General features: G+C 61.4%; 169 protein-coding genes, 3 tRNA genes, 1 pseudogene and 2 riboswitches (1 of these 175 running past the window's edge). Of the genes and pseudogenes, 72 read left to right on the top strand and 101 right to left on the bottom strand.

The window, feature by feature from the left end:
* From CAF92_RS09560 to CAF92_RS09540, 5 genes are all read left to right on the top strand, one after another.
* Positions 1–1,351: oxidoreductase (locus tag CAF92_RS09560; RefSeq protein WP_256573716.1), on the top strand; the 1,351-nt coding region annotated here is incomplete at its 5' end.
* 474 nt (positions 1,352–1,825) lie between these two features.
* A complete protein-coding gene (locus CAF92_RS09555) occupies positions 1,826–2,290 on the top strand; it encodes a DUF6708 domain-containing protein (protein ID WP_085600503.1) in 465 nt (154 codons plus the stop codon).
* 164 nt (positions 2,291–2,454) lie between these two features.
* The gene (locus CAF92_RS27835; protein ID WP_346642064.1) at positions 2,455–3,258 is read left to right on the top strand and encodes a DUF6708 domain-containing protein; all 804 of its coding nucleotides are present in this window, start codon (positions 2,455–2,457) and stop codon (positions 3,256–3,258) included.
* Between the two features lie 155 nt (positions 3,259–3,413).
* Complete coding sequence (locus CAF92_RS27830; protein ID WP_371916239.1) at positions 3,414–4,214, top strand: DUF6708 domain-containing protein; 801 nt, start codon at positions 3,414–3,416, stop codon at positions 4,212–4,214.
* Positions 4,215–4,364: 150 nt separating this feature from the next.
* Positions 4,365–5,189 carry a DUF6708 domain-containing protein gene (locus tag CAF92_RS09540; RefSeq protein WP_256573715.1) on the top strand — a complete coding sequence of 275 codons (825 nt, stop codon included), beginning with the start codon at positions 4,365–4,367 and terminating at the stop codon, positions 5,187–5,189.
* Between the two features lie 79 nt (positions 5,190–5,268).
* On the opposite strand, the gene CAF92_RS09535 is transcribed toward CAF92_RS09540, so the two are convergent.
* From CAF92_RS09535 to CAF92_RS09525, 3 genes are read right to left on the bottom strand one after another with little or no spacing between them, the layout of a single operon-like run.
* On the bottom strand, positions 5,269–5,607 hold the full coding sequence (locus tag CAF92_RS09535) for a hydroxyisourate hydrolase (RefSeq protein ID WP_178081774.1): 339 nt from the start codon (positions 5,605–5,607) through the stop codon (positions 5,269–5,271).
* An 8-nt stretch (positions 5,608–5,615) separates the two neighbouring features.
* The gene (locus tag CAF92_RS09530) at positions 5,616–6,122 is read right to left on the bottom strand and encodes a nucleoside deaminase (protein WP_085600501.1); all 507 of its coding nucleotides are present in this window, start codon (positions 6,120–6,122) and stop codon (positions 5,616–5,618) included.
* Between the two features lie 58 nt (positions 6,123–6,180).
* Positions 6,181–7,518: a nucleobase:cation symporter-2 family protein gene (locus CAF92_RS09525; protein WP_085600499.1), complete on the bottom strand. Its 1,338-nt coding sequence runs from the start codon at positions 7,516–7,518 to the stop codon at positions 6,181–6,183.
* A gap of 182 nt (positions 7,519–7,700) precedes the next feature.
* On the opposite strand from CAF92_RS09525, the gene CAF92_RS09520 reads away from it, so the two are divergent.
* Positions 7,701–8,615 carry a LysR family transcriptional regulator gene (locus tag CAF92_RS09520; RefSeq protein ID WP_085600497.1) on the top strand — a complete coding sequence of 305 codons (915 nt, stop codon included), beginning with the start codon at positions 7,701–7,703 and terminating at the stop codon, positions 8,613–8,615.
* A gap of 55 nt (positions 8,616–8,670) precedes the next feature.
* On the opposite strand, the gene CAF92_RS09515 is transcribed toward CAF92_RS09520, so the two are convergent.
* The 5 genes from CAF92_RS09515 to CAF92_RS09495 form a co-directional block, all read right to left on the bottom strand.
* Complete coding sequence (locus tag CAF92_RS09515; protein WP_046614050.1) at positions 8,671–9,627, bottom strand: D-glycerate dehydrogenase; 957 nt, start codon at positions 9,625–9,627, stop codon at positions 8,671–8,673.
* 9 nt (positions 9,628–9,636) lie between these two features.
* A complete protein-coding gene (locus CAF92_RS09510; protein ID WP_085600495.1) occupies positions 9,637–10,968 on the bottom strand; it encodes an MFS transporter in 1,332 nt (443 codons plus the stop codon).
* Positions 10,969–11,067: 99 nt separating this feature from the next.
* On the bottom strand, positions 11,068–12,642 hold the full coding sequence (locus CAF92_RS09505; RefSeq protein ID WP_085600493.1) for an aldehyde dehydrogenase (NADP(+)): 1,575 nt from the start codon (positions 12,640–12,642) through the stop codon (positions 11,068–11,070).
* Positions 12,643–12,846: 204 nt separating this feature from the next.
* Entirely contained in the window at positions 12,847–13,836 is a 990-nt protein-coding gene (araD1, locus tag CAF92_RS09500) for an AraD1 family protein (protein WP_085600491.1), read from the bottom strand.
* A 28-nt stretch (positions 13,837–13,864) separates the two neighbouring features.
* A complete protein-coding gene (locus CAF92_RS09495; RefSeq protein ID WP_085600489.1) occupies positions 13,865–15,172 on the bottom strand; it encodes an MFS transporter in 1,308 nt (435 codons plus the stop codon).
* A 183-nt stretch (positions 15,173–15,355) separates the two neighbouring features.
* Here CAF92_RS09495 and CAF92_RS09490 point away from each other — a divergent pair, with 183 nt between their 5' ends.
* On the top strand, positions 15,356–17,089 hold the full coding sequence (locus tag CAF92_RS09490; RefSeq protein WP_085600487.1) for an IlvD/Edd family dehydratase: 1,734 nt from the start codon (positions 15,356–15,358) through the stop codon (positions 17,087–17,089).
* Between the two features lie 509 nt (positions 17,090–17,598).
* Positions 17,599–18,321, top strand: a complete 723-nt coding sequence (locus tag CAF92_RS09480) for a FadR/GntR family transcriptional regulator (protein WP_046614056.1) — start codon at positions 17,599–17,601, stop codon at positions 18,319–18,321.
* 39 nt (positions 18,322–18,360) lie between these two features.
* Here the strand turns inward: CAF92_RS09480 and glsB are convergent, their stop codons facing one another.
* Entirely contained in the window at positions 18,361–19,269 is a 909-nt protein-coding gene (glsB, locus tag CAF92_RS09475; RefSeq protein ID WP_046614057.1) for a glutaminase B, read from the bottom strand.
* A gap of 213 nt (positions 19,270–19,482) precedes the next feature.
* On the opposite strand from glsB, the gene CAF92_RS09470 reads away from it, so the two are divergent.
* A complete protein-coding gene (locus CAF92_RS09470; RefSeq protein ID WP_085600485.1) occupies positions 19,483–20,520 on the top strand; it encodes a sensor domain-containing diguanylate cyclase in 1,038 nt (345 codons plus the stop codon).
* A 728-nt stretch (positions 20,521–21,248) separates the two neighbouring features.
* On the opposite strand, the gene CAF92_RS09465 is transcribed toward CAF92_RS09470, so the two are convergent.
* On the bottom strand, positions 21,249–21,917 hold the full coding sequence (locus CAF92_RS09465; protein WP_085600483.1) for an HD domain-containing protein: 669 nt from the start codon (positions 21,915–21,917) through the stop codon (positions 21,249–21,251).
* Between the two features lie 539 nt (positions 21,918–22,456).
* Here CAF92_RS09465 and CAF92_RS09460 point away from each other — a divergent pair.
* Both CAF92_RS09460 and CAF92_RS09455 read left to right on the top strand, forming a co-directional pair.
* On the top strand, positions 22,457–22,699 hold the full coding sequence (locus CAF92_RS09460; protein WP_085600481.1) for a hypothetical protein: 243 nt from the start codon (positions 22,457–22,459) through the stop codon (positions 22,697–22,699).
* 165 nt (positions 22,700–22,864) lie between these two features.
* Complete coding sequence (locus CAF92_RS09455; RefSeq protein WP_085600479.1) at positions 22,865–23,134, top strand: DUF3077 domain-containing protein; 270 nt, start codon at positions 22,865–22,867, stop codon at positions 23,132–23,134.
* A 134-nt stretch (positions 23,135–23,268) separates the two neighbouring features.
* On the opposite strand, the gene CAF92_RS09450 is transcribed toward CAF92_RS09455, so the two are convergent.
* A complete protein-coding gene (locus CAF92_RS09450; RefSeq protein ID WP_085600477.1) occupies positions 23,269–24,411 on the bottom strand; it encodes a DUF3883 domain-containing protein in 1,143 nt (380 codons plus the stop codon).
* Positions 24,412–25,202: 791 nt separating this feature from the next.
* Here CAF92_RS09450 and CAF92_RS09445 point away from each other — a divergent pair.
* The 5 genes from CAF92_RS09445 (at position 25,203) to CAF92_RS09425 (ending at position 36,332) form a co-directional block, all read left to right on the top strand.
* On the top strand, positions 25,203–26,663 hold the full coding sequence (locus CAF92_RS09445) for a DNA cytosine methyltransferase (protein WP_085600475.1): 1,461 nt from the start codon (positions 25,203–25,205) through the stop codon (positions 26,661–26,663).
* Positions 26,664–28,076: 1,413 nt separating this feature from the next.
* Entirely contained in the window at positions 28,077–28,829 is a 753-nt protein-coding gene (locus tag CAF92_RS27630; RefSeq protein WP_256573714.1) for a hypothetical protein, read from the top strand.
* On the top strand, positions 28,826–30,352 hold the full coding sequence (locus CAF92_RS09435) for a hypothetical protein (RefSeq protein ID WP_085600470.1): 1,527 nt from the start codon (positions 28,826–28,828) through the stop codon (positions 30,350–30,352). Before CAF92_RS27630 ends, CAF92_RS09435 begins: the two co-directional genes overlap by 4 nt.
* Positions 30,353–30,362: 10 nt before the next feature.
* Positions 30,363–35,843, top strand: coding sequence for a GTPase domain-containing protein (locus tag CAF92_RS09430; RefSeq protein WP_085600468.1), 5,481 nt, complete (start codon positions 30,363–30,365; stop codon positions 35,841–35,843).
* Positions 35,844–35,888: 45 nt separating this feature from the next.
* Complete coding sequence (locus tag CAF92_RS09425; RefSeq protein ID WP_085600466.1) at positions 35,889–36,332, top strand: very short patch repair endonuclease; 444 nt, start codon at positions 35,889–35,891, stop codon at positions 36,330–36,332.
* 187 nt (positions 36,333–36,519) lie between these two features.
* Here CAF92_RS09425 and CAF92_RS09420 read toward each other — a convergent pair.
* The 9 genes from CAF92_RS09420 to thrS all read right to left on the bottom strand — a co-directional run bounded on the left by CAF92_RS09420 (position 36,520) and on the right by thrS (position 44,007).
* Positions 36,520–36,596, bottom strand: a tRNA-Pro gene (locus tag CAF92_RS09420).
* Positions 36,597–36,710: 114 nt separating this feature from the next.
* Positions 36,711–37,067: a MerR family transcriptional regulator gene (locus CAF92_RS09415; RefSeq protein WP_003250681.1), complete on the bottom strand. Its 357-nt coding sequence runs from the start codon at positions 37,065–37,067 to the stop codon at positions 36,711–36,713.
* Entirely contained in the window at positions 37,048–37,350 is a 303-nt protein-coding gene (ihfA, locus tag CAF92_RS09410) for an integration host factor subunit alpha (RefSeq protein ID WP_003250679.1), read from the bottom strand. Before ihfA ends, CAF92_RS09415 begins: the two co-directional genes overlap by 20 nt.
* A 4-nt stretch (positions 37,351–37,354) precedes the next feature.
* Positions 37,355–39,736, bottom strand: coding sequence for a phenylalanine--tRNA ligase subunit beta (pheT, locus tag CAF92_RS09405; RefSeq protein ID WP_085600464.1), 2,382 nt, complete (start codon positions 39,734–39,736; stop codon positions 37,355–37,357).
* A 31-nt stretch (positions 39,737–39,767) separates the two neighbouring features.
* A complete protein-coding gene (pheS, locus tag CAF92_RS09400; RefSeq protein WP_013972006.1) occupies positions 39,768–40,784 on the bottom strand; it encodes a phenylalanine--tRNA ligase subunit alpha in 1,017 nt (338 codons plus the stop codon).
* A gap of 109 nt (positions 40,785–40,893) precedes the next feature.
* Positions 40,894–41,250, bottom strand: coding sequence for a 50S ribosomal protein L20 (gene rplT / locus CAF92_RS09395; protein ID WP_003250671.1), 357 nt, complete (start codon positions 41,248–41,250; stop codon positions 40,894–40,896).
* 27 nt (positions 41,251–41,277) lie between these two features.
* Positions 41,278–41,472: a 50S ribosomal protein L35 gene (gene rpmI, locus CAF92_RS09390; RefSeq protein ID WP_003250667.1), complete on the bottom strand. Its 195-nt coding sequence runs from the start codon at positions 41,470–41,472 to the stop codon at positions 41,278–41,280.
* Between the two features lie 61 nt (positions 41,473–41,533).
* Entirely contained in the window at positions 41,534–42,085 is a 552-nt protein-coding gene (gene infC / locus CAF92_RS09385; RefSeq protein WP_013972005.1) for a translation initiation factor IF-3, read from the bottom strand.
* Positions 42,085–44,007, bottom strand: coding sequence for a threonine--tRNA ligase (thrS, locus tag CAF92_RS09380; RefSeq protein ID WP_013972004.1), 1,923 nt, complete (start codon positions 44,005–44,007; stop codon positions 42,085–42,087). Before thrS ends, infC begins: the two co-directional genes overlap by 1 nt.
* Before the next feature lie 338 nt (positions 44,008–44,345).
* On the opposite strand from thrS, the gene CAF92_RS09370 reads away from it, so the two are divergent.
* Entirely contained in the window at positions 44,346–44,651 is a 306-nt protein-coding gene (locus CAF92_RS09370) for a hypothetical protein (RefSeq protein ID WP_025338540.1), read from the top strand.
* 162 nt (positions 44,652–44,813) lie between these two features.
* Positions 44,814–45,026, top strand: a complete 213-nt coding sequence (locus tag CAF92_RS09365; RefSeq protein ID WP_003250656.1) for a cold-shock protein — start codon at positions 44,814–44,816, stop codon at positions 45,024–45,026.
* 223 nt (positions 45,027–45,249) lie between these two features.
* Here CAF92_RS09365 and CAF92_RS09360 read toward each other — a convergent pair whose 3' ends face one another.
* Positions 45,250–45,570 (bottom strand): I78 family peptidase inhibitor, encoded by a 321-nt coding sequence (locus CAF92_RS09360; RefSeq protein ID WP_003260961.1) that lies wholly within the window; start codon positions 45,568–45,570, stop codon positions 45,250–45,252.
* A gap of 276 nt (positions 45,571–45,846) precedes the next feature.
* Between CAF92_RS09360 and CAF92_RS09355 the strand changes: the two genes are divergently transcribed.
* The gene (locus tag CAF92_RS09355; RefSeq protein ID WP_003260960.1) at positions 45,847–46,059 is read left to right on the top strand and encodes a hypothetical protein; all 213 of its coding nucleotides are present in this window, start codon (positions 45,847–45,849) and stop codon (positions 46,057–46,059) included.
* On the opposite strand, the gene CAF92_RS09350 is transcribed toward CAF92_RS09355, so the two are convergent.
* From CAF92_RS09350 to CAF92_RS09320, 7 genes are all read right to left on the bottom strand, one after another.
* Positions 46,031–47,032 carry a nucleoside hydrolase gene (locus tag CAF92_RS09350; RefSeq protein WP_085600462.1) on the bottom strand — a complete coding sequence of 334 codons (1,002 nt, stop codon included), beginning with the start codon at positions 47,030–47,032 and terminating at the stop codon, positions 46,031–46,033. The two genes, CAF92_RS09355 and CAF92_RS09350, sit on opposite strands and share 29 nt — an antisense overlap.
* A gap of 154 nt (positions 47,033–47,186) precedes the next feature.
* Positions 47,187–47,585 (bottom strand): D-ribose pyranase, encoded by a 399-nt coding sequence (gene rbsD, locus CAF92_RS09345; protein ID WP_085600460.1) that lies wholly within the window; start codon positions 47,583–47,585, stop codon positions 47,187–47,189.
* Positions 47,582–48,490 (bottom strand): ribokinase, encoded by a 909-nt coding sequence (gene rbsK, locus CAF92_RS09340; RefSeq protein ID WP_046614066.1) that lies wholly within the window; start codon positions 48,488–48,490, stop codon positions 47,582–47,584. Before rbsK ends, rbsD begins: the two co-directional genes overlap by 4 nt.
* Positions 48,491–48,505: 15 nt before the next feature.
* Positions 48,506–49,528 carry a LacI family DNA-binding transcriptional regulator gene (locus CAF92_RS09335; RefSeq protein ID WP_085600458.1) on the bottom strand — a complete coding sequence of 341 codons (1,023 nt, stop codon included), beginning with the start codon at positions 49,526–49,528 and terminating at the stop codon, positions 48,506–48,508.
* A gap of 4 nt (positions 49,529–49,532) precedes the next feature.
* A complete protein-coding gene (locus tag CAF92_RS09330; protein WP_046614068.1) occupies positions 49,533–50,528 on the bottom strand; it encodes an ABC transporter permease in 996 nt (331 codons plus the stop codon).
* Complete coding sequence (locus CAF92_RS09325) at positions 50,525–52,078, bottom strand: sugar ABC transporter ATP-binding protein (RefSeq protein WP_085600456.1); 1,554 nt, start codon at positions 52,076–52,078, stop codon at positions 50,525–50,527. Before CAF92_RS09325 ends, CAF92_RS09330 begins: the two co-directional genes overlap by 4 nt.
* A 21-nt stretch (positions 52,079–52,099) precedes the next feature.
* On the bottom strand, positions 52,100–53,056 hold the full coding sequence (locus CAF92_RS09320; RefSeq protein WP_085600454.1) for a sugar ABC transporter substrate-binding protein: 957 nt from the start codon (positions 53,054–53,056) through the stop codon (positions 52,100–52,102).
* 406 nt (positions 53,057–53,462) lie between these two features.
* Here CAF92_RS09320 and CAF92_RS09315 point away from each other — a divergent pair, with 406 nt between their 5' ends.
* A complete protein-coding gene (locus CAF92_RS09315) occupies positions 53,463–54,551 on the top strand; it encodes an asparaginase (protein ID WP_085600452.1) in 1,089 nt (362 codons plus the stop codon).
* Between the two features lie 124 nt (positions 54,552–54,675).
* On the top strand, positions 54,676–54,918 hold the full coding sequence (locus CAF92_RS09310) for a DUF1654 domain-containing protein (protein ID WP_085600450.1): 243 nt from the start codon (positions 54,676–54,678) through the stop codon (positions 54,916–54,918).
* A 14-nt stretch (positions 54,919–54,932) separates the two neighbouring features.
* On the opposite strand, the gene CAF92_RS09305 is transcribed toward CAF92_RS09310, so the two are convergent.
* The 6 genes from CAF92_RS09305 to CAF92_RS09280 all read right to left on the bottom strand — a co-directional run bounded on the left by CAF92_RS09305 (position 54,933) and on the right by CAF92_RS09280 (position 60,480).
* Positions 54,933–55,358 carry a GTP pyrophosphokinase gene (locus CAF92_RS09305; protein WP_046614072.1) on the bottom strand — a complete coding sequence of 142 codons (426 nt, stop codon included), beginning with the start codon at positions 55,356–55,358 and terminating at the stop codon, positions 54,933–54,935.
* Between the two features lie 252 nt (positions 55,359–55,610).
* A complete protein-coding gene (locus tag CAF92_RS09300) occupies positions 55,611–56,180 on the bottom strand; it encodes an SPOR domain-containing protein (protein WP_025338525.1) in 570 nt (189 codons plus the stop codon).
* A 125-nt stretch (positions 56,181–56,305) separates the two neighbouring features.
* The gene (locus tag CAF92_RS09295) at positions 56,306–57,421 is read right to left on the bottom strand and encodes a glycosyltransferase family 61 protein (RefSeq protein WP_085600448.1); all 1,116 of its coding nucleotides are present in this window, start codon (positions 57,419–57,421) and stop codon (positions 56,306–56,308) included.
* Between the two features lie 33 nt (positions 57,422–57,454).
* Positions 57,455–58,597 (bottom strand): hypothetical protein, encoded by a 1,143-nt coding sequence (locus CAF92_RS09290; RefSeq protein ID WP_085600446.1) that lies wholly within the window; start codon positions 58,595–58,597, stop codon positions 57,455–57,457.
* A 267-nt stretch (positions 58,598–58,864) separates the two neighbouring features.
* Positions 58,865–60,235: an oligosaccharide flippase family protein gene (locus CAF92_RS09285; RefSeq protein WP_085600442.1), complete on the bottom strand. Its 1,371-nt coding sequence runs from the start codon at positions 60,233–60,235 to the stop codon at positions 58,865–58,867.
* Positions 60,236–60,403: 168 nt separating this feature from the next.
* Positions 60,404–60,480: transfer RNA gene (locus CAF92_RS09280), tRNA-Val, on the bottom strand.
* A gap of 945 nt (positions 60,481–61,425) precedes the next feature.
* Here CAF92_RS09280 and CAF92_RS09270 point away from each other — a divergent pair.
* Entirely contained in the window at positions 61,426–61,644 is a 219-nt protein-coding gene (locus tag CAF92_RS09270) for an AlpA family transcriptional regulator (RefSeq protein WP_085600439.1), read from the top strand.
* A 173-nt stretch (positions 61,645–61,817) separates the two neighbouring features.
* On the opposite strand, the gene CAF92_RS09265 is transcribed toward CAF92_RS09270, so the two are convergent.
* The 4 genes from CAF92_RS09265 to CAF92_RS09245 all read right to left on the bottom strand — a co-directional run bounded on the left by CAF92_RS09265 (position 61,818) and on the right by CAF92_RS09245 (position 64,285).
* Positions 61,818–61,985, bottom strand: a complete 168-nt coding sequence (locus tag CAF92_RS09265) for a pyocin activator PrtN family protein (RefSeq protein WP_178081773.1) — start codon at positions 61,983–61,985, stop codon at positions 61,818–61,820.
* On the bottom strand, positions 61,982–62,305 hold the full coding sequence (locus tag CAF92_RS09260) for a hypothetical protein (RefSeq protein ID WP_256573712.1): 324 nt from the start codon (positions 62,303–62,305) through the stop codon (positions 61,982–61,984). The genes CAF92_RS09265 and CAF92_RS09260 overlap by 4 nt, the downstream gene beginning before the upstream one ends.
* A gap of 287 nt (positions 62,306–62,592) precedes the next feature.
* The gene (locus tag CAF92_RS09250; RefSeq protein ID WP_085600435.1) at positions 62,593–63,867 is read right to left on the bottom strand and encodes a Y-family DNA polymerase; all 1,275 of its coding nucleotides are present in this window, start codon (positions 63,865–63,867) and stop codon (positions 62,593–62,595) included.
* On the bottom strand, positions 63,857–64,285 hold the full coding sequence (locus tag CAF92_RS09245) for a LexA family transcriptional regulator (RefSeq protein WP_085600433.1): 429 nt from the start codon (positions 64,283–64,285) through the stop codon (positions 63,857–63,859). Before CAF92_RS09245 ends, CAF92_RS09250 begins: the two co-directional genes overlap by 11 nt.
* 102 nt (positions 64,286–64,387) lie before the next feature.
* On the opposite strand from CAF92_RS09245, the gene CAF92_RS09240 reads away from it, so the two are divergent.
* Positions 64,388–65,107, top strand: coding sequence for an SOS response-associated peptidase family protein (locus tag CAF92_RS09240; RefSeq protein ID WP_085600431.1), 720 nt, complete (start codon positions 64,388–64,390; stop codon positions 65,105–65,107).
* Here the strand turns inward: CAF92_RS09240 and CAF92_RS09235 are convergent.
* A complete protein-coding gene (locus CAF92_RS09235; protein ID WP_085600429.1) occupies positions 65,070–65,276 on the bottom strand; it encodes a hypothetical protein in 207 nt (68 codons plus the stop codon). The two genes, CAF92_RS09240 and CAF92_RS09235, sit on opposite strands and share 38 nt — an antisense overlap.
* 24 nt (positions 65,277–65,300) lie before the next feature.
* Positions 65,301–65,513 carry a hypothetical protein gene (locus tag CAF92_RS09230; RefSeq protein ID WP_143516087.1) on the bottom strand — a complete coding sequence of 71 codons (213 nt, stop codon included), beginning with the start codon at positions 65,511–65,513 and terminating at the stop codon, positions 65,301–65,303.
* A 148-nt stretch (positions 65,514–65,661) separates the two neighbouring features.
* Here CAF92_RS09230 and CAF92_RS09225 point away from each other — a divergent pair, with 148 nt between their 5' ends.
* From CAF92_RS09225 to CAF92_RS09215, 3 genes are all read left to right on the top strand, one after another.
* A complete protein-coding gene (locus CAF92_RS09225) occupies positions 65,662–66,021 on the top strand; it encodes a hypothetical protein (protein WP_085600427.1) in 360 nt (119 codons plus the stop codon).
* 1 nt (position 66,022) lies between these two features.
* On the top strand, positions 66,023–66,475 hold the full coding sequence (locus CAF92_RS09220; RefSeq protein WP_085600425.1) for a hypothetical protein: 453 nt from the start codon (positions 66,023–66,025) through the stop codon (positions 66,473–66,475).
* A 468-nt stretch (positions 66,476–66,943) separates the two neighbouring features.
* The gene (locus CAF92_RS09215; RefSeq protein WP_158090597.1) at positions 66,944–67,240 is read left to right on the top strand and encodes a DUF3892 domain-containing protein; all 297 of its coding nucleotides are present in this window, start codon (positions 66,944–66,946) and stop codon (positions 67,238–67,240) included.
* 135 nt (positions 67,241–67,375) lie between these two features.
* Here CAF92_RS09215 and CAF92_RS09210 read toward each other — a convergent pair whose 3' ends face one another.
* The 11 genes from CAF92_RS09210 to CAF92_RS09155 are packed head-to-tail and all read right to left on the bottom strand — an operon-like array spanning position 67,376 to position 80,211.
* Complete coding sequence (locus CAF92_RS09210) at positions 67,376–67,909, bottom strand: DUF2514 family protein (RefSeq protein WP_085600421.1); 534 nt, start codon at positions 67,907–67,909, stop codon at positions 67,376–67,378.
* Complete coding sequence (locus tag CAF92_RS09205) at positions 67,906–68,352, bottom strand: structural protein P5 (protein WP_085600419.1); 447 nt, start codon at positions 68,350–68,352, stop codon at positions 67,906–67,908. The genes CAF92_RS09210 and CAF92_RS09205 overlap by 4 nt, the downstream gene beginning before the upstream one ends.
* A complete protein-coding gene (locus CAF92_RS09200; RefSeq protein WP_085600417.1) occupies positions 68,349–68,567 on the bottom strand; it encodes a hypothetical protein in 219 nt (72 codons plus the stop codon). Before CAF92_RS09200 ends, CAF92_RS09205 begins: the two co-directional genes overlap by 4 nt.
* Before the next feature lie 60 nt (positions 68,568–68,627).
* The gene (locus CAF92_RS27625) at positions 68,628–69,230 is read right to left on the bottom strand and encodes a tail fiber assembly protein (RefSeq protein ID WP_256573711.1); all 603 of its coding nucleotides are present in this window, start codon (positions 69,228–69,230) and stop codon (positions 68,628–68,630) included.
* Complete coding sequence (locus CAF92_RS09190; protein WP_085600415.1) at positions 69,230–69,751, bottom strand: hypothetical protein; 522 nt, start codon at positions 69,749–69,751, stop codon at positions 69,230–69,232. Before CAF92_RS09190 ends, CAF92_RS27625 begins: the two co-directional genes overlap by 1 nt.
* 9 nt (positions 69,752–69,760) lie before the next feature.
* A complete protein-coding gene (locus CAF92_RS09185) occupies positions 69,761–70,816 on the bottom strand; it encodes a hypothetical protein (protein ID WP_085600413.1) in 1,056 nt (351 codons plus the stop codon).
* On the bottom strand, positions 70,816–75,324 hold the full coding sequence (locus CAF92_RS27620; RefSeq protein WP_256573710.1) for a DUF1983 domain-containing protein: 4,509 nt from the start codon (positions 75,322–75,324) through the stop codon (positions 70,816–70,818). The genes CAF92_RS09185 and CAF92_RS27620 overlap by 1 nt, the downstream gene beginning before the upstream one ends.
* A complete protein-coding gene (locus tag CAF92_RS09170) occupies positions 75,321–75,719 on the bottom strand; it encodes a hypothetical protein (protein ID WP_085600411.1) in 399 nt (132 codons plus the stop codon). Before CAF92_RS09170 ends, CAF92_RS27620 begins: the two co-directional genes overlap by 4 nt.
* 2 nt (positions 75,720–75,721) lie before the next feature.
* The gene (locus CAF92_RS09165; protein ID WP_015271414.1) at positions 75,722–76,327 is read right to left on the bottom strand and encodes a hypothetical protein; all 606 of its coding nucleotides are present in this window, start codon (positions 76,325–76,327) and stop codon (positions 75,722–75,724) included.
* Positions 76,327–76,911, bottom strand: coding sequence for a hypothetical protein (locus CAF92_RS09160; protein ID WP_085600409.1), 585 nt, complete (start codon positions 76,909–76,911; stop codon positions 76,327–76,329). The genes CAF92_RS09165 and CAF92_RS09160 overlap by 1 nt, the downstream gene beginning before the upstream one ends.
* A gap of 45 nt (positions 76,912–76,956) precedes the next feature.
* Entirely contained in the window at positions 76,957–80,211 is a 3,255-nt protein-coding gene (locus CAF92_RS09155; RefSeq protein ID WP_085600407.1) for a phage tail tape measure protein, read from the bottom strand.
* A gap of 52 nt (positions 80,212–80,263) precedes the next feature.
* Between CAF92_RS09155 and CAF92_RS09150 the strand changes: the two genes are divergently transcribed.
* On the top strand, positions 80,264–80,503 hold the full coding sequence (locus tag CAF92_RS09150; RefSeq protein WP_085600405.1) for a hypothetical protein: 240 nt from the start codon (positions 80,264–80,266) through the stop codon (positions 80,501–80,503).
* 77 nt (positions 80,504–80,580) lie between these two features.
* Here CAF92_RS09150 and CAF92_RS09145 read toward each other — a convergent pair whose 3' ends face one another.
* From CAF92_RS09145 to CAF92_RS09075, 16 genes are all read right to left on the bottom strand, one after another.
* Complete coding sequence (locus CAF92_RS09145; RefSeq protein WP_085600513.1) at positions 80,581–80,790, bottom strand: hypothetical protein; 210 nt, start codon at positions 80,788–80,790, stop codon at positions 80,581–80,583.
* 41 nt (positions 80,791–80,831) lie between these two features.
* Positions 80,832–81,161, bottom strand: coding sequence for a hypothetical protein (locus CAF92_RS09140; RefSeq protein WP_085600403.1), 330 nt, complete (start codon positions 81,159–81,161; stop codon positions 80,832–80,834).
* Between the two features lie 39 nt (positions 81,162–81,200).
* Positions 81,201–81,701, bottom strand: coding sequence for a hypothetical protein (locus tag CAF92_RS09135; protein WP_085600401.1), 501 nt, complete (start codon positions 81,699–81,701; stop codon positions 81,201–81,203).
* Between the two features lie 55 nt (positions 81,702–81,756).
* Positions 81,757–82,143 (bottom strand): DUF3168 domain-containing protein, encoded by a 387-nt coding sequence (locus CAF92_RS09130; RefSeq protein ID WP_085600399.1) that lies wholly within the window; start codon positions 82,141–82,143, stop codon positions 81,757–81,759.
* The gene (locus CAF92_RS09125; RefSeq protein WP_085600397.1) at positions 82,136–82,711 is read right to left on the bottom strand and encodes an HK97-gp10 family putative phage morphogenesis protein; all 576 of its coding nucleotides are present in this window, start codon (positions 82,709–82,711) and stop codon (positions 82,136–82,138) included. Before CAF92_RS09125 ends, CAF92_RS09130 begins: the two co-directional genes overlap by 8 nt.
* A gap of 3 nt (positions 82,712–82,714) precedes the next feature.
* Positions 82,715–82,885: a hypothetical protein gene (locus tag CAF92_RS27440; RefSeq protein WP_178081772.1), complete on the bottom strand. Its 171-nt coding sequence runs from the start codon at positions 82,883–82,885 to the stop codon at positions 82,715–82,717.
* An 8-nt stretch (positions 82,886–82,893) separates the two neighbouring features.
* Positions 82,894–83,220 carry a phage head closure protein gene (locus tag CAF92_RS09120; protein ID WP_085600395.1) on the bottom strand — a complete coding sequence of 109 codons (327 nt, stop codon included), beginning with the start codon at positions 83,218–83,220 and terminating at the stop codon, positions 82,894–82,896.
* Positions 83,220–83,519 carry a head-tail connector protein gene (locus CAF92_RS09115; RefSeq protein WP_085600393.1) on the bottom strand — a complete coding sequence of 100 codons (300 nt, stop codon included), beginning with the start codon at positions 83,517–83,519 and terminating at the stop codon, positions 83,220–83,222. The genes CAF92_RS09120 and CAF92_RS09115 overlap by 1 nt, the downstream gene beginning before the upstream one ends.
* The gene (locus tag CAF92_RS09110; RefSeq protein ID WP_085600391.1) at positions 83,520–83,876 is read right to left on the bottom strand and encodes a hypothetical protein; all 357 of its coding nucleotides are present in this window, start codon (positions 83,874–83,876) and stop codon (positions 83,520–83,522) included.
* A 49-nt stretch (positions 83,877–83,925) separates the two neighbouring features.
* Positions 83,926–85,122, bottom strand: a complete 1,197-nt coding sequence (locus tag CAF92_RS09105; RefSeq protein WP_085600389.1) for a phage major capsid protein — start codon at positions 85,120–85,122, stop codon at positions 83,926–83,928.
* Positions 85,119–85,760, bottom strand: coding sequence for an HK97 family phage prohead protease (locus CAF92_RS09100; protein WP_015271426.1), 642 nt, complete (start codon positions 85,758–85,760; stop codon positions 85,119–85,121). Before CAF92_RS09100 ends, CAF92_RS09105 begins: the two co-directional genes overlap by 4 nt.
* Positions 85,747–86,961: a phage portal protein gene (locus CAF92_RS09095; protein WP_085600387.1), complete on the bottom strand. Its 1,215-nt coding sequence runs from the start codon at positions 86,959–86,961 to the stop codon at positions 85,747–85,749. The genes CAF92_RS09100 and CAF92_RS09095 overlap by 14 nt, the downstream gene beginning before the upstream one ends.
* Positions 86,962–86,963: 2 nt before the next feature.
* On the bottom strand, positions 86,964–88,643 hold the full coding sequence (locus CAF92_RS09090; RefSeq protein WP_085600385.1) for a terminase large subunit: 1,680 nt from the start codon (positions 88,641–88,643) through the stop codon (positions 86,964–86,966).
* A 3-nt stretch (positions 88,644–88,646) separates the two neighbouring features.
* Entirely contained in the window at positions 88,647–89,138 is a 492-nt protein-coding gene (locus tag CAF92_RS09085) for a terminase small subunit (RefSeq protein ID WP_085600383.1), read from the bottom strand.
* 158 nt (positions 89,139–89,296) lie between these two features.
* Complete coding sequence (locus CAF92_RS09080) at positions 89,297–89,635, bottom strand: HNH endonuclease (RefSeq protein ID WP_085600381.1); 339 nt, start codon at positions 89,633–89,635, stop codon at positions 89,297–89,299.
* A complete protein-coding gene (locus CAF92_RS09075; RefSeq protein ID WP_085600379.1) occupies positions 89,635–89,958 on the bottom strand; it encodes a phage holin, lambda family in 324 nt (107 codons plus the stop codon). The genes CAF92_RS09080 and CAF92_RS09075 overlap by 1 nt, the downstream gene beginning before the upstream one ends.
* Before the next feature lie 105 nt (positions 89,959–90,063).
* On the opposite strand from CAF92_RS09075, the gene CAF92_RS09070 reads away from it, so the two are divergent.
* Both CAF92_RS09070 and CAF92_RS09065 read left to right on the top strand, forming a co-directional pair.
* Positions 90,064–90,519 (top strand): hypothetical protein, encoded by a 456-nt coding sequence (locus CAF92_RS09070; protein ID WP_085600377.1) that lies wholly within the window; start codon positions 90,064–90,066, stop codon positions 90,517–90,519.
* A gap of 259 nt (positions 90,520–90,778) precedes the next feature.
* Positions 90,779–91,021 carry a hypothetical protein gene (locus CAF92_RS09065; RefSeq protein ID WP_085600375.1) on the top strand — a complete coding sequence of 81 codons (243 nt, stop codon included), beginning with the start codon at positions 90,779–90,781 and terminating at the stop codon, positions 91,019–91,021.
* A 109-nt stretch (positions 91,022–91,130) separates the two neighbouring features.
* Here CAF92_RS09065 and CAF92_RS09060 read toward each other — a convergent pair whose 3' ends face one another.
* The 12 genes from CAF92_RS09060 to CAF92_RS27825 form a co-directional block, all read right to left on the bottom strand.
* Positions 91,131–91,520: an antiterminator Q family protein gene (locus CAF92_RS09060; RefSeq protein ID WP_085600373.1), complete on the bottom strand. Its 390-nt coding sequence runs from the start codon at positions 91,518–91,520 to the stop codon at positions 91,131–91,133.
* A complete protein-coding gene (locus tag CAF92_RS09055; protein ID WP_085600371.1) occupies positions 91,517–91,804 on the bottom strand; it encodes a hypothetical protein in 288 nt (95 codons plus the stop codon). Before CAF92_RS09055 ends, CAF92_RS09060 begins: the two co-directional genes overlap by 4 nt.
* On the bottom strand, positions 91,801–93,186 hold the full coding sequence (locus CAF92_RS09050) for a DnaB-like helicase C-terminal domain-containing protein (protein WP_085600368.1): 1,386 nt from the start codon (positions 93,184–93,186) through the stop codon (positions 91,801–91,803). The genes CAF92_RS09055 and CAF92_RS09050 overlap by 4 nt, the downstream gene beginning before the upstream one ends.
* The gene (locus CAF92_RS09045) at positions 93,183–93,983 is read right to left on the bottom strand and encodes an ATP-binding protein (RefSeq protein ID WP_085600365.1); all 801 of its coding nucleotides are present in this window, start codon (positions 93,981–93,983) and stop codon (positions 93,183–93,185) included. The genes CAF92_RS09050 and CAF92_RS09045 overlap by 4 nt, the downstream gene beginning before the upstream one ends.
* Positions 93,964–94,761, bottom strand: coding sequence for a helix-turn-helix domain-containing protein (locus tag CAF92_RS09040; protein WP_085600362.1), 798 nt, complete (start codon positions 94,759–94,761; stop codon positions 93,964–93,966). The genes CAF92_RS09045 and CAF92_RS09040 overlap by 20 nt, the downstream gene beginning before the upstream one ends.
* Positions 94,762–94,765: 4 nt before the next feature.
* On the bottom strand, positions 94,766–94,996 hold the full coding sequence (locus CAF92_RS09035) for a hypothetical protein (protein ID WP_085600359.1): 231 nt from the start codon (positions 94,994–94,996) through the stop codon (positions 94,766–94,768).
* Positions 94,993–95,598: a hypothetical protein gene (locus CAF92_RS09030; protein ID WP_085600356.1), complete on the bottom strand. Its 606-nt coding sequence runs from the start codon at positions 95,596–95,598 to the stop codon at positions 94,993–94,995. The genes CAF92_RS09035 and CAF92_RS09030 overlap by 4 nt, the downstream gene beginning before the upstream one ends.
* Complete coding sequence (locus CAF92_RS09025; protein ID WP_085600353.1) at positions 95,595–96,365, bottom strand: ORF6N domain-containing protein; 771 nt, start codon at positions 96,363–96,365, stop codon at positions 95,595–95,597. The genes CAF92_RS09030 and CAF92_RS09025 overlap by 4 nt, the downstream gene beginning before the upstream one ends.
* Complete coding sequence (locus CAF92_RS09020) at positions 96,362–96,658, bottom strand: hypothetical protein (protein ID WP_085600350.1); 297 nt, start codon at positions 96,656–96,658, stop codon at positions 96,362–96,364. The genes CAF92_RS09025 and CAF92_RS09020 overlap by 4 nt, the downstream gene beginning before the upstream one ends.
* The gene (locus tag CAF92_RS09015; protein WP_085600347.1) at positions 96,652–96,966 is read right to left on the bottom strand and encodes a hypothetical protein; all 315 of its coding nucleotides are present in this window, start codon (positions 96,964–96,966) and stop codon (positions 96,652–96,654) included. The genes CAF92_RS09020 and CAF92_RS09015 overlap by 7 nt, the downstream gene beginning before the upstream one ends.
* Positions 96,963–97,298, bottom strand: coding sequence for a hypothetical protein (locus CAF92_RS09010; protein ID WP_085600344.1), 336 nt, complete (start codon positions 97,296–97,298; stop codon positions 96,963–96,965). Before CAF92_RS09010 ends, CAF92_RS09015 begins: the two co-directional genes overlap by 4 nt.
* A gap of 423 nt (positions 97,299–97,721) precedes the next feature.
* Positions 97,722–98,018 (bottom strand): Cro/CI family transcriptional regulator, encoded by a 297-nt coding sequence (locus CAF92_RS27825; protein ID WP_085600341.1) that lies wholly within the window; start codon positions 98,016–98,018, stop codon positions 97,722–97,724.
* A 105-nt stretch (positions 98,019–98,123) separates the two neighbouring features.
* Here CAF92_RS27825 and CAF92_RS09000 point away from each other — a divergent pair, with 105 nt between their 5' ends.
* The 6 genes from CAF92_RS09000 (at position 98,124) to CAF92_RS08975 (ending at position 101,636) form a co-directional block, all read left to right on the top strand.
* Positions 98,124–98,894 carry a LexA family transcriptional regulator gene (locus tag CAF92_RS09000; protein ID WP_085600338.1) on the top strand — a complete coding sequence of 257 codons (771 nt, stop codon included), beginning with the start codon at positions 98,124–98,126 and terminating at the stop codon, positions 98,892–98,894.
* 129 nt (positions 98,895–99,023) lie between these two features.
* Entirely contained in the window at positions 99,024–99,419 is a 396-nt protein-coding gene (locus CAF92_RS08995) for a LuxR C-terminal-related transcriptional regulator (protein WP_085600335.1), read from the top strand.
* Between the two features lie 90 nt (positions 99,420–99,509).
* Positions 99,510–99,905 (top strand): carbon storage regulator, encoded by a 396-nt coding sequence (locus tag CAF92_RS27735; RefSeq protein WP_085600331.1) that lies wholly within the window; start codon positions 99,510–99,512, stop codon positions 99,903–99,905.
* Entirely contained in the window at positions 99,902–100,258 is a 357-nt protein-coding gene (locus CAF92_RS08985) for a hypothetical protein (protein WP_256573709.1), read from the top strand. Before CAF92_RS27735 ends, CAF92_RS08985 begins: the two co-directional genes overlap by 4 nt.
* A 9-nt stretch (positions 100,259–100,267) precedes the next feature.
* Positions 100,268–100,498 carry a hypothetical protein gene (locus CAF92_RS08980; protein ID WP_085600327.1) on the top strand — a complete coding sequence of 77 codons (231 nt, stop codon included), beginning with the start codon at positions 100,268–100,270 and terminating at the stop codon, positions 100,496–100,498.
* Between the two features lies 1 nt (position 100,499).
* Positions 100,500–101,636, top strand: a complete 1,137-nt coding sequence (locus CAF92_RS08975; RefSeq protein ID WP_085600324.1) for a tyrosine-type recombinase/integrase — start codon at positions 100,500–100,502, stop codon at positions 101,634–101,636.
* Positions 101,637–101,767: 131 nt separating this feature from the next.
* Here CAF92_RS08975 and CAF92_RS08970 read toward each other — a convergent pair.
* Positions 101,768–101,844 (bottom strand) — tRNA-Val (locus tag CAF92_RS08970).
* Positions 101,845–102,047: 203 nt separating this feature from the next.
* Here CAF92_RS08970 and CAF92_RS08965 point away from each other — a divergent pair.
* On the top strand, positions 102,048–103,331 hold the full coding sequence (locus CAF92_RS08965; protein WP_025338521.1) for an FAD-binding oxidoreductase: 1,284 nt from the start codon (positions 102,048–102,050) through the stop codon (positions 103,329–103,331).
* A 120-nt stretch (positions 103,332–103,451) separates the two neighbouring features.
* On the opposite strand, the gene CAF92_RS08960 is transcribed toward CAF92_RS08965, so the two are convergent.
* Positions 103,452–104,186: a peptidase C39 family protein gene (locus tag CAF92_RS08960; protein ID WP_085600321.1), complete on the bottom strand. Its 735-nt coding sequence runs from the start codon at positions 104,184–104,186 to the stop codon at positions 103,452–103,454.
* 165 nt (positions 104,187–104,351) lie between these two features.
* Between CAF92_RS08960 and CAF92_RS27435 the strand changes: the two genes are divergently transcribed.
* Entirely contained in the window at positions 104,352–104,528 is a 177-nt protein-coding gene (locus CAF92_RS27435) for a hypothetical protein (RefSeq protein ID WP_167506588.1), read from the top strand.
* A gap of 132 nt (positions 104,529–104,660) precedes the next feature.
* Here CAF92_RS27435 and CAF92_RS08955 read toward each other — a convergent pair whose 3' ends face one another.
* Positions 104,661–105,413, bottom strand: coding sequence for a TerC family protein (locus CAF92_RS08955; RefSeq protein ID WP_003260907.1), 753 nt, complete (start codon positions 105,411–105,413; stop codon positions 104,661–104,663).
* 28 nt (positions 105,414–105,441) lie between these two features.
* Positions 105,442–105,681, bottom strand: coding sequence for a hypothetical protein (locus CAF92_RS08950; protein ID WP_025338519.1), 240 nt, complete (start codon positions 105,679–105,681; stop codon positions 105,442–105,444).
* 133 nt (positions 105,682–105,814) lie between these two features.
* On the opposite strand from CAF92_RS08950, the gene nhaR reads away from it, so the two are divergent.
* The 13 genes and pseudogenes from nhaR (at position 105,815) to CAF92_RS08880 (ending at position 121,905) form a co-directional block, all read left to right on the top strand.
* Positions 105,815–106,708, top strand: coding sequence for a transcriptional activator NhaR (nhaR, locus tag CAF92_RS08945; protein ID WP_015269780.1), 894 nt, complete (start codon positions 105,815–105,817; stop codon positions 106,706–106,708).
* A 35-nt stretch (positions 106,709–106,743) separates the two neighbouring features.
* A riboswitch (cobalamin riboswitch) is annotated at positions 106,744–106,952 on the top strand.
* Between the two features lie 108 nt (positions 106,953–107,060).
* Complete coding sequence (locus CAF92_RS08940) at positions 107,061–109,187, top strand: TonB-dependent siderophore receptor (protein ID WP_085600318.1); 2,127 nt, start codon at positions 107,061–107,063, stop codon at positions 109,185–109,187.
* 203 nt (positions 109,188–109,390) lie between these two features.
* A complete protein-coding gene (locus tag CAF92_RS08930) occupies positions 109,391–110,557 on the top strand; it encodes a DUF1624 domain-containing protein (RefSeq protein ID WP_085600315.1) in 1,167 nt (388 codons plus the stop codon).
* Positions 110,558–110,585: 28 nt separating this feature from the next.
* Positions 110,586–110,784, top strand: a riboswitch (cobalamin riboswitch).
* Between the two features lie 110 nt (positions 110,785–110,894).
* A complete protein-coding gene (locus tag CAF92_RS08925; RefSeq protein ID WP_085600312.1) occupies positions 110,895–111,905 on the top strand; it encodes an ABC transporter substrate-binding protein in 1,011 nt (336 codons plus the stop codon).
* Positions 111,905–112,921, top strand: coding sequence for an iron ABC transporter permease (locus tag CAF92_RS08920; RefSeq protein ID WP_085600309.1), 1,017 nt, complete (start codon positions 111,905–111,907; stop codon positions 112,919–112,921). The genes CAF92_RS08925 and CAF92_RS08920 overlap by 1 nt, the downstream gene beginning before the upstream one ends.
* A complete protein-coding gene (locus tag CAF92_RS08915; RefSeq protein WP_085600305.1) occupies positions 112,918–113,706 on the top strand; it encodes an ABC transporter ATP-binding protein in 789 nt (262 codons plus the stop codon). Before CAF92_RS08920 ends, CAF92_RS08915 begins: the two co-directional genes overlap by 4 nt.
* Positions 113,707–113,722: 16 nt before the next feature.
* Positions 113,723–115,063 (top strand): OprD family porin, encoded by a 1,341-nt coding sequence (locus CAF92_RS08910; RefSeq protein WP_046615664.1) that lies wholly within the window; start codon positions 113,723–113,725, stop codon positions 115,061–115,063.
* A 105-nt stretch (positions 115,064–115,168) separates the two neighbouring features.
* Positions 115,169–115,648, top strand: a complete 480-nt coding sequence (locus CAF92_RS08905; RefSeq protein ID WP_085600302.1) for a hypothetical protein — start codon at positions 115,169–115,171, stop codon at positions 115,646–115,648.
* A gap of 77 nt (positions 115,649–115,725) precedes the next feature.
* On the top strand, positions 115,726–117,297 hold the full coding sequence (locus CAF92_RS08900) for a sensor domain-containing diguanylate cyclase (RefSeq protein WP_085600299.1): 1,572 nt from the start codon (positions 115,726–115,728) through the stop codon (positions 117,295–117,297).
* Positions 117,298–117,372: 75 nt separating this feature from the next.
* Positions 117,373–117,483 (top strand): annotated as a pseudogene (locus CAF92_RS26605) (ParA family protein); the annotation flags it as partial.
* Between the two features lie 123 nt (positions 117,484–117,606).
* On the top strand, positions 117,607–118,017 hold the full coding sequence (locus tag CAF92_RS08890) for a DUF2946 family protein (protein WP_085600294.1): 411 nt from the start codon (positions 117,607–117,609) through the stop codon (positions 118,015–118,017).
* A 70-nt stretch (positions 118,018–118,087) separates the two neighbouring features.
* On the top strand, positions 118,088–120,238 hold the full coding sequence (locus tag CAF92_RS08885; RefSeq protein ID WP_085600292.1) for a TonB-dependent siderophore receptor: 2,151 nt from the start codon (positions 118,088–118,090) through the stop codon (positions 120,236–120,238).
* 329 nt (positions 120,239–120,567) lie between these two features.
* Complete coding sequence (locus CAF92_RS08880; protein ID WP_085600290.1) at positions 120,568–121,905, top strand: MFS transporter; 1,338 nt, start codon at positions 120,568–120,570, stop codon at positions 121,903–121,905.
* A gap of 98 nt (positions 121,906–122,003) precedes the next feature.
* On the opposite strand, the gene CAF92_RS08875 is transcribed toward CAF92_RS08880, so the two are convergent.
* Genes CAF92_RS08875 through CAF92_RS08865 form a run of 3 tightly spaced genes read right to left on the bottom strand, consistent with a single transcriptional unit; the run spans position 122,004 to position 127,612 of the window.
* Positions 122,004–125,150, bottom strand: coding sequence for an efflux RND transporter permease subunit (locus CAF92_RS08875; protein WP_085600287.1), 3,147 nt, complete (start codon positions 125,148–125,150; stop codon positions 122,004–122,006).
* Positions 125,151–125,166: 16 nt separating this feature from the next.
* On the bottom strand, positions 125,167–126,366 hold the full coding sequence (locus tag CAF92_RS08870; RefSeq protein ID WP_085600284.1) for an efflux RND transporter periplasmic adaptor subunit: 1,200 nt from the start codon (positions 126,364–126,366) through the stop codon (positions 125,167–125,169).
* Positions 126,359–127,612, bottom strand: a complete 1,254-nt coding sequence (locus CAF92_RS08865; RefSeq protein WP_085600283.1) for a TolC family protein — start codon at positions 127,610–127,612, stop codon at positions 126,359–126,361. The genes CAF92_RS08870 and CAF92_RS08865 overlap by 8 nt, the downstream gene beginning before the upstream one ends.
* A 231-nt stretch (positions 127,613–127,843) precedes the next feature.
* Here CAF92_RS08865 and aroQ point away from each other — a divergent pair, with 231 nt between their 5' ends.
* Both aroQ and CAF92_RS08855 read left to right on the top strand, forming a co-directional pair.
* Positions 127,844–128,293 carry a type II 3-dehydroquinate dehydratase gene (gene aroQ, locus CAF92_RS08860; RefSeq protein WP_046615673.1) on the top strand — a complete coding sequence of 150 codons (450 nt, stop codon included), beginning with the start codon at positions 127,844–127,846 and terminating at the stop codon, positions 128,291–128,293.
* Positions 128,290–129,138, top strand: coding sequence for a shikimate dehydrogenase (locus CAF92_RS08855; RefSeq protein WP_046615674.1), 849 nt, complete (start codon positions 128,290–128,292; stop codon positions 129,136–129,138). Before aroQ ends, CAF92_RS08855 begins: the two co-directional genes overlap by 4 nt.
* A 132-nt stretch (positions 129,139–129,270) precedes the next feature.
* Here the strand turns inward: CAF92_RS08855 and CAF92_RS08850 are convergent, their stop codons facing one another.
* The gene (locus CAF92_RS08850; RefSeq protein ID WP_075044653.1) at positions 129,271–129,807 is read right to left on the bottom strand and encodes a thioredoxin family protein; all 537 of its coding nucleotides are present in this window, start codon (positions 129,805–129,807) and stop codon (positions 129,271–129,273) included.
* Positions 129,797–130,072: a DUF2790 domain-containing protein gene (locus CAF92_RS08845; RefSeq protein ID WP_085600281.1), complete on the bottom strand. Its 276-nt coding sequence runs from the start codon at positions 130,070–130,072 to the stop codon at positions 129,797–129,799. Before CAF92_RS08845 ends, CAF92_RS08850 begins: the two co-directional genes overlap by 11 nt.
* Before the next feature lie 219 nt (positions 130,073–130,291).
* On the opposite strand from CAF92_RS08845, the gene CAF92_RS08840 reads away from it, so the two are divergent.
* From CAF92_RS08840 to CAF92_RS08825, 4 genes are all read left to right on the top strand, one after another.
* Positions 130,292–131,032, top strand: a complete 741-nt coding sequence (locus CAF92_RS08840; protein WP_003250463.1) for a response regulator — start codon at positions 130,292–130,294, stop codon at positions 131,030–131,032.
* Complete coding sequence (locus tag CAF92_RS08835; RefSeq protein WP_046615676.1) at positions 131,029–132,315, top strand: HAMP domain-containing sensor histidine kinase; 1,287 nt, start codon at positions 131,029–131,031, stop codon at positions 132,313–132,315. Before CAF92_RS08840 ends, CAF92_RS08835 begins: the two co-directional genes overlap by 4 nt.
* A gap of 246 nt (positions 132,316–132,561) precedes the next feature.
* Positions 132,562–133,179: a ferric reductase-like transmembrane domain-containing protein gene (locus tag CAF92_RS08830; protein WP_046615677.1), complete on the top strand. Its 618-nt coding sequence runs from the start codon at positions 132,562–132,564 to the stop codon at positions 133,177–133,179.
* 14 nt (positions 133,180–133,193) lie between these two features.
* Positions 133,194–133,682: a DoxX family protein gene (locus CAF92_RS08825; protein WP_046615678.1), complete on the top strand. Its 489-nt coding sequence runs from the start codon at positions 133,194–133,196 to the stop codon at positions 133,680–133,682.
* Between the two features lie 135 nt (positions 133,683–133,817).
* Here CAF92_RS08825 and CAF92_RS08820 read toward each other — a convergent pair whose 3' ends face one another.
* From CAF92_RS08820 to CAF92_RS08790, 7 genes are all read right to left on the bottom strand, one after another.
* Positions 133,818–134,516 (bottom strand): DUF2063 domain-containing protein, encoded by a 699-nt coding sequence (locus CAF92_RS08820; RefSeq protein WP_085600278.1) that lies wholly within the window; start codon positions 134,514–134,516, stop codon positions 133,818–133,820.
* Positions 134,509–135,357: a DUF692 domain-containing protein gene (locus CAF92_RS08815; RefSeq protein ID WP_085600275.1), complete on the bottom strand. Its 849-nt coding sequence runs from the start codon at positions 135,355–135,357 to the stop codon at positions 134,509–134,511. The genes CAF92_RS08820 and CAF92_RS08815 overlap by 8 nt, the downstream gene beginning before the upstream one ends.
* Positions 135,358–135,433: 76 nt before the next feature.
* Positions 135,434–135,925 (bottom strand): hypothetical protein, encoded by a 492-nt coding sequence (locus CAF92_RS08810; RefSeq protein ID WP_046615681.1) that lies wholly within the window; start codon positions 135,923–135,925, stop codon positions 135,434–135,436.
* Between the two features lie 163 nt (positions 135,926–136,088).
* Positions 136,089–136,643: a DUF4174 domain-containing protein gene (locus CAF92_RS08805; RefSeq protein WP_085600272.1), complete on the bottom strand. Its 555-nt coding sequence runs from the start codon at positions 136,641–136,643 to the stop codon at positions 136,089–136,091.
* Positions 136,644–136,842: 199 nt separating this feature from the next.
* On the bottom strand, positions 136,843–141,330 hold the full coding sequence (locus tag CAF92_RS08800) for an NEL-type E3 ubiquitin ligase domain-containing protein (protein ID WP_143516084.1): 4,488 nt from the start codon (positions 141,328–141,330) through the stop codon (positions 136,843–136,845).
* 81 nt (positions 141,331–141,411) lie between these two features.
* The gene (locus CAF92_RS08795) at positions 141,412–143,772 is read right to left on the bottom strand and encodes a DNA polymerase II (RefSeq protein WP_085600266.1); all 2,361 of its coding nucleotides are present in this window, start codon (positions 143,770–143,772) and stop codon (positions 141,412–141,414) included.
* A 154-nt stretch (positions 143,773–143,926) separates the two neighbouring features.
* Positions 143,927–144,847 carry a LysR substrate-binding domain-containing protein gene (locus CAF92_RS08790; protein ID WP_085600263.1) on the bottom strand — a complete coding sequence of 307 codons (921 nt, stop codon included), beginning with the start codon at positions 144,845–144,847 and terminating at the stop codon, positions 143,927–143,929.
* A 159-nt stretch (positions 144,848–145,006) separates the two neighbouring features.
* On the opposite strand from CAF92_RS08790, the gene CAF92_RS08785 reads away from it, so the two are divergent.
* The 8 genes from CAF92_RS08785 (at position 145,007) to CAF92_RS08750 (ending at position 150,617) form a co-directional block, all read left to right on the top strand.
* Entirely contained in the window at positions 145,007–145,795 is a 789-nt protein-coding gene (locus tag CAF92_RS08785) for a YqcI/YcgG family protein (RefSeq protein WP_046615686.1), read from the top strand.
* 2 nt (positions 145,796–145,797) lie between these two features.
* Entirely contained in the window at positions 145,798–146,424 is a 627-nt protein-coding gene (locus CAF92_RS08780) for a LysE family translocator (RefSeq protein WP_046615687.1), read from the top strand.
* 39 nt (positions 146,425–146,463) lie between these two features.
* Entirely contained in the window at positions 146,464–147,540 is a 1,077-nt protein-coding gene (locus CAF92_RS08775; RefSeq protein WP_046615688.1) for a hypothetical protein, read from the top strand.
* 138 nt (positions 147,541–147,678) lie between these two features.
* Positions 147,679–148,374 (top strand): sel1 repeat family protein, encoded by a 696-nt coding sequence (locus CAF92_RS08770; protein ID WP_046615689.1) that lies wholly within the window; start codon positions 147,679–147,681, stop codon positions 148,372–148,374.
* A 109-nt stretch (positions 148,375–148,483) separates the two neighbouring features.
* Positions 148,484–149,176: an AzlC family ABC transporter permease gene (locus CAF92_RS08765; RefSeq protein WP_085600261.1), complete on the top strand. Its 693-nt coding sequence runs from the start codon at positions 148,484–148,486 to the stop codon at positions 149,174–149,176.
* The gene (locus CAF92_RS08760; protein WP_046615691.1) at positions 149,173–149,487 is read left to right on the top strand and encodes an AzlD domain-containing protein; all 315 of its coding nucleotides are present in this window, start codon (positions 149,173–149,175) and stop codon (positions 149,485–149,487) included. The genes CAF92_RS08765 and CAF92_RS08760 overlap by 4 nt, the downstream gene beginning before the upstream one ends.
* Positions 149,484–150,317, top strand: a complete 834-nt coding sequence (locus tag CAF92_RS08755; RefSeq protein WP_046615692.1) for an AraC family transcriptional regulator — start codon at positions 149,484–149,486, stop codon at positions 150,315–150,317. The genes CAF92_RS08760 and CAF92_RS08755 overlap by 4 nt, the downstream gene beginning before the upstream one ends.
* A 72-nt stretch (positions 150,318–150,389) precedes the next feature.
* The gene (locus CAF92_RS08750; protein ID WP_003250422.1) at positions 150,390–150,617 is read left to right on the top strand and encodes a hypothetical protein; all 228 of its coding nucleotides are present in this window, start codon (positions 150,390–150,392) and stop codon (positions 150,615–150,617) included.
* Positions 150,618–150,659: 42 nt separating this feature from the next.
* Here CAF92_RS08750 and CAF92_RS08745 read toward each other — a convergent pair whose 3' ends face one another.
* The 5 genes from CAF92_RS08745 to CAF92_RS08725 all read right to left on the bottom strand — a co-directional run bounded on the left by CAF92_RS08745 (position 150,660) and on the right by CAF92_RS08725 (position 156,286).
* Positions 150,660–151,142 carry a copper chaperone PCu(A)C gene (locus tag CAF92_RS08745; RefSeq protein ID WP_085600259.1) on the bottom strand — a complete coding sequence of 161 codons (483 nt, stop codon included), beginning with the start codon at positions 151,140–151,142 and terminating at the stop codon, positions 150,660–150,662.
* Complete coding sequence (locus CAF92_RS08740) at positions 151,143–151,751, bottom strand: SCO family protein (RefSeq protein WP_024086651.1); 609 nt, start codon at positions 151,749–151,751, stop codon at positions 151,143–151,145.
* Between the two features lie 348 nt (positions 151,752–152,099).
* Entirely contained in the window at positions 152,100–152,684 is a 585-nt protein-coding gene (gene nfuA, locus CAF92_RS08735; RefSeq protein WP_003250416.1) for a Fe-S biogenesis protein NfuA, read from the bottom strand.
* 58 nt (positions 152,685–152,742) lie between these two features.
* Entirely contained in the window at positions 152,743–153,777 is a 1,035-nt protein-coding gene (locus tag CAF92_RS08730; RefSeq protein ID WP_046615694.1) for an acyltransferase, read from the bottom strand.
* A 208-nt stretch (positions 153,778–153,985) separates the two neighbouring features.
* A complete protein-coding gene (locus CAF92_RS08725) occupies positions 153,986–156,286 on the bottom strand; it encodes a fatty acid cis/trans isomerase (RefSeq protein ID WP_085600511.1) in 2,301 nt (766 codons plus the stop codon).
* A 183-nt stretch (positions 156,287–156,469) separates the two neighbouring features.
* Here CAF92_RS08725 and metH point away from each other — a divergent pair, with 183 nt between their 5' ends.
* The gene (metH, locus tag CAF92_RS08715) at positions 156,470–160,177 is read left to right on the top strand and encodes a methionine synthase (RefSeq protein WP_085600257.1); all 3,708 of its coding nucleotides are present in this window, start codon (positions 156,470–156,472) and stop codon (positions 160,175–160,177) included.
* A gap of 160 nt (positions 160,178–160,337) precedes the next feature.
* The gene (locus CAF92_RS08710; protein ID WP_085600255.1) at positions 160,338–160,553 is read left to right on the top strand and encodes a DUF2970 domain-containing protein; all 216 of its coding nucleotides are present in this window, start codon (positions 160,338–160,340) and stop codon (positions 160,551–160,553) included.
* A 329-nt stretch (positions 160,554–160,882) separates the two neighbouring features.
* On the opposite strand, the gene CAF92_RS08705 is transcribed toward CAF92_RS08710, so the two are convergent.
* A complete protein-coding gene (locus CAF92_RS08705) occupies positions 160,883–161,959 on the bottom strand; it encodes an ABC transporter substrate-binding protein (RefSeq protein WP_046615697.1) in 1,077 nt (358 codons plus the stop codon).
* 213 nt (positions 161,960–162,172) lie between these two features.
* Here CAF92_RS08705 and CAF92_RS08700 point away from each other — a divergent pair, with 213 nt between their 5' ends.
* The 6 genes from CAF92_RS08700 to CAF92_RS08675 form a co-directional block, all read left to right on the top strand.
* Complete coding sequence (locus CAF92_RS08700; RefSeq protein WP_085600253.1) at positions 162,173–163,825, top strand: nitrite/sulfite reductase; 1,653 nt, start codon at positions 162,173–162,175, stop codon at positions 163,823–163,825.
* Positions 163,809–164,303: a DUF934 domain-containing protein gene (locus CAF92_RS08695; protein ID WP_046615699.1), complete on the top strand. Its 495-nt coding sequence runs from the start codon at positions 163,809–163,811 to the stop codon at positions 164,301–164,303. Before CAF92_RS08700 ends, CAF92_RS08695 begins: the two co-directional genes overlap by 17 nt.
* A gap of 204 nt (positions 164,304–164,507) precedes the next feature.
* On the top strand, positions 164,508–166,004 hold the full coding sequence (locus CAF92_RS08690; RefSeq protein ID WP_256573706.1) for a hypothetical protein: 1,497 nt from the start codon (positions 164,508–164,510) through the stop codon (positions 166,002–166,004).
* 229 nt (positions 166,005–166,233) lie between these two features.
* Positions 166,234–167,037, top strand: coding sequence for a 2,5-didehydrogluconate reductase DkgB (gene dkgB / locus CAF92_RS08685; protein WP_046615701.1), 804 nt, complete (start codon positions 166,234–166,236; stop codon positions 167,035–167,037).
* A 4-nt stretch (positions 167,038–167,041) separates the two neighbouring features.
* Entirely contained in the window at positions 167,042–167,995 is a 954-nt protein-coding gene (locus CAF92_RS08680) for a TIGR03571 family LLM class oxidoreductase (RefSeq protein ID WP_085600249.1), read from the top strand.
* 14 nt (positions 167,996–168,009) lie between these two features.
* Positions 168,010–168,982, top strand: the 5' portion of a protein-coding gene (locus CAF92_RS08675) for an MFS transporter (RefSeq protein WP_085600247.1). 203 nt of this gene lie beyond the right edge of the window; 973 of the gene's 1,176 nt are visible here — the first part of the coding sequence; the start codon lies at positions 168,010–168,012; its stop codon lies off the right edge, out of view.

Here is a 168,982-nt window from a genome sequence, read left to right as displayed (position 1 = left end):
TGACTTCGAGTTTGGCTCGATGAAGGCCATGCGCAAGGTGCGGCCGATTATCCAGCACGGCTTGATGAGCCTGGCCGTGCTCGATCCACGGCTCACCAACACCATGATCAGTGTGACGGTGTGGGTCGAAGGCAAGGCTGAAGAGGTGCATGGGCGGTTGTTCAAGGAAGCCAGCATGGGCGTGACCCAGGCGAGCAGCGCGGCGCAGCTTGCCCTGGTGGATATCTCGGTGGCAGCGGGGACGCTGGAAACCGATGCGCGCAGGTTGTTGCAGGGGATGAAGATCACGTCGCAGCAGGCGGCCCGATTGGTAAAAACCGGTTTTTCCGGGTTGCGCGGGATTGCTGGCAGCTGGGAGGTTCTGCTGGCGATAGGCGGTTTGTATTTGCAGCAGGACAGTCTGGGCAGGAATCAGGAAAAGGCGGAGACGGAGATTGGGCCGAAGGCGCATGAGGCCAAGTTGGCATTGCAAGGATCGTATTTGGGAGTGTTGGGAGGACATATCGAACTGGTGGGGTTCTTGTTGAGCTCAAGTACTAAACCCATTGGAAAGTCGTGGGCTAAGGGCGTCTCAGAAACTGGAGTGTCGCTGATAAAAATCGGTGCGATGATAGGTGCAATAACCGGGATTTTGGATACGGCACAAGCATTTTCTGCTGCTAAACGTGCACGAGCAGCTGGGGATAACCCAGCAGCGATGAGTTATTTTAGTGCGGGTGTCGTGTACGTCTCTTCAACTGGTATGTTTGTCTATGCAATATTCAAGCCCGTCCTATTAGGGCCTCTAGGTCTGGCTATAGTACTGGCACTCATCGCTTACGCATTTGCCAAGTCAGCTGAAGAAAGCGAATCTAATGCATTAGAGCGCTGGGTGCGACGCTGCTGCTTTGGGACTAACAATGAAAATCCGGTCGTGTCTTGGAAGACACCTGAATATGCAGATATAGCGTTTGCGGAGCTGAATGCTGCCACGCTCGGCGTACATACGGCGATTCATTTCGAATCCAAACGTTTAAGCGACCCGGCCACTTCTAAGATTGGTGGGTTGCTTAGCTTGGGACTAGAGCAAAAACTAAAATTCCAAATCATATTGCCCAAATACCGTGATGAGCATTCGGCCTATCGATTGACGCTTGTGGTACATCGACATGGTGACGGAACCTTCCCCGACTTCAGTGGCGGAGAGGCTGTCGTTCTTGATGAGTACCAACCTGTTCGAGCCGAGGCGCTTACCAAAGCGGCAACATTCCATGACTTTTCTCAGCCGAGGCTGCCCGATTACAAGAGTGACATTTTAGTTAAAAAAAAAGACGGTCGCCTAGCCAAAATGAGCCGCATATGTCTTGGCTAGAAATTACGGGCGCTATGAATCTTATGGCTACGATTGGACCGCATACCATTAGAGCCGCGACACTGCTGATAAGTTATTGGCCGGATAGAAGCCTGCCAGACGCATATATTGAGGTCTGCATTAAGGAAGCTAATGAATGAAGATTAAGCCCAGGATCCTTTCGGAGCGAGCTCTGTGTTGGAGCCATGATCTGCCTGGTGTCAGCTCGGATGAAGTCCCGCGTTTGAGCTTCGAAGATATAGATCCGCCACCAAACTACTGTGATGATGTGTTCCTGGAGCTTCCCCGTTCTACTGTTAGTTTGCGTGGTGTCACAGTGCTGATAGGGGGACCAATCTTGGTTTTTCTGTGGGTGCATTAATCTACATGCACTGGAGGTTTTTTGGTATCTACTGGTCGAATAATTGGGGCACTGACATCCTCGCATCGTTAGCGATTTTGATTGGCATGTGGGCTACTGCGACATATGTAAAAATGGACCTGTTGCTCCCACGGGACGAACCAATCCGCTTCAATCGCCTGCGGCGCAAGATTTATCTCTATCAGTTCAGATTTCACTACATCTACCTGTTCAGCCGCAAACACTGGGGCGTCAAACCTGTCGCCTACAACTGGGACGACGTGACCGCCGAAGTCTACCGAGTCTACGCCCCCGGCCACGGCGGCCTGATCGAAAACGTCATGCTGTCGATACGCAACCCGGAAACCAACGAATTCATCGACCGCGTGTTCTTCACCCACAACCTCTACCAAGGCGAAGCCTACTGGGCTATCGCCCGGCTGTTCATGCAGCAAGGCCCCGAAGCCCTCCCGAAGTTCGTGCACCCACCCCGTGACTGGAACGATGACGATGGCCTGAGCCACATGCATTGCCTGGCGCCCAAGGTTAATTGGCCGGAGGATATTGACCGTGAGTCCCGTACAGCCCCATCTGAATAAGAGGGCCGATGCCCCCAAGCGTAGTAAGTATAGGCTGCCATAGGTTGCGGCAGCCTCACTGTTCCCGCAAAGCACCTGCACAGCCAGGCCCTACGGCAGGCTGCTACACGCTCTGCCTGGATGCCAAGTGTGTACATTGAGATTTATGTCAGGGAGATTAACGAGTGAAGCGTGATGGTAAAGTTCTGTGGGAGCGCGCTTTAGGCTGGAGCCATGACCTTCCCAAGGTGGATGAAGTGCCAAAGTGGCGGGAAGTGTGGGCGAGTGTCAAACCGTCGCCAAACTATTTCGATGATGTTTATCTCGAGTTGCCACGGAGCAGCACCATTCTTCGAGGCGTTATATTCCTGATCGGTGTTGCGGGGCTGCTTTTTCTTTTTGGAATGGCGCTTTACTTGTACTGGGATTTATTATATGACGACTGGCGGCACGACTGGCTGATGAATCTATCATTGGTAATTACCGCCTCAGCAATACTGTGGGCCTTGATTCCTTACATCAAGCTTGATCTGGTTGCCCCTAGGGACGAGCCAATTCGCTTCAATCGACTACGCCAAAAAATATATATTTATGAGTTTCGATATGACCGCATCTTCATCTTCAGCCGCAAACGATGGGGCGTCAAACCGGTCGCCTACAACTGGGTCGATGTGACCGCCGAAGTCTACCGAGTCTACGCCCCTGGCCACGGGGGCCTGATCGAGAACGTCATGCTGTCGATCCGCAACCCGGAAACCAACGAAGTCATCGACCGCGTATTCTTCACTCACGACCTCTACCAAGGCGAAGCCTACTGGGCCATCGCTCGGCTATTCATGCAGCAAGGCCCTGAAGCCCTGCCGAAGTTCGTGCACCCACCCCGTGACTGGAACGACGACGATGGCCTGAGCCACATGCATTGCCTGGCACCCAAGGTTGATTGGCCGGAGAATATTGACCGTGAGTCCCGTACTGCCCCATCTGAATGAGAGGGCCGAGTCCCCCCGGGCCTAGAAGGTATAGGCTGCGGCAGCCTCACTGTTCCCGCAAGGCCCCTGCACAGCCGGGCCCTACGGCAAGCTGCTACACGCTCTGCTTAGATGCCAAGTGAGTACGTTGAGATTTATGTCAGGGAGATTAACGAGTGAAGCGTGATGGTAAAGTTCTGTGGGAGCGCGCTTTAGGCTGGAGTCATGACCTTCCCAAGGTAGATGAAGTGCCAAAGTGGCGGGAAGTGTGGGCAAGTGTCAAACCGTCGCCCAACTACTTCGATGATGTTTATCTCGAGTTACCTCGGAGTAGCATTATCCTCCGAGGTGTCATATTTTTAGTCGGGATTCCGGGGTTGATTTTTATTCTAGGATTGACGCTTTGCCTCTACTGGAGTTTTTTGCATGACGGTTGGCAGCGCGATTGGCTAATAAACATATCAATAATTTTTCCTCCGGCAATACTATGGGCTTTGATTCCCTATGTCAGACTTGATCTGGTTACGCCTAGAGATGAGCCAATTCGCTTCAATCGACTCCGCCAAAAGATATACATTTATGAGTTTCGATATGACCACATATTCATCTTCAGCCGCAAACGATGGGGCGTCAAACCGGTCGCATACAATTGGGACGACGTAACCGCCGAAGTCTACCGAGTCTACGCCCCTGGCCACGGGGGCCTGATCGAGAACGTCATGCTGTCGATCCGCAACCCGGAAACCAACGAAGTCATCGACCGCGTATTCTTCACTCACGACCTCTACCAAGGCGAGGCCTACTGGGCCATCGCCCGGCTATACATGCAGCAAGGCCCCGAAGCCCTGCCGAAGTTCGTGCACCCACCCCGTGACTGGAACGACGACGATGGCCTGAGCCACATGCATTGCCTGGCACCAAAGGTTCATTGGCCGGAGGACATTGACCGTGAATCCCGTACTGCCCCCCCTGAATGAGGGGGCCGATGAACCCCAAGCCTAGAAATATAGGCCGCCCTGGGTTGCGGCAGCCTCACTCTTCCCGCATGGCCACTGCCCAGTCAGGCCCTACGGCAGGTTGTTCCCCGCTCTGCTTGCACTCATCACTGTTTCCACGGAACTGAATGCATGAAAGGAAAGAGAAAGATGCTACCTACCCGAGGGGTGGGCTGGAAGTATGATCTTCCTCCGCATGATATTGCACCCGCGCAGCGCGAGGTGTGTTTGGCATCCAATTTAAAAATAAATCGGGCTGGACGTATATTTATCGAGTTCCCTCGGTCCTCGGTCAGCGTGCGGGGGATTTCTTTTTTCGGCGGCTTGATTATTCTAATTTACACAATGGTGTTTATCGTGCCAGACATCTTCACTTCCCTCCTCGACGACTGGCAATCGGGAATTGAAATTACGACCATAGGCCTCATGATTGTAACTCTTTCAACCTGGGCCTTTTTTCCATTGTTTCGTATGGACCTACGACTTCCTCGCGATGAACCCATACGTTTCAATAGAGCACGCCAAAAAGTCTATTTTTATGAATACAGGTTTGATCGCTTATACCCCTTCGGCAGCAAGGGCTGGGGAGTAAACCCTGTGGCCTATGACTGGGCTGACCTCACTGCCGAGGTCTACAGGGTATACGCCCCGATGGGTTACGGCGGCCTCATTGAAAATGTGATGATATCGGTTCGCAAAACAGGCACCGAGGAAGTCATCGAGCGCCTGTTCCTGTGTGACGACATAGAGCAAGGCAAGCAGTATTGGGCACTGGCACGTTTGTACATGCAAAGTGGCTATGACGCTCTTCCTGACTCTATAAGCGCTTTGCAGGATCAGAAGGTTGGCAATGGTCTGAACCCGATGCGATACCTCGCCCCCAAGGTGCGATGGCCAGCGGAAATCGACCTTGAGTCTCGCAGTGCCCCGACAACGGGAAGTCTTCTAAACCGCTAGCGCGGGATGTTGAAGGCTCGGCAAGCACCTTGGCTGCAAATCAGACAAGGCGTTGGATTGTCATTGGCTTGTACGTTGCTCATGCACCACCCCGAAAGCAACTGACACCCCAGGCGGTGATCTTGAAGGGCAAATGATAGTGGGCCTGTGCATCCCCAATGCCGAAGCGGTAAACCAGCTCGTCGAGGAACGGTATCTCGGGTAACCCCACACCGATCTGGCGGTAGAACTGCGCCACCTGCAAACGCACTTCGTACACGCCGACGGGAAACCGCCCGCTCAGCGCCGCCAGTTCCGGCCACTGCCCACGCGCGTCGATGCAGCCCTCGGCGATCGGTGCCGCGCCGGGCGCCCCGATGCTCAGGCACAAGCCTTCGGCAGCTCGCCCGCTGGCAATGTCGACCACATGCACGGACACCCCGCCGCTCATGCCCAGAACCCCCGGTGGGCCTGCGCCGCCTCATCCTCCAATACCGGCCCGTGCACCTGCACGACACGCTGCCCGCGGGCGAACACCTCGCGGCACGGCAAGGCGAAGGTGGGGTTTTCCGGGTGGGCACCGGTCAGTCCAAGCAGGGCATGTTCCGACAGCGCGTACACCACCCGGCCGATGCCGGTCCAGTAGACCGCGCCGGCACACATGCAGCAAGGCTCGGCACTGGTGTACAACGTGCAGGAGGCCAGTTGCTCAGGCGTCAGCAGCCTGGCTGCACGGGCTGCGGCGACCAGTTCGGCATGCTGGGTCGGGTCGCCCTGCGGGGGCATGGAGTTGTTGCCGGCACTGGCGACGACCCGGCCCTGGGCATCGGCGACAATGGCAGCGAACGGATGCCGGCCTTCCTCGCGGGCTTGCTCGGACAGACGAATCGACTGGCGCAGCAGGTCCAGGTCGAGTGCGGACAGGCCGGTGTCTTGGTGGTTTGAAAAGGTCACGAACGGTCCTCCCTGAGGGATGATGGAACGCGCGCCAACTGGCGCGCGTGAACAAGGTTCAGTTGGCCAGGCCGCTATCGGCGGCGTTCCGGGTGCTGGTATCAGGCGCGCGGTTGAGCAACAGGTTGAGCAGGATGGCGCTGACGGCGGCGAGAAAGATCCCGCTCTCGAGTACCAGTTTCAGCGGGCCGCTGACATGCCCGAACAGCGCCGGCATCGACATCGGCAGCACGCCGATGCTGACCGATACCGCCACCACCAAGCCGTTGCGGGTGCCCTCGAAACGCACCCGGGCAAGCTCCTGGATACCGGCCACGGTGGTCATGCCGAACATTACGATGGCGCAGCCGCCCAGGACCGGCGTCGGCACACTGGCAATCAGCGCCCCCAGCTTGGGGAACAGCCCCATCAGCACCATGATCGCGCCGGCGGCGGCGACCACGTAGCGGCTCTTGACCCCGGACAGCGCAATCAGCCCGGTGTTCTGCGTGAACGCGTTGTAGGGAAAGCTGTTGAACATGCCGCCTAGCATGGTCGACAGGCCATCGGCGCGGAACGCATTGGCAAGGGTACGCTGGTCAGTGGGCCGGCCCGTCAGCTTGCCGATGGCCAGGCAATTGCCGGTGGTCTCAGCCATGATCACCAGCATCGCCAACAGCATGATCAGTACCGGGGTGAACGAGAACTGCGGCACGCCGAACGCCATCGGCGCGCTGAGCTCGAACCATGCCGCAGCCGAGACCTGGCTGAAATCCGTCATGCCGCAGACCGCGGCCACCAGGCTGCCGGCAATCAGCCCCAGCAGCACGCTGAGGTTGCCGATGAACCCACGAAAACGGGCATGGATCACCAGCGTGATCGCTACCGTCGCCACACCGAGCAGCAGGTTGGCCGGCTTGCCGAAGTCCGCAGAGCCAGGCTGCCCTCCGCCAAGCCAGATGGCTGCGGCCGGCATCAGCGAAATGCCGATGACCGTGATCAGGCTGCCGATCACCACTGGCGGAAAGAACCGCAGCAACCGGCTGAACAGCGGTGCAATGGCAATCGTCAGCGCACCGGCGGCGATGACCGCGCCGAACACATGCGCCAGGCCGAACGCCTTGCCGATCATGATCATCGGCGCCAAAGCAATGAACGAACAGCCCTGGATCAGCGGCAGGCGCGCGCCGAAGCGCCACAGGCCGAGGGTCTGGAGCAAAGTGGCAATGCCGGAGGTCAGCAAGTTGGCATTGATCAGCGTGACCACCTGGGCCTGGCTCAGGCCCAGGGCACTGCCCAGAATCAACGGCACCGCGACGGCGCCGGCGTACATCACCAGAACATGCTGCAGACCGAAGGTGAACAGCTCCCGCGGGGGCAGGACCTGGTCCACGGGATGGATCTTGGATTGGCTCATGTCGTGACTCTCCTCAAATGCGGCTCTTTTTATTGTTGAAGGCGCCCGGAGTGACATGCAGCGCAGGAAAGCCTGGGCAGCTGACACCGATGTCGAGGTGAAGAATCCTGTGAAATCACCGATGGAGCAAATGATTAACCATCGTTACTATCGATGGATCGAGCGGTAGAAAGGATCGAACAATGCGCTTTTCCCTTGAGCAACTGCAGGTTTTCGTCGGTGCCGTTCAAGCCGGCTCGTTCTCTGCCGCAGCGCGACGGCTGGGGCGCACCCAGTCGACGGTCAGTGCAGCGATCAGCAACCTGGAAACCGACCTGGGCGTGCAGCTGTTCGACCGCTCCAGCCGCATCCCCAAGCTGACTGCCGCCGGCCACAAGCTGTTGCTGCGGGCCGAGGGCATCCTCGAGCGCTGCTACGCGCTGGAGGGGAGCGCCGACAGCCTGGCCGGCCAGGTAGAAGCCACCCTGACCCTGGCGATCGAAGTACCGTATGGGCCGCTTATCCCACCATTCAAAGGCTTCGACCAGGCGTTTCCCTTTGTCGACCTGCTGATCCGCCACCCGGTGCACGGTGATGTCAGTGAAATGATCCTGGCTGGCGAGGCCGACCTGGGGGTGACCTTCGCCCAGCCCGACTACCCACCGGAGCTGGCCTTCCAGCAACTGGGCAAGCTGATCATGACCCATGTGTGCAAGCCCGGGTTCGCCCTGGCGCGCCAGTGCCCGGTGAGTTTCGCCGACCTCAACGCCCATCGACGGCTGGCTTTCGCCGCCCATGCCGACAAACTGCCCAGCAGCGAATACCTGCGTGCCGGGCAGCTATGGCAGGCGGAGAGTTACCTGGCGCTGGTAGAAATGGTCCGTGCCGGGCTTGGCTGGGCGACCCTGCCGCGCCAGCTGGTGCAGCGCGAGCTGGAAAGCGGCCAACTGGTTGAGTTGCAGCTGGAGGCGTACCCCCACACCGACTGGCTGGTGGGTGTAGACCTGCTGTGGCACCGCAAGCGCCAGCCGGGCCCGGCGGCGCGCTACCTGCGGGAGAGCCTGCAGCGCAGCAAGGTGTTCGAGGTTGACCGGCTGGGGCGCTCGACCACCTTGTAAGCCAGGTCGATACCGGCGCCTGCTGGACGGTGCCTCTTGCTGGCTGCGTGCAGCCCTACAGAACAGGATGGTTCGGTGCCCTGCCCTCGAGTACCGCTGCCAGCTCGGCCGCCGCAGTACGCGCCATCAATGCACGCGCCTCGACGGTGGCCGAGCCGATGTGCGGCAGCGCCACCACCTGGGGCAACGCCAGCAACGGCGAGGCGGCCGGCAGCGGCTCTTGCTCGAACACGTCCAACCCGGCCGCGCCGAGCTGCCCCTCGACCAGCGCTTGCACCAGCGCGGCCTCATCGACCACAGCACCACGGGCGATGTTGACGAACACTGCATCGGCCCGCATGGCTGCGAACTGCTCGCGGCCGAACAAGTGATGCGTGGCCGGACTCAGCGGCACGCAGACGCAGACGAAGTGCGCCTCGCCCAACAATTGTTGCAGCGGTACCCGCCTTGCGGCGAACTGCGCTTCATACTCGGGCTTGTCACTATTGCCGCTGTACAGCACCTGCATGCCAAAACCGAAATGCCCGCGCCTGGCCACCGCCGCACCGATGCGGCCAAGCCCGACGATACCCAAGGTCTTGCCGTGCACATCGCGGCCGAAGCGCGTGGCGTCGATAGCGTGCGTCCACTCGCCATCACGCACCATCTGCGCCAGCTCGCCAGCGCGTCGGGCAGCCATCATCAGCAACATGAACCCGGTATCGGCGGTGGCTTCGGTCACCGCATCCGGGGTGTTGGTCAAGCGGATACCGCGCTTGCGCAAGTACGCCAGGTCATAGTTGTCAAAACCCGCAGAGACGCTGGCAATGGCCTTTAATGCCGGGGCCCGGTCAAGCAGCTCCGCACCCAGCGGCAAGGTACTGCCGATCAGCCCGTCGGCAGTGGCCAGCGCCGCAAGAAAGCGTTCGCGGTCGGCCAGCGGCTGGTCGAAACGCTGAAAGTGGTAACGCCGGCCCAGGTCGGCCAGCACCTCGGCGCTGGAAATGGGGCCGAAGGAAACGACACGTTGCATGGAACCTCCTCAGTCGATGCGCGTTTCAGGTTGAGCCGCGTACAGCCGGCGCGGGACGCCCCAGATGATCAATATCACTGCCAGCAGGCTGACTGCAGTGAGCAACCACAGTGCCGGGGTTGGCGACCCGCTGACGTCGCGTACCCTGCCGACCAGATACGGGCCGACAATGCCGCCGAGCTGGCCGATGGAGTTGATCAGCGCAATACCCGCCGCCGCCGCCAGGCCGGCCAGGTACTTCGGCGGCAGGGTCCAGAAGATCGGCATCCAGGCGATGATCCCGGTCATGACCAGGCTCATGCCCAGCATCAGCAGCCACAGCTGGCCGCTGAAACCGGCGCACAGCGCATAGCCTGCGGTGGTCATGGCGGCACAGCTCGCCATGTGCCAGCGGCGCTCGCCGCGCAGGTCGGAGCTGCGGCCGATCAGCAGGTTGCCCACCACCGCCACCAGGTACGGGATCATGGTCAGCAAGCCGATGTCCATGGCATCGGCCACGCCAGCGTTGCGAATCAACTGTGGCATCCAGAACAGCAGCCCGGTCAGAGCCATCACCAGGCACAGGTAGATCGCCGACAACGCCACCGAGGCCGGCTCGCGCAGGATGGCGCGAACCGAGCTGCCCCCTTCGGGCCTGGGCTCGGCATCGAGACGCTCGCGCAGGTAGCGCTTTTCTTCGGCGTCGAGCCAGCGGGCATCCTCGATGCGGTCACTGACCAGCCACAGCACCAGCAGGCCCAGCAGTACCGACGGCAGCCCCTCGAGCAGGAACAGCCACTGCCAGCCGGCCAGCCCGTTGACCCCGTCGAAGTGGCTGAGGATGAACCCCGCCAACGGGCCACCGACGATGCCGCACAGGCAGATCGAACTCTTGAAATAGGCATTGATGCGCGCACGGCGGTCGCTGGGGTACCACTGGGTGAAGAAGTACAACACCCCAGGCACGAAACCGGCTTCCATCACGCCGATGAGGAAACGCAGCACGTAGAACCAGGTTTCGCTGGTGACGAACATCATCGCCGCCGAGGCCAGGCCCCAGCTGATCATGATGCGGGCGATCCAGATGCGCGCGCCGATGCGGTGCAGCAACACGTTGCTCGGCACCTCGAACAGGAAGTAGCCGACGAAGAACAGGCTCGCGCCCAGGCCGTAGACCGCGTCGCTGAAACCCAGCGCACTCTGCATCTGCAGCTTGGCAAAACTGATGTTGACGCGGTCCAGGTAGGCGAACAGGAAACACACGATGAACAGCGGCACGATGCGCCAGTTGATCTTGCGGAACAGGTGGTTATCCAGCGACTCCCGCGCGATCAGGTCGGCGGGCAAGGAACGACTGGGCATGGCTGCAACCTCTTGTTGTTGTTCTTGGGGTATAGGTCGAATGCCCGCCCTGGCCTTGGCCGGGCGGGGGGCAGCGATTCAACGTCGGAGCTCAAGGCGTCAGGCCAGCGCCTCGCGGCTGTGCTGGCCGTCGACCAGGCGTTGCAGGCCCAGCGGGTTGGCGTTTTTCAGGGCATCGGGCAATAGCGCGTCCGGGTAGTCCTGGTAGCACACCGGGCGCAGGAAGCGGTCGATGGCCAAGGTGCCGACCGAGGTCCCACGAGCATCGGACGTGGCCGGGTATGGCCCGCCATGCACCATGGCATCGCATACTTCAACGCCGGTCGGGTAACCATTGACCAGTAGGCGCCCGGCCTTGCGCTGCAGCACCGGCACCAGCGCGGCGAAGCGCTGGAAGTCCTCCGGCTCGGCAATCAGGGTTGCAGTCAGTTGCCCATGCAGGGCTTGCACGGCGCGGCGCAGTTCGGCTTCGTCGGCTACTGCGACGGCCACCGTGGCAGGCCCGAAGACCTCTTCCTGAAGCAGTGCGTCACCGTTCAGCAGCAAGCTCACATCGGCCTGGAACAGCTGTGCCTGGGCCTGGTCACCCGCCTGCTCGGCACCGGCCAGATGGCGCACGCCCGGGTGCTGGAGCAGGCGTTGCACACCTTGGCTATAACTGCGCAAGGTGCCGGCATTGAGCATGGTCTGCCCGGCCTGGTCGGCCAGATGCGCGCCAAGGGCCGTGAGGAAGGTACTGAACGCTTCGCCGGCAATACCGATGACCAGCCCCGGGTTGGTGCAGAACTGCCCGCAGCCCAGCACCACCGAAGCGGCCAGCTCCCTGGCCACCTGCTCGCCCCTGGCCTGCAAGGCCGCTGGCAAGACCAGCACCGGGTTGATGCTGCTCATTTCGGCGAACACCGGAATCGGCTGCGGGCGCGCCGCAGCCAGCTCGCACAGCGCGCGGCCGCCCTTGAGCGAACCGGTGAAGCCCACGGCCTGGATCGCCGGGTGGCGCACCAGCGCTTCGCCGACACCGGCGCCGTAGATCATGTTGAACACGCCCGCGGGCATGCCGGTGGCCACGACCGCTCGCTCGATGGCCTCGGCCACCCGTTCGGCAGTGGCCATGTGGCCGCTGTGCGCCTTGACCACGACCGGGCAGCCGGCAGCCAGCGCTGCGGCGGTATCCCCCCCTGCGGTGGAGAAGGCCAGCGGGAAGTTGCTGGCACCGAACACCGCTACCGGGCCGACGCCGGTACGGTACTGGCGCAGGTCGGGGCGCGGCAGCGGCTGACGCTGTGGCTGGGCACGGTCGATGCGAGCACCCAGATAGTCGCCACGGCGAAGCACCGTGGCGAACAGGCGCATCTGGTTGCTGGTACGCGCCCGCTCGCCCTGGATGCGCCCGGCCGGCAGTGCGGTTTCGCGGCACACGGTGGCGACAAAGGTGTCGTCCAGCGCATCCAGCTGGTCGGCAATGGCATCGAGGAACTGCGCACGGCGCTGCGGCGCCAAGGCGTTGTATTCGGCGAAGGCCGCTTCGGCAGCCTGCGCGGCGGCGTCCACCTCTTCCGGGGTGGCCTGGGCAAAGGCCTGCGGCAAGGCTTCGCCGGTACGCGCATCGAGGCTTTGCAGGCGCACGCTGCCGGCGGCGCTGCGCTGGCCGCCAATGAAGTTGCTTCCGGTCATGGTTGACTCCTGTAATGAGAAAGAAGGTTCAGATGCTCGTGTCAGGCAGTTAGCGGAAAGGGGGCTGCTGCGCAGCCCATCGCAGGCAAGCCAGCTCCCACAGGGACCGCGCAGTTCTGGCAGCTTGCGCCGTATTTGTGGGAGCGGGCGAGCCCGCGAAGGGCCGCAAAGCGGCCCCGATTCATCAACCGGCTGGCAGCGAGCTCAAAGGCTTTTCACCACCCCGGGGCGAACCTGCCCGGGCGCTGCTGCAATGCCATTGCGCAGCGGCTGGCCGAAGGCGTCGAGGCTGACTTCGAAGGTGTCGCCCGGCCGCGCCTGGATGCCGTCGGCGAACGACAGCGTAGCGGTGCCGAAGTAATGCACGTGGATATCGCCAGGGCGCAGGAACTGGGTGTACTTGAAGTGGTGGAACTCGAGGTTCTCGAAGCTGTGGCACATGTTCTGCTCGCCCGACAGGAACGGCTTGCGCCACAGCTCCTGGCCATTGCGCAAAATACGGCTGGTGCCTTCCAGGTGGGCCGGCAGCGCACCCAGGCGCAGCTCTGGGCCGAAGCTGCAGGCGCGCAGCTTGGAATGGGCCAGGTACAGGTAGTTGCGCCGCTCCATCACATGGTCGGAAAACTCGTTGCCCAATGCGTAGCCAAGGCGGTAGGGCGTGCCGTCGGCACCGATCAGGTACAGCCCGACCAGCTCCGGCTCCTCGCCGGCATCCTCGGCGAACGCCGGCAGCGGCAGGTCGTCGCCAGGGCGCACGACGATGCCACCGTCGCCCTTGTAGAACCACTCCGGCTGGGCGCCCTCCTCGCCTGCCGGCGGCCGACCGCCCTCGAGGCCCCACTGGAACATGCGCATGCTGTCGGTCACCGCGCCTTCGGCCTGCTGCTGATGCATCTTGTCGCGGGTAGCGGCGCTGCCCAGGTGGGTCAGCCCGGTGCCGGTGACCAGGCAGTGCGCCGGGTCCGGGTGGTCCAGTGGTGGCAACACGCGGCCTTCGGCCAGCAGGGCCAGGTAGTCGTGGCGCTCGCCCAGGCCGGCAGCCTGCACTTCAGCGGCCAGGTCACGGCCGGCGGCAATGGCTTGCAGGGCCAGCTGGCGGGTGCTGCCAGCGCCCTGCACCTGCAGGGCGTAATCGCCTTCCACCACGCCCACGCAGCGCTCGCCGGTGGCGGTTTCAAATTGGATCAATCGCATGTTTGTGCTCGCTTCTCGGTTGCGAAAATTAGCGGGAGGCCTCGGCTGCCCGCGTGGAAGCCAGGCGCTGGCGGCGCTCCAGGCAGTTGTAGACAACCCCGGTGAGCAACAGCCCGAACAGCATCACCACGGCCAGGAAATACAGCCCCGACGAAAGCTGCCCGGTGTGCTCCTTGAGCGCGCCGATACCGAACGGGCCCAGGTAGCCGCCGAGGTTGCCGATCGAGTTGATCAAGGCGATGCCGGCTGCGGCGCTGGCCCCGGAGAAGAACCGGCCCGGCAAGGTCCAGAAAATGGCGGTGCAGGAGAACAACGCGAACGCCACCAGGCACAGTGCCGCCAGCTGCATGGCCGGCACGCTCAGCCACGCGCTGAGGAACAGGCCGATTGCCCCCAGGGCGTAAAGCAGGCCGAGGTGGCCATAGCGGTCGTTCAGGCGGTCGGAGCTACGCGGCACGATCAGCAGGCCGATGATGCCGAACAGGTAAGGCACGGCCGAAACGAAACCGGTGACCAGGTCACTGCCGCCGAACTGATGGATCAGCGTGGGTAGCCAAAGGCCAAGGCCATAGATGCTCAGGGTCACCGGCAGGTAGAACAGCGCCAGCAACAGCACCCGGCTGTCCTTCAGGGCATGCAACGGATTGCCATGGCGGGTCTGGCCGAACTCGCGCAGGTCGTTGGCCAGTTGCTCCTGCAGCCAGCTGCGTTGCTCGTCGCTGAGCCAGCGCACCTTGGCCGGGCTATCCGGCAACAGGCGCAGGGTCGGCCAGGCCAGCAACACCGCCGGGGTACCAATGCAGATGAACAGCCATTGCCAGCCATGCAGGCCGTAGATGCCATCGAGCCCCAGCAGCGCGCCCGAGAGCGGCCCGGTGATCAGCATTGCCAGCGGCTGGGAGAGGATGAAGAAGCCGAGGATCTTGCCGCGATGGCGTACCGGGTACCACTGGGTGATGTAGTACAGCACGCCCGGGAAGAAGCCCGCCTCGGCCGCCCCCAGCAGAAAGCGCATCACGTAGAAACCGTTGGGCCCGGTGACGAAGGCCATGCCGACGGTGATCGCGCCCCAGGTGACCAGGATGCGGGCGAACCAGCGGCGGGCGCCAAAGCGGTCGAGCAACAGGTTGCTCGGCACCTCGAACAGGAAGTAACCAATGAAGAAGAGCCCGGCACCAAGGCCGTAGGCAGCGTCACCCAGGCCGATGTCGGCGCCCATGTACAGCTTGGCGAAGCCCACCGCGGAACGGTCGACATAGGCCACCAGGTAAAGCAGTACCAGAAAAGGGATGAGTTTCAGTGTGATCAGGCGGACGAGCCGCTGCTCCTGAATCATGGCGATGTCTCCAATTGTTCTTGTAATGGGTACAGCACCGGCCGGGGACTTTTTGGCAGACCTCTGACCTGGGTGAACGATCTTATAGTATTACTATTTAAATCAACAAGCCTTCACAGAGACCATTTTTCTCAGTACATTCGACACCACAACGACAAATAGTAATACTAATTAGGTACCCCCATGTCTGATCACAAACGCCCTCTGCGCTCCGCCCAATGGTTCGGCACCGCTGACAAGAACGGTTTCATGTACCGCAGCTGGATGAAGAACCAAGGCATTCCGGACCACGAATTCCAGGGCAAGCCGATCATCGGCATCTGCAACACCTGGTCGGAGCTGACCCCGTGCAACGCGCACTTCCGCAAGATTGCCGAACACGTCAAGAAGGGTGTGCTGGAGGCTGGCGGCTTCCCGGTGGAGTTCCCGGTGTTTTCCAGCGGCGAGTCCAACCTGCGCCCCACCGCCATGCTCACCCGCAACCTGGCGAGCATGGACGTGGAGGAAGCGATCCGTGGCAACCCGGTGGACGCCGTGGTGCTGCTGACCGGCTGTGACAAGACCACCCCGGCGCTGCTGATGGGCGCGGCGAGCTGTGACGTGCCAGCGATCGTGGTTACCGGCGGGCCGATGCTGAACGGCAAGCACAAAGGCAAGGACATTGGCGCCGGCACCATCGTCTGGCAGATGCACGAGGCCTACAAGGCTGGCCAGATCGACCTCAACGAGTTCCTCTCGGCCGAGGCCGGCATGTCGCGCTCGGCAGGTACCTGCAACACCATGGGCACCGCCTCGACCATGGCCTGCATGGCCGAAGCGCTGGGCACCTCGCTGCCGCACAACGCCGCAATCCCGGCGGTAGATGCACGCCGCTACGTGCTGGCCCACCTGTCGGGCATGCGCATAGTCGACATGGTGCGCGAAGACCTGCGCCTGTCGAAAATCCTCACCCGCGAAGCCTTCGAGAACGCCATCCGCGTCAACGCCGCCATCGGTGGCTCGACCAACGCGGTGATTCACCTCAAGGCCATTGCCGGGCGCATCGGGGTGGACCTGCAGCTGGAAGACTGGACCCGCATCGGCCGCGGTACGCCAACCTTGGTCGACCTGCAGCCCTCGGGCCGATTCCTGATGGAAGAGTTCTACTATGCCGGCGGCCTGCCTGCGGTCATCCGCCGCCTGGGCGAACACGGCCTGCTGCCCAACCCTGCCGCGCTGACTGCCAACGGCAAGAGCCTGTGGGACAACTGCCAGGCCGCACCGCTGTATGACGAAGAGGTGATCCGCCCGCTCGACAAGCCGCTGGTGGCCGACGGCGGTATCTGCATCCTGCGCGGCAACCTGGCGCCCAAGGGTGCTGTGCTCAAGCCGTCAGCCGCCACCCCGGCGCTGATGCAGCATCGTGGCCGTGCGGTGGTGTTCGAGAACTTCGACGATTACAAGGCACGCATCAACGACCCCGAGCTGGAGGTGGACGCCAGTTCCGTACTGGTGATGAAGCATTGCGGGCCCAAGGGTTACCCGGGCATGGCCGAGGTCGGCAACATGGGCCTGCCGGCCAAGCTGCTGGCCCAGGGCGTGACCGACATGGTGCGCATTTCCGATGCTCGCATGAGCGGCACCGCCTACGGCACCGTAGTGCTGCACGTGGCGCCGGAAGCGGCAGCTGGCGGGCCATTGGCTGCCGTGCGTGAGGGTGACTGGATCGAACTGGATTGCAAGGAGGGTCGCCTGCACCTGGACATTTCCGACCAGGAACTGGCCGGCCGCCTGGCCGACCTGCAAGCCCCGCCGCAGCTGATCAGCGGTGGTTACGCCAGGCTGTACCTGGACCACGTCATGCAGGCCGACGAAGGTTGCGACTTCGACTTCCTGGTCGGTTGCCGAGGGGCGGCGGTGCCCAAGCACTCGCACTAAGGCCTGAAGCCTGTCGGTTAGCGTCATCGGGGCTGCTGCGCAGCCCATCGCCGGCAAGCCGGGCTCCCACAGGGACTGCGAAGCTGTTGGGGTCTGCGCCGTACCTGTGGGAGCCCGGCTTGCCGGCGATGGGCCGCAAAGCGGCCCCCAGACCGCTTAATTGACTGGCATCAGGGCATGCCCGCGAACACCGGCAAAGCCGGTGCCATCGATCGCGCCGGATTCTTCGCGGGTAAACCCGCTCCCACAGGCACTGCGCTGGCTTCGAGTTAACACTACACCTGTGGGAGCGGCTTCAGCCGCGAACACCGGCAAAGCCGGTGCCATGCACCGCGTCGCCTGCTTCGCGGGTAAACCCGCTCCCACAGGCACTACGCTGGCTTCGATTTGACACTACACCTGTGGGAGCGGCTTCAGCCGCGAACACCGGCGCAGCCGGTGCCATGCACCGCGTCGACGCGCTAATGCTATGATGCTGCCCCCCGCCCGAAGGATCCGCCCCGCCGCACATGAACTACCGCCAACCCACCACGCGCAAGAGCATGCACGCCACCCTGGTCCAGGACCTTGGCGTACAGATCGTATCCGGCCAACTCGCACCCGGGCAGAAGCTGCCCTCCGAGGCAAGCCTGTGCGAAGCCTACGCAATCAGCCGGCCGGTGTTCCGCGAGGCGATGCGCGCCCTGACTGCCAAGGGCCTGGTCGAGGCCCGCCCGCGGGTGGGTACCCTGGTCCGGCCGCGCCATGACTGGCACATGCTCGACCCCGACGTACTGCACTGGCTGATGCAGGCCACGCCACAGCAAGAATTCTTCAACATGCTGAGCAGCGTACGCTGGGTCATCGAACCCGCCGCCGCCGCACTGGCCGCCACCAACGCCAGCGCCGACGACGTCGATTCGATCGCCGAGGCCTACCAACGCATGGAAGCCGCACGCAACCACGAAGAACGCCTGCAACCCGACCTGGACTTCCACGCCCGCATCGCCGACGCCACCCACAACGACCTGCTGGCCTACCTGTGCAACATGCTGTCGATGGCGCTGCGCGAATCGGTGCGCTACTCCAACCAGCGCGCGAACTTCGACCAGCTCGCCCTGCCCCGGCACAAGGCGATTCTGACCGCTATCCAGAACGGCGATGCGCTGGGGGCGCGGCATGCTTCACTGGTACAGCTTGAAGATGCCCGCGTGGCGCTGGCCAAGGTGTTGGGGCAGGACCCGACGAGCTGAGGTATCAACCGGGCCTACCTCAGCCACCGAGCCCGCCGATCAGAAGACCGACCAGCCGATACGCGAACTGAGCAGTTCAAGCGCCGCCATCCCCGCCAGCGAGTTACCCGCCGCATTCAACTCCGGCGACCACACACACACCGTGAACTGCCCCGGCACGATCGCTACAATCCCGCCCCCGACACCACTCTTGCCCGGCAACCCCACCCGGTAGGCGAAATTCCCTGCTTCGTCATACAACCCGCTAGTGGCCATGATCGAGTTCACCTGCTGGGTCTGGCGCCGGGTCAGAATCTGCTCACCACTGTGCTTGCAGAACCCATCGTTAGCCAGGAAGCAGAATGCCCGAGCCAGGTCCAGGCAGTTCATCTGCAGCGCGCAGTAACTGAAATAGCTGCGCAGTACCGTCTCCACCTCATTATGGAAGTTGCCGAACGACTGCATCAGGTAAGCCATGGCCGCGTTACGCGCGCGGAACTGATACTCCGAATCGGCAACGCGGGCATCGATCGCGATATGGGGATTGCCCGACAGCCGCCGAACGAAATCGCGCATCGACAACGTGGGTGCCGCAAAGCGCGACTGGTTGATGTCGCAGATCACCAACGCCCCCGCATTGATAAACGGGTTACGCGGCCGACCGCGCTCGAACTCCAGCTGCACCAGCGAGTTGAACGGCTGGCCGGAAGGCTCATGGCCAAGCCGTTCCCAAATGGCTTCACCCGAGTGCCCAATCGCCTGCACCAGGCTGAACACCTTGGAAATACTCTGCACCGAGAACGGCACCAGCGCGTCGCCTGCGCAGTAATAGCTACCATCGTTGCCATAGACCGCGATGCCCAGCTGGTTCGCCGGCACATCGGCCAGTGCAGGTATGTAGTCAGCCACTTTGCCCTTGCCGATCAAGGGACGTACTTCTTCGAGAATCTCGTTCAACAGCGTTTGCATGAAAGGCCCTGTATCAGTCCCCAGACGACGGCGAAGGGGTAGCATTCTTGACGAAGATCGAGCGAAAGAAATCACACTCTCGGCAAGAAATGGCCAGCCGCACCTGCAGCCCAAGGCTCCACGCTATAACCTATGCTGTGCTTGTTTCGACGGTATATAGAACACGCCCCCGCCAGGTACCGAAGCAGCCAACCAAGGAATGGAGGACCAAAGATGCCAGCTTGCCCTTTACCCGCTGACGAAGCGCTTCGCCAGCGCACGCTCGATGAAATGAACCTGGTCGATACACCAGCCGAGCACTACCTCGATACCCTGGTGCGGCTCACCCAGGACCTGGCCCATGTGGACACCGTTCTCATCAGCCTCATCGATCAGGACCGACAGTGGTTCAAGGCCCGCATAGGGCTTGAGGCAAGCGAGACGACGCGAAGTATTTCCTTTTGCGGCTACGCCATTCTCGGCGAGGGTACCCTGATGGTGCCCGACGCCACGTGCGACGGGCGATTCGTCGACAACCCGCTCGTGCTCAACGAGCCCTATATCCGCTTTTACGCCGGCCACCCCTTGCGTGCAGGTAACGGCAAAGCCATCGGTACGCTGTGCATGTTCGACCCGCGCCCACGCGAGCTCAGCGAGGCTCAGCAAGCGAACTTCAGGGACCTGGCCACGCTCGCCGAGGGATACCTGCAGCTGCGCACCTTGGCGCAGGTGAACCGCGATCTGCGGCTTGAAATGGATCGCGAGCAGCGCAAAGCCCTGCTCGACCCTTTGACACAACTGTGGAACCGCGGCGCGTTGTCGGCGTTTGAAGCGCATGAACGACGATTGGCAGAGGTGAACGGCTTACAGCTGGGTGCGGTTTATGCCGACCTGGACCACTTCAAATCCATAAACGACAAGTACGGCCATGGCGGCGGTGACAAAGTGCTATGCGAGTCTGCCCGTCGCCTGCGTGCGGCACTGCGCCCTGATGACTTGGTGGTGCGGCATGGGGGTGAGGAGTTTGTTGCTGTTTTGCAGGTCAAGGACAGCGAAGAGCTGACCCGGATTGCTGAGCGGATTCGCGAACAGGTGGGTGCCAGCCCGATGCAGTTACCCTGTGGCCCGTTGAAGGTGAGCGTGAGCGTAGGGTGCACCCTGTTTGCCAAGGGTGAAAGGCTGGATGACGCACTGGAACGTGCTGACAAGGGGCTCTATACCGCCAAACAGAATGGGCGTGATCGGGTTGTCTATGTAGCCCCGTCATTTTGAGCCGAGCACGGTCCGGGCTGTACGGCATCTCTTCTCGCACGTCAGCCCGGCTGTTCATTCCCCAGAGCCCGCCCCGCTCGGCATGCCCTTGCCGCCAAAGCTGGATCATCTAAAGGCCGCAAACACAGTGCTCAAACCCTGCGCTTCCCCTATGAAAGCAACTGCCTTGCAAAAACTCTAAATGTTACCGCGATCCCTGTGGGAGCGGGCGCGCCCGCGAACACGGGCGCAGCCCGTGCCATCCACCGTAAAACCCGCTCAAAAAACTGCACACAACTCGTCGATCAGCAGAACCTAGCACAAGAAGGCCCAGCCCAGAGGTGCGTTGCCACACGGATGGCTCAACCGGCAAGCACGGACCCAGCCTCTAAGGAATCGGCGCCGCCGCGGTCCAACATACCCACGAAGACTCCAACACAGCGAATGGCATCGCCGACAAGGACTTCACGGACAAACCCGCCCTCAAAAACTGCAAATATCTCCCTGAATTAGCAGTCCCCCATGTGGGAGCGGCTTCAGCCGCGAACACCGGCGCAGCCGGTGCCATGCTCACGCTAAATTCTTCCCCGCCCAAACAGAACACTCAGGCCCATGACACCACAGCTACCCGCCCCAAAGCCCAAGGCCTGGCTAATTCCCCAAAGCAACCCACAACATCGATCCAGTCGTGGGCAGTTCCAATACAACTGGCTCATGCCAAAAAAACCTGCCAATCGTCCCAAGCCCCGTCACTGCAACCCTGCCCCGCTAGCCCCGATCTCATCCATGAATTCCGCAAGAAACACTTCAAGCCGAGCATGACGTTCAGCAGCCAGCCGAGCCCCTTCAGCAGTTTTAAAACCCGACGCAAGCTTGAGCAGCTTGGTATGAAAGTGCTCGACCGCATACGCCTTGTCCTGATACTCCCTCCCCCACGCTGCAGGGTTCTCGAAATCGTACAGCGCCGACCCCATTCGCCCAGACACGTAAAAACACCGGGCGATACCCACTGCACCTATAGCGTCCAGGCGATCACTGTCCTGCAGAATCCTGGCCTCAAGGGTGAGTGGTTCGAAGCCAGCCGAGTAGCTGTGGGTTTTGACTGCATGCGCCACCTGCTCGATGCGCTGCAACGGCCAGTCCATATCCGCCAGGATTGACGCCGCCCTTTGTGCGGACAGCGTTGACGCCTGCCCACGCAAGGGCGAGTTCTTTTCTACCGCAACACAATCATGCAGCACAGTCGCTGCAAGCAGCACTTCCAGGTCGCCGCCTTCTACACGCTGTATCCGTTGCGCGTTGACCCACACGCGATGGATGTGGGACAGGTCGTGGGAGCCATCCGGCTGGTCAGCCGGTAGGTACTTCAGCAGGTCAGCGGCAAAGCGCTGGAAAGGGGCAAAAGCTTCGATAGTCATCTTCGGTGCATTCCATGGGCTGTTACTTGGCGTCCTTTGCAGGGGGCGGGCCCGTGACCAGCCTTGGTCCAGATGCGAGCGGGTCAGTTTCAAGGCTTGAGTAGCGAAAGTCCATGCTGGACCGTTTGTTGGCATCGCGACATAACTGGATACAGGGATTCGTGAGTGGAAAGCTTTTTGAGAGCCACAAACCGTTAACAGAGCAGCCAGCGTTGCATGCTGTGAGGGTGAACGGGCAAAAAAAGTCAGAATTAACCCCTTCCCTGTAGGCAATTTCCCAAAGATACTCCCTGCGCCTGTTTTTCGTTGCACATAACCAACGTGGATTTTAGTCTCGGCTCGTCGCTGCCAATTCAGCGACCGGTTTTGACGGACCGATGACGCTGTCCTCATGTGCACACTTTTATGGTGGCTGTACGTGCGGGCACCCTGTGGTGCGCCGAGTGCCAACGTCTCGGTCCGTCAACCCGCGTACAGCTACCACCCATTGCTTGACGGCATGGCCGTGGTAGTTCCTCCTTCTACGTTGGAGCTTCACCATGCTCAAGATCGTTCCAGATCCTCCCCACAAGACTCTCTGCCTTGAAGACACCCTGATCCAAGCCACGGACTACGCGCTATGCGCGGCGACCGTCGTGCATCAGGCAATGCTGCTGCAGCCCAAATCGCCTGCGTCGATTCTTATGATGGCCTCGATGCACGAGCTGGAGACGCTGCGAGCTTTGCTTGAGTCCGCACTGATCCAAGTGCAAATGCCCACTGAGCCTAGGACTTTGCACTAAGGCTTCATTTATGTGTCGCCTGGGCTGCCCCTATCGCCAGCAAGCAAGGCTCCCACATGGATCTAAGCTGCCCCACAAATCTCGAGGCCTATGCAGTATTTGTGGGAGCTGGCTTGCCGGCGATGAGGCCAGACCAGGCACGAGAGATTTCGGGGAAATTGAACAATGTCCACAGAAGAAACCAAATTCACCGTCGGCAAAACCACCTTCTACCAAGGTGAAAACCAGACCCATCCGCTGTTCCGCATCGAAGCCGGCATCCCCTGCCAGAGCGCCCGCGAACAAGCCTCGGAGCTTATGGGCTACGCACGGGATATGACCCTGGACGGCTTGATGGAAGACAAACCTCAGCTGATCTGGGCATCGCATTACCTCTGCGCATTGGCTAAGGCGCTGATGGATGATGCCGAGCTGGGCATGATGAAGAACCCGTAATGAGGAGGTTCTACCGCAGGACCAATCCGTCAGTTTGAAGGAATGGACCTTCCCACGAAGGGCCGCCAAGCGGCCCTTGCAATCTAAGCGTCAGATCAGACAGGTTCGTCCATTACGCAGCAATTGAGCGCGCACTACCTGAAGTGCTCGCGAAAGCTGGCTCTATAGTCCAACGGTTTTAAATACAGTTGGCTCGACAAATCACCTCGCAAAATGAAAAGTCTCGGCTCGCTGCTAAGTTGGAAAACCCGGTACAGATAAAACTGATCCCCCGCTTCCGCAGAGAACTCCAGTTCATTTTGGCTAACGATAAACGAGGATGCGATGTCCCGATTGGTCGCCTTCACCTCGATATAGCGATGGAGAACATCGCTATCAAACGAGAGAATGTCGTAGCCAGCGCCATCGCCTTGAGTGTCCGAGATCCACTCCAACTTTTGGAACAGCTCAGGATGGCCCATCTCCTTCAGGCGGTGCTGCTCATAGCCAATCACCCAGCCCTCGCCCAATCGCCCAAGTTTGCGATTCGCTTCGTCCCGAGCGGCGTAGTCAAGCTTGCGCGGTAGGCGTTCTCGTAAACGGGTCGGCGCAACCAGCTTTTGCCTTTCCGCCATAATCGGAGATTCGACTAGCGCGGCCGAATAGGATCTCTGTGCCGGGGTCTTCACCTCTTCCAACACATCGACGATCTTGCTCACATCTCCAGAATATCGAAGCAGGTAATCCTGGACAGCTTTGCGTAATAACAATTGGCTGTTGCCACGCGGTTTGTAGCCTTGGATAAAAGGCAAACCCATACCTGCGAGGACAGCACTGATGTTCTGGTGCTTAAGCTCTACGGACGCTTTGCTTCGCCCTTTCAGCTGCTTGCGCAAGATCTCGTTGTGCCCGGACTTGTTGAAGGCTGCGCCATCTGCTTCCAAGCGGAGCATTTCGAAATAGTCAGCCACCGTCGCGTGGACTTCACTTTCCGTCCAATCCTCCCCAATCCGTATAACGTCAAAACCCAAAGCCCGGAGCAGCGGAACGACGGTAATTTCACCGCCAGAGAAATCCTCGGCCCTAAGTACGCCTTGATTAGGAAACTGCTTACCAAAGGCTACACCCACGATCGCTTTGGAGTCACATGGCTCTCCGGTTCGAGGGTTGCGGACCATGTAGTCTCTGGACTTACCGAAGCCATAGCGTTTGAGGAACGCCCCCCGTCCCAGATGAGAAAATTCATCCATTGCAGCCTGTACTGCGGCGGGGCTTTTCAGGAGGGAAAGATGAGGCATCTGGCATGCGTCCTTGCGGTAATTTTCGTCTCCACTCTCAGTTTTTTCCTACACAAAATCAAGCCGCAGAAGATGCCACAGCCTGCTAGCAAAGCCTCATTCGCCTATCCCGGACGCCGGTCCAAGTCATCAAGTCCCTCAGAATATACCTATGACCTTTCTCATTTCGTCTGATAGGAGGTATGGTGCCGAGCATCTGCAATGAGCGCAAAACTGTGGCTCAAACAACACGGTTCGTGCCCCCACCACTTCAACCCAGCTCGTCGACATCACCCGTCTGGCGCATGTCCGTGAACAATTCGCCGGTGACCGCAACTGGGCCCAAATCATGCCCCCAAGAATTTCGTCATGGTTCGATAAAGAAGCTGAACCTAACCCGCTACTGAGATGGTACTTAACAGTTCATTCGGAAGCACGACTCCGCCAGCCACATACCTAGCCATCAAGCGCATCGGGGTTGCGTGATTCTGACATGGCGTGCTCGAAACAACCGGAAACAAAGGAGCTTGAGTACTAGCAACGGGCACTGTACATATATACACTATCAGCACCCCCCAGAACCTCTGCGGGAAAACATGATGTCAAAATGGAGTTAAAAGCTAAAAAAGCATAATAATCAAGCGGTTACATTAAAAACAGGCTGGGTATGCGCGTACCGACCATAGGCAGTAAAGGATTGCGTTCGCGCTTCAGACAATCCATCATTCACCGTTTGAGCCTCAAGTAGGCCTGCTGAGGCAGCACACCAATGATTCCTTTAGCTCAGAACCACACGGGTGCGGAGTAGCTTCATGGAGAAGGCAACCTCTCAAAATAGCTCTGTGGGCTCTAGCAAAGAGCCCTTTCAGGCGCTGCTCCCTCTTAATCTCGATGCCTCCGGGCAGGAGCCCATGAAAATCCAAGACTTCCCCTCACTTCCTTCCTCCACGCAGCCGTTGAGGTTTGCAGATTTGTTTGCAGGCTGTGGCGGCCTATCGCTTGGCCTTTCGCTTTCGGGGATGAGGGGGGTTTTTGCCATCGAACGCGATAAGATGGCTTTCTCGACTCTGTCCGCCAATTTGCTTGAGGGAAGGGCTGTACCGGTCAACCAGTTCACCTGGCCGTCATGGCTTGACAAAAAAGCCTGGGGAATTGATGAGGTCCTTGAGAAGCACCCGGCTGACCTTGCAAAACTGAGAGGAGCAGTCGATGTTCTGGCTGGTGGTCCTCCCTGCCAAGGCTTCAGCTTTGCGGGCAAGCGGAACGAATCTGACCCTCGAAACAAACTGTTCGAGAAATATGTAGAGATGGTACAAGCGGTTAGACCATCGGCCCTTGTTCTGGAAAACGTCCCGGGGATGAAAGTAGCGCACGCTGCAAAGACATGGAAGCAGTTAGGGCTCTCAATTAAACCTATGTCTTACTACGACAAGCTTGTAGATCGCTTGGACAAGGTTGGTTATCAAGTCCTGGGCAAGGTTGTTGATTCTTCTCTATTTGGTGTCCCCCAAAAACGACCACGCTTGATAGTCATTGGTCTAAGAAAAGATTTGGCTCACCATCTTGAAGGAGGAGTATCTCGCGCTTTTGAGCTGCTAGAAGTTGCCCGCCTGCAGCAGCTAAGAGATCTCGATCTCCCCGAAATTGTAAAAGCCGAAGATGCTATCTCTGATATGGAGATAGGCCGCGGGGGCACAAAACCCTGCACAGACCCTGAGTCTCGGAAATATTTTGAAGAGATTGCTTATGCAGGCCCACTAACGGCATTCCAAAAGCTCATGCATAAGGGCTGCGACGGACCGGTCGATAGCCTACGTCTCGCCAGACACAAACCGGAAGTAAAGGCTAGATTTCAGCAGATTCTTAATGATCCTAGATGCACCAAAGGCGTACGGATGAATGCTGAAATACGTGAAATTTACGGGCTGAAAAAACATCGCATCTACCCAATGCAGGCTAGTGCTCCTGCCCCCACAATAACGACATTACCAGACGATGTTCTTCACTACAAAGAACCTCGAATATTGACCGTTAGGGAGTCCGCCCGACTGCAATCATTCCCAGACTGGTATCAGTTCCGTGGAAAATTCACCACTGGCGGTAGCCAGCGAACGAAAGAGTGTCCGCGCTATACTCAAGTGGGCAACGCAGTACCACCTTACTTAGCACGAGCCGTCGGCATGGCTATCAAGGCAATGCTGGACGAAGCCATTGCGCTCGCCACACAACATAATAAGTGCGATAAAAAAGAAAACTTAGTAGCCACTGCTTAACACATAGGAGTTGAGGGAATGGATAGCTCCCAACTGAATGGAGCGCAGTACCCTGCTGCGCTTGTTGACTGGGCGGGCCATCACTCCGGGGGGGTCAAACGACTACTGGATGAGAACAGCGGTCAGCCCAACAAGCAATTACTGTGGACAAACCTTTTGTCCCGCCTCCAGACCTGGGCCCGGGAGCTTCCTACAGAAGCCTCGAGTGCCCCCAGAATTGTTCTGCTAGTGGGCGGCCCTGGTAATGGGAAGACTGAAGCGATCGAGTGTACCATCCGCTGGCTCGATGACAGCCTCGGTTGCGACGGTCGATTGGTCCAAGAATTATCAAAAGCTTTCCACCCTTCAACAGGCTCCGCAGTTCCACGACTGGTAAGGATTGATGCTGGCAGTATCTCCAAACTTGATGGCAAATTTTGTCTCGAGGTCGTCCAAGATGCGTCCGCCACTGGTGGACACGACGGAGACACTGCCCCTGCCCTTCTCATAGACGAGCTTACAAAGTTACTAAATGGGCCTCCTTCGCAAGCTTATCTTTGCTGTGTGAACCGCGGAGTTCTGGATGATGCCCTAATCCATGCTATAGACCAGGGACTGGAAGAGGGGCGCAAACTTCTCGAAGCCATTACTCGGGCAGTCAGTCTAGCGCATAACGCCCCCTCATGCTGGCCGCTTGAAGGTTATCCATCCGTAGCGGTCTGGCCTATGGATGCTGAGTCGCTTTTAGTCAAACCAGACAATGAGCCAGTGGCACCCGCTGAAACACTCTTGCATCAAGCCACAGCTTCGGACTTGTGGCCCGAGAAAGGGAGCTGCCCTGCAGGCGACAAGTGCCCCTTCTGCTCTAGCCAAGCTATTTTAGTACGAGATGAGCACAGGGCAGCCCTGCTCAAAATACTCCGTTGGTATGAGCTAGCCACTGGCAAACGGTGGAGTTTCCGAGACCTATTCTCCCTCACTTCCTACTTATTAGCCGGTCATCACCCAGCTAGCAAAAGCTCAGCGGCAGCCTCAAACCAATCCAGTCCGTGCCAGTGGGCCGCGAATCTTGTAGCTTTTGATCAGGGCACCCTCACGGCGAGAAAGCCTACGAAACAATCGCTTACTGCCCTCTTTGACCTGACGATGTCAAGCTATCAGCACGCACTATTCCACAGCTGGGACAACAGCACTGCCACCTCTCTACGCCGAGATCTTAGGGACCTCGGCGTAGATAAGGAGCTCGGCAACGAGGAAGGTAGAACCCTATCAGGGCTTGTTTATTTCCTTGCGGAACGCAAAGGCCAATTTCTCCCAGCAACAATTGCTCCCTTGCTAGAAGGGCTAGTCGGTACACTAGACCCTGCATTCGCAAGCTCTGACAGTGAAGTTGCAGTGAGCAGCCGAAGTACAGTCATCCTTGGTGATCTGGACATGCGATTCAGCCGCTCGATTGCAGGCGGTATCGAATTTATTCGCAAGTATCAAATACTATCATCAAACGAACTTGAGCTATTGAGGCGCCTTTCCAGAGCGGAGATGATGCTTTCATCACCGATTATTCGGCGCAAAAGGCCTGCAGCAGCTAACCGAGTCCAGAATACTCTTCGCGACTTTTCCTGCCGATTAGTCCGACGCAGCATCTGCACGAGATCAGCCATAGTCGCGGACGCCCCAATCTTAGAGGCATTCCAGCAAGTTATTGAGGATAGCGATAAACAGCAACACCTTTTTGAAGTGGTCAGGCAAGTCAAAGAGCTGCTGAACAATGGAAAGGAGTTCGAGGTGTCGCTAACAACAACCTTCGGCCAGCCACTTCCTCCAAGACAACGTCAAGCAACGCTGGTAGTTCAGCAGAGCTCTGTCAGAATGCCGCCCCAGAACATCAACGGACGCCCCCACCCTCCTATTTGTTATCTACAGGTCGGACAAGGACAGTCAGCCCAGCCTGTTCCCCTTACTTATGACTTGTTTAAGGCAGTGAAGGAGCTGGAGCGAGGTCTCTCTCCTGCTTCACTACCACGTACAGTCGTTGCCCTACTAGACACGACAAAAGCCCGTCTCTCTGGACCAATTGTCCGAGATAAAGGACTGCTTGAGGATGCCCGCATCCGTGTCGGCGCTGATGGGACGATAGTAGCGCGCTCTTGGAACGGATTCGTTGAAGGCAAGGAGGACGGCGTATGAGCCTAGCAGACTTCAAGCAGGCCCCGTGGCGCCTGTCACATCCTAGTTACCAAAAATCTTGCCTGGCTATTAGCCCAGCCCCAGAATATGCAAGTTCTGAAGTCTTGATTGCATCACTCTACCGAACCATAGGATTCGCATCAGCCAGCGAGGGCAGCGTCCCTCAGGCGGGGCGTGACCTAGACAAGCATATTCAAAAGCTTCGCGAGAAGCGCCAACCCTCACCAACAGGGGCTGTGGTCGGCGTAGAAGCCTGGAACACGGTTCTCCATGGAATCCTTGAAAGCCCCAAGCTTCCCAATCAATCGTCCAAGCGCTTCCTTCAAGTCACGCCTGTCGTACCTGGTGCAGCACTCTTCTCAGGTTCCGCTCGATTGAGTAGTAACTCTTGGCCTGCGGGGAGCCTGATACGTCGTATGGTCTGCTTAGGCTCCAAGGATGGGAGATCTGCACAGCAACTTTGGCAAAAGCTATTTAACGCATTAAGCGTTACCGACGAAGATGATATCTTTGCGCGTTGGCTCGATCAGGAAATATTGGCCTGGACTCCCGCTGCGAGTACATGGGAACTTTCGCCCATTCCTGAAGATGAACTGACAACACTGGAGATCTCGGACTTCCAAGAAATTTCCTTTCTCCCAGCCAAGCGATTTACTAAGGATTTAGAAGCCATTATACAAGCCAAGGGCTCCATAACCCGCCGACAGTGGACTAGCTTGCTCGAAGCAGTAATCCGCTTGGCAGCCGCATCTCACGTGATATGGCTATGTGATGTCCACTCCAGAACATGGAACTGCCTTTGGACCGCGCTGACAGATGGAGTCACGCCTTCCAGTGAACAGGAAGCAAGACGGGCCCTTTTTCCTCAAACGCCTCAATACATGGGTTATGGCGGCAAGGCACTTCAAGGCATCAAGGACAAGGTTTCAAGTTACCTAAATGCCCGACTAGGGATAAATGCACTGCTGTGGTCGCTAGATCAGGTTGGCGCCCCCTATTCTGGTCACCTTTCCTCAAGTGCCGACATTATTGCACTTTGCCGGCATGCCCACACACACAAAGCAGCACTCACTGCCCTAGGGACGCTGCAGACGATTGCCGACTTGCGCGAACAAGAAGCTCGAGCGCTGCTGTGCAAAAAGGGCATAGGTTCTAACTTGCTGGAGTTTGCGCGACATGTCCTTGGTCAACGCCAAGCTGCCGCCCCCCTACTGAAAGGGTACGATCAGGGATACATCCTGAAGAAGAAAGGCAACAGCCCAGCCAGCCCATGGGTCGTATCCCTAGGTCCGGTTGCCGTGCTGGCTTTGGTTCACTGTTCGCTAGCCGGCATGGGAGGGCCCCGCTCGGTCCACCGCCTCGGACAACACCTAGAGGCCTACGGCTTGATCGTGGATAAGCATGACATAGCTAGGAATGACTTAGGTCATCAGTTGAGAATGCTTGGTCTAGTGCTCGACAGTCCCGATGCCGAAAGCGGCATGCTACTGCTTCCTCCCTTCCCCGTAAAGCAAGCCAGCTAGGATGCGTAATATGAATAAACTTGCACACTGGCTTGCCGCCACTGTTCTCGATAAGGTTCAGGGTGCCACTCAAGGATATATTGGCAGCAATATTGAGTACCGACTGATCTTCCGCGGCCCCCCACTGGAGATCCTCGAACAAGCCTACGACGAGCTGGTACGCACCGGAGGGATACAGATACCTATTCGACCAAACGGAGAGGTGACCCTACCTGTACTGCTACAGTATCCGGTTGGCCAGTTACAAGCACCGAAACCCCGGATTGGTGCATCAGGCAAATGCGACAACGATCATTTGCTAGATGTTCGCAATGACCCTAGCAACCCGAGCTTTGTTGCACTAGTCCCCCCAGGACTGCACAACAACCTGTCAATCGAGTCCACAACCGATGAGTTCGGATTGCGAGCGGCTACGAGCACGGGCCACTCCTCCTTCGAGCAGTGGTGGGAGGATGCTTTCGTTCAGCAAACCGTTAACTCGGCATTGGCTGCTGCCGGAATAGCCGATAACCAGCTGGACGACGCTAGAGGCTTAGTTCGTGTTGCAGCGTCCTCGGTAGACGAAGTAGACCCAGAAAAAAGTGGTCATCAGGCCGTCTGGCGTCTGCTTTCCCGTATTTTCTCGATAGCAAACACGATACATGGACTGCCATCAGGAACAGCACTTTCGTTAGCATGCGGTTTCCCTCCACTGAAAGATGGCGGAATCTGTGTAAAGACACAAATTTCCGTTGTAGGGAAAATAGCTGACGAACTGGCAGACGGATTCAAGACTGGTATCGAACGTCTGGCACAAGGCGCTCAAAACAATATTGCTCAAGCGTTGCGCGAACTACTTTCCCATCTTCAGTCAAATTGCGACGTACCTACTGCATTCGAGCGTGCGACAGCTGCCTTTTACCTAACATCCGCTGACATTGAACTATCCGCACCTCCCTCTTGGTGGACAGCGCTTACTACGGAGCAATGGGCGGAGTTACTTGCGGACGAGTCAAACGAAGCTGTCGGAGAGATAACAATCCGATGCACTAATAGCCTGATACCAATGGCAAAAGGATTACCGGCAGTTGTACGAAACGAAGTCGAGCTAGCCATCTCCGCAAATGAAAACAATCTTCCAAAGGACTTTCTGGTAACAGGAGGCTCCCATGGCAAGATACCAATGAAATTGCCAGCAAATCCTGTCGGGGCTACAAGTCATATTGACCTGCACCCCTCTTCGCACGGAACCCCTTTGAGTTACAGGGTAGCCGCGGACGGCTGCAAACCTGCGAGCATTCGAGTTATCTCACTTGGAAGTTGGAAACCTGGAATACTTGTTACGTGCAGGCTCGCAACAAAGCTTTCTCCACCAAAGAAACCACGCAAAACCTCTTCAGCTATAGACTGGGAGTCGTCCCTGACACTTCCAGGCTCCGGTCGATATGAGCTCCGACTTCATTTAACGAATGGCGCCTCCATCTTGAAGACAGATGGCTTGCTGGACGATGCTACCGAATTCGAGGAGCAACGGGAAACGCTCGAGGCAAGGCTAGTTGGGGTAGATGAGTACCTAGTAGAGATCGAGGCCGATGGTAAGTATCAATTAGATGTAACATTTACTCATGGTAGCCAACAAGCTATCAGGACCTGCCGAGTCTACTTGACTTGCGAAGAAGCAAAAGAGGAAGGCTGCAGGAGTGAATTTGAACGCCTAATAAAGCTCAATCGTCGGCATCTCGAGAAGTTCGACACGAAGGCAGTTGTCCATCTTGACCGTAACGCACGCTCCTCCAGCCTCCAGTCATGGATGCTGGAGGAACAGAATGTAGCCAACTCATTCAGGCCGATTGTAATCGCAGACGATTATGCGTCACGGTGGGCACCTCCGGATTGGGACGCACCCCACGGCCCGATCCTCTCGAGCGGACGCTTCCTCCATGATCCTCGCCCCGACGCCGCGAGTTTCTGCCCCCCTAAAGGCTTCATAGAAGCCCGACAGGGAATCGCCAGGCATGTACGGGGTAGTGATGATCAGTCTGGACTTCTTGAGTCCGCAGCTCTTGGCGCATGGCTATCTAGCGACCCAGAGTTCCGCTCGCTTGTCGAGGATTATCTGGATTCGTTCATGTCATGGCTAGACTCCGATCCAAGTGTAGCCTGCTGGATAGACACTATTGCTGTCTGCTCCTTGGAACAGGGCGGTCTAACCCTGGCAAGGGTTCCTGACGCCATTATATTGTCTCCACTACACCCTTTACGCTTAGCATGGCATTGCTTCGCGCAGAAAGTGCTTCATGATGAAATCGAAAGCAACTCTGCGTGCCCCGCTGCAAGTATTCTTGATCCGGATTGCGTCCCCGACTTGCTAACTATCTCGCTGCAGTCTCCAAGCGGCATAGACAAAGTTGATTTTATTTCAGTCGAATGCAGCTCAGACTACTGGTCAGTTCTTTGGAACGGCTCACGACTCGGGCAAATACCCGATCGGGCTCGCCAGGCACCATTCGACAGTAGCTTCGGGCTGGCAGTTGGAGGCATATCTAGCGGATTTAGCCCAGCTCAGGTCTCGCGCGCGCTCGACGATGTCACCGACCTCTTGGCGGCAAAGCCAATTATTAGTTTGGTAGTATCCAGCACAGGTGGCACTACAGATGCCTGCAATGAAGGCCTGGCCAACTGGTGCACCAAGCGTTTTGGCAACGGAGAACAAGAGATCTCACGGCAAAGTGTCGGAGCAAAGATACTAGAAGTGTTCGATACTAGGCAGGCTGGCCTCCCTGATCAGGCGACCATCGCTAACCTTTCCGAAGACACTGAGAATCATGTTCGATGGTATGAAAAGCAACCGAAAGGTGCAAAGCCTGACCTTGGCATCATTGCTCAACTAGATGCATCCCAACCCGAGTCCAAGGAAGTCGGCATGCTCTCGCCAATGGGAACCGGCGGACTCATCAGGCATCGCGTCAGGCGCCAACTCCAAGCATCGTTCCTGAGTGAATCTCGACAAGGCCTGCAAATGCCCCCCTCCGGCGAACCCTTTGCAGATAAGGTCTCCGCGTGCATGCTGATGATTGAAAGGCTTAGAGATGGCAAGATTGGCATGCAGTTTTCCCCGAATGTCCATGCAGTATCCAGCATGCTGGAAGATCACAGTGCGGGGTTCGTCGCAGTCTCATCATCGGCCATCGATCCCGCCTGCTTCCTGGGCGGCTGGATTCAGGGAACATATCTATGGGATTACGACCTACCCTCATACTCGCACCGCGCGGGTGATACCAGTGGTTATTATCTACTGTCACAAGTAAAGGATGCCGATCGCGACGCGCTACAGCGCGTGTTGAAACCATTACCTGGCTGCGAGAATCTCGAGGATAGCCAAGTTGAACAAATCCTCCTAGAAGTTGCGAGAAGAGGTATACCCACTGTACGCGGCCTATCCGGAGACGATACAGGGGCTACTGGCGACCTTGGACTTTTCCTCGCGGTCCGCCTTCTACAAGATCAGTTTCGCGTATCCGGCAACAAGGACAGCCTTCTTCCTGTACTTGCAGGGTCGCCGGATGAATCCACCATAGCAATAATTATCCCCGTAGACCCTTTCCGCGGCTACCTTTCCGACCTCGCCCGCTCTCTTGGCAAGGAGCGCAAGGAAACATCTCTATCGCGTCCCGACCTACTGGTCATCGGCGTTCGCGCATGCAACGACAAAGTGCAGCTGCATCTCACACCCATAGAAGTTAAATGCAGGCAAGGAGTGGTCTTTGGCAATGGAGAATCGTCTGAGGCCTTATCCCAGGCTAAGGCTTTGTCGTCGTTGCTTTGTGCTATTGATGAGCGCGCAGATAGTTCCTTAGCGTGGCGTCTCGCGTTTCAGCACCTGCTGCTGTCGATGGTTGGATTTGGCCTGCGTGTCTACAGCCAGCATCAGGCTGTAGATGGCCATGCTAGTCGGTGGGCTACCTTCCACGAGCGAATCGCAGCAGCCATACTCGACCCTAAGCCATCGATCAGCATTGATGAGCGAGGCAGACTCATAGTGGTTGATGCTTCAAACCAGAGCAGTCCGCATGATCGTGATGGTGACAATTTCCCAGAAACCATCGTCATTTCTAGTCGCGATGCGGGTCGCATTATTGCCGGGACTGACGTTCAGAATTTCTATGACGGTGTACGCGCCAAGGTCGATGACTGGGGCCTGCTGCCTCACCAAGACGGAACAACTATCCCTCCACTCGAACATGCAAAAGTTGGCACTTCGGATACAGTTGAAACAAGCGAGCCAGCAGCGGCTTCAGGGGATGTGCCCGAGTCATTTATAAGTCTGACAGAGCAACCAGATGCAATGGAGCTGGTTTCAGGCTATAGCCCCCCATCTGAAGACCCCGGCAATGGAGTCCTACTATCTGTGGGTAAGACCGTGGATGGCTTCGAGCCCCGGCCACTCTGCCTAAATATATCCGACACTCGGCTCAACCAATTAAACATCGGTGTAGTTGGTGACCTAGGGACAGGCAAAACCCAATTCCTCAAATCGCTGATCCACCAGATATCCAGCGCTCGCGAGTCTAATCGTGGGATCACCCCAAGATTTCTGATTTTCGACTATAAACGTGACTACAGCAGCCAAGATTTTGTCGAAGCTACTGGCGCCAGGGTAGTGAAACCCCATCGCCTACCCTTGAATCTATTCGATACGTCGGGAATTGGGGAGTCATCCGCCCCATGGCTGGACAGGTTCCGATTCTTCGCAGATGTACTAGACAAGGTGTACTCGGGCATAGGGCCCGTGCAGCGAGACAAGCTCAAAGGGGCAGTACGTAACGCTTACGAGGCGGCCGATGCGCAAGGTCGTCAACCAACAATCTACGATATCCACGCAGAGTATCGCGAATTACTCGCAGGTAAATCAGACTCCCCGATGGCCATCATTGACGATCTGGTAGACATGGAAGTCTTCGCGCGCAATGGAGAAAAGAAGTCATTTGACGAGTTCTTCCAGGGCGTCGTAGTAATCTCTCTGGATTCCATGGGGCAAGACGACAGAAGCAAGAACTTGCTAGTCGCTATCATGCTGAACATGTTTTATGAGAACATGCTCCGCACTCCAAAACGCCCTTTCGTTGGCACTTCCCCGCAGCTACGAGCGATAGACTCTTACCTTTTAGTAGACGAAGCAGATAACATCATGCGTTACGAGTTCGATGTTCTTCGGAAGCTGCTATTGCAGGGCCGAGAATTCGGAACTGGCGTTATCCTAGCATCGCAGTACCTGAGGCATTTCAAGGTCGGGGCAACAGACTATCGGGAGCCACTACTGTCGTGGTTCATCCACAAGGTACCGAACGCTACGCCTGCCGAGCTCGGGGTTTTAGGGTTTACCTCTGATCTGGCAGAATTGTCTGAGCGGGTGAAGACCCTCCCAAATCACCACTGCCTTTACAAGTCATTCGACGTAGCTGGCGAAGTTATTCGTGGATTACCTTTCTTCGAACTCATCAATCAGGATTAACAGAGGTATGGCCCGACCTAATTAGGTCGGGCCAGGAGGCTGCTGATGATTGACACCCTTACTCCTTCAGAGCGCTCAGAAAGAATGTCTCGAATCCGAGACAAGAACACAAAGCCCGAACTAGCTCTACGTAAATCTCTTCACAAGTTGGGTCTTCGGTATCGTTTGCACAGTTCCGATCTCCCCGGCAAGCCTGATCTCGTTTTTCCCAGATACAGGACAGTGGTATTTGTGCACGGGTGCTTTTGGCATAGGCATGCGGGCTGCTCAATTGCCACCACCCCTAAGAGCAATACATCATTCTGGCTAGATAAATTTAAGAAGAATGTGGCGCGTGACGCACAAGTAATAGCAGAGCTACAAGCCATGGGATGGACAGTGCTTATTGTCTGGGAATGTGAACTGAAACCTGCAAACAGACTGAAAAAAACTACGGACAACCTAGATAAAATTATTCGCATGACGGGCAATCAAAGCGAAGATAACTAACTGCCCGCTCACAATCAAAGCGCTATCCAGCGCTCAGACTCAACCATCTTGAGAAGCTAAGGCTTCTTCGCCGTCTGACGATGAATGGCTACCTCTCACACTCCTTCGCCGTTTTCCTGTGACAGCTTACTAACTTAAGTGCACAAAAAAGCCCAGTCGTCACCGACTGGGCTTTTTCGTTTCAAAATGGTCGGGACGGAGTGATTCGAACACTCGACCCCTTGCACCCCATGCAAGTGCGCTACCGGGCTGCGCTACGCCCCGACTGGGCTTTGAAGCATGTTCTCAATGCTACCGAGAACGTTGAAGAATGTACCCTAACCTCCTGATAAATGAAAGCTTTTTCTCAAAAAATTTTCCACTCACCAAAAACCCAAGTCACTTCTTCAACACCACCAACACATCCTCCAACTCGACAATCATCTGCCGAATCAGCTGCTTGTACTGGCTCGACTCATCCTTGGCCTCATCACTGGAAAGCCTCAACCGAGCCCCGCCAATGGTGAACCCCTGGTCATAAAGCAGCGCACGAATCTGGCGAATCATCAGCACATCCTGCCGCTGATAATACCGCCGGTTCCCCCGCCGCTTCACGGGATTGAGCTGATCGAACTCCTGCTCCCAATACCGCAGCACGTGCGGTTTTACCGCACAAAGCTCACTCACCTCACCTATGGTGAAGTACCTTTTGCCCGGTATGGGGGGCAGTTCGTCGTTATGGCTTGGTTCCAGCATAGGCCTCAACCCGGGCCTTCAACTTCTGCCCTGGACGAAAGGTGACGACGCGCCGTGCGGTGATCGGGATTTCTTCCCCTGTCTTGGGGTTGCGGCCCGGCCGCTGGCGTTTGTCGCGAAGGTCGAAGTTGCCGAAACCGGACAGCTTGACCTGCTCGTTCTCTTCAAGTGCGTGCCGAATTTCTTCAAAAAACAGCTCGACCAGCTCCTTGGCCTCACGCTTGTTAAGCCCCAGCTCCTCGTACAGCCTTTCGGCCATCTCAGCTTTCGTCAGAGCACCCATGCCGTTATTTCCTTAACGTGGTGTTCAACCTTTGTTCGAGCGAGGTGAGGATGTTTTGCAGTGCGGCGTTCACCTCATCGTCGTTAAGAGTGCGCGATGGATGCTGCCAGGTCAAGCCGACGGCAAGGCTTTTTCTATCAGGATCAATACCTTTACCTTGGTAGACGTCAAACAGCCTGAGGTCTGTGAGCCATTCGCCTGCATTGTCACGAATTACTTCAAGTACTGCGCTAGAAGCTACATCACGTCCTGCGATCAAAGCCAGGTCGCGGCGGGTTTCCGGGAACTTGGAAAGCTCGCTGAATTTCGGCAGGCGGCCTTCGACCACGTCGCCCAGCACCAGCTCGAACAGGAACACCGGGCGGTCCAGGTCCAGGGCCTTGGCCAGCTCTGGGTGGATGGCGCCGAGGTAACCGACGAGCTTGCCGTCACGCTCGATGGCGGCGGTCTGGCCTGGGTGCAGGGCTGGGTGCTTGCCGGCGCTGAAGGTGAAGTCGCTCAGGGCGCCGGAGTAGCCCAGCAGGGCTTCCACGTCGGCCTTCACGTCGAAGAAGTCGACGCCGTCGCGGCCGTTGGCCCAGCCTTCTGGCAGGCGGCTGCCGGTGACAACGCCGGCGATCATCGGCTGCTGCTTAAGGTCGCCGAGCTGGCCGACGAAGCGCAGGCCGCTTTCGAACAGGCGCACGCGGTCTTGCTGGCGGTTCAGGTTGTGCTGCAGTGCCTTGACCAGGCCCGGCCACAGGGACGCGCGCATGGCGGCCATGTCGCTGGAGATGGGGTTGGCCAGCAGCAGCGGCTCTACGCCCGGGCTGAACAGTTCGAACAGTTTCGGGTCGATGAAGCTGTAGGTGATGGCTTCCTGGTAGCCGCGGGCAACCAGCAGGCGGCGCAGGGTCGGCAGGTCACCGCGGGTTTCCGGCTTGCCCTGGGGGGCCAGGCGGGCTTGCGGGTAGCGAACCGGCAGGTTGTTGTAGCCGTACAGACGGGCCAGCTCTTCGATCAGGTCCACTTCCAGGCTGATGTCGAAGCGGTGGCTTGGAACGTTGACTGTCCACTGCCCTTCCCCGCTCTTGGTAGTGGTCAGTTCCAGGGCGTTGAGCAGTTGCTCGACCTGGGCTGGGTCCATTTCCATGCCGAGCATCTGGGTGATGCGTTCGGCGCGCAGGGTAACCGGGGCCACTTGCGGCAGGTGCTGTTCGCTGACGGCTTCGACAACCGGGCCGGCTTCGCCGCCGACGATGTCCAGCAGCAGCTGGGTGGCGCGCTCGATGGCTTCGCGGGCCAGCTGCGAGTCCACGCCGCGCTCGTAGCGGTGCGAGGCGTCGGTGTGCAGGCCGTAGGAACGGGCTTTACCGGCGACGGAGATCGGCTCGAAGAAGGCGCTTTCGAGGAACAGGTCGCGGGTTTTTTCGGTGTTCACACCGCTGTGCTCGCCACCCATGACGCCGGCGATGGCCAGGGCGCGGGTGTGGTCGGCGATCACCAGGGTGTCGGCGCGCAGGGCCACTTCCTGGCCGTCGAGCAGGACGAGCTTCTCGCCCTCTTCGGCCATGCGTACGCGGATGCCGCCGTTGATTTCTGCCAGGTCGAAGGCGTGCATCGGCTGGCCGAGTTCGAGCATCACGTAGTTGGTGATGTCGACGGCAGCGTCGATGCTGCGCACGTCGCTGCGGCGCAGGCGTTCGACCATCCACAGTGGGGTCGGCTTGCTCAGGTCGACGTTGCGGATGACGCGGCCCAGGTAGCGTGGGCAGGCAGCCGGGGCGCTGACTTCGACCGGGCGCACTTCGTCGTGGGCAGCCGGTACGGCTGGCACTACCGGGCGGGTGACCGGGGCGTCGTACAGGGCGCTGACGTCGCGGGCGAGACCTGCGATGGACAGGCAGTCGCCGCGGTTGGGGGTGAGGCCGATTTCGATGCTGGCGTCGTCCAGGCTCAGGTACTGGCGAATGTCTTCGCCCACCGGGGCGTCAGCCGCCAGTTCCAGCAGGCCGTCGTTCTCTTCGCTGATCTGCAGTTCGGCAGCCGAGCACAGCATGCCGAAGGACTCGACACCGCGCAGCTTGGCCTTCTTGATCTTGAAGTCGCCTGGCAGTTCGGCGCCGATCATGGCGAACGGGATCTTGATGCCTGGGCGGGCGTTAGGGGCGCCGCACACGACCTGGAAGGTTTCCTGGCCGTTGCTTACTTGGCACACGCGCAGCTTGTCGGCGTCCGGGTGTTGTTCGGTGGCGAGGATTTCGCCCACGACGATGCCGCTGAACTGGCCGGCAGCGGGGGTGACGCTGTCGACTTCGAGGCCGGCCATGGACAGGCGGGCGACCAGTTCGTCACGGGAGACTTGCGGGTTTACCCAACCGCGCAGCCACTGTTCACTGAATTTCATGCTGTTCTCCTAGAATGTGCGTCGATTGGGCCTAGCGGAATTGGGCAAGGAACCGCAGGTCGTTATCGAAGAACAGACGCAAATCGTTGACGCCGTAGCGCAGCATGGCCAGGCGCTCGGCGCCCATGCCGAAGGCGAAGCCCTGGAACTCTTCAGGGTCGATGCCAGACATACGCAGCACGTTCGGGTGCACCATGCCGCAGCCCATCACTTCCAGCCAGCCGGTCTGCTTGCACACGCGGCAGCCTTTGCCGGAACACATCACGCACTGGATGTCGACTTCGGCGGACGGCTCGGTGAAGGGGAAGAACGATGGGCGGAAACGTACCGCCAGTTCTTTTTCGAAGAACACGCGCAGGAACTCTTCGATGGTGCCCTTGAGGTCGGCGAAGTTGATATCGCGATCGATCAGCAGGCCTTCGACCTGGTGGAACATCGGCGAGTGGGTGATATCCGAGTCGCAGCGGTATACGCGGCCCGGGCAGACAATGCGGATTGGCGGCTGGGTGGACTCCATGGTCCGCACCTGCACCGGCGAGGTGTGGGTGCGCAGCAGCATGTTGGCATTGAAGTAGAAGGTGTCGTGCATCGCCCGGGCCGGGTGGTGGCCTGGGATGTTGAGCGCTTCGAAGTTGTGGTAGTCGTCTTCCACCTCTGGGCCTTCGGCAATGCCGTAGCCGATGTGGGTGAAGAACTGCTCGATGCGCTCGAGTGTACGGGTGATCGGGTGCAGGCCACCGGTGGCCTGGCCGCGGCCTGGCAGGGTGACGTCAATGCATTCGGCAGCCAGGCGAGCGCTGAGCTCGGCTTCTTCGAAGGCGGCCTTGCGGGCATTGAGCACAACGGTGACGCGCTCTTTGGCGTCGTTGATCAGCGCGCCGACTTTCGGCCGCTCTTCGGCTGGCAGGTTGCCCAGGGTCTTCATCACCTGGGTCAGCTCGCCTTTCTTGCCGAGATAGTTCACCCGGATCTGTTCCAGGGTATTGATGTCTTCAGCGCGCTCCACGGCCTCAAGGGCTTGGGAGACCAACGCATCCAGGTTTTCCATGTACAGACTCCAGATACGAAAATAGGGGAAGAGCTTTGAAGGCTCTTCCCCTATCGATGACGTTCAATGCCCGACGGCGCTAGCGCCGCCGGGTGATTGTCGCGGGTACTTAAGCCAGAACGGCTTTAGCTTTCTCGACAATCGCAGCAAACGCCGCTTTTTCGTTCACTGCCAGATCGGCCAGAACCTTACGGTCGATTTCGATCGAAGCCTTTTTCAGGCCAGCAATCAGACGGCTGTAGGACAGACCGTTGGTGCGGGCACCGGCGTTGATACGAGCGATCCACAGTGCGCGGAACTGACGCTTCTTCTGACGACGGTCACGGTAGGCATATTGACCTGCCTTGATGACAGCCTGCTTGGCAACGCGGAATACGCGCGAGCGTGCACCGTAGTAGCCTTTAGCCAGTTTCAGAATTTTCTTGTGACGCTTACGAGCGATGACGCCACGCTTAACACGAGCCATGAGTAACTTCCTCTATCTAAACCAGAATTAACGTACGCGCAGCATGCGCTCGACTTTTGCCACGTCAGACGGGTGCAGCAGGCTGGCACCGCGCAGTTGACGCTTACGCTTGGTCGACATTTTGGTCAGGATGTGGCTCTTGAAAGCGTGCTTGTGCTTGAAGCCGGAAGCGGTCTTCAGGAAGCGCTTCGCAGCACCGCTCTTGGTTTTCATTTTTGGCATGTTGGAACTCCGCATTCGATAAAATTACACAATAATCATCAGGCCTGCCGTGCCCGGGAGATTACTTCTTCTTTTTGGGGGCGATGACCATCATAAGCTGGCGTCCTTCCATCTTCGGATGCTGCTCAACGGAGCCGTATTCGGCGAGGTCGGCTTCGACCCGCTTCAACAGCTCCATGCCCAGCTCCTGGTGGGCCATCTCACGGCCGCGGAATCTCAGAGAGATCTTGGCCTTGTCCCCATCGGTAAGGAAACGTACCAGGTTGCGTAGTTTTACCTGGTAATCCCCTTCTTCCGTCCCTGGACGAAACTTGATTTCTTTGATCTGGATCTGCTTCTGGTTTTTCTTGGCTTCGTTGGCCTGCTTCTTCTTCTCGAAGAGGTGCTTGCCGTAGTCCATCACCTTGCAGACGGGCGGTTGCGCGTCGGCGGAGATCTCCACCAGATCCAGCTTCGCTTCATCAGCGATACGAAGCGCTTCATCAATCGAGACGATGCCAATCTGCTCGCCGTCAGCGCCAATTAACCGAACCTCGCGTGCCGAGATATTCTCGTTGATCGGGGCTTTCGGTGCAGTTCGTTTATCGTTTCTCATTTCACGCTTAATAGTCATTACTCCGATTCTAGGCGACCGCGCTGGGCAACAGCGCTGTTGAGCAGCTGCGTGAATTCAGCCACCGGCATGGAGCCGAGGTCTTTGCCTTCACGGGTGCGTACTGCGACGGTCTGCGTTTCGACTTCGCGATCCCCTATAACCAAAAGGTACGGGACCTTGAGCAAAGTATGCTCGCGGATTTTAAAGCCGATCTTCTCATTTCTCAAGTCCGACTTGGCACGGAAACCGCTACCGTTCAGGGTATTTTCCACCTCGAGGGCGAAATCGGCCTGCTTGTCGGTGATGTTCATGATCACGGCCTGGGTGGGTGCCAGCCAGGCCGGGAACACGCCAGCGTAGTGCTCGATCAGCATGCCGATGAAGCGCTCGAACGAACCGAGGATGGCACGGTGCAGCATGACCGGGCGAACTCGGCTGTTATCTTCGGCGATGTAGCTGGCATCCAGGCGTTCTGGCAGGTTCGGGTCGTACTGCAGGGTACCGCACTGCCAGTTACGGCCGAGGCAGTCGCGCAGGGTGAACTCGATCTTCGGGCCGTAGAAGGCGCCCTCGCCCGGCTGGTATTCCCACTCCAGGCCCGATTCGTTCAAGGCGTCGGCCAGTGCGCCTTCGGCACGGTCCCACAGCTCTTCGGAACCCACGCGCTTGGCCGGGCGGGTCGACAGCTTCATGGCGATGTCGGTGAAGCCGAAGTCCTTGTACACGTCCAGGGTCAGCTTGATGAAGTCGGCGGCTTCTTTCTTCACCTGTTCTTCGGTGCAGAAGATGTGCGCGTCGTCCTGCACGAAGCCACGCACGCGCATGATGCCATGCAGGGCGCCGGACGGCTCGTTACGGTGGCAGGCACCGAACTCGGCCAGGCGCAGCGGCAGGTCGCGGTAGCTCTTCAGGCCCTGGTTGAACACCTGCACGTGGCACGGGCAGTTCATCGGTTTTACCGCGTAGTCACGGCTTTCCGACGAGGTGGTGAACATGTTCTCGGCGTAGTTGGACCAGTGGCCGGAACGCTCCCAGAGAATGCGGTCGACAACCTGCGGGGTCTTGATTTCCTGGTAGCCGTTGACGCGCTGAACCTGGCGCATGTACTGCTCGAGCACCTGGTACACGGTCCAGCCGTTGGCGTGCCAGAACACCATGCCCGGGGCTTCTTCCTGCAGGTGGAACAGGTCGAGCTGCTTGCCGATCTTGCGGTGGTCGCGTTTTTCGGCTTCTTCGATGCGCTGGATGTATGCCGCCAGCTGCTTCTTGTCGGCCCAGGCGGTGCCGTACACGCGTTGCAGCTGCTCGTTCTTGGCATCACCGCGCCAGTAGGCGCCGGACAGCTTGGTCAGCTTGAATGCCTTGAGGAAGCGGGTGTTCGGCACGTGCGGGCCGCGGCACATGTCGACATATTCTTCGTGGTAGTACAGGCCCATGGCCTGCTCGTCCGGCATGTCTTCGACCAGGCGCAGCTTGTAGTCTTCGCCACGGGCCTTGAACACGTCGATGACTTCGGCGCGCGGGGTCACCTTCTTGATGACGTCGTAGTCCTTGTCGATCAGCTCCATCATGCGCTTTTCGATGGCAGCCATGTCTTCAGGGGTGAAGGGGCGCTCGTAGGCGATGTCGTAGTAGAAGCCTTCGTCGATGACCGGGCCGATCACCATCTTGGCGGTCGGGTACAGCTGTTTCACCGCGTGGCCGACCAGATGGGCGCACGAGTGGCGAATGATCTCCAGTCCCTCTTCATCTTTAGGGGTGATGATCTGCAGGGTGGCGTCGTTGCTGATCAGGTCGCAGGCATCGACCAGTTTGCCGTCGACCTTGCCGGCCACGGTGGCCTTGGCCAGGCCGGCGCCGATCGAAGCGGCGACTTCGGCTACGGATACGGCGTGATCGAACGAACGTTGACTGCCATCGGGAAGAGTAATAACGGGCATGGCGCCTCCTCTCCTAGTGGTGACCCCTACCAAAGGTCACGTGGGTTGGGATGAGCCAGTACAAGATCCGACCTGCCTTCCCGCAACGGAAAGCCTGCCTCACAGTGGCAGAAGCCTTTCGGCTTGCCAGGGACGAACCAGAGTGACTGGAAAGAAAAAAGATAGCTGCAGGCTGCACGTTGTCAGCTGCAAGCCGAGCATGCTAGCACGCGGGTTGCATGCCAGGCAGAAATATTTGGAAATTACAGACTTCGGCTGAACTTACGCGGAAAAATTCCTATCAGACCTTGGGAAGCAACCTACTCTTGATGAGACCTTAACCCAAGGAGTAACCGGTTATGCGAGTTCCGTCTCTTCTGGCCCTGGCGGCCGCTGGGGCCCTGCTGCTGCCCATGGCTGCGAACGCCGGCAACTTCCCGGCCGGGAAGGAAGCCGCCTACATGAGCCAGTGCACGCAAGTGGCTCAAGGCCAAGGCGTTGACGCTGCGACTGCGAAAAAACACTGCGACTGTGGCGCGCAAACCATCAAAAAGAATTTCACCGACGCGGAGATTGCCGACCTCGACAGCAACGATGGCGTGGACGCCAAGCTGATGCAGAAGGCCCAGACGGTCGTGAAACAGGCCTGCGCACCGAAGAGCTGAAACCTTAAAGCCAGAGCAGGCCAGCCATTCTTTGCGCTGGATCAATATCCTGCGAAGGTAAAAGGCGCTAGATGCGCAGAATTAGACTATGATGTGTTCCGTGCTCCGTAGCCTCGGCCGCATTGCACCACTGAAAAAACTAAATGTTCTGGAGATTCACCCATGTCCAATCGCCAACAAGGCACCGTCAAATGGTTCAATGATGAGAAAGGCTACGGCTTCATCACCCCAGCAGGCGGCGGCGACGACCTGTTCGTTCACTTCAAGGCCATCGAATCTGACGGCTTCAAGAGCCTGAAAGAAGGCCAGACTGTTTCCTTCGTCGCCGAGCGCGGCCAGAAGGGCATGCAGGCTGCACAGGTTCGTCCGGAGTAATTCGGATAGCTGTAAAAAAACCCGCCCTTGTGGCGGGTTTTTTTATGGGTGCTGCATGGGCTGAAGGGGTTGGCCCATGCGGGCGCGGCTTTTTTTGTGGGAGCGGCCTTGTGTCGCGAAAGGGGCGCGTAGCGGCCCCAGGGTTTCAGCTCTGCAGCCTATAATGCCGGGGCCGCTTTGCGGCCCTTTCGCGACACAAGGCCGCCCCCACAAGGACCGCGTGTCAGCCGCAGTTGACGCGAACCACCTTGCCCTGCTCGTCCACATTCAGGTTCAAGCGCTCGGAGCGGTACTCCAGGGTAACCACGTCGTGCGGCTTGAGAATGCGGGCCATCTGCGAGCCACTGGCCTTGCGCGCCTGCTCCAGCAGCTCGGCGCTGGCTGGCTTGCCAATGGCGAAATCGGCGCCGCTGGCTTCGCAGCGGCCATCGTTGCCTGCCGGCGTGGCTGGCGCAGCGCCACCAGCAGAATTGCCACCAGTGCTGCAACCAGCCAGGACAGCAGCCACCGCCAGGGTTGCCAGGTAAGCACGGGTACGGAACATGAAGCCTCCTAAATCGGTCCGGGAACTGTCTGATCCGACAGTTCCGCTCATCTTTTGTTGCAAAACCGGTCAAGTCTGCCTGAACTCACCAGCAGAGGCGAAAACGCAATCGTGACCGGATTTTGCACAACCTGCTGCGTTTGCCATATGCTTAAGCCGCAAGGTCACTGACGCAAAGTCATGATTTAGTGCAAGAAGTGGAGCGCACCCCGCCTCCATCGAACACCAGGGTCAGGTGTTCGCCCCTTCGTCCCGGGCCCCAAGCGAGAGCCTTTCATGAGCAGCCACAGCATCGAAGCCGATATCAAGGTCAAATGGGCCGAAGGCCAGAGCGCGTACAGCCCTGGCACGCCGGAGGAGTTGCTGCTGATTGCCATCGACCTGCTGGTGCGCGATCGCGGCGCCGAGGCGGCACGCAGCTTCTTCGACCAGGTGTTCGAGCGCTACGCGCCGCACACGGCTATTCCAATCGCGCCAAACGGGCGCTGAGCAGGTCGAACAGGCCCTGGGCATCGCCCTCCTCCACCCACATCACATTGGCAGGCTGCTTGAGCACGCCGTACCAGTCGGCAAGGGTCTGGCCGAAGCTGGGGCCTTCGCGGCTGTCGATGCTCACATGGATGCGCCGGCCGCTGAACAGCTCGGGCTTGAGCAGGTAGGCGATGACGCTGGCGTCGTGCACCGGGCCGCCGGGCATGCCGTACAGGTCCATGTCGTGGGTGATGTAGGCGTTGAGTATATCCACCACCCGTCTGCTGGCCTGGTTGTTCACCGCCGCCAGTTGCTTGAGGCGGGCGTCGCTGGTCAGCAGCTTGTGGGTGACGTCCAGCGGCAGGTAGGTCAGTTGCACACCGCTGGCCAGCACCACTTCGGCGGCATGCGGGTCGGCATAGAGGTTGAATTCCGCCGCCGGGGTGATGTTGCCGCCGTTGAAATGGGCACCACCCATGACCACCACTTGCTTGATGCCTTTGACGATGTCCGGGCGCTGGATCAGCGCCAGGGCCAGGTTGGTTTGTGGGCCGAGCATGGCGACGGTGATGCTGTGGGGCTTGGCGGTGCCAAGGGTGTCGACCAGGTATTGCACGGCATTGCCCTGGGCCAGCGGCGCTTTCGGCTCGTGCACCTGGATGCCGGTGAGCCCTTCTTCGCCGTGCACGTCGGCGGCATAGATCGGCTTGCGCACCAGCGGGCGAGCGGCGCCGGCGTACACGGGGATGTCTTCGCGGCCGGCCCATTCGCGGGCCAGGCGGGCGTTGCGCGAGGTTTTTTCCAGGCGCACGTTGCCGGCCACGGTGGTGATGGCGCGGATGTTGAGCTCGTCGGGCGAGGCCATGGCCAGGAAAAGCGCGACCACGTCGTCGGCGCCGGGATCGGTGTCGATGATCAGGTCGATGGGGGCGGCCTGGAGGGTGGTGGCTGCGGCCATGAGGGCGATTCCTTGTAGCAGGGGTTTGAGCATGGGTGGCACTCCTGTTGCCTGGGTGGGTTTCTGGGGCCGCTTTGCGGCCCAATCGCCGGCAAGCCAGCTCCCACAGGTACTGCATCGGCCTCAAGCATTGTGCAGTACCTGTGGGAGCTGGCTTGCCGGCGATTCGGGGGCGCAGCCCCCGCCTTCAGAAAGTCACGCCGGAAATCAGCGCGATGTTGCTGTAGGGCTGGCACTCGCCAGTACGCACTACCGCACGGGCATTGCGTGACAATTCCTTGAAATCTTCATGGCTCAGCCATTCGCGCTTGCCCAGCTTGCCCTTCAGCCGCTCGATCTCGACCAGCGCCGGCGGCACCACTTTCTGCATCTCTTCGGCCAGCACATGGCGCTCCACCTGCAACTCGCTCAGCACAACCCGCAACACGCTGGCGAAATCCGGCAGGCCGGGCGTGACAGCCAGATCGATCAGTTCGACGCCCGGCGGCACCGGCAGCCCGGCATCGCCGATCACCAGGATGTCACCATGCCCCATGCCGGCGATGGTCCGCGACAGGGCGACGTTCAGCAGCGGGGTTTTCTTCATGGCGCAAGCTCCGCCAGGTAGGGAATCGACGGCTGGGCGCCGGCGCGGGTAACCGACAGGGCCGCGGCGCGCTGGCCGAAGGCGATGGCTTCGCCCTCCTCCAGGCCGCGCACCAGGCCAGCGGCAAAGCCGCCGATGAAGGTATCGCCGGCTGCGGTGGTATCCAGCGGCTGCACCACCGGCGCGGGGAAGTGCTGGTGGCCCTGAGGGGTGACCAGCAAGGCCCCTTGCGCGCCAAGGGTAATGATCACTTTGCCCGCGCCCAGTTGCAGCAAGCGCTCGCCGGCGCGCCGGGCACCGTCCAGATCAGCCACCGCCACCCCGGTCAGGGCTTCGGCCTCGCTTTCGTTGGGCGTCAGGTAGTCGATGTGGGCGAACCAGTCCTCCGGCAAGGGGCCGGTCGCCGGCGCCGGGTTCAGGATCACCCGCTTGCCCAGTTCACGCCCCCTGGCCAGGGTCCAGGCCACGGTGTCGGCCGGCACTTCCAGCTGGCAGATGATCACCTCGGCCGCCTGCAGCAGCGCATCGAACCGCTGCACCGACTGTGGCGTCAGCAGGCCGTTGCCACCGGGGATGATGACGATGCAGTTCTGGCTGGCGGCATCCACGGTGATCAGCGCCACACCGCTGGACACGCCCTGACAAGTGATGACGCCCTGGCAGTCGATGCCTTCCACATACAACGCCCGGTGCAGTTGCCGACCATAATCATCGTCGCCGACATTGCCGATCATCGCCACGCTGCCGCCCAGGCGTGCCACGGCCACCGCCTGGTTGGCCCCCTTGCCGCCCGGCACGGTGAAAAAACTTTCGCCGGGGAGTGTTTCGCCGGCCCGGGGCAGGCGCTGGGCGCGGGCCACCAGGTCCATGTTGAGGCTACCGACTACCACGACCTTGGCACTCATCACATTTCCTTAGCGTTAGCGGTAATCGTTGAACAGGTCCGGGCGCGGCCCGGTGGACTCGCGCAGCACGATGCGCGGGGCGACGATGCGCTGCTCTGCCGCGCCCTGCCGGGGTGTGCCGATACGCGCCAGCAACAGCGACGCGGCACTTTCGCCCAACTCGCGGATCGACTGGCCCACGGTGGTCAACGGCGGGTACACATAGCGGCTGAGTTCGATGTCGTCGAAGCCAATCACCGACAGCTCGCCGGGCACGTTGATTTTGCGCTCGGCCGCGGCACGCAGCACGCCGAAGCCGATCATGTCGTTGCCGGCGAAAATCGCCGTGGGCCGCCTGCCCTCCAGCAACCGGGTTGCCACCGCATGGCCCCCGGGGCTGGTGAAATCGCAATGCAGCACGCGGTCGCCAAGCACCGGTGCGCCGGCCTCGGACATGGCGCGACGGAAGCCGCTCAGGCGCAGCTGGGTGACCCCGGTCTCGGCGGGGCCGCCGATATAGGCAATGTCGCGATGGCCTAACCCCAGCAAGTGGCGACTGGCCAGGTAGGCACCCTGCTCGTGGTCGATGCGTACCAGGTCGGCATCCACGCCATCCAGTTCGCGGTCGACGACCACCATTGGCGTGCGCACGCCAGCCAGGCTTTGCACCAGGTCGCTGTCCTGGCCCACCGAAGCCACTACCAGGCCGTCGATGCGTTTTTCCAGCAGCACGCGCAGGTAGCTGCGCTGCTTCTGCGGGTTGTCGTCGGAGTTGCACAGGATCACGCAGTAGCCGTTGCGCTCGCAGGCGTCTTCGATGCCCCGTGCCAGTTCGGCAAAGTACGGGTTGACGCTGCTGGGCACCAGCAAGCCGATGGTGGCCGTGCTGCGCGCCTTCAGCGAGCGGGCCACGGCGCTGGGCACGTAGTCGAGCTCGGCGATGGCGGCTTCGACTTTCAGCCGTACGTGCTCGCTGACAGGCCGGGTCTTGTTCAGCACATGGGACACGGTGGTGTAGGAAATACCCGCCAGTGCCGCGACGTCTTTGATGGTTGCCATGTTCTCAGTTCCGCCGGGCTGCACGCCGGCTACGGTAAGTGTCGAGCACCACGGCGATGACGATCACCGCCCCGGTGATGATGCGCTTGGTCGGTTCGCTGGCACCGATCTGCGCCAGCCCTGCGGCCAGCACCGAAATGATCAGCACGCCAAAGAAGGTGCTGATGACCGAGCCACGCCCGCCCATCAGGCTGGTGCCGCCAATGACCACGGCGGCGATCACCTGCAGTTCCAGGCCGGAGCCGGCATTGGGGTCGGCGGCTTCCAGGCGCGAGATCTGGAACAGCGCGGCCAGGCCGGCAAGCAGGCCCATCAGGGCGAACACCAGCACCTTGTATGGGCGCGGGTCGATGCCGGCCAGGCGCACGGCTTCTTCGTTGGTGCCGATGCCGATCAGGTAGCGGCCGAATACCGTGCGGGTCAGCACCAACTGGGCCAGCACGATCACCAGCAAGGCGATGATGAACGCCGGCGAGATGCCGAATGCGATGGGGTTGGAGAACCAGGCATAGGCATCGCCGATATAGGCGGTGCGCGAGTCGGTGAACTGGTAGGCCAGGCCGCGGGCCATTTCCAGCACGCCAAGCGAGACGATGAATGACGGAATGCGCCAAGCCACGGTAACCCCGCCGGTAATGCTGCCGGCCAGCGCGGCCACGGCCATGCCCAGCAGGGCCGAGGGCAGCACGCCCCAACCCCAGCCGAGGATCGCCACACTGACCGTCGAGGCCGCCAGCGCCAGCACCGAGCCCACCGACAGGTCAATGCCGCCGATGATCAGCACGAAGGTCATGCCCACCGCCAGCACCATCAGGTCGGGAATCTGGTTGGCCAAGGTACTGAAGGTGTTGTACGACCAGAAGTGGCTGCTGAGGAACGAGAACAGCACGATCATCGCCAGCAAGGCGCCGGCCAGGCCCAGGTAGGTACCCAGGCCAAGATAGGTGCCACTGCGGCGCACCGGTGCGGCGCCTTGGCTGTCGAGCGGGGTGGTTTTCATGCATCCATCCTGGGAGCTGCGTCATGCAGCAGTGCGTCACGTTTCTGATAACCGGCAAAGGCTGCGGCCAGTAGCTGGTCCTGGCTCCAATGGTCACGCTCGAAGGTGTCGATCAGGCGACCGGCCGACAGTACGGCGATGCGGTCGCAGATCAGCATCAGCTCGCGTAGGTCGCTGGACACCACCACCAGGGCCTTGCCCTGGCGCGCCAGCTCGGCCAGCAGGCCATAGATATCGAACTTGGCGCCGACGTCGATGCCACGGGTGGGCTCGTCGAACAGCAACACCTGGCAGTCGCGCTCCAGCCAGCGGCCGATCACCACCTTCTGCTGGTTGCCGCCAGACAGCTCGCCCACCACCTGCTGCGGGCCGGCACTGCGAATGCGCATGGCCTGGATCTGGCGCTTGGCCAATGCCGCTTCGGCTTCGCCATCGAGCACCCCGGCCCGTGATACCGCGCCGAGGTTGCCCAGGGCGATATTGGCGCTGATCGACTGCGTCAGCAGCAGGCCCTCGCCTTTGCGGTCTTCGGTGATCAGCGCGATACCGGCCTGCACGGCAGCCTTGGGCGAGTCGATGGTGACCACCTGCGGAGGCTGGCCGAGGGCGATGCTGCCGCTGTCGGCACGGTCGGCGCCGTAGATCAGGCGCAACAGCTCGGTACGGCCGGCACCGATCAGGCCGGAGATGCCGAAGATCTCCCCTGCCCTGACCTCGAACGAAACTTCACGTACCTTGTCGGCGCGGCTGAGCTTGTCGACCTTGAGCAGCGGCGCGCCGATCTGCCGGCGGCCCAGGTCGATATGCTCGCCCAGCTCGCGGCCGACCATCAGGTTGACCAGTTCGGCGCTGCTGTAGCGCTGGATCGGCTCGTCGCACACCAGCTTGCCGTCGCGCAGCACGACGATGCGCTGGGCCACACGCTGCAGTTCTTCCAGGCGATGGGAGATGTAGACGATGGCCACGCCACGTTGGCGCAGGCGCTCGATCTGGGTGAACAGCAGCTCCACTTCGCGCGCGGTGAGCATGGCGGTGGGCTCGTCGAAGATCAGCACATGGCAGTCGCCAATCAGGTTGCGGGCGATTTCGACCATCTGCTGATGGCCGATGCCCAGCTCGCCGACCGGGGTGTCCGGGTCGATGGCGTCGAGGCCGACCTGGGCCATGGCGGCCTTGGCCAGTTGGCGCAGGCGCTTTTGGCTTATCCAGCCAAAGCGGCCAGGCAGGTTGTCGAGGAACAGGTTCTCCGCCACGGTCAGCGTGGGCAGCAGGTTCAGCTCCTGCATGACCATGCGCACGCCGAGGCGTTCGGCCTCGCTGCGGCTGCCAGGCGCGTAGACCTGGCCGCGGTAGCGCATGTGCCCGGTGGTGGGGGTTTCCAGGCCACTGATGAGCTTGGACAGGGTACTCTTGCCGGCGCCGTTCTCACCGGTCAGCGCCAGCACTTCGCCGGCCCGCAGGTTCAGGCTGACCTCGCCGAGCACGGGCTGGGCGTAGGTCTTGCCCAGGCCGCTGGCAGCGAGCACCACTTCGTTGGCCGATGCAGGCATGGCCGTTTCTCCTGCCAGCTATCAGGGCTTGGTGATGAGTTGGACCGGGGTCTGGATGACGTTGTCGGCATCCACGTCGGGTTTCTCGCCCTTGACCATTTTCAGCGCCGCCTGGATGCCAAACACCGCCTGCTGGCTGGCCGCCTGGTCGAGGGTGGCCAGCACACGGCCATCTGCGAGCATCGGCTTGATGGCGTTGATGTTGTCGTAGCCCACCACTTGCACCTGGCCGGCTTTGCCGGCGGCACGCACGGCCGACACGGCGCCCAGGGCCATGCTGTCGTTGCCGGCCAGCAGGGCTTTCAGGTCGGGGTATTCGTTGAGCATGGAAGCGGCGACGGCGTTGCCTTTGTCGATTTCCCAATTGCCGCTCTGCACCGAGACGATGTTGATCTGCGCGGCGTCCATGGCGTCCTTGAAGCCGGCAGTGCGCTGCTGGGCGTTGGTGGTGGTCGGCACGCCTTCGATGATGCCGACCTGGTCGCCGGCCTTGAGCTTCTGCTTGGCCAGGAAGTCGCCGACCAGGCGCGCGCCCTTGCGGTTGTCGGGGCCCACGAAGGGTACGCTGATGCCTTTGCTCTGGAGCAGCGCCGGGTCCAGGCGGTTGTCGATGTTGATCACCACCACGCCCTGGTCCATGGCCTTCTTCACCGCCGATACCAGCGCCTTGGAGTCGGCCGGGGCGATGACCAGGGCCTTGACGCCCGCGTTGACCATCTGCTCGACGATGCGGATCTGCTCGCCAGTGTCGGTCTCGTTCTTGATGCCGTTGGCGATCAGCTCGAATTCATCGGCGTGGGTTTTCTGGTAGTCCTTGGCGCCGTCTTCCATGGTGCGGAAGAACTCGTTGGCCAGCGACTTCATGACCAGGGCGACCTTGGGCTTGTCCTCGGCGTGGGCGGCAGAAAACGGCAGGGCCAGGGAAAGCGAGGAAATGACAGCGAGGGCCAGCAGACGACCGGGGAACGGCAGTTTCATGAACGATGACTCCGAATCTTGTGTTTTTTGTCGGATCGCAAACGTTTGCGTTGCCTAACTATGGAAACAGGACCGGGGTTTGTCAAATCCGTTTGGCTGTCGGAGGTCAAGTCGAGCTTGGCGCAGTTTATCCGGATTTTTTCCGAAAAGCCGAACGTCTTTTCCTACGTTTGTTCGGAATCTCGAATGACATACCCCCTCATGTGGGAGCGGCCTTGTGTCGCGAAAGGGCCGCAAGGCGGCCCCGGCAATGTGTGCTGTTGCGCCAGAATCCGGGGCCGCTGCGCGCCCCTTTCGCGACACAAGGCCGCTCCCACAAGGCCCGTGCGCGCAACTGGTACGAAACCTGCCTTGCACCCTGCGCGACAAAACAACCATCTCATTAGGAAGAGAGAGAACAATAACGATGAATGCCGCACTGAAAACCTTCGCCCCCAGCGCACTCGCCCTGCTGCTGGCCCTGCCAGCCTTCGTCTCGGCCAAAGAAGCCGAAACCCAGCAGAAGCTGGCCAACGTGGTCATTCTCGCCACCGGCGGCACCATCGCCGGTGCTGGCGCCAGCGCCGCCAACAGCGCCACTTACCAAGCCGCCAAGGTGGGCGTCGACAAGCTGATCGCGGGCGTACCGGAACTGGCCGAGCTGGCCAATGTACGCGGTGAGCAGGTCATGCAGATCGCCTCCGAGAGCATCTCCAACGACGACCTGCTCAAGTTGGGCAAACGCGTTGCCGAACTTGCCGAAAGCAAGGACGTGGATGGCATCGTCATCACCCACGGCACCGACACCCTGGAAGAAACCGCCTACTTCCTCAACCTGGTGGAAAAGACCGACAAGCCGATCGTGGTCGTCGGTTCGATGCGACCGGGCACCGCCATGTCCGCCGACGGCATGCTCAACCTGTACAACGCCGTGGCCGTGGCCAGCGACAAGCAGTCGCGCGGCAAGGGCGTGCTGGTGACCATGAATGACGAGATCCAGTCCGGCCGCGATGTGAGCAAGTCGGTCAACATCAAGACCGAAGCCTTCAAGAGCGCCTGGGGCCCGATGGGCATGGTGGTGGAAGGCAAGTCCTACTGGTTCCGCCTGCCGGCCAAGCGCCACACGGTCAACTCCGAGTTCGACATCAAGCAGATCAGCAGCCTGCCGCAGGTGGACATTGCCTATGGCTATGGCAACGTCACCGACACCGCCTACAAGGCGCTGGCGCAGAATGGAGCCAAGGCACTGATCCATGCCGGGACCGGCAACGGTTCGGTGTCGTCGCGAGTAGTACCGGCACTGCAGGAACTGCGCAAGAATGGCGTGCAGATCATTCGCTCGTCGCACGTCAACCAAGGCGGTTTCGTGCTGCGCAACGCCGAGCAGCCGGATGACAAGAACGACTGGGTCGTGGCCCACGACCTGAACCCGCAAAAGGCGCGGATCCTGGCGATGGTGGCGATGACCAAGACCCAGGACAGCAAGGAACTGCAGCGGATCTTCTGGGAGTACTGATCGCCAGCCGCCCCTGAAATGCAAACAGCCCCGCTGCCTAGGCGGGGCGTTTTCTGTCTAACTGTTGCGAAATTGCTTACAGTGAAATACTGTATGTGCATACAGCAAAAACAAGGAAACACTTGTGTCCAGCACCGTCTCCGCCACCCCAAGCAGCTATGAACAACTGGGTATGCGCATTCAGAAAATCATCAACAGCCCCACTGCCCAGCGCAGCCGTGCGGCATTGATCTTCCGTCTGGAGCAGGAAACCCCGGAAGATTGGGAAACCCTGCTCGAGGAAATTGCCGAAAACGATAACGTCACCCTCGCCCACCGCGACGATGGCGGCGTGCAAATTTTCTGGACCGTACCGAAGGAAGACTGACCGCGCGTTCAACCTCAAGCCAATGCCTGCAGGTAGGCGCTGGCTTCGCGGTAACGCGCCAACCGCGCCAGGTCGGTGGGGCCCGGGCACGGGATACGCGAAAGGTCGCTGTTGTCGGCCAGGTCGGCCAGCTTGACGGTGCGCGCCAGCGGGTCACCGCCCAGGCGCACCACGAAGTCGTGGTAGGCCTCGCCCTCACGGCGGCTGAGCGCCAACAAGGCGGCAAGGATTTTCAGCGCAAAGCCCTCGCGCGCCAGGTCGGCCAGGGTTAGCGGGGTGTCTTCGATCACATCGTGAAGCACCGCGACAATCTGTTGTTCGGTTGTGGAAACCCGCATCATCACGCGTAGCGGGTGGAGGATATAAGCAGCCCCACCCTTGTCGTATTGCCCTTCATGCGCCCTGGCGGCCACGGCAATGGCCCGCTCCAGTGTAGACATGAGGCCCTCCCCGTTCGGCTTCTTCCTGCCAAGCATAGCCAAAACTGTGCGGACAATGTCTAGCGCGCGTGTGACTGCTCGAAATCCGGAGGCTGGCGCGCGCCCTGTAGGAGCAGCCTTGTGCTGCGAAAGGGCCGTACCGACAGCGCATATCTGTTGCCCGTACCGGCCTCTTCGCAGCACAAGGCTGCTCCTACAGGCCCCCTGCCAGATCGATGGATCAGGTGTTCCTCGAGTGCGCCCACAGGCTTTTTAACGCGCAGCGCCGTGCTGGATCACCACTGAATCGGTACCCAGCTTGGCCATCACCTCGGCCTTGCGTGCTTCGGCTTCTTCACGGCTGGGGAACGGCCCCATCAGCACTACCGGCTTGCCGTCGCGGTACTCCACCGATGACGGGATGCCCTTTTCGATCAGGCGTGCAGTCATGTCGCTGAGCGCGCCCATGTTGGCGCCCTGGATCACTTCCACATCCCAGCCTTGCGGGGCCGGCTGGCCTGCCAGGGCTTCGGCGCGGCGCTGCAGCTCGGCGCCGCCGCACATCTCGCGGATGCGCAGGTTGTTGCCGCTGTCGTCGACGATGATTTCATACTGGCCATCGCGCTTGATCGCCACGTAGCTGCGGTAGGCCTCGTACTGCCCGGCATCATCCTTGCCACGGACCTGGCCGCAGATGGTGCCCTGGGTGTCGATCCGCACGTTGCCGAACTTGGCAGTCTTGGGGTTGTGCAGGTGTTCGGCCACCTGTTTGTGCACGCCTTCGACCTCGTTCTCACAGCCCGCCAGGGCGAGCACTGCCATTACCACAGCCAGTTTGCGCACGCGTGTACCTCCAGATTCGAAGGCGCGGATTCTAGCACGCCCATCCCGGGCAAGGACCGCGACCATACGTTACACCGTGCAACCAGGGCCATGCACCTCAGGCAGTCATGGCATGCCATGCCTCGTCATGACGGCAGCAGATCCAAGGTCCGTTCGAGCTCATCGAGGTCGATGCGGAAGCCGCTGCCATCGGGTATTCCGACTACAAAGCCGAAATGCTGCTGATCGCGGTCAGTCAGGTACTTGTAGAAGCAGACAAAGCGATCAGGTGGCTGCAGCGTCAGCACCGAAGCGCCGGGCGCCAGCACATTCATACCGTGGATGAGCTGGCTGCCTTCGACGCCCACCACTACCCTGGCCCCGGCACAGGTTTCCACGATGGTTGCCAGGTCGCACCCCAAAGGCGCAAGAATGCGAAAGCCGCGATGTTTTTGCAGATGTTCGGCAATCTGTAGTTCGTTGCGCAGCAGGCGCAGATCTCCGTCACAACCCCGCAAGATGAAGACTCCCGGGTGGGGCTTGTAATTTACCCGCGACAACAACTTCCGGCCCATGGCGCGGTATCGCTCGGACTGGTTTGTGTTGTGGCTGAAGTCATCGAACAGCACCAACTCTCGAAAAAAGGCCGTGTGTAGCCCAAGTGGGTGCATGCCAAGCCATTCTTCGTATTGCGCACCCTGGGAAAACCGGGGGAACCTGCCCGAGGGCGCGGTGGTAACCGGCACGCCTTCGTTACGGGCCAAAGCATAGGTGACGCAATCCTCGGCCAGCCATGTTCCAAACCAGCGGTTGCCGTAACGTGAACAATAAGCGGCCCCACGCTCGATCTCCTGCTCCACGACGATTCGCGGCAACCCGCTGGGCCGGTCAGACAGCCAGAAGCTTGCATTGTTCTTGTACAGTGCGCCATCGATCAGAATGACGTCCTTGATCAGATAGCCCCTGGTAGGGGCCTGTGCGACGCTGCCCAGCCCCTCCATGGTTCGCCGCGGATGCTCGAAAGGAAAGAAACGTTTCTCTTCCCAGCCGGTCACTCGCTCCAGCTGGTTCGGCAGAAAGAAAGCGGGAGGCGCCGGAGTGACCTCGGCAGGGGCGATATCCCAGGTCTTGGCCGCAAGGCTCTTCAGGTTCTCTGACGGCTTTCGTACCAGCCACTTTCTCGCAAGGTACTTGTATGCGGCCAGGCTCCAGCCTTTACGGTCAGATCCCTTCGTGTGTACATCCGAAATGTCGTTCATCATCAAGCGCTCTCATTGAAAGGCTATCTTTCATGCTCAGTTGCACACTACTTTTTCCAGAATGGGAGGGGACTGAAAGTGAGCATATCGATCGCGCAAGTTCTCCAGCAGCAGTTCGCCAGGCGCTTTCGCACAGTAAATGTATATCTTGAACAAACCACCGAAGACCATTTCGCGATAGCGGTCGACAATTTCCTCGTCACTTGGCCCATCCGGCAAACCCAGATGCAGTGTGAGCCTGCTGTCCTCGACGGCAAATAACGGGAACTCCCAGAGAAACTTGGCGATACCGGTCTTCGGTAGACGGACGAACATGAAGGCCTGGTTGCCCAAGGTATCCACATCACCACCGCGCCGGCGCTTCCATTTCAAAAGCCCATCGTCCGGACGTGCCAGACATTGGCCGATATCGTAATAATCGAAACCCTGCTCGATTGCCCACTCCAGGGCCATGAAGGTAGTGATCGAGTTGACCTCGCGCAGACGTTTCGGGTCGTTGAAGACGGCCTCCGGGTAGCCAAAGCGAAGCGTGCTCCAATAGCGCTTGCCGGCCCGGGTAATTACACAACCGAAATGACAGGCTACAACCTCGTCGCCTTTCATCACGAGGTCGAGCCGGCCAACGGTCTTGGCGATGCGCAACACGTCCTGGGAATCGAACTGTTGGGCATGCAGGCCATGCCGCGCCTGGGCATAAGGCTGCAACATTTCCCGGTCGGCCTTGCCGATCTCCTCGTCCGTCAGCACCTGCTGCATGCGGTACAGCGGCCGACACTTGCGGATGTTGCGGCGCAGTTCACCGTCGTAGCGGGCGATGATCTCCTCCAGCGGACGCCCCAGTGGGATGATGGCACTCAGATAATGGGGCACGTACAGGGCACCTGCACTGGGCATCTCGCTGATCAGCACCCTATGGGGCGCGACGCCACGCTGTTGCGTGCTATCGCCGGGTTTGGTGTCGACCTCGGGTTTACCGCCGATGAGCAGCTTGGCCATCTCCTTGCGGCTCTTTCGACCGACATATAAAACTTCGTAGTCGTTACTTGTCTGCAGCCGAAAACTGGTAATTTCCCAGCGCCACAAACACGCACGCCCCATTATATCCTGGGCCCAAGTCAAGAACTTTCTTATTTCGAAGCGCATCGACGGCGTTATGAGCTTTCGTATGTGCTCTCTCATTTCATGTCCTTGGAGCTTATCCAGTTAACAGGTAATAAGCACTGCCAAATAAACACCCAACAACCTTTGGCACTTAAACGCCCCAGGCTGCCAGATACCAAAAGATTAAAGATCTGCGGAAAAGGTCTGTCAAGACACGCTTACTCATTGATTATTCAATGATTAGCCAATGGAGACTGCATGTTTTATGGCGCCATTTTTTCTACTTGCGGATATGGCGAAAGATAACAACGGCATACCTGACCGTGCGGCGCCTTCACGGCCCAATCAGGTAAACAGGCTGGTTATCATTTCACCGAAAAAGACGCCGATCAGCAGGGCAGGCAGCACTGCAACCTCGCGCTTCAGGTCCAGCAGACCCAGCTTGCGGTTGACAGGAAAAATCAGGAAAAGCGTGAAGAAGGTATGCAGAGCCACACCCCAGACGGCATAGCTCACGCCACCGATGGCCATGAGGACCGGCAGCAGGATAAACAGCGAAACGACCCGGATGATGTTGTCCATTGCCACGTATTTGGTCAGCCCCAGGGCCAACCAGAGCTGGTGTGCCAGCGTGAAGCGCAAGGTGAAAAGAGAGAGCGAGAGAATGGCCATGGTATTGCCAGCGCCGGCATAACGGTCGTCGTACAGCCAACTGATCATCAGCGGGCTGGCAGTCAGCAAAAAACCGCAAGCGAACAGCGAGGTCAGGTCGAACAGCACCCTGGAGCGGTAGTAAAGGCTGCGCACCCGCTCTTTGTCACCACTTCTCGTTGCCTCACTGAAGGCCGGCAAGGCGACCGCCCCCGCCAAGCGCAACAGGACAGACTGAATGGCCCCGAGGATGGCGACAGCGATGGAATAGACCCCCAGCTCCGCGACCGACATGCTTCCGCCGAACCAGATCCGGTCACCCTGCATCGCCAGAACCCCTACGGAGGACGACAACAGGATCCAGCGTCCGTAATCGAACACCTCGCGCAGCGCCGCCGGGTCCCATCGCAGGCGGTTGCGCGGCCCTTGGAAGAGCAGGTGACTGAGCAGGGTGAAAACCAGTGTGCCCAGCAGGCCTGCCGCCACCAATGACCAGATGGAGCGGGTGAGATAGCCTGCCACGAGCATCACTATCAAACCGACAAACTGCGCAATCAGCTCGGCGATCACCACCTTCTTCTGCTGGAAGACCCGGATGGCCACATCGACCTTGGGCGACTGGAAGCCATAGATGATCGCGGTGAACCCAGACAAAGCCAGCACCATCGGTAGCTCTGGAGCGGCGTAGGTGGAATGGGCCGGCCACAGTTCGATGTACTGCGTGAACCTTGCCCCCAGGGCCAATAGCAAGGTCAGAAGGAACAGCACAAACCCACGGATGATTTGCACAGTCCACACGGTATCGAGAAACAGCGGCTCGTCGCCGCGCGAGCTCTGAATGACGTTCGGCCGCAGCCCAACATCGGAAAGCAGTTGCAGCAACACTGAAACAGTGGTCGCAATGGCCATCACGCCGAACATTTCCGGCACTAGCAAGCGGGTGATCACCAGGTTGCCGCCCAGTCGCATGACCTGGGAAGCAACGACAGCAAGAAGGTTCAATCCACTGGCCCACATGGCCCGTTTGCGCAGGCTCAACGGACGCGACGCATCAATCGAAGGCATAGCCGCATCTCTGAACCCATCGCTAGAGACTCACTATAGTCGCAATTTGCTATGCGGCTATCCGAACAGGCTGCAGCGCGTGAAATCACCCTCCGCTGGACACAACAAAAACAAAAGGGCGACCCCTTGAGGTCGCCCTTTTGATGCCCGGAAACCGGGACTTTTGTTTGGTAGGCACAATTGGACTCGAACCAACGACCCCCACCATGTCAAGGTGGTGCTCTAACCAACTGAGCTATGTGCCTGTCGTGTGGTGCGCATATTAGTGATCGATTGCGTACCTGTAAAGCGTTTTTTTGAGAAAAATCAAAAACTTTCGAGTTTTGTACACATGGAGCCGCGCAGCATGAGCACGGCACCGGTCGGATGGGCTGCGCACCGCCGCCTGGCTGCATAAAATCACAATGAAAAAAGGGGTGACCCTTTCGGATCACCCCTTCTTCGATTTGGTAGGCACAATTGGACTCGAACCAACGACCCCCACCATGTCAAGGTGGATGCTACATGCGAAGTAAATCATTGATTTACATAGAAATATCTGGATTGCTGATGCGCTAAAAAATAGCCAATAAAGCCTATAACAATCAACAAGTTAGCGTAGGGTTTTGCAAATCGACCCGGCGTAAAAAATATGCTCCATGTCGTCCGCGCCACAAAACCGAGACTCGCCATTTAGTGGCGCAGGTTCCATGGAGCCATCGTGAAGGTGCTGGACGCCGACCTTTGGCCAATCGATACGCCGAAACCGCTGCAGGCGCTCCGCCAACAGCCCTTGCAGCTTCAGGCCTTCGTTCGCAGTAAGACGGCCGCCGCCTCAACACTCTCGTCGGACATCCCGTGCGAACAATTGCCGCCAACTGGCTCTCGCGCCACACTGGGCGTGATTCCTACAGCAGTGGACATGCCCGTGAGGTGCCGGTTATGGATCCTGAAATCATCCATATCCCTGAACTGGCCAAGCTATTCGGTCGTTCCGAATGCGCCATAAGGAGTGCCATCCAGGTCCAGGCAGCATGGCTACCTCCATCTTTCAAACAGGGGAATCGGATCTGCTGGAGGCTTGAGGCCGTCCGGGAGTTTCTCAAGGAGTGGGAACAAACTGGCGGAAAGCAATCGAAGCCTGGGCGCAAGCGGAAAACACCGCCCACGCTTACTAGGGTGAGGTAGCAGCCCCGGGTTAGGAGGTCAGTATGATTTCAGCTGCGAGTGATCGCTTCATTCGAATTAAGGATGTGATATCCGTGACGGGGCTCGCAAGGAACACCATTTACCGACGAATGCGTGAGGGCACGTTTCCACGGCAGATCCGACTGGGTCCCAATTCGGTTGCCTGGCTCCAGTCGGCTATCTCGGAATGGATGTCATCCGTCGTGGAGAGCGGTTCGTCGGCAGACAAGAGCAGCCTGTAAAACCAGAGATATGATGGTGCTGGTCGCTGCGAGAATCATCACGACCGTGGCCCTGCTTCGCTGCACGAATGTAAAAGGCCTCGCAGCGACACTCATTACATCCCTTTTAGGGCTTCTGCCCGGCGGGCATCAATGTACTCGGCAAGGGCAGTCACGTGCACGCCACGAGCTGACTACTGACTGCGCTCCATGGCAATAAGCGGCAAGCGAATTTCGCCGCGAGCAATCTTGATCTTCATTTTTGTCGGGATGACGTGCGGAAAATAGTCAGCGCACACACGCCCCAGTGGTATGACGGCAAGGCCATCGTACTGAGCCATATGGATGGATGCAGTTTTCATACCTTCTTCCTTTTTTTGGGTGCGACAAGCTCCAGAGTCTCTTTAAAAGTGAGCCCTTGATAAGTTGACAATTTATCCGCCTGGCGTGCAGACGATTCCGCTACGAACCTTGGCTTGTTCCCAATCGAATGCTTGTCCACGTAGGCATCAACCCAATCGTCGAGCTCGTAGCGATCAAAGCCGACGCCTTGAACTCCGATACGGAACTCTCTGACGTAAGGTCGTACCGTCTTGTTGAATTCGTCCTTACACATGCCTAGGTAACTAGGAGCTGCTCGGTATCTCAGGATACGCGGGAGGATCTGATTTTCCTTGGTCATCGCCATTCCTGCCTGTGTAGGGGCTCAAGCCCCAATTTGATCGGAGTCGAGCGATTCTAGGAAGAGCAACTAGTCAGATCGTCCACCTGATGTGTGCTCATGCTCGTAATGCGCCCACAATCTCGCCGACTCGGCGAACTCCAGCATGTCAGCCAACTGGTCTGCGTCAACGTCACACCGCTGGTGGGCAGATACCGCCAATTCCGCAAGCACCGTGGCCCGGCCATCAGGATCTGCTATCAGAGCGTGCTGATCATTGAGTTCGGCCAGCCAGGCCGTCGGCAGGCTCAACATTTGACCGTCCACAGTTGATCGATCCGCGTTGTATAGGATTGGCTCATCATCTCTCTCCTCATCCCCCAGTCCGGCGTCGCCGGCACGCTGGCAGCCCGCATTGTCCCCCTCCCCCAGCGCTCATTGATGTCATCCATCACCTGCATCAGCCGGTCACATGCCACCGATTGCTTGAGCGCGAACAAATCCTCTGAAAACTCACCTGGTTGCCGCAGGTCCATCAGCAACACCTCGGCCTTGCTGTAGCGAAATCCGGGCCTGAAAATCCGCCCGACCGCATCGGTGGCCAGTCGAGTCATCAGCAGCGTGTCGCAGGTTGGGTATGGAAGCTCCACCAACGCACCCTGGGCGTGATGCGCCTCCTCCGGATTGAACATCCCGGTACGAATGCTGATTCGCATACGCTTGCAAAGTGACCCTTGAGCCCGCAGCTTCTCGACAGCCCGACCAACGTAAGTGGCCACGGCCTGCTTGATCGGCGCCAGCTCAGTCAGCCGCTTTCCGAACATCCGACTGCAGCAGATCTCTTGCTTCGGTGGTTCGGCCTCTTCCAGCTCAAGACACGGCGTGCCAGCGAGCTCTCGGGCCGTCTTTTCAACCACAACGCTGAACTTCTGGCGGAGTGTCCAGGCGTCAGCTTTGGCCAGGTCCATGGCTGTACGGATGCCCATCGCCTCAAGGTGAGCGGTCATACGCCGGCCGATGCCCCATACCTCCTTCACCTCGGTATTGCGCAACACCCAATCGCGCTTGAACGGATCGGTGATGTCGACCACGCCACCTGTCTGCGCCTGCAAGCGCTTAGCAGTATGGTTGGCCAGCTTCGCGAGCGTCTTCGTGCCAGCAATGCCGACCCCCACCGGAATCCCCGTGCACTGGAAGATCCTCGAGCGCAGCTTTCGCCCGAACTGGGTCAGGTTTTCCTGAATGCCGGAGAGGTCAGCGAAACACTCGTCGATGCTGTAGACCTCAGTTGCCGGCACCATGGACTCAATCAGCGTCATAACCCGCTCGCTCATGTCGCCGTAGAGCGCATAGTTACTGCTGAAGGCCATGATGCCGTGTCGGCGTAGCTTGTCCTTTGCCTGGAAGAAAGGCTCGCCCATTTTCACGAAAGGCTTGGCGTCGTACGACCTGGCGATCACGCACCCGTCGTTGTTGCTCAACACGACGATCGGGGTCTTGGCCAGGTCGGGCCGAAACACACGCTCGCAGCTCGCGTAGAACGAATTGCAGTCGATCAGTGCAAACACCTGGTCACTGCGCATGGTCACGAACGCTGTAACGCACAACGCCCCATATCACGAGCTCGTCCCCTTCCATGATGTACCGCGGCGGATATGCCGGGTTCTCGGACTTCAGGACGACCACGCCATCGCGCCGGTGCAGGCGCTTGCAAACTGGCTCGCTGTTCACCGCGGCAATGACCACATCGCCGTGTTCGGCCTCTCGACCACGATCGACGATGACGATGTCACCGGAGTAGATCCCCGCCCCTTGCATGCTGTCGCCTTCAACTTTCACTAGATACACATGGGGCGCGCGGAGGTCGAATAACTCATCAAGGGAAATATGGCCTTCCAGGTGGTCCGCAGCAGGCGACGGGAACCCGGCCGGCACGCGAAACGAATACAGCGGAAGCGGTTCGGTACCGCCGGTTGGCGTACCCAGGAAAGTAATGGTCATGGTGGAAGGCCCGAAAAAACTGTATGCATATACAGTAAATCCGGCATCGGCTGCTCGGTCAATCCTGGGCGATGAAAATTCTGACGGGCGAGAGGGGGAAATATGTGCGGACGATACTCGATCTACGAGTCGATGGATCACTACCTGCGCCAGCTATCGTTGGACCTGGTAGTAATCAACGGCTACGACCATGAACCGATCAGTCGCTTCAATGTAGCGCCTTCGACCCGGGTCGAGGTAATCCGCAGAGTAGACGAGGGGCTGAGTGTGGATAGGGTCAAGTGGGGATGGTCGCCTTTCTGGGCGAAGGGGAAACGCCCGGACCCGATCAATGCTCGGGCCGAGACGGTGGTGATGGGAAAATTCTTCAAGGCTCTGTGGCCGAACGGGAGAGCTTTGGCGCCGGCAAATGGCTGGTTTGAATGGGTTCCAGATCCTGCAGACCCGAAGCGAAAGCAGCCCTACTACATCAGGAGCGCCGATGGCGGACCGCTATTTTTTGCCGCGCTCGCGGAAGTACACCAGGGCCCGGAGCCAAATGAGCGGGATGGATTTGTCGTCATCACAGCCGCTGCTGATCAAGGCCTGGTCGACATCCACGACAGAAAGCCCCTTGTGCTCTCGCCTCAAACCGCGAGGGAATGGCTGGATCCAGCCACATCAGGCGAACGCTTAGAAGCAATTGTCGAGGTTGGATGCCGGCCGGCAAAGGACTTCCGATGGTTTCCAGTTGGCAAGGCGGTGGGGAATGTTAGGAACCAGGGCCATGAGCTGATTGAACCGGTCAGTGAACAGAACCGCCAGGGCGACCTAGAGCTCTGAGCTGGTAGTCGGTTACCGCCTGGAACTGCGATTCGGCAATCAGCCGGAGACGCTCAACCTCTTCCAGCGGCTCACCCGAAGCCTGGGCTTCGTGATAACGCTTCATGGCGTCCACGGCGTCGGTGTACATAGGATGGTCAGGGTAAAGGATCGGCGGCTTACACTTCATCGGGGTTCCATCCTGAGGAGGCCATCACTGAATGGTAGCCGGTGCCCGCCCTGCTTGGATTAACTGGTAATCGATAACCGCTTGGTATAGCGAATCCGCCAATAGGCGTAAGCGCTCGACCTCTTCAGGCGGCGCACCACGGTCCTGGGCCTGGTGGTACTCCCGCATGGCGTCAATGGCCTGCTGGATCAGCGGTTCGCCGGCCTCGACTATCCCGATAAAATTGGTCTTGTCCACTTAAATACCTCTCCATTAATGGTCAGCGGACCTTTTCGACTTTTCCTCACGCGTCTACGGGCTTCTGCCTTCCTGCCTGATCAATACCGATCATGACCCAAGCCAAGATCCAACCAAAAATAGGTTGCGCAACAGGTATTAAATACCTATGCTAAGAAAAACAGCGGGTGATGAACCTATGCTAGGGCAAGCCAACAACGTAGCACTGATCGGTAACCACCACAGAAATCTGACGGCTCGGATCAACAATCTTAGCGTTAGCTTGAACAAGGTTGCCTATTCGAAAGACGTGAATGACCTTGCTAGTGCACGAATTCTGTCAATGCCAGAAATCTGGGATTGTCTCCAGGAAGGAAAGGTCAGCCCGAGTGGTGTGACGGTTTGTGGCGACGAAATTCGCGGAGTTATGTCGCACCATTCGCATGAAGGGCTTGTCCGAATTGAATTCTCCCTCGCCCACGATGATAAGTGGATTGAGGTCTTGTCTGCACAAATTGAGGTGAAATGAAATGGGCCTGTTCCATTATGTTGCTTGCGGTCTCCCTAACGTATGGCTTGAAAATGGCTATACCGAGGGCGTCTCCAGTGACGGTGCAGCGATCTTTCAGGTCGAGGACGTGAAGGGTCTGCATCAGGCTATCGCTCTCTCCTTGGTGGAGAAAGACACCCTTCTCACTGGCGATGAATTCAGATTCCTGCGAAACGAGATCAAGCTAACTCGTAAAAATCTCGCCGGAATCATCAGTTTCTCAGAAGAGACCATCAAAAAATGGGAATCTGGTGAGAACCCGATTCAAAAAATCGCCGACGTTACTCTTCGAAATCTGTATCTAGAGAGTCAGAACCAAGTGGGTAAGGTTGGACAATTGCTTAATAAAATCAATGCCCTGGAGAAGAAAAATACTGAGTTGTATTTTAAGGAAGGCTCCACTGGGTGGAAGCCCGAAGAAAAATGCGCATGATGTAGAAAAAATCTGGCTAGCCACGGACTAGGTGGCTAGCCAGACGGTGACAGGTTTACCTGTCTGGAAAGTACTCCACTCGCTTTCCACAGACGCGGTTAAGCTAGCAAGCGCCTCCCTCAGCAAGAGCGAATGCTAGCCTCGATCGTCGCAGCTGTCCACTGGTAAGTAGTGGCAATCCGAGAGTAGGAGATAGGCTATGTCCTATACCGACGAACGGGGCACCTTCATCCTTCGCTGGAGTCGTCGCCTGAAAAACGGCCACATTCAGCGTGCGGTAGGGAAGCCCTTTAAGATTTACATTTCGAAGTAGATCACGACTACGACCGCTAACCTCAGGCGGTTCCAGGAAGCGGCACCCCTTGAGAGCCTTGCTGCTCCTGAGCACCGCCTGAGTCCATATGAAGGTGTCAACTGGCGGAAAAATCCAACGCCTTGACGCATTACGCTCGAAGGGAAGGTATGAACATGGCAGATTTCTGCATTACGAAGGTCAAGTACAGCGCTGATAAATCTCACATCCAAGAGTTGATCGTGCGCGAAGAAATTCCATCAAAGAGCAAGATCGGTGAGGAGCGTAGGGTAGATCGTGCATTTGTCGCGGATCTGATTCGCCTGGGCAAAGCTCGATTCCAAACCCGTATTTGGAACGGAAAGTACTGGACTACTGGTGCAGACGTGCACCTCATTGAAAATGAATTTTTGACCACTGATCGCAATAGTAGGAAGCGGGACAATCTCGAAAATCTGCCAACCTTCGCGTAGTTAGAGCGTATGCCGCTGGACAAGGAGTCAGCGGCATACCACCACGGCGGCCGCCACCAGTCCTCATGACTAATCCGCTGTCGGCCTTCTGCCAGCAGCGCCCGCACCTTCACATCAGTGCTCCATTCGTATGCTTTAGCGGGCATTGATGCGGTCAACCACCGCCTCACAGGCCAGGCCGGCTATTCGGCTTCGCTCAAGCGCTGTCGCGAGGTCTCCCGCCATTCGGTCAGCTTCTTCAAGCAGCCCCCCGAGCACCACGACGGCAGAGGTTCCTGCCTTGCGCTGCTGGGCAGCGATGGTGTCGCAGGTGGCTCGATGGCCGTCCCGCAGTCTGGCGATCTCGCCGCGCAGCCCGTCAGCAGCAGACTCAGCATCAGCGGCGCGGCCTTGGGCCAGTTCCAGTTTCTTGCGTGCACTTTCACCCTCCTCGTCCGCCGCGGCTTGACGACGCTGTTCTTCGGTTCTGGCTTGCGCGGCTGCGCGCCGATCGCGCTCGGTCACCTCCAGGCGGTAGTCGGCCAAGACCTTCTCGGACCGCGCAGTTTCCGCGCGCGCATCAGCCGCAGCCCCGTCAGCAACCACTACTCGGTACTGCTGGCTGCCGGCGACCAGTACCAAGGCGAGCAGCCACCAGCACCAGGCAGGTACCGCACCGAGCCGAATCACGTCAGCGCCCTCCGTACACCCTCGTCAATCACCTGATCCGGGTACGGGTTGCCGCCGTTCTCGTGCACGATAATGCCGAGCACCATGCCGCGCAGCGTGGCCGGATCCTTGATGTTGATCGGGTCGGTGGGTCGCACACCGATGCGCTTGGCCACTGCTGCAGCGTAAGCCTGGGTGTCGTTCTCGCTGCTCGGCGCCCAGCGGCTGATGGTTTCCAGCACGGTATCTATTCCCTTCTCGCCCACCCCAGGCAGGCCGTCTTTGCCGCGGTAGTTGATAACCAGCTTGCCGAGGGCGCGGATGCCGTTCTCGGCCTGGTCGAACCTGGCGAAGCGCGGCTTGGCCACGCCCTCCTCTATGCCCAGCTGGCCCTGCCAGGCGTTCCGTGGGTTGAAATCGATGTTGCCGGGGTTGTTGTTGCGTACACCGCGGGGAGTAGTCATTCAGTGACCTCCTGTACTGGTTGACCTGCAGCTTCCTCCACGGACACGGTCACCTGCGCCCAGTAGCGCTTGAGCACCTGGGCAGTACGGACGATCGCAGCTGGCTGCTCCTCCAGCAGTTTGCGGGCCGCGGCATCCGCTTCCTGTTCCGTGGCGTATTCGTTCTGGTGAATGGGGTCGAAGTTGTTACTGCTGTTGATGACGATGAACGGCATGGGTTTTCTCCGGCCAAAAAAATACCGCCGGGCGGCGGTTCAGTTGGGTGTTGCTGCGGGTCAGGCGGGTGGTGCAGGCCAGTCGATGGTGGTAGGGTAGCCGGGCTGCTCGGGCAGCCGGCTGAGCGTCAGGCGGTAGCGCTTCCAGGCTTTCAGGGCATCGACTTCGGCCGGGGTCGCGTCGTCCAACTCAACAGCATCTTGCAGCGGCGCAATGACCGCATCGGCAGCCGCCCGACGCTGGGCAATCTCGGCGGCAGCGGTCGCCCGCAGCTGCTCATTAGCCGCCTGGGCCTTATGCTCGGCAGTCGCCAGCTGGCCCCAATCGATCGCGGCAAACCCCTGTGCCGGCGCCGGCTGCTCAGCGACAGGAATCGGCAGCGCGATCATCCCGTCAGCCGGCGCCACAATGTCACGCGGAAAGCACGCCTCCTGGCTGGCATCGATCGGAATGGGCAGCAGCAGCACTAGCACTAACTGGCCCTCCACGCGCTCGACAGGCGCAACCACCCAAGGGCAACCGGTGGCTTTGGCCGGCAATGTGGCGCCATCCGGCAGCGCGGAAAAGTCCAGGGTCAGACCGTTGATGGTCAGGCTGTCGCCATGCTTGTAGACGGTCAGCGACTGCCCCATGAAGAACACGGGCGACAATTTAATTTTCATCAGTACCACCTTCCGGTTGCGGTCCAGCCGATATAACAAGTTTGCCCAGGCGTCCAGGCGCCCTCGATCAGCATCCCTGCATTGCTGGTGGCGCAGCCACTGAGCCGGTTGATCTGGAGGTTGTTGTTGGAATTTGGATACGCCAAGGTGACCTGCGTCGAGATTTTCGGATTCGCGGTACTGACAAACCCGGTGAATGCTGCTGGGAACGTGATGGTGACGCCGGTAGGCGTGAGCGACGCTCCATTGTGGGCCATGCTGTACATGCCCCAGCAAATCTGCGTTCCGTCTGCGAAGCGGATGAACTCACCGTTGGAATTGCTGCCCCGCTGCATCACAGCACCCGTCGGCACTCCTGAGGCTTGCCCCACCGAACCGACGATGTTGGCTCTGTTGAACGCAGTTGCGATGAAGGTGTAGAGCTCATCGAAGTTTGCGATCGCCTTCAACCACGCGCTTCGGCGGTCGTCTCCACCGGCACCGTTTGGCGCCGTGCCGAGGTTGATTACTTGTTTTGCCATGTCGCTTCCTTAAATAGGCTTCATTGGGCGAGAGGCGAATAGCGTTCGACCATTCACGCTCAGCGGGTTAACGCCATCGAAGTTCTCGCAATACATTTGGAGCACATCACGCCTACCAGGAAGGAACCCGCCGTAATTAGCCCGAATAGGTTGAGTGGTTTGAACAACATTGGTGCAGGAGAACAGCGCATTGGCCAGGACATAGTCGCTGTAACTTCCCGTCCAACCCATCTGGGCCGACGAGGCGTAGTAGCTTGTCCCGGTAATGGGTGCGCCAGCGTTGACGAACGAATTGTTCGCAGGCTGACCGTTCAGCAATGCAAGATTGGCTGTCGTTACGAACGTGCGATTACCAGAGGCATCACGAACAGAGGCGCCGTATATATCGACTGCGGTGTTTGGCGTCATGTAGCTCGCACAGAACCACTTGATCATCATCGGATAAAGCGCAGTGTCGCCATGCGCCCCCTGGTGGTTGTATGCCTTGATGCGGAAGCCAGTCCAATTGCCCGGCGTCCCCGTCACAAAGAAGTTGCCAACCATCATGTAATTTTCGGCATTCAGGAAGATCAGCGGCCGCTCATAGGTGGTAATCGGCTGCGGAAAGGTCACGTTCCCATATTGGATCTGGTTCGCACTTCCCGGCCCCTGAAAGCCGATGTTCAAGCCTCCGCTGTAGCGAACCGTTAACACCTGGTTGACTGAGTCAATCTGGGTGCGGATGTTGTTATTGGAAGCCCGGATACCATAACTGCCCGGGGCGGCGAACGGCTCACCGCCCTGCGACAAGATCATTACCTGCCAAGTCAGAGTACCGGGCTGCCGTAGCTGCAGCTGACCCGGACTAGCCCATGCCGGCGGGGTGTAAGTGAGATCTGACCCGTTATACAGCGCATCAACTACCACGAAAGACGCGGCCTGGATTTCGGGTATCGAGATGTACTGGTCGAACCCTCCATTGCCGGCGACCTGCATCATTTTCAGCGACCGCACCGAAGTGACAGTCGTATCCAAGGTAATGGCTCCGACCGCATCCCGCGTCCGAAGCCCGTACAGATCAGCCATCAGGTAAGCCTCCCCACTGCCGTACGCTCGGTGCCATTGGCGTCATACACATAAAGGCCTCCGTTGTTGAGCAATGTCGAGCCGTTGGCATCCTGGCCTCGCAGCGTGAATGTGCCCGCTGCGAAGTTGATCTCCAGCAGCGGTAGGCCCTGGGCGTTCAGCGCAGCAGATCGAATGGTCATACCGGCCACAATTTGCTGGATGAACGCGGTATTGATCACCGCCTGGTTGATGAACACCTGTCCGCCTTCGACCACGAACGGCAGGATCGTCTGGCCATTCAGGTTGTCGATGATCGCCAGGCGCTGGGCCATCAGCAGGATCTCGCCCTCCTCCCCATTGCTGCCGATTGCGATGCCCGAGACGACCTTACGGCCGCCCTGGTTTGTCTCGACCTTCAGCGTGGTTTGAGCCGACACCCTGCCATTGATGTCAGCCATGACCTCGCTGACCTGTTGGACCGACGCATTGGTCTGTCCCATCTGCGCTTGGACCGTTTCGACCTGCCGTCCCATGGCGATGCCGTCCTCGATCCGGGCCGATTGCTCGGTCCAGACGCCCACCAGGCTGCCCGTAGAGCCGGCCATGCCGGAGCTGTCGCCCTCCATTTCTGGGTTCACCTGGACATACAGCCCATCCAGGCGCGAAGCCTGCGCGGTGATCGCCGTTCCTTGCTGGGTAACCGTAGCTTCAACGTTCGATACAGCCTGAGCCGTTGCAACCTCAGCCGAGGAAACGCGCCTTGCCACGATGTTGCACCACAGCGATCGACCAGTGCCGTCCGCCGGCTCCGTACGGGTTAAAAACCGTGCCGATACGGCGCCTGCCGGCGCAGTGATGCGCCCCGAGTAGGACTTGAATCCTGTCGCCGCAGCTGCCACCGAGAAGGCGTTGACGTAACCAAGGCTGGTACCGGCCTTGTCGTAGAACTGCATTTGAAACCGGGCTGTTTGGCCGGCCGTCATGTAGTTCGCCCAGAGATCGGCCGACAGATCGAACTGTTCGCCGGCAGCAGTCACTATGTTTGCCGCTATCCCACAGAAGCTGTTCGTGTAGAACGATACGCCCTTGCCGGCCGAGGGGTGCGCCGAGATGTTGGTTATCCGGGCGTCACCGCTCCAAGGGTCAACCAGGCCATCCTCGAAACTGCCACGCAGGATCAGGTTGTCAGGTTGCTGGCCGATGGACGCCTTGATCTGAGTGATCGAGGTGCCTTGGGCGGTCAGCGTGTTGCCTTGGTTGGTGACGGTGGTTTGCAACGCCTGCAGGACAGAGGCGTCAGCTTTGGAAGCAACTTGAGCGAGCGCGCTAGCGGCAGCAGCCGCGGCATCGGTGGCCACCTTGTCGGTAACCGCAACCCAGGCGGATCCGGTCCAGCGCTTCGGCGTGTTCGCCGCCCCCGTGGTATCGATCCACAGGTTCTGCGCCAGGCGCTTGTCCGTTGCCGGCTCGGTGCTACAGTAGATCACCTCCCCTTTGCCGCCGGCCTTGTCGGATGCCGCCTGGGCAGCCTGCTGCGCAGCCGTCACATTACCGTTTGTGGTCTGCAAGCTGCTGCTCAGGCCCAGGATGGCCGAGGCATTCGCCTCATCACCACTGATCCGGGCGGTACGCTCATCCACGACCGAGGCCACGGACGCCGAGGGTGCGATCTGGCCCAGGGCGATCCAGTCGATCTCGAACACATCACCCGCCACCGAGCTGAGCCACAGGTAAAACCTGGTGATCGTGCTGTCCGACCAGTCGGAGCCGCCGGCAGTCAGCTGCGACATATTCCACTCCAGCACCATGCTCTGGCCGACCGCCAGGCCCGGGTCCGGTATTACTTTGCGGTACGACGTGCTCGAGGCGTGGTTTGCTGTCGCGTAAGTGATCTGCCCGTTCCAGCCGGTACCAGCTCGACGAGTGATCCTGCAGCGAACGCGGTCATGATCGCGCCCGTTGATCGACACAACCGGGCTGTTGAGGTAGGCGCTGATGTCAGTGTTGGTGACGATCAAACGCCCGTTCTCCACAGCCAGGCTGCAGCGGGTGCCTGACCAGCCTTCTACGGTCGAAGCGAAGCTGTAGTTCAGGGCAGTATCGAACCCGCCAGACTCGGCCCGGATCGTTGCAACCTGAGCAGCCAGGGCCGCGTCCGCGTTGGTTCGCGCCGTGGTCTCATTGCTGATTGCCGACGAGTTGGCCGCGCTGCTGGCCACCACAGTGTCGATCCGCTGCCCCAGAGCCGTGTCCGCATTGGTGCGGGCGGTAATCTCCGACTGGATGGCAGCAGCGTTCCCCCCCGCCGAGGCAGTGACAGTATCAATGCGCTGACCCAGGGCGGCATCGGCCGATTGGCGAGTCTGCGCCTCGCTGGTGATGGCAGTGCCGCGCGCCTGGGCCTCGGCCAGCAGGCCTTGAGCACGCGCCGCCGCCTCTGCGTCGATCGCCTGGGTGCGTGCCGTTGCTTCCGCTGCCAATCGCTGTGCCACAGAGCCGTCCAGCGTTGGCGGGCCCGAGATCAGTTCGATCTCTTGCCTCAGCGCGGGCGCCAACTGACCACCCTCGATCTTGTCCTTCAGCGCATCGAGAATGTTCTCGACATCAGTCGATGTAGAGGCCACCACTTTCAGGAAGGCGCTCACCCCGTAGGCATTCTTCGAGCGAACGAAATAGGCATAGTTGGTGGCAAACGCCAGACCGGTGTGGGTCAGGGACAGGCCTTGGCCCAGGTATTCACCCTCGGTTGCCTGTGGGTTGGTCGAGAAGAAGTACTCGTAGGTGCCGCCATTCAGGCCATGCAGCGCGTTGCCCGGGATCAGCGTGATGGTGTCGATGGTCGCCTGCACTACGCACGATTCCGGGATCGGCGGACCGTCGATGCTCACGGTGATACTGGCCTCGCCAGAGCGGGTCAGCGGACCGAGAGCGGCCACACTCATGGTGTAACTACCAGACGGCAGGCCCGACAGTGGCAGCTTGAGCGCCGTAGCCGGTACCTGCTGGGCCTGCACTGCGGCCGCGCCTTGGCGAATCGTGATGGCGTAGCCCGTGACCACGCCGTAGGGCGCCGCCCAGGACAGCGTACCCTGTACCGACTCGGCATTGTCCTCGGTCGACCAGGCGAGTCCGGTGGGACTACCCAGACCGCCAGCCGGCAGTTTGATGAAGCCGATCGGATTGTACGGCTGGCCCACAGCGTCGTCGAAAATTGCCGGTTCGTTCTGGGCAACCGAGACGTTGCAGCCACTGTCGGCGCTCATCGACCAGTCGGTGACGATGAACTCGCCCACGATATTCAGGGACGGAAGGTTGACCTTCACCGAGCGGCCAGGGCGGCAGTTGTAGCCCATGAAGTTCATGGGGATCGACAAGGTTCCGCCTGCACGCCGGCGGCGCAGTTCGATGTTGGCCAGGCGCTGGGCCTGGTATGGGTTGCTGACGTAGGAGAACGACAGTGTTTCTGCTGCCTCACCGCCGTCGGCCACCACCCACTCGCTCACCGATACCTCGGGATAGTCCGTCTCGGCCCAGGCCTGCGCCGGGTCCACGAAAGTACCGCGCACGGTATTGATCGCCGAGTCGTTGGTCGGCTCGGTGCTGCCGGTGACGGTGCCGATCACCATGTCCTCAGTGATCTCGAAGTCGTACGGGCCGTAGTAGGCCCCGACCTGCAGCATCCAGCGACCGCCGACACGGATCAGCTTGCCACCGCATGCCGCCTCCAGCTTCTGCATCACCTGGGTGCGCGACTCGTCGGCGCCGATGACACAGCCGGAGCGGTATCGCGCCGAGGTGCTGCCGTCTGCGTTGGCCAGCATCTCATCGCACACGCTGGCACTGTTGGCGAAACTCGCGAACACGATCTCATCATCCGGCACGCCGCACCGGTTGCGCAGGAACCAGAGGATGTGAAGTGCGGTGTTTTCGCTGTAACCGGCGGTCCCGGTCCGAGGATCGTAGATATCCCGGCGCCCGCGAAGTACGAAGCGCACATCCGGAATGCCGGAGGGATACTTCTCGGCGCTGTACTTGAACGACAGCCGGACGAAAGACAGGCCTCGGCCAATCTGGGTGTCGCGCCAGTCCGGGCTGTTGGCTTTGAGGAAGGCATTCACCTGAGTCGGGTTGGTGACCAGTTCATAGGAGGCGTGCTCGCCGTAAGCCTGAACGACCTCCTCCCCCAGGAAGATGTCTTCCAAGCCATCGATCTCCCCCTCCGACAGCACGTAGACCATGTGCAACCATTCGCCGTCAGTCTGGTCACCGGGCTGCTCCTGCCCCCAAGCTAGAACGCCACCAGTGCTCACCCGGCCCAGCACGTACCGAGCAGCCGCCTTGGACGAACGCAGGGTCTGGCTGGAAGGCTCACTGGTGCGCAGTGAGCCGGTATCGAGCTTGTCCTGCTGCGATGCAACGTAGAACGCCATCGCTGCGCCCGCCAGCGCGCCCCAAGGCCCGCCCTGGATGAAGCCGATGGCCGCGCCGATAGCGACCTGGGCAACCTTCTTGACTGCTGAACTCATTCAACTCTCCACACCGTCAACGGTTCACACTCGATACGCCCGACCCCATCGGGGGACACCGACCAGAACTCATCCGCCCAGAACACCGCCACGCCTCGCCCGTTGGGACCGTCGTACAGGGCGATGTCGCCCCGCTGCAGCAGGCCTGGCTGGATGCGGACAAAGCAGGCATCCCAGGCGGCCTCCAGCGAGCCGTGCAGTTTCTTCAGCAGGCGCTTGGCTCCGGCCTCAGATGAATAGCGGCCCCGGTAGGCTTCGGCAGGATCGACACCGCACACCGCCTGGGCGCAGTCGGCTGCAAACAGGCAGCAGTCAAATTCGCCCCATGAAAAAGGCCGCTCGGTGGCGGCCTTGATCGTGTTGGCAAGCTGTGTCGTCCAATCGCGCTTTCGCATGGCTATGTCTCGTAGGTGAACTTCGGTGCGTCCTTGGAGGCACCCCAGTAGATGGGCCAGTCGGCGATTTGGGCGATGGCGAAGAAGAAGCGGTCGTCCTGCCGGCGAGCCCGGTGATTCTCGTCGGTCCAGCGCTCGGTACCGGTCCGGTTCCACTCGGCCATGCGATCGATGAGCGGGACCGTGATGCTGTTGCCCTCCTCGCCGTTGCCCGCGTAGGAGAACTTGGCGGCGTCCATGCGCCCACTGAACAGGATATCGGCGGCATAGCTACCGTCCTGGTCGAACACCACGAACATCAGCTTGCCGTTGCGCCCCCGGCACCCCTTCAGCGAGGTTTCAGTGATGATCTGGGCGTCCAGGCCGTTGAGCGTCAGGTCCACCGACATGGGCGAACCCGAGTTGCTGCTCTCCTGCGACTGGCCAACCTCCCCGAAGCTGCCGACGCCCTGATAGGTGATGCCACCGATCACCAGATCGCCGGTACCGGTATGCGCGAAGACCATCCCATCGGGGAAATCCAGCTGGCAGGCGTAAACGGCCATGAAGTTGCCCTTGGCGATGATGTCGACGACTGTCTGGCTGAACGGAAAAACACCGGTGGCCATCAGAATGCCTCCCGAAATTGCAGAGTCGAGTTCGAAACCACCGGCTGGGTGGTCCATTCGTTGGTGTCATCCATGCGGCGCATCTCGCAGTAGGGATTCTTGTACTCCACCGCACTGCCGACCGGGATCAGCTTGCGGATGCGCTTGTTCACCGCAATCACGGCTTTGCCAGCGGCGTCGGTGGAGGCGTGCTCCACCACCTCGAACATCTCCCCGCTGATGGTGATGAGATCGCCGCGGCTGAATACCGGCTGGCTGGGCAGCATGCCTTGCAGCTGCATGACGCTGGCCTGGGCATTGGCGACTGCCACCGTCGGCGTGCCGATGTTGTCCACCCGCACTCGGGTGAGGTACGGGATGTTTACCGTGCCGAACATCCCGTGCAGGCGGCCCAGCAGCGAGGTCAGTTCGCGTTCGTCCTCCTCATACAGAACGCCGAAATTCATGGTGCATTTCCAGTAGGAGCCAGGCTGAGCCACGATCTGCTGCGAATTTGACAGCGAAGAACTGAAGCCACGGTTGTTGTAGACGACACCCCAGGTGACCTCAGTGGGCTCCAGGTCCTCGGGCCATTCCTCCGCCATTGGGTCACTCCAAAGAGAAAGCCCGCCGAAGCGGGCCGAGCATAGTTACCGCCGCTGCAGCATCTGCCGCCCGGCGCCGTTGGTCTTGAAGTCACGCAGCATGAGCTCGTAGCCATCCCGCGCCCCCTGCTCGGCGGCACGCCGAACATCGGCCAGGGTGGCAGCGTTGGCCTGCCCTGACACCTGGATGTGCTGGGTGATGCCGCCAAAGGTAATCGAGGACTCTCCGCCACCTCCGCCAGCGCCAGCGGCCATGACGCCAAGGGAGCCATCCGGTCCCCGGTGAAGCGGCAGAATTGCTTCAGGCCCGGCCTCAGCGAAGATGCCCGCCCCCTTGGCGAAGGCGAACATCTGCGGGCTGTCGTACACCCCGCCGGAATAGGCCGACAAGCTTGGCGAATCGTAGACCCCGCCCTTTGCGTTCGCGACGAACGAGCCTTCGCTGAATCCGGTCATGGTGCCCTGCCCCAGCGCCGCCCCACCGCCGCCCAGGAAGCCGAACGCCGAACTGAGGAAGCCAGCGGCCGCCTGGCGCACCTGGATGCGAATCAGGTCCTCAATGATCGCGTCCGCGAAGTCCTTGAACGACGCCTTGCCGGTCTTGATGAACTGGACGATGCCGTCTTCGAGGTTGCTGAACGCATTGGTGAACAGCTCCTGCGTCTGGCCGGCTACATCGGCGGCGCTGTCGAGATAGTTTTCTAGGGCTGCTGTGGCACCGTTCGACCAGCTCGACTGCGCCTCATCGACCCGCTGGAAATAGTTCTGCTGGGCCGCGAGACGCTTGTTGAGCTCGTCGGCGAGGACCTGCGTTTCCTGCTGGTAGAGCTCCGGGCTGATCTGCCCGGTGTTGCGCTGCTCGTTCAGGGAGTTGAGGTCTTCCACGTACTTCTGGCGTAGCGCCAGGTCTGCCCGCATGCGATCGCGCGCTTTGTCACCTCTACCGATCCCGGCAAGGTCCTGGTCGTAGCCATTGACCGCAGTCTGAGTACCGGTGGCTTGAGCCGCCTTGAACGCACTGAGTTTCAGGGCGTCCTCGTTGGCCTTCTTGATCTTGTTGAGCGAATCGAGCTCGGCGGCCAGCTCCAGCAGGTGTTTTTGCTGGGCCTTCGACAGGTTGCCAAGCTTACCCTCCTGCAGTTCGAACGACAGCTTGGCGACCTCGGTGGCATCCTTCTGCTTATCGCCGGTAGTGTTGATCAGCTGAATTTGCCGCTTGTAGCCTTCCTCGGTGGACTCGAAGTCCTTTAGCTGTTTTTTGGCGGACTGCTCGGCTTCGGATGCGCCCTTTCGGCGTGCCTTGGTGGCATCGTCGTCAGCTTTCTTCTGTGCGTCCCTGGCCGCTGCAACCGAAAGGATTGCTGCCTTCTCGCTTTCAGTTAGGTCAACCCTTTCTGCGATGTAGCGCTTCGCGGCATCAGTGTTGGTCTTGTCCTGCGCCGAGGCCAGCTGCTTCAGTTGCTGATCGAGATACTTCTGGGTTTCCTGGGCTGTTGCTGCCCGAGCCGCTGCGTTCTGCCTTTCAGCCTTCGTATTCGCATCAGTTTCACCCGTCAGCTCAGCCATGGCCTGCTTGAGACGATTGATTACTTCTGCTTTCTCAGTCGCCGCACCGCCGCTTTCCTCCAGGGCATCGGCCATTTCTGCGGTGACGCCTGGAACCTCCCTGATACGATCAGCGACATCCTTCCAGTCGACAGCCATTCCGGCAGCCTGATCGGCCGAGGCTTTCTTCACGATGTCCATCGCCGCCTGGAACTCGGCCGGCAGCGGCGCGATGCCGCCCATGAACCCTGACGCGCCCGCCAATCCTGCATTGGTGAGGCTGCTCTGGAACTCGAATGCAATCGATCCGGCGGCAGTTGTCAGCTCGCTCTCTGCATCCTCGATCGAAGCTTTCAGCTCGCGCAGGGTAACGGACTGGGTGGCACGGTTTAGTTTGTTGAAACGCTCAACCAGCTTGTCAATTGGGTCGTTGAGATCGCCCAGCTTTTCCTCAAGGACGCTGGTGTTGTCACGCAGAGTGAGGAAGGCAGTTGCGGCACCGATTGCAAGGGCTGCTATACCAGCGGGCCCTCCAAGAACCCCCATGACCCCCAGAGAGGCGCGACTTACAGTTGCTTGGGCCGCCGCAACTGCGTTCGTTGCTCGCGTTTCAAGCATCCTCGCCTCAGCGAGTTGCAGCGACATCTGGGTCTGTACAGCAGTCCCACGCGCAGCAACGGCCTCTTTTTCGGCCAGAAAGACTGCTGTTTGAGCCTTCTGCTGCTCAGCCTGCGCGGCAAGCAAAACAGCAGTCGCCTGGGCCTTCCGTGCGATGGCGTCCGAGATAGCACTTTTGGTCGCTGCAAGTGAAGCTGCGGCACTACCGGCAAGGCTCCGAGCGTAGCCCGCAAGTGCACCCACAGCGACAACACCAGCGATGTTCGCCAGCGATTCGAAGTTGTCCCCGATGACGCTGATACCCTGAGCTAAAATCCCAGTTCCATCAGTGGTCTCGTTCAAGCGACCTATATAAACAGAGAAGGCGTTGCTGAGATTCTGCAGTGCATCACGTACCGCTACACCCATGCTGTCAGCCAGCTCACCGTTTGCCTGGGCCGACTTCTGCAAGCCTTCGGTGAGGATATCTAGACTGAGCTTGCCGTCTGCCCCGAGAGAGCGGATTTGCTCAGCGCTCTTACCGGTCGCTTTTGCTAGGGTGTCTACGATGGTTGGCATTGCCGCCAAAATCGACTGCCAACCATCGGCCTCGACCTTACCGGTCTGCAGCGCTTTGGAATATGCATCAATGGCAGAGGCTGCTTTGTCAGTACTGGCAGAGTTGGTAACAAGCAGGAAGCTGAAACTGTCCATCACATCCAGCGCTTCGCTGGTGTTGTACCCCATGGACTTCAGGCTGTCTGCCGTCCGGATGTACAGTTCCTGGGCTTCACTCAGGGGGCGATAAGTGCGTTTGGCTGTGTCTAGCAACCTGTCCTGCACCAGGTTGTATTCATTGACGCTGGAGGTCGCCAGCCCCATTCGATCCGACATCTGTGAGTAGGAGTCGGCAACATCGATAATGGAACGGACCGAGGCAGCGCCCACCGCCACGGCTAGAGCATTCTTGATTAGGGCGCCGGCGCTCTGAGCGCTTTCCCCTGCTCGATCAAAGCTCTCGTCAATTCGAGCAAGGCCGCGGTCTATCGCCGTGGCACCTTGAGCAACAGTGGACTCAGCTCTTGCGATTTCAGAGCGAAGCTGAGCAGTGGTCGCTTCAATACGGACCAGCATCCCCTGGATGTCTGAATCTGCCATGCCGATCTCCAGGCAATAAAAAGCCCGGCATCGCCGGGCTCAAGAACAATGAATGCGGGTATCAATCGAGCCTTCTATTGGCTCGGTTCGCGGCATCGGCAACTTTCCTAGCTCTCTTTTCGAGGCGCTCTTGTTGCTTTACCGGATCGCCCAGATATCGCAGCACAAGCGCTGCAATACCAAGAACGAGGGCAGCTCCGAGACAGAAGACAAAAAAAGCCGCTCCTCCGGCGACTACGACAGTCGCAATGACCCCCAACATCCAGGGAGCTATCAGGACAATGATTACTAGAAGCGCCAATAGGATAAGTAGCTGCATGGATCCATCCCCAAATCAAATCGGGGTATAGGATAACTCCCGTGCTCAACTCAAGCAGCCCTTCTGCCCGTTAGCGCCTGCCGCAGCTTCTCCGCCACCGTAGTAGGTTTCGGCTTCTCCTGCTGCTGCCCCGCCTTGCCGGAGCCAAAGGGATTTGTCATCTGCACCCACTCAATCCTGGCATCCATCGCCATGAACAGCTCGGGCAGTGGGGTACGCCAAGCGGTATCGGGTGACCACCCCAACCAGCCTGTGGCGATCGAGAACAGCCGGTCGACGTAACTTCCGTCTTCAACGGCGCTCACGCCGTCCCGGCTTGATCCTTTCCCTTGTCGACGCCGCGAGGGTTATAGAGCGCGACGATGTAGGCGTTGAGCTGCGTTGATACTTCGAGCACGCCCGCCTGCCAGACCTTCTCGGTCACATCTTCGGCAGCCTTGCCTTCCAGGCCTGCACCGGCGGCTAGGATGATCGCGCAGCCCTCCACGCTCAGGGCGTTAATCGTCTGAGAGGCGCCGCGCAGACCTCCAAAGCGGTTCTCGATTGCGCGAACGGCCTTGAGGGTGGGCTGCAGGGTGAATTCCTCGTCACCCAGCTTCACGGTGACGGTACCGTGCAACGTATTGTTCATGGATCAGGTCCTGTGTTGCCGGGGCCGAAGCCCCGGGTGTTATGGGGTGACCGGTGCCGGCAGCAGCTCGAGGATGTCGGAGTTGATGCCGATCGAGATGTTGCGGCGAACCACGTTGTCGGCTGCGCCAGGCGCCACGGTGTTGTTCATCACCTTCCCGCGGAAGTAGAACGTAGTCGGGTTGATCACCGGGGTAGCATCCGGGTCGCCGTCGTTGAGGGTGATCTTGATGTTGTAATCGCCCTTGCTGCGGTCCTTGTGGGCAGTCTTGACCGCGTTCTGGCCTGCATCGCCGTTGTCGAGGCCAACGGTGACGGTCAGGTCGCCGGCATCTGCGGTTCCCTTGTACTTGCGCACCCGGCCATCCTTGAGCGAGGTGAAGTTCACGCTGCTGAAGGTGTCACCGAACTCGCCAAGGTCCTCGATTTCGCCAACTTCGACGTAGGTGTCGGCCTTGTACTCGGTTTCGGTGTCCGCGCCGGTCTTGCCGCCGATAAAGAAGCGGCAGCCGGCGGCTGTGTTGAGGTTGTCGTCGGCCATGAGGGTTCCTCCAAAGGCACATTGGATAAAAGCCGCGGCGCGGCCGGTGGATGGTTCAGTGGGTGGTGATCACGCGGACGGTGATCGAACCCTGGTAAGTGATGCCGTCGGCGTCGCGCTGGGCATCGGCCTGCTCGACCCGGACGGAAACGGCGCGGCCCACCTCCAGCGGCAGCCGGCGCTCGTCCAGGGCGGCGATAACCTCGCCGTTGATACGCTTGACCTCGGCCTGGCCCACGGCATCGGACCAGACCGACAGGTACAGCAGGCGCGTTTCGCGTTTTCGACCAGAGATCGGGCTACTGTTGACCGAGACCTCCCGGTCGATCGACACGTACGGCATCGCCGCATTCAGCGGTGCACCGTCGTAGATCGGGCAGCTGACCTCGGTTTGAAGCCTGGCGAAGATAGCCTCCTGCAGCGCCAGCGATGGATCAGCCATTCCCTACCCCCTGGCTCGCCTTGCGTAGCGTGCGGCGGACAGCTTCCTCAAGGTCGGCCATGACGTACTCGCGGTTGACGTCCAGTGACGGCCGCAGCCACGGGTGAGCCGGCCTGGCGGGTATGTCCGGGTACTTACCGAAGAAGTGCTGCCCATCCGACTTGTTCTTGGTGTCGCGCTGACGGAACGCATTTCGGCGCCCTTTCAGCTTCGACTTGTCGCGGTTGTTGGTATGCACACCGCCAACCGCGTTGCGGTCTGCTCGCTGGTACATGCTGCCGGAATAGCCCTTGGTGCCATATTCGAGGAACCGCAGGTAGAAGAATCGGCGGTTATCCCGCTTGCCTCTGATTCCGACCTGGGCATCCAGCCCGCTGGGGGCGACGTACACCCGCAGGGCCGCCGACGCAGCGCCAGTGTCCTTCGGGATCAACTGCTGCTGGGTGGCCAGCACGCGTGCGGCCGCTTTGGCCATGGCCGGCTGCAGCTCGTTGTCCATCGTCTGGTGAATGTTGCGCAGCGTCCGGCGCAGCCGGATATCGCCGCGGATACTGGACCGGCGCGCCATGGCCTACTCCTTGGCCTGAACGGCTTTCGCTGGCTTTTCAGCCTTCTCGATGATTTCGACGGCATAACCGCGCACGATCAGGCCCTTGCCGTACGCCTCCTCCACATCGAAGATTTCACCCTTCTCGCGCTCGCCAGAGGCGCCGGTCAGTGGCCCCAGTGCTTGAATTTTCATGGTTCACCTCATGGGTTGGGGACGCTGGAGCACAGCAGCCGCAGCATGTCCCGTTCGTTGTTGAGCAGCGGTGCCTCGACCCGGTAAGTCATGCCAGTGCGTTTCTCGGTCAGTCGCCAGCCAGCGACGATGTCCGAGCGCGGCCGGACGCGGATCTCGGCGCTGATCACCGCCTGCAACTGCTCAGCGACGGGCGAAACCCTGCCGGTCGGAGTGGTGATTTCAGCCCAAACCTCACCCACCTGCACCCAGGTTTCAGTGGCGCCGCCGGAGCGGTTCTGCTCGCGGTGGGGCTTGAAGATCCGACAACGGTGGCGCATAGGTCCGGCTTTCATCAGAAGCGCTTCCTGTACCAGAGCAGTCTTTCGACGGCGAGCGGCATGGCCGTGGCGATGGTGCCCACAGCAACGGCCTCGCGGTTGGCGTACCAGTGGCCGACCAGCAGCAGGACGGCCTGCTCGACATCGCCGGTCAACCCCATTTCCTCAGGCTCAACCGGGTCGGTCTCTACCAGCTTGCGGTCGCAGTGCTGCTCGACATGGGCCTTAGCCGCCGCAACGTAGCCGCCGATCAAGGCATCTTCCTCGTTGCCGTCGACCCGCAGGTGCATTTTCACGGTGGCCAGCTCGAGCATTTACTTGGCCTCGGCTGCGGCTTTTTCTGCGGCAGCCTTCTCAGCAGCCGCTTTCTCGGCCGCTTCCTTTTCGGCGGCTTCCTTTTCAGCTTCCGCTTTTTCAGCTGCGGCTTTCTCAGCAGCAGCTTTCTCGGCAGCAGCCTTGTCTTCCTTGGGCGCCGCAGGCTTGGTTTCCTTCGGTTTGGTCACCCGGGGCTTGCCGCTGGCATCGACTTCCACGGCCAGGCCCTTGCCGATCAAGGTGTAGGCGTACTCGTCATCTGCCTCATCGAAGGTTTCACCAGCCTTGATCTTGTTCGAGGTGCCGCCCAACAGCGCGCCATTGCCGACAAAACCCCACAGAATCTTGATTTTCATGCTGCCTCCAGAAATGAAGAGGCCGGCGATATGCCGGCCTTCGGTGGGGTTAGGCGGTCGGGAAGCGCCCTTTCACCAAGGCTTCCTTACGGCGCACGCCAAGGCCCAGGCGCTCCTCGACCAGCAGAGCACGTTCGTTCTTGATGAACTGATCGTTGATCAAGCCCATCTTGAACAGGAACGACATGCGGTCGAAAAGCGTGGTGGAACGAGCGAAGTTGGCGGTCAGGAACTCGCCACCGTTGGTGCCGTCGCCCTCGTCCATGCTGTCCGAGGTGATCACCGGGCGACCCCAGAGGATAGGGGTGACCAGACCTTGCAGGTTGGCGAACAGGTAACGGTTCTCGCCGTCCTTCTGCAGCTCGATATTCATCCAGTCCAGTTCAGTCATCACCACGCCATCAGCCGACATCTGCGACTGCTTGCGCACCTGATAGATGGATCGGCGGACCAGGTCGATGGCGGTGTCACCGGCCTTGCTGAGGGCAGTGTTGTAGTTGGTGGCCTGGGTCATCAGGCCATTGAGGTTCTCGCCGGTACCGTCGCCCTTGAGGATCTGAGCCTCCTCCTCGAGCTTGAGGTCGTAGCGCAGCAGCTGCTGGAGATACGCGAACAGCTGCGGGACGTCGTCCAGCGCTTCATCGGTGACCGGCATCCAGACCGCGATCTTCTTCACGCGATCGGTCTCGGTGGTGAAGGTTACGTTGCTGGTTGGTTTCAGCCCGCCCTCGGCGACCGGCGCGGCGCCACGGGTGTGCAGGTTTTCGCGGAAGTAGGTGTAGTTCTGCCCCGAGACCGGCACGGCGGTCAGCAGGTCGCGAATGCGCAGCTCTTGGCGGATACCCGGCTGAATCACCGGGTCGAACTGCGGTGCCACGATGCCGGCGCTGGTGACCTTCATTTCCTTCATGCTGGCCAGATCGGACTTGGTGACGTCGAGCTCAGCCAGGGCACCACCTTTTTTCAGAGACTTATAACCGTCGTCGCCCTGAATGAGGTCGATGAAGCTCTTACCCTCGCCGGGCTGGCCTCGCAGTTTGACGCCCTTCTGCTCCAGATCCACGACCTGGTCGATGACTTTCTGCAGTTCGCCCTTCTGGTCTTCGATCTGCTTTTTCAGGTCAGTCGTGACCTGGTTGCCCTTTTGGACCTCATCCATGGCCGCATCGTACTTCTTCTGCAGGCCGTCGAAGCCGGTCTTCAGTTGCAGTTCCAGGGAATCCTTCAGTTCTTTCACTTCGCTCATGGCGACACTCCGAAATATTGGGTGAACAAGTTGGGAATTTCTTTCAGCTCATCCACGATCGCCGTGGCCTCGCTCCCGCCGTCACGGCGTAGCGCGGTGTAGCCGAGCGAAGCGACTGCCGCCGCTTCCTTCTGCGAGAGACCCATGCGTTCGCGCAGGGCCTTCTCGAAAAGCCTGATGTCCGACTTGACGCTGAGGACCTGGGCCTCGGGGTTCATGCCGAACGGTACGAAGGAGGCCTCCCAGAGTTCGGCCTCCTTGATGAGGCGCACGCGCCGGCCTGCGCGGTCCTCGAAATCTGCCTTGATGGTGTTGAAGCCGATCGACATGCTGTCGAGGATGTCGGCCTTCATGAGCTCGTAGGCGTCGCGGGCGTAGCTGACATTGAGGTTGACCTGGCCCTTCAGCAGGAGGCCGTGGTCGTCTTGGGTGTAGTCGGCGGCCCCCACCAGACGGGTCAGGTCGTGGTACAGGGCCAGCTTCAATTTGCCGTTGCGGGTGGCCTTCACCCGGGTGAAGGCGCCGGGCATGATTACGTCGTCGCCCAGGTCGACGTTGTTGAACACCGCTGCGTAGCCTTCGAAGTTGCCGGCTTCGTCTACGGCCTTGAGCTCGAACGGGACTTCAAGGTTCGCCATTTGTTTGCATCTCCCACCGGGTGACCCGGTTGTATTCGTCGCCTTCCAGGGGAGGCAGGTTTTCCTTGGTGCGGACTTCGTTGATGGTCATCCAGCCGGACCCGCCGGAGCCGCCAAGCGCCCTTCCGTAATACGTGGCCCGCCCAGCGCTATCGGCGCGCAACAGTCCCTCAACCGCAAACTCGGAAAAGCGCGAGACGGCGGTGAAAATCTTGTCGTTGAATTCGTCCTCCACCGCATCGATGAAGGGCTTAAGGCCGAAGGTGATGTAACCGGTGAGCTGCTGTTCGAGGTTCGAACCCATGATCGAGGTCTTGCCGGCGCGGTTGGCCAGCCACAGCGGCACACCGTAGATGCCCGCCAGGGCTTCTTCCTGGAACTGCTGCGACTCGATGAACTGCGCATCCTTCTGGCTAATGCCGGCCGGAACGATCTTCGGGTTACCTTGAAGGATCGCCATCTTGCCGATGTCGTCGGCGTCAGCCTTTCGAACGTCGGGGAATTTCTCCATCACCTGGGCCTGCTGGGCCTTGGTGAGGAACTGTTCGTAGATCACGTAGCCGCCGGTGAATCCACCTTTGCGCATGAATCGCGCCGACCACTGCTGGCCGGCCTTGGCCAGCCCCATGGTTTCCGCCTGATGCTCGATGGGCGACAGACCAACGATGCCGTCCAGGCTGAACAGCTTGAAATGCAGCATGTTCTCCGGCGATACCGGGAACCGATCACCCTTGCTGGGAGTTACCCAGTAGAGCAGGTCTTCGTCCGTATCAATGGTGACCGTCTTGCCGTCTAAGGGAACGATGCCGATCACATCGTTGTTCACGTTGCGTTCGATCAGCGCGAAGGCGTTGCCACGCAGGGCCATATTCACGACCACGAACTTGAGGAAGTTCAGCATGGTCATGTAGGGGTTTGGCTTACGCAGCAGCTTGGCGTAGCGGTCATTACCCGGAACCAGCGCCCGCTTGCCGTCCTTGTCCTCATACAGCTTGAGCGGCAAGCCGCTCAGCGATTCGGAAAGGATCTTGACGCAGGACCAGACCATGCTGATCGACAACGCCGTCTTGGCGGTGACCCTCACCCCCGCCTTGGTGCGCTTGCCGCCGACCTCAAGGTCAACCTCGACATAGTCGCCCGTGGTCGGGTCGGTGTAGCCGAAGAAACCCCAGGTCGAGGGGTTGTACCATTTGAATGCCATGGTCAGCCTACTAATCCGAAAAAGCCGTGGTTGAGGTAGTCGTCGAGACCGCCGCGGGCCTCGGGATTGAGGGCCATCAGCGACACTGCGTTGAAGGTCGCCATGAGCGGGTCAATTTTTGCGGTTCCCGATGCTTGCTTGGTGATCAGGAAGGCGTTGGCCGAGGGCACACCTTTGGCGTTGCCGCACGACCAGGCCATGAGCGGCTGTCCACAGTGGATGAACGAGCCCTCTGCAAGCCGGCGCTCGGTCGTCTTGATCGCGCCGGTGAGCTTCCAACCCTGCGAGATGCCGACCACCTGCTCTTCATCAATCTCGACATCAGCCAGCGCATCAAGCACGGCACCGATGCCGGCGGGGTCAAGTCCGACCTTGTCGAGCAATCCCGCCTGGTTGATCCGCGAAACGATGGCCGCCAGCTGATCAACGTCGTCGCCGATCTTGTCGACGATGGTCAGGTCACCGGTCGCTTCCAAGTCTCTGAGCCTGGGAGCTTCTGACTTGCGGCGTTCAAGCACCGAGGGGTGGGCCCAAGCGTGCGCCCAGTGCAACCAGGTGCGGGATTCTCGTACCCGGCCAATCACCGCCAGGCCGAGCAAGTCATCAAGGCCACCGCCATCGACGCCAACGTCGATGACCTCGCACTGCTCGAGCAAGTCGTCCAGCGTCATGCCTTCCTTGGCCTGGGGCTCCCAGAAAGCGGCACCGACCCAGCTGTCGGACATCAGAGCAAGGCCGATCTCGATGTTGAGGTGCTTGGCCAGGAAGCCGCGCATCTCCGCCTCGCCATCGATCTCGGCCTGCATATGCAGGCGCTCCAGCGTGGGCCGGTCAACGGAGTAGTTGATGTTCGGGTTGACCAGGTGGAAGTTTTCAGGCTTCCGGGCCTCACCGCTCTTGATCATCTCCTGTGAGAACTCGTAGATGATCGGGAGGAAGCGGTTGTCGTCGATGCGACCATCTCGTACGCCGCGGGCATAGTTCAGTTTCGACCTGAACACCCCAGCCGGCGGTTCGTTCGATTGAGTCGTCAGCCAGATGATGAAGCCTTCCGGACGAGACAGCAGACCGCCCGTGGCTTCGCGGATCATGTCCGCAGCCTTGGGATTCTTGCCGAACAGCCAGGCTTCATCGATCAGCACGCCAACGGCTTTCTTGCCGCCCACTACATCGCTGTCAGCCGCCACCACCTTCAACGTGGCTCCCGTCTCGCGATGGGTGATCAACCGCAGATGCGGCTGCACATGCAGCAGGGCTTTCAGCTCTTCATCGTTGTTGACCATGTCCTTGGCCGGGATGAACGAGTTGTCGGCGATTTCCTTGGTCGGGGCCAAGATGATGAACTCTGCAGAGAGCCGCCAGTTCCGAATCAGCGCGGTCAGCATGATGCCGGCAGCGATCGTCGATTTACTGTTCTTCTTCGGGATGCACAACATCACTTCCCGGATCAGGCGCTCGCCGGTTTCGCTGTTGTAGCTCCCAAACACCGCGCCGGCGAAGGCCAACACCCAAGGCGCACATGACGCCTCAATCGTGGGGCTGCCAGGTGCGTCGACAATCTTCAGCCCCTTGAACACCTCAAGGCTGGCTTCCGCTTCATCCGGAAACAGTGGCTCCGGGATGATTGACTCCCCTGCAGCCAATAACCGCCACCAGTCCGGGCAGGCAGTAGTCCATTGCATGACTTACCCCTTGACCATACTGAGGGACGGCTTGCCGGGGGGCGGCTTGCCCTGTGAGTACTTGCCTTTGCCTGCCTCTTTGGCGGCTTCGGCTTTCTGCTCTTTCTTGCCCTGATCAGCGACCTTGCCGTGCGCGTAGGGCATCAGCGTTTTGGCTGCCTCCAGGCGCATGCGCATATCCGCCCCATTTGCGTTCATGAGCTCTGTAAGGAACACACGCGGGTCGTCTGTGTGGGTGAGCGCGACCTCAGCCGGCTCCTCCTCCGCGATATCCTCACCTTTAACTTTTCGCCCAGGTTTAACCTCAGAGCTGGTAGCCTGTTTCTGCTTGAGGCGACGACCGACTTCGGTCAGCACATCCTCATCCTTCGCCAGCTTGGAGCCCGCTTGTGACGCGGTTTTCTCTGAATACCCGGCAGCGATCGCTGATTCGCGATTTGTGGCCCCCGACAGCAAAGCGTCAACAAACCGCCGCTTCTTGTCGGTTAAAGCCATGGTTAACTTTTCCTGAAACGGGAAAAAATGTGTACGTGGGGTCGGTGGCGGTCTAGCTAGATGCGAATCGCTATATTTTGACCTCCCCCCACCCTAGCAGCACGCCACTGACGTGCCTCGAGGGTGTCTCGGGCGACCGCGCGCCATTCCGCTGACGGTCAGCCCATCAGGCCAGCAGCCTCCTCGGCTTGCTTGACCGAGTCGTGGCAGGGCTTGCACAGCGACTGCCAGTTCGCCTGATTCCAGAAGAGATCCTGGTCACCACGATGCGCAACGATGTGGTCAACGATGTTGGCAGCAGTTGTTCGGCCTTGCCGAGCGCAGTAGACGCACAGCGGGTTATCGCGCAGGTACTGCTCTCGCGCCTTCTGCCATCTGTAGTCGTAGCCGCGCTGGGAGCTGGTCATGCCGCTCCGCCAGCTGCCGGGTGTGACCACCTTAACCCGCGACCCTGCGCTTTCCTTGATGCGTGAGCCGAGCGTCTTGAGCCTGGCCATCAGCCTTGAGCCTTGCGGGACAGGAACAGATCAGAATAGCCGCGAAGCTTCTCCACACCCATGAAACCGACCATGCCACCAGCGAAGGTGGCCATGCCCTGCGGCAGGCCCATCCATTCGAGCAGCGGCACCAGGGCCAGGGTGATGAGGCCACACAAGGCGCCCTCCAAGAACATCTGCCGCCGAGTACCGCCGCCATAGACCACCCGGAGCACGGCGATCGCGACGGAAAGGCCAGCGGCGTACAGCTGAGGCTGGTGGGCAAGTACCCAAGCAATCAGGGCGGCCCACAGGCCGGGATCTTTCTCTGGCATATGGGCCATCTCGATTCCTCCCGTTGCGGGGAGCTATGATAAAAAGGTCCACGTATGGCAGGCAGTGGCTACGTGCGACCGTCAAAGCCTCAACGGCACCATCAGGACGAAACCATGGCGAAAACAAACATTGAGCGTTTCGATGTAATCAGCGCGGACATACTTGCGCATCTGTACCAGGCCTTCCCGGTTCCCATATCTGTAACTCCGAAGGTCTCAGGTCTTACCGAGCGGAAAGTCACCAGCTACGACCCTGTAAGCGAAATTGTTGTTACTAGCGGTGCACGAGACCCAGAAACTGAGTTCTTCCAAGAAACCTTGGCCTGGCTAGCTATGTCTGGGTTTATCCTCAGGAGGAATCACCATGGCATACAAGCCGAGTATGTGCTTACCTCGCACGGCCTCCAGACGTTAAACCATGTTCCAAAGCCGTCTCTAGGGAATGAAACGCTGGGAGACAAGCTATCAACCGCAGCAAAGAACGGAGCAGTTGGTGCAGCCAAGGAAGTCATGAGCCAAGTTATTTCTATCGGTGTCCAACTACTGGCCAAGACTTCCGGTTTGCCATAGTCCGCAGGAATGACATGTTTTTGGATGGATGCAGAGGGCCGGCGCTTCACCAGCTTATTGGTCTGGATCGCTGGGTCACGTACCCCAGACTTTCATCGCGTAATCGACCAGGGAGCGCACGGCTTTGATCGACGCCACTACCGACTTAGCCCAGCTGCCTAGGCGTGTCATCCGCATAAAAACATTGACAGATAACCAGCTACGCCTATGAATAACGAATGGCTACTATCAACCATTCAGTTCATCAAAGGGAGTTTCCATGCAGGTAGACATTTATCGGGATCAAGACCGCATTCTCATTGTTGAGGATGGAAAGGGAATCCCAAGAATCAGCGGAGCTGGATCTGAATTCCTAAACGGCCTAACTTTCGAGCGAAGAGTTGCAATCGAAAGCCTACCTACCGGACTCAAGCAAGCAGAGGTCCTGCAATCATTGCGGGATAAAGGTTTCTACGCCGCTCGGCAGCAGGCAACCCTAACCGAAGTCGAGATTCAAGACTGAATAGACAAAACCCCAGAGCGAAATGCCTGGGGTTTGTATGTGTCGCGTGACGTTGCAAGCTGGACACGCTGCTATGAAAACAGGTGTTTATCCGCCCGCATAGAACTTTTTACGCCGCCTCTCGAATTTCTTCGAGTGCGCAGTCAATCCATGCAACGCCTGCCTTGATGATTTCCCGCGCCTTTCGCTCGGACATGCCAGCTTCCCTTCCGACCCGCATAGCCGGGTGCTTCGATCCGTAGTAGGCCCACACGAAATCACCCATCTGCTGGTTACGCTTCGTCAGCCTGGCCACTGCGCCGTCGATGATCAGCGCCAGGTCGTCGGTGATGACATACTGCCGAGCGCCGCCCTCGCTGGGTACGTTGTCGCGCATGAGCGCGTAGAGCGGCGACACGTAGCGGGGCACGCCCATCTCACTCATTCGCCACCAGCCCCATTGCTCCAGCAGGTACTCGGTATCGCCCAGCGCCTTGTCCACGTAGGTTCGTTTTTTCATGCAGCCCTCCGGGGCGCTGGGTCGGTGTCCAGGCCGAACAGCTCGCGCAGCAGCTTGTCAGCGTGTTTGTTCTTGGCGTTGCCTTCGGTAATCCAGCCCTTGGCGAACTGCTCGAATCCCACGTTGGCGCGCGCGGCGTGCCAGTCAGCCACAATGTCCATCAGGGCCGCTGATGCGATGCGGCCGTTGTTCTGCTCCAGCAGCATGCGGTTGCCCACCTTGAGGAACTTGCACTCCACCGCGGTCAGGCTTTTGCGCGGCAAGGCCGCAGTTACATTGCTCATTGGGCATTGCTCCCCTTGTAGCGCTGGGCATAGCTTCCACGCCCAGCCTCGATCTCGTCGTCACTGGGCAGCGAGCCCGCGAAGTTGGCGAACCGACCGTATTGGCCTTCCTGCTGGACGATGCAACTACCCACGCGCGCATGTCGGCACTTGGTCATCAGGATCTCGGTTAGGCCGTTCTGGCCCTCCTCTGTATCCATGTCGCGATGCACCATCAGGATGCAGCTGGCGTCGGCCTCGATTTCCCCGGAGTCGCGCAGGTCGCTGGATTGGGGCTTCTTCCCGGGGCGCTTGGTTGAGTCACGGTTCAGCTGGGCCAGCTCAATGACCGGGATGGCCATTTCCTTGGCCAGTTGCAGCAGGGCCTTGCTGATCTTGCCCACCTCCTCGGTACGAGATCGGCCACCACGCTCGCTGCGCACCAGGGTCAGGTAATCGACCACGATCCCGGCCAGACCGTGCTCCCGCTGGCACTGCCGAGCCGTGGCGCGGATGGTGGACGGCGTCTGCACCGGGTCGTCGCAGACGAATAGGGGGGCTTCCAGGGCCAACCCTACGGCACCGCTCATCCTGGCCCAGTCGTCTTCGCGCATCTGGGCCGGGTTATCCAGCTTTTGGAGAGCCACCCCTCCAAGCGAGGCGATAGCGCGCAGCCCCAGTTCTTCGCCAGGCATTTCGATGGAGAACACCAGCCACGGCTTCCGCTCCTTGACGGCGTTGTGCTGGGCGATCTGCAGGGCCAGGGTGGTCTTGCCACTGCCCGGCAGGCCGGCGATTACCGTCACCTTCTTCGGACGAAGACCTTGTGCCAGCTCATCCAGCTTTTCGAGCCCCGTGGATGGCCACTTCGGTGCCACGCCGCGGTGCTTTTCGTCCACTAGGTCGGCGGCATCTCCCATCCATTGGTCCAACCGCTTGTAGCCCTTTGCCTCCCCATCAAGGTTGCGCAGGTCTGCCATGGCCTGCTGGGCTGCAGCGATTACTTCGCCGGTAGGTGCGCCGGCCTGCACCATTTCCTGCGCGCCGCCTGCCACGTCAAGAATGCGCCGGATCACGCCCCACTCCTTGACGTGCTTGGCGTAGGCCTTCCAGTTGGCCAGCGAAGGAACCTTGCTGGCCAGCTCAGCGGCATAGGCCATGACGTTGTCGCCACCCGGGAGCAGGCGTTGAACCGCGCCCAAGGTCACCGGATCGATGGGCATAGCTTGCTCGCGGCACTCCAGCATGGCCTCGAATAAAGCCGCATTATCGGCGTGATAGAAGTCGGCTGAGGTCATCTGGCCAAGCATGTCCTCGACCAGCCCTACATCCTGCTGCAGCGAGGCGTGAATGACTGCGCCAAGCACGCCGTGCTCGGCCTCGTCGCTATAGAGAGCCCTCATGCCGCTGCCCTCTTCGATTCCCAGGTGAACCCGACTTGCTGCCCGCCGTTCTGACGCAAGCGGTCAAGGGCGCGATCGCCGATGTAGGACTTGAGGCCGTCAGCGTTCAAGTTGCTGACCACCACAGTCGGCAGCACCGCCTGATACCGGCGGTCAATGATGCTGTGCAGCAGGCCCAGCTCGTACTCGCTGCCCTTCTGCGCCCCGATCTCATCAATCACCAGCAGATCCAAGCCGCCAAGATGTACTGCCACGTCACGGTCGGTGTAGCCCGATCCGGACGCCATCGAGGCGCGGGCAATGCTCACGATGTCTCCTGCCGGGATGATCAGCGCACGGCAATGATCGGCGACCACCGTGCGGACGATAGCGCTGGCTAGGTGAGTCTTACCGCAGCCGACGTTGCCGGTCAGCAGCAGGGAGCGGCCCGCCCGGAAGTTGGCCGGGAACTGCTCAGCATAAGCCCGGCACTTGGCTAGCGCCCTATGCTGCGGCTCCGTCTCGGCGCGGTAGCTGTCGAAGGTGGCGCCAGCAAAGCGCGGGGTGATCCCGGCAGCGATCAGCGCTTCGCTGGCTTTCTCGACCTTGTGCTGGGCATTGGCCAGGGCGCGTTCTGCCGAGTCGCGGGGGCTGGTATGCAGGGCCTCCCAAGCGCAGCGCTTGCAGCCACGCGCCAGCATCGAGCCGTCCAGCTGCTCGACCTCACTCATATCGACACGGCCATGCACCGGGCACTCGCCGGAGAAGATGCGCTTGGCCGGGGTACGGTGGAACAGATCAGAAATTCGAGCGGCCATCGTGGCTCTCCTGGTACATATCATCGGTGTGCTGAGGGAGGTTGTTGAATGCGCCAGGCCGGCCTGGCCGTGCACCAGCGTTTGCCGTCGCCTCTGGGTAAACATCGGTCCAGCAGCTGACGGTGGACTTGTCGAGGACCGCATCAGCGTTCCGGTGGCCCTCCAGCTTCTTTGCGATCAGCTCACAAGCACGCTCTGTTAGCGGTGCACGCTTCGCTTTGCGCATCTCGCAAAAATCGGCCCATGCTCGGTCTGAACAGTTCTCCGGTTTAGCCGTCAGCGGGTCGAAGCTCTGCTTTGTCTTCCGCTTACCTTTGCCGCCAGCTGCAGCGTCATCGCCTTCTTTACGGTTATGGGTGGTTAATTGGTGGTTAAGTGATGGTTCGGGTGCATGCTGTGCACCCCGTTCTGTCGTGGCGTGCACCCCGTTATGTTCTGGCGTGCACCCCGGTACGTCTTGGCGTGCACCGGGTGCATGCTGTGCACCCCGATCCATCGCAATGTCGTAGCACACCGGAATGCGATCGCGCTGGGTGATGTAGGCAGCGGGAATCGCTTGGTTGCCCCGCCTGATCGCTCCCTTCTGCTCCAGGTCTCGAAGCCGATACTGGACAGTGCGAGGGCTCAGGCCGGTATCGACTGCAAGACGAGCCACCGAAGGGAACGCGGCGCGCCCATCCTGATCGGCATAGTTGGCCAGGCACAGCAGGACGTGGCGGGCGTGCGGTTCGCCAACCTCCTGCTGCTCTAGGGCCCAGGTCATTGCTTGAACGCTCATGGATTCAAATCTCCAGCTCGGCGGTCACCCGCCGGACAAACTGGTCGTAGCTCTCGGCCATCTGGAAACCCTGAAGCTCCAGCGCCTCGCGATAAGCCTTCGCGCTTCCGTACAGCACCCAGCGCTCGCGCTCAGGCAGGCCCTTGAACTGGCTGTAGGTTGGCCAGGGTCCATTGATGATCGTTGCGCCTGCGCGCTGCGGTAGCGCCTGGGAGGGGTTCGTGGTCGTAGTCATTGGAGGGTCCCCGATGAGAGACCCGTGATTCCACTCACGACCTGCGCCATATCCGTGAGTGTGCCTCCTGACAGTCGACGCACTAGGATGCCAAGGGCAGTAGTGGCATTGATTGCCTCCACGGCCACAGTCGCTTTGATTTGCGCATTGTCAGCTGACAGGGTCGCGCTGGAGCCAAGCCTCACCTTGTCGCTGGCGTTGTACGCTGCGCAGGCCAGCTCCAGGTTGTTCAGGTGGCCGTACCCTTCGGGAGAGGTTGGGCTGATGAGCGCGGCCGCGACCGGGATCAGTTGGTCGGGGTAAGGTGCGCCTTCCAGCAAATGCCGACGCATGGCCTCCCAATGCTCTCGGGTCACCTCGACCGCGTCGTGACCGGTCTTGCGCGCGAACAGCACCTTGAGGGCGTAGAAGGCCTTGATGAGATCTATGTGGGTATCGTCTTCTTTCTCGATGGAGTACTCGGGCTCGTTGATCACATCGAGCGCGCCCTGCACTACCTCAAAGCACTTCAGCAGTAGCGCAGCGTCGGTGTACTTCCGGAAGGCTTCTTCATTGATCACTTCCACTTCGGCCGGCGCCGGGAAATTCAATACGTTGGTCATGCGGGATCTCCCACGGTGCCGAACAGGTCGGCCAGGTCAACTTGGTAAACGGCTGCCCAAGCGGCAGCAGGCCAGGAGCGAACCCAGCCGAAACGAAGGTCTTGTACTTTCGGCGCGGCCACACCGTGGCTGTCGCACCAGTTCTTGAGCGGGCGGAAACCCTGACTGCCGAAGCTCCGATGGGCGGCCTTTTCAACCGCAGTCACAGTGGCGTGCTGGCAACCACGACCCAGCTCGTTCTCCAAGTGCATGACCTTGCGGACCGCTGCGGAAGCGGTGGCCATGGCCGTGGCTTCGCGCCGACTACCGATCTCGGCCTTAGTAGCGATCGCATGGTCACGTTGTTCAAGCGCCCACTGCTCCGAACGTTTCGAGGCCAGCAGGTGCTCCAAGGCCGTGATGTAGTCGCTAGGGAGAGCAGGTGCTGGTGCCGGCCTGAAGTAGTTGCTGACCAACTGGCGCTGGACGGTCCAAGACAGATCGTCGGTGAAAGGCTTGACCAACATCAGGTAGCCCTGCTCGGCCAGCAGGATCAGTCCGCGGTTGGGCACCTCAATTCCAAAACAACGCAAAACGTCTTTTTGGGAGGTGTCGGCGAAAAAGTAGTCTGCCCCCTCAATGAGTCGATCCTTGTGGGCAGTGAAGGTGCGCCCAGCAGTTCCTTCGGGCCGCTCATGCACGTGATCGATCATCGCCAGGGTGACGACGCGCTGGCCGCGGTACTCGACGACGGGCAGCTGAGTGTTGTGGATGGTGACCAGACTCATGCATCACCTCCCACATGCTTTGCATCATGGAAGGCGGCCGAGTTGCGGTGGGGGTATAAAAAGTTGCGAGTGTCGAAAACCACACGCTCGATAAGGCGCTCAAGCTCGCAGACCACGGGATTGTCGAAGCCACCGAGCCCAGGGACGACTTGTGTCCAGTACAGAGTCTTGATCGCCCGGAAAGCCTCACGGGCCTCGTTGAACTTTGCGATCTCTTCTGCGGAGAGAATCACGTCCTGCACGATCACCCCAGCAACCAGCGCTGGCATCAGCTCGTTTCGTACGGTCAGCATGCTGCACCTCCCGCGCCACGAACTGGAGAGGCAGCATTTTGTGGCGCGCCTTCCTGCTGAGGATCGACCCCGGCGTGAGCTGCATACACAAGCGCCAGCGCTGATTCCGCCGCATAGAAGATGAGCGTGGCTTGATGAGTGACGGCCGGCTCCTGCATCAGCTCATGGAGTCCAGCCACAACGGCTTCGAGGCGATCGGTGGCGGCGCCCAAAGATTCGTGCACTGGAATATCGCCAACGGCCTCTAGCACGTCGTGCAGGCCATATGTGGCAAACGGGCTCGCAAGGGTTTCTGCTTGAGGCCTCATTGCTCACCTCCGCGGCCGGCGGCGCAGGCAACGCTCTTTTCGACCGACCAGATCAGCGCACTGACGGTCTCCCCTAGGAAGCCGAGAGCCGCCATACCGTCGCAATACGCCATCTCCCCCATGTTCAGGCTGTCGTGCAAATGCTGGCAGAGCTGGCTCATCCCAGAAGAAAGCGTGCGGGCCGCACGCAGGGCGTCTTCGGCATTCATCCCAGAGTCAACGCTGAGCAGTTGGTCAGCTTCTGGGCTGATCGGTACATTCAAAAAGCTCACTTTGGTGGTGAGGATTTCTTGCGCCGATGATGGTGCGGTGGTATTTTTCGGGTGCGACATAGCGCATCTCCTATTTGCATGGCGATGTGTACCAAAGACCTCCTGGCAGAGGTCGGTTAAAAAGCCCGCCTGGCAGCGGGTTTTTTTGTGCCCTGAATTTGGGTAAGCCCCATCATCCACGGAACAAAAAATATGCAACCCCCTCCCCTGAGAGGGTCGTTGCCTACCCTGGGCGGGCTTGGCGAATAGATGTTTGTGCGCGCATATCACGATCCTCTTGAAGCGCAACATGCGCCTGAGTAGCTGCTGGACTATTGAACCCAGAGACAGCTGAGACTGGAAGGCGCTGAGCAGGGCCTTCCAATGAGATTGAAATTATGTCTGGGATAACGGTACCAATTAACTGAGGGCCTATGGCGGGCCTCTTGGCAACTTTTTTCGCAGCAGTGCCCCTTAGAGCAACCATGCTAAAGACTGCGCCGATCATTGGGTGGGCTCTTTACTGGATGAATGAACAGAGGGTTTGCCCGGCTCAACGGACAAAGCCAACTGGCGTATCGTTTCATCCAAGGTAGGGGCCAAAACAGCCTCCCGGTCTTGCCTAGAGGGAAACGAGCGGAACTCAATAGCAGCAAAGGACCCATCGGTTTTTTGCGCTACGTAGATCGTTCGACCGATCCGGATAGCCTTGCTCAACGCGCCTTGCGTCATTCCAAGTAGGGATGCCGCATGCGGCTGCCCGTGGCCCTTGGCGAAATCTTTCAGGGGGACCATGCTCATGGCTTGCCTCCAGCTAGTACTTTGCCGAGATAGTACCTTTGGCATTTATTCATGGCAATACCTTTGGCATTTGATGGATATTACTAACGGGAATATTATTGGACGATGAAAAAGCCCCTGCCCCCGGATCGCAAGGAAGAGTGCCTACGCCTAAAGGCTATCTTCAATGCCAGAAAAAAAGAGCTGAACCTGACGCAGGAGAAGCTCGCTGAGCTGCTCAGCATCAATCAAAGCTCGGTCAGTCACTATCTGAATGGCGTCAATCCGCTGAACGCATCAGTGGCTGCTGCATTTGCCAGGATCCTCGGCGTCTCAGTACGAGATTTCAGTCCACGCCTGGCAGAAGTCATAGAATCGTTTGCAGCAATGCAAGTGACCGCAGACTCGTTCAGAGAGACCTGGGCGCGCGCAGCTAAGGTTTTAGACGCCGTACCGCACGAACAATATGTGCTGATCCCCCAACTCCTCGACGACACATCTTTCGTTCCTGGAGTAAACGACGAACACGTAGGACTGACAGAGGGGATGGTGTTTCGAAGGGGCTGGATCCGGAGCATGGGGCTCGCGTTTTCACACCTCAGAGTTCTGTATGCTGCCGACGAGAGCATGGCGCCTCATATTTGCAAGGGCGACGTGCTCATGATCGACACTGCTTCAAAGCTACTTTGCGATGGTGATGTCTACCTCATCAGGCGCCCCGACGGTCGGACTAGCGTTCGAAGAATGGCTCAGCTCATCTCCGGTGATTGGGCTTTGCGTTCAGATAATCTCGACAAGCAAATATACCCTGATGAGGTGGTAGGAAACGAGGCTGCCGCCGGTCTTCCAGTGGTCGGGAAGGTCGTTTGGCGAGGTGGAAGCATCAGAGTGAGCTGATCGTGACTAGCTCAAGGCCGCTCTACAGCGGCCTTTCTTTCGCCTGAACAAAATAATATTACCAAAGGCATTTACACAATAAATTGCCTTTGGTAATTTTACTGCATCGCCAAAGCATGGAGCTCTCCAATGAACAACCAAACCATCACTGCCAGCGGCTGGACCGGACGCCTCGACATGGGCCTAGCCCCGCGCGAGCTGGAAGCAACCCTCCTTGCGGCCGCTGATCTGACTGTAAAGCAGGTCGCACAGGTGATGGGGATTGCTCCAAAAACGGTTGAAAAACGCTTGGAGGCGGCTCGCCTAAAGCTCGGCGCCAAAACCATGCGCGGCCTGGTGCTCGAGGCGTTCAAGCGCCAAATTATCAGTCCCGCTGCAACTGGCCTGGCCCTGCTGATGGCTATCCACGGGATGATCGGCGACGACCAAGCAGTGCGCATCCGTCGTGGCGGCAGCGGCGGTGAGCGGAAAGTGGAAGTTCGTGTAGCAACCCGTCGCGCCGAGTGCGCCCTGGCGGTGGCGTAACGCTGCCCGCCTGACCTGATCCAAACCTGTTCTTTGCGAAAGCCAACAAACGCGGCGGGCCACCGGCTTGCCCGAAAAAAGGAGATTCACATGCTTATGCTCAGTCGCAACATCGGTAAGGCCATCATCATTGGCGGCAACATCCGAGTCACTGTGACCCATGTAGTCGGCAGTCAGGTGCGCCTCGGGATTGAGGCGCCGCGCGGCGTGATCGTTGACCGCGAAGAGATCCACGTCCGCCGCATGGCTGAAGGTACCGTCGAGGAAGCACCAGTGTTCAGCATCGACGAGCACGTCCGCATGGCGGCAGATGCTCGCCGGTACCGCTACCTGCGCGACCGAGAGAGCATCGAGGACGCCAGCAACGACCTGCTGGTGCTGCGCGGTGACACCTACCTCACCGGCGATGAGCTGGACCGCGAGATCGAAACAGCTATGCGCCTGGAGGCTTTGGAGCAGCAGGTGGTGCAGGAACAGCAGCCATGAACCAGGCCAGCCTCCTCTTACTGCTGTGGAACGCCTGGTGCGTACCAACTACCAACTGGGCCACCAAGTGCAAGGGCATCCGCCCCGTGCGCACGCAACTGATCAGCCAGGATGCCTTCTTGCACGCGCCTTCGACCGACGCGGTCTTTCCCAAAGCCGATTTGTGCGGCCTGGCCAACCAGCAGGCCGTGGCCACCGTGCTCGAACGGTTCGTGAACGAGGACGCCGTGAGGTTCTACGGACGCACTGAGGTGCTGCTGGCTGAACTGGCGGCGCTAGCCACCACTGACGTGACAGATCGGCGTGACAACCCAAATCTGCCGCGCCAAGCGTCGAATCACAGTGTCGATTGAGGCCCCGTCATGGCTAAAGTTATAGCTCAGATCACCGCCAGCCTACCCAGGCTCATGGAGGTTGGCGAGTATCGGAGACTGCGCTATGCCGGCGGAAAGCCGAGCTTGCAGCAGCTAAAGAAATGGATTGACGAGGGAGAGCTGGCGGGTGAAGTCCGTGGCGGCATGTACTTCGTCGACCTTCAGTCCGCCGTGATCGGCTCGAACGACCCGCTATTGGCTCAGATGCTGGATATTTGAAATGGCACCACGACCGCGCAGCCCGAAAAACAAGACGCTTCCGCCCAACCTGTACGCCAACGGGAAGTATTGGCGCTACAAGAACCCGATCACGGGGAAGATGACCAGCATCAATAAGCCCTATGACGAGGCGGTGCGCCTGGCCAAAGCCGCCAACGCCAAGTTGGCGTTCCTGATGACCGACAACGGCGAGATGCTGGCGACCATCACCGGGGACCGCCTGCCCACTATCGGCGCCCTGATTGATCGCTTCGAAACCGAATGGCTGCCCGAGCGCGGCTATGCGCGTTCGTCTCTGGACGAGATCGGCTACAAGCTCAAGCGATACCGGACGGACATCGGGCACATGCTAGTGGGGCAGTTCGACGTGTTGGCGGCAGCGGAATACCTGGACCAGTTCAGCAACAATGCCTACACGAAGCACCGGGCCCTTCTGGTCAGCCTGCTGACCTTCGCTATCGCCAAGGGCATGGTGGAGCGCAACGCCGCCGACATGACCCTGCTGAAGAAGGAAGCCAAGAAGAAGCGCCAGCGCCATACTCTGGAGGGAGTACAGAAGATCCTCGACGCCGATACAACTCCAGGGTGGCTCAAGCGCGCCATTCGATTGGGGCTGACCAGCCTGCAACGCCGTGAAGACATCGTGACCTGGAAGAAGTCGGCAGTTGACCTGATCAAGAACACCATCAAGGTATCCCCGGGCAAGACCGACAACTACGACACGCCGATCCACCTGCAGATCATCATGGGCAAGGCTCTGCGCGAGACAGTGAACGAGTGCTTTCGGTCCCCAATCATTTCTCCGCTCCTGATCCATTATCGCCCGAAGGCTCGCCGTCAGGACCAGATCGAGGCGAAAGAGCACTGGACTGCGGTTACCCCGGATTACCTGTCCAAGAGCTTCAGGAAGGCCAGGGACGCCGCGAAGGCCTACGACCACCTAGACTTCGAAGAGCGTCCAACTTTCCATGAGATTCGGGCCTTGGGCGCTTGGCTGTACGAGCAGCAGAAATTTTCAACCGAGTACGTCCAGTTGCTGATGGGGCACGCCACTGCCGAGATGACAGAGCGCTATCAAGACGGGCACGAACCGAAGGGAATTCAGTACGTCGAAGTGAAGGCTGATCTGGCCATCTGACGAGCGGTGAAGCTCACAAAGACCAGATAGAGGTGGGTGGTTTTGCAAAAATTTTGCAAAAGTTTTGCAAAAGCAAAAAGGGCGACCCTCTCGGATCGCCCTTCAAGTGCCCGGAAACCGGGGCTTTTGTTTGGTAGGCACAATTGGACTCGAACCAACGACCCCCACCATGTCAAGGTGGTGCTCTAACCAACTGAGCTATGTGCCTGTCGTGTGGTGCGCATTCTACCCATTCCAAAAACCCTGTCAACACTTTTTTTCGCGCTAACCTACTGAATCTTAAACTCTTTATAGAAACGCGCGCTGACGGGGGCCGAGTAAAGGATTTTCAACAGACGACTAGCGGGTGTTTATTATTATTGATAGCATCGGTACATTCGTTAAAAATATAAAACACGAGGTTCCTGCAGCATGGCTAACACCCCCTACCCCCAGTCCTACTACGCCGCCTCGGCCAACCCGGTGCCGCCACGTCCGGCGCTGCAGGGTGAGGTGGAAACCGATGTGTGCATCATCGGCGCCGGCTACACCGGCCTCTCCAGCGCCCTGTTCCTGCTGGAGAACGGCTTCAAGGTGAGCATCGTCGAAGCGGCCAAGGTCGGCTTCGGCGCATCGGGCCGCAACGGTGGCCAGATCGTCAACAGCTACAGCCGCGACATCGACGTCATCGAACGCACCGTCGGCCCCAAGCAGGCCCAACTGCTGGGCCAGATGGCCTTCGAAGGCGGGCGCATCATTCGTGAGCGCGTGGCCAAGTACAACATCCAGTGCGACCTGAAGGACGGCGGCGTGTTCGCTGCCCTCACCAGCAAGCAGATGGGCCACCTGGAGTCGCAAAAGCGCCTGTGGGAACGCTTCGGCCACAACCAGCTGGAGCTGATGGACCAGAAGCGCATCCGCGAAGTGGTCGCCTGCGACAACTATGTGGGCGGCATGCTGGACATGAGCGGCGGCCACATCCACCCGCTGAACCTGGCCCTGGGCGAAGCCGCCGCGGTCGAGTCGCTGGGCGGCATCATCTATGAGCAAACCCCGGCCGTGCGCATCGAGCGTGGCGCCAACCCGGTGGTGCACACTCCGCAGGGCAAGGTCCGCGCCAAGTTCATCATCGTCGCCGGCAACGCCTACCTGGGCAACCTGGTGCCGGAACTGGCCAGCAAGTCCATGCCATGCGGCACCCAGGTGATCACCACCGAGCCGCTGGGCGACGAACTGGCGCGCACCCTGCTGCCGCAGGACTACTGCGTCGAGGACTGCAACTACCTGCTCGACTACTACCGCCTGACCAGCGACAAGCGCCTGATCTTCGGTGGTGGCGTGGTGTACGGCGCGCGTGACCCGGCCAACATCGAGGCGATCATCCGTCCGAAGATGCTCAAGGCCTTCCCGCAGCTGCAGAACGTGAAGATCGACTACGCCTGGACCGGCAACTTCCTGCTGACCCTGTCGCGCCTGCCGCAGGTTGGCCGTATCGGCGACAACATCTACTACTCCCAGGGCTGCTCGGGTCACGGCGTGACCTACACCCACCTGGCGGGCAAGGTGCTGGCCGAGGCCATGCGCGGCCAGGCCGAGCGCTTCGACGCCTTCGCCGGCCTGCCGCACTACCCGTTCCCGGGTGGCCAGATGCTGCGCGTGCCGTTCAGCGCCATTGGTGCCTGGTACTACAGCCTGCGCGATCGCCTGGGCTTCTGATGTAGGCAGGGCTGGCCTCTTCGCGGGTAAACCCGCTCCCACAGGGATATCACTGGGCCTGAGGGCAGCGGGTTTCCTGTGGGAGCGGGTTCAGCCGCGAAAGGGCCGGCACAGATAGAGCTATTTGTTCAGGCTACTCACAGCCTGCTTCGCCGCAATCTCCTGCCCCGCCCGGGCCAGTTCATCCGCAGCCTGCAACCAGCGCTGGCGGTCCACCTGGGCCGGCAGTTGCCGCGGTGGCTGCACCAGCACCGCCCAACTCCCAAGCTTCGCCCAGGCCGAGGCAAAGTCATCGAACGCCATCAGCTGCCGCCGGTGCATGCCCGAGCGCAACAGCACCCGCTGCTTGTAGCGGTCGTAGCCGATCAGCACGGCGTAGCGTGGCTCGCTCCACCAGGCCGAACCATCATCGTAACGCAGCAGCACCGGGTTGCCCGCCGCAACCTGGGTCAACAGCGCGTCCAGCTGCTTGTCCAGTGGATACACCACCATGCCGTAGTCGCGCGCCACCCGGGGGATGCCGGTGTCCAGCGCCTCGGCGCCCTGGGGCAGGTTCAGCGGCTTGTCCAGCAGCCCCGGCGTGATCGGAGCCCCCTGTTGCGACAGCACCGCCGCCAATGCCATGGCCCCGCTGTGGTTGGCGTTGCCACGGTAGAACGGCACGCTGCTGATCTCGACCCGCTGTGGCAGGCCCTTGAGGTTGGCGGAGGGTGCGCTGGCACAACCGGCCAGGCTGGCCGCTACCAGGCAGGCCGCCAGCAGCCGACGAGGGATGGTCTTGAAGGAAGGTTGCTGCATGGACACTCGCTTGCTCCAACGCCGGGCAGGCAGCGCCCGGCTCTGGCCACCGATCATAGGTCGGACAGCGGCGCGGGTATAGTCCGACACCGGTTAGGAGCAAATCGGACCAAGCAATAGACCTTTGGTCAATGGAACGTCACAGGCGAAAGACTAGACTAAAGCAGTGTCTGGAAGGCCAGCGTCGGCGACCGAGCGCGGCCCGTAGAGATGGAGGCACAGATGAGCCTGACCATGGCGATACTCATGCTGGTGGGCATGTGGCTGAGCGTTGCAGCTGCCATGCTGTGGGGTGTACTGCGTATCGTGCGGCGTCATTCCCACCACCACCTGCCACCGCAGGCCCCCGCCAAGCCACAGCCTGTGCGCCGGGCGCGGCGGCATGCCGGGGTGCACTGACTAGAGATTTTCCCTACCCCTATTCGCGGGCTTGCCCGCTCCCACAGGGACCGCGTAGCTATCTGGCTGACGCGGCACCTGTGGGAGCGGGCAAGCCCGCGAACGGGGCGCAAGCGCCCCGCTTTTCTTGCATCAACCTTCAGCCGCCTCACGCTTCAACCGCGCCCGACGGGCCAGGATGTTGAGGATCTCGATCGCCGTCGAGAAAGCCATGGCCGCGTACACATAACCCTTCGGTACATGGGCGCCGAAACCTTCGGCGATCAGCGTCATGCCGATCATGATCAGGAAGCCCAGGGCCAACATCACCACGGTCGGGTTGTCGTTGATGAAGTTGGCCAACGGGTCGGCGGCTACCATCATGACGATCACGGCAGTGATAACGGCAATGATCATGATCGGCAGGTGTTCGGTCATGCCCACGGCGGTGATGATGCTGTCGACCGAGAAGACGATGTCCAGCAACAGGATCTGGAAGATCGCCGCGGCAAAGCCCAGGGTAACCGTCGACGACACCTTGGCTTCTTCCTTGGCCCCGTGCGGGTCGACGTTCTCGTGAATTTCCTTGGTCGCCTTCCACAGCAGGAACAGGCCACCGGCAATCAGGATCACGTCCTTCCAGGAGAAGGCATTGCCGAACACTTCGAACACCGGGTCGGTCAGCTGGACGATCCAGGCCACCGTGCTGAGCAAGGCCAGGCGCATGACCAAGGCCATGCTGATACCGATACGGCGCGCCTTGGAGCGATACTCCACCGGCAGTTTGTTGGTCAGGATGGAGATGAAGATCAGGTTGTCGATGCCCAGCACGACTTCCATGGCCACCAGCGTAGCCAGGGCAACCCAGGCGGTAGGGCTAGCGACGAGTTCCAGCAAGTATTCCATTGTTCAAATCCTGCAGCAGCGGTTGGGGTCAGATTTCCTGGGTGTCTTCTTTCTTGTCGGCGTCCTTGGGCTTGTGCCCTTCGCTGCCGATGGCCTCGCTCAATGCCTGCTGTGCGGCCTTGTTGGTGTCGTCGATGGCCTGCTTGGCCGACTGTGCAGCCTGGTCGAGCATCTGCTGGGCAGATTTCTCGGCCTGCTCGCAACCGGCCAGGGTGAACAGGGCCAAGGCCAGCACCAGCGGCGTGCCGATGGATTTTAGTTGCAGCATGGGTTCCTCGCTTTTCATGTTCCTGCGGCGCACACGGCGCTGATGGAGTCGCATTCTAAAGAGCGCAACACATCCGGAAAATTCGTATTTTCAGCGGTTATACTTCGGTTTTTACGAATCCGGAAACATACCGATGCTCAACTATCGGCAGTTGCACTACTTCTGGGCCGTGGCCAAGACCGGCAGCATCGCCCGCGCCAGCGAACAGTTGAACCTGACCCCGCAAACCATCAGCGGGCAAATCAGCTTGTTCGAACAGACATACGGCCTGGAGTTGTTCCAGCGCGTGGGGCGCCAGCTGGAGCTGACCGAAACAGGGCGCCAGACGCTGATCTATGCCGAACAGATGTTCCAGCTGGGTAGCGAGCTGGAGGCCATGCTGCGGGCCGGCCCGCAGGAGCAGATCCTGTTCCGCGTGGGCGTGGCGGACGTGGTGCCAAAGTCCATCGTCTACCGCCTGCTGGCACCGACCATGGAGCTGGACGACGTTCTGCGTATCAACTGCCGCGAAGACAAGCTCGAACGGCTGCTGGCGGACCTGGCGATCCAGCGCCTGGACCTGGTGATTTCCGACAGCCCCATGCCCAGCCACCTGGACATCAAGGGTTATAGCCAGAAACTGGGCGAGTGCGGGTTGAGCTTCTTCGCCACTCCGGCGCTGGCACAACGCCTGGAAGGCCCCTTCCCCGCCTGCCTGCAGGATGCGCCATTGCTTATCCCCGGGCAGGAAACCGTGGTACGCAGCCGCCTGCTGCGCTGGCTGGGTGAGCAACAGGTGCAGCCACGGATCGTTGGCGAGTTCGATGACAGTGCCTTGATGCAGGCGTTCGGGCAGTCGGGCAGCGGCATCTTCGTCGCGCCCAGCGTGATCGCCGAGGAGGTATGCCGCCAATACGGCGTGGAGCTGATCGGGCAGACCGAGGCAGTGCACGAGTCGTTCTATGCCATTTCGGTAGAGCGCAAGGTCAAGCACCCGGGGATCGTGGCAATTACCGAGGGGGCGCGACGAGAGTTGTTTCATTGGTAGCAGGCGGATTTGACGCCTCCCGCGTTTCAATGGTCATATGCCCGCCAGTTTCAGGTGCCCTGCGCCGCCGTGCGCAGGGTGAAACGGGAAGCCGGTGCGTCGTGTTGCCCACGACAAGTCCGGCGCTGCCCCCGCAACGGTAAGCGAGCGAACCCTTCGAGATACCACTGTGCACCTGCATGGGAAGGTGAAGGTTTCATGCCCCTCGCAAGCCCGGAGACCGGCCTGGAGCTTCACTTGGCAACCCGCGGTGGGCGGGCGCAGGCCGGTATCCGTGCGCGCGTCTGTGTGCACGGTGCGCCTTTGCGTGTTTTCCACCGGGATCCATTCATTCCTGCAGTAGTGGAACGACATGTCCCGTATCTTCAAGCTTCACCCCCTGGCGGCCTGCCTGGCCGTTTCCCTGCCGACACTGGCCGATGACCTCGACCGACAGCCACTGGCCCTGCCCTCCACGGCCATCACTGACACCCTCGACAGCTACGCCATCGACCTGGCCACGCCGACCCAGGCTGGCTCGCGTCTTGGCCTCAGCGCCCTGGAGACACCGGCCAGCACCAGCAGCATCAGCGCCAAGCAGATCCAGCAGCGCAACAACTTCACCGTACAGGACGCGGTGACCCGCTCACCGGGCATCAGCTACATCGGCTCCCCGGGCGACGGCGGCACGGGCCTGTCCGCCCGCGGCTTTACCGGGCACAACTCGGTGATGACACTGTTCGACGGGGCCCGCCTTTACACCGGTGCCGGCACTCAGACGTTCCCGGTCGACCCATGGATGGTCGAGCGCATCGATGTGATTCGCGGCCCGGCCTCGGTGCTTTATGGCGAAGGCGCCACCGGTGCGGTGGTCAACGTGATCCCGAAAAAGCCGTTTGCCGGCGAGGTACGCAACCACCTGCGCCTGGGCTACGGTTCGTGGGACCGCCAGCAGCTCGGCCTGGACAGCGGCGGCAGCCTCGACGAGCGCCTGAGCTACCGCCTGGCCCTGAACCAGCAAACCGGTAACGGTTGGGTCGACCGCACCCCGTCCCGCAGCCTGGCGCTGAGCGCCGCGCTGCGCTTCGACGCCAGCGACGACCTCAGCTTCACCCTCGCCCACGACCGCGGCGATGCGCAGCCTGCCAACTACTACGGCACCCCGTTGATCGACGGCCACTACCGCAGCAGCCTGCGCAAGAAGAACTACAACGTGCAGGATGACGTGCAGCATTACGTCGATGAATGGACCCGCCTGAACACCGACTGGGCTTTGAACGACCACCTGAGCGCCAGCAACCAGCTGTACTACATCAAGAGCCGCCGTCACTGGCGCAACGCCGAGGACTACAGCTGGGATACCGGGCGCCAGCAGATGCTGCGCGGCAGCTACCTGCAGATCAAGCACAACCAGGAACAGTTCGGCGATCGCCAGGCATTCACCCTCGACCACAGGCTGTTTGGCCTGGCCAGCAAGACCGTGGTCGGCGCCGAGTACAACAAGGTCCGCTTCAACATCGACAGCAACGCACCCTACAACGATGCAGGCAGTGACTACATCGACCCGTGGCAGCCGCAACCGGGTTGGTTTCACAGCGCCTCGCCGCTGCGCCCGCAAACCCTGTCCACCACCCACACCTTTGCCCTGTTCGCCGAAAACCGCCTGCAGTTGAGCGATCGGCTGTCACTGGTTACCGGCGTGCGCCGCGACCAGAACCACATCGTCCAGGAGAAACTGACCACCGACAGCCGCAGCGACCGCAGCCTGCAAGGGGGCAACTGGCGTGCCGGGCTGGTGTTTGCGGTCAGCGACGACCTGTCGCTGTATGGCCAGTACTCCACCAGCGAGGACGGGGTCAACAACCTCATCAGCCTCAGCGCCAACCAGATGCACTACGACCTGACCGAGGCCAGACAGACCGAGGTGGGGCTGAAGCAGCGCTTCTGGGAGGGGCGTGGCGAATGGACATTGGCGGCCTACCACATCGTCAAGAAGAAGCTGCTGGTGGATGACCCGATCACGCACGAGAAGCAGCAGGCTGGCCAGCAGACGTCCGACGGCCTGGAGGCAACCCTGGAACTGGCGCTGGCGCACCAGTGGCAGGTGTCGGCCAACGCGGCGATCGTGCGCGCAAGGTATGACGACTTCGACGAAATGGTCGGTGCCGTGGCGCAGGACCGTGCGGGCAATCACCCGGCCAATGTCCCGCGGCGTACCGCCAACCTGTGGCTGAGCAAAGGCTTCGGCCAGCGGCTGGAGGCCGGCATTGGCGCGCGTTATGTGGACGAACGATATGCCGATACCGCCAACACCCAAAGCGCCCCCGGCTACACCGTGGTCGATGCCGACATCGGCTGGCAGGTGTTGCCGGATGTGCGGCTGGGGTTGCAGTTGAACAACCTGTTCGACCGTGAGTATGTGCAGTCGGCGTTCAGTGGCCAGCAGTGGTTGATGGGGATGCCACGGTCGTACTTTGCGACGGTGGATTACAGCTTCTGACCTGAACTGCCTGCACCGGCCTCTTCGCGGGCTTGCCCGCTCCCACAGGTACTGCAAAGGTTTCAGAATGGGTGAAATTCCTGTGGGAGCGGGCAAGCCCGCGAAAGGGCCGGTACAGGCCCCACAAAAACAGTTACCAACTCACCACCATTTAGTTATAAGATAACGTTTCAGTTGACATCCATTCCTATCAGCGAATTCCCATGACAAGCGCCAGTGCCACCCCCACCCTGCTCACCCAGCGCCTGCAGAGCATCGATGCCCTGCGCGGCCTGGTGATCCTGTTCATGCTCCTGGACCACGTCCGCGAAACCTTCTTCCTGCACCGCCAGGTCAGCGACCCGATGGCCATCGATACCACCGAGCCTTCGCTGTTCTTCAGCCGCACCCTGGCCCACCTGTGCGCGCCGGTGTTCGTCATGCTGACCGGGCTGTCGGCCTGGCTGTACGGCGAGAAACACCAGGGCCGCGGCGATGTCTCGGCGTTCCTGTTCAAGCGCGGGCTGTTCCTGGTGGTGCTGGAATTCACCCTGGTCAACTTCGCCTGGACGTTCCAGCTGCCACCCAGCGTCATCTACCTGCAGGTGATCTGGGCCATCGGCGTGAGCATGATCGCCCTGTCGCTGCTGGTCTGGTTGCCACGCGCCGCCCTGATCGCCCTGGGCGCAATCATCATCGCCGGCCACAACCTGCTCGATGGCCTGCACTTCGGCGTCGAATCAGCCTTGCATGTGCCTTGGGCGATCCTGCATGACCGGGGTTGGCTGGAGTACTCCGAAAGCCTGCGCCTGCGTACCTCTTACCCGGTGCTGCCGTGGATCGGTGTCATCGCCCTGGGCTATGGCCTGGGCCCATGCTTCGCCCGTGCCAGCGAGGCCGGCCAACGCCAGCATCGCCTGCTGCTGGCCGGGCTGATCGCGCTGCTGGGCTTTGTTGCGCTGCGCCTGGTCAACGGCTACGGCGAGGCGCCGTGGAGCGCTTACCCGACCGTCACGCAAACCCTGATGAGCTTCTTCAACATCACCAAATACCCGCCGTCGCTGCTGTTCCTGGCCCTGACCCTGGGCTGCGGCCTGCTGTTGCTGCGCGCCTTCGAACGCGCCGGCCAGGCCCGGTGGATCAGTGCCCTGGCGGTGTTCGGCGCGGCACCGATGTTCTTCTACCTGCTGCACCTGTATGTGCTGAAGCTGCTGTACCTGGCCAGCGTGGCGCTGTTTGGCCACAACCATGGCGACTACTTCGGCTTCGACGGCATCCCTGCGGTGTGGCTGGGGGCAGCGCTGCTGGCGGTTTCGCTGTACCTGCCGGTGCGCTGGTTCGCCCGCCTGAAGGCGCAGCGGCGCGACATCACCTGGCTGAAGTACTTTTGAAAAGCGTTTTCACCCGGCGGCACGATGGTCTACCATGCCGGCCGCCGGTTTCCACCACGGAATCAATAGGGAATCCCAAGCCCGCCAATTCGGGCCAAACGGAACTGCCCCCGCAACTGTAGGTGCCGAGCCTGCTCCATCGATGCCACTGGGCCACGAACCCGGGAAGGCCGGAGCCAGGCCATGACGCACCAGTCAGGAGACCTGCCGGCCTACATTCACCAACCGGCGGGGTGTCCGGGATTGGCCATCAGTGTTGCCCCTGCCGCCAGCGGGGGCTCGGCGATGCCTGTCCGTGCGTTCCTCACCCGAACTGTCCGATAGGAGATCGCCCAGCATGCTGCCCCGTTTTGCCACCCTGCTCGCCGGCCTCGGCCTCACCGGCCTGGCCCAGGCTGCTGCCACCCATTACCCGCTGACGGTCGACAACTGCGGCAAGCCGCAAACCTTCGCCCAGGCGCCGCAACGCACGGTCACCATTGGCCAGGCCGGTACCGAGATGCTCTACGCGCTGGGGCTGGGCGACAAACTTGCAGCCACCTCGCTGTGGTTCAACAACGTGCTGCCCGAGTACCAGATGCAGAACGCCAAGGTGCCACGCCTGGCCGACAACGAACCCAGCTTCGAGGCGGTAGTGGGCAAGCGCCCGCAACTGGTGACGGTGCAGTTCGAATGGATGGTCGGTGCCCAGGGCGTGGTCGGCACCCGCGAGCAGTTCGATGAACTGGGCATCCCCACCTACCTGCTGCCGTCGGACTGCGAAGGCAAGGACAACCTGGTGGGCGCCGATGGCACCCGCCTGCAGGCGTTCCAGGTCGACACCATCTACAAGAGCGTCAGCCAGCTGGCGGCAATCTTCGACGTGCAGGACCGTGGCACGGCCCTGAATACCGAGCTCAGAAGCCGCCTGGACAGTGCCAGGGCGCAACTGGCCGACAAGGACCTGGCCGCCACCTCGGCGCTGTTCTGGTTCTCCAGCGCCGACCTGCACACCGACCCCTACGTGGCGGGCCGCCAGGGGGTCGCCGACTTCATGCTGCGTACCCTCGGCGTGCGCAACGTGGTCGAGTCCAGCGAAGAATGGCCGACCGTAGGTTGGGAAACCCTGGCCAAGGCCAACCCCACCTGGCTGATCATTGCCCGCATGGATCGCCGCCGCTACCCCGCCGACGACTACGAGAAGAAGCTGGCATTCCTGCGTAGCGACCCGGTAACGCGCAACATGGACGCGGTGAAGCACGACCGCATCATCATCCTCGACGCCGACGCCATGCAGGCCGGCATTCGCTTGTTCAGCGGCCTGCAGACGCTGGCTGCCGCCTTCGCCAGCGGCAAAGCAGCCCAGTGATGATGCGCCTGCTACCCTGCATCGCCGTTGCCCTGGCCGCCCTGTTGGCAGCCCTGCTGGCCGGCACCGCCATCGGCGAAACCAACCTGTCGCCCGGCGTGGTCAGCCAGGTGCTGGCCAACCACCTGTGGCAGGCCGGCTACCCGGTCGACCCGATCGACGCCGGCATCGTCTGGAACTACCGCCTGCCCCGCACCCTGGTTGCTGCGGCCTGCGGCGCCGGCCTTGCCACCTGCGGCGTGATCCTCCAGGCACTGTTGCGCAACCCGTTGGCCGAGCCTTACCTGCTGGGGCTGTCTGCCGGCGCCTCGACCGGTGCGGTGCTGGTGGGCCTGCTGGGCTTCGGCAGCCTGGCGCTGAGCATGTCTGGCGGCGCCTTCATCGGCGCCCTGGCAGCGTTCGCCCTGGTACTGGTACTGGCCCGGGCAGCCGGCCCCAGCAGCAACAATGCCCAGGTGATCCTTGCCGGAATCGCCGGCTCGCAACTGTTCAACGCCCTTACCGCCTTCCTCATCACCATGTCGGCCACCGCCGAGCAGGCACGCGGCATCCTGTTCTGGCTGCTGGGCAACCTCAGTGGCGTACGTTGGCCTTCGGTGTGGCTGGCCGTGCCGGTTGTACTGTTCGGGCTGCTGGTGTGCCTGTGGCATCGCCGTGCCTTGGATGCCTTCACCTTCGGTGCCGACTCGGCGGCGTCGCTCGGCATCCCGGTGCGGCGTACCCAGTTGCTGCTGATCAGCTGCGCGGCGCTGGTGACCGCCGTGATGGTGTCCATCGTCGGCGCCATCGGTTTTGTCGGGCTGGTGATCCCGCATGCCCTGCGCCTGCTGCTAGGCCCCGGGCACAGCCGCCTGCTGCCCGCCAGCGCACTGGGCGGGGCACTGTTCCTGATTGCCGCCGACATCCTGTCGCGCACCTTGATCCCTGGCCAGGTGATCCCGGTTGGCGTGGTCACCGCGCTGCTCGGCGCACCGGTCTTCGCGTTGATCCTGATCAGCCGCCGGGGGCGCCCATGACGGTCATGACGGCGGTACGGATGGCCCCCTTGAGTTGCCAGAACCTGGGGCTGCAACTGGCCGGCAATATCGTGCTCAGCAATATCGAACTGAGCGTTGTCGCCGGTGAAACCCTGGGCATCGTCGGCCCCAACGGCTCCGGCAAATCCTCGCTGCTGAAGGTGCTGGCCGGGCTGCGCAAGCCAGGCAACGGCGGCGTGCAACTGCTGGGGGAACCGCTCGCACGGTTGCCCCGCCGCCGGGTCGCCCAGGCCTTGGCGCTGGTCGAACAGCAGGCCGACACCCTCGATGCGATCAGCGTGTTCGATGCCGTTGCCCTGGGCCGCACCCCCTGGCTGTCGGCGCTGGCGCCGTTCTCCCGGGAGGACCACGCGATCGTCGAACAGGCCCTGGCCGACCTCGACGCCCTGCACCTGCGCACACGCCTGTGGGGGTCGCTGTCGGGTGGCGAACGCCAGCGCGTGCACATCGCCCGTGCTTTGGCACAGCGGCCGCAGGTGCTGCTGCTGGACGAGCCGACCAACCACCTGGATATCCAGCACCAGCTGAGCCTGTTGCAGCAGGTGCAGGCCTTGCCGGTGACCACCCTGGTGGCCCTGCACGACCTCAACCAGGCGCTCACCTGCGACCGCATCGCGGTGCTCGACAAGGGCCGCCTGGTCGCCCTCGGCAAACCGCTCGAGGTGCTTACACCCGAGCGCCTGCTGAACACCTTCGGCGTGCACGCCCATTACCTCATCGACCCTTTCGACGGCGCGCGCATCCTGCGTTTTCGCGCCCCCTGAACAGGAAGTTCTGCCCATGTCGCGCTCTGTCCCTTTGCTGCTCGCCAGCGCCCTGCTCGCCCCCCCTGCACTGGCCGACTCCGCCCAGTCGCAAAGCAACGGTTTTGTCGAGGATGGCCGCTGGAGCCTGCTCAACCGCAGCGTATTCGACCAGCGCGATTACAAACACGGCGGGCGCAACAGTGCCGGGCGCAACGCCTACAAGCCGCGCAATGAACGTAGCGGCAAGGCCGAGGAATGGGCCTATGGCCTGATGGGCACCTTCCGGTCCGGTTTTACCCAGGGGCTGATCGGTGTCGGGGTCGACGCCCACGCCTACCTGGGCGTGCAACTCGATAGCGGCGGCGGGCGCGTGGGCAAGGCACGCTTGCTCGGGGTGGATAACGAGGGGCACCCGAAGAACGAATACAGCCGTGCCGGCGCGGCACTGAAACTGCGCATGTCCGATACCGTGCTGTCCTACGGTGAGCAACGGGTCAAGACCCCGGTGTTCAGCTCGTCCGATAGCCGCCTGCTGCCCGAGACCGCGACCGGGTTCTTCCTTGACAGTACCGAGTTCGACAACCTCAGGCTGGTGGCAGGGCATTTCAACGAGAACGCCGACCGCAATGCTTCCAGCCACGATCAGGGTTTCGTGGTGAACTACTCCAATGGCCGCCAGGGCAACAGCTTCGACCTGGCCGGCGTGGTGTGGAACCCCGGCGCCGTCTTCAGCGGCAGCCTGTACACCTCACGCTACCAGGACAGCTGGAACCAGCATTACCTGGGCAGCACCCTCAGCCATGCCCTGGATGAGCGCCGCAGCCTCACCCTCGACCTCAACCTGTACCGCACCACCGACACCGGCAAGGCGCTGTCCGGGCACATCGACAACACCACCTGGAGCCTGGTCTCGCGTTACGACCACGGGCCGCACGGTTTCAGCCTGGGCTGGCAGCAGGTGGACGGCAACACGCCGTTCGACTACGTGACGCGAGGGGCAATCTTCATTGCCAACGCGGTGCAGATGTCGGACTTCAACGCACCAAACGAAAAGTCGTGGCAGGCGCGCTATGACCTGAACATGGGCGCCTATGGCGTACCGGGGTTGAACCTGACGGCGTTGTACGTGCGCGGGTTCGATATCGACGGCAGCCATGTCGACCCTGCGGGCGGGTATGCCTACCTGGGTTATGGCAAGGGGGGCAAGCATTGGGAGCGCGACCTGGAGGCCCGGTATGTGGTGCAGAGCGGCAAGGCCAAGGGCACCGCGTTTTCGCTGCGGCATAACGTGCATCGGGGCAATACGGCGCAGGCGGAGCTGGATGGGGACCAGATACGGTTGGCGGTGGAATGGCCGTTGGGGGGTGGGTTCTGATGTTCCGCGTTGCCTGAATGGGGCTGCAAGGCAGCCCCCAAAATCCATCAGGCAACCACAACTGCCGTATAATCGGCAGCACTCACTGCCCAACCAGGCCACGCCATGCCTCGCTTCCAGAAGTTGCTGCTGCCCCTGCTGCTGACTGCAGCCCTCACCGCCTGCGACCAGAAACCCTCCCGCGAAGAACAGATCCTGGCCCAGTTGCCGCTGCAGGATGCCTACACGCACAATATCGAGCGCATGGCCGCGCTGCTCGGCCGCACGCACCCGCAGCTGTCGCAAGCGACCATCCAGAGCGTGCTGCGCAAGCACCTGACCGTCGAGGACCAGCGCCAGGACCTGTTCCGCCTGTACAGCGAAAAGAACTTCAGCAATGCCGAATTCGCCACCATCGTCGAGGCCACCCAAGACCCGGCCAAGGCCCGCGCCCTGGAAGACACCGAGGCCGGCAAGCGCCTGAGCGAGAAGCTCACCGCCCTGATGCGCGAATCGGCCCGCGACGCGAAGGTGCAGGCCCTGGCCGAGCAGCGCATGCAGCAGGTTGAAGACGAGCTGGACGCGCTGGAAAACCCAGGCTCCTGAACGCGGTTCCCCACTGCGCCCATAAGGCGTAACGTTGTACCCATTTCGTAGCCGTTTTCGATCATCCGAGGTCAGGATTGCCACACGCCAAGCACGGACTGCGTCTGGATCTACGCACACTCATTCTGGTGCTTTGCGCCCTTACCGCCGTGGTCATGCTGTGCGCCAGCTATTTTGCCAGCTACCGGGTGCAACGCCAGCTGCTGATCGACCACGCCCTGGAAGCCAACCGGGTGTATGCGATGAAGCTGGCCAGCATCACCGAGACCTTTATCGGCAACGCCTTGCAGCAGCTGTCGTTCAGCGCTGGCGTGCAAGGCCGCCAGCTGGGCGACGCCGTCGCCCTGCAGGCGGAGACCGAGCGTGTGCTGAACCAGAGCATGGCCTTCAATTCCACGTTCGTGATCGATGCCAACGGGGTGCTGCTGGCGATATCCCCTGCACACTTGCGGCACATGGTCGGCAGGCACATGCATTCGCCCGGTGTCCAGAAGGCACTGCAGGTGCGCCGCCCACTGGTTTCGACGCCCTACATGTCAGCGGCCAACAACCTGGTGGTGGCGCTGTCGCAACCCATTTTCGACAGCAACGGCAGCTACCTGGGGTATGTCGGCGGCAGCCTGTACCTGCGTGAACGCAATATCCTCAACAGCCTGCTGGGCGAGCATTTCTACAAGGACGGTTCCTACCTGTACGTGGTCGACCGCAATCGCCGTCTGTTGTATCACCCCGACAGCCAGCGCGTGGGGACAGTGGTGGAAGGCAATGAATTGATCGACCAACTGTCAACGCTGGGCAGTGGTACCCGGCAACTGACCAACAGCCTCGGTGTGGAAATGCTCGCTGGCTTCGCCACCGTGCCCAGTGCCGGTTGGGGCGTGGTGGCGCAGCAGCCGCTGACCCAGACAGTCATGCCACTGAGCCACCTGATCCTCAACGTGGTCGGCACCTCTGCGCCATTGGCGCTGGTGGGCAGCGTGCTGCTGTGGTGGCTGGCCATGACCATCGCCCGGCCGCTGTGGCAGCTGGCCGCTGGCGCCCGCTCGATGGACCGGGCCGGCACTGCCGAGCGCCTGCATCGGGTGCCGGCCTGGTACTTCGAGGCGGCCGAGCTGAAGCGCGCGCTGCTGTTCGGGCTGAACCTGCTGCATGAACGCATCGGCCGGCTCAACCGCGACGCCCAGACCGACCCGCTGACCGGCCTGGGCAACCGCCGCAGCCTGGAATTCAACCTGTCGCTGCTGGAAGCCGAGGGGCGCGCATTTGCGGCCATCGTGCTGGATGTCGACCATTTCAAGCGGGTAAACGACTGCCACGGGCACGAGATGGGTGACCAGGTGCTGCGCCGGCTGGCGGAACTGATGCGCCGCTGCTGCCGCGAGGGTGACCTGCTGTGCCGCACCGGCGGCGAGGAGTTCCTGATGCTGCTGCCGGGGGCCAATCTGGAGGTTGCGACAGCGGTGGCCGAACGGCTGCGGGTGACGGTGCAGGATACGCCGGTGGAGCCGGTGGGGGCGGTGACGGTGTCGCTGGGGGTGGCGCGTTGGGATGGCGAGGCCGAGAGCGAACCGGGGGATGCATTGAGCGCGGCTGACCGGGCGCTTTACCGGGCCAAGCAGGAGGGGCGCAATCGGGTAGTTGTTGCCTGAGCGCCCTTGCTTGCCTGTGCCGGCCTCTTCGCGGGTAAACCCGCTCCCACAGGTAACCTGCTGCCCTCAAGGACAAAGCATCGGGTGGCGATCACCGAAACCCGCTATCGCAACCTGCACCTGGTGACCGCCAGCCCCGACCTCAGCGACCTGCAAGGCAAGCTGGAGAGCAAGTTCAAGATCAACACAAAACCACTCCGCCTTTGAAAGCCGTGCACGGCCTGGTGTCGCGATGAGCTGCAAAACAGCCCCGAAATATCAAGCCAGAACCACTACCCGACCGTTCATCCGGATGGTAGATTCGCCGCCATGAAAATCACCCGGCATACCCGCACGCTGACAGCCTGGACACTCTACGCCTGCGTCCTGTTCAGCCTGGTTCTGTGCGGCCTGCACCATGGCCAGATGGGTGGCCTGCGCCTGGCCGGCCTGGAAGGCGGTTTCTGCTCGATCAACAGCGAACACGGCGTTGCCATCGACCTGGACGGCGCCGGCGGCGAGCAGCACATGGCCCAGCTCGATTGCCCGGTGTGCTCCTCGTTCGGCCTGGCCGTGCCGCTCAGCAGCGGCGGCTGGTCGTTCACCCCTACGCAAGCCGTGGCCAGCTCGCCCATCGTGATGCGCAGCTGGGCGCAACCGCCGCCGCGCTATCAACGCCCCGCCCTCAACCCCCGCGCCTCCCCCGTCGCTTTCCCCGCAGCCGTACTTCATTTCGCCTGACCTCAGCCGGGCGCGCCTGACTGCGCGCGCTCGCGGTCAGCCATGACCTTTGCGTGGAAGACACACCAACATGCTTCGCAATACCTCCCTGGTGCTCCTCATGGGCACCTGCAACCTTGCCTGGGCGGATGCTGCCCCGGTGGAACTGAGCGCCACCACCATTGACGGTGAACGCGACGCCGCCAGCGGCGTGCAACTGGACGAGCCGATCCGCACCGGCTCGCGCCTGGGCCTCACCGCGCGGGAAACGCCGGCCTCGGTCAGTGTCTCGGACCGCCGCCTGATCGAGGAGCGCGGCGCCAAGGACAGCCAGGACGTGATCAACGCCATGACCGGCGTCAACGCCTCGGCCAACCCCGGCTTTGGCGGCTTCGTGGCCTACCGCGGCTTCACCCAGAACCAGGTTACCCAGTTGTACAACGGCATCAACCTGGGGTACAGCAGCGCCACGCGGCCAGTGGATGCCTGGGTGCTCGACCGCATCGAACTGATCGGCGGACCATCGTCGTTCCTGCATGGTGCGGGCGCGGTGGGCGGCTCGATCAACTACATCACCAAACTGGCCAGCCGCGACCAGCAGACCATCGACGGCCGTATCCGCCATGGCAGCTTCGACGACAGCGAAGTGGCGTTCGGCATCAACCAGGCACTGGCCAGCAACCCCGCCGATGCCCGCCATTTCATGCGCCTGGACTTCAGCCGCGGGCATGGCAACGGCTACGTCGACCGCAACGAACGGCACACCGACAGCCTGGCCCTCTCGTTGCTGAGCGACCTGACGCCCAACCTCACCCACACCCTGGCCCTGGAATACCAGGAAGACCGCGAAGACAGCCCTTACTGGGGCTCGCCGATCCTGCCCGGGCGCAGCACGATGAAGATCGACAACAGCCGCCGCTTCGAAAACTACAACGTCGGCGACGGGCGCTACGAGCAGCGGGTACGCTGGCTACGCTCGATCCTCGACTACCAGCTCAGCGACAGCACCAGCGTGCAGAACACGCTTTACCACTACAACGCCCAGCGCGATTACCGCAACCTCGAACGCTACAGCTACACCGACGATGGCAGGGTACGACGCAGCAGCCCTTATCTGCAGCGCCACGACCAGAACTTGCTGGGCGATCGCATCGAGCTGCGCCATGACAACCAGCTGTTCGGCCTGGCCAGCCAGTGGTCGCTGGGGCTGGAGTACTCGCGCATGCGCCAGACCCTCTACCCCACCTCGAGCAGCTGGAGCGACGTGGTCGATGCCGAGCACTTCGACCCCGGCAGTTTCGACGACATCCCCGGGGTGAATGCCGGCCTGACCAAGCAACGCCGCCACGAGGTGATCAACCGCGCGGTGTTTGCCGAAAACCGCCTGCAACTCACCGAGCGCCTGGCCTTGCTGACCGCGCTACGCTACGACTACCTGGACATGCAGGTGACCAACTACGGCGCGGTAACGCCAACCTCGCCGGCGTTCTTCGAACGGCGCTGGGAACCGCTTTCCGGGCGTATCGGCCTGACCTATGCGCTGACCCCGTCCGCCAGCGTCTATGCGCAGTACAGTACCTCTGCCGACTTGCCGGCCGGCTCGCTGGCGGCAGCGACCTATTCCAACGTCGGGCTGTTCGACCTGTCCAAGGGCGAGCAGTGGGAAGTGGGCAGCAAGTTCGACTTTCTCGACGGGCGCGGCGCGGCGACGCTGGCGCTGTACCAGATCGTGCGCAAGGACTTTGCCGTGCGCGACTCCAACGACGCCAATCAGACAGTCCAGGCCGGGCAGCAGACCTCGCGTGGTGTCGAGGTGTCCGGGCGCCTGCAGGTGACGCCGAAGCTGCTGGCCGAGGCCAACTATGCCTATGTCGACGCGCAGTACGACGAGTTCAACGAGGCGGTCAACGGCGTGTCGGTATCGCGCAAGGGCAACGCCCCGGTGAACGTACCGGCCAACGTCGCCAACCTGTGGCTGAACTACAGCCTGACCCCGGCGTGGTCGTTGGGGGCAGACGCGCGCTACGTGGGCTCGGTGTATGCCGACAACGCCAACAGCCTCAAGGCCCCGGCGTACACCCTGTTCGGCGCGTTCGCCCGCTACCGGCTGGATGAACACACCACGCTGACCGGGCGGGTACGTAACCTGACCGACGAGGTGTATGCCAAGCAGGCCTACAACAGCCAGTACTACATGGGGCCGCCGCGCACCTTCGAACTGGCGCTGGACATGCGTTTCTGAGCGCAAGGCCTGTCTTGCATGAACATCCCGGCCTGCATTGGCTCTTGTGGGAGCGGCCTTGCGTCGCGAAAGGGCCGCAAAGCGGCCCCGGCGATGTCAGTGGCGAAGCTGCAATCGAGGGGCTGCTGCGCAGCCCTTTCGCGACACAAGGCCGCTCCCACAGTGGACCGCGCCAAGCGAACAGCTCGCGGTTGAATCAGGTATCCCGAGGTCGCCCTCGACAAAGCGCCTTCCAGCGCCCGGCTATCTACTGGCAAGCACAACAATGATGGCGCAGCCCGACCGCGCCACTTTCATCATGCCTGCCAATGGAACCGGAGAGCACTCGCATGCCCGCACCTCACGAGGTATCCCCCGCCACCCTGCGCCGGGTGATCGCCGCCTCGGCCATCGGCAATTTCGTCGAATGGTTCGACTTCGCCGTCTACGGCTTTCTCGCTACCCTGATCGCCAGCCAGTTCTTCGCCAGCGAAGACGCCAGCGTGGCCTTGCTCAAGACCTTTGCGGTGTTCGCCGTGGCCTTCGCCCTGCGTCCGCTGGGTGGCATCGTGTTCGGCGCGCTGGGTGACCGCCTGGGGCGCAAGCGCATCCTGTCGCTGACCATCCTGCTGATGGCCGGCTCGACGACCCTCATCGGCCTGCTGCCAACCTACGCCAGCATCGGCCTGGCAGCCCCCGCGCTGCTGACCTTGGCGCGCTGCCTGCAGGGCTTTTCGGCCGGTGGCGAGTATGCCGGGGCCTGCGCCTACCTGATGGAGCACGCCCCCAACGACAAGCGCGCCTTCTATGGCAGCTTCGTGCCGGTGTCGACCTTTTCCGCCTTTGCCTGCGCGGCAGTGATCGCCTATGGCCTGGAAGCCAGCCTGTCGGCCGAGGCGATGAACGCCTGGGGCTGGCGCATCCCGTTCTTGATCGCCGCGCCGCTGGGGTTGGTCGGCCTGTACCTGCGCTGGCGCATGGAAGAAACCCCGGCGTTCCGCGAAGCCATCGCCCAGGGCAAGGAGCATGAACATTCGCCACTCAAGGAAACCCTGCGCAACCATGGCCGGGCGATCCGCAACCTGGGGGCCTTCATCTCACTGACCGCGCTGTCGTTCTACATGTTCACCACCTACTTCGCCACCTACCTGCAACTGGTCGGCAACCTGACCCGCGCGCAATCGCTGCTGGTAACCACCGTGGCCTTGCTGTTCGCCGCGGTCGGCTGCCCGCTGGCCGGGGCGTTCTCGGACCGCGTCGGCCGGCGCAAGACCATCGGCTTTACCTGCCTGTGGGTGATGCTGTGCGTGTTCCCGGCGTACTGGCTGGCCAGCTCCGGCTCGATGTCCGGCGCGCTGCTGGGGGTGATCCTGCTGGCGGTGGGGGCGTTGTGCAGTGGTGTTGTCACGGCGGCATTGCTCTCGGAAAGCTTCCCTACCCGCACCCGCTATACCGCTTCGGCAATTACCTACAACGTGGCCTATACGCTGTTTGGCGGTACCGCGCCGCTGGTTGCAACCTGGCTGATCGGGCAGAGCGGCAGCAGCCTGGCACCTGCGTTCTACCTGGTGGTGATTGCGCTGGTGGCCTTGGTGGGAGGGTTGGCGTTGCCGGAGACTTCGCGGATTTCGTTGCATGATGAGGCTGGTGGCGACAGTACAAGGGCTGGGGCTCGTCGTACTGTTTGAGAATTTGGGGCCGCTTTGCGGCCCATCGCCGGCAAGCCAGCTCCCACAAGGATTGCACTTGGCTTGAGGGCGATGGGCTGCACAGCCGCCCCAACTTCTCAGTCCTGCTGCACCTCTTCGCGCCGATATGCCCATTGATACAAGGCTGGCAACACCAGCAAGGTCAGTGCGGTGGAGGACAGAATCCCGCCAATCACCACGGTCGCCAGCGGCCTTTGCACCTCGGCCCCGGTCCCGGTAGCCAAGGCCATCGGGATGAACCCCAGCGACGCCACCAGTGCCGTCATCAGCACCGGCCGCAAGCGTGTCAGCGCGCCCTCCTCGACCGCGGCCCGCAGCGTGCGCCCTTGCTCCCGCAGGCCACGGATAAAGGCGATCATCACCAGGCCGTTGAGCACCGCCACTCCCGACAAGGCAATGAAGCCCACGCCAGCGGAAATGGACAACGGGATGCCCCGCAACCACAGCGCCAGCACGCCGCCGGTAAGGGCGAACGGGATGCCGGTGAACACCAGCAGGCCATCCCTGAGGTTGTTGAACATCATCAGCAACAGCGCCATGACGAGAAGCAAGGCCACCGGCACCACCACCTGCAGGCGCTCGGCCGCCGACTGCAACTGCTCGAACTGGCCACCCCAGCGGGTCCAGTAACCCGGCGGTATCTGCACCTGCTCGATCAGCGTCTGCTCGGCCTCTTCGACGAACGAGCCCAGATCACGTCCACGCACGTTGGCACTGACCACCACCACCCGCTTGCCATCCTCGCGGCTGACCTGGTTCGGCCCCAGCTGCAGGTTCAGCGTGGCTACCTGCGACAGCGGGATGAAGCCGATCTGCCCGGCACCGGCAGCCGAACCGGCCGGCACCGGAATCAGCAGGCTGGCCAGCCCGTCGACATCGGTGCGCAGGGTTTCCGACAGGCGCACCACCATGTCGAAACGGCGGTCACCTTCGTACAGCGTGCCGGCCTTACGGCCACCCATGGCAATGGCAACGGCGTCCTGCACGTCGCCCACGTTCAGGCCATGGCGGGCCGCGTTGTCGCGGTCTATATCGATGGTCAGCACCGGCAGGCCGGTAGTCTGCTCGACCTTTACCTCGGACGCGCCCGGCACACCTTGCAGGCTGCTGGCAATCTGCGCGGCTGTGCGGTTGAGCACGTCCATGTCATCACCGAACAGCTTCACCGCCACATCGCTGCGCACCCCGGAAATCAGCTCGTTGAAGCGCAGCTGGATCGGCTGCGACAGCTCGTGGTTGCTGCCCGGCACGCTGGCGGCGGCACGTTGTACCTCGGCGATCAGCTCATCACGCGGCTTGCCCGGGTCGACCCATTGCTCACGCGGACGCAGCATCACATAGGCGTCGGAAATGTTCGGCGGCATCGGGTCGGAGGCGATCTCGGCGGTGCCGGTGCGGGCAAACACCCGCTCCACTTCCGGCACCTGGGCGATGATCGCCTGTTCCAGGCGCTGCTGCATGTCGACCGACTGCGACAGGCTGGTGCCCGGCACGCGCAGGGCCTGCAGGGCGAAGTCGCCTTCGCTGAGGCTGGGGATGAACTCGCTGCCCATGCGGCTGGCCATCAACCCGGACAACAACACCAGGGTGGTGGCGGCGGCGAACGCCAGCTTGCGCCGGCCCAGCACCCAGGCCAGCACCGGGGCATAGCGCTGACGCGCCGTGCGCATTATCAGGCCTTCCTCTTCCTTGACCTTGCCGGTGACGAACAGGGCAATTGCCGCCGGCACGAAGGTAACCGAAAGGATCATGGCACCGAGCAGCGCAATGACCACGGTAAAGGCCATAGGGTGGAACATCTTGCCCTCCACGCCGGTCAGGGCAAAGATCGGCAGGTACACCACCATGATGATCAGTTGGCCATAGATCAGCGGCCGACGGGCCTCACGGGCGGCAGCGAACACTTCATGGAAGCGCTCGGTGCGGGTCAGCATACGGCCATGGCGTTGCTGGGCGTGGGCCAGGCGGCGGATGGCGTTCTCGACGATCACCACCGCGCCGTCGACGATGATGCCGAAGTCCAGTGCGCCCAGGCTCATCAGGTTGGCGCTGACCTTGTTGCTGAACATGCCGGTGAAGGTGAACAGCATCGACAGCGGAATGACCATGGCGGTGATCAGCGCAGCGCGGATGTTGCCCAGGAACAGGAACAACACGGCGATGACCAGGATGGCGCCTTCGACCAGGTTCTTCTTCACCGTGGCGATGGCCTTTTCCACCAGGTTGGTGCGGTCGTACACCGTCACCGCGACCACGCCCTTGGGCAGGTTGCGGTTGATCTCGACCAGCTTGGCGGCAACCGCCTGCGACACCGTGCGGCTGTTCTCGCCAATCAGCATGAACACCGTGCCTAGCACCACTTCCCTGCCGTTTTCGGTGGCCGCGCCCGAGCGCAGTTCCTCGCCCAGGCCAACCTGAGCAACATGGCTGACGCGGATTGGCGTGCCATCGACACTGGAGATGACGATGTTGGCGATGTCTTCGGCCGAGGCCACCTGGCCTGGCGCGCGAATCAGCAACTGCTCGCCATTGCGCTCGATGTAGCCGGCGCCGACGTTGGCGTTGTTGCGCTCCAGCGCCGCGATCAGGTCGTTGAAGGTGAGTTTGTAGGCCGCCAGGCGCTTGGGCTCCGGTGCAATCAGGTATTGCCTGGCATGGCCGCCGATGCTGTTGACCTCGGCGACCCCGGGCACGTTGCGCAGCTGCGGCTTGATGATCCAGTCCTGGATTACCCGCAAGTCGGACGGGGTGTAGGGCGTGCCGTCTTCCTTCAGCGCGCCCTGCTCGGCTTCCACCGTCCACAGGAAGATTTCACCCAGCCCGGTGGAAATCGGCCCCATGCCCGCTTCGATGCCGTCGGGCAGCTGCTCACGCGCCACTTGCAGGCGCTCGTTGACCAGCTGGCGGGCGAAGAACAGGTCGGTGCCGTCGTCGAAAATGACCGTGACCTGCGACAGGCCCGAGCGCGACAGCGAGCGGGTCTGCTTGAGCCCCGGCAGGCCGGCCATGGCGGTCTCGATGGCGAAGGTGATGCGCTGCTCGGTCTCCAGCGGCGAATAGCCGGGCGCGGCGGTATTGATCTGCACCTGGACGTTGGTGATGTCCGGTACAGCGTCGATCGGCAGTTTCTGGTAGCTGTGGATACCCACCGCGGCCATCAGGACCACGGCCAGCATCACCACCAGGCGCTGCTCGATGGCGAATTGGATCAGGCGTTCGAACATGCAGGCGTTCCCGTGATCAATGACTGTGCTCGGCCGAGCCTTTGCCCAGCTCGGACTTGAGGACAAAGCTGCCGGCAGCGGCCACCTGCGTGCCGGCGGCAAGGCCGGTGGTGATTTCCACCTGGCCGGCATCGCGGCGGCCGGTCGTTACCGGGCGGGCCTCGAAACCTTCCTCGGTACGGGCAAACACCACGGTCTGCTCCTCCCAGGTTTGCAGTGCGCTTTGCGGTACCACCACAGCGGCGTTGAAGCGTTCGACGCTGACCGCGACATTGACGAACAGCCCTGGGCGCCAGGCGCCGTTGGGGTTGGCCAGCGTGGCGCGGACAGTGGCAGCACGGTTCTGCTCGCCGAGCAGGCTGCCGACGTAGTTGATCTTGCCCTCGACCCGGGCGCCCAGGTCCGGCGCGCTGACCGTGACGTTGCGGCCGGTTGTCACCTTGTCCAGGTCGCGCGGGGCGACGGCGAAGGTGGCCCAGACCCGGCTCAGGTCAGACAGGGTGAAGGCATTGCTGGTCTCATCGACCACCTCGCCCACGGTCAGATGCTTTTCCACCACCACGGCATCGAACGGCGCGCGCAGTTCATAGCGGTTGCCGGCTCCGGCCGGGCCCACGGCGGCGACTTTCTGCCGGGCGTTGGCCAAGGCAATCTCGGCTTCCTGCAACACCTGACGGGCCTGCAGGTAATCCTGCTCGGCGCTGATGCGTTCCTGCCACAGCTGCTGTTCGCGCTGGAAGGTCAGGCGCGCCAGTTCCAGGCGGCGCTGGGCAGCCTGTTGTTCGCTGCGCAGGTCGGAAATCTGCTGGCTTGCAATTACCGCCAGCACCTCACCACGCTTGACCGCCTGGCCCAGTTCGGCTTGCACCGACTCGACCACACCGGGCACGCGTGGCACGACATGGGCGGTGCGGTCCTCGTCGAAGCGGATTTCACCCGGGAAGCTGATGGCGGTGCCCAGTTCACGAGGGCCGGCATCGGCCAGTTGCACACCGGCAGCTTCGATCTGGGCGATGGACAGGTGCAACTTGCCCGCCTCTTCTTCGTGACCTTCGCCGGCCTGTTCCTCGCCGTGGCCGTGGCTGTCTTCGCCGTGGTCGTCGTGCCGGGTTTCAGTGCTTGAGGCGTTGCCGAGGTTGCCGGTCCAGGCCAGGCCACCCAGGCCAAGCGCGGCAATGGTGGCAGCCAGAATGGCTATCTTGCGTGGGTTAGTCATTGTTGCTCCTGCTGTTCAATTTGTTGCTCAGGCCATCGAGGTCGCCATAGATCCGCTCGACCTGCGCCCGCGCGTCGGTCGCCGAGGCCAGTGCGTCGAGGTACAACCCGCGCGCCTCGATCAGCGTGCGCTGGGCGTCGAGCACATCAAGGAAGGCGAACTTGCCCATTTCGAAACCACGTGTGGCGGTGTCCACGGCCTGCTGGGCAGACGGCAGGATGGTGCGGTCATAGGCCTGCACTTCCTGCATGGCCGTGGCCCACTGGCTGACGGCGCTGCGGGTTTCACTGCGCAGGCGCAGCCCCACGGCGTTGCGCAGGTCACGCGCCTGGTCGGCACGGCGGGCCGCGGCCAGCACGTTGCCCTGGTTGCGGTCGAACAGCGGCAAGGGCATCGACAGGCCCACCACATTGACCCTCTCGCGGTCTTCGCGGCTGTACTGGCTGCCAAGGCTGACGGTGAGGTTGGGAATGCGCAGAGCCTTTTCCGACCCCAGGGAGGCTTCGCCGCGCTCGACCTGGGCGGCGGCCAGGCGCCATTCAGCCGTTTGCTCGACCTGGTCGAGCAGGGTGTCGGCGCTGGGCGCATCACCGGGGGACAGGTTGGCTGCCAGCAACTGGTCGAAGCTTGCCAGCGGGCTACCGGTCAACCGTGCCAGGGCCTGGTAGGCCACACTGCGCTGGGTTTGCGCACGGCGCACTTCGGCCTGGGCCTGGGCCAGCTGCACCTGGGCTCGGGTAGCCTCCACTGGCGATGACTGGCCAGCACTCACCCGCCCCTGCACCACCCGCAGCCCACGCTCGGTCAACGCCTGCGATTGCTGCGCCAGCTCCAGCGCGGTCTGCGCGCGCAGGGCCGCGTGGAAGGCCTGCACCACATCGGCGCGCAGGCCGTTGCGCTGGCGCTCCAGGTCCAGCTGGGCAATGGCCTGACCGGCACCGGCCACGGCAATGCGTGCGCCGCGTTTGCCACCCAGCTCCAGCGGTTGGCTGAGGGTGACGGTGGTGGTGCTGGTGTCCCGGCGGGTGTCCTCGACCTCCCAGGACAGTTCCGGGTTGGGGATCAGCCCCGCCTGGCGCCGCTCGCCGTCGGCAATGCCGATTTCCCGGCTGGCCGCTGCCAACTCCGGGTTCTGGGCAAAGGCGGCGTCAAGCGCCTGGGGCAGGCTCAGGCTCTGGCTGGCCTGGGCGCTGGCGACACCCGCCAGCAAAAGGCTGAGCAAGGCGGTCTTGCGGGGGATGGGCACGGAAAAGGTCCTCGTCGGCGAGCTTTGGCGAGGGACTTTAGAAAGCCGTGCTTATCGGAGCGGTGGCGGGAAAATTACAATTTTGTAATCCAGCTGCTCCTACAGGGGTATGTACATGCTGAGGGTTCGATAATCGCCCACTTTCCCGGTACAGCGGTTTAGTCCAATTGACTAAACTAACTAGACGGTACAAAACTAGGTGCATCCAACAACAACAAAGCGATGCCCGTAATGAAGCCCATTATTCTCGTGCTCAACGGCCCCAACCTGAACATGCTGGGCACCCGCGAGCCTGCCCAGTACGGCTACGAAACCCTCGCCGACCTGGCCCGGGGTTGCGCCGATACTGCCCATGCCCATGACCTGGAAATCGAATTCCGCCAAACCAACCACGAAGGCGAACTGATCGACTGGATCCATGCTGCCCGTGGCCGCTGTGCCGGCATCGTGATCAACCCCGGTGCCTGGACCCACACCTCGGTAGCCATCCGCGATGCACTGGTGGCCAGTGAAGTGCCGGTCATCGAAGTGCACCTGTCCAACGTGCACAAGCGCGAACCGTTCCGTCACCTGTCGTTCATATCGTCCATCGCTGTCGGGGTCATTTGCGGGCTGGGCAGCCATGGCTACCGCATGGCCATCAGCCACTTCGCCGAAATGTTGCAGGAGCGCAGCGCATGAGCCAGCAAGCCATCCTTGCCGGCCTGATCGGCCGCGGCATCCAGCTGTCGCGCACTCCTGCCCTGCACGAACACGAAGGTGATGCCCAAGCGCTGCGTTACCTGTACCGGCTGATCGATGCCGACCAGCTCCAACTGGACGACAGCGCCCTGCCCGGCCTGCTCGACGCCGCCCAGCACACCGGTTTCACCGGGCTCAACATCACCTACCCGTTCAAGCAGGCGATCCTGCCGTTGCTCGACGAACTGTCGGACGAAGCCCGTGGCATCGGCGCGGTGAACACCGTTGTACTCAAGGACGGCAAGCGGGTCGGCCACAACACCGACTGCCTGGGCTTTGCCGAAGGCTTGCGCCGTGGCCTGCCGGATGTCGCACGGCACCAGGTGGTGCAGATGGGTGCCGGTGGTGCCGGTTCGGCCGTGGCCCATGCCCTGCTCGGTGAAGGGGTCGAGCGGCTGGTACTGTTCGAGGTGGACGCGGCCCGTGCACAGGCGCTGGTGGACAACCTGAATGCCCACTTCGGCGCCGGGCGCGCCGTGGTCGGCACCGACCTGGCCACGGCCCTGGCCGAGGCGGACGGGCTGGTCAACACCACGCCGGTAGGCATGGCCAAGCTGCCGGGCACGCCGCTGCCGGTGGAGCTGCTGCATGCACGCCTGTGGGTGGCGGAGATCATCTACTTCCCGCTTGAGACCGAACTGCTGCGTGCCGCCCGGGCACTGGGCTGCCGCACCCTGGACGGCAGCAACATGGCCGTGTTCCAGGCAGTGAAGGCGTTCGAGCTGTTCAGCGGGCGCCAGGCGGATGCGGCGCGGATGCAGGCGCATTTTGCCAGTTTCACCTGACGGGTCGGTGTTGGCTTCTTCGCGGGTAAACCCGCTCCCACAGGGATCGCACAAGTCTGCAAACGGTGCAGTATCTGTGGAAGCGGGTTCATCGAGTCGTCGAACCGCCGCGAAGAGGCCGGCACAGACAACTCACCCTTTCTCATCCAGCAACGCCTGTATCACCTGCTCTTGCCCCCCATAATCCCCCTCGCCAAAGTGCACATGGCGCACCTGCCCCTTGCGGTCGACAAAGTAGTGTGCCGGCCAGAACTGGTTGCCCCAGGCATTCCACACCTTGTAGTCGTTATCCACCGCCACCGGGTAACCGATCCCCAAGCTGGCCACCTTGTCACGCAAGGTGCCTACATCGTGCTCGTAGTCGTACTCCGGCGTGTGCACGCCGACCACCACCAGGCCCTGGTCGGCATAGCGCCGCGCCCATTCGTTCACATGGGGCAGGCTGCGCCGGCAGTTGATGCAGTCCCAGGTCCAGAAGTCCACCAGCACCACCTTGCCCTTGAGCCCGGGGCCATCCAGCGGCGCCGAATTGAGCCACTGGCTGGCTCCCGACAGCGACGGCATGGCACCGTAGCTGTCGCGGGCCATCAGGTGCCCAGCCAGGCCCAGGCCGGCCAGCGCCAGGGCAATGCCACCAACCTTCAACAACAAGCGGCGATCAATTCTCATGGCAACCGCCGGTGGCGTAGGTGCGGTACTGCACGCTCTGCTGCTGGCCCTTGGAGTCGAGGTAGTCCATGCGAGTGTTCACCAGGCCGCAGGCGTCGCTCTGGTCATCCTGTATCGACAGCACTTTCTTCACATCCAGGTGGTCACCGTAGCGGTACTGCATGACCCCGGTATCGTCCATTGGCATCGTGGAGGCCTGGGCGGCAAGGGCGCCGAAGCTGAGCACGGCGAACAGGGTGGCACGGGCGAAGGTATTGAAGTTCATGGCATCTCTCCTGTGTATCGCTTGAGGGTGGGGAGTTGTGCTCCCCGGTCGAGAGCCATTTCACGCCGGCCAGGTATCCCGTATGTGTCGCCGAAGCTGTGATGTGCTTCCTCCTGTATCTGTACACATGCCGGATACACTGCAATACAAACCCCCGCAGGCAAGCGCTAACGCGCTCGGTACACTGCGCCCATCCCCTCTTGCACAGGAACGCAGCGCATGGAACACGTCGATCACATCCTGATCGTCGACGACGACCGCGAAATCCGCGAACTGGTCGGCAACTACCTGAAGAAGAATGGCCTACGCACCAGCATCGTCGCCGACGGCCGGCAGATGCGCGCCTTTCTCGAAGCCAACAGCGTCGACCTGATCGTCCTGGACATCATGATGCCCGGCGACGACGGCCTGCTGTTGTGCCGAGAGCTGCGCGCCGGCAAGCACCGCAACACCCCGGTGCTGATGCTGACCGCCCGCAACGACGAAACCGACCGCATCATCGGCCTGGAAATGGGCGCCGACGATTACCTGACCAAACCGTTCTCGGCTCGCGAACTGCTGGCCCGCATCAACGCCGTGCTGCGCCGCACGCGCATGCTGCCCCCCAACCTGACCATCAGCGAAAGCAGCCGCCTGCTCGGTTTCGGCCAGTGGCGGCTGGACACCACCGCGCGCCATCTGCTCGACAGCGAAGGCACCCTGGTTGCCCTGAGTGGTGCCGAATATCGCCTGCTTCGGGTGTTTCTCGACCACCCGCAGCGGGTGCTGAGCCGTGAGCAGTTGCTCAACCTGACCCAAGGCCGCGAAGCCGACATCTTCGACCGCTCCATCGACCTGCTGGTCAGCCGCCTGCGCCAGCGCTTGGGAGACGACGCCCGCGAACCCAGCTGCATCAAGACCGTGCGCAGCGAGGGCTACGTTTTCTCGCTGCCGGTGCAACTGCTCGAGTCGCCATCATGAAGTGGCCACGCACCCTGGCCTCGCGCCTGGCACTGATCTTCTTCACCGGCCTGGTGCTGGCCTACGGCCTTTCGTTCGGCCTGCAGGCCTACGAGCGCTACATCAGCAGCCGCTCGATGATGCTCAGCACCCTGGAGCAGGACGTGGCCACCTCGGTGGCCATCCTCGACCGCCTGCCCGCGGCCGAGCGCGCCGCCTGGTTGCCACGCCTGGAGCGGCGTACCTACCGCTACCGGCTGGACCATGGCCTGGCGGGCGAAGCCATGCCCAGCAGCGACCCGCCCATGGCTGCCGACTCGATCGTCAAGGCCATTGGCGCCGACTATCGCCTTTCCTTCCAGGAAATCCCCGGCCCGAACGCGCACTTCCAGGCACACCTGACCCTAGCTGATGGCGCACCGCTGACCATCGACGTTACCCCATCGCCGGTTCCTGTGGCACGTTGGCTGCCCGTGGTGTTGCTGATCCAGTTGGCCGTGCTGTTGCTGTGCACCTGGCTGGCGGTACGCCTGGCGATCGGCCCGCTGACCCGCCTGGCCCGCGCGGTGGACAACCTCGACCCGGACAAGCCTGGCGTGCAGCTGGATGAAAGCGGCCCGCGCGAGGTGCGCTACGCCGCCGTGGCCTTCAACGCGCTGCAGGCGCGCATCGCTGCCTACCTCAAGGAACGCATGCAGTTGCTGGCAGCCATTTCCCATGACCTGCAAACGCCGATCACGCGCATGAAACTGCGCGTCGAAGTGATGGACGACGGGGTTGAAAAGGACAAGCTGTGGAGCGACCTGGGCGAAATGGAACACCTGGTGCGCGAAGGCGTGGCCTATGCCCGCAGCATGGACACCAGCACCGAGGCACCGTGCCGGGTGAACCTCGATGCCTTCCTCGACAGCCTGGTGTTCGACTACCAGGACAGTGGCGCCCAGGTCGAGCGCCATGGCAGCAGCGGCAGCCTGCTGGAAACTCGCCCCCATGCGCTGCGCCGGGTGCTGGTGAACCTGGTGGACAATGCTCTCAAGTTTGCCGGTGCTGCCGAGCTGGAGGTGTGCCGCGAGGGTGACATGACCGTGATCCGCGTGCTCGACAACGGGCCAGGCATACCCGGTGATGAACTGGATGAAGTGCTCAAGCCGTTCTATCGCGTGGAAGGCTCACGCAACCGCAGCACCGGCGGCACCGGGCTGGGGTTGGCGATTGCCCACCAGCTGATCCAGGCGATGGGCGGCCGACTGACCCTGAGCAATCGTGCAAGCGGCGGGCTGTGCGCGCAGATCGAGCTGAAGTAAGCAATCTCAGGTAGGCGCGGCCTTGTGTCGCGCTCGGGCCGCAAAGCGGCCCCGGCAATTCATGCGCCGAAGCTGAAAACCTGAGGCTGCTTCGCAGCCCATCGCGACCCAAGGCCGCTCCTACGGGGACTGCGGCGCTTGAGCGACTTCTACAATCCGATACACAACCCCACCACCGCCGACACACTGCAGATACCCCACCCCGACACACTCCCGGTCACACAACCACACCTGGGAGTCTCCCTGATGAAACCCCTCACCCTTCCCTCCGGCTGGAAGCTGTTCGCCACGCTCGCCGGCCTGACCCTGGCGATGACCGCCGTGGTCCTGGCCAGCCAACCTGATCCCGACGGCCTGCGCAGCGCGATCCGTGCCACTGCGCGCAGCTCCTTCGCGCTATTCCTGCTGGCCTTCCTGGCGTCGTCGCTGGTGACCCTGCTGCCTGGCACAAGCAGTCGCCGCCTCCTCCAGGAACGGCGCTATCTGGGGCTGGCATTCGCCTTTTCCCACACCGTGCATGGCGTACTGATCTACCGCTACGCTCAGCAATTCCCCGAGCTGTTCTGGGCCGGCCGCACGCTCACCTCCAGCCTGCCCGGTACCCTCGGCTACCTGTTCCTGCTGCTGCTCACCATCACCTCATTCAAGGCCCCGATGCGCCTGTTGGGTGGCCGTGCCTGGCAGGCCCTGCACAGCACCGGCATGTGGGTACTGGCTGCGGTGTTCTGCCTGTCGTTCTACAAACGCATCCCCATGGGCGGCTGGTACCCGCTGGCGTTCGCCCTGATGTTCAGCGCCATCGCCGTCAAGCTCACCGCCAAGCTTGCCCGTCAGCAACGCCGCAACGCCCGTGCCCTTTCCTGAAGAGAGAAACCAGCATGACTACCTTGACCCGCACCCTGACCACCTTCGACCGTTTCGGTACCTGGAGCGCCGACCTGCCGTTGCGGCTGTTTCTGGCCTGGGAATTTTTCGAATCTGGCTGGGAGAAATTCAATGGCAGCAACTGGTTCGCCGACCTGCAAGCGAACTTCCCGTTCCCCTTCAACCTGCTGCCTGCAGAGCTGAACTGGCAGCTGTCGATGTGGGCGGAGCTGATCCTGCCGTTACTGCTGTTGCTGGGGCTAGGTACCCGGCTGGCCTCGTTGGGGCTGATGGTGGTGACCGTGGTGGCGATTGCCGCGGTACATTGGCCGGCGCACTGGTCGAGCCTGGCCGAGCTGGCCCAAGGGTATGCGATTACCGACCAGGGTTTTGGCAACTTCAAGTTGCCGCTGATCTACCTGGTGGCGTTGCTGCCACTGCTGCTGAAAGGGGCTGGGCGGTTGAGCCTGGATCATTGGCTCAGGGGGCGATTCTGCAGGTGATTTCGCCGGGGCTGCGTTGCAGCCCATCGCCGGCAAGCCAGCTCCCACAGGTACTGCGCAAGATTCTGGGCATGCGCTGTACCTGTGGGAGCTGGCTTGCCGGCGATGGGGCGCAAAGCGCCCCAATACAACGATTCAACATGTACCGATGATGACCCCCTGCTCGCGCAGCCCCTCCAGCAACGCCAACCCCTCCTCCACAGCACCGCCCAACGCCTGCAACCGCGCCCGCCCACTGCCCTGTTCCAGCGCCAGCAACCGGTACGCCAGCGGCGCCAGGCGCGCGAAGCGCACTTTCAACTCCGCATCGCGATAGACCAGCAACAAGGTCGGCGTCTCTGGCGCGATCGCTGGCTGGTAATCCGCCCCGATCCGCTCCACTGGCCAGCGGTAGGCCAACACCCGTGCCACGCACGACAACAGTGGCTCCCCTTCCAGCAGGTCGCCTGCCGGGTCATGGGCCGGGTCCTCGGCATCGCTCAGATACAACTGAGCCTCGACCCACTCATAGTGCGCCAGCTCCAGCTGCCAGGGTGCATCCAGCTCGACACCCTGCAGGTAGTCGACGAACGCCTCGGCAATCTCGGTGAACAACGGGGTCTGGCTGCGATAGTTGGCATAGAAATCTCGCACTCGCGCATGCCAGCGCTGTTCGCCCAACGCCTGGCGCATCACCGGAAAACTGCCGGCCAGCAAACCTTCGATAGCACCATAGAACAGCTCGCGGTAAATCTTCAGCCGCCGGGCCTCTATGCCAGGCGGCGGCGCATTGCGCTGCGGGTCACGCAGGTGCCGGGCCAAGGTGTACTGCTGCTCACGCAAGGTCTCATTCATTTGCATGCCCTCCCGAAACACGCTGCACAGTGCGGATGCGCGCCGTTTCGGCGAGCAGGTCGGCCAGCGGCGGGTAGTTGAAATCACGCTCGAGCACGGTCGGTTGCACACCGAAGCGCGCACAGGCGACCGCGTACAGCGCCCATACATCTTCCTTTACCGCAGCCCCGTGGGTGTCTACCTTGAGGTCCGGCGCTTCATCGTAATGGCCAGCCACGTGCATGCCGGTCACTCGCGCCTGGGGCAAGCCCGCAAGGAATTCGCGGGCGTCGTAACCGTGGTTGCAGGCATTGACGAACACATTGTTGACGTCCAGCAGCAAGTCGCAGTCGGCCTCATCAAGTACCGCACGGATGAAATCGAGTTCGCTCATCGCCTGGTACGGCGCGGCGTAGTAGCTGATGTTTTCCACGGCAATGCGCCGTTCCAGGTATTCCTGGGCCTGGCGAATCCGCGCGGCCACATGGCGCACGGCTTCGTCGGTAAATGGAATGGGCATCAGGTCGTACAGATGCCCGTCATCACTGCAGTAGCTCAGGTGCTCGCTGTACAGGCGTACCTGATGGCGATCGAGAAACTGGCGGGTCTGGCCAAGAAAATGTCGGTCCAGCGGCTCGCTGCCACCCAGCGACAGCGATAGCCCGTGGCAGGTAATGGCAAAACGCTCGGCCAGCTGCGCCAACCCCTTGCCGTACGCACCACCTACGGCAATCCAGTTTTCCGGTGCGCATTCGAGAAAGTCCACGGCGCCAGTTTCCATGGCCAGCAGTTCCGGCAACAGGCCGCGGCGCAGGCCGAGCCCGACCCGTAAAGGTTCAGAGGACAAAGATGTGGGGTGCATGAACAGGTCTCCGCAACAGGCACAACGCCCCGCCTGACCAGCAGGAGGGGCGTTGCGCGGTTCGTGGGGCAGAAGGTCAGGGCTTGCCGGTCAGGTGGCTGAACAAGCCCTCGGGCATGGTCTTGCCATTGGCCTGGTAGATCGCCTTGAGGTGATCTGCGGCTTCCTGTTCGGAGATGAAGCCATCATGGTTGCGGTCGATCTTGTCGAAGTCGCCGGCGCGGTCCTTGGCCACCACCAGGAACTCGTCGCGCGAGACCTTGCCGTCGTGGTTGCTGTCGGTCTTGGCGAACGAAGCATCACCACACTTGCCCTCGCCGCACTTGCCTTCGGTACCGGCCTTGGCGCTGGCGCCGCACTTGCCCTCACCACATTTGCCTTCGCCCTGGGTGGCCTTGGCGCTGCCACCACATTTGCCTTCACCACACTTGCCCTCGCCGGCCACCTTGGCCGAAGCCAGCTGGTAACCCTGGGCCAACGGCTCGACGGCAAAGGCGCTGCTGCTCAAAGCCATGCTGCCGATCAGGGCAGCGCCGAGCAGGCCGAGGGTGTTTCGTACTTGAGTCATGGTGTTGCTCCACTGTGGTTGGAATGTGGAGCCATTAGGCCGTTGCGGTATGTCGTGGATGTATCGCGCGGGGTGCGGTTTTGTATGGGAATGGGTCAGCGGCGTGGGCAGATACAGTGGGATACACAACGGCCCCAAGGTGCCTCGGGGCCGTCGTGCAGGGTCAGTCTTCCAGCGGCTTGGGGGGGGCGGCCGGCTTGGCCGGCTTGGCAGGCTTGCTGTCCTTGGCCTTAGGTTCGGGTGCCGCCGCTGCCACAGGCTCCGGCGCCGTCACGGCTTTTTCGCTGGCGGGCAGCTCATCGACCGCCTTGAGGATCACCTGCGGGTCGATGGCCCCGCCCTCCTCGTCGTCCTTGAGCATGTGCCGCTCACCGTCCTTGCCCACCAGGATCACCTTGGTGCCTTTGCTGGCACCTAGCTTCAACTCACGGATCAAGGCCATGGTGGTTTGCTGCTCGAGGTTCTTGTCCTCACGCTTGCCCATCATGTTGGCAACGCTGTACAGCACCAGGTTGCGTTCTTTGAAGGCGGCCTGGGTGGCCGGGTCCTTCAGGGCCTCGTTCAAGCCACGCAACGTCGGGTCGGCGCTGCTGGGTGCAATGACGACCAAGGGCCTGGCCTTGCCCAGTTCCTTGGCCAGCGGCGCGTCACTGTCGGCGGCGAACACGGGGCCGACGAACGCGAGCAAGGTGGCGAGGGTCAGTGACCGGACGAGCATGCGTATCTCCTTATTCTCTCGATAAACCAAAAGACTACAGATCAGGGAGAAAGATCCGACGAGCGAGCGTAAACCAGCCAAAGGCCTTCATGTTTGAATGAACAGTAACCGGCGGTTACCAAATGCGACCACTCCCCGTCCCGAGCCCGAAAAAATACCTCTGTTACTTGTAGCTTGAGCATAGTCCAATGCGCCCTGGTCATTCCTGAGGTTGCAGGGCATTGATGGTCAACTGAAGCTCGGTTTTCTCGGTCCACACCCTGATTTCAGCCATCAACTTGGCGGTGTCCTCGGCGTTGAGATCCTTTGCCAACTGGTTCTGAAAACTTGCCGGCACTTCCAGTTCGCGTACGTAATGCTTCTCGAGATAGTTCCTCCAGAATGGTTCCTGGACCATCCACGCTGCCACCGCTCCGGCTGTCTCGTTACGCCTTACCTGGTCACCCACGCGTTCGACCGAAGCGACGTCCAGGTTCGGGATCATGGCATAGAGCATGCTCCGCGCTTTACCGGGCAGGTCCAGGATCTCGCGCAAGCGGATCGAGTACGCCAGCACCCATTCGATCGACTCGTGGCCCCGACCTGCCGCCTCAGCCTCGCGCAGTGCGATGAATTCAACCTCCCGTTGCCTCCACAGCCGCCGCGCAAGTGTCACCAGAACTTGCTCCTGACTAACAGAGGGGGCAGCTTGCCTTGCGTCCCATACAAGGCAACGGATTTCAAGTTGCTGGAAAACTACCGTGGCATTGTCGGCGCAGTTCTCGACCAATGCATTGGCGAAAACTTCGTCGGCCAAGTCTGGCGAATTCTGGACCTTTTCCATCATGGCCAGAACGCGTGAAGCCAGCAGTTCCCCATTGAGAGGATGGGTGAAGTCTCTCGAGCGCGTGAGTTGAGCCAGCAGGAGCATGAAGTTTGTCACCCCATCCATTTGCTCGACATGAGCCCACAGGCTACTCAGATCTTCACGTTGTTCACCGTCCAGACGGTCCGCCCAGCGCAGTTTATGAGGGACTGAACTCGTCTCCGGAATGTTCCACGCCTCCTGCACCTCTTCAGGCTGGCGCACCACAAGCGGGTTGCCTGACAGCGCCACGAAGCCGTTCTGCCACAACTGAGACTCGGTGAAGTCAGGGGGCAACGAAGCGACAAGGTTGTTGGAAGCGTCGAGCAGGTACAGCGTCGCACTCTCCATGATGCCCTCGGGCAGCAATGCCAGCCTGGTATTGCGCAAGCGCAACTCGGCCAACCGACCCATCCTTGCCACCGAAAAGGCCATGCTCAAGGGGTTACCCGAAAGGTTCAGGTAATGTAAACCGCTGCACAGCCCCACCATTTGAGCTTGTGGCAAATCCAGCGAGATGCGATTGCCGGACAAGTCGAGAATGCTCAATTCATTGAGCAACGGCAGGCTGTCTGGCAGACGCTCCAACCGGTTATAGCTCAGTTCCAGAGACTTCAGATTGGGGAATGAAAGCAGGAATCGCTCCGGCACCTCCTCCAGCAGCAGGCTGCGAAGGGAAAGCTCGGTAACATGCGGGAAAGTGAACAACGGCCCCAACTCAGGCAATGAGCGCAGGTCATGCCCACTATACTGCCAAGTCACGGACAGCCGTTGCCCTTCAGGGGTAACCTCATCAGGTACCCGTTCCCGCCAGCATTGCATGACGGCTTTGCGAAACCGCTTGCGCTCGGTTCGTTCACCGGCCAGCACTCCTCGCCGCTCCCAGCTTTTCAGGTGGTCGTGCAACCGGCGCGCCTGCTCTTCGAGCACGCCAAGCGTGGTGTCGGTATCACGCCCCGAAGCATGCACCGCTACTATCCAAGCATCGACCTGGTCTTCACTGTACGCTGGGTAAAGATCGCGCAGGCGCGCCTCGAACGCCCCGGGTCGTGGGGCAGGCCGAGCATGGCGTCCCAGGCCGCCACCCAGCGGGTAGCCGACCCTGCCATCCTCCAGGCGCAGCGGCGTCAGCATCCATGGCAATTCAGGCTTTCTGCCCAATGCCTGGGCGAGTTCCCTACTGTGGCCGGCCACTTGCCTGGCCAAGACTGCTTTCAAGCCTGGGGCGTAGGGTTCATTGATACCGATTGCCTCATGGTCGCCAGGGGAGAACGCACCCACCAGGGTCTCGAACAGTTCACCGGGGCCGCGCAGTTCAACGCCCAGCGCGTCCTCAAGCGAGAACCGCCCGTTTACATGTATAAGTCTGAAGTTCTGCCCGCGGCCAGCGGTGGCCATTACCGGCTGTGGACTATCGCCGTCGTACAGCCGCCAACGCGGTCTGCCACTTCTTGTATCCAGAGTTTCCAGCAAAGTCAGCGCGACCTTGGCCTGGTCCAGAGTCTGGGGCGTATCGATGAACAGCGCCTCACAGGCACGGGCAATGCGAATACGTAGTACGCTCAGCCTGGCCCTGTCGACCAGCCGGAACGGCACCGTACCGCTGACCAGAGCGTGAAGATCCGCACCTTCTGCCGACAACCCACCCACGAGCTCGCGCGCAGCACGGCCATGCAGGCTCGGGAATGCCCTGCGCAATGTTGCCACCGCCGCATCGTCTGGCTCCTGTTGCCCGTCATAAACCTGTTGAAACAGCTGGCGTCGTCTGGCCGAGACCTGCACCGCCAATGGCGGCCCGCCGTGCTCGGTGACGCCCGGCAATGCACGGGCCTTCAACAGCAACGGCGCGTCCTCCGGCACCCGCCCAAGCCTCAAGCTGTCCAACAAGGCCTGAAGCCGACGGTCGATCAGCAGGCGCTCGACGGTATCGACCAACTCAGCTTCTGGCGGCCGACCGTATACATGCAGCGCCCGAAGATGATCTGCATCCAGGGCATGGATGGCCATGACCTGGTCAATCTGTTCATCATCCAGGCGAGCGAAACGCTCACCCAAGCGGCGGAACATCCTGTGTTTGTCTGCCCAGTTGACAGGTTGCTCGCTCCATAGCCGCCAGGCCCCGGCGTCATTGTGACGCAACAAAGGCCCATGGCCATCTCGTGGCGCCAGTTGCCACTCTTCGTCTGCATGCTGGACGACCTCGTAGTAATGGCCGTCCATGGCTATCCAGCTTCTGTCGTGAGCGCGGTAGATACCCATTGCATCGGCCACTTCCCCGGCGGGATGTGCCGCGCTGCGAAACGGCACCAGATCCCCATTCCAGAGTTTTTCGGTCCCGTCCTCCAGCCGCGCTGGCACCCACTGGTCCACTGCGGCCCAGGCCCGGCTAGCTTCTCGCCATACCACAGCGGTGACACCGACCACAGCCAGGTCTTTGGTCACGCTGAGCACATGCTCGATAGCTGCGCTGGTGTCACCCTCACGCCAGTCCTTCACCGCCTGGAACAACTCGCTCAACAGGTCCCACACCATTACAGCAAGCAGCAGCGCATTAAGTGCAGGGATGAACACGCCCGCCACGCTGGCCAGCGTCCATCCTTCGGCTATCAACCTTTGCCTGTGAGCCTCCTGGGCCTTGCGGTCAAGGTCGGACACTGGCGTGGCAATCAGTGCGGCATCGTCCTTGATGTGAGCAATACGCGCGGCAGCAAGGTGGTCGAACAACGGTAGCGGGTAGTCCCGCATGTGCTGGTCCATTTCTCGGGTTGCCCAATCGGCCACATCCACCAATTCCTTGGCAACCTTGGAGAAGAACTGCTGGCTGTCGCGTCGTCGTACGAAGCGACTGAAGAACGACTGATAGCCCTTGTCTCGCAAACGCTTGCCCAAGACCTTGCGGGTGAAGCTTTCCAGGTCGGGGCTTGTGGTCCAGGGGCCGTGGGGGTCATCGGGAATATAAACAATGATCTTGCGGCTGACTTTGTCGTGAAATACATCGAGTATTACGATCTGTTGCAAATCGCAGCCGAACGCCTTGAGTTGCCGGGCCACCACCTTCGATTCATAAAGCGTGCCGGGTCTCCCGAGCCTGCATAGCTCTATCACCAGGTCCAGTTCGGCGGCACTCAGTACTCCATCGCTTTTGGCCTTGCAGGCATCGATCAGCATGACCGAGCTGTACAGTTGCGCAAGCGTCGCACTCATGTTGCGCCAGCCGCTGGCCTGGCTGCTAGGCGCTTTCAGCACGCTGTCCAGGTGCTGTTGATAGCGCCTGCCCAGATCCAGTTGGCGGCACAGCCGTGCGAAGGCAGGCGCGGTCGGTGACGCAAGCCGTTGCGACAGGCTGTCAACGATGCAGTTGTCCTTGTGCTGTTCGTCCCGCCCTTCGCCCGGTGTGAAATTGTCCAGTGCCGCCTCGATCAGCGGTACGTCGAAATAGTCCTTTTCCACGACCGGATAGCGGCCCCACACGGTGCCCTGGCTGGGGGCGGTGTAGGTGTACCAGCGTCTGAAATACAGGCCTTTGACATCTTGCTCGATGCCGAATTCTTTATGCATGGTGCTTTGAAGCAGCGGCTTGACGAAATGGTCGATGCCCTCGATGCGCGCAAGCTCCCTTTCCAGCCACTGTCGGCAGGCCAGGCTGCCCTTCAACGCGTCGCGTAATGCAGCATGCTGCGATTCATGGAAGCCGTTGGCCGGGATGTTCTGTTCGGTAGGCGATACAATACGCAGCCGGCGAATCCATCTGGGTAGCCGCTTGACGATGAGGCTGTCCTGATAGGCCTGCTCCATGGCCAGCGTATCGACGGGTGGCGGTTGGTCCTTGGTGGGTGTAGTCACGTTGTTGGCCTCTGTCTGATCCAGAGGCGCGACAATAGGCACAGGCATGCCACAAGGTAGGCTAGATAGGTACCACCCCCTTCAGAACAGCACCAGCTGCTGCCCGGTCAAACCTTCGAAACTGTCGCCAACGAAAGGCAGGATGGCATCGGCCACCGGCTGCAGCTGCCGCGTCAGGTAATGCTCGTAGTCCACCGGTGCTTGCAGGTTTTCCAGAGGTTCCGGTCCTGCCAAGGTGATCAGATAGCTGATCCAGCCGCCGCGCTGGTATTGCGTCGGGCGGCCAAGGCGGCGGTTGTAGTCATCGGCCAGCCGGGCCGCGCGCACGTGCGGCGGCACATTGCGCTGATAATCGGCTAGCGGCCGACGCAACCGCTTGCGGTACACCATCAGTTCATTCAGCTCGCCCGCCAGGGTGCGTTGTACATAATCACGCACATACGCCTGGTAAGGCTCCCCGCGGAATATCCGGCCATAAAGTTCTTGCTGGAATTGCCGGGCCAGTGGCGACCAGTCGGTACGCACCGACTCCAGGCCCTTGTAGACCATCTGCTCGCTGCCATCGGCCCGCTGCACCAGCCCGGCATAGCGCTTCTTGCTGCCTTCGTCCGTGCCGCGGATGGTAGGCATCAGGAAGCGCCGGTAATGCACCTCGAACTGCAGCTCCAGCGCGCTTTCCAGGTTCATCCGCTCGCGCAGGTGTTCGCGCCACCACTGGTTGACTTGCGCCACCAGCTCGCGGCCTATGCGTGCTGCAGCCTCCTCGCCGTGGGCACCCTTGAGCCAGACGAAAGTGGAATCGGTATCGCCATAGATCACCTCGTAGCCCCTGGCTTCGATCAGCGCACGGGTCTGGCGCATGATCTGGTGGCCGCGCATGGTGATCGACGAAGCCAGGCGCGGGTCGAAGAAGCGGCAGCCGCTCGAACCCAACACTCCGTAGAAGGCATTCATGATGATCTTCAGCGCCTGCGACAGCGGCGCGTTGCCCTCGCGCTTGGCCGCTTCCCGCCCATGCCATACCCGCTCGACGATGGCCGGCAGGCAATGCTCGCTACGGGAAAAACGCCCACCCCGGAAGCCTTCCACCGAGTGTTCATCGTCGGGCAGGCGCAAGCCTTCGACCAGCCCCACCGGGTCGATCAAGAAAGTACGAATAATCGACGGGTACAGGCTCTTGTAGTCCAGCACCAACACCGAGTCGTACAGGCCCGGGCGCGAATCCATGACGAAGCCACCGGGGCTGGCTTCGTCGGGGCGGCTGCCGAGGTTGGGGGCGACAAAGCCCAGGCGGTGCATCTGCGGGATGTACAAATGGCAGAACGCGGCTACCGAACCACCGCTGCGGTCCACCGCAAGGCCGGTGACCGAAGACCGCTCCAGAAGGAATTCGAGCAGGCGGGTGTGGGCGAAGATGCGCGTCACCAGCTCGCAATCCTTGAGGTTGTAGCGCGCCAACGCCGGCTTGTCCTCGGCGAAGCGGCGGTTGATTTCATCCATGCGCTGGTACGGCGTGTCGATGGCCTTGCCTTCACCGAGCAAGGTCTGGGCGACACTTTCGAGGCTGAACGACGGGAAGCTCCAGGTCGCCGAGCGCAGCGCCTCGATGCCGTCGATCAGCAGCCGCCCCGGGGCATCGGCGAAAACGTGGCCACCACCGGCATGGCTGCGCAAGGTCATCGGTGAGCCATTGCGCCCCAGTGCCAGCGGTACCTGCAGCAGCTTGGCATGCTCATGCAGCAGGCGCAGGTCGAACTGGATCAGGTTCCAGCCGATGATTGCATCCGGGTCGTGCTCGGCCATCCAATGGTTGAGGCAGGCCAGCATGTCGGCGCGGTCGGTGCAGTAGTGCAGGTCGAAGTCGAGGCCATCAGCCGTGCCGTTGGCCGGCCCGAGCATGTACACCTGGCGCTGACCACAGCCTTCCAGGGCAATGCTGTAAAGCTCGCCCCGCTCGCTGGTCTCGATGTCCAGCGACACCAGGCGCAGCGGCGGGCGATAGCCCGACAGAGGCTTGAGCTGGGCATCGCAGAATACACCTTGGGCATCCGGTTGGCCGGTGAACTGCACCGGGGCGGTGATGAAGCGCTCCATCAGGTAGCGCTCGGGCGGGCGGATGTCGGCTTCGTACACATCGATACCGGCTGTGCGCAGGCGTTGCTCCAGCTGCATCAATTGCCGGTGCTGGCGGCAGTACAGGCCCAGCACCGGGCGTTGGTCGAAGTCCTTCAGCTGCAACGGCCGCAGCTCGGCACCAGGTTCGTTGGCCAACAGCACACGTGCGTGCGCTTCGTGCGCCAGGGGGATGAATGCCACCGATACCTGGGGCGCCAGGCGCAACTGCCGTGGCCCCTGGTCGGTGGCCAGCCAGAATTCCACGCAGGTGCCTTCGGGCGTGTCATGCCAATGTCGGGTCAGGACAAAGCCCTGCTGCAACTCCACCGCGTCGACCTCTGAATCGTTGGTTGTGCTGATTGCGGCAATTCTACCGCTGACGCTCCGTCACAGCGCGTTTTGTTGAGGCCAGCAGGTGTTTGCCGCAATATTTTCAGCGCCGGGCGCTTGCCGGCGGCCGGCCGCATGCTCGAGCGCGTGTTCAACCGTACAGGTAATTGATGTCCTTGGCGGCCAGCGGTGGCACCTGGCCAAGCAGGAACTCGCGCAGCTTGTGCATCTGCCGCGCCTTGGGGCTGGCCTTGAGCCAGGTCATGTAATAGCCATCGCCGGTGGCCACCGCGTGCTTGAATGGCGTGACCAGGCGCCCGGCCAACAGGTCGGCACTGGCCAGCACCAGGTCGACCACCGAAATGCCCAGGCCTTGCTGGGCAGCCGAGATGCCCTGGTCGAGGGTATCGAACACTTGCCCGTGATCGATGCTGATGTCCAGCGCGTCCATGCGAGCCAGCCAGCGCCGCCAGTCTCGCCGGTCAGGGGACGGATGGAGGAACTCGCACTGGGCCAGGTCGGCAAGGTCCGGTTGTGCCTGGGCCATGTAGTCCGGGTGGCACACCGGAATCAGCCATTCATCGAACAGCTTGAAACTCTCGACATCGGCGGGGAAACGCCCGTTCGCCAGGAGGATCGCACAGTCATAGGGCTCGGAATAGAAGTCCACACTGTCGATGTCCATCCACACGCTGGACAGCTGCACGCTGCAGTTGTCCTCGGTCTTCTTGAACGCATCCAGCGCACGCAGCAGCCAGCGCACGGTCAGCGTTGACGGAGCTTTCAGACGCAGGCCGTAGCGGTCCTGGCGCAGCAGGGCACAGGCATTCTCGATGATCTTGAAGCCAACCTTGAGCTCCTGCGCCAGCAGGCGCCCGTGCTCCGTCAGGGCCAGCTTCGGCCCGCGACGTTCGAACAGGTCGCAGCCGAACATGGCTTCGAGAGTCTTGATGTGGTGGCTGACGGCGCCCTGGGTCAGGGCCAACTCCTCCGCTGCACGGGTGAATGAGCCATAGCGAGAGGCCACCTCGAAGGCACGCAACGCGTGCAAAGCCTGAATCCGTTCCGACATGGCGACGCCCCGAGCATGAGTAAGACTAATAGTAGGTCATAGTTCCACGCGTTTTACAACGTCAAGGACGTCTCGGAAAATGCAGGTAAATAATAAACATAACCAAGATCCTGCCTGCATGTGACTGGAACGTTCATCAAATTTACGCCTGGGGAAATCATGTCGACGGGTTATGGAACTTGCTATCGCCTGGATGCGCTAGAGCTGGCCGCTGAACATGTGCGCAATACGCGACATTGGACTTACAAAGCCGTAGAACATTTTCGCAGTGTCCTCGCCAACCCCGAGTTTCCCTGCCTGTTCGGCCGCAAGGCGGTAAACGGCGCAACCTGCCACATCCTGTTCGCCCGCGCCGGGCAACTGGCCGATGACATCGCCATGGGCCTGGCCGACTACGTGCGCACCGTCGCCCCCATCCCACCCAAGCAGCGTATCGGCAGCCCGCTGGTGGTGTTTCTCGAAACCGCCGCCGACTGCACCCTGGCCGAGCAACAGGCGCTGGCCTGGAAGGTTTTGCGTGGCGTGCACGCGCGCGACCCGCAGCCCTGGCCGCAGGGCATCCCGACCGAGCCCGACGACAACGCCTGGTCGTTCTGCTTTGCCGGCATGCCGCTGTTCATCAACATGAACTTCCCCGGCCACCAGCAGATGAAAAGCCGCAACCTGGGCCCACACATCACCTTCGTCATCAACCCGCGGGCGAACTTCGACGAAGTGGCCAACGCCAACACCGAAAGCGGCCAACGTATCCGCGAACGCATCCGCGAGCGCGTGCACCGCTACAACGACGGCGTCATGCCCGACACCCTTGGCTTCTTCGGCGATGCCGACAACTACGAGTGGAAGCAGTACCAACTGCAGGAGGCAGGTTCGCTCAACCCGTCCCGCTGCCCGTTCCACGCCCATGCCGCACACGCGGTAACACCCGACATACTGATCGAGACCTGACCGTGAATACCGCACTCACCGCTACCTATGCCCTGACTGTCCTGCTACTGATCGCCACCCCCGGCCCGGTAGTGGCGCTGATCGTCAACACCGCGGCCGCCTCCGGCTCACGCAAGGCCATGTTCACCGCTGTCGGCACGAACTGGGCATCGCTGGTGCTGATCGGCGCGGCGGCCTGGGTCATCCTCACCAGCGCCGCCATCGACAAGGCCTGGCTCAGCGCCATGAGCCTGCTGGGTTGCCTGTTCATCGGCTACATCGCCGTCGGCACGCTGCGGGACGCCCTGCAGGCGCCGGCAGCCGAGACGCCGGGCGAGCTCGCCAAGCCTGGCCGCGGCGGCCTGCTGCAAGGTTTCATGGTGGGCATTTCCAACCCGAAGGACATCATCTTCTTCATTGCCTTCTTCCCGCAGTTCATCCAGATCACCGAGTCGTTCGGCAAGAGCATGGTGGTGCTGTCGATGCTGTGGGTAGCCATCGATTTTGCCGTGCTCAGCCTGTACATCTTCGCCATCGGCAAGATCGCCTCGCAGCGCAGCAACCGCATGATCAGCCTGGCCTCGGGGGTCGCCCTGCTGCTGATCGCCACCGGCGGCCTGCTATACAACATCAAGGAGCTGGCGGCCTGAACGTGATGCAAAGTGCCCGCTGCAGCAGCAGGAGACCCAATGACCGCGACTGACACGAGCCCTTCGCCGTTGCAACAGGACTACCAGCGCTTTCTGCTGCTGGGCAGCCGGCGCGCCCCGCACACCATGCATGTGCACGAAACCGGCTACCGCTCCAGCACCATCAACACCGATGCCCTGGGCCTGCGCTACAGCCATTGCGCCGGCAAGCGCTTTTCGGCGGCAGAGCGCGGTGGCGCGCCACGCATCAACCTGCTGGTCGGCGGCTCCACTGCCCTGGGCATCGGTGCCAGCTCCGACGAACACACAGTGGCCTCGCACCTGTCGATGCTGACTGGCGAAGTCTGGCTGAGCCTGGCTGGCTGCGGGCTCAATGCCAGCCAGGAGCTGCTGATGTTCCTGACCCACCAGCACCGCCTTGGCGAGCTCGGCCATGTGGTGGTGCTCAGCGGCCTCAACACCCTGGCCCACGAAGCGCTCTGCGAAGTCCTCTCCAGCCTGAACGACCCGCGGCACGCCAAGGCCTACCAGGATTTTCTCAACAGTTTCAGCGAAGGCATGCAGCCCACCGTGGCGCCCCGCCGGCAATCGCTGTGGCGGCGCATCGGCCAGGCGTTGGCCACGCCGCCGGTCGCAACACCGGCCACCTGGCCGCTGTCCCCCCCGGAAAAGCGTCTGGCCCGCGCCGCTGACAGCATTGGCCGGACCTTGCGCCAATGGGACCGGCTGCTGGCAGACAGCCACTCCACACTCACCTTCATCCTGCAGCCGTTGCTGCCCTGGTGCCGGGATAGCCTGCCCGCTGGCGAGCAGGCCATGCTGGACGCGCTGCAGCGGCGACCGGCAAATTTCGATCGGCTGCTGGACGGCGCGTTCGACAGCCAGTTGCACTCGGCCTTCTTCCGTCGCATCAAGAGCCAGGCCGACCCGGTGCCCTGCTATGACATGAACTGCATGCTCAGCAGCTCGCCGGTGTTCGGCGCCGACCTGTTCATCGACCGCCTGCACCTGAACGACCTGGGCAACAATGCCCTGGCCAAGGTCATTACCGCCAAGCTTGGCCTGGCCCAGGAAAAACATGCCCAGCGCAACGTCACGCCGATCAAGCTCGTCTGACAGTTGCCGGGTGGTCTTCCGGCCAGGCCCTTTGGGTGGCTAGAATAGGCCGTCGTTCCGATCTGCCCGAGGCGCACGCTTGACCGCCATGAACATCGAAGCCATCCATCAGTACCTGGCACCCCATGGGGCTTGCCTGTGAGCCGCATGCTTCGCTTGCCCCCACTGTTGATCGCCCTGATGCCGCTGGCTGCGCACGCGCTCGAAGTGCGCATCGACCCTCATGCCGACCTGCTCTACCGCCAGGCCTTGCCCCTGCTGGAGCAGGCCGACAGCCAGGACGACGGCACCAGCACGCTGCGCACGGCCATCGGCGGCGACCCGGAGCTCAGCCGCCAGGGCCAGGCCATGGCCCACACCCTGCCGACAGCCGTCGCCTTGCTGAAAAAGTCCGTAGAGCTGGGCCACCCGGTCGCACAGTATCGCCTGGCGCTGTATTACATGACCTACCTGCCTGCAGCGCAAATCCCGGACGCCGCCTGCCCACTGCTCGAAGCCAGCCTCAGACAGGGCTTTGCCGCACCGGCGCCGGCCATCGCCACCTGGTGCCCGCCTTATAACGTCAGCAGCGACTACCGTACTGCGCTGGAGGCCATCCCCAACATGGCCACCGTATATGCCCCCTACTACCCGCAACCGGCAACGCGCCTGGCCTGCAACCGCAACCGGCCACAAGGCCTGGAAATGCAGTGGGGGCGCCAGCGCGACTACCAGGCCGAGGTATACCGCCTGCTCGGCGACCTCGACCCGGAGCACCGCCAGAGCCTACTGCAGAAGGCCGTGGACACCAACGGTTGCGTGACAGCGCAGCAGCACCTGACTAGCCGTCCGTAAAACGGGCACGGTTTCTGTGCAGGACCGTGCCAGGCATAGCAAGATCGTTCAAGCCATCCCCCGCCCCGTCTGGCATGCTGGCCTGCCACGTACACGCACTGCAGCCACCATGCCTCACATCGCCCGCCAAGCCTTTCTCCACGGCGCCATCGCCATTCTCCCGTTGTCCCTGGCCGTCGCCCCCTGGGGCCTGCTGGCCGGCTCCATGGCCATCGAAGCCAACCTCAGCGCCTGGGAGGGGCAAGGGCTGTCGGCCATCGTCTTCGCCGGTGCCGCGCAACTGGTGGCGATCGGCATGCTCAAGGGTGGCGCCAACCTGGCGTCGATCCTGCTGACTACCCTGCTGCTGACCTCGCAGCACCTGCTGTATGGCCTGACGATGCGCCCGGTGCTGTCCAGCCAGCCGCTGCGCTGGCGGCTGGGCCTGGGCTTCCTGCTGACCGACGAATTCTTCGCCCTGACCAGCCAGTACGACCAGCAGCAGTTCAACCGCTGGTACGCCCTGGGCGTGGGCCTGACGTTCTACATCGCCTGGAACCTGTTCACCCTGGCCGGCATCCTGCTGGGGCAGAACATTCCGCACCTGGACCAGCTCGGTCTGGACTTTTCCATCGTCGCCACCTTCGTCGCCCTGATCGCGCCGCTGGTGCGCAACCTGGCCACGCTGGTGTGCGTGGCGGTGTCGCTGTTCTGTTCGGTGCTGTTCAGCTACTGGCACTGGGAGACCGCCATGGTGGCCGCAGGCCTGCTGGGCATGAGCGCCGGTTTCGTCTGCCAGAAATTCGCCGGAGCCCGCGCATGACCTGGGTCCTGATTCTTGCCATGGGCGCCATCGTGTTCCTCAACCGCTATGCGTTCCTGGAGCCGCGCCTGCCATTGCGTCTGAGCTCCAACGCCCGGCAGTTCCTCGGTTTTGCCGTGCCGGGCATGCTCACCGCAATCTGCGGCCCGATCATCTTCATGCCCGAGCACCAGTTGAACCTGAGCCTGCTCAACCCCTACCTGCTGGGTTCGCTGGTAGCAATCGCCCTGGTGCTGTTGACCCGCAGCGTGTTGCTTAGCATGCTGGTGAGCATGTTGATCTTCTTCCTCCTGCGCAGCTGGCTGGCATGAGCACGCCCCTGCGCGAGCAGACACACCTATGGCAGGCGCCTGCACTGGGCGACGTCGAGATGCTGCATGCGCGCTATTTCCAGCAGCGCTTCGCCCCGCATGTGCATGAAGGCTATGTGTTTACCGTGATCGAGTCGGGTGCCCAGCGCTTCTGGCATCGCGGCAGCGAGCACCTGGCGCCGGTCGGCAGCATGGTGCTGATCAACCCCGACGAACTGCACACCGGTGCCACCGCCCACGAAGCGGGCTGGCGCTACCGAGGGTTCTACCCGGAACATGAACGGGTAACCGGGGTGCTCGAAGAACTGGCACTGGGCCGCCACGGCATGCCCAGCTTCAAGGACAGCGTGATCCACGACCCGGCCCTGGCACTTGCCTTCAGCCAGTTGCACCAGCTGTCCGAAGCCGGCGCCAGCGCCCTGCAGCAGCAGACCGCCTGGCGCCAGGCGGTGCTGGCCCTGGTGCAACGGCACGGGCAATGCGCCGAACCTGCCGCCCCTGGCCACGAACCGCTGGCAGTGGCCCGCGCCCGTGAGCTGCTGGAAAGCCGACTGGCCGACCCGCCCTCGCTCGAGGCCCTGGCGGCGGCGGTCAACCTGTCGCCATTCCATTTCGCCCGGGTGTTCCGCCAGGCCACCGGCCTGCCGCCCCATGCCTGGTTGAAGCAGAGGCGCCTGGCCCGCGCGCGGGAAATGCTCAAGCGTGGCTGGGCTGCATCGGAGGTGGCGTTCGACCTGGGTTTTGCCGACCAGAGCCATTTGAGCCGGCAGTTCAAGCAGGCATACGGCGTAACGCCGGGGGCCTACCGCAGCGCCTGCCTGCAAGGCTGAGCTGCGACACCAGGCCTCAGGCAGACCTGCCAGCCACTGCTACACTGACAAGGCTGAATGGAGGATCCTGCCATGTCCGAAAGAGAGCTCACCACCCTCCTGTCGCTGATGAACCAGCGCCAGGCCTGCCTGAGCAGTGCCTGCAAGGAGATAGCCGACTGGATCGACCGGCAGGGCGACGTGCCCGCCGCCGGCAAGATCCGCGCAAGCCTCAAGGCCCTGGAGGCCGATGAGGCCCAGGTCCGCAAGACCTTGACCTCGCTGACCCTCGACAGGCCGCTGCCCAGGTTTCGCAGCTGATTGAACCGGGGGCGCTTTGCGCCCCAAAAGGTTTCAGCCTGATCAGTGCTTCATGTGCATGTGATCATGCCCGCCGCCCGCCTCGGCGTTGAGCGCACGCACTTCGGCCTGCACGTCCAGGGTTTCCTTGGCCCCCTTGGCATCTTCGATGCTCAGGGTCAGCGGCACTTTCTCGCCTTCCTTCACCTGGTTGTTCAGGCCCATCAGCATCACATGCAGGCTGTTCGGGTCGAGGGTAACCGCCTTGCCGGCTGGCAACTCGACCGCCTTGACCTCACGCATGCCCATCACATCGCCGTTCATGGTCATCTCGTGCACCTGCACACTCTTGGCCACAGGCGAAGCCACGCCCACCAGCTTGCTGTCGCTGCTGGCGGTCAGGGTCATGAAGGCACCGGTGGACTGCTGGTGCGGCACGGTCGCACGCACCCAGGCGTCGCTTACGGTGGTCTGGGCCAGGGCCGGCAGTGCCAGGCCCATCAGGACCAGGGCAGCCAGGCCGTGCTTGATCGGTTGCATCGACATTCAGCAGATCTCCATCAGTGTGACCAGGTCTTCGGCGCATTCCTGGGCGGTCAGGGAATGGCCCAGGCTCAGGCGCAGGGTGCCACGCGTATCGTAGACGTAGCTGGTGGACGAGTGAGAGACGGTATAGGTATCACCGGCCGGGACTTTCTCGTAGAACACCTTGAATTCCTTGGCCACCGCGGCGATTTCCTCGGGGGTGCCGGTCAACGCGGTGAACGACGGGTCGAAAGCTTTAACGTAGGCATCGAGCACCTCGGGGGTGTCGCGCTCCGGGTCCAGGGTAATCAACACCACCTGGAACAGGTCGCGATCGCGGCCGCGCAGCAGCTTGCGGATTTGCGCCGCGCGCGCCAGGGTGGTCGGGCACACGGCCGGGCACTGGGTGAAGCCGAAGAAGATCATCGGCATGCTGCCGTAGAAGCTCGACAGGGTGCGCACATTGCCTTGGGTGTCCTTGAGGCTGAACTTGCGCCCAAGGATTTCGTTGCTCATGTTCTTGCCGTACTTGAACTCGAGCCCCCGGGCCGGGCTGCAGCCTGCCAGCAGGCCAAGCCCGAGAACGCCCATCCCGGCGACAACTGCGCGCCGGGTATATAGATCATTCATGAAACCATCCTTTACAGGGAAGGTGCCGGCCCTCGGGACGGGCCGGTCGAAAAACCGGGGCATTCTGGCATGACACCCCAAGGGGTTCTACCCGACGAAGGCGAGGATTGGCTGCAGCCCTTTGAATACGGGCTGCGGCCTGTTGTCGCAGGGGTTGAAACAGTAACACTTTGTTGCTAAGGCCTGACCAGGTTGTGCGGTCGTTTTGGGAGCGGCCTTGCGTCGCGAAAGGGCTGCGTAGCAGCCCCCGGGGTATTGGCGGCGAAGCTGATATTGCTGGGGCCGCTCCGCAGCCCTTTCGCGACGCAAGGCCGCTCCCACACGCAACAGACCGCGCCTGCCTCTACATCAGTAGTAGGCGTTCTCTTTCTGGCTGTGGTCAGTCACGTCACGCACGCCCTTCAGCTCGGGAATACGCTCGAGCAGGGTGCGCTCGATGCCTTCCTTCAGGGTCACGTCGGCCTGGCCACACCCCTGGCAACCACCACCGAACTGCAGCACGGCAATGCCGTCGTCGACCACATCCACCAGGCTCACCTGGCCGCCGTGGCTGGCCAGGCCGGGGTTGATCTCGGTCTGCAGGTAGTAATTGATGCGCTCGTTGATCGGGCTGTCTTCGTTGACCATCGGCACCTTGGCATTCGGTGCCTTGATGGTCAGCTGGCCACCCATGCGGTCGGTGGCATAGTCGACCAGCGCGTCTTCCAGGAAGGGCACGCTGACCGCGTCCAGGTAAGCGGTGAAGCTCTTCAGGCCCACGGCGGTATCGTCAGGCTTCTCTTCGCCCGGCTTGCAGTAGGCGATGCAGGTTTCGGCGTACTGGGTGCCCGGCTGGGTGATGAAAATGCGAATGCCGATGCCAGGCGTGTTCTGCTTGGAGAGCAGATCGGCCAGGTAGTCATGGGCGGCGTCGGTAATGGTTATAGCGCTCATGTAGGTTCCTCACAGACTTGCGGCCAAGTGTACGCCAACCCGGCTTTCGAACAAAGTCCTAGTATTTGACTCGGGAAAGCGCGTATTCAGGGGCCTGCCCCCGTGGTGCCGCCAGCCAGGCCTGCATGCGCCGGTACAGCCCGCGCTCCAGCCACTGGTAGCTGAACCACGACATTAGTCCAATGGACGGCACGCACAGGGCGAACACCAGGTACGGGTTCAACTGCAGGCGCTGGCTGGCGAACCAGCCGGCGTACAGCACCAGCACATGGACCAGGTACACCGAATACGAACAGTCGCCCAGCGCCTTGAGCAGCCGGTTGCCGCGGAACAGTGGCTCCAGGGCGACGAAGGCCAGCACGATCATTGCGCTCGGCACGCCCCAGTGCAGCAAGCGCCAGGAAGCGTCCAAGTGGTAGATGGCAAGGCCTGCCACTGCCAGCAACGCCAACGGTAGCAAGCGGCCCTGGTGGATGAGCCCGCGACGGTGCAGCACGCCCAGGCCGATGCCGAGCAGGAATTCGTAGATGATGTCGTTGCCGTAGAAGCGGCTGAGCACGCCCAGTCGGCCCAGCAGCTCGCTGGCCAGCAGTAGCGCGGCGGTGACCAGCAACTGGTGATGACGGCGGCGCACCAGGAAGGCCAGGCCGAACAGCAGGTAGAAGAACATCTCGAAGTTAAGCGTCCAGCCCACGTTCAGGGTCGGGTACAAGCCGTAGCCACCGGGGTTTTCCGCCGGGATGAACAGCAGCGACAGCAGCAGGTGGTGCCAGGTGAATGCCTGGTGTGGCATCCATTGGCTGAAGGCCAGCAGCAGGGTTGCCATCAGCGCCGTGTAGAACCAGTAGGCCGGGACGATACGCAGCGCCCGGTTGAGCAGGAACTGGCGGGGCTCGATGGCCTTGTCGCAGGTCGACAGGTAGATGACCAGCCCGCTGATGACGAAGAAGATGTCGACGCCTGCGGCGCCGCGGTCGCTGAGCAGTTGGCCGATAGGGCCGGAGGCTTGGAAGTCGAAGAAAATCTGCATGAAATGGTGACAGACCACCACCCAGGCGGCGAACGCCCGCAGTGCTTGAAGCGAATACAGCATGGAGTACCCTGCGCTTGCCGGTGCATTGAGGCCTTTGGGAGCACGTTGCGCTCCATCGCCGGCCAGCCGGCTCCCACAAGGACTGCTCAGCCTTCAGGCATGTGCGGCCCCTGTGGGAGCTGGCTTGCCGGCGATCGGGCTGCACAGCAGCCCCCGGACCACCCACCCATTCCGACCGCAGGGTAATCGGAAAGGTCAGCCCGACCGATCAGAGGTTCTCGTAGCGGTTCATGTCCAGCACGCCCGCCTCGACCGGTTCGGTCTCCTTGATGAAGCTGTTCAGGTCATGGAAGTAGCGCCAGAACTCTGGGTGACTGCGACGCACACCCCAGCGCATGACGATGCGCTCGAACCTGGCCGGGTCATCTTTCGCGTACTCCATGTCCTCGACGAACTCCGGCACATCACTGGTCGGGATGTTGAAGATGAAGTTGGGGTAGCTGCTGAGCACGCCCGGGTACAGGGTCAAGGTATCCAGCCCCGGCTGGTAGCGGTACGCCTCGCCCAGCAGGAACGCCACGTTGCTGTGCGCGCGGTTGCGCAGCAGGCTGTATACCTGGCGCTGGCCGCCCTGCCCTTCGATGCGCAGCATGGTCGCTTCGGGCAGCTGGTTGATGACCTTCAACCCGGCAGCCGGGCGCGACACCAGGCGGCTGAGCGATTGTTCGGCATTGCGGAACTCTTCGCTCACCTGCGGCCGTGAACAGAACGCACCCTGGCAGCGGTTGATCGGGTCAGGCGCGGCATTCAGGCTGCCGGTACGCTGCAGAAGCTTCAGGCCGAAGTCGCGCTTGGGGTTGCGCGGGTCGAGCTGGATACCGCTCGGGGTGTCGGTGTCGATGTCTTCATAATCCATCCACATCTTCACCTTGCCGCTGTTCTGGTACCAGTCACCGAGGATCGCCTTGCGCTGGTCGGCCGGCATCAGGCGCAGGAAGTTGACCTCGGCGCCGTTGCGGATCAGGTCGAAGTACAGGCGCGTCTGCAACTGGTGCGAGACGTTGCCGAACACATCGAAGTTGACCGCCAGCTGGTAATAGGTGCGCTCGAACAACGGGTAGTCGAACAGCCACACGGTCAGCGGCACATCACCGATCAGGCCCTTGGTCACCGAGGCGCTGTCGAAGTGGCGGAAGATGCTCAGCAACGCGTTGTCGTTACCGGCCCACAGCGTCGCCCAGCCCGGGGCCGGCATGTCGGCATAGGCTTCGCGGCGCAGTTTTTCGTACTCGTTGCGCTTGTCGCGGTAGGCGTGCCACAGGCTCAGCACGCTGCCCACGTCATCGATCTGCCCAGGCATGGCCAGCAGCGGTGTGGCCTCGCCACGGTACTTGGCATCGGTGATATAGCGGTCATGGGCCGGCTCCTGGAACAGCGCCCAGAAGTTGTCGCGGATCACGTCGGTGGCAATCTGCCCACGGCATACCGGGCCACGGATGAAAGTGCGCACGAAGTACTCGGCGTTATCCAGCATGAACTGGTAGCGCGCCACTGCCGGGATCGCTTCGAAGGTTTCGAACGGGTTGGCCCGGTGGCGCGGGCCGTAGCCTGGCAGCGCAGTGGCATGCCAGTCGCCGGCGTAGAACAGTTGCTTGACCCGCTTGAGCTTCTGCGGCCCCATCGGATAGGTGATGTGCGTCTTGTGCACGATCACGCCCTGCACCGGGATCAACCGGTAGTAGAAGTCGGTGCCCGGCGGGTCGTTGGGGCGGCGCGTGGCGATCAGGTCGACCGGCTGACCGCTCGGTGTACGCGAACGCACCCACTGGAAGAAGTGGCCCTGCTCGCCACCAACGAAATAGATGTGCGCCAGGAACAGGTGCTCGTACAGCCAGCGGCCGACCAGCGCCTCGGTGGAACCCGGGCGGTTGAGCAGCTCTTCCCAGTCGGCAATCTGCTTGGCTTCGGCCGCGCTTGGCTTGATCGGCTGGTACTCGACGGGTGCACCGGCGGCCAACCAGCGGCGCATGGTGTCGTATTCCTTGTCGGTCAGGCCGGTCACCGCCAGTGGCATGCCTTCCTTGGGGTGAGCGCCGGCATAGGCATCGAACTCATGCGGCAACGGGCACATGTTGTTGCGGTTCAGGCCCAGGACGATTTCCTCGGGCAGCTTGGCATTGGGCGTGAGCGGGGTCTTGTGCCCCAGCTCGAGCATGCGCGCCATCAGCGCGGCCTGGCTGCCCTGGTTGTCGAGCACCGAGTAGAAGCCCTTCTTGCGCCACTCGCCCTCGCTATGGGCGTCGTAGAACAGCCGCGTGGTGGGCACTGCCTTGCTGCGCTCGCCCTGGTACACGGGAACCTTGGTGGCGCCGCGCACCGCGCCTTCAGGGCTTTCCAGCTTCAGCTGGCAGGCGGCGTCGTTGCAGGCGTGGCAGGCCACGCATTTCTCGGTGAAGATCGGTTGAATGTCCCGGGTGTAGGAAATAGCCGGGCTCGACTGGGGGGCTTGCCCGAACGCCACACTGCTGATGAGCAGGGCGAAAACGCCGGCAAGAATACGATGCACCATGTGCGGAAAGTCCTGGGTATTGAAAGCCATCACGATTTGTTGCCTGGTCGTCCTTGGGTGCCCTGCTTCGCCGACGCCCGCCCAACATGAGCCATTTTCATGCAAATGGGCGATGCGCCTAAAAACCGCGCAGCTTTGTTATGATTCTGCACCTTCTGAAATTTGCCCGACCAGGTAGTTCCTATGTCCGACCGCAGCGCTCGTCTCCAAGCACTCCAGAACGCACTCAAGGAGCGCATCCTGATCCTCGACGGCGGCATGGGTACTATGATCCAAAGCTACCGGCTCGAGGAACACGACTATCGTGGCACGCGCTTCGCCGATTGGCCAAGCGATGTCAAGGGTAACAACGACCTGTTGCTGCTCAGCCGCCCGGATGTGATCGCAGCCATCGAAAAGGCCTACCTGGATGCCGGCGCCGATATCCTCGAAACCAACACCTTCAACGCCACGCAGATTTCCCAGGCCGACTACGGCATGGAGTCGCTGGTCTACGAGCTGAACGTCGAGGGCGCGCGCATCGCCCGCCAGGTGGCCGATGCCAAGACCCTGGAAACCCCGCACAAGCCGCGCTTCGTCGCCGGCGTGCTCGGCCCTACCAGCCGCACCTGCTCGATTTCCCCGGACGTCAACGACCCCGGCTACCGCAACGTCACCTTCGACGAACTGGTAACGAACTACATCGAGGCCACCCGCGGCCTGATCGAGGGTGGCGCCGACCTGCTGCTGATCGAGACCATCTTCGACACCCTCAACGCCAAGGCGGCGATCTTCGCCGTGCAGCAGGTGTTCGAGGAAGACGGCATCGAACTGCCGATCATGATCTCCGGCACCATCACAGACGCCTCGGGCCGTACCCTGTCGGGCCAGACCACCGAAGCGTTCTGGAACTCGGTGCGCCATGCCAAGCCGATTTCCGTGGGCCTGAACTGCGCCCTCGGCGCCAAGGACCTGCGCCCGTACCTGGAAGAGCTGGCGACCAAGGCCGACACCCATGTCTCGGCCCACCCCAACGCCGGCCTGCCGAACGCCTTTGGTGAATACGACGAAACCCCGGCGGAAATGGCCGTGGTGGTCGAGGAATTCGCCGCCAGCGGCTTCCTCAACATCATCGGCGGCTGCTGCGGCACCACTCCCGGCCACATCCAGGCCATCGCCGAGGCCGTGGCCAAGTACAAGCCGCGCGAGATTCCGGAAATCGCCAAGGCCTGCCGCCTGTCGGGCCTGGAGCCGTTCACCATCGACCGCCAGTCGCTGTTCGTCAACGTCGGCGAGCGCACCAACATCACCGGCTCCGCCAAGTTCGCCCGGCTGATCCGTGAAGAGAACTACACCGAAGCCCTGGAAGTCGCCCTGCAGCAAGTCGAGGCCGGCGCCCAGGTGATCGACATCAACATGGACGAAGGGATGCTCGACTCCCAGGCCGCCATGGTCCGCTTCCTCAACCTGATCGCCGGCGAGCCGGACATCTCGCGCGTGCCGATCATGATCGACTCGTCCAAGTGGGAAGTGATCGAAGCGGGCCTCAAGTGCATCCAGGGCAAGGGCATCGTCAACTCCATTTCCATGAAGGAAGGCGTCGAGCAGTTCAAGCACCACGCCCGCCTGTGCAAGCGCTATGGCGCTGCCGTGGTGGTGATGGCCTTCGACGAAGTCGGCCAGGCCGACACTGCCGCGCGCAAGAAGGAAATCTGCCAGCGCAGCTACGACATTCTGGTCAATGAAGTGGGCTTCCCGCCGGAAGACATCATCTTCGACCCGAACATCTTTGCTGTCGCCACCGGCATCGAAGAGCACAACAACTACGCCGTCGATTTCATCGAGGCCTGCGCCTACATCCGCGACCACCTGCCGCACGCCCTGAGCTCGGGCGGTGTATCCAACGTGTCGTTCTCGTTCCGTGGCAACAACCCGGTGCGTGAAGCCATCCACTCGGTGTTCCTGTACCACGCGATCCAGAACGGCCTGACCATGGGTATCGTCAACGCCGGCCAGCTGGAGATCTATGACGAGATCCCGGCTGCCCTGCGTGAAAAGGTCGAGGACGTGGTACTCAACCGTACCCCGCATGGCACCGACGCACTGCTGGCCATCGCCGACGACTACAAGGGCGGCGGCGCAACCAAGGAAGTGGAAAACGAAGAGTGGCGCTCGCTGCCGGTGGAAAAACGCCTGGAGCACGCGCTGGTCAAGGGCATCACCGCGTTCATCGTCGAAGACACCGAAGAATGCCGCCAGCAGTGCACCCGCCCGATCGAAGTGATCGAAGGCCCGCTGATGAATGGCATGAACGTGGTCGGCGACCTGTTCGGCGCGGGCAAGATGTTCCTGCCCCAGGTGGTCAAGTCGGCCCGGGTAATGAAGCAGGCGGTAGCGCACCTGATCCCGTTCATCGAAGCCGAGAAAGGCGACAAGCCGGAAGCCAAGGGCAAGATCCTGATGGCCACGGTAAAAGGCGACGTGCACGACATCGGCAAGAACATCGTCGGCGTGGTGCTCGGCTGCAACGGCTACGACATCGTCGACCTCGGCGTGATGGTGCCGGCCGAGAAGATCCTGCAAACCGCCCGTGACGAGAAGTGCGACATCATTGGCCTGTCCGGCCTGATCACGCCGTCGCTGGACGAGATGGTCCACGTTGCCCGCGAAATGCAGCGCCAGGGCTTCCAGTTGCCGCTGATGATTGGCGGCGCCACCACCTCCAAGGCGCATACCGCAGTCAAGATCGAGCCCAAGTACAGCAACGACGCCGTGGTCTACGTCACCGACGCCTCCCGTGCGGTGGGCGTTGCCACCCAGCTGCTGTCCAAGGAGCTGAAAGCCGGCTTCGTCGAGAAGACCCGCCAGGAATACGAGGAAGTACGCGAGCGCACCGCCAACCGCAGTGCCCGTACCGAGCGCCTGAGCTATGCCCAGGCGATCGCCGCCAAGCCGCAATACGACTGGGCTGGCTACCAGCCAGCAGTACCCTCCTTCACCGGCGTCAAGGTGCTGGAAGACATCGACCTGCGCACCCTGGCCGAGTACATCGACTGGACCCCGTTCTTCATCTCCTGGGACCTGGCCGGCAAGTTCCCGCGCATCCTCACCGACGAAGTGGTCGGCGAGGCGGCCACGGCGCTGTACAAGGATGCCCGCGAGATGCTCGACAAGCTGATCGACGAAAAACTGATCAGCGCCCGCGCGGTGTTCGGCTTCTGGCCGGCCAACCAGGTGGCCGATGACGATATCGAGGTGTACGGCGAGGACGGCCAGGCCCTGGCTACCCTGCACCACCTGCGCCAGCAGACCATCAAGCCGGACGGCAAGCCCAACTGGTCGCTGGCCGACTTCGTCGCGCCGAAGACCAGCGGCGTTACCGATTACGTCGGCGGTTTCATCACCACCGCCGGCATCGGTGCCGAGGAAGTGGCCAAGGCTTACCAGGACAAGGGCGACGACTACAGCTCGATCATGGTCAAGGCCCTGGCCGACCGCCTGGCCGAGGCCTGTGCCGAATGGCTGCACGAGCAGGTGCGTAAAGAGCACTGGGGTTATGCCCGCGACGAACACCTGGACAACGAGGCGCTCATCAAGGAGCAGTACCGCGGCATTCGCCCGGCGCCCGGCTACCCGGCGTGCCCGGACCACACCGAGAAGGAAACCCTTTTCCGCCTGCTTGATGGCACTGCCATCGGCGAGACCGGGCCGAGCGGCGTGTTCCTCACCGACCACTTCGCAATGTTCCCGGCGGCGGCGGTCAGCGGCTGGTACTTCGCCCACCCACAGGCGCAGTACTTTGCGGTGGGCAAGGTCGACAAGGACCAGATCGAGCGCTACAGCGCGCGCAAGGGCCAGGATGTGAGTGTGAGCGAGCGCTGGTTGGCGCCTAACCTGGGTTACGACAGCTAAGTCCCTTGGGGCCGCTTTGCGGCCCATCGCGACACAAGGCCGCTCCTACAGGAGAATGCAATCCCTTGTAGGAGCGGCCTTGTGTCGCGATGGGCTGCACAGCAGCCCAAATAGCCACCTACACTGTCCCTGATTGCCTCTGATTTCCTCAGGAGCCACCATGGACGATTCCAGCCAGGGCAAGTCCCCTACCTTCTGGCAGATGCTGCACAGCATCCTCGCTGCCGCCTTCGGCGTGCAAAGCGGCAAGAACCGCGCCCGCGACTTCACACACGGCAAGGCCAGCCATTTCATTGCGCTGGGGACGCTGTTCACCCTGGTGTTCATTGCCGTGCTGATCGGCCTGGTACAGTTGGCCATGCACCTTGCTCGCTAGCCCTTGAAGGGCAGTGATTTACCTGTGGGAGCGGGCAAGCGCGCGCAAGGGCCGGCACAGGCAAAGCAAAAACGCCTGCGGGACTCCCTCCCGCAGGCGCTCCGGCTGCATCACGGTCTTGAATACAAGTCTACTGGTGGCTGACCCAATACACGGCAGTGACCACCACCAGAACGATCAGGCAGAGGATCGCCCAGGCATCGACGCTGCTGTCAGCTTTGCGGACCTTGGTTGAGTTTCCCATTGCATTGCCTCTTGTAGTGGTTATGGGAATGCACTTCACCACCAGCAGTTAAGACGAGAAATGCCCTTCCCTCAAGCAAGGTCTTTCAATAATTGATCGGTGATGTCAGAAACGGGTACTGGTAATCGGGCGGCCGCCCTTCGGCACTGTAATGCTTGAAATCGATGCCGTAGTCGGGCTGTTCCAGGAGTTTCAGCCATCGGCTCGCCTTGCCCTGGTCGATCGGTTGCAACACCGGCACGCGATGCTCGCGCAGGCCATCACGGTTCACTGCCAGCCCCAGGGCATCGTCGTGCAGCATCACCATGGCCCAGCCGCCGAGGCTGAAATGCCCGCCCATCAGCACGCTGAGGCGCCCGTCGATACGTGCCTTCAGGGCCTCGGGCGAGCTGTTGATGGCGCTGAACAGCACATCGCGCCCCGGCGTACGCCCCGCCTCTTCGAACGCCTGCATGGCACCAAAGGCCATTTCGTCGTTGGCCGACCACACCAGGCGGGTGGCCGGATAGCGCTCCAGCAGTTGCTGCGCCTGCTCGTAGGCGCGCTGGCGGCTCCAGCCGCCATATACCACCTGGCGCAGGCGCACCTGGGGGAAGTCGGCCAGGGCGCGGCGCATGCCCTCCTCTCGCAGCTGCGAGGCCGGGGTGGTCTTGACCCCGGCAAACGCCAGCAGGTCCACCGGGCCACTGTCGCGGGGCAATTGCGCGACCATCTGGTGCAACATCTGGAAGCCCGCCTGCTCGTCGTTGGCAGTCAAGGTGCCCAGCAGCTCGGCGTATTTGCCGGGCTGGGCCTCGATGCTGCGGGCCTGGCTGGCAGTCAGGCCGTTGTTGACCAGGAACAGCTTGACCCCGCTGCCGCGCGACAGGCGGATGATCTCCGGCGCCACGTACTGCTCGTTGACCAGCACCAGGTAATCCGGGCGCTGCGGCCCGCCCAGGATCGCCCTGGCGTGGGTCAGCGCCAGGTCGGCGCGGCGTTCGCTGTACTCCACGCGCAGGGTCATGCCCAGGTCGTGCGCAGCGGCCTGCATGAAGCGGCTATAGCTGGTCCAGAACGTCTCGGTGGACAGGCCCGGGTTGAGGAAAACCACCGAAACCGGCTGCGCGCTTGCCGCCAGCGGCAAGACAAGACACAAGCTTTGGCACAATGCCTTGAGCATGGGCTGACATCCCTGCGAAGCAAACACCGGATTATAAACGCCAGGCCATACCGAGCACACAAATGGCAGTCAGTCTCACATAGTCCATTTGGTTCTTTTCATATGCAAAAACATCACTTTAGCGCATAAACGCAACCTGCTATCGTTCCCCGGCTCCGAAGCGGAGTGCGCGGCCGTGCGCGCGAATAGCTGCATGCCTGAGACAGGACTTTTATGTACGTATACGACGAGTACGATCAGCGGATCATCGAGGACCGCGTCAAGCAGTTCCGTGATCAGACCCGCCGCTATCTGGCCGGTGAGCTGAGCGAAGAAGAATTCCGCCCTCTGCGCCTGCAGAACGGCCTTTACATCCAACGTTTCGCACCGATGCTGCGCGTCGCCGTGCCGTACGGCCAGCTGAACGCCACCCAGGTCCGCACCCTGGCCAAGATCGCCCGCGACTACGACAAGGGCTATGCCCACATCTCCACCCGCCAGAACGTGCAGTTCAACTGGCCGGCCCTGGAAGACATCCCGGACATCCTCGCCGAACTGGCCACCGTGCAGATGCACGCAATCCAGACCAGCGGCAACTGCCTGCGCAACACCACCACCGACCAGTTCGCCGGTGTGGCCGCAGACGAAATCGTCGACCCGCGTCCGTGGTGCGAGATCGTCCGCCAGTGGACCACCTTCCACCCGGAATTCGCCTACCTGCCGCGCAAGTTCAAGATTGCGATCAACGGCTCGCAGGAAGACCGCGCCGCCATCGAAGTGCACGACATCGGCCTGGAGCCGGTGCGCAATGCCGCTGGCGAGCTGGGCTTCCGTGTACTGGTCGGTGGCGGCCTGGGCCGTACCCCGGTGGTGGGTTCGTTCATCAACGAGTTCCTGCCGTGGCAGGACCTGATCAGCTACCTCGACGCCATCCTGCGCGTGTACAACCGTTACGGTCGCCGTGACAACAAGTACAAGGCGCGGATCAAGATCCTGGTCAAGGCACTTACCCCGGAAGTGTTCGCCGAAAAGGTCGAGGCCGAAATGGTCCACCTGCGTGGCGGCAGCACCACCCTGACCGAAGCCGAAGTGCAGCGTGTATCGCGCCACTTCGTCGACCCGGCCTACCTGGCCCTGGACAACTTCGACTATGCCGCCCAGGACGCCGAGTACCCAGGCTTCGCCCGCTGGCGCTCGCGCAACACCCGCGCCCACAAGCGCCCTGGCTACGTGGCCGTGACCCTGTCGCTCAAGCCCACCGGCGTTGCACCGGGCGACCTGACCGACAAGCAGCTGGACGCCGTGGCCGACCTGGCCGAGCGCTACAGCTTCGGCTTCCTGCGGACCTCGCACGAGCAGAACATCATTCTGGCCGACGTCGAGCAGCGGCAGCTGCACGCCCTGTGGCTGGAACTGCGCGAAAGCGGCTTTGCAACCCCGAACATCGGCCTGCTGACCGACATCATCTGCTGCCCGGGTGGTGACTACTGCTCGCTGGCCAACGCCAAGTCGATCCCGATCGCCGAATCCATCCAGCGCCGCTTCGACGACCTGGACTACCTGTTCGACATCGGTGAGATCGACCTGAACATCTCCGGCTGCATGAACGCCTGCGGCCACCACCACGTGGGCCACATCGGCATCCTCGGCGTGGACAAGAAGGGTGAGGAGTTCTACCAGGTGTCGCTGGGTGGCAATGCCGCACGCGGCGCGAGCCTGGGCAAGATCCTCGGCCCGTCCTTCGCTCAGGATGACATGGCCGATGTGATCGAGAAGCTGATCGCCGTGTACGTCGAGCAACGTACCGAGGAAGAGCGTTTCATCGACACCTACCAGCGTATCGGCATCGACCCCTTCAAGGAACGCGTCTATGCAGCGAATCATTAAGAACAACCAGATCGTCGACGAAACCTGGCATCTACTGCCCAAGGAAACGTCCTTTGACGAGCTGACCAACTGCGACGACTACATCGTCCCGCTGCAGATGTGGCGCGACCATGCCCATGCGCTCAAGGCCCGCGACGGCGGGCTGGGCATATGGCTGGACAGTGACGAAGAAGCCGAAGAAATCGGCGAAGAGGTGCAGCACTTCCAGGTCATCGCACTGAACTTCCCGGCGTTCACAGACGGGCGCAACTACTCCAATGCGCGCCTGCTGCGTGACCGCTACAAGTTCAAGGGCGAGCTGCGCGCCATTGGCGACGTGTTGCGCGACCAGCTGTTCTTCATGGCCCGTTGCGGTTTCGACGCATTTGCCATCCGGGCCGACAAGGACCCGGAAGACGCACTGCAAAGCCTGAAGGACTTCTCGGTGACCTACCAGGCCGCCACTGACGAGCCGCTGCCGCTGTTCCGCCGCCGCTGATCGTCACCTTGCAATGCCAGACGGCCCGCCTTCATGGCGGGCCGTTGCGTTTCCTGATCGAGAATTCAAGTTCGCCGATGGCTTGCCGACATCACGCAGGAACGTATCAGTAAAGCGCAGGGAGCGTGAATGAATCCGATTACACCGATCATACGCACGACGCAGACCTACCTTCCCGCTTCCACGGTAACACCAGGCAATGCCGTGAAAGCCGCAAGCGCCACAGCTGCAAGCAGCAAGGTCAGCATAGGCCAGTCGCCGCCCAGCACCGACATCGGCATTTACAATGCCAAAGGTACCCTCGGCAGTGGGCAGGTTCGCTATGTCTGGGAGCATGACGGCATCGACAGGCTGAGCCTGAACATGTACAGCGCGATTCAGTCCTCCTCCACCGCATCCCGGTTCCAGGGACTGGGTGCAGCATTGCTGGAACAACTGGCAGCCAATGGCGGGCAACGCATTTCCCAATCAGGCTTGGCAATTGACAGCGCTACGGCAACAGAACCCATGCTGCTTGGGCTTCAACAGGCCAGGTTGCGCGAATTCGCCACGGACAGCGTGACCTTCACCCTGAACACGGCCTCCGGCGCGACCGTTTCACTGGGGCTTTACAACAGCGACAGAGGCTTGGCGGTAGATGCCGAGGTGCTCGGTGGCAACCTGACCGCCGGCGAACTCGACGGCCTGACTAAGATGGCGGACAGCTTCCAAGGTGCCCTCAACGGCCTTGCTCAGGAACCCCCTGGCCTGAAGCTCGGCGCGCTGGTCAAGCTAGACCCCGCACTCTTCACCGGCCTGCAGTTCAAGGCACAGCTGGAAACCGCAGGCGGTGCTCGGCAGACGTTTGCCCTGCAAATGGACGAGCATACGCGCAGCCTGGAACTCCAGGCACCGTCCGGCAATGTGACAATGAACTTCGACACCCAAGGCGGCACCTTGCTCGGCAGCGAGGCGCAACGGCAAGCAGCAGTGTCGAACTACCTGACCCAATTCGACGCCGCGCAGCAACGCGGGAACGGCAATGAACAGCTGATGACGCTTTTCAAAGATGCATTCCGCCAGCTCAATAGCGTGGACGACGCAGCCCTGCGCCCAGCCAATCATGACACCTGGCTGAACAAGACCAGCCGCCTGCTGCTCAGTGGCATGGCCGATTTCAATGCTTCGCTCACTACACCCGAGCAGCGAACCAACCCCATGCGCCCGCATGAGATAGACAGCTTCGATTACACCGTTTCACAGACCACCACCCGCAATGGCGGGGCAGCGAACCTGAGCCTGCAACAGGACCAGCAGAGCACGCTGAAGGCCTCTTGGCACGAGAGCCTCAACCCCTGGGTAGAGCTGCAACTCACGCTCGACAGCAAATCGCAGGACTACCGTTATCATGAGGTGCATGACCAAGCCAGCAGTTCGACCCGCATAGGCTTTGTCAACAATGTCCTGGTCGAGGCCACTGCCACCCAGCAGGCCAGTCAGCAGGAGCGTGTACGCACCTACCAGCAAGCCGAACTGCAGTCTGACATGACCACCTCTGCCTCGGCCGCACAGTCACGCGACCTGCTGGACATGCTCGATGAGTTCCTGGCCCAGGACCGGCAGGCGCGACGTCTTGGCCTTGGCTCCAGGCTCGAGCAGCAGGTCCAGTCGCTGCGGAACCTGTGGTTGCTGCAGTCCAACCCGGCGTTGATCGACGACTGATGATTGCATCTGCCTGCCCCTGTCGCCCTTCAGCGGGCGCCAGGGAGCGGGATGAATCGCCTGGCGTTCGCTCACGATCGGCCCGCCTATTCTTGACTGCAGGACAAAGGACCTTGGCCCTGCCCCAGCTTAATCAATCCCCGCCAAACCCGCACACTGCTCCCACACGAACAGCCCGAGCCTTGAGTCTCGGTTCAGTTCACCTCCCTTACTCACCAGGAGCAGATCCATGAGCATTCCATCCTTCGGCCTCGGCACCTTCCGCCTCACCGGCCAAGCCGTCATCGACTCGGTCAAGTCGGCCCTGGAACTGGGCTACCGGGTCATCGACACTGCGCAGATCTACCAGAACGAAGCCGACGTCGGCCAAGCCATCGCCGAAAGCGGCGTCAAGCGCGACGAGCTGTTCATCACCACCAAGATATGGGTCGAAAACTACGCCGCCGACAAGCTGATCCCCAGCCTGCGCGACAGCCTGCAGAAGCTGCGCACCGACTACGTCGACCTGCTGCTCATCCACTGGCCTGCCCCGGGCAACGGCGTTGAGCTGCCCGAGTACATGGCGGCCCTGGCCGAAGCCAAGAAGCTGGGCCTGACCCGCCAGATCGGCGTGTCCAACTTCAACATCGACCTGACCCGCCAAGCCATCGAAGTGGTCGGCAAAGGCGAAATCGCCACCAACCAGATCGAACTCAGCCCGTACCTGCAGAACAGCAAGCTGACCGCCTTCCTCAAGGAGCAAGGCATCACCGTCACCTCCTACATGACCCTGGCCTACGGCAAGGTGCTGAAAGATCCGGTACTGGCCGACATCGCCGCCAAGCACAAGGCCACCGTCGCTCAGGTTGCCCTGGCCTGGGCCCTGCAGCTGGGCTACGCAGTGATCCCGTCGTCGACCAAGCGCGAAAACCTGGCCAGCAACCTGCTCGCCCGTGACCTGAAGCTGGACGCCGACGACATGGCACGCATCGCCAAGCTCGAGCGCAATGGTCGCGAAGTCAGCCCTGACGGCCTGGCGCCAATCTGGGACTGATACCATGACCACGCCCCTCGAACGCCTGACCGCTGGCGGCTTCAGCATCGGCCTGGAAGCACCGCTGGACCACGACTGGACGCCCGCCGGCGACCAGGCGCGGCGCCGTGACGGCCGCCAGTTCGGCGAACCTGACCTGGCCCGCCACGCAGCACTGGCACAACTGGCCGATCGCCTGGGCTACCGCGCCCTGTGGGTCCGCGATGTGCCGCTGTACGACCCATCGTTCGGCGACGCCGCCCAGGTGTTCGAGGTGTTTGCGTACCTCGGCTACCTTGCCGGCATAACCCGCGACATCCTGCTCGGCACGGCTGCCGTGGTGCTGCCGATTCGCGAACCGCTGCTGACCCTTAAATCGGCCAACAGCGTGCAGCGCCTCAGTGGCAACCGCCTGCTGCTGGGCGTGGCCAGTGGTGACCGGCCGGTGGAGTACCCGCTATTCGGTCGGGATTTCGAGGGGCGTGGCAACGCATTCCGCAAACAGGTCGCGCTGCTGCGTGATGGTGCCAACGGCCACCTGCCCGAAGGGCTGGCCGTGCTACCCAGTACCGCTTCGCCGCTGCCGTTGCTGGTAGCCGGCCTGGCCCAGCAGAGCCCGGAATGGATCGGCAGCAACCTGGACGGCTGCCTGGCCTACCCCGGCACACCGGACGACCACCGGCATCGTGTCGCCGCCTGGCGCGCGGTGGCGGGCAACAAGCCTTACAGCAGCTTCATCCATCTGGACCTGGCGGACAACCCCGACGAACCGCTGCAACGCTGGCGCTTCGGTTTCCGCGGCGGCCGCAAGGCGCTGGCGGCCGAGCTCCGCGCCCTGCGCGCGGTGGGTGTCGACCATATCGGCCTGCACCTGCGGCGTAACGTGCGGCCGCTGGACGAAACCCTGCGCGAAATCGCCGAATACGTATTGCCACAATTCCATGAGACAAAAACCCAACTGACGGAGGCCACCCCATGACAGGAGCACGCGCAATGAAGAGCGGGCACGTCCTGTTTGCCTTGGCCATCGGCGCCTTCGGCATCGGCACCACCGAGTTCACCCCGATGGGCCTGCTGCCGGTAATTGCCCAAGGTGTCGATGTCAGCATCCCCAGCGCTGGCATGCTGATTACCGCCTATGCCATCGGGGTGATGGTTGGTGCGCCGATCATGACCCTGCTGTTCAGCCGTTTCGGCAAGCGCGCCGCGCTGATGGCGCTGATGGCCATTTTCACCCTCGGCAACCTGCTGTCGTCGCTGTCGCCGGACTACTACACCCTGCTCGCCTCGCGCCTGGTCACCAGCCTCAACCACGGCGCGTTCTTCGGCCTTGGTGCGGTAGTGGCTGCCAGCGTGGTGCCCAAGGAGAAACAGGCCAGTGCCGTGGCCACCATGTTCATGGGCCTGACCATTGCCAACATCGGCGGCGTGCCGGCCGCCACCTGGATCGGCCAGCAGGTCGGCTGGCGCATGGCCTTTGCCGGTACTGCCATGCTGGGCCTGCTGGCCATGGCCGCGCTGTGGTATGCCCTGCCCAAGGGTGAGCGCGGCAGCGTGCCGCACGTGCGCAAGGAGCTGGCGGTCATCGCCCGGCCCAGCGTGCTGCTGGCAATGGCCACCACCGTGCTCGGTGCCGGCGCCATGTTCACCTTGTACACCTATGTCGCACCGGTACTGGCCGAACTGACCGGCGCCTCGGACAGCTTCGTCACTCTGGGCCTGGTGCTGATCGGCGTGGGCTTCACCCTGGGCAACAGCCTGGGTGGCCGCCTGGCCGACTGGTCGCTGGATGGGGCGGCGCGGATCTTCCTCGCGGCACTGGCAGTGATCATGCTGCTGATGCCGCTGGTGCTGGGCAGCCACATCGGCGCCGCCATCGCCTTGCTGGTGTGGGGCATGTTCACCTTTGCCGTGGTACCGCCGCTGCAGCTGCGGGTGATGACCGCCGCCATCGAAGCACCGGGGC

The sequence above is a fragment of the Pseudomonas sp. B10(2017) genome, from assembly GCF_002113295.1.
Lineage (GTDB): Bacteria > Pseudomonadota > Gammaproteobacteria > Pseudomonadales > Pseudomonadaceae > Aquipseudomonas > Aquipseudomonas pudica.
This window is presented reverse-complemented; position numbering and strand designations above follow the sequence as displayed.

Bases quoted from the DNA above. Each gene is read 5' to 3' on its own strand.
- CAF92_RS09200 (WP_085600417.1), bottom strand. From the start codon at position 68,567: ATGCCGTTCATCGTCATCAACAGCAGTAACAACTTCGACCCCATTCAC.
- CAF92_RS09190 (WP_085600415.1), bottom strand. From the start codon at position 69,751: ATGGCAAAACAAGTAATCAACCTCGGCACGGCGCCAAACGGTGCCGGT.
- CAF92_RS08950 (WP_025338519.1), bottom strand. From the start codon at position 105,681: ATGCTGCAACTAAAATCCATCGGCACGCCGCTGGTGCTGGCCTTGGCC.
- CAF92_RS08830 (WP_046615677.1), top strand. From the start codon at position 132,562: ATGAAACCCCTCACCCTTCCCTCCGGCTGGAAGCTGTTCGCCACGCTC.
- CAF92_RS09285 (WP_085600442.1), bottom strand. From the start codon at position 60,235: ATGCCTTCGATTGATGCGTCGCGTCCGTTGAGCCTGCGCAAACGGGCC.
- CAF92_RS09115 (WP_085600393.1), bottom strand. From the start codon at position 83,519: ATGCTCGAGCTGGCCACCGTGAAAATGCACCTGCGGGTCGACGGCAAC.
- CAF92_RS09165 (WP_015271414.1), bottom strand. From the start codon at position 76,327: ATGGCCACCGGTGTTTTTCCGTTCAGCCAGACAGTCGTCGACATCATC.
- rplT (WP_003250671.1), bottom strand. From the start codon at position 41,250: ATGGCTCGTGTTAAGCGTGGCGTCATCGCTCGTAAGCGTCACAAGAAA.
- CAF92_RS08855 (WP_046615674.1), top strand. From the start codon at position 128,290: ATGAGCCAGCAAGCCATCCTTGCCGGCCTGATCGGCCGCGGCATCCAG.
- CAF92_RS09065 (WP_085600375.1), top strand. From the start codon at position 90,779: ATGCAGGTAGACATTTATCGGGATCAAGACCGCATTCTCATTGTTGAG.
- CAF92_RS08785 (WP_046615686.1), top strand. From the start codon at position 145,007: ATGTCGACGGGTTATGGAACTTGCTATCGCCTGGATGCGCTAGAGCTG.
- glsB (WP_046614057.1), bottom strand. From the start codon at position 19,269: ATGCAAACGCTGTTGAACGAGATTCTCGAAGAAGTACGTCCCTTGATC.
- CAF92_RS09505 (WP_085600493.1), bottom strand. From the start codon at position 12,642: ATGACCGGAAGCAACTTCATTGGCGGCCAGCGCAGCGCCGCCGGCAGC.
- infC (WP_013972005.1), bottom strand. From the start codon at position 42,085: ATGACTATTAAGCGTGAAATGAGAAACGATAAACGAACTGCACCGAAA.
- CAF92_RS09015 (WP_085600347.1), bottom strand. From the start codon at position 96,966: ATGAGGCCTCAAGCAGAAACCCTTGCGAGCCCGTTTGCCACATATGGC.
- CAF92_RS09520 (WP_085600497.1), top strand. From the start codon at position 7,701: ATGCGCTTTTCCCTTGAGCAACTGCAGGTTTTCGTCGGTGCCGTTCAA.
- CAF92_RS08980 (WP_085600327.1), top strand. From the start codon at position 100,268: ATGGCTAAAGTTATAGCTCAGATCACCGCCAGCCTACCCAGGCTCATG.
- CAF92_RS08710 (WP_085600255.1), top strand. From the start codon at position 160,338: ATGGACGATTCCAGCCAGGGCAAGTCCCCTACCTTCTGGCAGATGCTG.
- CAF92_RS09330 (WP_046614068.1), bottom strand. From the start codon at position 50,528: ATGAAAACCACCCCGCTCGACAGCCAAGGCGCCGCACCGGTGCGCCGC.
- CAF92_RS09090 (WP_085600385.1), bottom strand. From the start codon at position 88,643: ATGCAATGGACTACTGCCTGCCCGGACTGGTGGCGGTTATTGGCTGCA.
- CAF92_RS27435 (WP_167506588.1), top strand. From the start codon at position 104,352: ATGAGCCTGACCATGGCGATACTCATGCTGGTGGGCATGTGGCTGAGC.
- CAF92_RS08915 (WP_085600305.1), top strand. From the start codon at position 112,918: ATGACGGTCATGACGGCGGTACGGATGGCCCCCTTGAGTTGCCAGAAC.
- CAF92_RS09050 (WP_085600368.1), bottom strand. From the start codon at position 93,186: ATGAGGGCTCTCTATAGCGACGAGGCCGAGCACGGCGTGCTTGGCGCA.
- CAF92_RS09100 (WP_015271426.1), bottom strand. From the start codon at position 85,760: ATGGCGAACCTTGAAGTCCCGTTCGAGCTCAAGGCCGTAGACGAAGCC.
- CAF92_RS09085 (WP_085600383.1), bottom strand. From the start codon at position 89,138: ATGGCTTTAACCGACAAGAAGCGGCGGTTTGTTGACGCTTTGCTGTCG.
- CAF92_RS09160 (WP_085600409.1), bottom strand. From the start codon at position 76,911: ATGGCGGAGGAATGGCCCGAGGACCTGGAGCCCACTGAGGTCACCTGG.
- CAF92_RS09495 (WP_085600489.1), bottom strand. From the start codon at position 15,172: ATGATTCAGGAGCAGCGGCTCGTCCGCCTGATCACACTGAAACTCATC.
- CAF92_RS08920 (WP_085600309.1), top strand. From the start codon at position 111,905: ATGATGCGCCTGCTACCCTGCATCGCCGTTGCCCTGGCCGCCCTGTTG.
- CAF92_RS09315 (WP_085600452.1), top strand. From the start codon at position 53,463: ATGAATGCCGCACTGAAAACCTTCGCCCCCAGCGCACTCGCCCTGCTG.
- CAF92_RS09465 (WP_085600483.1), bottom strand. From the start codon at position 21,917: ATGACTATCGAAGCTTTTGCCCCTTTCCAGCGCTTTGCCGCTGACCTG.
- CAF92_RS08815 (WP_085600275.1), bottom strand. From the start codon at position 135,357: ATGCACCCCACATCTTTGTCCTCTGAACCTTTACGGGTCGGGCTCGGC.
- CAF92_RS08695 (WP_046615699.1), top strand. From the start codon at position 163,809: ATGCAGCGAATCATTAAGAACAACCAGATCGTCGACGAAACCTGGCAT.
- CAF92_RS08940 (WP_085600318.1), top strand. From the start codon at position 107,061: ATGTCCCGTATCTTCAAGCTTCACCCCCTGGCGGCCTGCCTGGCCGTT.
- CAF92_RS09525 (WP_085600499.1), bottom strand. From the start codon at position 7,518: ATGAGCCAATCCAAGATCCATCCCGTGGACCAGGTCCTGCCCCCGCGG.
- araD1 (WP_085600491.1), bottom strand. From the start codon at position 13,836: ATGCGATTGATCCAATTTGAAACCGCCACCGGCGAGCGCTGCGTGGGC.
- CAF92_RS09555 (WP_085600503.1), top strand. From the start codon at position 1,826: ATGGACCTGTTGCTCCCACGGGACGAACCAATCCGCTTCAATCGCCTG.
- CAF92_RS09435 (WP_085600470.1), top strand. From the start codon at position 28,826: ATGAGCCTAGCAGACTTCAAGCAGGCCCCGTGGCGCCTGTCACATCCT.
- CAF92_RS09305 (WP_046614072.1), bottom strand. From the start codon at position 55,358: ATGTCTACACTGGAGCGGGCCATTGCCGTGGCCGCCAGGGCGCATGAA.
- CAF92_RS09120 (WP_085600395.1), bottom strand. From the start codon at position 83,220: ATGAAAGCCGGACCTATGCGCCACCGTTGTCGGATCTTCAAGCCCCAC.
- CAF92_RS08820 (WP_085600278.1), bottom strand. From the start codon at position 134,516: ATGAATGAGACCTTGCGTGAGCAGCAGTACACCTTGGCCCGGCACCTG.
- CAF92_RS08905 (WP_085600302.1), top strand. From the start codon at position 115,169: ATGCCTCGCTTCCAGAAGTTGCTGCTGCCCCTGCTGCTGACTGCAGCC.
- CAF92_RS09060 (WP_085600373.1), bottom strand. From the start codon at position 91,520: ATGAAAAAACGAACCTACGTGGACAAGGCGCTGGGCGATACCGAGTAC.
- rpmI (WP_003250667.1), bottom strand. From the start codon at position 41,472: ATGCCAAAAATGAAAACCAAGAGCGGTGCTGCGAAGCGCTTCCTGAAG.
- CAF92_RS09215 (WP_158090597.1), top strand. From the start codon at position 66,944: ATGGCAGATTTCTGCATTACGAAGGTCAAGTACAGCGCTGATAAATCT.
- rbsD (WP_085600460.1), bottom strand. From the start codon at position 47,585: ATGAAGAAAACCCCGCTGCTGAACGTCGCCCTGTCGCGGACCATCGCC.
- CAF92_RS08755 (WP_046615692.1), top strand. From the start codon at position 149,484: ATGAGCACGCCCCTGCGCGAGCAGACACACCTATGGCAGGCGCCTGCA.
- CAF92_RS09080 (WP_085600381.1), bottom strand. From the start codon at position 89,635: ATGGCCAGGCTCAAGACGCTCGGCTCACGCATCAAGGAAAGCGCAGGG.
- CAF92_RS08930 (WP_085600315.1), top strand. From the start codon at position 109,391: ATGACAAGCGCCAGTGCCACCCCCACCCTGCTCACCCAGCGCCTGCAG.
- CAF92_RS09460 (WP_085600481.1), top strand. From the start codon at position 22,457: ATGCTCAAGATCGTTCCAGATCCTCCCCACAAGACTCTCTGCCTTGAA.
- CAF92_RS09010 (WP_085600344.1), bottom strand. From the start codon at position 97,298: ATGTCGCACCCGAAAAATACCACCGCACCATCATCGGCGCAAGAAATC.
- CAF92_RS09150 (WP_085600405.1), top strand. From the start codon at position 80,264: ATGCGGGTATCAATCGAGCCTTCTATTGGCTCGGTTCGCGGCATCGGC.
- CAF92_RS08965 (WP_025338521.1), top strand. From the start codon at position 102,048: ATGGCTAACACCCCCTACCCCCAGTCCTACTACGCCGCCTCGGCCAAC.
- CAF92_RS27735 (WP_085600331.1), top strand. From the start codon at position 99,510: ATGCTTATGCTCAGTCGCAACATCGGTAAGGCCATCATCATTGGCGGC.
- CAF92_RS09185 (WP_085600413.1), bottom strand. From the start codon at position 70,816: ATGGCTGATCTGTACGGGCTTCGGACGCGGGATGCGGTCGGAGCCATT.
- CAF92_RS08825 (WP_046615678.1), top strand. From the start codon at position 133,194: ATGACTACCTTGACCCGCACCCTGACCACCTTCGACCGTTTCGGTACC.
- CAF92_RS09205 (WP_085600419.1), bottom strand. From the start codon at position 68,352: ATGACTACTCCCCGCGGTGTACGCAACAACAACCCCGGCAACATCGAT.
- CAF92_RS08835 (WP_046615676.1), top strand. From the start codon at position 131,029: ATGAAGTGGCCACGCACCCTGGCCTCGCGCCTGGCACTGATCTTCTTC.
- nhaR (WP_015269780.1), top strand. From the start codon at position 105,815: ATGCTCAACTATCGGCAGTTGCACTACTTCTGGGCCGTGGCCAAGACC.
- CAF92_RS09030 (WP_085600356.1), bottom strand. From the start codon at position 95,598: ATGACCAACGTATTGAATTTCCCGGCGCCGGCCGAAGTGGAAGTGATC.
- CAF92_RS09000 (WP_085600338.1), top strand. From the start codon at position 98,124: ATGAAAAAGCCCCTGCCCCCGGATCGCAAGGAAGAGTGCCTACGCCTA.
- CAF92_RS08955 (WP_003260907.1), bottom strand. From the start codon at position 105,413: ATGGAATACTTGCTGGAACTCGTCGCTAGCCCTACCGCCTGGGTTGCC.
- CAF92_RS09335 (WP_085600458.1), bottom strand. From the start codon at position 49,528: ATGGCAACCATCAAAGACGTCGCGGCACTGGCGGGTATTTCCTACACC.
- ihfA (WP_003250679.1), bottom strand. From the start codon at position 37,350: ATGGGTGCTCTGACGAAAGCTGAGATGGCCGAAAGGCTGTACGAGGAG.
- CAF92_RS08910 (WP_046615664.1), top strand. From the start codon at position 113,723: ATGTCGCGCTCTGTCCCTTTGCTGCTCGCCAGCGCCCTGCTCGCCCCC.
- CAF92_RS09225 (WP_085600427.1), top strand. From the start codon at position 65,662: ATGCTAAGAAAAACAGCGGGTGATGAACCTATGCTAGGGCAAGCCAAC.
- CAF92_RS09350 (WP_085600462.1), bottom strand. From the start codon at position 47,032: ATGCTCAAACCCCTGCTACAAGGAATCGCCCTCATGGCCGCAGCCACC.
- rbsK (WP_046614066.1), bottom strand. From the start codon at position 48,490: ATGAGTGCCAAGGTCGTGGTAGTCGGTAGCCTCAACATGGACCTGGTG.
- CAF92_RS09250 (WP_085600435.1), bottom strand. From the start codon at position 63,867: ATGCGCAGTGACCAGGTGTTTGCACTGATCGACTGCAATTCGTTCTAC.
- aroQ (WP_046615673.1), top strand. From the start codon at position 127,844: ATGAAGCCCATTATTCTCGTGCTCAACGGCCCCAACCTGAACATGCTG.
- CAF92_RS08705 (WP_046615697.1), bottom strand. From the start codon at position 161,959: ATGCTCAAGGCATTGTGCCAAAGCTTGTGTCTTGTCTTGCCGCTGGCG.
- CAF92_RS09045 (WP_085600365.1), bottom strand. From the start codon at position 93,983: ATGGCCGCTCGAATTTCTGATCTGTTCCACCGTACCCCGGCCAAGCGC.
- CAF92_RS09320 (WP_085600454.1), bottom strand. From the start codon at position 53,056: ATGAAACTGCCGTTCCCCGGTCGTCTGCTGGCCCTCGCTGTCATTTCC.
- CAF92_RS08840 (WP_003250463.1), top strand. From the start codon at position 130,292: ATGGAACACGTCGATCACATCCTGATCGTCGACGACGACCGCGAAATC.
- CAF92_RS09540 (WP_256573715.1), top strand. From the start codon at position 4,365: ATGAAAGGAAAGAGAAAGATGCTACCTACCCGAGGGGTGGGCTGGAAG.
- CAF92_RS08745 (WP_085600259.1), bottom strand. From the start codon at position 151,142: ATGTCGATGCAACCGATCAAGCACGGCCTGGCTGCCCTGGTCCTGATG.
- CAF92_RS09140 (WP_085600403.1), bottom strand. From the start codon at position 81,161: ATGAACAATACGTTGCACGGTACCGTCACCGTGAAGCTGGGTGACGAG.
- CAF92_RS09055 (WP_085600371.1), bottom strand. From the start codon at position 91,804: ATGAGCAATGTAACTGCGGCCTTGCCGCGCAAAAGCCTGACCGCGGTG.
- CAF92_RS09020 (WP_085600350.1), bottom strand. From the start codon at position 96,658: ATGCTGACCGTACGAAACGAGCTGATGCCAGCGCTGGTTGCTGGGGTG.
- CAF92_RS09290 (WP_085600446.1), bottom strand. From the start codon at position 58,597: ATGAGAGAGCACATACGAAAGCTCATAACGCCGTCGATGCGCTTCGAA.
- CAF92_RS08740 (WP_024086651.1), bottom strand. From the start codon at position 151,751: ATGAATGATCTATATACCCGGCGCGCAGTTGTCGCCGGGATGGGCGTT.
- CAF92_RS08790 (WP_085600263.1), bottom strand. From the start codon at position 144,847: ATGTCGGAACGGATTCAGGCTTTGCACGCGTTGCGTGCCTTCGAGGTG.
- CAF92_RS09245 (WP_085600433.1), bottom strand. From the start codon at position 64,285: ATGACCATTACTTTCCTGGGTACGCCAACCGGCGGTACCGAACCGCTT.
- CAF92_RS08875 (WP_085600287.1), bottom strand. From the start codon at position 125,150: ATGTTCGAACGCCTGATCCAATTCGCCATCGAGCAGCGCCTGGTGGTG.
- CAF92_RS09510 (WP_085600495.1), bottom strand. From the start codon at position 10,968: ATGCCCAGTCGTTCCTTGCCCGCCGACCTGATCGCGCGGGAGTCGCTG.
- CAF92_RS27620 (WP_256573710.1), bottom strand. From the start codon at position 75,324: ATGAGTTCAGCAGTCAAGAAGGTTGCCCAGGTCGCTATCGGCGCGGCC.
- CAF92_RS09445 (WP_085600475.1), top strand. From the start codon at position 25,203: ATGGAGAAGGCAACCTCTCAAAATAGCTCTGTGGGCTCTAGCAAAGAG.
- CAF92_RS09480 (WP_046614056.1), top strand. From the start codon at position 17,599: ATGAACTACCGCCAACCCACCACGCGCAAGAGCATGCACGCCACCCTG.
- CAF92_RS27440 (WP_178081772.1), bottom strand. From the start codon at position 82,885: ATGAAAATTCAAGCACTGGGGCCACTGACCGGCGCCTCTGGCGAGCGC.
- thrS (WP_013972004.1), bottom strand. From the start codon at position 44,007: ATGCCCGTTATTACTCTTCCCGATGGCAGTCAACGTTCGTTCGATCAC.
- CAF92_RS08760 (WP_046615691.1), top strand. From the start codon at position 149,173: ATGACCTGGGTCCTGATTCTTGCCATGGGCGCCATCGTGTTCCTCAAC.
- CAF92_RS08985 (WP_256573709.1), top strand. From the start codon at position 99,902: ATGAACCAGGCCAGCCTCCTCTTACTGCTGTGGAACGCCTGGTGCGTA.
- CAF92_RS09450 (WP_085600477.1), bottom strand. From the start codon at position 24,411: ATGCCTCATCTTTCCCTCCTGAAAAGCCCCGCCGCAGTACAGGCTGCA.
- CAF92_RS27825 (WP_085600341.1), bottom strand. From the start codon at position 98,018: ATGAGCATGGTCCCCCTGAAAGATTTCGCCAAGGGCCACGGGCAGCCG.
- CAF92_RS09240 (WP_085600431.1), top strand. From the start codon at position 64,388: ATGTGCGGACGATACTCGATCTACGAGTCGATGGATCACTACCTGCGC.
- CAF92_RS08960 (WP_085600321.1), bottom strand. From the start codon at position 104,186: ATGATCGGTGGCCAGAGCCGGGCGCTGCCTGCCCGGCGTTGGAGCAAG.
- CAF92_RS09170 (WP_085600411.1), bottom strand. From the start codon at position 75,719: ATGCGAAAGCGCGATTGGACGACACAGCTTGCCAACACGATCAAGGCC.
- CAF92_RS08750 (WP_003250422.1), top strand. From the start codon at position 150,390: ATGTCCGAAAGAGAGCTCACCACCCTCCTGTCGCTGATGAACCAGCGC.
- nfuA (WP_003250416.1), bottom strand. From the start codon at position 152,684: ATGAGCGCTATAACCATTACCGACGCCGCCCATGACTACCTGGCCGAT.
- CAF92_RS08700 (WP_085600253.1), top strand. From the start codon at position 162,173: ATGTACGTATACGACGAGTACGATCAGCGGATCATCGAGGACCGCGTC.
- CAF92_RS09515 (WP_046614050.1), bottom strand. From the start codon at position 9,627: ATGCAACGTGTCGTTTCCTTCGGCCCCATTTCCAGCGCCGAGGTGCTG.
- CAF92_RS09125 (WP_085600397.1), bottom strand. From the start codon at position 82,711: ATGGCGCGCCGGTCCAGTATCCGCGGCGATATCCGGCTGCGCCGGACG.
- CAF92_RS09295 (WP_085600448.1), bottom strand. From the start codon at position 57,421: ATGATGAACGACATTTCGGATGTACACACGAAGGGATCTGACCGTAAA.
- CAF92_RS09130 (WP_085600399.1), bottom strand. From the start codon at position 82,143: ATGGCTGATCCATCGCTGGCGCTGCAGGAGGCTATCTTCGCCAGGCTT.
- CAF92_RS09425 (WP_085600466.1), top strand. From the start codon at position 35,889: ATGATTGACACCCTTACTCCTTCAGAGCGCTCAGAAAGAATGTCTCGA.
- CAF92_RS09155 (WP_085600407.1), bottom strand. From the start codon at position 80,211: ATGGCAGATTCAGACATCCAGGGGATGCTGGTCCGTATTGAAGCGACC.
- CAF92_RS08850 (WP_075044653.1), bottom strand. From the start codon at position 129,807: ATGAGAATTGATCGCCGCTTGTTGTTGAAGGTTGGTGGCATTGCCCTG.
- CAF92_RS09470 (WP_085600485.1), top strand. From the start codon at position 19,483: ATGCCAGCTTGCCCTTTACCCGCTGACGAAGCGCTTCGCCAGCGCACG.
- CAF92_RS09110 (WP_085600391.1), bottom strand. From the start codon at position 83,876: ATGAAAATCAAGATTCTGTGGGGTTTTGTCGGCAATGGCGCGCTGTTG.
- CAF92_RS08890 (WP_085600294.1), top strand. From the start codon at position 117,607: ATGAAAATCACCCGGCATACCCGCACGCTGACAGCCTGGACACTCTAC.
- CAF92_RS09070 (WP_085600377.1), top strand. From the start codon at position 90,064: ATGGCGAAAACAAACATTGAGCGTTTCGATGTAATCAGCGCGGACATA.
- CAF92_RS08725 (WP_085600511.1), bottom strand. From the start codon at position 156,286: ATGGTGCATCGTATTCTTGCCGGCGTTTTCGCCCTGCTCATCAGCAGT.
- CAF92_RS09490 (WP_085600487.1), top strand. From the start codon at position 15,356: ATGTCTGATCACAAACGCCCTCTGCGCTCCGCCCAATGGTTCGGCACC.
- CAF92_RS09075 (WP_085600379.1), bottom strand. From the start codon at position 89,958: ATGGCCCATATGCCAGAGAAAGATCCCGGCCTGTGGGCCGCCCTGATT.
- CAF92_RS09455 (WP_085600479.1), top strand. From the start codon at position 22,865: ATGTCCACAGAAGAAACCAAATTCACCGTCGGCAAAACCACCTTCTAC.
- CAF92_RS08880 (WP_085600290.1), top strand. From the start codon at position 120,568: ATGCCCGCACCTCACGAGGTATCCCCCGCCACCCTGCGCCGGGTGATC.
- CAF92_RS08775 (WP_046615688.1), top strand. From the start codon at position 146,464: ATGACCGCGACTGACACGAGCCCTTCGCCGTTGCAACAGGACTACCAG.
- CAF92_RS08975 (WP_085600324.1), top strand. From the start codon at position 100,500: ATGGCACCACGACCGCGCAGCCCGAAAAACAAGACGCTTCCGCCCAAC.
- CAF92_RS09095 (WP_085600387.1), bottom strand. From the start codon at position 86,961: ATGGCATTCAAATGGTACAACCCCTCGACCTGGGGTTTCTTCGGCTAC.
- CAF92_RS08730 (WP_046615694.1), bottom strand. From the start codon at position 153,777: ATGCTGTATTCGCTTCAAGCACTGCGGGCGTTCGCCGCCTGGGTGGTG.
- CAF92_RS08805 (WP_085600272.1), bottom strand. From the start codon at position 136,643: ATGCTCGTCCGGTCACTGACCCTCGCCACCTTGCTCGCGTTCGTCGGC.
- CAF92_RS09135 (WP_085600401.1), bottom strand. From the start codon at position 81,701: ATGGCCGACGACAACCTCAACACAGCCGCCGGCTGCCGCTTCTTTATC.
- CAF92_RS09270 (WP_085600439.1), top strand. From the start codon at position 61,426: ATGATTTCAGCTGCGAGTGATCGCTTCATTCGAATTAAGGATGTGATA.
- CAF92_RS09025 (WP_085600353.1), bottom strand. From the start codon at position 96,365: ATGAGTCTGGTCACCATCCACAACACTCAGCTGCCCGTCGTCGAGTAC.
- CAF92_RS09370 (WP_025338540.1), top strand. From the start codon at position 44,346: ATGCGAGTTCCGTCTCTTCTGGCCCTGGCGGCCGCTGGGGCCCTGCTG.
- CAF92_RS09235 (WP_085600429.1), bottom strand. From the start codon at position 65,276: ATGAAGTGTAAGCCGCCGATCCTTTACCCTGACCATCCTATGTACACC.
- CAF92_RS09265 (WP_178081773.1), bottom strand. From the start codon at position 61,985: ATGAAAACTGCATCCATCCATATGGCTCAGTACGATGGCCTTGCCGTC.
- CAF92_RS08845 (WP_085600281.1), bottom strand. From the start codon at position 130,072: ATGAACTTCAATACCTTCGCCCGTGCCACCCTGTTCGCCGTGCTCAGC.
- CAF92_RS08885 (WP_085600292.1), top strand. From the start codon at position 118,088: ATGCTTCGCAATACCTCCCTGGTGCTCCTCATGGGCACCTGCAACCTT.
- CAF92_RS09035 (WP_085600359.1), bottom strand. From the start codon at position 94,996: ATGACTACGACCACGAACCCCTCCCAGGCGCTACCGCAGCGCGCAGGC.
- CAF92_RS09220 (WP_085600425.1), top strand. From the start codon at position 66,023: ATGGGCCTGTTCCATTATGTTGCTTGCGGTCTCCCTAACGTATGGCTT.
- CAF92_RS09355 (WP_003260960.1), top strand. From the start codon at position 45,847: ATGAGCAGCCACAGCATCGAAGCCGATATCAAGGTCAAATGGGCCGAA.
- CAF92_RS09260 (WP_256573712.1), bottom strand. From the start codon at position 62,305: ATGACCAAGGAAAATCAGATCCTCCCGCGTATCCTGAGATACCGAGCA.
- CAF92_RS08810 (WP_046615681.1), bottom strand. From the start codon at position 135,925: ATGACTCAAGTACGAAACACCCTCGGCCTGCTCGGCGCTGCCCTGATC.
- CAF92_RS09040 (WP_085600362.1), bottom strand. From the start codon at position 94,761: ATGAGCGTTCAAGCAATGACCTGGGCCCTAGAGCAGCAGGAGGTTGGC.
- metH (WP_085600257.1), top strand. From the start codon at position 156,470: ATGTCCGACCGCAGCGCTCGTCTCCAAGCACTCCAGAACGCACTCAAG.
- CAF92_RS09105 (WP_085600389.1), bottom strand. From the start codon at position 85,122: ATGAGCGAAGTGAAAGAACTGAAGGATTCCCTGGAACTGCAACTGAAG.
- pheT (WP_085600464.1), bottom strand. From the start codon at position 39,736: ATGAAATTCAGTGAACAGTGGCTGCGCGGTTGGGTAAACCCGCAAGTC.
- CAF92_RS08765 (WP_085600261.1), top strand. From the start codon at position 148,484: ATGCCTCACATCGCCCGCCAAGCCTTTCTCCACGGCGCCATCGCCATT.
- CAF92_RS08680 (WP_085600249.1), top strand. From the start codon at position 167,042: ATGACCACGCCCCTCGAACGCCTGACCGCTGGCGGCTTCAGCATCGGC.
- CAF92_RS09430 (WP_085600468.1), top strand. From the start codon at position 30,363: ATGAATAAACTTGCACACTGGCTTGCCGCCACTGTTCTCGATAAGGTT.
- CAF92_RS09365 (WP_003250656.1), top strand. From the start codon at position 44,814: ATGTCCAATCGCCAACAAGGCACCGTCAAATGGTTCAATGATGAGAAA.
- CAF92_RS09415 (WP_003250681.1), bottom strand. From the start codon at position 37,067: ATGCTGGAACCAAGCCATAACGACGAACTGCCCCCCATACCGGGCAAA.
- CAF92_RS08995 (WP_085600335.1), top strand. From the start codon at position 99,024: ATGAACAACCAAACCATCACTGCCAGCGGCTGGACCGGACGCCTCGAC.
- CAF92_RS08870 (WP_085600284.1), bottom strand. From the start codon at position 126,366: ATGACTAACCCACGCAAGATAGCCATTCTGGCTGCCACCATTGCCGCG.
- CAF92_RS08925 (WP_085600312.1), top strand. From the start codon at position 110,895: ATGCTGCCCCGTTTTGCCACCCTGCTCGCCGGCCTCGGCCTCACCGGC.
- CAF92_RS27625 (WP_256573711.1), bottom strand. From the start codon at position 69,230: ATGAAAATTAAATTGTCGCCCGTGTTCTTCATGGGGCAGTCGCTGACC.
- CAF92_RS27630 (WP_256573714.1), top strand. From the start codon at position 28,077: ATGCGATTCAGCCGCTCGATTGCAGGCGGTATCGAATTTATTCGCAAG.
- dkgB (WP_046615701.1), top strand. From the start codon at position 166,234: ATGAGCATTCCATCCTTCGGCCTCGGCACCTTCCGCCTCACCGGCCAA.
- CAF92_RS09325 (WP_085600456.1), bottom strand. From the start codon at position 52,078: ATGCCTGCATCGGCCAACGAAGTGGTGCTCGCTGCCAGCGGCCTGGGC.
- CAF92_RS09360 (WP_003260961.1), bottom strand. From the start codon at position 45,570: ATGTTCCGTACCCGTGCTTACCTGGCAACCCTGGCGGTGGCTGCTGTC.
- pheS (WP_013972006.1), bottom strand. From the start codon at position 40,784: ATGGAAAACCTGGATGCGTTGGTCTCCCAAGCCCTTGAGGCCGTGGAG.